The organism is Desulfovibrio sp. 86 (assembly GCF_902702915.1).
In the GTDB taxonomy this organism is placed as follows: Bacteria; Desulfobacterota; Desulfovibrionia; order Desulfovibrionales; family Desulfovibrionaceae; genus Desulfovibrio.
On the sequence record NZ_LR738849.1, the window covers coordinates 288358 to 519043 of the forward strand.

At 57.2% G+C, this 230686-nt stretch carries 191 protein-coding genes, 5 tRNA genes, 1 pseudogene, 1 CRISPR repeat array and 1 riboswitch (1 of these 199 cut by a window edge); of the genes and pseudogenes, 123 read left to right on the top strand and 74 right to left on the bottom strand.

The features are described from left to right. Positions 1-221 precede the first annotated feature (221 nt). Positions 222-3008, bottom strand: a complete 2787-nt coding sequence (locus tag DESU86_RS01195) for a DNA polymerase I (RefSeq protein ID WP_179981666.1) — start codon at positions 3006-3008, stop codon at positions 222-224. Positions 3009-3116: 108 nt separating this feature from the next. Here DESU86_RS01195 and DESU86_RS01200 point away from each other — a divergent pair, with 108 nt between their 5' ends. The 5 genes from DESU86_RS01200 to DESU86_RS01220 all read left to right on the top strand — a co-directional run bounded on the left by DESU86_RS01200 (position 3117) and on the right by DESU86_RS01220 (position 7797). Continuing rightward, on the top strand, positions 3117-4226 hold the full coding sequence (locus DESU86_RS01200) for an MlaE family ABC transporter permease (RefSeq protein WP_232088215.1): 1110 nt from the start codon (positions 3117-3119) through the stop codon (positions 4224-4226). Positions 4227-4407: 181 nt separating this feature from the next. Then, positions 4408-5166 (top strand): ABC transporter ATP-binding protein, encoded by a 759-nt coding sequence (locus DESU86_RS01205; RefSeq protein ID WP_232088394.1) that lies wholly within the window; start codon positions 4408-4410, stop codon positions 5164-5166. Then, positions 5163-6131, top strand: a complete 969-nt coding sequence (locus DESU86_RS01210; RefSeq protein ID WP_179979377.1) for an MlaD family protein — start codon at positions 5163-5165, stop codon at positions 6129-6131. Before DESU86_RS01205 ends, DESU86_RS01210 begins: the two co-directional genes overlap by 4 nt. Further along, complete coding sequence (locus DESU86_RS01215) at positions 6131-6727, top strand: PqiC family protein (protein ID WP_179979378.1); 597 nt, start codon at positions 6131-6133, stop codon at positions 6725-6727. Before DESU86_RS01210 ends, DESU86_RS01215 begins: the two co-directional genes overlap by 1 nt. Beyond that, entirely contained in the window at positions 6724-7797 is a 1074-nt protein-coding gene (locus DESU86_RS01220; RefSeq protein ID WP_179979379.1) for a response regulator, read from the top strand. The genes DESU86_RS01215 and DESU86_RS01220 overlap by 4 nt, the downstream gene beginning before the upstream one ends. Positions 7798-8418: 621 nt before the next feature. Here the strand turns inward: DESU86_RS01220 and grpE are convergent. Next, a complete protein-coding gene (grpE, locus tag DESU86_RS01225) occupies positions 8419-9042 on the bottom strand; it encodes a nucleotide exchange factor GrpE (RefSeq protein ID WP_179979380.1) in 624 nt (207 codons plus the stop codon). A gap of 482 nt (positions 9043-9524) precedes the next feature. On the opposite strand from grpE, the gene DESU86_RS01230 reads away from it, so the two are divergent. The 8 genes from DESU86_RS01230 (at position 9525) to DESU86_RS01265 (ending at position 17339) form a co-directional block, all read left to right on the top strand. Beyond that, positions 9525-10658 (top strand): hypothetical protein, encoded by a 1134-nt coding sequence (locus tag DESU86_RS01230; RefSeq protein WP_179979381.1) that lies wholly within the window; start codon positions 9525-9527, stop codon positions 10656-10658. Between the two features lie 305 nt (positions 10659-10963). Further along, positions 10964-12268 (top strand): histidinol dehydrogenase, encoded by a 1305-nt coding sequence (hisD, locus tag DESU86_RS01235; RefSeq protein WP_179979382.1) that lies wholly within the window; start codon positions 10964-10966, stop codon positions 12266-12268. A 28-nt stretch (positions 12269-12296) separates the two neighbouring features. Next, positions 12297-13178: a phosphoribosylaminoimidazolesuccinocarboxamide synthase gene (locus tag DESU86_RS01240; protein WP_179979383.1), complete on the top strand. Its 882-nt coding sequence runs from the start codon at positions 12297-12299 to the stop codon at positions 13176-13178. 359 nt (positions 13179-13537) lie between these two features. Then, on the top strand, positions 13538-14308 hold the full coding sequence (locus DESU86_RS01245; RefSeq protein WP_179979384.1) for an enoyl-ACP reductase FabI: 771 nt from the start codon (positions 13538-13540) through the stop codon (positions 14306-14308). An 11-nt stretch (positions 14309-14319) separates the two neighbouring features. Next, complete coding sequence (locus DESU86_RS01250) at positions 14320-14460, top strand: hypothetical protein (RefSeq protein ID WP_179979385.1); 141 nt, start codon at positions 14320-14322, stop codon at positions 14458-14460. 299 nt (positions 14461-14759) lie between these two features. Beyond that, a tRNA-Ser gene (locus DESU86_RS01255) sits at positions 14760-14851 on the top strand. Between the two features lie 497 nt (positions 14852-15348). Then, complete coding sequence (locus DESU86_RS01260; protein WP_179979386.1) at positions 15349-16035, top strand: outer membrane protein; 687 nt, start codon at positions 15349-15351, stop codon at positions 16033-16035. 914 nt (positions 16036-16949) lie between these two features. After that, positions 16950-17339 carry a hypothetical protein gene (locus tag DESU86_RS01265; RefSeq protein WP_179979387.1) on the top strand — a complete coding sequence of 130 codons (390 nt, stop codon included), beginning with the start codon at positions 16950-16952 and terminating at the stop codon, positions 17337-17339. Between the two features lie 480 nt (positions 17340-17819). Here the strand turns inward: DESU86_RS01265 and pdxA are convergent, their stop codons facing one another. Genes pdxA through DESU86_RS01280 form a run of 3 tightly spaced genes read right to left on the bottom strand, consistent with a single transcriptional unit; the run spans position 17820 to position 21090 of the window. Next, entirely contained in the window at positions 17820-18809 is a 990-nt protein-coding gene (gene pdxA / locus DESU86_RS01270) for a 4-hydroxythreonine-4-phosphate dehydrogenase PdxA (protein WP_197957524.1), read from the bottom strand. Next, a complete protein-coding gene (locus tag DESU86_RS01275; RefSeq protein ID WP_179979389.1) occupies positions 18806-20065 on the bottom strand; it encodes a four-carbon acid sugar kinase family protein in 1260 nt (419 codons plus the stop codon). The genes pdxA and DESU86_RS01275 overlap by 4 nt, the downstream gene beginning before the upstream one ends. A gap of 50 nt (positions 20066-20115) precedes the next feature. After that, complete coding sequence (locus tag DESU86_RS01280) at positions 20116-21090, bottom strand: 2-keto-3-deoxygluconate permease (RefSeq protein ID WP_179979390.1); 975 nt, start codon at positions 21088-21090, stop codon at positions 20116-20118. Positions 21091-21399: 309 nt separating this feature from the next. Here DESU86_RS01280 and DESU86_RS01285 point away from each other — a divergent pair, with 309 nt between their 5' ends. Beyond that, a complete protein-coding gene (locus tag DESU86_RS01285; RefSeq protein ID WP_179979391.1) occupies positions 21400-22185 on the top strand; it encodes a DeoR/GlpR family DNA-binding transcription regulator in 786 nt (261 codons plus the stop codon). 237 nt (positions 22186-22422) lie between these two features. Here the strand turns inward: DESU86_RS01285 and DESU86_RS01290 are convergent, their stop codons facing one another. Continuing rightward, a complete protein-coding gene (locus DESU86_RS01290) occupies positions 22423-23976 on the bottom strand; it encodes a lysylphosphatidylglycerol synthase domain-containing protein (protein ID WP_179979392.1) in 1554 nt (517 codons plus the stop codon). Between the two features lie 459 nt (positions 23977-24435). Here DESU86_RS01290 and greA point away from each other — a divergent pair, with 459 nt between their 5' ends. Further along, positions 24436-24924 carry a transcription elongation factor GreA gene (gene greA, locus DESU86_RS01295; RefSeq protein ID WP_179979393.1) on the top strand — a complete coding sequence of 163 codons (489 nt, stop codon included), beginning with the start codon at positions 24436-24438 and terminating at the stop codon, positions 24922-24924. A gap of 156 nt (positions 24925-25080) precedes the next feature. On the opposite strand, the gene DESU86_RS01300 is transcribed toward greA, so the two are convergent. Continuing rightward, on the bottom strand, positions 25081-28110 hold the full coding sequence (locus DESU86_RS01300; protein WP_179979394.1) for a glycosyltransferase: 3030 nt from the start codon (positions 28108-28110) through the stop codon (positions 25081-25083). 299 nt (positions 28111-28409) lie between these two features. On the opposite strand from DESU86_RS01300, the gene DESU86_RS01305 reads away from it, so the two are divergent. The 3 genes from DESU86_RS01305 (at position 28410) to DESU86_RS01315 (ending at position 31731) form a co-directional block, all read left to right on the top strand. Beyond that, on the top strand, positions 28410-29525 hold the full coding sequence (locus tag DESU86_RS01305) for a glycosyltransferase family 2 protein (RefSeq protein WP_179979395.1): 1116 nt from the start codon (positions 28410-28412) through the stop codon (positions 29523-29525). Positions 29526-29669: 144 nt separating this feature from the next. Next, entirely contained in the window at positions 29670-30776 is a 1107-nt protein-coding gene (locus DESU86_RS01310) for an AI-2E family transporter (RefSeq protein WP_179979396.1), read from the top strand. A 112-nt stretch (positions 30777-30888) separates the two neighbouring features. Then, positions 30889-31731, top strand: a complete 843-nt coding sequence (locus DESU86_RS01315) for a D-alanyl-D-alanine carboxypeptidase family protein (protein ID WP_232088216.1) — start codon at positions 30889-30891, stop codon at positions 31729-31731. A 420-nt stretch (positions 31732-32151) separates the two neighbouring features. On the opposite strand, the gene DESU86_RS01320 is transcribed toward DESU86_RS01315, so the two are convergent. Further along, complete coding sequence (locus tag DESU86_RS01320) at positions 32152-33417, bottom strand: O-acetylhomoserine aminocarboxypropyltransferase/cysteine synthase family protein (RefSeq protein WP_179979397.1); 1266 nt, start codon at positions 33415-33417, stop codon at positions 32152-32154. Positions 33418-34030: 613 nt separating this feature from the next. Between DESU86_RS01320 and DESU86_RS01325 the strand changes: the two genes are divergently transcribed. The 3 genes from DESU86_RS01325 to DESU86_RS01335 all read left to right on the top strand — a co-directional run bounded on the left by DESU86_RS01325 (position 34031) and on the right by DESU86_RS01335 (position 37237). After that, positions 34031-34987, top strand: coding sequence for a hydrogenase small subunit (locus DESU86_RS01325; RefSeq protein ID WP_179979398.1), 957 nt, complete (start codon positions 34031-34033; stop codon positions 34985-34987). 11 nt (positions 34988-34998) lie between these two features. Further along, entirely contained in the window at positions 34999-36675 is a 1677-nt protein-coding gene (locus DESU86_RS01330) for a nickel-dependent hydrogenase large subunit (protein WP_179979399.1), read from the top strand. Between the two features lie 76 nt (positions 36676-36751). Then, positions 36752-37237, top strand: a complete 486-nt coding sequence (locus DESU86_RS01335) for a HyaD/HybD family hydrogenase maturation endopeptidase (RefSeq protein WP_179979400.1) — start codon at positions 36752-36754, stop codon at positions 37235-37237. Between the two features lie 133 nt (positions 37238-37370). Here DESU86_RS01335 and DESU86_RS01340 read toward each other — a convergent pair whose 3' ends face one another. The 5 genes from DESU86_RS01340 to DESU86_RS01360 form a co-directional block, all read right to left on the bottom strand. Continuing rightward, on the bottom strand, positions 37371-37811 hold the full coding sequence (locus DESU86_RS01340; protein ID WP_179979401.1) for a DUF523 domain-containing protein: 441 nt from the start codon (positions 37809-37811) through the stop codon (positions 37371-37373). After that, positions 37808-38038 (bottom strand): hypothetical protein, encoded by a 231-nt coding sequence (locus tag DESU86_RS01345; RefSeq protein WP_179979402.1) that lies wholly within the window; start codon positions 38036-38038, stop codon positions 37808-37810. Before DESU86_RS01345 ends, DESU86_RS01340 begins: the two co-directional genes overlap by 4 nt. A 75-nt stretch (positions 38039-38113) precedes the next feature. Next, positions 38114-38278 carry a bacteriocin-type signal sequence gene (locus DESU86_RS01350; RefSeq protein ID WP_179979403.1) on the bottom strand — a complete coding sequence of 55 codons (165 nt, stop codon included), beginning with the start codon at positions 38276-38278 and terminating at the stop codon, positions 38114-38116. Between the two features lie 17 nt (positions 38279-38295). Next, complete coding sequence (locus DESU86_RS01355) at positions 38296-39738, bottom strand: putative sulfate exporter family transporter (protein ID WP_179981669.1); 1443 nt, start codon at positions 39736-39738, stop codon at positions 38296-38298. 1426 nt (positions 39739-41164) lie between these two features. Beyond that, positions 41165-41338, bottom strand: a complete 174-nt coding sequence (locus DESU86_RS01360) for a hypothetical protein (protein ID WP_179979404.1) — start codon at positions 41336-41338, stop codon at positions 41165-41167. 353 nt (positions 41339-41691) lie between these two features. On the opposite strand from DESU86_RS01360, the gene DESU86_RS01365 reads away from it, so the two are divergent. Then, on the top strand, positions 41692-42597 hold the full coding sequence (locus DESU86_RS01365; RefSeq protein ID WP_179979405.1) for a flagellin N-terminal helical domain-containing protein: 906 nt from the start codon (positions 41692-41694) through the stop codon (positions 42595-42597). Positions 42598-42722: 125 nt separating this feature from the next. Here DESU86_RS01365 and rnc read toward each other — a convergent pair whose 3' ends face one another. Then, positions 42723-43454, bottom strand: coding sequence for a ribonuclease III (gene rnc, locus DESU86_RS01370; protein WP_179979406.1), 732 nt, complete (start codon positions 43452-43454; stop codon positions 42723-42725). A 100-nt stretch (positions 43455-43554) separates the two neighbouring features. On the opposite strand from rnc, the gene DESU86_RS01375 reads away from it, so the two are divergent. The 3 genes from DESU86_RS01375 to DESU86_RS01385 all read left to right on the top strand — a co-directional run bounded on the left by DESU86_RS01375 (position 43555) and on the right by DESU86_RS01385 (position 47109). Then, positions 43555-43896 carry a hypothetical protein gene (locus DESU86_RS01375; RefSeq protein ID WP_179979407.1) on the top strand — a complete coding sequence of 114 codons (342 nt, stop codon included), beginning with the start codon at positions 43555-43557 and terminating at the stop codon, positions 43894-43896. Between the two features lie 88 nt (positions 43897-43984). Then, on the top strand, positions 43985-46813 hold the full coding sequence (locus DESU86_RS01380) for a TIGR03960 family B12-binding radical SAM protein (protein ID WP_179979408.1): 2829 nt from the start codon (positions 43985-43987) through the stop codon (positions 46811-46813). Positions 46814-46887: 74 nt separating this feature from the next. After that, entirely contained in the window at positions 46888-47109 is a 222-nt protein-coding gene (locus DESU86_RS01385) for a hypothetical protein (RefSeq protein WP_179979409.1), read from the top strand. A 65-nt stretch (positions 47110-47174) separates the two neighbouring features. Here the strand turns inward: DESU86_RS01385 and DESU86_RS01390 are convergent, their stop codons facing one another. Beyond that, positions 47175-47651 (bottom strand): chemotaxis protein CheW, encoded by a 477-nt coding sequence (locus tag DESU86_RS01390; RefSeq protein WP_179979410.1) that lies wholly within the window; start codon positions 47649-47651, stop codon positions 47175-47177. A gap of 130 nt (positions 47652-47781) precedes the next feature. Further along, the gene (locus tag DESU86_RS01395; RefSeq protein WP_179979411.1) at positions 47782-49707 is read right to left on the bottom strand and encodes a protein-disulfide reductase DsbD family protein; all 1926 of its coding nucleotides are present in this window, start codon (positions 49705-49707) and stop codon (positions 47782-47784) included. A gap of 166 nt (positions 49708-49873) precedes the next feature. On the opposite strand from DESU86_RS01395, the gene DESU86_RS01400 reads away from it, so the two are divergent. Beyond that, positions 49874-49949: transfer RNA gene (locus DESU86_RS01400), tRNA-Lys, on the top strand. Between the two features lie 708 nt (positions 49950-50657). Here the strand turns inward: DESU86_RS01400 and hslU are convergent. Beyond that, positions 50658-51971: an ATP-dependent protease ATPase subunit HslU gene (gene hslU, locus DESU86_RS01405; RefSeq protein ID WP_179979412.1), complete on the bottom strand. Its 1314-nt coding sequence runs from the start codon at positions 51969-51971 to the stop codon at positions 50658-50660. A gap of 280 nt (positions 51972-52251) precedes the next feature. On the opposite strand from hslU, the gene tpx reads away from it, so the two are divergent. Further along, positions 52252-52755, top strand: a complete 504-nt coding sequence (gene tpx, locus DESU86_RS01410) for a thiol peroxidase (RefSeq protein ID WP_179979413.1) — start codon at positions 52252-52254, stop codon at positions 52753-52755. Positions 52756-52937: 182 nt separating this feature from the next. On the opposite strand, the gene DESU86_RS01415 is transcribed toward tpx, so the two are convergent. The 4 genes from DESU86_RS01415 to DESU86_RS01430 form a co-directional block, all read right to left on the bottom strand. Continuing rightward, complete coding sequence (locus tag DESU86_RS01415) at positions 52938-53804, bottom strand: metal ABC transporter permease (protein WP_179979414.1); 867 nt, start codon at positions 53802-53804, stop codon at positions 52938-52940. After that, the gene (locus DESU86_RS01420; RefSeq protein WP_179979415.1) at positions 53797-54735 is read right to left on the bottom strand and encodes a metal ABC transporter ATP-binding protein; all 939 of its coding nucleotides are present in this window, start codon (positions 54733-54735) and stop codon (positions 53797-53799) included. The genes DESU86_RS01415 and DESU86_RS01420 overlap by 8 nt, the downstream gene beginning before the upstream one ends. After that, positions 54722-55699: a metal ABC transporter substrate-binding protein gene (locus DESU86_RS01425; protein ID WP_179979416.1), complete on the bottom strand. Its 978-nt coding sequence runs from the start codon at positions 55697-55699 to the stop codon at positions 54722-54724. The genes DESU86_RS01420 and DESU86_RS01425 overlap by 14 nt, the downstream gene beginning before the upstream one ends. A 293-nt stretch (positions 55700-55992) precedes the next feature. Beyond that, on the bottom strand, positions 55993-56853 hold the full coding sequence (locus DESU86_RS01430) for a pirin family protein (protein WP_179979417.1): 861 nt from the start codon (positions 56851-56853) through the stop codon (positions 55993-55995). Positions 56854-57062: 209 nt separating this feature from the next. Here DESU86_RS01430 and DESU86_RS14590 point away from each other — a divergent pair, with 209 nt between their 5' ends. Continuing rightward, positions 57063-57962 carry a M23 family metallopeptidase gene (locus DESU86_RS14590; protein WP_179979418.1) on the top strand — a complete coding sequence of 300 codons (900 nt, stop codon included), beginning with the start codon at positions 57063-57065 and terminating at the stop codon, positions 57960-57962. A 123-nt stretch (positions 57963-58085) separates the two neighbouring features. Here the strand turns inward: DESU86_RS14590 and DESU86_RS01440 are convergent, their stop codons facing one another. After that, positions 58086-58469, bottom strand: coding sequence for a hypothetical protein (locus DESU86_RS01440; protein WP_179979419.1), 384 nt, complete (start codon positions 58467-58469; stop codon positions 58086-58088). A 3-nt stretch (positions 58470-58472) separates the two neighbouring features. Further along, entirely contained in the window at positions 58473-59321 is an 849-nt protein-coding gene (locus tag DESU86_RS01445; protein WP_179979420.1) for a 50S ribosomal protein L11 methyltransferase, read from the bottom strand. A gap of 499 nt (positions 59322-59820) precedes the next feature. Here DESU86_RS01445 and DESU86_RS01450 point away from each other — a divergent pair, with 499 nt between their 5' ends. Both DESU86_RS01450 and DESU86_RS01455 read left to right on the top strand, forming a co-directional pair. Beyond that, on the top strand, positions 59821-60543 hold the full coding sequence (locus tag DESU86_RS01450) for a class I SAM-dependent methyltransferase (protein ID WP_179979421.1): 723 nt from the start codon (positions 59821-59823) through the stop codon (positions 60541-60543). Beyond that, positions 60540-62276 (top strand): YcaO-like family protein, encoded by a 1737-nt coding sequence (locus tag DESU86_RS01455; protein WP_179979422.1) that lies wholly within the window; start codon positions 60540-60542, stop codon positions 62274-62276. Before DESU86_RS01450 ends, DESU86_RS01455 begins: the two co-directional genes overlap by 4 nt. A 326-nt stretch (positions 62277-62602) precedes the next feature. On the opposite strand, the gene DESU86_RS01460 is transcribed toward DESU86_RS01455, so the two are convergent. Next, entirely contained in the window at positions 62603-63793 is a 1191-nt protein-coding gene (locus DESU86_RS01460) for an HlyD family secretion protein (protein WP_179979423.1), read from the bottom strand. Positions 63794-63872: 79 nt separating this feature from the next. Between DESU86_RS01460 and DESU86_RS01465 the strand changes: the two genes are divergently transcribed. Continuing rightward, complete coding sequence (locus tag DESU86_RS01465; protein WP_232088217.1) at positions 63873-64685, top strand: hypothetical protein; 813 nt, start codon at positions 63873-63875, stop codon at positions 64683-64685. Positions 64686-64759: 74 nt separating this feature from the next. Here DESU86_RS01465 and DESU86_RS01470 read toward each other — a convergent pair whose 3' ends face one another. From DESU86_RS01470 to upp, 3 genes are all read right to left on the bottom strand, one after another. Beyond that, positions 64760-64924, bottom strand: a complete 165-nt coding sequence (locus DESU86_RS01470) for a chaperone protein (protein ID WP_179979424.1) — start codon at positions 64922-64924, stop codon at positions 64760-64762. A 537-nt stretch (positions 64925-65461) separates the two neighbouring features. Then, entirely contained in the window at positions 65462-66721 is a 1260-nt protein-coding gene (locus tag DESU86_RS01475; RefSeq protein ID WP_179979425.1) for a uracil-xanthine permease family protein, read from the bottom strand. Between the two features lie 36 nt (positions 66722-66757). Continuing rightward, on the bottom strand, positions 66758-67384 hold the full coding sequence (upp, locus tag DESU86_RS01480) for a uracil phosphoribosyltransferase (protein WP_179979426.1): 627 nt from the start codon (positions 67382-67384) through the stop codon (positions 66758-66760). Between the two features lie 196 nt (positions 67385-67580). Here upp and DESU86_RS01485 point away from each other — a divergent pair, with 196 nt between their 5' ends. The 6 genes from DESU86_RS01485 (at position 67581) to cycA (ending at position 75640) form a co-directional block, all read left to right on the top strand. Then, a complete protein-coding gene (locus tag DESU86_RS01485) occupies positions 67581-68681 on the top strand; it encodes a DUF362 domain-containing protein (RefSeq protein ID WP_179979427.1) in 1101 nt (366 codons plus the stop codon). Between the two features lie 472 nt (positions 68682-69153). After that, complete coding sequence (locus DESU86_RS01490) at positions 69154-71181, top strand: cation:proton antiporter domain-containing protein (RefSeq protein ID WP_179979428.1); 2028 nt, start codon at positions 69154-69156, stop codon at positions 71179-71181. Between the two features lie 111 nt (positions 71182-71292). Then, entirely contained in the window at positions 71293-71724 is a 432-nt protein-coding gene (locus DESU86_RS01495) for a CoA-binding protein (RefSeq protein ID WP_179979429.1), read from the top strand. 4 nt (positions 71725-71728) lie between these two features. Beyond that, positions 71729-72178, top strand: coding sequence for a YkgJ family cysteine cluster protein (locus DESU86_RS01500; RefSeq protein ID WP_179979430.1), 450 nt, complete (start codon positions 71729-71731; stop codon positions 72176-72178). Between the two features lie 3 nt (positions 72179-72181). Continuing rightward, positions 72182-73213, top strand: coding sequence for a J domain-containing protein (locus DESU86_RS01505; protein ID WP_179979431.1), 1032 nt, complete (start codon positions 72182-72184; stop codon positions 73211-73213). A gap of 250 nt (positions 73214-73463) precedes the next feature. After that, positions 73464-73553: riboswitch (glycine riboswitch) on the top strand. Between the two features lie 683 nt (positions 73554-74236). Then, the gene (cycA, locus tag DESU86_RS01510; RefSeq protein ID WP_179979432.1) at positions 74237-75640 is read left to right on the top strand and encodes a D-serine/D-alanine/glycine transporter; all 1404 of its coding nucleotides are present in this window, start codon (positions 74237-74239) and stop codon (positions 75638-75640) included. 265 nt (positions 75641-75905) lie between these two features. On the opposite strand, the gene panD is transcribed toward cycA, so the two are convergent. Next, positions 75906-76322, bottom strand: coding sequence for an aspartate 1-decarboxylase (gene panD / locus DESU86_RS01515; protein ID WP_179979433.1), 417 nt, complete (start codon positions 76320-76322; stop codon positions 75906-75908). A gap of 175 nt (positions 76323-76497) precedes the next feature. Further along, positions 76498-76920 (bottom strand): hypothetical protein, encoded by a 423-nt coding sequence (locus DESU86_RS01520; RefSeq protein ID WP_179979434.1) that lies wholly within the window; start codon positions 76918-76920, stop codon positions 76498-76500. A 275-nt stretch (positions 76921-77195) separates the two neighbouring features. Here DESU86_RS01520 and DESU86_RS01525 point away from each other — a divergent pair, with 275 nt between their 5' ends. Beyond that, positions 77196-78134 carry a DMT family transporter gene (locus DESU86_RS01525; RefSeq protein ID WP_179979435.1) on the top strand — a complete coding sequence of 313 codons (939 nt, stop codon included), beginning with the start codon at positions 77196-77198 and terminating at the stop codon, positions 78132-78134. Between the two features lie 275 nt (positions 78135-78409). Here DESU86_RS01525 and dapB read toward each other — a convergent pair whose 3' ends face one another. The 3 genes from dapB to uvrB all read right to left on the bottom strand — a co-directional run bounded on the left by dapB (position 78410) and on the right by uvrB (position 83772). Next, positions 78410-79189, bottom strand: a complete 780-nt coding sequence (dapB, locus tag DESU86_RS01530; protein ID WP_179979436.1) for a 4-hydroxy-tetrahydrodipicolinate reductase — start codon at positions 79187-79189, stop codon at positions 78410-78412. Between the two features lie 23 nt (positions 79190-79212). Further along, positions 79213-81366: an NAD-dependent DNA ligase LigA gene (ligA, locus tag DESU86_RS01535; RefSeq protein WP_179979437.1), complete on the bottom strand. Its 2154-nt coding sequence runs from the start codon at positions 81364-81366 to the stop codon at positions 79213-79215. 369 nt (positions 81367-81735) lie between these two features. Beyond that, complete coding sequence (gene uvrB / locus DESU86_RS01540) at positions 81736-83772, bottom strand: excinuclease ABC subunit UvrB (RefSeq protein WP_179981671.1); 2037 nt, start codon at positions 83770-83772, stop codon at positions 81736-81738. Between the two features lie 57 nt (positions 83773-83829). Between uvrB and DESU86_RS01545 the strand changes: the two genes are divergently transcribed. Next, positions 83830-84324 carry a hypothetical protein gene (locus DESU86_RS01545; RefSeq protein ID WP_179979438.1) on the top strand — a complete coding sequence of 165 codons (495 nt, stop codon included), beginning with the start codon at positions 83830-83832 and terminating at the stop codon, positions 84322-84324. On the opposite strand, the gene aat is transcribed toward DESU86_RS01545, so the two are convergent. From aat to DESU86_RS01590, 9 genes are all read right to left on the bottom strand, one after another. Continuing rightward, positions 84285-85088 (bottom strand): leucyl/phenylalanyl-tRNA--protein transferase, encoded by an 804-nt coding sequence (aat, locus tag DESU86_RS01550; RefSeq protein WP_232088218.1) that lies wholly within the window; start codon positions 85086-85088, stop codon positions 84285-84287. The two genes, DESU86_RS01545 and aat, sit on opposite strands and share 40 nt — an antisense overlap. A 17-nt stretch (positions 85089-85105) precedes the next feature. Next, positions 85106-87706 carry an ATP-dependent Clp protease ATP-binding subunit ClpA gene (gene clpA / locus DESU86_RS01555; protein ID WP_179979439.1) on the bottom strand — a complete coding sequence of 867 codons (2601 nt, stop codon included), beginning with the start codon at positions 87704-87706 and terminating at the stop codon, positions 85106-85108. A gap of 7 nt (positions 87707-87713) precedes the next feature. After that, positions 87714-88034 carry an ATP-dependent Clp protease adapter ClpS gene (gene clpS, locus DESU86_RS01560; RefSeq protein ID WP_179979440.1) on the bottom strand — a complete coding sequence of 107 codons (321 nt, stop codon included), beginning with the start codon at positions 88032-88034 and terminating at the stop codon, positions 87714-87716. A gap of 34 nt (positions 88035-88068) precedes the next feature. Next, complete coding sequence (locus DESU86_RS01565) at positions 88069-88704, bottom strand: class IV adenylate cyclase (protein ID WP_179979441.1); 636 nt, start codon at positions 88702-88704, stop codon at positions 88069-88071. 2 nt (positions 88705-88706) lie between these two features. Beyond that, positions 88707-90083 (bottom strand): DNA repair protein RadA, encoded by a 1377-nt coding sequence (gene radA / locus DESU86_RS01570; RefSeq protein ID WP_179979442.1) that lies wholly within the window; start codon positions 90081-90083, stop codon positions 88707-88709. 226 nt (positions 90084-90309) lie between these two features. Then, positions 90310-91023: a DUF3426 domain-containing protein gene (locus tag DESU86_RS01575; protein WP_179979443.1), complete on the bottom strand. Its 714-nt coding sequence runs from the start codon at positions 91021-91023 to the stop codon at positions 90310-90312. A gap of 46 nt (positions 91024-91069) precedes the next feature. Continuing rightward, positions 91070-91621: a hypoxanthine phosphoribosyltransferase gene (hpt, locus tag DESU86_RS01580; RefSeq protein ID WP_179981673.1), complete on the bottom strand. Its 552-nt coding sequence runs from the start codon at positions 91619-91621 to the stop codon at positions 91070-91072. A gap of 225 nt (positions 91622-91846) precedes the next feature. Beyond that, a complete protein-coding gene (locus DESU86_RS01585) occupies positions 91847-92338 on the bottom strand; it encodes a TlpA family protein disulfide reductase (RefSeq protein ID WP_179979444.1) in 492 nt (163 codons plus the stop codon). A gap of 106 nt (positions 92339-92444) precedes the next feature. After that, entirely contained in the window at positions 92445-94853 is a 2409-nt protein-coding gene (locus DESU86_RS01590; RefSeq protein WP_179979445.1) for a homocysteine S-methyltransferase family protein, read from the bottom strand. Positions 94854-95486: 633 nt separating this feature from the next. Between DESU86_RS01590 and DESU86_RS01595 the strand changes: the two genes are divergently transcribed. The 17 genes from DESU86_RS01595 to DESU86_RS01675 all read left to right on the top strand — a co-directional run bounded on the left by DESU86_RS01595 (position 95487) and on the right by DESU86_RS01675 (position 111332). Beyond that, positions 95487-96542 carry an RNA polymerase factor sigma-32 gene (locus DESU86_RS01595; RefSeq protein ID WP_179981674.1) on the top strand — a complete coding sequence of 352 codons (1056 nt, stop codon included), beginning with the start codon at positions 95487-95489 and terminating at the stop codon, positions 96540-96542. A gap of 21 nt (positions 96543-96563) precedes the next feature. After that, the gene (locus tag DESU86_RS01600) at positions 96564-98315 is read left to right on the top strand and encodes a tetratricopeptide repeat protein (protein ID WP_179979446.1); all 1752 of its coding nucleotides are present in this window, start codon (positions 96564-96566) and stop codon (positions 98313-98315) included. Beyond that, on the top strand, positions 98312-99106 hold the full coding sequence (locus DESU86_RS01605; protein WP_179979447.1) for a hypothetical protein: 795 nt from the start codon (positions 98312-98314) through the stop codon (positions 99104-99106). The genes DESU86_RS01600 and DESU86_RS01605 overlap by 4 nt, the downstream gene beginning before the upstream one ends. A gap of 403 nt (positions 99107-99509) precedes the next feature. Beyond that, a complete protein-coding gene (gene rpiB, locus DESU86_RS01610) occupies positions 99510-99944 on the top strand; it encodes a ribose 5-phosphate isomerase B (RefSeq protein ID WP_179979448.1) in 435 nt (144 codons plus the stop codon). Positions 99945-99954: 10 nt separating this feature from the next. Beyond that, positions 99955-101406 (top strand): cysteine--tRNA ligase, encoded by a 1452-nt coding sequence (gene cysS / locus DESU86_RS01615; RefSeq protein ID WP_179979449.1) that lies wholly within the window; start codon positions 99955-99957, stop codon positions 101404-101406. Between the two features lie 27 nt (positions 101407-101433). Beyond that, positions 101434-102843, top strand: coding sequence for a M48 family metallopeptidase (locus tag DESU86_RS01620; RefSeq protein ID WP_179979450.1), 1410 nt, complete (start codon positions 101434-101436; stop codon positions 102841-102843). Then, positions 102843-103376 carry an ATP-dependent protease subunit HslV gene (gene hslV, locus DESU86_RS01625; RefSeq protein WP_179979451.1) on the top strand — a complete coding sequence of 178 codons (534 nt, stop codon included), beginning with the start codon at positions 102843-102845 and terminating at the stop codon, positions 103374-103376. The genes DESU86_RS01620 and hslV overlap by 1 nt, the downstream gene beginning before the upstream one ends. 30 nt (positions 103377-103406) lie before the next feature. After that, a complete protein-coding gene (gene ispE, locus DESU86_RS01630) occupies positions 103407-104294 on the top strand; it encodes a 4-(cytidine 5'-diphospho)-2-C-methyl-D-erythritol kinase (protein ID WP_179979452.1) in 888 nt (295 codons plus the stop codon). A 6-nt stretch (positions 104295-104300) separates the two neighbouring features. After that, positions 104301-104375: transfer RNA gene (locus tag DESU86_RS01635), tRNA-Gln, on the top strand. Positions 104376-104569: 194 nt separating this feature from the next. Next, entirely contained in the window at positions 104570-105517 is a 948-nt protein-coding gene (locus tag DESU86_RS01640; RefSeq protein WP_179979453.1) for a ribose-phosphate diphosphokinase, read from the top strand. Between the two features lie 124 nt (positions 105518-105641). Next, positions 105642-106238 carry a 50S ribosomal protein L25/general stress protein Ctc gene (locus DESU86_RS01645; protein ID WP_179979454.1) on the top strand — a complete coding sequence of 199 codons (597 nt, stop codon included), beginning with the start codon at positions 105642-105644 and terminating at the stop codon, positions 106236-106238. Between the two features lie 287 nt (positions 106239-106525). After that, positions 106526-107410 carry an alpha/beta hydrolase gene (locus DESU86_RS01650; protein WP_232088220.1) on the top strand — a complete coding sequence of 295 codons (885 nt, stop codon included), beginning with the start codon at positions 106526-106528 and terminating at the stop codon, positions 107408-107410. After that, positions 107400-108050, top strand: a complete 651-nt coding sequence (pth, locus tag DESU86_RS01655; protein ID WP_179979456.1) for an aminoacyl-tRNA hydrolase — start codon at positions 107400-107402, stop codon at positions 108048-108050. The genes DESU86_RS01650 and pth overlap by 11 nt, the downstream gene beginning before the upstream one ends. Positions 108051-108355: 305 nt before the next feature. Further along, the gene (locus DESU86_RS01660; protein WP_179979457.1) at positions 108356-108874 is read left to right on the top strand and encodes a CarD family transcriptional regulator; all 519 of its coding nucleotides are present in this window, start codon (positions 108356-108358) and stop codon (positions 108872-108874) included. Between the two features lie 333 nt (positions 108875-109207). Next, positions 109208-110503 (top strand): transcription termination factor Rho, encoded by a 1296-nt coding sequence (gene rho / locus DESU86_RS01665; protein ID WP_179979458.1) that lies wholly within the window; start codon positions 109208-109210, stop codon positions 110501-110503. A 210-nt stretch (positions 110504-110713) separates the two neighbouring features. Beyond that, entirely contained in the window at positions 110714-111031 is a 318-nt protein-coding gene (locus DESU86_RS01670; protein ID WP_179979459.1) for a c-type cytochrome, read from the top strand. A gap of 225 nt (positions 111032-111256) precedes the next feature. Next, positions 111257-111332, top strand: a tRNA-Val gene (locus DESU86_RS01675). A gap of 324 nt (positions 111333-111656) precedes the next feature. Here DESU86_RS01675 and DESU86_RS01680 read toward each other — a convergent pair. The 5 genes from DESU86_RS01680 to DESU86_RS01700 form a co-directional block, all read right to left on the bottom strand. Further along, a protein-coding gene (locus DESU86_RS01680) for an IS3 family transposase (protein WP_179979460.1) occupies positions 111657-112891 on the bottom strand; the annotation gives its coding sequence in 2 pieces (ribosomal slippage) (positions 111657-112534 and positions 112534-112891; 1236 coding nt in all). A gap of 50 nt (positions 112892-112941) precedes the next feature. Next, positions 112942-113373: an IS200/IS605 family transposase gene (gene tnpA, locus DESU86_RS01685; protein ID WP_179979461.1), complete on the bottom strand. Its 432-nt coding sequence runs from the start codon at positions 113371-113373 to the stop codon at positions 112942-112944. A 220-nt stretch (positions 113374-113593) separates the two neighbouring features. Next, complete coding sequence (locus tag DESU86_RS01690; protein ID WP_179979462.1) at positions 113594-113989, bottom strand: pyridoxamine 5'-phosphate oxidase family protein; 396 nt, start codon at positions 113987-113989, stop codon at positions 113594-113596. Between the two features lie 46 nt (positions 113990-114035). Further along, positions 114036-114440, bottom strand: coding sequence for a hypothetical protein (locus DESU86_RS01695; RefSeq protein WP_179979463.1), 405 nt, complete (start codon positions 114438-114440; stop codon positions 114036-114038). 229 nt (positions 114441-114669) lie between these two features. Then, positions 114670-115245 (bottom strand): hypothetical protein, encoded by a 576-nt coding sequence (locus tag DESU86_RS01700; protein ID WP_179979464.1) that lies wholly within the window; start codon positions 115243-115245, stop codon positions 114670-114672. 589 nt (positions 115246-115834) lie between these two features. On the opposite strand from DESU86_RS01700, the gene mdcA (DESU86_RS01705) reads away from it, so the two are divergent. The 12 genes from mdcA (DESU86_RS01705) to DESU86_RS01760 all read left to right on the top strand — a co-directional run bounded on the left by mdcA (DESU86_RS01705) (position 115835) and on the right by DESU86_RS01760 (position 129269). Next, complete coding sequence (mdcA, locus tag DESU86_RS01705) at positions 115835-117493, top strand: malonate decarboxylase subunit alpha (RefSeq protein ID WP_179979465.1); 1659 nt, start codon at positions 115835-115837, stop codon at positions 117491-117493. Positions 117494-117653: 160 nt separating this feature from the next. Beyond that, a complete protein-coding gene (gene mdcA / locus DESU86_RS01710; protein WP_179979466.1) occupies positions 117654-119312 on the top strand; it encodes a malonate decarboxylase subunit alpha in 1659 nt (552 codons plus the stop codon). Positions 119313-119324: 12 nt separating this feature from the next. Next, the gene (locus DESU86_RS01715) at positions 119325-120254 is read left to right on the top strand and encodes a triphosphoribosyl-dephospho-CoA synthase (RefSeq protein ID WP_179979467.1); all 930 of its coding nucleotides are present in this window, start codon (positions 119325-119327) and stop codon (positions 120252-120254) included. A gap of 16 nt (positions 120255-120270) precedes the next feature. Further along, positions 120271-120564: a malonate decarboxylase subunit delta gene (locus DESU86_RS01720; protein ID WP_179979468.1), complete on the top strand. Its 294-nt coding sequence runs from the start codon at positions 120271-120273 to the stop codon at positions 120562-120564. Then, on the top strand, positions 120561-121421 hold the full coding sequence (gene mdcD, locus DESU86_RS01725; protein WP_197957525.1) for a biotin-independent malonate decarboxylase subunit beta: 861 nt from the start codon (positions 120561-120563) through the stop codon (positions 121419-121421). The genes DESU86_RS01720 and mdcD overlap by 4 nt, the downstream gene beginning before the upstream one ends. Continuing rightward, complete coding sequence (mdcE, locus tag DESU86_RS01730) at positions 121421-122254, top strand: biotin-independent malonate decarboxylase subunit gamma (RefSeq protein WP_179979469.1); 834 nt, start codon at positions 121421-121423, stop codon at positions 122252-122254. Before mdcD ends, mdcE begins: the two co-directional genes overlap by 1 nt. A 232-nt stretch (positions 122255-122486) precedes the next feature. After that, complete coding sequence (locus DESU86_RS01735) at positions 122487-123479, top strand: AEC family transporter (RefSeq protein WP_179979470.1); 993 nt, start codon at positions 122487-122489, stop codon at positions 123477-123479. A 59-nt stretch (positions 123480-123538) separates the two neighbouring features. After that, positions 123539-124642 (top strand): acyl carrier protein, encoded by a 1104-nt coding sequence (locus DESU86_RS01740; protein WP_179979471.1) that lies wholly within the window; start codon positions 123539-123541, stop codon positions 124640-124642. A gap of 54 nt (positions 124643-124696) precedes the next feature. Further along, positions 124697-125422, top strand: coding sequence for a malonate decarboxylase holo-[acyl-carrier-protein] synthase (mdcG, locus tag DESU86_RS01745; protein WP_179979472.1), 726 nt, complete (start codon positions 124697-124699; stop codon positions 125420-125422). Between the two features lie 60 nt (positions 125423-125482). Beyond that, a complete protein-coding gene (locus DESU86_RS01750) occupies positions 125483-126379 on the top strand; it encodes a LysR family transcriptional regulator (RefSeq protein WP_179979473.1) in 897 nt (298 codons plus the stop codon). Positions 126380-126454: 75 nt separating this feature from the next. Further along, entirely contained in the window at positions 126455-127381 is a 927-nt protein-coding gene (locus tag DESU86_RS01755; protein WP_179979474.1) for a LysR family transcriptional regulator, read from the top strand. 214 nt (positions 127382-127595) lie between these two features. Continuing rightward, the gene (locus DESU86_RS01760) at positions 127596-129269 is read left to right on the top strand and encodes an L-lactate permease (RefSeq protein WP_179979475.1); all 1674 of its coding nucleotides are present in this window, start codon (positions 127596-127598) and stop codon (positions 129267-129269) included. On the opposite strand, the gene DESU86_RS14685 is transcribed toward DESU86_RS01760, so the two are convergent. Continuing rightward, positions 129266-129553: an integrase core domain-containing protein gene (locus DESU86_RS14685; protein WP_179981676.1), complete on the bottom strand. Its 288-nt coding sequence runs from the start codon at positions 129551-129553 to the stop codon at positions 129266-129268. The two genes, DESU86_RS01760 and DESU86_RS14685, sit on opposite strands and share 4 nt — an antisense overlap. Then, positions 129516-129722, bottom strand: a complete 207-nt coding sequence (locus tag DESU86_RS14690; RefSeq protein WP_179979476.1) for a hypothetical protein — start codon at positions 129720-129722, stop codon at positions 129516-129518. The genes DESU86_RS14685 and DESU86_RS14690 overlap by 38 nt, the downstream gene beginning before the upstream one ends. Positions 129723-130423: 701 nt before the next feature. Between DESU86_RS14690 and DESU86_RS01775 the strand changes: the two genes are divergently transcribed. The 13 genes and pseudogenes from DESU86_RS01775 to DESU86_RS01835 all read left to right on the top strand — a co-directional run bounded on the left by DESU86_RS01775 (position 130424) and on the right by DESU86_RS01835 (position 142114). Beyond that, entirely contained in the window at positions 130424-130834 is a 411-nt protein-coding gene (locus DESU86_RS01775; RefSeq protein WP_197957526.1) for an NADH-quinone oxidoreductase subunit A, read from the top strand. Continuing rightward, positions 130783-131283, top strand: a pseudogene (locus DESU86_RS01780) (NADH-quinone oxidoreductase subunit B); the annotation flags it as partial. The gene DESU86_RS01775 and the pseudogene DESU86_RS01780, both read left to right, overlap by 52 nt. Before the next feature lie 161 nt (positions 131284-131444). Beyond that, entirely contained in the window at positions 131445-132110 is a 666-nt protein-coding gene (locus tag DESU86_RS01785) for an NADH-quinone oxidoreductase subunit C (protein ID WP_179979478.1), read from the top strand. Then, positions 132107-133225, top strand: a complete 1119-nt coding sequence (locus tag DESU86_RS01790) for an NADH-quinone oxidoreductase subunit D (RefSeq protein WP_179979479.1) — start codon at positions 132107-132109, stop codon at positions 133223-133225. The genes DESU86_RS01785 and DESU86_RS01790 overlap by 4 nt, the downstream gene beginning before the upstream one ends. A 7-nt stretch (positions 133226-133232) precedes the next feature. Next, entirely contained in the window at positions 133233-134228 is a 996-nt protein-coding gene (gene nuoH / locus DESU86_RS01795; protein ID WP_179979480.1) for an NADH-quinone oxidoreductase subunit NuoH, read from the top strand. Between the two features lie 2 nt (positions 134229-134230). Further along, positions 134231-134671, top strand: a complete 441-nt coding sequence (locus DESU86_RS01800) for a NuoI/complex I 23 kDa subunit family protein (protein WP_179979481.1) — start codon at positions 134231-134233, stop codon at positions 134669-134671. Beyond that, positions 134671-135198, top strand: coding sequence for an NADH-quinone oxidoreductase subunit J family protein (locus DESU86_RS01805; protein WP_179979482.1), 528 nt, complete (start codon positions 134671-134673; stop codon positions 135196-135198). The genes DESU86_RS01800 and DESU86_RS01805 overlap by 1 nt, the downstream gene beginning before the upstream one ends. Beyond that, entirely contained in the window at positions 135195-135521 is a 327-nt protein-coding gene (gene nuoK, locus DESU86_RS01810) for an NADH-quinone oxidoreductase subunit NuoK (protein WP_179979483.1), read from the top strand. Before DESU86_RS01805 ends, nuoK begins: the two co-directional genes overlap by 4 nt. Positions 135522-135584: 63 nt before the next feature. Then, the gene (locus tag DESU86_RS01815; RefSeq protein WP_179979484.1) at positions 135585-137081 is read left to right on the top strand and encodes a monovalent cation/H+ antiporter subunit D family protein; all 1497 of its coding nucleotides are present in this window, start codon (positions 135585-135587) and stop codon (positions 137079-137081) included. Further along, positions 137078-137329 (top strand): hypothetical protein, encoded by a 252-nt coding sequence (locus tag DESU86_RS01820; RefSeq protein ID WP_179979485.1) that lies wholly within the window; start codon positions 137078-137080, stop codon positions 137327-137329. The genes DESU86_RS01815 and DESU86_RS01820 overlap by 4 nt, the downstream gene beginning before the upstream one ends. Then, entirely contained in the window at positions 137319-139115 is a 1797-nt protein-coding gene (locus tag DESU86_RS01825; protein ID WP_197957527.1) for a Na(+)/H(+) antiporter subunit D, read from the top strand. The genes DESU86_RS01820 and DESU86_RS01825 overlap by 11 nt, the downstream gene beginning before the upstream one ends. Before the next feature lie 23 nt (positions 139116-139138). After that, entirely contained in the window at positions 139139-140662 is a 1524-nt protein-coding gene (locus DESU86_RS01830; protein WP_179979486.1) for an NADH-quinone oxidoreductase subunit M, read from the top strand. Between the two features lie 27 nt (positions 140663-140689). Then, positions 140690-142114, top strand: coding sequence for an NADH-quinone oxidoreductase subunit N (locus DESU86_RS01835; RefSeq protein WP_179979487.1), 1425 nt, complete (start codon positions 140690-140692; stop codon positions 142112-142114). A gap of 368 nt (positions 142115-142482) precedes the next feature. On the opposite strand, the gene DESU86_RS01840 is transcribed toward DESU86_RS01835, so the two are convergent. Both DESU86_RS01840 and DESU86_RS01845 read right to left on the bottom strand, forming a co-directional pair. Then, positions 142483-144897, bottom strand: coding sequence for a methyl-accepting chemotaxis protein (locus tag DESU86_RS01840; protein WP_179979488.1), 2415 nt, complete (start codon positions 144895-144897; stop codon positions 142483-142485). A 545-nt stretch (positions 144898-145442) separates the two neighbouring features. Then, positions 145443-146591, bottom strand: a complete 1149-nt coding sequence (locus tag DESU86_RS01845) for a metallophosphoesterase (protein ID WP_179979489.1) — start codon at positions 146589-146591, stop codon at positions 145443-145445. Positions 146592-146605: 14 nt separating this feature from the next. Here DESU86_RS01845 and DESU86_RS01850 point away from each other — a divergent pair, with 14 nt between their 5' ends. The 8 genes from DESU86_RS01850 (at position 146606) to DESU86_RS01885 (ending at position 155957) form a co-directional block, all read left to right on the top strand. Then, positions 146606-147019, top strand: coding sequence for a hypothetical protein (locus DESU86_RS01850; RefSeq protein ID WP_179979490.1), 414 nt, complete (start codon positions 146606-146608; stop codon positions 147017-147019). A gap of 276 nt (positions 147020-147295) precedes the next feature. Next, positions 147296-148330 carry a methyltransferase gene (locus tag DESU86_RS01855; RefSeq protein WP_179979491.1) on the top strand — a complete coding sequence of 345 codons (1035 nt, stop codon included), beginning with the start codon at positions 147296-147298 and terminating at the stop codon, positions 148328-148330. Between the two features lie 598 nt (positions 148331-148928). Then, on the top strand, positions 148929-150338 hold the full coding sequence (locus tag DESU86_RS01860) for an SLC13 family permease (RefSeq protein ID WP_442873475.1): 1410 nt from the start codon (positions 148929-148931) through the stop codon (positions 150336-150338). A gap of 62 nt (positions 150339-150400) precedes the next feature. Further along, positions 150401-152173 (top strand): adenylyl-sulfate reductase subunit alpha, encoded by a 1773-nt coding sequence (locus DESU86_RS01865; RefSeq protein WP_179979493.1) that lies wholly within the window; start codon positions 150401-150403, stop codon positions 152171-152173. Between the two features lie 15 nt (positions 152174-152188). After that, positions 152189-152518: a 4Fe-4S dicluster domain-containing protein gene (locus DESU86_RS01870; protein ID WP_179979494.1), complete on the top strand. Its 330-nt coding sequence runs from the start codon at positions 152189-152191 to the stop codon at positions 152516-152518. A 169-nt stretch (positions 152519-152687) separates the two neighbouring features. Next, on the top strand, positions 152688-153383 hold the full coding sequence (locus tag DESU86_RS01875) for a Crp/Fnr family transcriptional regulator (protein WP_179979495.1): 696 nt from the start codon (positions 152688-152690) through the stop codon (positions 153381-153383). Positions 153384-153786: 403 nt separating this feature from the next. Further along, on the top strand, positions 153787-155244 hold the full coding sequence (locus tag DESU86_RS01880) for an SLC13 family permease (protein ID WP_179979496.1): 1458 nt from the start codon (positions 153787-153789) through the stop codon (positions 155242-155244). A gap of 38 nt (positions 155245-155282) precedes the next feature. Then, on the top strand, positions 155283-155957 hold the full coding sequence (locus DESU86_RS01885) for a hypothetical protein (RefSeq protein WP_179979497.1): 675 nt from the start codon (positions 155283-155285) through the stop codon (positions 155955-155957). A 329-nt stretch (positions 155958-156286) separates the two neighbouring features. On the opposite strand, the gene DESU86_RS01890 is transcribed toward DESU86_RS01885, so the two are convergent. Beyond that, the gene (locus DESU86_RS01890) at positions 156287-157558 is read right to left on the bottom strand and encodes a competence/damage-inducible protein A (protein ID WP_179979498.1); all 1272 of its coding nucleotides are present in this window, start codon (positions 157556-157558) and stop codon (positions 156287-156289) included. 587 nt (positions 157559-158145) lie between these two features. Here DESU86_RS01890 and DESU86_RS01895 point away from each other — a divergent pair. From DESU86_RS01895 to DESU86_RS01965, 15 genes are all read left to right on the top strand, one after another. Further along, positions 158146-159435, top strand: coding sequence for an O-acetylhomoserine aminocarboxypropyltransferase/cysteine synthase family protein (locus tag DESU86_RS01895; protein WP_179979499.1), 1290 nt, complete (start codon positions 158146-158148; stop codon positions 159433-159435). 327 nt (positions 159436-159762) lie between these two features. Continuing rightward, positions 159763-160218: a hypothetical protein gene (locus DESU86_RS01900; RefSeq protein ID WP_179979500.1), complete on the top strand. Its 456-nt coding sequence runs from the start codon at positions 159763-159765 to the stop codon at positions 160216-160218. 352 nt (positions 160219-160570) lie between these two features. Beyond that, positions 160571-161341 (top strand): DUF4198 domain-containing protein, encoded by a 771-nt coding sequence (locus tag DESU86_RS01905; protein WP_179979501.1) that lies wholly within the window; start codon positions 160571-160573, stop codon positions 161339-161341. A 184-nt stretch (positions 161342-161525) separates the two neighbouring features. Beyond that, a complete protein-coding gene (gene cbiM, locus DESU86_RS01910; protein WP_179979502.1) occupies positions 161526-162158 on the top strand; it encodes a cobalt transporter CbiM in 633 nt (210 codons plus the stop codon). 20 nt (positions 162159-162178) lie between these two features. Continuing rightward, complete coding sequence (locus DESU86_RS01915; RefSeq protein ID WP_232088221.1) at positions 162179-162982, top strand: cobalamin biosynthesis protein CbiL; 804 nt, start codon at positions 162179-162181, stop codon at positions 162980-162982. An 8-nt stretch (positions 162983-162990) separates the two neighbouring features. Continuing rightward, positions 162991-163755: a cobalt ECF transporter T component CbiQ gene (cbiQ, locus tag DESU86_RS01920; RefSeq protein WP_179979503.1), complete on the top strand. Its 765-nt coding sequence runs from the start codon at positions 162991-162993 to the stop codon at positions 163753-163755. Beyond that, positions 163745-164488 carry an energy-coupling factor ABC transporter ATP-binding protein gene (locus tag DESU86_RS01925; RefSeq protein WP_179979504.1) on the top strand — a complete coding sequence of 248 codons (744 nt, stop codon included), beginning with the start codon at positions 163745-163747 and terminating at the stop codon, positions 164486-164488. The genes cbiQ and DESU86_RS01925 overlap by 11 nt, the downstream gene beginning before the upstream one ends. An 812-nt stretch (positions 164489-165300) precedes the next feature. Next, complete coding sequence (locus tag DESU86_RS01930) at positions 165301-166665, top strand: sensor domain-containing diguanylate cyclase (protein ID WP_179979505.1); 1365 nt, start codon at positions 165301-165303, stop codon at positions 166663-166665. 53 nt (positions 166666-166718) lie between these two features. Next, the gene (locus DESU86_RS01935; RefSeq protein WP_232088222.1) at positions 166719-167792 is read left to right on the top strand and encodes a pseudouridine synthase family protein; all 1074 of its coding nucleotides are present in this window, start codon (positions 166719-166721) and stop codon (positions 167790-167792) included. A gap of 80 nt (positions 167793-167872) precedes the next feature. Further along, the gene (der, locus tag DESU86_RS01940) at positions 167873-169237 is read left to right on the top strand and encodes a ribosome biogenesis GTPase Der (RefSeq protein ID WP_179979506.1); all 1365 of its coding nucleotides are present in this window, start codon (positions 167873-167875) and stop codon (positions 169235-169237) included. Between the two features lie 251 nt (positions 169238-169488). Further along, complete coding sequence (locus DESU86_RS01945) at positions 169489-170619, top strand: branched-chain amino acid ABC transporter substrate-binding protein (protein WP_179979507.1); 1131 nt, start codon at positions 169489-169491, stop codon at positions 170617-170619. A gap of 118 nt (positions 170620-170737) precedes the next feature. Further along, positions 170738-171646 (top strand): ABC transporter permease subunit, encoded by a 909-nt coding sequence (locus DESU86_RS01950; protein ID WP_179979508.1) that lies wholly within the window; start codon positions 170738-170740, stop codon positions 171644-171646. 2 nt (positions 171647-171648) lie between these two features. Next, the gene (locus DESU86_RS01955; protein WP_179979509.1) at positions 171649-172872 is read left to right on the top strand and encodes an ABC transporter permease subunit; all 1224 of its coding nucleotides are present in this window, start codon (positions 171649-171651) and stop codon (positions 172870-172872) included. Next, a complete protein-coding gene (locus DESU86_RS01960; RefSeq protein ID WP_179979510.1) occupies positions 172869-173654 on the top strand; it encodes an ABC transporter ATP-binding protein in 786 nt (261 codons plus the stop codon). Before DESU86_RS01955 ends, DESU86_RS01960 begins: the two co-directional genes overlap by 4 nt. Further along, positions 173647-174351, top strand: coding sequence for an ABC transporter ATP-binding protein (locus tag DESU86_RS01965; RefSeq protein WP_179979511.1), 705 nt, complete (start codon positions 173647-173649; stop codon positions 174349-174351). The genes DESU86_RS01960 and DESU86_RS01965 overlap by 8 nt, the downstream gene beginning before the upstream one ends. A gap of 295 nt (positions 174352-174646) precedes the next feature. Here the strand turns inward: DESU86_RS01965 and DESU86_RS01970 are convergent, their stop codons facing one another. Continuing rightward, positions 174647-175699 (bottom strand): DUF1848 domain-containing protein, encoded by a 1053-nt coding sequence (locus tag DESU86_RS01970; RefSeq protein WP_179979512.1) that lies wholly within the window; start codon positions 175697-175699, stop codon positions 174647-174649. A gap of 396 nt (positions 175700-176095) precedes the next feature. Here DESU86_RS01970 and DESU86_RS01975 point away from each other — a divergent pair, with 396 nt between their 5' ends. Genes DESU86_RS01975 through DESU86_RS01990 form a run of 4 tightly spaced genes read left to right on the top strand, consistent with a single transcriptional unit; the run spans position 176096 to position 178182 of the window. After that, positions 176096-176263 carry a hypothetical protein gene (locus DESU86_RS01975; protein WP_179979513.1) on the top strand — a complete coding sequence of 56 codons (168 nt, stop codon included), beginning with the start codon at positions 176096-176098 and terminating at the stop codon, positions 176261-176263. Further along, a complete protein-coding gene (queD, locus tag DESU86_RS01980; protein ID WP_179979514.1) occupies positions 176263-176670 on the top strand; it encodes a 6-carboxytetrahydropterin synthase QueD in 408 nt (135 codons plus the stop codon). Before DESU86_RS01975 ends, queD begins: the two co-directional genes overlap by 1 nt. Positions 176671-176696: 26 nt before the next feature. Beyond that, positions 176697-177536, top strand: a complete 840-nt coding sequence (locus tag DESU86_RS01985) for a WcbI family polysaccharide biosynthesis putative acetyltransferase (protein WP_179979515.1) — start codon at positions 176697-176699, stop codon at positions 177534-177536. 22 nt (positions 177537-177558) lie between these two features. Then, positions 177559-178182 carry a flavodoxin family protein gene (locus DESU86_RS01990; protein ID WP_179979516.1) on the top strand — a complete coding sequence of 208 codons (624 nt, stop codon included), beginning with the start codon at positions 177559-177561 and terminating at the stop codon, positions 178180-178182. 257 nt (positions 178183-178439) lie between these two features. On the opposite strand, the gene DESU86_RS01995 is transcribed toward DESU86_RS01990, so the two are convergent. After that, complete coding sequence (locus DESU86_RS01995) at positions 178440-178928, bottom strand: hypothetical protein (RefSeq protein ID WP_232088223.1); 489 nt, start codon at positions 178926-178928, stop codon at positions 178440-178442. A gap of 526 nt (positions 178929-179454) precedes the next feature. Between DESU86_RS01995 and DESU86_RS02000 the strand changes: the two genes are divergently transcribed. Further along, complete coding sequence (locus DESU86_RS02000) at positions 179455-180312, top strand: ion channel (protein WP_232088224.1); 858 nt, start codon at positions 179455-179457, stop codon at positions 180310-180312. A 249-nt stretch (positions 180313-180561) separates the two neighbouring features. Here DESU86_RS02000 and DESU86_RS02005 read toward each other — a convergent pair whose 3' ends face one another. The 6 genes from DESU86_RS02005 to DESU86_RS02030 all read right to left on the bottom strand — a co-directional run bounded on the left by DESU86_RS02005 (position 180562) and on the right by DESU86_RS02030 (position 188922). Beyond that, positions 180562-181773: an ABC transporter permease gene (locus tag DESU86_RS02005; protein ID WP_179979517.1), complete on the bottom strand. Its 1212-nt coding sequence runs from the start codon at positions 181771-181773 to the stop codon at positions 180562-180564. Next, entirely contained in the window at positions 181773-182900 is a 1128-nt protein-coding gene (locus DESU86_RS02010; RefSeq protein WP_179979518.1) for an ABC transporter permease, read from the bottom strand. Before DESU86_RS02010 ends, DESU86_RS02005 begins: the two co-directional genes overlap by 1 nt. Before the next feature lie 355 nt (positions 182901-183255). Next, positions 183256-185205 (bottom strand): ATP-binding cassette domain-containing protein, encoded by a 1950-nt coding sequence (locus DESU86_RS02015; RefSeq protein WP_179979519.1) that lies wholly within the window; start codon positions 185203-185205, stop codon positions 183256-183258. Beyond that, entirely contained in the window at positions 185202-186200 is a 999-nt protein-coding gene (hlyD, locus tag DESU86_RS02020) for a secretion protein HlyD (protein ID WP_179979520.1), read from the bottom strand. Before hlyD ends, DESU86_RS02015 begins: the two co-directional genes overlap by 4 nt. Positions 186201-186557: 357 nt before the next feature. Next, positions 186558-188015 carry a catalase gene (locus tag DESU86_RS02025; RefSeq protein ID WP_179979521.1) on the bottom strand — a complete coding sequence of 486 codons (1458 nt, stop codon included), beginning with the start codon at positions 188013-188015 and terminating at the stop codon, positions 186558-186560. Positions 188016-188172: 157 nt separating this feature from the next. Beyond that, positions 188173-188922 (bottom strand): SPOR domain-containing protein, encoded by a 750-nt coding sequence (locus DESU86_RS02030; protein WP_179979522.1) that lies wholly within the window; start codon positions 188920-188922, stop codon positions 188173-188175. A gap of 183 nt (positions 188923-189105) precedes the next feature. On the opposite strand from DESU86_RS02030, the gene DESU86_RS02035 reads away from it, so the two are divergent. Further along, positions 189106-190089, top strand: coding sequence for a peptidoglycan glycosyltransferase (locus DESU86_RS02035; RefSeq protein WP_179979523.1), 984 nt, complete (start codon positions 189106-189108; stop codon positions 190087-190089). Between the two features lie 256 nt (positions 190090-190345). Here the strand turns inward: DESU86_RS02035 and hypB are convergent, their stop codons facing one another. Next, positions 190346-191014 (bottom strand): hydrogenase nickel incorporation protein HypB, encoded by a 669-nt coding sequence (hypB, locus tag DESU86_RS02040; protein WP_179979524.1) that lies wholly within the window; start codon positions 191012-191014, stop codon positions 190346-190348. A 403-nt stretch (positions 191015-191417) separates the two neighbouring features. Next, the gene (locus tag DESU86_RS02045) at positions 191418-191771 is read right to left on the bottom strand and encodes a hydrogenase maturation nickel metallochaperone HypA/HybF (protein ID WP_179979525.1); all 354 of its coding nucleotides are present in this window, start codon (positions 191769-191771) and stop codon (positions 191418-191420) included. 69 nt (positions 191772-191840) lie between these two features. Between DESU86_RS02045 and DESU86_RS02050 the strand changes: the two genes are divergently transcribed. The 3 genes from DESU86_RS02050 (at position 191841) to DESU86_RS02060 (ending at position 195493) form a co-directional block, all read left to right on the top strand. Continuing rightward, positions 191841-193211, top strand: coding sequence for a tetratricopeptide repeat protein (locus DESU86_RS02050; RefSeq protein WP_179979526.1), 1371 nt, complete (start codon positions 191841-191843; stop codon positions 193209-193211). Between the two features lie 41 nt (positions 193212-193252). Next, entirely contained in the window at positions 193253-194116 is an 864-nt protein-coding gene (locus DESU86_RS02055) for an AMIN domain-containing protein (protein ID WP_179979527.1), read from the top strand. Positions 194117-194551: 435 nt separating this feature from the next. Then, entirely contained in the window at positions 194552-195493 is a 942-nt protein-coding gene (locus DESU86_RS02060; RefSeq protein ID WP_179979528.1) for a symporter, read from the top strand. Between the two features lie 78 nt (positions 195494-195571). Continuing rightward, positions 195572-199560: direct repeats of the CRISPR family, unit length 28 nt; unit sequence CTTCTAAGCCGCCTACGCGGCGGTTAAC. A 100-nt stretch (positions 199561-199660) separates the two neighbouring features. Here the strand turns inward: DESU86_RS02060 and cas1f are convergent. The 6 genes from cas1f to cas3f are packed head-to-tail and all read right to left on the bottom strand — an operon-like array spanning position 199661 to position 207483. Then, positions 199661-200611, bottom strand: coding sequence for a type I-F CRISPR-associated endonuclease Cas1f (cas1f, locus tag DESU86_RS02065; protein WP_179979529.1), 951 nt, complete (start codon positions 200609-200611; stop codon positions 199661-199663). Positions 200612-200617: 6 nt separating this feature from the next. Next, complete coding sequence (gene cas6f / locus DESU86_RS02070; RefSeq protein ID WP_442873486.1) at positions 200618-201196, bottom strand: type I-F CRISPR-associated endoribonuclease Cas6/Csy4; 579 nt, start codon at positions 201194-201196, stop codon at positions 200618-200620. Positions 201197-201201: 5 nt separating this feature from the next. Then, positions 201202-202323, bottom strand: a complete 1122-nt coding sequence (gene csy3 / locus DESU86_RS02075; RefSeq protein WP_179979531.1) for a type I-F CRISPR-associated protein Csy3 — start codon at positions 202321-202323, stop codon at positions 201202-201204. A 22-nt stretch (positions 202324-202345) separates the two neighbouring features. Then, entirely contained in the window at positions 202346-203164 is an 819-nt protein-coding gene (locus DESU86_RS02080; RefSeq protein ID WP_179979532.1) for a type I-F CRISPR-associated protein Csy2, read from the bottom strand. Next, positions 203161-204309, bottom strand: coding sequence for a hypothetical protein (locus DESU86_RS02085; protein ID WP_179979533.1), 1149 nt, complete (start codon positions 204307-204309; stop codon positions 203161-203163). The genes DESU86_RS02080 and DESU86_RS02085 overlap by 4 nt, the downstream gene beginning before the upstream one ends. Before the next feature lie 33 nt (positions 204310-204342). After that, a complete protein-coding gene (gene cas3f / locus DESU86_RS02090; protein ID WP_179979534.1) occupies positions 204343-207483 on the bottom strand; it encodes a type I-F CRISPR-associated helicase Cas3f in 3141 nt (1046 codons plus the stop codon). Between the two features lie 637 nt (positions 207484-208120). Here cas3f and focA (DESU86_RS02095) point away from each other — a divergent pair. Then, on the top strand, positions 208121-209008 hold the full coding sequence (focA, locus tag DESU86_RS02095) for a formate transporter FocA (RefSeq protein WP_179979535.1): 888 nt from the start codon (positions 208121-208123) through the stop codon (positions 209006-209008). A 617-nt stretch (positions 209009-209625) separates the two neighbouring features. Here focA (DESU86_RS02095) and DESU86_RS14450 read toward each other — a convergent pair. Continuing rightward, on the bottom strand, positions 209626-209976 hold the full coding sequence (locus DESU86_RS14450) for a hypothetical protein (protein WP_232088226.1): 351 nt from the start codon (positions 209974-209976) through the stop codon (positions 209626-209628). Between the two features lie 133 nt (positions 209977-210109). Between DESU86_RS14450 and DESU86_RS02100 the strand changes: the two genes are divergently transcribed. From DESU86_RS02100 to DESU86_RS02115, 4 genes are all read left to right on the top strand, one after another. Continuing rightward, entirely contained in the window at positions 210110-212677 is a 2568-nt protein-coding gene (locus tag DESU86_RS02100; RefSeq protein WP_232088227.1) for an Rne/Rng family ribonuclease, read from the top strand. Positions 212678-212748: 71 nt separating this feature from the next. Continuing rightward, positions 212749-213372: an epoxyqueuosine reductase QueH gene (locus tag DESU86_RS02105; protein WP_269474300.1), complete on the top strand. Its 624-nt coding sequence runs from the start codon at positions 212749-212751 to the stop codon at positions 213370-213372. 67 nt (positions 213373-213439) lie between these two features. Then, positions 213440-213515: transfer RNA gene (locus DESU86_RS02110), tRNA-Asn, on the top strand. 320 nt (positions 213516-213835) lie between these two features. After that, positions 213836-214588 (top strand): DUF4851 domain-containing protein, encoded by a 753-nt coding sequence (locus DESU86_RS02115; RefSeq protein WP_179979538.1) that lies wholly within the window; start codon positions 213836-213838, stop codon positions 214586-214588. Between the two features lie 215 nt (positions 214589-214803). On the opposite strand, the gene DESU86_RS02120 is transcribed toward DESU86_RS02115, so the two are convergent. The 4 genes from DESU86_RS02120 to DESU86_RS02135 all read right to left on the bottom strand — a co-directional run bounded on the left by DESU86_RS02120 (position 214804) and on the right by DESU86_RS02135 (position 220717). Beyond that, positions 214804-216102: an MFS transporter gene (locus DESU86_RS02120; protein WP_179979539.1), complete on the bottom strand. Its 1299-nt coding sequence runs from the start codon at positions 216100-216102 to the stop codon at positions 214804-214806. A gap of 1120 nt (positions 216103-217222) precedes the next feature. Continuing rightward, positions 217223-218110 carry a succinate--CoA ligase subunit alpha gene (locus DESU86_RS02125; protein ID WP_179979540.1) on the bottom strand — a complete coding sequence of 296 codons (888 nt, stop codon included), beginning with the start codon at positions 218108-218110 and terminating at the stop codon, positions 217223-217225. After that, complete coding sequence (locus DESU86_RS02130; RefSeq protein WP_179979541.1) at positions 218110-219234, bottom strand: ATP-grasp domain-containing protein; 1125 nt, start codon at positions 219232-219234, stop codon at positions 218110-218112. The genes DESU86_RS02125 and DESU86_RS02130 overlap by 1 nt, the downstream gene beginning before the upstream one ends. An 88-nt stretch (positions 219235-219322) precedes the next feature. Beyond that, entirely contained in the window at positions 219323-220717 is a 1395-nt protein-coding gene (locus DESU86_RS02135; protein WP_179979542.1) for an aldehyde dehydrogenase family protein, read from the bottom strand. 701 nt (positions 220718-221418) lie between these two features. Between DESU86_RS02135 and xsc the strand changes: the two genes are divergently transcribed. Then, positions 221419-223155, top strand: coding sequence for a sulfoacetaldehyde acetyltransferase (gene xsc / locus DESU86_RS02140; protein ID WP_179979543.1), 1737 nt, complete (start codon positions 221419-221421; stop codon positions 223153-223155). Here xsc and DESU86_RS02145 read toward each other — a convergent pair. Continuing rightward, positions 223152-223511 carry a hypothetical protein gene (locus tag DESU86_RS02145; RefSeq protein ID WP_179979544.1) on the bottom strand — a complete coding sequence of 120 codons (360 nt, stop codon included), beginning with the start codon at positions 223509-223511 and terminating at the stop codon, positions 223152-223154. The genes xsc and DESU86_RS02145 overlap by 4 nt on opposite strands. Before the next feature lie 150 nt (positions 223512-223661). Between DESU86_RS02145 and DESU86_RS02150 the strand changes: the two genes are divergently transcribed. Beyond that, the gene (locus tag DESU86_RS02150; RefSeq protein ID WP_232088229.1) at positions 223662-225140 is read left to right on the top strand and encodes a sigma-54 interaction domain-containing protein; all 1479 of its coding nucleotides are present in this window, start codon (positions 223662-223664) and stop codon (positions 225138-225140) included. Between the two features lie 159 nt (positions 225141-225299). Here DESU86_RS02150 and DESU86_RS02155 read toward each other — a convergent pair whose 3' ends face one another. Then, positions 225300-225728 carry a cupin domain-containing protein gene (locus tag DESU86_RS02155; RefSeq protein ID WP_179979545.1) on the bottom strand — a complete coding sequence of 143 codons (429 nt, stop codon included), beginning with the start codon at positions 225726-225728 and terminating at the stop codon, positions 225300-225302. A gap of 1227 nt (positions 225729-226955) precedes the next feature. Between DESU86_RS02155 and focA (DESU86_RS02165) the strand changes: the two genes are divergently transcribed. From focA (DESU86_RS02165) to hyfB, 3 genes are all read left to right on the top strand, one after another. Further along, a complete protein-coding gene (focA, locus tag DESU86_RS02165; protein ID WP_179979546.1) occupies positions 226956-227846 on the top strand; it encodes a formate transporter FocA in 891 nt (296 codons plus the stop codon). Between the two features lie 183 nt (positions 227847-228029). Next, on the top strand, positions 228030-228659 hold the full coding sequence (locus tag DESU86_RS02170) for a 4Fe-4S dicluster domain-containing protein (RefSeq protein WP_179979547.1): 630 nt from the start codon (positions 228030-228032) through the stop codon (positions 228657-228659). Next, positions 228652-230686, top strand: partial view of a hydrogenase 4 subunit B gene (gene hyfB, locus DESU86_RS02175; protein ID WP_179979548.1) — the 5' portion only. It continues 2 nt past the right edge of the window; only the first 2035 of its 2037 coding nucleotides appear in the window; the start codon lies at positions 228652-228654; the stop codon is cut by the window's right edge — 1 of its three bases falls inside, at position 230686. The genes DESU86_RS02170 and hyfB overlap by 8 nt, the downstream gene beginning before the upstream one ends.

Below are 230686 nucleotides of genomic sequence, written 5' to 3' on the forward strand. Positions count from 1 at the left end.
GGAGCCCCTTTTTTAGGGCATTTAACTTTTAAAAGTTAAATGCTCTAACGCTGCATGAGAGTGCAGCGCGCCACAACGTGGCGTGGATTCTGCCGAAAATCGCATTTTTCGGCAGAATGACAACTTTGAAATGTGAAGCATTTCAAAGTTAATCTGGTCTAAAGAGGGTCCCTCCCCCACAAAGTATTTTCTTCCCCATAAAGCATTCCTTCCCCACCAAATTAATGCGCGGAACCCCAATCATTGCCCACGCCCCAATCGACCACCAGCGGCACGGAAAGGGGTTCGTTGCCAGGCATGACCGCACCCATAAGCTCGGCGACGCGTGCCCCGGCGGCCTTGGCGGCGTCCTGCGGCACTTCCAGCAGCAGTTCGTCGTGCACCTGAAGCAGCAGGCTGGCTTTGCAGTCCCGCAGTTGCGCGTCCCCGGCCACGGCCAGCATGGCCAGCTTGATGATGTCGGCGGCCGAGCCCTGAATAACCGTGTTGATGGCCTGGCGTCTGGCCAGGGCATAGGCCTGCCCGTTGGCCGAATGGATATCGGGCAGAAGGCGGCGGCGGCCGCCAAGCGTGACCACGTAGCCTTGCCGTTTGGCCGTAGCTTCAATTGATTCGTAAAATTCCTTGAGGCCCGTGAGGCGCGCGAAGTAGCGGGCAATGAATTCCTTGGCCTCATTGGTGGTGATTTTAAGTTCCTGGGCCAGTTTTTGCGCGCCCATCCCGTAAATGAGGCCAAAGTTGATGGTCTTGGCATTACGGCGCTGGTCAGGGCTCACCTGGTCAGGGGGCAGATCATAGACCAGGGCGGCCGTGCGGGCGTGGATGTCTTCGCCTTTTCGAAAAGCTTCAAGCAGGGCCGCGTCTTGCGACATGTGGGCCAGAACGCGCAGTTCCACCTGCGAGTAGTCGGCGGACACCAGGGAGTGATCGGGCCTGGCGATGAAGCAGGAGCGCATGCGCTTGCCGAGTTCGCCACGCACGGGGATGTTCTGCAAATTCGGGTTGCTGGATGAAAGGCGTCCTGTGGCTGTGGCCTTCTGATTAAAAGTCGTGTGGACGCGGCCCTGGCTGTCCATAAGACGCGGCAGGGGATCAAGGTAGGTGGAGCGCATCTTTTCAAGCTTGCGGAATTGCAGGATACTTTCCACCACAGGATGACGGCTTGCCAGTTTTTCAAGGGTTTCCTGGCTGGTGGAGGCCTGTCCGCCCCTGGTCTTGCGCGGCGAGGGAAGATCAAGCGTGCTGAAAAGCACGTCGCCAAGCTGCTGCGCCGAGCGGATATTGAATTCCTTGCCCGCCGCCGCGTAAACTGCGGCCGTCAGTTTGTCGAGTTCGGCCTGCACATCGGCAAGAAAGGCCTCGAACGCGGCGACGTCAATGGCTATGCCCCGGCCTTCCATATCCGCCAGCACCGGGGTGAGGGGCAGTTCAAGCTCATTGTAGAGCCGCAGCAGATCATCCTGCTGCATGCGCGCTTCAAGCACCGCCGCCATACGCAGGGCCAGCAGCGCCGGGCCGGGGCCGTCGTCGCGCAGGGGCGCGCCCCAGTGCACGGCAAGGCGCGGCCAGCCGTAATCACTTTCTTCAGGATTTATAAGGTAGGCGGCCAGGCCAAGATCCCTAAAAAAATCCGGAGATTTTTTCCGCGCGAGTTCGCGCCAGCAAGGAGCAGCGGCCAACAAGCCTTTGAGGTCAGGCGTGATGATGCGCCGCGCGTGAGAGGCCCAGGCGCAAAGCTCGTCCGCGCTGCCCATCCAGCAGACATCCTCGCCACCCGTCACAGCGGCATGGGGCGCAGCGCCCGCGCCTCTAGGCCATACCAGGGACAGGTCAAGGCCACTGCAGTTTGGCAGATCAGCGACAGTAAGCACTTGCGGGGCCGTCTTTTCTTCGGCCACTTCAAGAAGACTCATCTGCGCGCCAACACCCTTGGGCGGCTGGGACTGAGGCCCCTGCCCCCGGGCGGCGCTATCGGCTCCGTTGTTTTTTTCTGCCAAAAACGTGGCGGGCGCGCCCGATGACGCAGATGAACCGGATGACGCGGACGAAGCGGACGGTGCGCCGTTTTGGGCGCGGGGCTTTGTCCCTTCTTCGGCAGCGCCAGACTGGCCGGAAAGCTGCATCCGCTCCAGCGACGCCATTTCGCGGCGCAGGGCGTGCAGTTCAAATTCTTCGGCCAGGGCCGCGCAATGGGCCGCGTCGATGGGGCGCACCAGAAGGTCGTTCAGTTCAAGCCCGGTGCAGACATCCAGGGACAGTGTGGTCAGCTTGCGCCAGGTGAACATGTCGTCCAGATGGTCGCGCAGCTTGTCCTGAAGCTTGGGGGGCAGCAGGGCGAAATGGTCGCGGATATCCTCAAGAGTTGGGCATATCTCAAAAATCTTGGCGGCGGTTTTGGGGCCGATGCCGGGCACGCCGGGGATGTTGTCACTGGTGTCGCCCACAAGGGCCTGCACGTCGGCCCATTGGGCCGGGGTCAGACCACTTTCTTTCGTAAACTGGTCGGAAGTAAGCAGTTTTTCTTCCTTGAAAGCGGGGTCCCACATGAAAATATTGGGGCCAAGGCACTGCTTGAGGTCCTTGTCGCCGCTGACAATGACCACAGGGCGCTCTTTTGAGAGGCGCGCGGCCAATGAGGCTATGCAGTCGTCGGCCTCGCAGCCGTCGGAAACCTCAAGGCTCATGCCAAGGGCGGTGACCATGCGTTCGATGGGTTCCATCTGCCGGATCAGGTCTTCGGGAGTGGCGTCACGGTTGGCTTTGTACAGGGGGTAGATGTCATGCCTGAAGTTCTTGCCTCTGCCGTCCTTGACGAACAGAAAATATTGCGGCCTTTCCTCGCGCAGAATGCGCAGAAGCACACGGGTCACCACCACCAGCGCGTTGGTGGGAAAACCGTCAGAACGCTGCATGTTTCTGTTGGCGAAAAATCCCCGGTAAATAAAGGCGGAGCCATCCATCAGAAAAACGGGGTCAACGGCAAGATCAAGGCGGTTTTTTAAAGACATGACAGACCGTGGGTTGAAGGTGAAAAAGCCCGCACGCTTTTTGCGCACGCGGCCCTTGCAGATAAATCAAGCCATGCGTATACTATAGTGATGGAAACAAGTCCGCAAGTGACAGCTTCCATTCAGGGGCCGCTCCTGCACGTGAGCGTGGGGGGCGGCTGGAATATCGATACGGCCTGGCCCCCTGAAGCCGAAGCCGCACTCAACTCTCTGGCCGATCAGAGCATTCACGAACTATGCCTGGAGAGCGACGGTCTCGAAACCTGGGACAGCAGCCTGCTGGTCTTTCTCGTGCAACTTACCAAGGCTGCCGAGGATCGCAAGCTGCGCATCCAGAACCATTTGCCCGAAGGTCTCGAGCGTCTTCTCAAGCTGGCTTTTGCCGTACCTGCCAAGGCAGGGTCTGACCGCAAAAAAGAAAGCCTCAGTTTTGTGCAGCGTGTGGGCCAGGCCACCATCGACCTGCCGCCGCGCGTAACCGATTTTGTAAACTTTGTGGGTGAAGTGACGCTGGCAGTGGGCCGTCTTATAGTGGGCCGTTCGCAGATGCGCCCGCAAGACCTGCTGGCAGCCATGCAGGAATGCGGCGTGCAGGCTCTGCCCATCATTTCCATAACCAGTATGCTTTTCGGCCTTATTCTGGCCTTTGTGGGCGCGGTGCAGCTCACGCAGTTCGGCGCGCAAATCTACGTGGCGGGACTTGTGGGCATTGGCATGCTGCGTGTTATGGGCGCCATCATGGTGGGCGTGGTCATGGCGGGCAGGGTCGGCGCCGCCTATGCCGCCCTTATCGGCACCATGCAGGTTAATGAAGAAGTTGACGCCCTGGCCACTTTGGGCATTTCTCCCATCGATTTTCTGGTGCTGCCCCGTGTGGTGGCGCTGACGGCCATGATCCCGCTGCTGACGCTGTACGCCGACCTTATGGGCGTTATAGGCGGCTATGTTGTGGCCATCACCATGCTGAAGATCAATCCTATGGAATACGTCAACGCCACCATGCAGATGGTTCCCTACAAACACGTCTTCATCGGCCTCACCTATGGCACGGTTTTCGGCGTTATCATCGCCTTGACCGGCTGCTTTCAGGGCATGCGCTGCGGGCGCAGCGCCCAGGCCGTGGGACAGGCCACCACCACCGCCGTGGTGCAGGCCATTGTGGGCATTATCGTGGCCACAGCCATAATAACCGTCATCTGCAACGTGATGGACATCTGACATGCCCAGCAGCACTACCGTGACATCATCCCCATCCCCCCTGCCAGCCGGAGTCTCCGAAAAAGCCCGCTCCGCCCCGGATGGGGAACAGGGGCAGCCCAGGCAGCTTGGGCAGCCGGATCAGCAGGAGGTGCGCATCAGCGTAAACCAGTTGCAGGTCGGGTATGGTTCCTACGTTCTCATGCACGATGTGACATTTGACGTGCATGCCGGAGACATTTTTTTTATCACCGGCGGTTCAGGATGCGGCAAAAGTACGCTTTTGCGGGTGCTCATGGGCCTGAAGCCGCCGCAGTCCGGTAACGTGCTGTACGGCAAAACCGACTTCTGGGGCAGCAATGAAGATGCGCGCCACCAGCTGGTGCGTGAAACAGGCGTGCTTTTTCAAAGCGGCGCGCTGTGGAGTTCAATGACCCTGGCGGAGAACGTGGGCCTGCCCCTGCAACAGTATACCGACCTCAACGACGAAGCCATACGCGAACAGGCCAAACTCAAGCTGGCCCTGGCCGGCCTTGCCGGTTTTGAAGACTACTACCCGTCTGAAATCAGCGGCGGCATGTGCAAACGCGCCGGACTGGCCCGCGCTCTGGCCCTTGATCCCAAGATTCTTTTTCTTGACGAACCCTCGGCCGGACTTGACCCCGTCAGTTCACGCCTTCTGGACGATCTCATCCTCGAGCTGCGCGCAAGCCTCGGCACGACCTTTGTCATTGTATCACACGAACTGGCCAGCATTTACGCCATTGCCAGCAATCTTATCTTTCTGGATGCCCAGACCCGCCAGGTGGGCGCCTGCGGCAATCCGCACCAGTTGCTGCACGACCCCGGCACAGCGCCCAGCGCCATGCTCTTTCTGACCAGGGGTGAGCGCAGTCACGCCGAAACCGATCAGACGGAAACCTCCGGCGACTCCGAGCCGGACAAAGGAACGGCCCTATGAGTTCTCAAAAATACAAAACCACGGTAGGCGCCTTTGTGCTGGGGGGGCTGGCCCTTCTGGCACTGGGATTCATCGTGCTGGGCGGGGGCCGTCTGTTCAGCAACGACATGCAGTACGTGCTCTACTTCGACGGCTCTGTGAGCGGTCTTTCCACAGGCGCTCCGGTAGTGTTTCGCGGGGTTCCCATGGGCAGCGTGACGCGCATCAACCTTGTGGCCAACACGCGGGATTCCAACGTCACTATCCCGGTTTACATCCGCATTGACGAACAAAGCTTTGTGCGCGCCAGGGGTTCGGCCCCCATTTCAGAATCCGTGCGCGAAGAAATCGTGCGCAGGATGGTGCAGCGCGGCCTGCGTGCCCGCCTGCAGCTGCAAAGTCTTATCACGGGGCAGTACCGCATCGAGTTGGACTTTTTCCCCGGCACTCCGGCGGTCTTCCGCTCCGGCACGCCGGATTCGGAAATTCCCACCATACCTTCCCCCATTGACACCTTGCAGACCACGCTCGCGCAGTTGCCGCTGGAGTCCATGGTCAGATCCCTCGACAAAATACTGCAAAATCTGGTTCAGGGCCTTGCCGACGACAGCCTTGGAAAGGGACTCAGAGCTTTTACGCAGTCGTTTGAAGAACTTGACAATATTCTCAAGAACAGTGAACTGCGCCAAAATGCCGAAACCATCCTGAAAAAACTTAACAAGACCGTGGGCACTGTGGACAGTCAACTGCCCGCTACCCTTGCCACGCTGCGTTCCGCCCTTGAAAGCATGAGCCTTGCGGCGGACCAGTTGCGCGTGGTCACGGCCTCGGCCCAGGGCCTGCTCGGTCGGGATTCGCCCACCGTCAACGACGTTCGCCGACTGATCAAGGACAGCATAGAAACCTTGCGGGCCATCCGCAATGTTGCGCAAATGCTTGAACGCAACCCTGAAGCCCTGATCATGGGCAGACAAGGAAAACGCTGATGCAACGCCAAGCCCTGTTTATTTTTCTGGCGCTCACGGTTTTGCTGACCGCTTGCGCGCGCAGCACGCCCACCAACTTTTACCTGCTCGAAAGTCGCCTCACGCCCGTCTCCACTGACAGCCTGCCCGCCAAAAGCCTGCGCGTGGCCGCTGTGAGCGTGCCGGAGTATCTGGAGCGCGAGGGCATAGTGAGCCGGGTGGGCGAATCAACACAGCTTATCGTGGCTCAGTTTCACAACTGGGGCGAACCCCTGAGCCACGGCATACGCCGCGTTACACGCGAAGTGCTGACCAGGCCCATGCTGGAAGCCGGAATCAATGTTTTGCCCACTGGCGACGAATCCACCGCCGACTATGTTTTGTACCTTGATGTGCAGCGCCTTGACGGCAATTTTGACCAAAAAGCCGTGCTGGACGTGCGCTGGACCCTGCGCAACAAATTCAATGACGTGCTGGCGCGCGGCATTTTTGTTGACCAGGAACCTGTGGCGGGCAAGAGCTATGACGTGTTGACCGCCACAGAGAGCCGCCTGGTGCAGAAAATGGCTGAACACCTGGCCGGGCGGCTTCCCGCCCTCACGGGCGGGAAACGATGAGCACGTATGCGGCAGCGCAACGCAGCCGCATACTGCTGGTTGACGACGCGCCGGAGAACCTGCGCATCCTGAGCGAAAGCCTGCGCGCGGACTATACCATCATGTTCGCCAAAAACGGGCCGGACGCCCTGCGTCTGGCCACCGGCAGGCCGCAGCCTGACCTCATCCTGCTGGATGTCATCATGCCCGGCATGGATGGCTATGAAGTGTGCCGCCGCCTCAAGGAAGATCCGTCCACGCGCGACATTCCCGTCATGTTCATCACCGCGCAAAATGAAGAGACAGACGAGGCCACCGGACTCTCTCTCGGGGCCCAGGATTATATCGTCAAACCCTTCCGGGTATCCCTGGTTCGCAACCGCGTCGCAAACCAGCTTACGTACAAGCGCTACCGCGACCACCTCAACGATCTGGTGCACGAGCGCACCCGCCAGCTTGTCCTCACGCAGGAAGCCACCATTCACGCCATGGCCACACTGGCGGAATGGCGCGATACAGAAACCGGGGCGCACATCAAACGTACCCAGAATTACGTCAAGGCCCTTGCCCTGCACATGGCCAACCTGCCCCGATACCGCGAAACGCTGAATGCCGACGCCATTTCATGGCTGTACCTTTCCGCTCCGCTGCACGACGTGGGCAAGGTCGCCATAGCCGACACCGTTTTGCACAAACCCGGGCCGCTTACCGAAGAAGAATACGAGGCAATGAAGGAGCATACCACCTATGGTAGAGCCGTTCTTGCCGCAGCGGACAAATTTTTGGGTGAAGATTCTTTTTTGAAGGTCGCCAGCGACATTGCCTACTGCCACCACGAACGGTGGGACGGGCGGGGCTACCCCCGAGGGCTCGGGGAAGACGAAATCCCGTTGTCAGCCCGGCTCATGAGCCTGGCCGACGTGTATGATGCCCTGCGCAGCCAACGGGTATACAAGCCCGCCATGCCGCACGAAACTTCGGCCTATATTATTCTTGACGGCAAGGGCACGCAGTTCGACCCTGAAGTGGTGGAGGCATTTCTGGCCATTCAGGATGAATTCAAGGCCATTGCCGAACGGTACAGCGATTAGGGAAATTTCACGTTGAATTGCTCTGTGGGGGAGGGACCCTTTTACAAAAGGCTCCCTCCCCCACCCCCTAAAACTTTTATTGTGCTGAGAGCATGTTACCGTTGAAATGTGCGGTATTTCAAAAGCAACCCGATCTGGTGCAATACTAGATCAGATTAACTTTGAAATGCTTCACATTTCAAAGTTTTCATTCAGCCGAAAAATGTGATTTTCGGCTGAATCCACGCCACGTTGTGGCGCGCTGTACTTTCGCACAGCGTTAGAGCATTTACATTTTTTCAAAGTTAAAATGCTCTAAAAGTTTTCCGTTCTGGAGTGGGGGCTTGAGGAAGCACTGATTAAAGAACCTCTTGGAAACGCGCTGGTATTTCGTTTGGCAAGGCGCGATCTTTTTTTGAAGCAGGAGTGGACTCTTCCGTCCTCGACTGTTTCAAAAAAAGTGAAGCAACGCCGCCAAACGGAATAACTGCGCGTTTCCTTATAAAAAATGTGCCCGTCGGATATCTCTCCGACGGGCACATTTTATGTTTGTCCGCATCTGAACGGGCATGCCTGCCCTGCAAAAAAATCTGCGCAAACCGGGGATTACACCCGAAAAAATCCGCGCGCAGTTCAGTGAGGTCAGGGATTAACCATAACCTTTGCCGGGCGCAGCAAACGGTCGCCCAATTTATACCCACGCTGCAACACTCGTGTGACAGATCCGGGGGCCAGGTCGGGCCGCGCGTCAAATCCCACAGCTTCGTGCAGGGCAGGGTTGAACTCTTGCCCTTCTTCGCCGATGGGGCACAGGCCATGCTTGCCTGTCGCTTCAAGCAGGAGCTTGCGCGTCATGGCAATACCCTGCATCATATCCTTGCAGACCTCATTGGTGCTGCCATACTGCAACGCCAGATCGAGATTATCAAGGCTCGGCAGCAGATCGCTCAAAACGCTTTCAGAGGCGTAGCGCACCTGTTCTTCATGTTCCCGCTTGAGGCGCTTTTGATAATTGTCCATTTCAGCGGCCATGCGCAGGCGCATTTCTTCCTGCTCAGCCTTGCAACGCGCTTCTATTTCAGCGGCGGAAGGCTCAGCTGATTGGCCAAAATGGACTTCAGGCATATCGTCCAGCGAGACAGGCTCCACCACGCCATCCAGATCCTGAAGTTCGCCAGGATTGTTAACGTTCAGGCAGTCCTCAGAAAACTGGTCTTCTGTCGGTGCTGTCTCTCCATACGGTTTCTGCATTTTGTGACCCTGCATGATTCCTCCCAAAGTCGCCCCGCCAGCAGCGGCGCGTTCATCTGATGTAACTAAGTTCCCCCTCCTTGGCTGTCAAGGCTGTAAAGGCACTTGACCTTTTTACATTTTAAAATATAAGTTAATAGATAGATGATATCGTATTTAAAAGATCAATAAATTCGCGACCGACCTTCATGCCAATTCTTTACCATGCCTGCTGATTGACTTCACCCCTCAGTTACGCAATGCCGCTTCATGCCATGCTATTAGTTACTATTGGAAATTCATTGCCGACATGTTCTGAGTTAGCGCACTCCAAAATCTGTCTTCCTTCTGGCCTGGAGGCTAATATTATGCCATGGCGCACCATTTGCATTTTCTGTCTTCTACTGTTCGCTCTACCCGCCCAGGCTGAAGAGCCTGCCTTCGCACCTAGAATTGGAATTCAATTTCTCCCCGAACTCGTTTGTTTGGACAAAAACTCCAAATGCTGCGGACAGATCTTGACGCATCCGCTTCAGGTAACCGCGCCCGTTCTTGAAGATCCGGACTGGTATGTTTCGCCGCCAGGCAGCAACAGGCCCAAACCCCGCTATGTGGGCTGCTGGGCGGAAGCACAGTACCCTTTCGTTCTCAAGGAAGCCCTGCAGGGCAATCCTGTGGCCATGGCCGACCTCATCATACGAATACAGTGCACTTCGTCCTCCCTGTCACTTGCGTATCCCGACATTCCCGACTTCATGCATTCCACGGCCTTCTGGCTTGACTGGGCTGCCCAGATTACTTCGCCAGGCTGGGTCTACACGCGACTGGCTTTGTATGACGAAGGCATCGGTCATACACGCAGCGCCTTTACCAAGGGAGCCTTTCTTGGCGATCCCAAATCCATGCACGCCTACGCAACCCGCTGGAACACTGGGTCAAACCTGCAATGGCTGCTTATGGCGGCCGATGCCGGCTATGCGCCTGCCGCGCATGAGATATCACGCTGGTACCGCTTTGGAGGAGAAAAGTGCGGTTATGCCCTGCCCAATTCCCCTGACCAGGCCCTGGCGCACAAATACCTCGTCATTGCCATGAACCAGGGGCATGCCCGTGCCTTTGGCGACGCCGCTTATGAGATACTCACCTCGGAAGATGCCCAGGCCCGCCTGAAAGACGCCTATATGTACACACAGATAGGCCGTGCCCTTGAAGAGTCGGACAACGGGCTTTTGCTGGTCGGCAGGCCCCTGCCCACTGTCAACCCCGTAAGCCTTGACGATGTGCTTGGGTATGCCCGGTACGTGCTCATGCCCCCACATTCCCCATTGAGCAACACAGAAAAGCAGTTTAGTCAGGTAGCAAAATTTACCAAAGGATTACTCAAGCTTGATGCTCAAGGTCAAGCGGAGGCCACCATCAGCGCCGTAGCCTGGCTGCGGGACTTCCAGAAGCGGAAAGAAGCGGATATGGCCGCCGAGCGCGCTCGCAGGGGGGAGCTCACCGCCCGCTTGCGTGAGCGATGCCTTCCGGCCCTTGACTACCTTGCCACCCTGCCGGACCCCCCGCTCGGCAACGGCAGTCATTATGGCGGCCACATCACCACCACGGGCATGTCTCGATTCGCCACACCCGGTTCAGCCATAAGCAGATAACCGACAGTCCCAGCCCGCACTCCAGAGCAGATTACCTTTGAGAACATACATTCTTGCAGGTTAAAGCACGCTCACTACGGCGTTTAGCCGCGCAATAAACTGCGCTTACGCCCCAGTAGCGAACGTCTGCTCACGCAGCCGCCAGAGCGCAATAAGAGCAATGCAAAAGGTAAAATGCTCTACCCCCTGTCCCGTTTTCACTCGCCCACCGACCCCATTCTGCCGCTGCTGCGCAGGATCAGGGGAGCCTCGACATTCCTCCGGCCCTTCTGTATATTCCTCCCAACTGAGGTGAGGAAAATACTATGACATGCCGGACATTGACACTGCATAGCGAGCAGGAATGGCCCAAGCTCGCCCAATGGCTGCAAGGACGTCACAACCCCGGTGACGGGGTGGAAAGCGCCGTACGCGACATTATCGCCGCAGTACGCGCAAAAGGCGATGAAGCGCTGGTGGAATATACCCGCAACTTTGATTGCCCGGATTTCACGCCGCCGCTTCGAGTGAGCGAGCAGGAAATAGCGCGCGCCGCCGCTGCCGTTCCTGCCGAAGACAGGGAAGTCATCAGTCAGGCTGCCATCCACATCCGTGCTTTTCACGAAGCCCAACTGGAAAAATCATGGTTCACCACACGGCCTGACGGCAGCATTCTCGGGCAGCACGTTCTGCCTATGGACGCCGCTGGGCTTTACGTGCCCGGCGGACAGGGCGGCAATACGCCGCTTGTCTCCAGCCTGCTCATGTGCGCCATCCCCGCGCAGGTGGCCGGGGTTCCGCGCCTTGCCATCTGTACGCCGCCGCGTAAAGACGGCAGCGTCAACCCGCACATTCTCGCCGCCGCCCATTTGCTGGATATTGAAGAAGTCTACCGCGTGGGCGGGGCGTGGTCCATTGCGGCCATGGCCTACGGCACGGAAAGCATCGCGCCTGTTGACGTCATTGCCGGACCGGGCAATATTTTTGTCACCACAGCCAAACGCCTTGTGCAGGGCATGGTCGGCATCGACATGATCGCAGGCCCGAGCGAAGTTCTCATTTTGGCTGACTCCTCCGCCAATCCCGCGTGGGTGGCGGCGGACATGCTTTCGCAGGCAGAGCACGACGCCCTTGCCTCCGCCATCTGCGTCACTGACGACCCGCGTCTGGCCGAAAGCATCCGGCAGGAACTGGACAAGCAGTGCATGGCCCTGCCCAGAGCCACCACCGCCGCCCGGTCGCTTGAAGAGTGGGGAGCCATTGTGGTTACGCCCAATCTGAGCGTAGCCGTGGCCGTGGCAAATATGGTGGCTCCAGAACATCTGGAAATATGCACGCGCGACCCTTGGGGCGTGTTGCCGCATATCCGCCATGCAGGGGCCGTCTTTATGGGGCAGCACAGCCCCGAAGCCGTGGGCGACTACTTTGCAGGGCCCAACCACGTACTGCCCACCCTGGGCACGGCACGCTTTTCTTCGGCCCTTTCGGTGCAGACATTCTGCAAAAAGACCAGTATCGTGGCCGTATCATCGACATTTATACAACAAAATATGCAGGCCATAGCCGCTCTCGCCCGTATGGAAGGGCTTGAAGCGCACGCCCGCAGCGTGGAAGCACGCGCCAAAAAATAATCAGGCTGACAAAGTATCAGGAGCCCTCATGAAAGTTGTTGTCAAGACAGACATCAGCGCCTATCCCCTGCTCTCTCGCGGGAAGGTTCGCGACATCTACAACGTGGACGAAAAAACCCTGCTCATCGTCACCACAGACCGCATGTCGGCCTTTGACGTGATCATGAACGAGCCCATCCCGTACAAGGGCGTGATTCTGAATCAGATCACCCTGTTCTGGATGGACAGGTTCAAGCACATCATCCCCAACCACCTGCTTGAAAGCGATGTCAACCGCTTCCCGGCGGAACTGGCCCCGTGGAAAGACGAGCTTGAAGGCCGTTCGGTGCTGGTGCGCAAAGCCAGTCCGTTGCCCGTGGAGTGCATTGTGCGGGGCTACATCACCGGGTCCGGCTGGAAGGATTACCAGGCCACCGGATCTCTGTGCGGATACGCCCTGCCTGCCAACCTGCGCGAGTCCGACAAGCTGGAGCCCGCCATATTCACGCCTTCCACCAAGGCGGAACTGGGGCAGCATGACGAAAACATCAGCGTGGCCCAGGCTGCGCAGCTTATGGGTGAAGACCTGGCCCGCAAGGTTGAAGAAACGTCGTTGGCCATCTATGAGGCAGGCCGCGCGTATGCCGCTGGCCGTGGAATCATCGTGGCTGACACCAAATTTGAATTCGGCATGATTGACGGCAAGCTGCACCTTATTGATGAAGTGCTCACGCCCGACTCTTCGCGCTTCTGGCCCGCTGACCAGTACAAGCCCGGGCAGGGGCAACCCAGTTTTGACAAGCAGTACCTGCGCAACTGGCTGAAAAAGCAGCCCTGGAACATGCAGCCTCCTCCGCCGCCGCTGCCTGAAGAAGTCATTACGGCCACTGCCAATAAGTACAAAGAAGCTTACGAAATTCTTACAAAATAATTCCTTCAGCCAACGCGCCGCCTTGTTGCGGCGCAACGGCTGATCCGGCCTTTGCCTGTACGCATCTGCATATTGCATCGAGCGCAGGCAAAGAGCGGGAGTACACGTCGGCCCTTGCCGTAACACGATCCTGCACAGACACGCTTCAGGCGTGCCTGTGTTGTATCAGGCCCTTCAGGCCCGCCGTAGCGGTTTGCCATGGGCACTCTGGCAAGGTCGTCCCCACAGGGGGCGCAGCGGGCAATTACGCCGCTGGCGCTTCCGACAGATTTTTATTACAGCCGCGCCGTCACTGACGACAGGCGGTGAAAAACAACCATTGCCGGCCATGGCCGGACTGTATTCTCTTAGGAGGACTCATGCTGCTGCAAGGAAAAAAAGCCCTTATAATGGGACTGGCCAACAATAGAAGCATCGCTTACGGCATTGCCGCCGCCCTGAAAGCCCAGGGTGCGCGCCTTGCTTTCAACTATGTGGGCGACGCCATTAAAAAGCGCGTGGAACCTCTGAGTGAAGAACTGGGCGGCGAATTTACCTTTCAGTGTGACGTGTGCGACGATGCGCAGATTAACGAAGCTGCGGCCGTTGTAAAAGAAAAATGGGGAGATCTGGACATTTTGGTGCATTCCGTGGCTTTTGCCAACCGGGAAGACCTCAGCGGCCGCTTTGTGGACACGTCGCGTGACGGTTTCAAGCTTGCGCTCGAAGTTTCGGCCTATTCCCTTACCGGGCTTTGCCGCGCTTTTGAACCGCTCCTTACCGAAAACGCCTCTGTGCTCAGCATGACCTACCACGGGTCCACCCAGGTCATCCCCGGCTACAACGTCATGGGCGTCGCCAAGGCCGCTCTTGAGGCATCCGTGCGCTATCTGGCCTATGATCTCGGCCCCAAGGGCGTGCGCGTCAATGCCATCAGCGCCGGGCCCATCAAGACGCTGGCCGCTTCGGCCGTGTCCAGCCTCAAGGATATTTTCAACATGGTGGAGAGCAACTCCCCCCTGCGCCGCAATGTGACTACTGCCGATGTCGGCGGTGTGGCGGCTTTTCTGGCTTCAGACCTGGCCCATGCCGTTACGGGGCAGGTCATTTATGTGGACAGCGGCTTCAGCAAGGTGGGCGCGACCGCCTGAGGACAAAGACTATGGGCAACCTGACGCTCAACGCCTTAGCCATTACGCTGCTGTCTGCCCTGGCGCTGTGGGTTTTCTACCGTTCGGCCAAGATTGAAAAAAAACGGGCTGATGAAGAGCGCAAAAAGAACAAGACTCCGGGGCAGGAGTAAGCAATGCTTATAAAAATTCTGCTTACTGTGGCCATTGTGGGGGGCCTGTTCTGGATGCTGACCAAGACTGGCGGCGGCCTCTGCTGAATGGGCTTTCGCCCGCCACCCCTCCGGCGGAGGGATGAGAAAACGGCTGAAAGCGAAAAAATGCCTGAAAGCGGAAAAAAGCCGCCCGAGAACAAAACCTAGGCGGCTGACATAGGGTTGAACGGCAGTAGCCCATAATTTTTAACATTTTTTTCTTGCCTTCTTTGTGCATATGCCATATACAGGTTCGGCTTTGCACGACGAAGCCATGCGGAGAGGTGTCCGAGCTGGTCTAAGGAGCACGATTGGAAATCGTGTGTACGTTAATAGCGTACCGAGAGTTCGAATCTCTCCCTCTCCGCCATATTTCAAGGGCTACTGGAAACAGTAGCCCTTTTTCTTTTGGCCCTGATCTTTATTATGAGGGATTTTTTGTGTGATAGCCTCAAAAACGGACGTGTATACTACCCACCCTCAATATCACAGACTCAACCATCCAGTAGGATGCCCCAATTCTCAGTGGGCAAGCCATGCCGCACATATCTGTGTTTCGATCGGCGCACGGCCTGTCTCCGATGGCAGTAGTCAACTTACCAGCAATATTGTCAATGACAGACAACAGCCTTTGCAGAGGACAAAAAAAAGAAGCCACAAAACCGGATGGGGCTGCAAACATCCTGCCGGTTTTTTAATTTTAACGCGTACACGTGCATTTTCACATATACGCAAAAGCATAAAGATGTTTGCAACATAGCAATGCAATATGATGGTTGAAATTTTTTTATCAATATGGTTTATAAGTCTTGGAGGGGTATTTTAACCATTTATACAACTCCAATCAGTAAAAAAATGGAGGCAATAATGTTAAAACGCTTATTTTTGGCGGTGGTGCTGACGCTTGCACTTTCGTTCTCAGCCTTTGCAGCGGACAACGGTTTTTATCTTGGCCTGAAATTTATCGATTCAATCCAAAGCACTGGCGATGTTTCCAAAGGCGGTGGCACCAAGTTTTTTGATGTAGACAACTACACCCAAAACACCATCGGCGGCGGCGTCTTTGCCGGCTACGACTTCTACCCCATGCATCAGATCCCTGTTCGTGCGGAAATTGAATATGCCATCCGCACCAACAGTGAAACCGATTGGGACTCCAAAGTAATTGGCGCCCTCCCTGCTGGCGCTGCGTCACTAAAGGGGCAATGGAACCTGCAAACCCTTTTCCTGAACGCGTATTGGGATTTCCACAACGACACGGCCTTCACGCCTTATATCGGTGGTGGGATTGGTATGGGGTTCATCCAGAGTAAATACGAAGTGAATGCCCCTGGCCTTAGCGACAGCTATAATGAAACCAACACCGTATTCGCCTGGAATGCTGGCGCGGGCGTTGCCTACGCCATCACCGACAACCTGTCTGCGGATCTGGCCTATCGTTTTGTGGGCCTTGACTACCATGAAAACGACAAGACTGTTGACGGTCAAAAATTTAAGGTCGGTATGGCGCCGTATGCCAACGAATTCAGCCTTGGCATCCGCTACACATTCTAAACCACTTATCCTCTGGCAATCCTCTGAAAGGCCGCCCAGCCATGGGCGGCCTTTTTGTTTCCGAGTCCTTACATATTGTCTTCACTGACGTAAGACGGACTACCCCACTGCCCGGCCCGCAAACAGCCATGAGGGTATAATACAACTAGAATACAGTGTTGATGAAAAAGATGTCTCCTGGCGGAGCGCGCAGAACAAACACCCTTATCAATACCACTGACGACGCGCAAAAAGCCGTTGAGGGTATTGCCGCAGCATCAAGATTTTCAGTGGACATCTCCACCAATGTCCGGCGTTATTGCCTCCCCCAAAAACAGGCGCCGCATACACGCACCGTACAGCTTACATTGCAGCACGCCGCGGCTGGACAGAAGGACTTACGAACTTCGGCTGAACTTCTGCAACTGGATCACGAGCATCCGTGCAGCCCTTTGACATGCCCCCGTTATGGGAATTGTCACGCTGCGAGCTACGGGATCCGCATCATATTTGCGAATTGTTTATAAATAATGCTAATCAGTTGTATGTTTTTTTGCAGCCTGATAGAAAGCATCACAGTCGCAGCCACAGCCAAGCCCTTGCGAGAAGGCGGTTGTTAACCAGCTTTTTTGCGTGAACATGGGCAGGGCTTCTGATGAAGCTGCGCATAATTGGCTACTGTTTTTGATGGGACTGCCCATAAACGGGCCGATTCTTCGCGCACCTGAGCAACCCCACCGTAAAACGGCTCTGGCCACTGCGTGAAAGATGTTCGTAAAGGTATTCACCGTGAAGGCGAAGCGCAGGCACTGCGCCGTTATGCGTTCAATCGGGTCTGTCGAAACCGTCGTGCATGTGCATTCCTTACGGTAGTCCACTCTTGCGTTGCATACGCAATGGATTGCCCCACAGACACTCTTTTGACAAAGGGCAGTATGATGAAGCTGAAGCCTTTCAACAAGGTTCTGGTACGCCCTGCCAAGACCGAACCATGGACAGCAACATTTTATTCGCATGCCGAACGCAACGGTCATGTAACGTTGGACAGGCGCGCGCTTTGGACCGAGGGAAACATTCTTCCGTACAATGACGCCACCAGCCACCTTCTGGGCACAACGGACGACTTTGTTCCCCCGGCTGATGAAACAACGCTCTTTACGTGTGGGCAATGGGTGGAAGCCCGTTGCGGGGCCGACAAGCTTTTCGTCAAAGCGCTGTACCTCTATTGCGATCAGACATGGGACAAGCCCGTTCATTTTGTCTTTGACCCCGCATGCAACAAAAAGCTTGGCATTACGGCCGATGAAGGCATCCGACCTGTGTAGGCGTCTTGCATGTAACTGACGTCGCCTCCTGGCTTCCTGCTCAAAAATAATGGAACGTCCCCAATGCGCGGACATGCAGGATACTCCTGAGGCCCGCGCAGCCAGGACGGTTTCCGCTGAAAACATGCCAATGCTTACACGGCATTCCAAAACGGCAGCTTCTTTCTGCCCTGCAGGATGTTTTTTCAGCGGTTCTGGCAGTCGTGCGGGAAACCGGGCAGCGCATGCGAATCCGATGCAGCCCGCCAGCATCACCAGCCAGCATTAGCCGCCAGCGTACTCCGCCAGAGTGTCCCCCCCCGTGGCGTTACGGGCTTGAGCGCTCTTTGCAGGCACTTCATACGGGCTGAAAAAGTGTTAACGTCAGTCTGCCCGTGATTTGCCTGCGGCAAAATAGGCCTCCATACAAAAACACCCCGATTCCGGCCAGCGCCGAAATCAGGGTGTTTTTTCGCCTGCCGTCATGGCGGATGGCGGCTTTTACCGGGCGCTCAGCAAGGCCGCCTGACGCACTGCCTCAATGAGGCTGTCTTCACTGGCTATGCCCTTTCCGGCTATGTCAAAGGCTGTTCCGTGATCCACAGAAGTCCGGATCACGGGAAGGCCGATGGTGATGTTCACGCCATCGGCAATGCCCATCACCTTGATGGGCCCGTGGCCCTGATCGTGGTACATGGCTATGACAACGTCAAAGTCGCCTCTTCCGGCACGGAAGAAAAGCGTATCCGCCGGCAGCGGGCCTTCCACATCCCACCCCTTGGCCTGCGTGGCCTTCACAGCGGGAAGAATCTTTGTTTCTTCTTCTCCACTGCCAAACAGGCCGTTTTCTCCGGCATGGGGATTGATGGCGCAGACCGCGATACGCGGATTGGCGATGCCCGCACGCACAAGCGTATCGTGCGCTCTTGCTATGGTACGCTCCACAAGGGCGGGCTCTATCTTGTTGATGGCGTCAATGAGCCCCAGATGGGTGGTCACATGCACAACCCGCAGAGTGGGCGTCATGAGCATCATTGAGACTTCGGGCGTGCCCGTAAGATGCGCCAGCATTTCCGTGTGCCCGGGAAACATGCGCCCTGCCGCGTGCAGGGCTTCCTTGTTCAGGGGGGCGGTGCAGATGGCCTGGGCCTTGCCCGCCTGCACAAGTTCCACCGCCTTCTTGATGAACTGGTAGGCTCCTTCGCCGGATATGGGCGAAACCACGCCGAAAGGATGCCCCTTGGGAATAATCGGCACATCGATACAATCAATGACGCCAGCGACATACCGGGCGGCATCCGGGTCGGCAAGCGCATTGACAGTAACCGCGCTGCCCGTGATTTCCGCAGCTTCACGCAGTCGTTCCGCGTCGCCAACCACAAGTATCCTGGCCCATGCGGCCATCTCGGGCCGGGTCATGGCCTTGACTATGATTTCAGGCCCTATACCGGAGGCGTCGCCCATGGTAATGGCCACAATTGGAAGATTCAAGCCAGTTCTCCTTTGTAATTTGCAGCGCGTATATATTCCAGGCATCTGGCCAGAGTATGCTCGGAACCGAACGAACCGGCCTTGGTGATAACGGGCAAGGCATGCCTGCCCAAGGTCAGCCCCACGGGCACGCCGCTTTCAACCTCGGTCACAAGCTGTATGCCGTGAATGCCGGCACGGGCCATAAGCATGGCGGCCGTTTCGCCTCCGGTGGCCACAAGGCCGCCTGAAGCCTCAAGAACGCCATGCAGCGCTGCGGCCAGACGGCTGGCGAGACCGCCGCCTTTGGAGAGGTCAGGATCGTCAACCTCGACAATTTCCGCCACAACGTCACGTCCTGCAAGCAGCGCCTCCCTGATTTCCTGCCCGCGCTCTTCCAGTGCCGCGTCACTGGCGGCAGTCAGTTCGGCGGGCGTAAAGGGCACGTGGAGCGCAGGTTTCGTATCCAGCACAAACCGCAAGGCCTGGCGCGAAACCTTTACCAGACTGCCCACCACCATAAGGATACCGCGATCCGTTGCCGGAACGGAAATGGTCACGCCACCCCGACCCGGAGCGGACATGCGCGCCAGCGGCACGGCGAGGCCCCCGGTTCCCGCGAAGAAAACCCCATCCGCCAAAGGATAGGTAGCCTCGGCAATGATTGCAAGGTCATCGGGCGTTTCAGCATCACACACAACGCCGTCAAAGCCTTTATCCATGCAGTCGCGCACCAGAGCCATAACCTTGTCAGCGCCGCTCCGCACCACATCCAGGGTGATGCCGTACGTTTTTACGCCGACCGCTCCAAGGTTTTCCACCAGATTGCCGCTGGGATAGCTGTGATCCCTTGCCCAAACCTCAGTGGCTTCAAGGGGTTCGCCGTTGACCAGCACGCAGCCATTGACCGTCGTTCTGCCAGTGGCCGGAAAGGCGGGAGCCATAATCAAAAAAGAAGGGCCGCCGAGCTTGCGCAGCACTTCAATGGTGGCTGCGGTTTCCGCCATGGGCTGTCCGCGCATGAGGGAATCAAGTTTTTTGTAAAGCCGCATGGGCCGGGCAAACCGCTGTTCCAGCAGGCAAATATGGGCCTTTTCCGCCTGCGCGGCCGAAAGGGCCCGGCTTGCCACATCCACGGCCACGACTCCGCCGGGCACGTCCGCAGCCTCGCCGCCTTCAAAAATCACCGAAGCGGGCATGCCGCTTTTGGCAAAGGCGATGGCGCAGTCTGCCGCACCCGTAAGATCATCCGCGACAATAAGCCAAGATGGATTCATAGCGTCCCCCTGTTACAAACCTGCGACGAATGCGCCCGTGACGACACTGCCTAGGCCTCATTTTCATCCGGCAGATCCTTGGGCGCGCCAAAAGTCTTGGCTCCCCATGCCGTGAGAAGGGGGGTGAGAATGGCCGTGACCACCACGCAGGCTGCCACAAGCACTGTCGCCTGCTGCGCGGCAGGCGCATAGACGGGATTGGCCTGGGCAATGATCATAGGTACGGCGGCGGCGTTGCCAGCGGTTGAGGATGCGGCCAGACCGGCAACACCCGTGCCTCCGGTCAGGCGGTCACCGACAAAAAGAACCACGCCAGTGACGATCACGACACAAAAACCAAGCCCAACGCCAAGCAATCCCGCATTCCAGACTTTGGAAAGATCAAGCCCGGTACCGAGCGCAAAGGCGAAAAACGGGATGAGCACCGCAGGAGCGGCCTTGAGAAAATCTCTCATATCCTTGTCAAGATTGCCAAGAATCATGCCCAGAATCAGAGGGAAGATGGCGCCAACCATCATTTGCCAGGGAAAGGCCGAAAGACCGGCCACGCCCAGCGTCACCATGGTAAGAAAAGGTCCGGACTCAAGACACATGATGGAGTACGCGGCAACATCCCTGGGTCTGCCGTATTGGCCCATGAGGGCCATATACAGCCCGCCGTTGGTGTCGTTAAGGGCGGCCACTATGGCCAGGGTGGAAATGCCGGCAAAAAAGCCTTCTTCCACCGGGGCCTCGCCAAGAAACTGTCCGGCGATAATGCCGATGATGGCGGCCATGCCCACCTTGGCCATAAAGAGAACTCCCCCCTTCTTGATGATGTAAGGGGTAGTTTTAAAACTGATGGTCGCACCCATGCAGACATAGTAAACGGCCAGAATGCTTGTGGCCCCTGTAAAAAGACCGCCAGTGAAAGAACCGAATATTTTTGGCGTATTGGGGAAAAAGGTATTGCAAAGCGCGCCAAGCAACAGCGGAATGACCATAAGCCCGCCAGGAACCCGTTCCATAGTCTTTTTGATCTGCATGACTGAACCCTCCAGCTGCGTAACCGCATTCCTCATATCGGGGAAAGATAAAAATGATTGATTTGCGCAATAAAATGACACAGAAAACCAGACAGAACATGTAGAAAACGCAAAATACGCCGTTTTCAGGTACCCTCAGGGATTCATAGCAGATTGAGCAAAATGCGCAAGAATTTTTATTTTTTCAAGGATACTCTGTTTTTTTCTATTTTTTTTGCGCAATTTGCGCATATTATTTACAGCAAGAAGCCTTACATTTATTCCCACTTCAAGGTATATACTTGCTGATTACGTACAGGAAGGATACCCATGCGGCGCAGCAGAGAACGGCGTATGGCCATGCTCGAAGCCATCGCGAGCGGAGCCAACGACATAAAATTATTGGCTGAAAAATTTGGAGTTTCTTTTTCCACTGTACGGCGCGATTTGCAAAGACTCTCCAAAGAAAAAGCCGTGGCCCGCACCTATGGCGGCGCTATGCTTGCGCCCTGTATTCAGGAAGAAAACTATCCCGTGCGCGAATGGCAGCACCGTGCTGCCAAGCAGGCCATAGCCCAGGCAGCGGCGGCACAGGTCGGGGACGGAGAAACCATCATCCTTGACGGCGGCTCCACCGTCACCTCCATGGCCCGTTTTCTGTATGACAAAGAGCTTACCGTCATCACGAATAATATTAAGCTCACCGCCATCCTTGCGGATGCGCCCAATATAAAAACCATCTTTCTGGGCGGCTCCATCCGGCCAATCAGCATGAGCGCGTACGGGCCTTTCGCCGAAGACGCCCTGCGCTGCCTTACGGCCGACAGGGCGTTTACCAGCGGCAACGGCCTCGTCGCCGACCGTGGCCTGTGCGAAGCCACGATGGAGCAAATATCGCTCAAGCTTCTCATGATGCGCCAGGCCAAGGAAACGTTCGTACTGGTTGACGCCTCCAAACTGGGCGGCGCTTCACAGCCGGTCTGGGCGCAACTGCCGCTGACCTGGACCCTTGTCACCGACGCGGATGAAAATCTTTGCCTGCCCTTTGTACAGGCTGGGGCAAGGCTGCTCTGCGTCAAAGCTTCCGGCGCTGATGGCGACGCCAGGGAAGAATGACGCGCCAGCGACCCCCATCGCATAACAAAAGGCCCGTGGCGACAGCCACGGGCCTTTTTTGCGTCACTCTAGAGCAGATTAACTTTGAAATGTTTCACATTTCAAAGTTTTCATTCAGCCGAGAAATGCGATTTTCGGCTGAATCCACGCCACATTGTGGCGCGCTGTACTTTCGTACAGCGTTAGAGCATTTACACTTTTTCAAAGTTAAAATGCTCTAGCCAGAACGCCTGCTCATCAAGCTTTTTTATGCCTGCGCGCGCGGGCGCGCAAAGCCGAGCGCCACATCCATGAAAGCGCCAGCCCCACTGCAATGCCGATAAAGGCATAGGTGTTGCGCGTGGCATTGGGAGCGGCATTGGCCCACCAGTTGGCGGAATGGCTCCATGCCGTATGGTATAAGGTCCACCCCAGAGCGCCAACCAATACAAGTACGGCAAACGCGCCTCCCAGCCAGAACAGGGGGATGGGCTCCTGCCAGAAAAAGGACGTCCTGTAAAAGCGCCTCTTGGCCATGCACAGGGCCAGCAGCACCACGCACACCATTGCCGCCGTCAGCCAGGAAAAACCGTTGAGCAGCGCGCCCACAATGCCCAGGCACAAAAAGGCGACTGCCATGCGAAAAGCGCGCGCCTGTCTGCGCTCCAGACCGTAGGAGACGAACAGCAGAGCCGCGCCCGACAGACAACTGACAAAATGCCCTATGGTCGTCACATGATAGGGCCCCATCATATGCAGCATGGCAAGGGCATGACGCCCCAGGGGCAATGTGGACGATATGAGCAGAATAACACCTGCCGAAAAACACATATAGGACGAAATGGTGTGCGAAAGCAGCGAAAGCCAGCGCCCCGTGCTGCGCAGCATGTCGCGCCGCTGGCGCACTTCGTAGACAGCCAGCAGCAGGGCCGCTGCCAGCAGGGGAATGATGAAATAGATGAGCCGGAACAGCAGCACGGCGGCAAAAACCATCTGCTCGTGCGACGTGTGGGTAAGGTGCAGGATAACCAGCTCAAAAACGCCCACCCCGCCAGGAATGTGCGTCAGCACCACAGCCACCTGAGCCATGAGATAACTTGGCAAAAAGTCTATAAAGCTTATGCCCATATCGCTGGGCAAAAGCACGTACATGCAGGCGGCCGCGGCCACAATATCGACGCCGGCCACCAGCGCCTGCGCAATGGCTATGCGCGGCGGCGGGAAGACGAATTCCTTGCCGAAAAAATGCACAGGCTTGCGGATGAAGAAACAGAGGGCCAGATAGGAGCAGGCAATGGCAAAAAGAATCACGCCCAGGATGCGCACGTCTTTCAGCGGCATCCTGAGCAGCAGTTCATCAGGGATAATGGGGGGCGCGACCATAAAGATGACGCCGCACAGCCCCAGCGCCCCTACCCAGAATGTCACGGCCAGCATGAGCACAAGGCGCACAATATCCGACAGTGAAAAACCCCAAGCCGAATAAAACCGGTAGCGCACGCTGGTGCCGCCCAACAGGGCGCCAAAGTTGTAGCTCACGGCCTGTCCCACAAAGGACACAAGGCCCACGCGCGGCAGGGGCAGACTTTTGTGGATGGCCTTGAGGGCCAGCCAGTCATATCCCACCAGAATTATGTAGTTTACCACCATCAGCGCAAGCGACAAGGCAATGCGGCCGCTGGATATCTGGTTGAGACTTTCACGGATCTGGACGACGCTATAACTTTTGAGCTTGTGATACAAAAGATATACCGCCAGCAGAAAAATGGCGGAGATCAATAACGGCCCGATATATCGTAAGTATTTTTTCATAACCTGCTATTGCATAAATGCGGCTGATGGCCGGAGCGTTCTGAAAACATTTTCTAAGCATATACGCTGTGCCAGCACCGCGCAAGTGTCAACTGCATACCATTAACATCGTTATCTTACTTACAGGGCTGGAATTTTTTCGCAGGGCTTGACCGAAATCTGAGCAGAGGGTAATATAGAAGCCGGGTAAGGGGTTTTACTCTCCTCCCGCCTTGGCCAGAGTGGTTTCGCTAGATACGATAGCTGCTCGGCGTGTATTTTCCGGCAAAATTCACGCCGCGAGATTGTCGCAAGGCCAGATATTTTGCCTCAGGGCGGCAGCTCAAGCGCTCTAGACGCTCCTGCGGGCACAGCTGGGTTTTGCCGGGCAGCCAGATTTTACTCGTAAAAAACATTTTTTGGATAACGCATGCTCCGCTGCCTGGGCAGCGGCGCTTTTTTTGCGTTGTGAGGTTCAACATGACTAGCATCCCCATTTCCGTACAAGGCTACAAGGCTCTGGAAGACGAACTGGCCCGCCTGAAGAGCGAGCGCCCGGCCATTATTCAGGCCATCAAGGAAGCCAGAGAAGAAGGCGACCTGCGCGAAAACGCCGGCTATGACGCCGCGCGCGAGCGCCAGGGCATGGCCGAAGCGCGCATCAAGTACATTGAATCGCGCATGGCTCTCTACCAGGTCATTGACCTTGATACGCTTCGTGGCGACAAGGTCATTTTTGGCGCAACCGTTGAAATGGAAGACGTGGACAACGGCGAAACCAAGACCTACACCATTCTGGGACCCGACGAAGCCGACCCCACCAGGGGCTCCATCTCTTTTCTTTCGCCTGTGGGGCAAGCCCTGCTGAGCAGGGAAGTGGGCGATGAAGTTTCCGTGGAAATTCCGCGCGGCCGCGTCACCTATGAAATCACGGGCATCACCTTTAAGGGCAGCAAGGCCCTCAAATAGCCATCGAGCTAGGGAAACGCTGATTTATTCCGTTTGGCGGCGTTGCTTCACTTTTTTTGAAACAGTCGAGGACGGAAGAGTCCACTCCTGCTTCAAAAAAAGATCGCGCCTTGCCAAGCGAAATAACTGCGCGTTTCCAGGTGGCTTTTTGCTTCCCTAGAAATTTCCTTTCAGCATCAGGGCCCAGCCCTGATCGGGGGCCGCGCGCAACAGCGCATTACGCAGGCCGCTCCCGCGTACAATCCCGCCCCAGCGCGCGAGAAAATTCTCCCGCGTCTGGGGCGTAGTGCGTTGCCGTTCCAGAACGCCTTCCGCACTCACCACATTTTCCAGGGCCTTTCCAGGCTGCAGAGGAACATGCCATTGTCCCCACGGGCAGTTCAGGCTGTGCGTTCCCGCTGCGGCCAGCCGCAAGCCAAGATCGGCTCCGGCCCATGGCCCCATAGCAATATCATACCCCCCATGCTCAAGAAAAACGTCGCGGCGCACGGCCATGGCCTGCTCCGGCGCGGCCAGCGCACGCCGTGTGAGCAAAAGCTGCCCCCAGCAGATGGACGAAAGCAGTTCTTTGTCGGCCCCCCGGTGCAGGGCAAAAGGCAGCCCTGTGACATCCGGCATAAGCCCGGTGTGCCAGAGGCGGTTGCCGAGCCACAGGGTTCCGCCCACAGCGCCCACATTTTCCAGCAGCGCCAGAACGGCAAGCTGTTCGGGCTGGCTGCCCGGCAAAGGGAACAGACGCGCGTCAAGAAACAACAACACCTGACCTGAAGCAGCCCTGGCGGCCGCATTGCAGGCTGCATGCCAGTTCCCGTCCTCACTCCTCCCCGGAGGGGGCAAAAGACGCGCGTTCAGGCAAGACTGCGGGGGGGAACGTTTAAAAGCATCGGCTGCCGCTGTGTTCAGGGGCTGACAGAGCACCTCCAGGCAAACCAGGCGCGACAACCGTAGCAGATCATCCCACAGGGGCGCTGGTACAGGCGTGGCGTCCGCAGCCAGAAGCACCACGCTGCACCGTAAAAGGGAGTCTACTTCGTGGTGCAGCACAAAAAAATTATTGCGGGCAGTGGGCGCCGCCGTAGCCCGCAGTCCTCTTCGGCAAGCACTTTCATCAAGAGCGCGTCGTGTGGCCTCAAGAACATAGGGCTTGGCCCCCAAAGAACCACTGGCGCTCTGGGCGTGAACGCGCCAATGATAGAGAATCTGGGGAATATGGGCCACGCGCTCCGGCCGCAGGTTTTCAGCCACCCGCAAACTGAGGTCAAAATCCTGCGAGCCTTCAAATCCCGCTCTCAGGCCGTTGACCTGACGCAGCTTTTCTGTGGCATACACAGAAAAATGCCATACGGCACAGAGCCAGGGGTCAAAATCAGCCTTGAAAATGGGCGTGCGCCGTACGCCTCTGGCGTCCACCTTGTCTTCATCAGAATAGATCAGCACCAGTTCAGGGTTTTGCCGCACACGAGCCGCAACCTCCCGCAGCGCGTGCGCAGGCAGCAGATCGTCATGATCCAGAAATCCCGTCCAGGGGGCGTCCACCAGCTCTAGAGCCGTATTGGACGCTCTGGAGATGTGTCCGTTCTGCTCCCGCAAGGCCAGGCGCATGCGCCCTTCCTGCGCCGCATACTCGCGCAGTATTTCAGGAATTTCATTGACCGTTGAGGCATCGTCGGCCACGCAGAGCTGCCAGTGCGGGTATTCCTGAGCCAGTACCGAATCCAGAGCCGCACGCAGGTGTTCTGGCCGAGGATTATAAACAGGCATCACCACGGCAATGCAAGGCCAGGTTCCTCCCATATCCAGACGGTCAAAATTTTCCATTGCCCGGCGCGATTCTTTCGACCTTTCTTGTTCTGCCCGTTCTGATAACTCTGCCCGCTCTTCCAACTCAATCCAGGCGTCAAAAGCGGCAGGACAATTGTCCAGCCCCATGTCGTACATACCTGCATCGCGTAAGGACTTGAGCCCCGGTTGCAGGTCATGAATCCGGAACTCTTCTGCATGGACCAGCCACTCCGCCGCTCTGGCCGCAAGCAGGGGCAGGCCGTCCTTTTTGCCGCAGGCCAGCAGCTTTTCGGCCGCAAAAATATACCAGGACAAGGTGGAAGGCAGACTGGAGGGAAGATCGCGGCAAAGCTGCACGGCAAGGGCGCGCTGCCGTGGCGGCATACTGTGAAGCAGTGGCAGCAGGGTGCGGGGTTGCGGGTCATGCCGCCAGCGCAGCCAGACCGCCAGACCGCCCCCTTCCCCATCCGGCGCGGGCTCGTCCGTTGTTTCTGCGGACGGCCATGCCTGGCCCCACAGCCAGCGCGAACAGATGTATTCCAGCCCGTCTGCCCGCGCCATGTCTGCATGGTCAGGACGCAGCAAGTCATCCCTCAGGCGCTCACGCTGAAGAAGGCTGTTCCAGAGTCCACAGGTCTTCCAGGCGTCAAGGTCATCGCTGAGAACAGCCCGCGACGAAGGCTCGCTGCTGAAAGCCCGCAGGGGTTTATCCGGAACAGGGGCCGCCAGTTTCAGGCACAAATCCATGTGGGCAAGGTTGTCCAGCGCGGCATTGAACCCACCGGCTGTCAGAAAATCTTCGCGCCGCAGCAGCAGGGCCCCCGCATGTCCCACCTGAAAACGGCGACGCTTTCCGGCTAGGACATGATCCAGGGGCAGCCCTTCATAAAGATACTGCAACTGACCGAAATAGTCGGCCACGCACCCCATATGGGCTATGCACGCCCCCTGCCCCGGCTGATCGCACACAATCGGGTTCGACTCGACAGAAAAGCTGAAAGCCTTTTGGTCATAGAGGAAGAGGGGATTCACCCCTGCAAGGTCGGGCTCCGCATCCAGCCTTTGCAGTAATGGCGGCAGGCTGTCGGGTGCAAGCACCACAGATGACGAAAGAATCAGAAGATAGGGGGTTCGCGCCTGCTGTGCGGCCCGGTTGGCTTCTTCCAGCAGATGTTCACCAACCTGTGGGCTGTGGCAGCGAAAGGCGTGCAAGGCTCCACGGCGCACCAAATCGCGCCCCGCTGCCAGGGCGCACTCGCGCTCACTTTCGTGGCAAAGCGCCACAAGGTTCTGCCCGCCAGCACCGGCCGCCTCAAGAGCAGCGCAGCATGCCTCGGGCGAAAACGGTGGGCATACCTGGAGCAAAATGGTCAGCCACGGCCTGTTTTCACGCACAGTACTCATGCCGCTACCCTATAACAGAGCTTGGTGCGGCGCAACGCGGCATGCCGCCAGACAAGGCTTTGCAACGGCCCGACCTTCTTGACCCTGTGCCGCAACTCTGCTCTACTTGTTTACGTAAGCACTGATTAAAGAGCTTCTGGAAACGCGCTGGTATTTCATTTGGCAAGGCGCGAACTTTTTTTGAAGCAGGAGTGGACTCTTCTGTCCTCGATTGTCTCAAAAGAAGCGAAGCAACACCGCCAAACGTAATAAATCAGCGTTCCCTCAAATTATGCCAGTGCACCGCCCGGAGCCCAACCATGCCGCCGCTTGTTTCAGTGATCATCCCCGCCTACAACAGCCGTGCCCACGTGGCTCGCGCACTGTCCAGCCTTGAAAGACAGAGAGAAAAAAGCCTTGAGGTGGAAGTCATTGTGGTGGATGACGGCTCCACGGACGGAACTGCCGATTTTGTGTGTTCCCGCTTTCCTCTGGCGCGTTGCATCACGCAAGACCATGCCGGGCTGACTGCAGCCCGCAATACGGGCATTGATGCCGCCACGGGCGACTACATTGCATTTCTTGATGCGGACGACCTTCTGTGCCGGGGCTGTCTGCATTCGGGAATCGAAGCCCTTGCCCGCCACGATGCGGACATCAGCGTGTGCCTGTGCCTCAACTACGTGGAAGGAAAGGACGAAGGCCACTTCTGGCCCCTGCGCCTCGGCCAATACCCTCTGCATCTGTGGCATTCCAATGTTTCGCCTGTTCACACCTTCATGTGCAGGCGCGCCGTGTTCGCCAGCCTGCGGTTCACCCCCCTTCCCGCCTGCGAGGACTGGTTTTTCTGGTTCCAGTGCGGTCAGGCCGGCTTTCGCTTTACCTGCAATACAGAAGGCATGGCCGTATACGTCCACCGGCAGGAAGGTCTTGCGCAAACCGTGGGCGGGCAGCGCACAGACATGCGCGTGCACCTTGCCATAGGCCGCCATTTGCGCCAGGCCGACGGCCTGCCCCCGGAAGGGCTGTTCGCCGCCGCCGTGGCGCATCTTGCGGGAGCGCTCACCTGCGCCTCAAACCCAATGCAGCACCATGCCGATAATGTGCGCCAGCTGCTTGAGGAAGCCGAACACACCTTGGCGCTGGCCCTGAAGAGCAAGGATTCTGCCCACCAGCCGGGGCTGGCGGAGCAGTGCCACATGCTCCAGGCCTGCGCCCTCGCCTGCGGATTGTCCGGCGAGGCTGCAGAACTGACTCGGGGCATCCGCACTCTCGGCCAGTGTATCTGTCCCGGCATAAATGATTTCACTGACGGCGAGCAGGTACACGCCGCGTGGCGCGAAGCCTTTGCCCGGACGGCGGTGCCGCCCTCCATCATGGCGCAAACACTGCGCGCGCACTTTGAGCCAACCGACCTTGTCATACCCGTACTCTGAGCCATAACGGCAGATCAGGACAGCAAACCTCACTCTTCACAGCACAGAAAGCTTGGCAGACCCCACATCTATTTGCTAGGCTTACGCCGCTTGGCCAGTTTTCGGCCATATCCGCCATGGCGCACGCAACTCAAGGCTTATTGCATGACACAGACACTGCCCCGTTTGCTCTATCTGCTAGCTGTACTGGCCTGCTATCTGTTGTTGATGCACAATCCCGTCACGATTTTCATGGCTGCCTGCCTGTCCTGCCTGACCCTGCCGCAGTACCACAGACTTCGCCAAAAAGCGCGGTACTGGCGCATGCAGATTGAGAGAAACACGCCAGACTCCCGCAAACGCCGCACCCTGCTTGCCCTTTCGCACTCCACGCCGCTTTACGCATATATCAGCATGCTGGTGGCGTCACTTGTGGTGCCTGTGGCCGTGCTGGTGCTTCTGGTGTCGCCCCAGGCGGCGGCCGGGTTTACGCGCCTGCGTGAACTGCAGGCCAACAACTTTCAGCTGCCGCTGGAATGGGTGGCCTACATACAGGAGTGGCGGCAAGGCCTGACGGAACACCCCCGCCTGGAGCGTATTTTCAACGACCTGCTCCTGAAACTGGACAGTTTTTTTGACAGCGCCATGAGCGTACTGCTGTCGCGCGGGGTGGATTTTCTGGGCGGCACCATGACCGTGCTCTGGACCAGCTTTCTTTTCATAAGCCTGACTGTGATCTTCACGGTCTATTCCCGCCACATCCGCAAGATTACCGGCAGGGTATTCCACATTTCCCAGCCCCTGCTCCGGCGCTTTATTGCCGCCATTCACAGAGCCTTGCGCGGCATCATGCTCGGCATTGTTCTGGTGGCTCTTGCCCAGGGGCTTATGTGCGGCGTCGCCTTTGCCGTGGCTGGCGTCAACCAGCCCGCGTTCTGGGGATTGCTTGCCACCCTTGTGGCTCCCATCCCCATGGTGGGCACAGCGCTGGTGTGGGTTCCCCTTTGCATTTCACTCTGGTTCACAGGCAAGACCATGGCCGCCATCGCCCTGGCGCTGTGGGGCTTACTGGCTGTTGCTGGCGTAGACAACGTACTGCGCCCGCTGTTTTTGCGGCAGGGCATCAAGGCCCCGTTTTTTGTACTGATTATCTCCATCCTCTGCGGACTTTCCAGCTTTGGGCCAGTGGGACTTATCGTCGGCCCTGTGTTGCTGGCTTTTGCCATGCAGGCGGTGGAGGAAGCCAACCGCGCATACAGGTATAATGTTTAAAACAGACTCTTGCGCCATCCCCACGATTGCCGCCACGCTTCGCCGGGACATCAGGCATATTACAGACGACGGTGGGTATAGCTCCGCCACGCAGCGACGCAGCTTCTTACGCATGACCAGCGCAGTTCTGGTCTGCCTCATTTTGCTCTGCGCCCTGCCCTGCCGATCTCTGGCGGCCATGCCCGTCCGGGCCGCCATACTCATCAATATGGACACGGGCGCGGTGCTCTATGCCAAAAATGCGGACATGGCCATACCGCCAGCGTCGCTCACCAAGGTCATGAGCATGTTCCTCGCCATGGATCAAATACGGGCCGGGAAGATCAAGGTTGAGGAAAAAATCAGGATTACGCCTGAAATGGCCTCTGTTGGCGGTTCATCCATGTATCTGCGCGCAGGCGAACGGGTGCCGCTGTCGCAACTGCTTACCGGCATGGCCGTTGTTTCGGGCAATGACGCGGCCACGGCCGTGAGCCGCCGTGTGGGCGGCAATGAGCGCCAGTTTGTCCGGGCCATGAACGAGAAAGCCAAGGCCGTCGGCATGCAGCGCACCACATTCAAAAATCCCACAGGTCTGCCCGCCGCCGGGCAAAAAACCACCGCCAGGGACATGTCCACCATGGCGCGCGCCTATCTGCGCGCGCATCCATCGGCCCTGCGCTATCACAACGTGCCCCTGTTCACCTACCGAGGCAGAATGACGCGCAATACCAATGCTTTGCTTGGGCAGGTTCCAGGGGTCAACGGGCTCAAAACCGGATGGACCGTGGCCTCGGGCTACAACCTTATCGTGACGGCCCAGAGGGGGAAAACCCGCATGCTGGCCGTGGTTATGGGCGGCACCAGCAGAGTGGGACGCGACAACGCGGCGCGCAGGCTCATTGAGGTCGGATTCCGGTATCCCACCTCCCCCCAAAAGGTTCAGCAAATCTTCTCGGGCAAAAGAAGGCGCTGACGCAGACCCCACATCACCATAAAAGGCGGCGGAATTTCTTCCGCCGCCTTTACTTTTTGGCAAACACCACAGTTGAGCATTTACACTTTTTCAGCGTTACTCTGCCCAAGCGCCAAGAGCCGTTTCAAAACGCAATGACTCTGACGACTGCATGAACAGGCTTTTGCCGTGAAGGCATGGGCGCTGTCAGCGCAGGTAAAGGAAACGCTGATTTATTTCGTTTGGCAAGGCGCGATCTTTTTTTGAAGCGGGAGTGGACTCTTCCGTCCTCGACTGTTTCAAAAAAAGTGAAGCAACGCCGCCAAACGAAATACCAGCACATTTCCAGGAGGCTCTTTAATCAGTGCTTCCAAAACAACGTCGACGTCTTTCAAACTTCAAGGATGCCTGCTGGCAAAGCCTGTTTGCGGCTTTGGAGCGCTACGCCTGTTCCAGAGCCTGGGCAAGGTCGGCGAGGATGTCGTCCACATGCTCAAGTCCCACAGACAGGCGGATGGTGCCGGGGGCTATGCCAGCATCGCGCAACTGTTCGTCGGTCAGCTGGCGGTGCGTGGAACTGGCCGGATGCAGTACGCAGCTACGGATGTCCGCCACATGCACTTCAAGAGAAATCATCTTCAGGCTGTCGATAAAACGCGCGCCAGCATCCCGCCCGCCCTTGAGCGCAAAGGAAATGACGCCGCTGCACCCGTCGGGCAGATACTTGTCGGCCAGCGCCTTGTTGGCGTTGCCCGGCAGGCGCGGATACCCGACCGATTCCACCTTGCCGTGCTCCTGAAGAAAGACAGCCACCTTTTCGGCATTGCGGCAGTGCCTTTCCATACGCAGCGGCAGGGTTTCAAGCCCCTGATTGATGTAAAAAGCACCCTGCGGGCTCTGGCAGCATCCCATGTCGCGCATGAGCTGCACCCGGGCCTTGACGATATAGGCAGCTTTTCCAAAGGTTTTGGTATACACAAGCCCGTGATACGAGGGGTCTGGCTCGGTAAATTCGGGGAACTTGCCGCTGGTCCAGTCGAAATTGCCGCTGTCCACGATAACGCCGCCCATCTGCAGGGCATGTCCATCCATATACTTTGTTGTGGAATGCACAACAATGTCCGCGCCGTACTCAAAGGGACGGCACAAAATGGGCGTGGCAAAGGTGCTGTCGATGATCAGGGGCAGGCGATGGCTATGCGCCAGCCGCGCGAAGCGCTCAATGTCCAGCACGTCCATGGACGGGTTGGTCAGTGTTTCGCCAAAAACCGCACGGGTATTGGGCCGGAAAGCCTTTTCAAGCTCCGCGTCCGAGGCGTTCTGGTCCACAAAGGTGACCTCGATGCCCAGTTTTTTCAGCGTGACGGCAAAAAGATTGAAGGTTCCCCCGTAGATGCTGGACGCGCTGACCACATGGTCGCCGCTTTGCGCGACGTTGAGCAGGGAGAGCATGCTGGCGGCCTGGCCGGATGACGTGCACAGCGCGCCCACCCCGCCTTCAAGAGCCGCGATTTTGCGTTCCACCGCGTCCACGGTGGGGTTGCCAAGGCGGGTATAGAAAAAGCCCGCGTCCTCAAGATCAAAAAGTCTCGCGACGGCCGCCGTGGATTCGTACCTGAATGTGGTGCTCTGTGCTATGGGTACAACGCGGGGTTCGCCGTTTTTGGGCTCATACCCTGCGTGCAGACAAAGGGATTCCGTTTTCATGCCATCCTCGAAGTATGCGGTGGTAAAGAAGGTGTTTTACCTGGGCCTGAGGCCACACGGTTTCGAAAAATAGCGCAAGCCCTTGCTGCTGGCAACCGCACTTTTTGCAGGATCGCTGCGCCGTTTATCTGTTGAACCAACAATTTTCTGTTCTTCTGTATATGATATCTGTTGCGTCCTGTGCGCAGGTCAAATTTTTATTGGCGCCAACAATGAAGGGCATCTGCCCGCAAGCGCTTTCAGGCTGCGGCATGGGAGAAAATCCCACCATATTTCACATGGCTGTCGCCCGGTTCATGCGCACGCAAAAAACCACAACCCTATTGACCGCGCACAGGTTACGGCGTATAATTTTTTGCAAATGACGGCCAGTTGATCGTGCGAAAACATGAGGGGCATGAATGTCGCACATGCCAAGGTCAACGGTCTCCCGCATCAAGTTTATTCCTGATTTATACACTGACAGCGCCGCCGGGCGCACGGCCTTGAGCCGGACGTTGCTACGCCGCTGTCCTGACACGGAACGGCGTGATTTTTTTCGCGCCGCACAGCAGGCCCCGGTGGCAGGGGGACTGCACCGCAGTTGTTCATTCACTCTTGCCAGGAGGCTATTATGCGTATTGCCGTGGGTCTGGGCAAAGAAGGCGGAGAAGAGCGTTTGGAGCGTTTGGAGCGCCAGGGCATCAGCCGCCGCGATTTCATGAAATTCTGCACAGCGGTGGCCGTAGCCATGGGCATGGGCCCGGCTTTCGCCTCCGAGGTGGCAGCCGCCCTTACCGGGCGTCGTCCCTCGGTGGTCTATCTGCACGGCGCAGAATGCACGGGCTGTTCTGAAGCGCTGCTGCGCACCTATCAACCCTTCATTGATACTCTCATTCTCGACACCATTTCTCTCGACTACCACGAAACCATTATGGCCGCCGCCGGTGAAGCCGCTGAAGAAGCGCTTCATGCCGCCGTCAACAGCCCCGAAGGTTTTGTCTGTATTGTCGAAGGGGCCATTCCCACTGGCATGGACGGCAAGTACGGCTACATTGCCGGCCACACCATGTATGACATCTGCAAGGACATTCTGCCCAAAGCCAAGGCTGTGGTCAGCGTGGGCACCTGTGCCTGTTACGGCGGCATCCAGGCCGCCAAGCCCAATCCCACCGGCGCCAAGGGCGTCAACGACTGCTACGGCAACATCGGCATCAAGGCCATCAACGTGCCTGGCTGTCCTCCCAACCCCATCAACATGGTTGGCGCCCTCGTGGCCTTCCTGAAGGGGCAGAAGATCGAGCTTGATGAAGTGGGCCGTCCCGTCATGTTCTTCGGCCAGACCGTGCATGACCTTTGCGAACGCCGCAAACACTTTGACGCTGGCGAATTTGCGCCTTCCTTCAACTCGGAAGAAGCACGCAAGGGCTGGTGCCTGTACGATGTGGGCTGCAAGGGCCCGCAGACCTACAACAACTGTCCCAAGGTTCTTTTCAACGAGACCAACTGGCCTGTTGGCGCGGGGCACCCCTGCATTGGTTGCAGCGAGCCCAATTTCTGGGACGATATGACGCCGTTCTACCAGAACTAAGGGGATAAAAAATGAGCCAAGTCACCAAAACGCCCCAGAGCAGCTACACTGGCCCCATTGTTGTGGACCCGTTGACCCGTATCGAAGGGCATCTGCGCATTGAAGTTGAAGTTGAAGGCGGCAAGATCAAGGAAGCCCGCAGCAGCGCCACCCTTTTTCGCGGTCTTGAAACCATCCTCAAGGGACGCGATCCGCGCGACGCGCAGCATTTCACCCAGCGCACCTGTGGCGTCTGTACCTACACCCACGCCCTGGCCTCCACGCGCTGCCTTGAAGACGCCATCAACAAGCCCATTCCGGCCAACGCCACCTATATCCGCAACCTCGTGCTTGCCAACCAGTTCCTGCATGACCATCTGGTGCATTTCTATCACCTGCATGCCCTGGACTTTGTGGATGTAGCCAACGCTCTTCAGGCCGACCCGGCCAAGGCCGCCAAGCTGGCTTCTTCCATTTCGCCCCGCAAGGCCACTGCTGAAGACTTTGCCGCCGTGCAGGCCAAACTGAAGACCTTCGTGAACAGCGGCCAGCTCGGCCCCTTCACCAACGCCTACTTCCTTGGCGGGCATCAGGGCTATTACATGGACCCCGAAGCCAACCTCGTATGCACGGCCCACTATCTGCAAGCTCTGCGCGCGCAGGTTGAAGTGGCCAAGGGTATGGCCGTTTTCGGCGCCAAAAACCCGCACACCCAGTTCACTGTGGCTGGCGGCGTGACCTGCTACGATGCCCTGACCCCCAAACGCATCAAGGAATTCCGCGACATTTACGCCAAGTCCCGTGCATTCATTGAAGAAGTGTACATTCCCGACCTGCTGCTTGTGGCCAGCTACTACAAGGATTGGGCCAGCATCGGCGGCACCAGCAACTTCATGGCTTTCGGCGAATTCCCCGCTGTCGGCGGCGAACGCGACCTCAACAGCCGCTGGTACAAGCCCGGCGTCATCTATGACCGCAAGGTCGGTTCCGTGCAGCCCTTTGATCCCAACAAGATCAACGAGCAGGTCAAGCACAGCTGGTACGAAGGCCAGGCCCGTGAGCCCTATAACGGTGAGACCAATCCGCACTTCACCTTCATGGGCGACAAGGCCAAGTACTCCTGGAACAAGGCCCCGCGCTACGACAACCATGCCGTGGAAACCGGCCCCCTTGCCCAGATGCTCGTGGCCTATGGTCACAACCACAAGACCATCAAGCCCACCATTGACGCCGTGCTCGGCAAGCTGAACGTGGGCCCCGAAGCCCTGTTCTCCACCCTTGGCCGTACCGCCGCCCGCGGCATCCAGACCCTGGTTATCGCGCAGCAGATGGAAAACTGGCTCAACGAGTACGAAAACAACATCGGCAAGGACAAGCAGATCGTTGAAAACTACACCGTGCCGGTCTCCGGTCGTGGCGTGGGCTTTGTGGACGCGCCCCGTGGCGGTCTGTCGCATTGGATGACCATCAAGGACAGCAAGATCGACAACTTCCAGCTTGTGGTGCCCACCACCTGGAACCTGGGACCGCGGGATGACAAGGACGTGCCCAGCGCCGCCGAAGCAGCTCTTGTGGGAACGCCTGTGGCCGACCCCAAGCGCCCTGTGGAAATTCTGCGCACCATCCACTCCTTCGACCCCTGCATCGCCTGTTCGGTGCACGTCATTGACGGCGAAACCAACGAAGTCAATGAATTCAAGGTCTTGTAAGATACAATACGCATGACGCAAAAGGGCGGGGGCCAAATCCCCCGCCCTTTTTCTCTTCAAGCAAACGAGCTGACACATGAGCGATCAGAACGTGCTTATCCTTGGGGTAGGCAATATCCTGTTGACCGACGAAGGCTTCGGCGTACGCGCTGCAGCATATCTTGAAGAGCACTATCGCTGGCCTGACAACGTGACCCTTATGGATGGCGGCACGCAGGGACTCATGCTCATGAGCGAGCTCATGGACTGCGATGTTCTGGTCGTGCTGGATGTCGTGCTCGGTCCCAAGGAGCCAGGCACCATCTACAGGCTTGAAGGCGAAAATTTGCGGCAGAGTCTGAGCTTCAGGGACTCGATGCACCAGACTGACCTGCTGGACACCCTTGTGACCTGCGAACTGGCAGGCCATCGGCCCAGCGCTGTGGTTTTCGGCATACAGCCTTACGACTACAAAACTATGGACTTGAACCTCACTGCCGAACTTCAAGCCAAGCTGCCGGAATTTTGTGAAAAAGTTGTAGCGGAGTTGGCTCTTCAGGGCATTTGCGCTGAAAAAATCTGACGACAAACCAATTGTAATAAAAAAGCCCGGACCGGCGGCACTGCGCTGATCCGGGCTTTTATTCAAAAAAAAACGTTGTGCAGTCACCAGCCTGGCACGCTGATGCACATGCACAAGTTCTGGATTCCGTTGCCTACCCTTGCCCTTCCGGCAAGCACTCTTCGCTGAACAGGTCAAATCCCGCCTGACGCAATTGCGCCGCCCAGATGCCGTCCCCTGCACACAGACATTTGCTGAAAGTACCGTCATACACCTGTCCAAACCCGCAGGAAGGCGAACGGCTTTTCAGTATGGCCGCAGTACAGCCCTCTTGCATGGCAAGGTCGGTGGCCGCCTGCGCCCCAAGCTGAAAAAGCCGGGTCACATCATGCCCTTCCTTGCTCAAAACCTTGCCGTGCACGATCTCGCACGGCGTGCGAGGGGTCGGCAACCCGCCAAGGCACTCGGGACAGGCCGCAACCGCCCTGCCCTCCGCCACCAGCTGCACAACAGCGGCACACGTGTTGGCGCGGCCATCATACCGGCAGGCAATACCAGCCAGGCAGGCGCTGACAATATAGCGTGGCCGCGTCATTCCGGCGTGTTTTCCGGCAAGAGCGCAGCTTCCCACATTTCCTGATAATACACGCAGGTGCCAGGATTCCAGGCAGTGGCCGTGGCGTGGTCGTAACTTTCAGTTATGGGCCAGTCAGTATGCGGGGCCAGTGCCTGTTCAAAGGAAGGCGCTTCTACCACAGCTTCATATTCGAGATTCAGCGTGTAGTTGGGGCCCTTCATAAAGCGCAGATGATAGCGCGGCATAGCAGATCCTTATTAACGCGAACACCGGGAAGAGCTGGCTCTTCCCGGTGTGTTAGTATTACGCGATGGCCGTGCCTAGTGCGTGGTCATTACAAACTTGCTGATAATGAACAGAACCACCAGCAGAAAGATGCCAAGACCCACGCCGCCCTTGATGAGCTTCATTTCCACGGGGTCCAGGGGTTCATACTCCATTTTTTCAATTTCTTCATGGAGTTTTACTTCATTGCTATTTTCCATATCTCACTCCGTATATGCTAGCCGCCGATAACAGGCGGGGTCATGCCGTGGAAGAAGGCGTAGGAAATGAACAGGCCCACCCAGATGATGAAGCCGAACAGGCACACCACATACACAACAGCCAGACGACCGATGCCCTCTTCACGCAGTTTGCGGAAGTTGGACACAACACCAATGGTGAAGAAGGTCATGAGGAAGAACAGCACGCGGAATCCGTTGATGGTGCCGGACAGCCCCTTGCCGAGCTTGTGCAGTTCGGGCGAGGACAGGCACATGAGCAACAGGATCAGGAAGGTGGCGATGTACCCCAGCACGAAGCGGGGGAAGCGGTCCATAACGTCGCCCCAGGTCATGGTGCGTTCGCCGCGCGTCTTGTCGAACTTGGCGGTCCACACGTAAGCGAGCACCAGGGCCCACACGCCGATGAACACGTCAATGAAGATTTTGACGGTGGTGGTAACCATCACGATCCAGCCCGGTTCCCAGTTGATGCCCTGACCGGCCATCTTGGCGAGAATGAGGGATTCGGTGATGGCGCCGCTGGCGATGGCGCCGCCGTCAGACTTGACGGCAAGGCCCATCCAGGCGCCAGCCACCAGAGGCTCGCTGGAAAGGAAGTGCTGCGCCACGAAAGGCAGCACGAGCATTTCAATGCAGGTGAACACCACGACCAGCGAAGAAACCATGATGGGCACCACAGGCCGGGCGCGGATGGCGCCGCCCGTGGCGATGGCAGCGGAAACGCCGCAGATGGAGATGCCGGAGGCAAGAGGAGCGGCCCACTCTTTATTGAACTTGAAGTATCTGCGGGCGACGTAGTAAACAACGCACCAGTAAAGCAGATACGCTTCAACAATGGCGCAAAGACCGCGGAAAATGATGTGACCGGCAAAACCGGCGGCATCAGCGGCTTTCACGCCCAGTTCGGCGCCCATGATGACGATGGCGATTTTAACGAAAAGTTCGGGGCGGCAGGCTTCGCGCAGGCTCTCGGCAAACTGGGGGGTAATGTTGCCCACCAGAATACCCACCACAAGAGCCACGATAAGGCCAGCCTCAGTGCTGAGGCCCAGCGCCCAGGGAATGCCCAGTTTGGCGAGCTGCGTGGGGTTGGCCGCGATGTAGGCATTGGCCCCAAGCGTGTAGCAAGCGATGGCGATAAAGAAAATGATGGTGAAGCCACGCACGAAGTTGGCCACATTGCCCTTGATAAGCTTGATGCCCATAGCCATCAGAGCGGTAATAACCGCATAGCTTACCAGCAGTGAGGCCCAACCGGGCAGCCACTTCCAGGTTGCGGCCTTCCAGGCGTTAAGCGGGTTGTCAACCCACATGCCAACGCCTACGACCCAGCCCATAATGTCCAGGCCAACCATTTTTCCGAGCGCTAAAACGAAGACGAGGCAGCCTATAAGCAGAGCTACTTTATCTTCGTTAAATGCTGCCTTTGGTGATGCCATACCCATAGTCCTCCATGCGAATGATGCAAATAATCACTGACACACCTCCCCCACCGATACCTAATGCCCTTTCGCGAGCTTGTACCAACTGGCACTATCGCGCAAAAAAGGCAAAATTTGCCGTAGCATCTGATGAGGAATACCAATACCAAAAGGTGTCGCCTTAAAAAAAACCTGTGACACCGTGGGTAAAGTTACCCGACTGGTCACGATTGTCAAGCACAAGTTCAAAGTTTAACAATGCGTACTTATAACTGAATCTCCATGCGTTTCGACTTTGTGCAACTGTCATTTTGCAGGCAACAATGTGTATTTTCCAAAGTTGCGACAATTATCCAATCCATTTGCAGACATAAAAAAACCCGAACAGAATGTCGCAAAATTGCGCCTTACGCGCAAAAAGGGACATATGGACATTGGAGCACATCAAACAATACCTGCCGAGTCTATTTTATTGGAGAGTTCATGATCAAAGCTGTCTTTCGCTGTTACAAAACAGCAAAGTCGCCTGCTACTCATTTTTTTGCATGCAACCTGGCAAACGCAACCAGCGGTACCCCCGGAAATTCCCCGTTTCTTGCGAAATTTGTCTGCACAGACGCGCCCGTCTGCACGTATCGCTCTTGTACAAGAATTACAGCCAGTTGTTTTCGCCAGCAAACAGCGCACACATGAAACAAAAGCATGCATGCAGCCTAACTACATGTTTTAAAATCAATTTATGTACAAACTCTGGGTACGCTTCCTGTGGGCGCCGTGAATACTGTGCCGCCTGTAACGACGGCGCCACTGTTCACGACGGGCTTGCCATTGTGAAGCATTGCGCGATGTTGCCGCCGTATGCGAAGAAACGCTCGCGCCTTGCTGCACGGCGGGCTGAATGACTGCGGTGCTGGCAGACTGGTGGGCTGCCTGAGAAACAATTTCACAAGTAAAACAGAGCTAACCACACAGATAATGGCGTGTTGTCCAGGCGGCCGATGCTGTGCCCAGGCGCTTTGCCAGTTCGCCAGGCGCGCTGCCTGTTCGCTCGAGTGCATTGCCGCTGTGGATGGGGAAGACGTAGAAGAGCTACTGGATCAAGCCGGATCATCACGCATCGCAGCCACGCATACCGCAGTTCGTATGCCGTAGTCACGCATGCCGCAGTTACGCATGCCGCAGTTACGCATGCCGCAGTTACGATAGTTATGACAGTTACGATAGTTACGACAGTTGCAGACGGGCCTGTGAGACTTGCCCCTGGCGGCAGAGATCGTGTGGAACAAATGGAACAAGCCGTGTTGCGCCCCGTTCAGCCGTGCTCCACAGCGCCAGCAACTGGATGTCAGCAGACGGGTACGGACAGGCAGCCCCACCGCTAGGCACGCAGCCTGAACCCCTGACCGCGTGGATGCTTTGCAAATGGCATAATGCCACGGCGGCGCTACACCAGAGCGTCAGTGACGCAGATGCCCTTTTCTCCGTTCTGATAGGCATATCTATTATAGTATAGACTGAGATGGCTGTTGCGGTCATGGCCTTCGCAGGCCCCCGCCCGCACGCCCGGTGCGCGGCGAAACCCGCCAAGGCCATGCCGCCGCCCGCTATCTGGCCGCACGGTTATCTGAATACACGGCTTCCTGCTGTCCGGTCTGCGCACCACCACGGCCGGACTGGCCCGCACCTGACGCCCGGCCGGGTCATGCGCCCGCAACGCCCCGAACCATGATACCTTGCCGCCGCAGCCATGTCGCGCGACTGCGCTGAAGAAGGGCTGTCATGGCAACAGTCAAAGTCTGCCCATTTGACGCATGTTTTCCGTTCCAGAGCGTCAAAATTTTCGCACCGCAGGTCGGAAAAAAATTCCCACGGGCAAATCAGGCACACAACATACTGATATAAAATAATATTTTTTTGTGGCACACAGATTGCAAAATGCCCAACAGCTTAGCAACCACCAGGAGGTGCCCCATGTCTTTGGTTATTAACCACAACATGATGGCCGCAAACACGGCCAGAAATTTGAATGCTCACTATTCCCAGTTGAGCAAGTCGGTACAGCGCCTTTCAACAGGTTTGCGCGTCAACAGCGCTGCGGACGACGCCGCAGGACTGGCCATTCGCGAACTGCAGCGTGCCGACATCGCCACTTTGCAACAGGGCGCGCGCAACGCCAATGACGCCATCTCAATGATTCAGACCGCCGACGGCGCTCTGGGCGTTATTGACGAAAAGCTCACCCGCATGAAGGAACTGGCCGAACAGGCGGCCACGGGCACGTACGATTCCACCCAGCGCCTGATGATCGAATCCGAATATCAGGCCATGGCTTCGGAAATCACCCGTATCGCCAATGCCACTGACTTCAACGGCATACATCTGCTCAACGGCTCTCTGTCCAGCGACACGCATGACGGCAGCGGCATGAAGGCCACGGGCAAGATGAAGATCCACTTTGGCACGGGCAACGACTCGGCCGAAGACTATTACTACATCAAGATTGGCACCAGTACGGCCTCGGCCCTTGGCGTCGGCAATCAGGCCCTTGATGGAAGCGGCAAACTGCGCGATGGCGGTACCGTCTCCACGCAGCAGGCCGCGCAGCGGGCTCTTGAAGCCATCACCAATGCCATTATCTCCAAGGACAAGATCCGCGCTCACCTTGGCGCCATGCAGAACCGCCTGGAGAATACCATCACCAACCTGAATACTCAGGCGGAAAACCTGCAGGCTGCCGAATCGCGCATTTCAGATGTGGACGTCGCCACCGAAATGACGCAGTTCGTGCGCAACCAGATCCTGAGCCAGTCTGCGGTGGCCATGCTCTCGCAGGCGAACTCGCTGCCACAGATGGCCATGAAGCTCATCGGCGGCTAGATCATAGTGCTCTAGGTTGTGGAAGACCAAAGATGTGGGAGGTCCGGGGGCCGTGCCCCCGGACCAGGCCAAACAACTGGCGTTCCCACCAAATCAGAGATTTTGCCACACAGCCGCCGCAGGGCTTATTCCGTGTGTCCGAGCGTTTTCAACGCATCGCGCGCGGCTTGCTGTTCAGCTTTTTTGCAGCTGCTGCCGCTTGCGACAAACTGACTGCCGTCAGGCAAACGAAGAGAAACTTCAAAAACCTTGGAGTGCTCGGGGCCATGACTGGCCAAGCGCGTGTACAGTGGCGCCTGGCCAAAACGCTGCTGCGAGGCTTCCTGTAGCCGGGTTTTATAGTCTTTTGAGGCTTTTCCGTCCCCGGCCCTGTCGGGCCACTGTCCTGCGAATATACGTGCCACGGCCTGTTGGGCCGCCGCAAAGCCGCCATCTTCATAAACAGCCGCCAATACAGCCTCCAGAGCATCGCTGAGTACAGCGTCGCGCTTGCGCCCTCCCTGATTTTCTTCTCCTCTGCCCAGCTTGAGAAGGACATCAAGGCCAAGGTCGCGCGCTCTTTCAGCAAGACTCACGGCGCTCACGAGATTTGAGCGCATCTTGGTGAGTTCGCCTTCACGCGCGGTGGGAAAACGCTTGTAGATCTCCCACGAGACGCAAAGTTCCAGCACAGCGTCACCGAGAAATTCCTGCCGCTCATTGTGCTCCTGACCACAAGAGTACTCGTTGGCCCACGAACTGTGCGTCAGGGCCAGGTCAAGCAGTTCCCGCCGGGCAAAACTGTGCCCAAGCCGTTTTTTGACAAGTTCAAAAGCCGTATCCGAAGTTTTTTCTGGTGTAACGTCAAAATTCTGCATGGCGTTATTTTAGCGTTTTCGGCAGCCAAGGCAACAGAAAATGCCTTGACATGCGCTGCTCCAGTGCCTACCTAAAACCATCAACACTCAGGAGCAAAGCATGGCTTACGATATTCGTTTAATGAAGCTGGTAACGGGCGAACTTGTCATTGGCAAGTACGATGCCGAAAAAGATTGCCTCAATGATGTGGCCGCCATCCAGAGCATTCCCACGCAACAGGGCGTGCAGATGATGATGTTGCCTTACGGATACCCCTTTGAACCCGAGTTCAGCGGCAGCCTTGAAGGAAAAAATTTCCTCTACCGCTACGCCAGCACCCCCAAGGAACTTCAGGACAAGTACATCGAAGCCTGCACCAACCTCACCGTGGCTGGCGGCCTGGGCAGGATGCAGTTCAGCTCCGATCCGCTCGGCGGTTCCGGCAGCGGCCTGATCAAGTAGTCCGTTTCCTTTTCTGGCTTTTTTCAAGGGCGGCGCGCAAGGCCGCCCTTTTCGCACCCGCCGCCTTTTGCCCCCCATAAGGAAGACCATGCGTTCCCTTCTGCCGCTTTTGCCCAAACCCAGCCGCTATGCCGGAATTGAAGACAACGTCTGCCGAAAAGACCCGCAGAACGTGCGTCTGCGTGTGGCCCTGGCCTTTCCTGACACCTATGACGTCGGCATGTCCTATCTGGGGCAAAAAATTCTGTACAATATCGTCAACAGCCGCCCCCACTGGTGGGCTGAACGGGTCATGGCTCCCGAGCGCGAAGCCGGCGATATCCTGCGCGCCCACAATACGCCCCTGGCCACGCTGGAATCTGACACCCCACTGGGGCAGACCCATTGCCTGAGTTTTTCCATCACGCATGAGCTTTGTTACACCAACGTCCTCTACATGCTTGATCTGGCTGGCATTCCCTTGCGCACGGCGAACCGGCCGCAGGACCTTACGGCCTGCCCCCTTGTCATTGCAGGCGGTGGCGCGCTGCTCAGCGCGGAACCGCTGACGCCCTTTATTGACGTCATGGTGCTGGGCGATGGCGAGGAAAGCCTGCCCGACGTTCTGGAACTGCTTGAAAAAGCGCTGGATTCCGGCTGGACGCGTGAACGCCTGCTGCTTGAGGCCAGGCATATTCCGGGCGTATACGTGCCTTCCCTCTTCACTGCCCGGCCTGAGGCCCCCACCGCCCCGCCCGTGCCCCTGATGCCCGACTATACGCGGCCAGCCCGCCGCATTGTGGCGGATATCAACAACACCCCCTATCCCGCCAAACAGGTGGTGCCCGTGGGAGCCGTACACAACAGGCTGTCACTGGAAATCGCGCGCGGCTGTACGCGCGGCTGCCGCTTTTGCCACGCGGGCATGGTCTACCGCCCGGTGCGCGAGCGTTCGCTGGAAACCATCCAGACCCTGATGGACGATTGCCTCAGCGAAACGGGCTTTGACGAAATTTCTTTCCTGTCGCTCAGCACAGGCGATTTTTCAGCCCTGAAGACCCTGTGCTTCAGCGCCCTGGACCGTTGCGCCCGTGAACAGATCGGCCTTTCCCTGCCGTCGCTGCGGGTGGGCTCCATTGACGACGAAATCATCGAGCGCATGGCCGATCTGCGCCGTACCGGCTGCACCCTGGCCCCCGAGGCTGGCAGCCAGCGCCTGCGCGACGTCATCAACAAGGGCGTCACTGAAGAAGACCTGCTGCTGCACGCCCAGAAGCTGCTTGAGCACGGCTGGCGTCAGGTGAAGCTCTATTTCATGATCGGGCTGCCGACCGAAACGGACGAAGACCTGGCCGCCATAACCGAAACGTGCCTCAAGGTGCGTGACGCCGCCGGACGCGGCAGCCCGCGCCTGCAAGTCACGGCGGCCCTTTCGCCCTTTGTGCCCAAACCCTTTACGCCCTTTCAGTGGGTGCCGCAGATCAGCCAGGAAGAAATCCAGCGGCGGGTCCATTTTGTGCGACAGCAGTTCAAAGGGGTGAAATTCCTTAAACTGCGCTGGCACGAACCCGCCATGAGCCATCTTGAGGGCATTTTGTCCCGCGCGGACCGCCGCATGGCCGATGTGGTGGAAAAGGCCTACCGCAAAGGTTCCATCTTCACCAGTTGGATGGAGCACTTTGCGCTTGACCCCTGGCTGGAAGCGCTGGAAGAATGCGGCTTGAGCGCGCAGGAATGCACAGGTGAACGCCAACCGGGCAGTCCCCTGCCCTGGGGACATCTTGAGGCGGGCATTTCTGAGGAATTTTTGCTGCGTGAATGGCAGCGCGCCCTTGGGGAAAAAGTTACCGACGACTGCCGCTACGGGGCCTGCCGCCAGTGCGGAGCCTGCGACACCAAGGTCGGGCCGTCGCGCATGCCGCACACGCCCTCGCCCAACGGCGTCGCCCCTCTGGACGGGTCTCTGCGTGACGCGGCCCCCCAGAGCGAAGCCAGCTCAAGCGAGGCTCCGACGGACGCGCAGATCGGCGCCGCCACAGACAGCGGCCCCCTTGCGCACAACGCGCAAGAACAGTCAGTGCCTGCCAGCGCCCTGCAGGACACGCCCCTGCCGGACAGCCACCAGCACCGCAACAGGCTTATTTTTTCGCAGCGCGACCAGCGCGCCCATCAGCCCAGCCGGGACGAGGAAGGCCGCCTGGTATGCCGCCCGCCCGCCAGCCGCCCCCCCAAAATAACCGCAGAACTGACCGTCAAGGCGGCGCAATATCGCATCTGGCACAGCAAGGCTGGCGGCTGCGCCTACCTGAGCCAGCTGGAACTGCAAGCCGTTCTTGACCGCGCCCTGCGCCGGGCCGGTCTGCCCATGGCTTTTTCTCAGGGTTTTCACCCCATGCCGCTCATGTCTTTTGGCCGGGCCTTGCCGGTTGGCGTGGAAAGCCGGGCGGAATGGTTTGCCCTGACCCTGCACAAGGTTCTTCCGCCGCAGGAAATCGCCGACCGCCTGAACCCTCTTCTGCCCCTCGGCATGGAGATCGTGCGTGTTGAGTTCGTGGACAAAAGCCACCGCACCGAACAGGCCGTGGCCGAGGCTTTTTGCCTGTCCCTGCCAACCCCTGAAGAAAACAGGCAGGTTGTCCGATGCTTTGAAGACTTTGCTGCATTGCCCGAACTGAACTTCACGCGCGACACCAAAAAAGGCCCCCGCACCGCCAATATCAGGGCCATGTTGCGGCAATGGGAAACCCTTGCGCAAGAGCAGCACGAAAATGCCCCTGAGGCCGTGACATTTGTAGCTGACTGGAGTAATGGTTATCTGTCGCCCCTGCTTTTCGTCATGGCCATATTGCAGCCTCTGGGAATGCCTGATACCTTGCGCCCCAGGCTGAAGCTGGTGAAAACCGCGCAACTGTTCGCTGACGAAAAACTGTATCCATAGGCCCCCCCATGGGGATGCCAACGTCCTCTGGCTCATTATATCGGCTTTTTGTCTTTGCCCACGGGAGAAAACATATGGCTTCCTGTATCCCCTTTGCTGACGAAGAACCCTTTGCACAGCGCGTCAAAAATCTGGCTGACGACGAACTGCTTGAAATATGGGAAGAAACTCAGCAAATCGAAAACATGATTTGTGCGGAACTGCATGCCGATTTTTCTCTGGCGCCGGACTATGAGAAGGTCATTGTGGAAGAACTGACCCTGCGTTCCAGCCGCCGCATAAATACCCGGCCCTAAGCCAAATGCGAAAAGGGCGAAAGCCATAAGCTCTCGCCCTAAAAAAACTTGCTATCTCGGAGCGGCTATATGCCGCCGAGCATTTCCATATCGTCGTTGGAAAGCAGCTTGTCCAGATCAAGCATGATGAGCAGACGATCCTGAAGCTTGCCAACGCCGCTGATGTAGTCCGAATCCACTCCAGCCACCACGGGCGGCGGCGGCTCAACCGTGCTGGCGGGAATGCGCAGCACTTCGGAAACCGCGTCAACCACAAAGCCTACGATGATATTGTTGATCTCGATGACAATGATCCGCGTGTTCTTGTCGTGCGTTTTTGACGCAAGACCGAAGCGACGGCGCAGATCAATGATGGGAATCACCTTTCCGCGCAAATTGATGACGCCTTCGACAAATTCTGGAGCGCGGGGTACCCTGGTGATCTCCATAGTGCGGATAATTTCCTGCACTTTCAGAATATTAACCCCGAACTCCTCCTCACCGATGCTGAAAGTCACCAGTTGCAGAAGTTCGTCTTCCTGTTTTCTCTGATTTACATCCATGTGCGCTCCTTATTGCAACCAGCCGCTCAACCTGTGGGGGCCGCTGGCACCATCAGCCTTGGCCTGCCGATGTTTACTATAGAGCTTATCGACAAATTGGTAAAGCACCATAGGTCTGCCGAAAAAATCGCTATCTGCCAAACGCGTCGCGCATGGACTGCTCCAGGCTCTCACTGCCGTAGACGTCACGCAGCACCAGGGGGGCTGTGGCCATGTCGCCAGCGGGAAACAGCGCCGTGAGGGGAATGCTCTTGCTGCCAAGGGCCTCCAGCAGACGCACGGCGTAAGCATTGGCATTGGTGAGATCCACACGGACAAGCTCCATATTGTAACGGGCCTGCAAGCGACGCAGGCGCTCGTCAGTCAGAACGGTAGCCTCCATAAATTTGCAGTTGGGGCACCAGTCGGCGGTGAATTCCAGCAGCATGGGTTTTTTGCCCAGGCTGGCCTCAAAGGTCTGCGGGTTGAATTCGCGCCATTGCGGCAGGGGGGCCACAGGGCGCAACACCCACATGAAAGAAGCCAGCAAAAGCCCCAGACAGGCAAACCCCACAACCCTGCGGCGCAAAGGCGGCGCGGATATGCCGCAGTACTGCCCCCAGAGCCAGGCGCACAGGGCCACAACCAGCAGTACGCTTAACACCTGCATGTGTTTTTCCACCGGCAAGATGGAAAGCAGGTACAGCGCCGTGCCCATAAGAAAAAAGCCCACGACGCGCTCAAAAATGTGCATCCAGGCTCCCGGTTTGGGCAAGATGTTCGCCAGTGCAGGCCAGATGCTGAAAAGCACATACGGCAGGGCCATCCCGAGTCCCACGGCCCAAAAAACGACCATGACCACCATGAGGGGCTGGGTGAAGGCCCAGCCAAGCACGCCGCCCAGGAGCGGCCCGCTGCAGGGCGTTGCCAGAAACGTGGACACAAGCCCGGTAAAATACGCCTGAAGACAGGGATTCTTGGTGTTTGCCCCTGTTTTGAGGTCAATGACAGGCAGGGTGAAAACTCCAAGCATGGACAGACCCATCAAAAACACGAGCAGCAGCATGACCAGCAGCACGGCCTGATTCTGGTACAGTTGCCCCCACATGAGGTCCGCCAGGCCGAGCACAAGGGCCAGAGCGCTGAAAAGGGTCATAACGCCTGCCGCAAAGCAGAGGTTGTGCCGCCTGAAATGCCTGAGGCCCTCCTTGCCGCAGCCGCCCACCATAAGCAGGCCGCTGACCTTGAATGTCAGTACAGGCAGTACGCAGGGCATGGCATTGAGCAGCAAACCGGCCAGTATGCCAAAGAGCAGCGCCTTTCCAAGACTGGTTATCTCCATGGATTCATTTACATACCGTGGCGCCAGACTCACAAAATCATCCATGGGGGGCAAGGGCTTTTGCACCTGCCCGCCTTCCGTTGCGGCCGGGTCGTTACCAGCCCCCACAGTCTCTCCCTGAGACGCATCAAGCCAGCGGGCTATACCCGCAGACCTGCCGGCCCCGGGATCGCCCTCCGTTGAGCCTTGCGGATCAGCTACGGCCGGAGCCCCGCCAAAAAGCTGCACGCCCTCAGTCGCGTCGTCCGCAACAGACCGGGGCGGCTGTTTTTTCAGGCTGCGCCATTGGGCTGCCCAGGGCATGGCCTCAAGAGGCTGCGTTGCCTGGGGCACCACTTCCTTCACCTGCTGGTTGACGGGCATGCAGTTGCGCGTGGAACACAGGAGCATGCTTATGTCCGCCGTATAGGGCTTGCCTTGGTCCTCACGGGACAAAAGCACATAGAGGGTCACTTCACCTTCATAAACGAAAATGGTGGCCGAAGGATCATAAAAGTCGCGCTGCACCGCCCCTTCCGGATACCACACGGCCTGAGGCGGCCCACCGGCGACACTGAAGCGCAGGGTGGTGGGCCGTCCCGCATCGCCAGGGTCATGGGCGTAGGCGTGCACATCCTTGGGCAAGGTGAGGCGCAGGGCGCCGACAACGGCATCGCCGTCCAGAGCTGTTTCAAGCCGAGCTCCCAGCGGGTTGGCGCAGGCATGACCTGAAAAAACAAGAAGAGACAAGGCCATACACAGGGGCATCAACCACAGGGGCAAGGGGACGTTTTTTGGGTTAAAAAGCTTTTTTAAAAAAATATTTTTACTTTTCACTATGTTAGCTCTTTCTTTCCAATTTTTTATTCAAACACGCTTGACAGTGGGTACCCATCAGCGTAAACCCCTTTTCACGCAATGCGGGTCATTAGCTCAATTGGTAGAGCAGCTGACTCTTAATCAGTTGGTTCGGGGTTCGAGTCCCTGATGGCCCACCAGAAAAATCAAAGGTTCGTGGTTACAAGCCACGAACCTTTTTTTGTATTTGCAATACAGCATAGCAACACCTGCAAGGACGCAACGCAACGCACGAGCGCATGCTGCGACCATATACGACGCGCTTGCGTCAGAAATCACATACGCAACAACGCTGCCACAGTACTGCTGCATACGCGCAGACTGTACCGGAGCTGTTTTTTTGCTTCTGGCAAGCAGACGGTAACGACAGGACACAAGCGTACTGCCCGTCGTAATTACACGAGCGAACCCACAAACAACAGACTGCATGTGACCCCAGAGGGAAAACGTTAAGCATCTCAACATTAGCGAGATTTTATCCCTACTGGAAAAGCAAGTCCATCTTTCCTTTATGTCCGCGTCATACGGCGCGGCGACTTCCTGAAAAACCGTATTTTCATGGCTGCCAGCGGCTTGCGTGGCGGCTGCCTCCCCTCCCATTCATGCCTGCCAGCGCGAGGACAACCGGAACCTTTCTTTTCAGGCGGGTGGCTCGCCAGGCAGACTACCGCAATACCCCAAATTACAACTACCTAGTATGCCGGAGTAGTTACAAAAAAGCGATGGCAAAAAAAACGAGCCTCTCCTTTCAAAGAAGAGGCTCGTTCAATGAGAAGCAGGTTACGAATGTTCAGGCTTCCCTGCGCCCGCTCCCGCAGCCGCCAGGGTCATTAAAGATTCACTTTTCCCTAAAGGATGTATTGCGTCAGGTCCTGATCGTTGCGCACGTCCTGGAGGTGCTCGGCCACATAGGCCTTGTTGACCACAACTTGCGCGCCCGGCATGTCCGGGGCGTCAAAAGAAATGTCGGACAGTATTTTTTCCATGATGGTGTACAGACGGCGCGCGCCGATATTTTCCGAGCGGGAATTGATGTCCTCGGCAAAGGCGGCAACTTCTTCCAGTCCGTCCTGGGTAAAGCTCAAGCGTATCTGCTCTGTGCCCAGCAGGGCTTCATACTGCTTGGTGAGGGCATTGTCCGGCTCGGTAAGAATGCGGAAAAACTCTTCGCGCCCCAGGGGCTGAAGTTCCACGCGCAAGGGAAAACGCCCCTGCAGTTCCGGGATCATATCCGATGGCTTGCTGAAGTGGAACGCGCCCGCCGCAATAAACAGCACATGATCCGTGCGGATCATGCCGTACTTGGTATTCACGGAACTGCCCTCCACAATGGGCAGCAGGTCACGCTGCACGCCTTCGCGCGAAATATCCGAGGTGCGGTTTTGTGATGAACTGGCGATCTTGTCTATTTCGTCGATAAAGATGATGCCGGTCTGCTCCACCCTTTCCTTGGCGCGCTCCACCAGGGCGTCCTGATCAACGAGCTTGCCGGACTCTTCCTGCACAAGCACGTTGAAAGCGTCGCGAACCTTCATCTTGCGGCGGCTGCGCTTGGGCGGAAAGGCCTTGCTGAACATGTCCTTGACCTGGCCCCCCATCTGCTCCATGCCGGGGATGGCAAAAATGTCCACCCCGCCGCCGCCCATCTCCGTCACTTCCATTTCAACTTCGCGTGTGTCCAGAAACCCGAGGCGGAACTGCTGCAGCAATTTTTCGCGCGTGGAGGAGCGGTCTTCCAACCCGAAGGAACTGGGCAGCAAAAGGTCCATCAGGCGCGATTCCGCAGCGGCTTCGGCGGCTTTGCGCACGCGGGAGTTTTCCTCGTCGCGCACAAGGTTTATGCCGATCTCCATCAGATCGCGCACCATAGACTCCACATCCCGCCCCACGTAGCCTACTTCGGTGAACTTGGTGGCCTCCACCTTGACAAAGGGCGCGCCCGAAAGCTTGGCCAGGCGACGCGCGATTTCGGTTTTGCCCACGCCGGTCGGCCCCATCATGATAATGTTCTTGGGCGAAACCTCGTCGCGCAGATCAAGCGGCAGATGTTGCCTGCGCCAGCGGTTACGCACGGCAACGGCAACCATGCGCTTGGCCTGTTCCTGGCCCACGACAAATTTATTCAGCTCGGACACGATCTCACGGGGGGTCAAGGTGCTCATCGATTGCTCCTGATAAGTTTGCTCTGTCTGTCAATATAGGCACTGCAACCCATCTGGCAATGGTGTGCTGCAAATTTGGCGTGACGGGCCTGCCGCATGACATAAAAATGTCGCCATTCTTCCCTCGACGGCATGCAATGGATTTGCCATGATGCAGTTCTGAAGGGCGGCGTCTCCTGAATAACGCATGGCTTGGCCCGCGCTTGTTGATAACAATTATTGACTATCCAGAGCACTTGTAGCACAATGGCTCCATAAACAAAGGCACAAGGAGTTCCGTATGAATACAGTCACTTTCAAGGGCACACCTCTCCATCTCATGGGCAACCGGCCTGCGGTCGGGCAAAAAGCCCCGGACTTTACCCTGGCCGCCAACGACCTCAGCCCCCGCAGCCTCAAGGACTATGCGGGCAAGGTGCTGGTGCTGGTAAGCGTGCCCTCCCTTGATACTCCTACATGCGATATGGAAGTGCGCCGCTTCAACAAGGAAGCCGCCGCCCTTTCCGACAAGGTGCGCATCGTGGCCGTAAGCTGCGACCTGCCCTTTGCCCAGGCCCGCTGGTGCGGCGCTGCGGGCGTTCAGTCTGTCGAAACCCTCTCTGACTACAAAGAAAGAAGCTTCGGCAAGGACTATGGCCTGCTTATTGACGAGCTGCGCCTGCTGGCCCGCGCCATCGTGGTTGTGGCCCCTGACGGCACGGTCGCCTATACTCAGCTTGTTCCTGAAGTTGCCAGTGAGCCGGATTATGACGCGGCCCTGGCCGCCGTGAAAAAACTTGCATAACTGCGCGGGCACACTGCCCTTCCTTGCCAGCGCATAGTGAAAGCCTCCCTGTCGTGACAGGGAGGCTTTCTTGTAAGCACTCTTGGCCCGCGCGCACCTGGGGCACTTCGTGGCAAGTATTTTCAGAACAATCCCTACAGAGCAGTTAACTCATTTCATTCGTATACTGCTCTAGCGGCGCTTCAGGCGCTTTTCCGGCCCCCGCGCAGACTGGCCACCAGGGCGCTCACGCCAAACCAGCAGCACGACACAAGAATCACGGTAGCCCCGCTGGCCGTGGACATCCATTCCTGCGCTGAAAGCACAAGACCGATAAAGGCCGAGCTCAGCCCCACAACCAGCGCCCACCAAAACATGCCGCCAGCCGTGGAGGCCAGATTTCTGGCCGTGGCCGCTGGCACGATGAGCAGGGCCGTCACAAGCAGCACCCCCACCGCCCATACGGAAAACATGACCACAAGGGCCAGCAGCGCCGCAAAAACATACTGCCACAGGGCAACGCGCACGCCGTGCACACGGGCCATGACGGGGTTCAGGGCGATATACAGCAGTCTGTTGTAGCCCACTACCTGAAAAAGCAGCATGGCGAAAAAGAGCAGCAGCAGAAAACCCGTCTCGGCTTCCGTAATGGTGAGAATGTCGCCGTACAAAAAGCGCTGCATGTCGCGCCCCACCCCTGGGGCACGGCTGACCACGGCCAGACCAAAGGCCACCACCGCAGAGAACACAATGCCTATGACCGTATCGCCGGAAAGATTGCTGCGCCGCCGCACGGCCATGATGCCCAACCCCACCAGAACGCCGAAAATCGGCATGGAAATACGCGGGTTTATGGCCAGAATAAGGCCAAGGGCCACTCCGGCGAAGGCTGAATGACCGATGGCGTCGGAGAAAAAGGCCATGCGAAAGCTGATGACCTCCACCCCAAGCACCGACGCCATGGGGGCCAACAAAAGCAGGCCTAACATGGCCTGCTGCATGAAGCGCATTTGCAGGCAGTCCAGCGGCAGGCGGCCCAAAAGATCATAGATACAAGTCAGATCAGGCATGCCCAGCCTCCCCGGAGGCTGCGCCGCCGCCCGTGCCTTTGCCCGCGTGTCCGTCCGGGCCACTATCTTGCGTCAACGCCCCCTCCCTTGTCGTCTTTGCGCCGCCACGGCGCTGTATGCTGGCATAGGCAGGCAGCAGCCGTTCCGGCGCGCACACGGCCCCGCACTGGGGACAGGCCGATTCAGCGGAGTCGCACTGGTCAGGATACAGATGGATGGGCACGCCAAAAAGCTGCATGAGAATAGACGCGTTAAGGGCCTCATGGGGCGCGCCCTCGGCGCAGACTTTTTTGTTGAGGCATATGACGTGGGTCGCGTAGTGGGCTGCCAGCGACAGGTTATGACTGACAATTATCTGGGTAAAGCCCTGCTCCATGCGGACTTTGTTCAACACTTCCCAGAACAGCCGCTCGCCTTGCACATCGACTCCGGCGGCAGGCTCGTCGAGCACCAGCAGCCGGGGTTCGCGGCCAAGGGCCGCTGCCAGCAGCACCCGGCGCATTTCGCCGCCAGAAAGATCGCTCACCCGCCTGTCCTCAAGTTGTTCGGCCTGCACCAGACGTAACAGCCTGCGCGCCTCTGCGCGCACAGAATGGCTGAGGCCGAACCACAGGGGGCGGCGCTGGCGGTTGAGCGCCAAAAATTCCCCCACGCGCAGGGGCAGGCTGGCGTCCATATGAAGATACTGCGGCACATAGGCCGTGCGCGGCAGGCCGGACTGGCCTGCCGCCTCAATACGGCCCGAATAGCTCATCTCGCCAATAAGACAGAGCAACAGCGTGGTCTTGCCAGCGCCGTTGGGGCCCACAAGCACGGTGCTGCTGCCCGCGGGCACCGTGGCGCACACATCCTCAAGGATGAGCCTTCCGCCACGACACACGCAGACATGGTCAAAAACAAGGGCAGGAGCGGTAGTGTCAGCGCGGCTCAAAATACTTCTCAAGAATGTTGATGTTGTTATTCATGGTTTTTTCATAGTGGTCCAGCGAAGGACTGGTCGGGCCCGAAGCCAGGGAATCCAGTTGCGCCGCGGGTATGCCCACCTCGCGGGCCAGAACTTGCACGGCCTTGTCCGAGTACTGAGGTTCGCTGGCAATGAGGGCGGGCTTGTGTTCCCGCAGTATCTTGGCCACCTTGATAATACGTCCCGCCGAAGGCTGGGCTTCCTCGTCCTCCTGAATAACGGCAACCACTTCCAGGCCACCGTCACGCGCCATATAGGCCAGAGCGTCATGCATAAGCGCTATGCCTTTGTTGGGGGCCTTGGCGCCCAGAATGGCAAGGCGCTCGCTCAGGCCCAGCAGAACCTTTTCATACGCGCTGGCGTTGGATTCATACGACGCGGCGTTCTGGGGGTCGGCCTTGGCCAGGCCCTGAGCCATGTTTTTCACCATAACGGCCGCCAGACGGGGGCTTGCAAAGGCATGGGGGTTGACGCCGCCGTGGTCGTGATGGTGGCCGTCATGGTCCTCATCCCCTTCCTCGTGGGCGCTGTCTTCCTTCAGGGGGGTGATGCCCGCGCTGCTGTCCACCACGACAAGGCCGGGCTTGGCATTGGGCAAGGCCTTGAGCATAAAATCGTCCAGACCGAGACCGTTGAGCAGCAGCACATCTGCCTGGGCCAGCTTCTGCATGTCCTTGGGGGTCAGGGCGTAGTCATGCGGGCAACCTGTCTGGGCCGGGATAAGCAGATCGACCTGCGCGCCGGGATTGGACTGAACCACATTTCGCGCCAGAAGGTATACGGGGTATGTCGTTGCAAGAATGCGCAATTTTCCTTGGCCTGCCGCAGCCGAAGCATCTTGCGGCAGGAGCAGACCGGCACTGGCGAAGCAGGCTGCCATCATGATGGCGGCAGCACTGAAACGAAAAAGCGTAAATATCTTTTTTTTCATGGTATTACTCCATTTCACCAAGTCAGCATTCTTGGTTATGCTTCCACTATGGCCCTGTCAAGGCCGCCAAATCTGGCATAGCGGCAAACGGAGGATGACGGGAAGCCCCCAGAGCGGCCTCCCGTCATATCCGGCATAAATCAATGAGCACGGGCAGATTACCTTGAAGAATATGCATTCTGAAGGTATTGGCGCGCCCGCCTCGGCCCGCGACAGCGCAATCAACTGCGAGTACGTGCTCAGGCGAACGCCTGCTCCGGCAGAAGCCAGGGCCTTTTCAAGGTAAAATGGCTCTATCCCGCTTTTCCCCGGGGCGCGTGGCGAATGAACGTGCCGTCCTCCAGTTCAAAGAAGGCCTGTCGCAGTTCTTCATCCGTGTTCATGACAATGGGCCCGCCCCAGGCCACCGGCTCATGCAGGGGCGCACCGGAAACCAGGACAAAATGCGCGCCTTCAGATCCGCCCACAAGGCTCAGGCTGTCCCCCGGCGTAAACAGGCAGGCATTGCGATGGGGAATTTCGCCACCGCCGCCGGCAAGCTCGCACTCCCCTTCAACCATATAGGCAAAGACGGTATCCTGCGGTCTGGTGGCTATGGTCCAGAGCGCGCCGGGCTTCAACGTCACGTCCAGAAAGACCACATCAACGTAATCGCCCCTGGTGGCTCCGGCAACGCCATTATAGTCTCCGGCCACCACCGCCACCAACGCCCCGCCGTCTTCCACTCTGGGAACCATTTCAGACCGGATGTCCCTGTATTCTGGATCAACCATCTTGCGGGCGCGCGGCAGGTTAATCCAGAGTTGCAGGCCCAGCATGCGGCGTGAGGGCTGAGGCATTTCCTGGTGCAAAATGCCGCTGCCCGCCGTCATCCACTGGCAACCGCCGTCCACAATGCTTCCGGCATTGCCGAGGCTGTCTTCATGATCTATGCGGCCCCGCATAAGGTAGGTAAAGGTTTCAATGCCCCGGTGCGGATGGGTGGGAAAGCCCTTGGTGTAATCGTCAGGATTTTCAGAATCAAAGGCGTCCAGCATAAGAAAAGGATCAAAATCGCGTACTGTGGGTGAACCAAGTACGCGCACAAGGTGTACGCCTGCGCCGTCAATGGCCTTTCGGCCCGTGACCAGCTCGGCAATGGCTCGCTTTTTCATGGTAACTCCTTTGGGCAGGCTTGCTCGGATGTGAAAAGCTTGCCGATACAGACGGAATGCTGTACCTGAAAAGGCATGCTTCCGCCTTTATGGCCTGCAAGTCCTGCTTCGCTTTTTCAGCAAAGCAGAAAACAGCGCCGGGAGCAACCGCCCGCAGTGCATTGTGTCGCAAAATAGCTTTTACAGGCGTCCATCGCCAGCCCGAAAACATGCCTACCCCTTTTTCACTCCCGGTCCTGCTGCTCGTGTTCGCCATCCTCTGCCCCGTGACGGGATCAGCGAATGATGCCGCCGACAACCGCGCCACGCCCGAACAACAAGCTGACGCGCCAGCCGAAACCGTTGCAAAAACCCTTGCCCCGTCGCCCGGACCCGAACCGGGCCATACTGAGGAACAGGCCTCCAACAAAGAGCGGGCCGAAAAAACGCTTCAGCAACAGGCGGGAGGCAACAGCGAGGCCATTGATGCGAACAGCGCCACGCCGCCAGAGACACCCGCCGAGGCCCTGCCGCCCACGCTGCACCCGCAAGAACTGCCGCCGCTCAAAGAAATGATAACGTCTGGCTTTGGCCCGCGCCGCATGCCCACATGGCTGAGCCGCCGTGGCATGGTGGTGCGGGACCACACCGGCATCGACCTGCGCGCCCACCAGAACTGGCCGGTAGTGGCCTTTCGCGGCGGCACGGTCATCCTCGCGGGCAATGACGGAATGTCGGGCATTGTGGTGGACATCCGCCAGGATGACGGCATGACGGCGCGTTACGCCCATTTGGGAAAAACGCTGGTGCGCAAAGGGCAGGAGGTAACGCAGGGGACGCCCGTGGGGTTGGTGGGCTGCACAGGCCGCACAACCGGCGCTCATCTGCACTTCGGCCTGCGGGACGCTTCGGGCAAGCTTGTGGACCCGCTGCCCTTCCTCAGCAGGGGCGAAGACCTTTTGCGCCCGGCCCCGGAAGACATACCGGATCAACTCACGCCGCAAACCTGCGGCCCAGTGACGCGGGGGCCTGACGGCCGCCCGGCGCGGGCGGGGCGCAGCCTCAAGGATCTCAAGGCGCTTGAAAATTTTGCTCCGCCGCCCATCCCCCTCTGGAAGGAACGGCGCTGACAGCCAGTTGTGCAACAGCTCTTTGGCTTATGGGGTTACGGCCTGGCGCAGTTCGGTCTGCGAAATTCGGTCCGGCGCGCTATGCCCGAAGCAGTTCGGCCCGGAGCGGTTCGGCCCGGCGCATTATGCCCGGGCGTTTCTTCTGCCCCTTTTTCGCGCCGCACCTGGGCGTTGCGAGTTTTGCCTGTGGGCGGTCAGCAGTGCCAGACCGAGCGTGAGCAGCATCTGCCCGGCAAACAGCGTGGGATCACGGTCCATAACGGCGGCCCCGCATACGAGCGCCGCCCCCGCCGCCATAAGAAGTCTGCGCCGAAAATACAGGCCCAGAGCCTGAACGCTGATTCCCAAAACCAGCATCAGGCCCCAGGCCCATAAAAAAGCAGCGTCGGAAGACAGCCAGTACACCTGCGGCTGATCCGCCAACAGCAGCCCTGCGGCAGAAACGCCACCACCGCTGCCGTGAAGCAGTTTTTCAGCGGCGTCGGCCATAACAGGGCTGTCCGGCACAGGCTATTCCCACACCAGGGCGCACCATTCCCCGTCCAGAACGCGGCGGGGCTTGGGCAGGCACTGGGCCGTATAGGCTTCTTCCACGCTGTCGGCCTGAATCTCCAGCAGCCCAGAAAGGATAAGGCATGCGCCGGGCTTGCAGGCGCGCACGATCAGCGGCGCAAGCTCGATCAGCGGGCGGGCCAGAATATTGGCCAGCACGAGATCATAGGTTTTGCCCGGCACGGCATCTATGCTGCCCTGCCGCACTTCAAAGTCTTCCACATGATTGAGCACGCGGTTTTCCAGAGCGTTTTCCACCGCGAGGACATCAATGTCGAGTCCTTCGCCCTTGAGCCCGCTTTTGCAGCAGGCAATGCCAAGCACGCCGGAGCCTGTACCCAGGTCCAGAAAAGTTTCGCCCGGCGACACGCGCCCGGCGTCGAGCAGGTCGCTCAGCACCATAAGGCACAGGGCTGTGGTCGCATGATGCCCCGTGCCGAAAGCGCTTTTGGGTTCAATAAGCACTTTTGTGCGGTCAGGAAAGTCCTCACTGTCGGCCAGCCAGGGGGGCAAGACCACAAAGCGCCTGCCGCAGGGCACGGGCGTGAAAAACTGCCGCCAGGCAGCCAGCCAATCCTGCGCTTCAAGCTCGTGGACAGTACATTTTGCGCCGGGAATGCGCCCTTCGATGACGCTGCGCAAACCCGCAATGAAGTCGGCATTCTCGCAATGCACGCGAAAGCGGCTTTCGCCCGTGGGCAAGCTTTCTTCTTCCCACCCAAAGGACACTTCAAGGGTCAGAAGGCCCACGGCAAGGTCATAGGCATCTTCGCCCACAATTATCTCAAGCTGAAAAATAGTGTTCATGCTCCATCTCTGTTTTGCTGTGACAGGTCGAAAATCCCTTTCACCATGCCAGATTTTGCCTTTGCGGTCGAGTGCGTCCTGTCGGTGCGGCCCGGAATCCGGGCGACGCGCCTGCCTGATGCATGGCCCGATGCATGGCCCCATTCCTGGCCTCGCGCAACCATCTGTCGCGGAATCACATGCCGTATTGCCATGCAGGGCAATTCCGAGTAAAAAAATGGATTGCAAGCCCGCTGTAATCCGCCTTTTTCCAGAGCACTTTCACCTTGAAACGCCTCTGGGGACTGCGGGATCAGGCGCTCGCCGTAAAGGCGCAAGCGCAGCTTGAGCCTGTGCCCGCAAGGCTTGCCTGAACCGTTGACGGAACCGTCTTCCGGGGCAGGACAGCCTTGCCACGGATGCAGCACCGCTAGTTATCTGCACTGTTACGCGCCGAAGCGGCGTGTCAAAAATTTTGGGAACCTACGTTCTCAAAGGTACTTTGCTCCAAGGAAAACACATGCCCACAAGCACGGAAGAACTGGAAAACCTTCTCGCCGTGATCCGCGACGATTTTGATGTGGATTTCGAGCCCATGCAGGTTGATGAAAATCCCCTGCAAATCCTGTCCATCCATAACATGCAGTCTCACCTGGACAAGCTGCTGCAAAAACGCGCCATCCGCGATCCGCTGAAAGACCTGCCCCTCTGGGCCAAGGTATGGCCCGGCTCCTTTGTGCTGGGTCGCCTGCTGCGTAAATACGAACCGCAGGGTAAAAGCCTGCTGGAACTGGGCGCGGGCTGTGGCGTGCTCAGCCTTGTGGCGGCCCGCTACGGCTTCAGCCGCATCGTGCTCAGCGACGTGGTTGAGGAGGCCCTGCGCTTTGCCCGTGCCAACGTATTGCGCAACGACCTTCAGGACATCGTGGAAGTCGCCCGCGTGGATGTGACCGCCCCTGGCCGCGACCCGCGTTTCAGCCAGGGATTTGACATCATGGCCGCTTCGGAAATTCTTTATCTTGAAGAACTGCACAGACCGCTGGTAAAGTTTGTTGACCGCCATCTGGCCCCAGGCGGCAAGGCCCTGTTCTGCACAGACATGGCCCGCGCCAAACCCCATTTCGCCAAGCTGGCCGCGAAAACTTTCAAGGTGACCGAAGGCCGCATTGGCGTCAAAACTCACGATGATAACGGCGAGGAACAACGCCGCATTTACAGCATCCTGATTCTGGAGCGCTCATGAACAGCCACCTGCCTTGCATTCATCTGGCCCCCTGCCCCAAGGGCTATACCCGCGACCTCGACAAGACCATGAGCCCGCCGCAGACCATTGCGCGCGTGAAGCAACGTCTGGCTGAGGCCGACCTGGACATTCTGGCCCGCACCACAAGGGTGGACGTGAACCGGCTGGGCATTCCCGTATTTTTGAGCGTGTGCGGCGCGGATGCCCGGCGCGTCATGCCCACCCGCAAACAGATGGGCAAGGGTTCCTCACCGGAGCAGGCCGAAGCATCTGCCCTTATGGAGCTGATGGAACGCTTTGCCTTTTTCAGCTTCTGGCAGGATCGCCCGTACATGGTGCGCGCCACGTGGAGCGAGGCTGAAGCCCGCTTTGGCGAAGCCCTGCTGCCTCTGGATGAAATGCTGCGCTCTGTCAACGAAGAGATGGACGCCACAAAAGCGCGCAGGGTGCTGGACCTTATCAGTTGGAACTTCTATCCGGCCACGCGCCTGCCCGATGAAAGCACGGTATGGCTGCCCCTTGACTGGTTCAAGCTGCTGGGCGAATTCAACGGCACCTCGGCGGGCAACAGCGCGGAGGAATCCCTGCTTCAAGGCCTCAGCGAACTGATCGAACGCCACGTCTGCTGCCTGGTGGACCGCGAACGCCTCGCCACCCCCACCATTGATCCCGCCACCTGCCAGGATCCCGTGCTCTGCCAGCTGCTTGAAGCTTTTGCCAGAGAAGGCGTGCACATCATACTCAAGGACTTTTCCCTGAACATGCCCCTGCCCACGGTGGCGGCCATTGCCTGGGATCCGTCCACACTGGGCCAGAGTTCGGAAATCGTGTTCACGGCGGGCACGGCGGCCTCTCCGGCCAAGGCGGCCATCCGCGCCGTCACCGAAGTGGCCCAGCTTGCGGGAGATTTTTGCACCAGCGCCTGCTACGAAGCGTCCGGCCTGTCCAAGTTCAACACCCTTCAAGAAGCGGCGTGGCTGTTCGAAGGCCCCTCCGTCAGCCTGGACAGCCTGCCCACGGTGGAAGACAGCGACATCCGGCAGGAACTGCTCACGGCTCTCGACGGCTTGCGCCCCATGACCATGTACGCGGTGGAAACGACCCATCAGCGCCTTGGCATTCCCACGCACTATACCATCGTGCCCGGCATGGCCTTCAGGGAGCGTGACCGCAATCAGAGCCTGGGCCTTTTTGTAGGCCGCAAGCTGGTGGAAGAGGCCGATGCCGCCACCGCTCTGGACGGCCTCAAGGTTCTTGAAGAATGCTATCCCAAGGCGCATTTTCTGCCTTTTTTCAGGGGAATGCTGGCCCTGCGCGCCGAGGACTGGACCAGTGCCCGCGATCTGTTCGCCGAGGCCATGCCCCTGCAGCCCGACGCTGACGCCAAGGCTCTGGCGGCCTTTTATCAGGGGTATACCGACACCCTTCAGGGCCAGTGGGCCGAAGCCATCCCCGCACTGGCCAAGGCTGTGGAACTGTGCCCGGAAATGAAGGAATACGGAAACCTTCTGGGCGTGGCCCATTTCAAGACCGGCAACTACGCAATGGCTGCCGATGCTTTTGCCGCCGTGCTGCGCGTGGACAAGGGCTCTGCCATGGATCTGGCAAACCTTGGCCTGTGCGAAAAATTCATGGGCAAGAATGATGAAGCCTGGCGGCATCTGACCGCGGCGCTTGAACTAGATCCCGGTCTGGATTTTGCCCGGCAGCATCTGGCCCAGTTGGAGGGATAACCCGGCTGACGCCAGCCGGAGCAATTTCACCTTGAAATGTTTTGTGGGGGAGGCGACCCTTTTTCAAAAGGGTCGCCTCCCCCACTCCGCCATCCATAAGCGACCCAGCGATGGTATTGCGTGGCGCGGGAGGAAATTAGTCAGGCAGATACATATCTTCAACAATCTGCCTTTAGGAAGCACTAAGTAAAGAGCTTCTTGGAAACGCGCAGTTATTTCGTTTGGCAAGGCGCGAATTTTTTTTGAAACAGGAGTGGACTCTTCCGTCCTCGACTGTTTCAAAAAAAATGAAGCAACGCCGCCAAACCAAATAACTGTGCGTTTCCCTAAAAACCGTAAAATCCCAGTATACTGCGCGTCAGCACCACGCAGCGGGCCGACGTGCCTGGCACGGGCAAGGGGTTGGCCCCAGGGTCAACGCTGATGCGCACCGGGACATACATTGCGGGCTTGGCCGCTCCATCAACAGACTTGACCCCCTGCGCGCCTTGCTGACCAGTGGGGAGCGCCTGCGGCGCAAGAACATCCAGCACCGCGCCGCGCAGGCTCTGCCCGTCTTCAAGTTCAATGCGGCAGGGCTGTCCGGCCTGGATGAAATCCGCTCCTTCGCCTATGAAATAGGCCTGAACCCAGTAATTTTCCGTTACCGAAGCCCCTTCGGGCAAAAGCAGAACCAGGGCTTCGCCACGCTGCGCCGGCTGACCGGCAACGCCCAAAACCCGCAGCACACGGCTGTCAACGGGCGCGTACAGATTGGCGTCCACCACCACAGACGGCGTCGCCTGAGCACGGGAAGGCACGGGCGCGTACCGCTGCTGTGACGCCATCTGTTTGTAGCGCAGCATTTCCTGCCGGATGCGGCCAAGCTCCTGCTCCATGGCGGCGCGCATACGGCTGGCTTCTTCAAACTCCACCTTGGCCTGTTCCATATGCCTGCGGGCCTGCGCCTCGGCCTGACTGGCCTCGGCATACCTGCTTTTGCCGACGGATCGTTCACCGCCCTGGCTGTCAATGCCGCGCAGGCGCAATTGCAGCCGCACATGTGTGGACACGCGCTCCTGACGCAACTGCAGCTTGGCGTCTTCTTCATTTCTGGCCAGAGCAAGACGGCGCACCATATCCTGTTCCGCATCCTGCGCGGCCTTCAGTCTGGCGGCGGTTTCTTCCATGGTGGGCGGCCCGGCCATACCGCGCAAGGCTGCGGCTTCCCGCCCCGCCTCGCCAAGCCTGCCCTGATAGGCCCTGGCGTTCATGCGCAGCAGGGGCTGCCCGCGTCGCACCCTGTCCCCCTCCTTGACATAAAAAGCTTCCACCGGGGCGGAAAATTCCGGGGCGATCACATGCACCATGGCGTCCAGCATGGCCCGTTCGCTGGGCACACGCCCTTGGGCCAGCCACCAGAGCACGCCGACCGCGAGCAGCAACAAAAGCGCCCACAAAGGAATAAGGCGCAGCCACAAAGGCCGGGGACTGCCCTTTTTACGGGCGGGCATTTCGATATAAAGGGCTTCGGACATGACGATTCCTTGGCTTGAAGCGTGGCATTTGACCCTGAAAAATATATGCAGATACCGTACCAGATTTTGCAGCATGTTTATGGAAAACGCACTTTACAAGGACGGTGCCTACGCATACAAAGGCTGCAACGCCGCATTTCCCGGCTTCAATGTCAAAACTCCGCCAGGAGAACACACCATCATGTCCATCGCGCGTTTTTGCGTTCTGCTTTGTCTGGGCGGTCTGCTTTTTGGCTGCTCCACCCACCCTGTCGTTGTGGTTGAAAAAGATCAGTTTATCCGCATGGCCAGGGCCATGCCCAAGGAGCTCAAGGCTCGCAACCTGCTTGACGACCAGGGTTCCTATGTGGCCCCCATGTCGTTTGCTGGCTATAAAAGCTATGGCGATGTGCTTTTCCAGCGGCTTTCGCCATCGTTCATGTTTGGCGAGACCGCGCACGATGTGTACCTGGGCACCACCTTTGCCGCAACCATACTTCCTGACAGCCGCGTCAAGCACTGGGACAACGGTTTTAGCATCAGGCACGCCACGCAGACCCTTACCGTCAATATGGTGGCCATTGCCGACTGGAATAATGACGGACAGGATGAATGGATAGTTTCCTGCACGGTGGAACCACGCATGGGCGGAAAGACGCGCACCTACTACCTGCTCGTGCCCCCGCCGCAGAACAGCAGTGAAATACTCAAGGGCACCGTGGCCGCCATCAATGAATGCTTTGGCCTGTCCTGCACGGTCTTTATCCGCGACAGTAAGATCATTGAACGCACCGCGTCCAACCCGCTTGTGCCGCCCACCGAGGTGCATGACGTGGTGCCCGGCTTGCAGCCCGTCACCGAGCCGCCCCAAAAGGGCCCCGCAAAAGGCGGCCTGGAAGAGCGCAACCTGTAGGGTGAACCCACACCGCACAACAAAAAAACCCCGGCCATGGCCGGGGTTTTTTTGTCAGTGCTTCCTTAAATGCTCTAGTCACATACGCCGTCATGCTCCGCTCCGGCGGGCACGGTGCATGCTTCCTGACGTTTGCCGGTTCCGTTGCACTCAAAGCAGGTGGTATTATCCTGATTTTTCCCCGTGCCGGAGCAGGCGGGACAGGTGGTGTAGTCGTCGTTCATTTTTTTCTCAGCCATAGGAATCCTCCTTTTTCGGCTTATTGGTAATGCACCCTACCACACTTGCGGCAAAAGATACAGCCCGCCTGACGGCCAAAAGCCATCGGGCGGGCTGATGTAAGCGATCCGGTACTGGCTAGAGCATTTTAACTTTGAAAAAGTATAAATGCTCTAACGCTGCACGAAAGTGCAGCGCGCCACAACGTGGCGTGGATTCAGCCGCAAATCGCATTTACGGCTGAATGAGACCTTTGAAATGTGAAGCATTTCAAAGGTAATCTGGTCTAGAGCAATTTCTCTAGCGATGCTGTCGCCATCCGTAAGGTTTCTTCGTCGCCTAACGGTTGCCGCTTGAAATTGCTCTGCTGACGCGAAGGCGGCAGCCGCCACGAAGTGGCGTGGATTCTGGCGAGCTTTAGCCGTTGCGACGAAGGAAGCTACGGATTAAGACAGCAATTGGTTAATAGAGCGAGCAGCCTGCTGATGGCTGGCGCAAACCACGTTTTTCGCCAGAATGATGCATTGAAACAAGAAGTGTTTCAAAAGCAAAATGCTCTAGGATCGGCTGCGGGGCAAAAAGAGGTTGAGCACCACGCCCGTCACAGCCGCAAGGCCTATGCCGCCCAGCTTGAAACTGCCGATGCTGAACTGCATGCCGCCAACGCCAAAGATGATGATGAGAGCCACGATGATCATGTTTCTTGGCTCCATCAGGTCTTTTCCGGCGCGCACAAGGGTGTTCAGGCCCACCACCATGATGGCCCCGAAGAGCAGAATCATGATGCCACCCATGACCGGTACGGGTATGGACGACAGAAACGCGCCGATCTTGGACACAAAGGAGAGCAGAATGGCCGTCAGCGCCGCCCATGTCATGACGGCGGGGTTGAACACCCTTGTCAGGCTCACAGCGCCGATAACTTCAGCGTAGGTGGTGCAGGGCGGTCCGCCCACCATGCCCGCTACCATGGTGGCGACGCCGTCGCCAAACATGGTGGTGTGTACGCCGGGATCCTTGAGGTAATCCTTGCCAGTGATGGAGCTGATGGCCACAACGTCGCCAAAATGCTCAATGGCCGGGGCCAGGGTTATGGGCATGATGAAAAGGATGGGTTCCCAGGCAAATTCGGGAAAGGTAAAATGGGGCAGGCTCATCCACGGGGTGGCGACCACCTTTGTCCAGTCGCCGAGGCCAAGATACAGTGAAACCGCAAAACCGGCCGCAATGCCGCACAAGATGGGCATAAGGCGCAAAAAGCCCTTGCCCAGCAAAGACACCAGTACCGTGACCAGCAAGGATGTCATTGAAACCCACAAAGCCGTTTCTTCCGGCACAAGCTGCACCGCGCCGTCGCCGGTCTTGCCGAGAGCCATGTGCACCGCTACCGGGGCCAGAATCAGCCCGATAACCATGATGACAGGCCCGGTAACCACAGGCGGCAGCACGCGCAGCACCACATCAATGCCGCGCCAGCGGATGAGGCCGCTCAGGATAAAGTAGACAAAACCCGAAAAGACCAGGCCGCCGAGGGTCTGGGCCATGCCCCAGGTCTGCACCCCGTAAATGATGGGCGCAATAAAGGCAAAGGACGACGCAAGAAAGATGGGCACCTTGCCCCTGGTGCATACCTGAAACAGCAACGTGCCGACGCCAGCGGTAAACAGGGCCACATTGCTGTCCAGGCCGGTAAGAATGGGCACCAGCACCAATGCGCCAAAGGCCACAAAAAGCATCTGCGCGCCAATCAGGCAGTCCCTGAAGCGCAGGTTATAGTCGGTGGGCAGATATTCCCGCCGTGGGCTGGCTGAGCTCATATGCGGCCTCGATGGTGTTACAGGGTGGGTGCGAACCTACTTGGTGCCGAAAATACGGTCCCCGGCATCGCCGAGTCCAGGGATGATATAGCCGTTTTCATTGAGGTGGTCGTCAATGGCGGCGGTATATATATCCACATCAGGATGCGCCGCCTGTACTCTGGCGATGCCTTCCGGCGCGCAGACCAGATTGAGGCTGCAGATGTTGCGGCAGCCGTGGCGCTTCAAAAGTTCTATGGTGGCGATGAGCGAACCGCCCGTGGCCAGCATGGGGTCAAGAATAATGGCAAGACGCTGATCCATGTCGCTGGCGAGCTTGACGTAGTATTCCACCGGCTGCAGAGTTTCTTCATTGCGGTACAGGCCCACAACGCTGATCTTTGCGCCGGGTATCATGTCCAGCACGCCGTCCATAAGACCGATGCCTGCGCGCAGGATGGGCACAACAGTGACCTTCTTGCCGGAAATGGCCTCAATTTCAACAGGCCCGGCCCACCCTTGCACAGTGTGCTTTTCGGTGCGAAAACCCTTGGTGGCTTCATAAATAAGCAGACCCGCCACTTCATTGGAAACGCTGCGAAATTCGCTGGTGGAGGTGGATTCCATACGCAAAATGCCAATCTTGTGGCGAACAAGAGGATGATCTACAACGTAAACTGCCATGGAGCCTCCTTATGGGCATTGGCTAACGTGCTGTTTTAATGAGATATAAAACTGAATAAGGTTATTCTTGAGACGGCCGCTTGTCAAGCAATATGCATGCCCATAGGGCCACGCTCATCTTGCCGACTACTTCCTCTTGCGTGTGGCGGCAGATGGTGACAAAATATTTTAAACGCAAATTATTCGGAGGAACCCCATGCCCGCCAAAGTTTTTTATACAGACAGCCAATCCCGCTCCAATGAAGAAAGCAATCTCGCTAAAGTGGCTCGTCTGTGCGATGCCCTTAACTTCAAAAAATTCATCAAAAAAAATGAATTAACCGCTGTAAAATTGCATTTTGGCGAATACGGCAACGATACGCACCTGAACCCCACCCTGGTGCGCCAGGTTATCAACAAAATCACCGCCGCTGGCGGCAAGCCTTTTCTTACAGACACCACAACACTGTATTCCGGCAGCCGGCACAATGCGGTTGACCATCTGCAAACCGCATATCTGCAAGGATTTGCACCTTCCGTGGTAGCCGCTCCTGTGGTTATCGCCGACGGGCTGTTCGGCGATAACGACGTGCCCGTGCGCATCAACTGCAAGCATTTCAAAGAAGTCCACATCGCTACCGAAATCAACAAGGCTCCGGCCCTGGTGGTGCTGAGCCATTTCAAGGGCCATCAGATGGCCGGATTCGGCGGCGCCATCAAAAATCTTGCCATGGGCGGCGCGTCGGTACGCGGCAAGAGGGAACAGCACGCCACCCATGTGAGCGTGAACGAAGATGCCTGTATCGGCTGCGGCAAATGCGTGCGCGCCTGTCCTCAGGACGCCCTGAGCATACAAAAGAAAAAAAGCAAGGTGGACATATCCCGTTGCGTGGGCTGCTTTGAATGCATGACGGTCTGTCCCGCCGCTGCCATCAGCGTTGACTGGGAGACGGAAATGGAACCCTTCATGGAGCGCTTGACCGAATACGCCTATGGCGTGGTCAAGGGCAGAAAAAAGCGCGTCTGCTATATCAACTTTGTCCTCAACGTCACGCCGGACTGTGACTGCGTGGGCTGGAGCGACATGCCCATGGTGCCCAATATCGGCATACTGGCCTCCACCGACCCCGTCGCCCTGGATCAGGCATGCTTTGACCTCGTGAACAAGGCCCCCAGCCTGAGCGGCGAATGCTGCGATAAAAAAGGCAAGCAGGACAAATTCACGGCACGCTGGCCCTACACCCTTGGCCCGGTGCAGCTCAAGTACGGGGAAGAAATCGGCCTCGGCAGCCGCAAATACGATCTTGTAAAAATTTAGCCAGAACAGATTAACGTTGGAATGCTCTGTGGGGGAGGGACCCTTTTGCATAAGGGTCTCCTCCCCCACACCCCCACCCCCTAAAACCTCTACTGCTCAAGCCCGCACATGGGCATCCCCCCGCGTCTCCATTCAAGGACGCGCCCGATTCCTTATTGCACACCACCTCAAATTCATAGTGCTTCAGCCCGCGCACGGGGCGCCCTCCCGCATTGCATTCTTAGGACGCTCCGGTTTCTGATCGCCGTTTGCTGCATCCCAACAGCCTGTTCTTAACGACGATTCCCCCCGCGTGACAGGTGCGGCAAGACCTGCATAATGGGCCTTAGCCTGCTGAAACTTCTGCCTTCCACATCTGAAACCGCCATCACTCTCAGGCTCCGCCTTTTTAAAAATAAGCTACTTAGCTGTATTCATTGAAGAGACTTGCGCGCCAGTGGGTGCAATGCTATTTTTGGACCACGGAGGCCCCATGGACGTGCCCTTACTTTATGAAATAGTCACCATTTTTCTGCTTTCCATCTTCGTCACCGTTACCTGCAACAAAATCAAGCTCCCCGCCACTGTGGGTTTTTTGCTTACGGGCGTTTTGTGCGGCCCCTCGCTGCTTGGCATAGTCAGCGACCGTGACGCCATTGACCATGTGGCCGAAATCGGCGTGGCCATGCTGCTGTTCACCATTGGCATGGAACTTTCGGGCGAGGCCCTCAACCGGCTGAAACGCCCTGTTTTTCTGGGCGGCAGCCTGCAAATCGGGCTTACTGTTCTGGTCGTCATGGGTCTTGCCCTTTTTGGCGGCTATACCTATCAGCAGGGCATCTTTATGGGCTGCCTGGTCGCGCTTTCGTCCTCGGCCGTTGTGCTGCGCATCATGCAGGAGCGCGGTTCAACCAATACGCCCACGGGCCGCCTGTCTCTCGCCATCCTGGTTTTTCAGGACATCATGGTGGCCCCCATGCTGCTGTGCGTGCCCCTGCTTTCCGGCACCCTCGACCTCTCGTTGAAAGACGCCCTTTTTTCCACCCTGTGGGTGGTTCTGGCGCTGGGGGGCGTACTGCTTTTCGCGCGCTTCGGCCTTGACCGCCTCATGGAGGCGGTGGTGCGAACCCGCACCAGAGAAATCCTGCTGCTCACCACCCTCGGTCTGTGCCTCGGCATGGCCCTGCTGACAAACACGCTGGGGCTTTCGCTGTCGCTGGGCGCGTTTATGGCTGGCCTTCTGCTGGCCCGATCCGAATACAGCATGAGCGTCATTTCGGGTATTCTGCCCTACCGCGACGTTTTCATGAGCCTTTTTTTCATCTCCGTGGGCATGATGCTCAACGTGGATTTTTTCGGGCAGCACTTCTTTTCCATTATCGGGCTCACGGCTCTGTTCATCGTGGTCAAAAGTCTGCTCACCCTGCCCGCCGTTCTGGTGCAGGGCTATCCCCTGCGCGCGGCCATCATCACCTCTCTTTCACTGGCTCAGGTGGGTGAATTTGGCTTTGTTCTGGCGGCATCGGGCCTGGCCGCCGGGCTTTTTGACATGGAAGCCTATCAGAACTTTCTGGATGTCAGCGTGCTGACCATGATGCTTACCCCCGGTCTCATGCTCATTGCCCCGCGCCTGGCCGACAAACTGGTCGGTCAGCAGGGCGCGTCCACGCAGGCGGCGCAAGATGCCGACGAGGGCGAAAGCAACCTGAAAGATCACCTTATCATCGTGGGCTTCGGCATCAGCGGCAAGCATCTGGCCCACGTGGCCAAGGAATCGGGCATTGAATACACGATTCTGGAAATGAACCCCGAAACCGTCAGCCGGTACCGCCACAAAGAACCCATTGCCCACGGCGACGCCTCGCAGCCCGTGGTGCTGGAGCATCTGGGCGTCACCAGGGCTCGGGTGCTTGTCATCGTCATTTCCGATCCTTCGGCCGTGAGGGCCATCACCATTGAGGCCCGCCGCTTCAACCCCAACCTGCACATTATCGCCCGCACGCGGTTTGTGACCGAAGTGGCGGCATTGCGGCAACTGGGCGCGGACGAGGTCATTGCCGAAGAATTTGAAACCTCCATCGAGATTTTCACCCGTGTTCTCACCCAGTATCTTGTTCCCCGACAGGATATTGATACGTTTGCGGCCCGCATACGTCAGGAAAACTACCGCATGATCCGCCGCATGAGCTCCCCTGAAGACTCGCTGAGCAGCACCATAAACCGCCTGCCGGACATGGGCGTGCAAGCCGTGCGCCTTGGGGCGGCCTCGCCCCTGTGCGGGCAGAGCCTCGCCCAGAGCGAACTGCGCCGCCGCCATGCGGTCACGGTCATCGCCATCTTGCGCGAAGGAATCACCCATGCTTCCCCCGGCGCGGATGACGTGTTTGAACCTGGCGACGTTGTTTACCTTTTTGGCAAAACAGACAAGATCATCGCCATTACGCCGCTTTTTTCCGGCCCGGTGCGGCCGTCGGCAAAAGGCAAGGACAGTGGCAAAGAACAGGTCCAACCGGCACTCTGAGCGGCCAATTCCTTTTATCAGGAAAGCTTGCGCATTTTTCCGTAGCCGTCTAGGATGTCAGACCACCTTTTGCAACGGACAGGCGGTCTGACATCTTTTTTTGAGGGCCATATGCAGGATCATACCGAATTGCGCAAGCTGCTTGAGCAGGCGCGGCGCATTGCCATAGTGGGCGCCAAGGACAAACCCGGCCAGGCCGTTGACCGCGTGGGCCGCTACCTTATGAACGCGGGTTACGAGGTCTACCCAGTGCACCCTGTGCGCGCGACGGTATGGGGCCTCACGGCCTACCCCCATCTTGCGGCCCTGCCCTGCCCCGTGGACATCATCAATCTTTTTCGCGCTCCAGAGTATTGCCCGGATCACGCCCGCGAAGTACTGGCCCTGCCCTGGCGGCCTTCACTTTTCTGGATGCAACTGGGCATACGGTCGCCCGAAGCGCGCGCGCTGCTGAACTCCACAGGCATCACCGTGGTTGAAGACGCCTGCATCATGGTGGAACACGCCCGCCTGCTGCCCAACGCTGCCAAGACTCAAGGATAAACTCATGCCTGTTGCACCGGATACGGTTTTCAATTGCCACATGTGCGGCCACTGCTGCGAAGGCCGCGGCGGCATTGTGGTCAGCCCAACCGACCTTGCGCGCCTGGCTGCCCACATGGGCCAGAGCCCGGAAACCGTTGTTGAGCGTTACTGCTACCATGTTGGGGGCAAGCTGAAGATACGCAGCGGTTCCGACGGCTACTGCGTCTTTTTCAAACAGGGGCAGGGCTGCGGCGTACACGAGGGCAAACCCGCCATATGCCGTGCATGGCCTTTTTTTCGCGGCAACATTGAAGACTCCACGAGCCTTTCCATGGCCAAGGAGTTCTGCCCTGGCATCCGTCCGGAAACCCGGCACGCCGACTTTGCCCAGGCCGGACGCGACTACCTGCTGCAAAACGGCCTGCTGGCCAATGACAGCAGTTGCGAAGCCAACGCCCTTATCCTCAAGTAAGTCATGCGACGCCGCACCCGCCAGATATCGCTCAAGGAATGCTACGCCATTCTCAAGCTTGAGAAAAATGCCGACCTTGCAGCAGTAAAAAGGGCTTACCGCAGGCGCGCCTTTGAACTGCACCCCGACCTGAACCCCGGAAACGCCGAGGCCAGCCGGGACTTTCAGTTGCTTAACGAGGCATATGTCGCTCTTTCCGGCATTCTCACCCATGAGGATGAGGTGAGAAAAAAGAGCGAAGCCCGCCAAGAAACGCGGAAAGAAGCACGGCAGGAAGCACGCAAAAGCAAAAAGGAAAGCGCGGGCGCTAAAGACCCTGGCCCGGCCGACGCAAAACAGGAAGACAAAAGCGCGTCCCAGCCCCCGCCCTCCGGCGAGGACACGGCAAAAACCGCTGGAAGCCAGGAGAAGGGGCAGAACGCCAGCCAGTCCGGCACGGCGCAAGGCGGACAAAACAGCGCAGAGGATAAAACCTCCGCCGAGGATCAGGCCGAGAGTTCCCGCGCCGACGCTGCGGGAGCGGCCTATGCCGAACAGGACGTGCTGCGCGATCTGCTCAATGATCCTTTTGCCCGCCGCGTTTTTGAAGATATTTACAGCGAGTTGAACAAGCAGCAGGCAGAGAAGGCGCAGCAGGAAGAACCGCAACAGCAGGAGGCGGAATCCGCCCCGCAAAACCGAGCAAAGCCCAAGGCGGCAAAAATAAAGAAAAACGCCGCGCTGCATAAAGAGAATCTGGCCGGGAGCACAGCCACATGGTCCTCTGAAATGGCCCGTGGCGTCACCGGCATGGTCAAGGACTGGCTGCGCCGCCAGATTGACGAAGAACAAAGCCTTACCCTGCCCGCAAGCAACCTTGCGCCGGGCTGCCGTGTGCGCTTACAGATCCGCCAGGGCCTTCAGGCTGAACTCAAAACCGTTGAAATAACCCTGCCGCCGGATTTTTCTGTGGGCAGACCCGTTCGCCTGCGCGGTCTGGGCAAACGCGTAGGGCCATGGCAAGGCGACCTTTACCTGACGCTGTATACTGAATAGCGTCATACGCAGTCAGGCCGGGCGATTTCACGCTGCCCGGCTTTTTTTCTTTTATTTTGCCCTTGCCGCAAGGCAACTTGCGCCCCATATCTGCAATTCCGCATCCTACATGCAGTGCGCCGCTCTTTTGCCCCAAACGGCTTGGCTATAATCATCGTCAATCATAAAACCTGGTTGACATGTTTTTGATAGCATGAAATTATATTCACAAGAGTTTGCAACAGTGTTGCAAATATCCAGCCCAACGCGAATGACGACCATGAGAGAGCTTGCTGCTTGACAGCACGCCGAAGGGGCAAGAGCAATCGAAACTCTCAGGCAAAAGGATCATGGTCGGACGCACTCTGAAGTTGGCAAGCGCTAATGACAGAAGTTGAACCTCTTGAGCGGGATGACCTGTCATGGCGTTGTTCTATTCGATGGCTCCGCCCTGGTGCGCGGCTTCTCTAAGGTACAATACCCATCACTGACCACAAGTCGGATCGCGCCCGCAGGTTCTGCGGGCGGCCAGCCGTACCGACAAAATCTGGCTCCCCCTCACTTCTTGCCCAGCCTGCTTCAGCCATTGGCTTTGTGCCCTTGGACGCCATCTTCTGGCGCGGATGCCCCTTATAAAGGATCATCCGCTCTGCGCGTTTTTTTATAAAAATACGCACCGCGAAATGCCCGCAAAGCGAACCAGCTTCGCCCCAACGCCGACATTGCAGCGTGAAATGGCTCTGGTGCGCACTCCACCCCATGTGTGGGTGGGTCATGCGTTGAAGATCTTTTGCAATTCACCTGCCGCAACAGACTTTCTGGCCGTTCCGCCTCAGGACAGCCAGTAGCCTGTTTTTTACTGTGTCAATACTGGCCGTAAGGAGACTGTCAACGCCGTTTACCAACATATTGAAGCACAAGGAGGAGAATGTTTGCAATGACAATGCAGAAACCTCTGCCTGATGCGGCAAGCTTCTGCCCGTAGAGCAACATTGCCTGATATCACAAAATCGGTGCATTAACCCCCAAACAGGGAGACGTATCATGAGCGATATCCCCACCCCCCCCGTGGGACAAGAAGAATCGCACACTCTCAAGCGTGGACTAAGTCAAAGGCACATTCAGCTCATAGCCATCGGCGGCGCCATTGGTACAGGTCTGTTCATGGGCTCCGGCAAAACCATCAACCTTGCCGGCCCATCAATCATTTTTGTCTATGCCATTATCGGGGCATTCCTGTATCTCGTTATGCGGGCCATGGGCGAACTGCTTCTCTCAAACCTTAAATACAAATCCTTCACCGACATGGCGGAGGATATCGTAGGCCCCTGGGCAGGATTTTTTGTCGGCTGGACGTACTGGTTCTGCTGGATCGTCACTGGCACGGCGGACGTTATCGCCATTGCCTCGTACTTCCATTTCTGGTTCCCGTCCCTATCCGTATGGATTCCATCCATCCTCTTCGTATTGCTGATCATGGTTCTTAACCTTGTTTCGGTGAACCTGTTCGGAGAAATGGAGTTCTGGTTCGCTTCCATCAAGATTGTGGCCATCGTAGCCATCATTCTTGCCGGAATCGCCATGGTGATCACGGGCTTTACGTTTTCGGTGTCGGGCCACGCGGCTTCTGTGGCCAACCTGTGGGAATATGGAGGATGGTTCCCCAAGGGGGCTTTCGGCTTCTTTGCGGGCTTCCAGATAGCAATGTTCGCCTTTGTGGGCATTGAGCTTATCGGCACCACGGCTGCCGAGGCCAAAGACCCCGAGATCAACCTGCCCAAGGCCATCAACACCATCCCCTTCCGTATCGTGTTCTTTTACGTATTCGCCCTGGTGGCCATCATGTGCATCACGCCGTGGTCGGACATTGACCCCGAAACCAGCCCCTTTGTGCATACCTTTGTGGCGGTGGGCATTCCGGCTGCGGCGAGCATCGTCAACTTTGTGGTGCTGACATCGGCGGCGTCCTCGGTCAACAGCGGCATCTACTCCACAAGCCGCATGCTCTACGGCCTCTCGCTGGTGGGCGTCGCTCCCAAAGCCTTCGGGCGGCTCTCTTCAAGCAGGGTGCCGGCCAACGGCCTGCTGTTCTCCTGCCTCTGCCTGCTGATCGGCGCGTCCATGCTCATTATCATGCCCACCATCATGGCGGCCTTTACCGTCATGACGACCATCTCGTCAGTCTGCTTCATCTTCGTGTGGTCCATGATTCTGTATTCCTACGTGGTATACCGCAAGCGTCACCCCGAACGCCATGAAACCTCAAAGTTCAAGCTTCCCGGCGGGGTCTTCTCCTGCTGGATATGCTGGATATTCTTTGCGGTGGTGCTCGTGCTGCTGACGTTTGAGGCCGACACCCGCATGGCCATGTTCACCACGCCCATATGGTTCATCATTCTTGGCATTGGTTACTTCATGAGCCACAAGAACCATGTCAGCAAGCGCTGAATGCCATGAAGTAACCCTTATTGCACAACCATAAACAAAAGACCCGGCATTGCCGGGTCTTTTGTTTACGCGCGAATGACATCCTTGAGACGGCGTGATGCCTGCAAAAAACCGTCTCTGCCTCCACCTATTCAAATCAGTAAATTTCTTGTCATACAGTACAACAGAATAAAAGTTTCAGGGGGAGGGGGCGTGGGGGAGGAGACCCTTTTACAAAAGGGTCCCTCCCCCACAAAGCATTGCAAAATAAAATTGTCGTAAACCATTACAGGGGGTCAGACACAATGCTGAAGGCCATGTCTTCGCCATCCTGCGCAACCACATAGCGCAGCCGCTCTTCAATATTGTTCTGGGCATCAAAGGTCAGCACAATGGGTTCGCGCTGGCAGATGTCCTGCGGGCCGGCCACATACTCGAATGCGCCGATGATGACCTCATCCCCTATCTGGCAGGTACGGGCGGCCGCGCCGTTGAGAATGCAGCAGCGCGACCCGGCCTCGCCGTAAATAACATAGGTTGATATGCGCTGCCCGCTGTTCTTGTTCCATATGTACACAAATTCCAGCGGCATGATGCCCGCCAGCCTGCACACCTCGGGATCAAGGGTAATGGAGCCGTGATAGTCGAGCGCGCATTGGGTAACCCGAATGCCGTGCAGTTTGGCACGTAGAATCTTCAGCATGTTTCTTTCCCCCGTTCAACGACGGCGACTGATGATCTTTTGCCTGTACCCCAACAAAAGGTGTCAGGCGGCAAACAGACAGGACTGTTTACAGTCGCCATGACGGCGGTCAGCATTATCCAAATAAAAAAGGCCGCACAAGCGGCCTGAAAATTACGAATTTCACACCAAAAGATCAATACGCCTTAATGTACTCATCCAGATTTTCCGCCGAGCAGTTGCGGCTGACCCAGAAGGCCGAAGCCCATACCATAAGGGCCGTCGCCTGCGTGTCGTCCAGACTTTTTATCTTGGACTCAAGGCTCGACTTGCTGGCCCCATGGCGCAGATGCACGCCGCCCACGTCGCAGGCGTCAGAAACACGCAGCATAAGATAGGAAAGCCGCGTGTGATCGGGCATGAGCTTCATGTCCTTGTGGGCTTCAACAATGGTCTTGAGTTCTGGCCCGCTGAACATGTGCTTTATGCTTGTGATAGCCCGAAAAAACGTATCTACAGCCCAGGGCAGAATAAATTCCGCTCCAGCGCTTTTTGTGCGAAAATAGTCTTTGAGCCAACGTTCTTGTTCATCATTAATTCGTGCTGCGACCTGCGGCATGATGCCCCCGGGAAAATAGCTGTGCTGTTGCAGTGCGCCCGGCTATAGGCTGCCGGACATCGTGTTACGCCATCTTCTCTACTGCGCTACACTAGTTACAGCAAAGTTTCAAGATAAAATCTAGACTTATTTTTTAAAAATATTTTCAAGCAGTTCAGTAATATCCCCCGGTTCGTATTCCTGAGCAAGCGATTCCCTTTACTGGCAGTCAACTTGCGCATCTGCCCGCACTGGCGTAAAGGCAACCTGAGTACATCCATCCGCAAGGACAAATAATGGCACCTCCCCCCGTTCAAGAGCGTACATCGCAGAAGGCTGCCACGCCCGAGGCACTACCATCAGTTTCACAACCAACAGCAGAGCCCGGCAACGCGGTGCACCGCGCGCTGATCCGCGCCCATGCGGCCACGCTGCTTTTTGGCGTATCGGGCTTGTTTGGCAGGTTGTGCCAATGTTCGGCATCCGTGCTCGTGTGCGGCAGAGCTGGCTTTGCCGTGGCGGCCCTTGCCCTGCTGGGCATGAAAAAAGGCCAGATACCCTGGCACGGTCTCAATACGGGCGAACTGCTGGGTCTCATGATAACCGGAGTGCTGCTTGCCGCCCACTATGTGACGTTTTTTATGGGCATTCAGGTCGGCGGGGTCGCGGTGGGCACCTTGGGCTTCGCCTGCTTTCCCGCTTTTACCATGCTTTTTGAGTCCATGGCGTTCAGGGAGCGCCCGAGCAGAAGAGAACTGCAATGTCTGGCCCTTGTTTCTCTGGGGCTTGTGTGTACAGCGCCCTCCTTTTCCCTGGCGCATGACGGCACGGCTGGCCTCTTGCTGGGGGTGATGTCCGGCCTTGCCTACGCGCTTGTGACCATTGCCAACCGCCGCTTTGCCGCGCATTTGCCCAGTCTGCAAACCACATGGTGGCAAAATGTGGTCACTTTTGTTTTTCTTTTGCCTTTCACATGGTGGCAGTTTGCCGAGGTACGGGCTTTGGACTGGTTGTGGATCGCCTGCCTGGGCCTTTTGTGTTCCGCATTGGCCTATGTTCTTTTTATCGGCAGCCTCACGGTGCTCAAGGCGCGGCAGGCGGCGCTCATCATCACCCTGGAACCTGTGTACGCCATTGTGGCCGCATGGATTGTACTTGGCGACGTGCCCGGCCCGCGCATCATCGTGGGCGGCGTGCTTATTCTTGGTTCGGTTCTAATGCTGAACAGGCGCTGACAGCCAGAGTTCAGCAGCATGCAACACGCAAAAGCCCGGCAGGAATCCCCGCCGGGCTTTCATTATGGCAAAACCGTATTGTAAAAACCGCCAATGGCCGCCAGACAGATCAGATCAATTCTAAGGAAGCGCGGATTAAAGAGCCTCCTGGAAACGCGCAGTTATTACGCTTGGCAAGGCGCGATCTTATTTTGAAGCAGGAGTGGACTCTTCCGTCCCCGACTGTTTCAAAAAAAATGAAGCAAGTCCGCCAAACGGAATAAATCAGCGTTTCCCTAAAACGTGTCCTGCATGCCGTACAGTTTTCCCGGCTTCTGTCCGGCCAGCCATGCGGCGGCCCGCAGCGCGCCCTGCGCGAAGTTTTCACGCGAATGAGCCTGATGGGTGACTTCAATGCGTTCGCCAGGCCCCATAAAATACACTGTATGCACGCCCACCACGTCGCCGCCGCGTATGGCCTGAATGCCTATCTGCGCCTTGGGCCTTTCGCCGATGATGCCGTCGCGGGATGAGCAGCGCACATCGTTAAGCTTCCAGCCGCGCGCTTCGGCCAGGCATTCGCCCAGGGTCAGAGCCGTGCCGCTGGGGCTGTCCTTTTTGTGGTTGTGGTGCAGTTCCACCATTTCGATGTCGTACGTATCACCCAGGGCGCGGGTCAGTTCCGGCAGAATCTTGTAGAGCACGTTAATGCCGATGCTCATGTTGGACGACCAGAAAATGGGCGCGCGCTTTGCCAGTTCCCGCAGTTCGTCCTTTTCTGCATCCGTGAAGCCCGTGGTGCCGATAACGAGGGCGCGGCCGCTTTCAGCCACGGTGCGCGCCGACTGCAGGCTCACGGCTGGCGCAGTAAAGTCGATGGTTACCGCCCCCGGAGCCTGAGGCAGCACGGCCGCAAGGCTGTCCCCCACGGGGCACGGCGATCCAGCGAGCTTTCCCACATGCTCTTTGCTGTCCACCATACCGGCAAGGTTGAACGCCGGTTCTGCGTCTACGAGTTGGCTGATGGTTCTGCCCATGCGTCCGTTAGCCCCTACCACGATGATGGATGTGCTCATGCTTCACTCACTTTGCATTCAAATTATTCAAAAACCACACCAGCTTCACGCAACATGCCCATAAACTCTGTTTCATCGAGTACGGTTACGCCCAATGTTTGCGCTTTTTCAAGCTTGCTGCCAGCTTTTTCGCCCGCCACAAGATAGTTGAGCTTTTTGCTCACCCCGCCAAGGGGCGTGGCCCCGGCAGCCTCAGCGAGCTTTTCGGCCTGACCGCGCGGCATGCTCAGGCTCCCGGTAAAAAGTATGGTTTTTCCAGCCAGCGGGCCGGATGCGGACGCGCCCCCTTCGCCCGCGCCGCCCTCTGCCTCGTGCCCGTTATTTGTTCCGCTGCGGGCGCTCTGCGGCCACATGCCGAGGGCCTTGAAGCGGGCAAGCTGCTCCTTGTTGGCGGAACTGTCAAAGAAATTGCGGATGGAGGACGCCACCTCCGGCCCCACATCAGGCAGACCCTGCAAGGTTTCGGCATCGGCCTTTTCCAGTTCGTCCAGACTGCGAAAATGCGCAGCCAGCGTGCGGGCGGTCTGTTCCCCAACATGGCGGATGCCCAGGGCGCTGATAAGGCGCGGCAAGGTGGCGGTATGCTTGGCCTCGTCAAGGGCGCCCACAAATTTTTGCGCCAACACCTCGCCCATGCGCTCAAAACCCAGCAGTTCTTCAACCGTCAGGGTGAAAAGATCCGCCGGGGACTCCACGCGGCCACTGTTGACCAGCTGTTCTATCCACTTTTGCCCAACGCCGGAAATATCAAGCCCCGCTTTGGAAACAAAATGACTGATGGCCCGCAGCCGGATGGCGGGACAGGCCATGTTTTCGCAACGCCAGGCGGCTTCACCTTCCTCACGGTAGGCGGGCTGCCCGCAGGCAGGGCAACTGTGCGGAAAAACATATTCCTTCGCGTCTTGCGGACGTTTATCAAGCACAGGCCCCACCACTTCGGGGATCACGTCACCCGCGCGGCGCACCATGACCGTATCGCCCACACGCACATCGCGGCTGCGTATCTCGTCCTCATTGTGCAGGGTCGCCCGGGAGACCATAACGCCGCCCACAGCTATGGGCTCCAGTACAGCCACAGGGGTCAGCACGCCTGTGCGGCCTACCTGGATTTCAATATCCTTCAAAAGGGTCTGCGCCTGCTCGGCGGGAAACTTGAAGGCAACGGCAAAGCGCGGCGCGCGTGCCGTGAAGCCAAGGGCCTGCTGGGCCTCAAGATTGTCCAGCTTTGCCACTGCGCCGTCAATCTCCATCCTGAACTGCGGCCTGTGTTCCCTGACCCATTGGGCGTAGTCTTCCACAGCCTGGACGCTCTCACACAATTTGCCGTCGGGCGGGGTGAGAAAGCCGTATTCCCTGAGCCGCGCCATGGCTTCAGAGTGCAGCGTACAGGCCGGGGCTGGCTGCCATTGAGCCTCGCCAAGGCTGTACGCCAGAAAACGCAGGGGCCGTGAAGCGGTGATGGAGATGTCAAGCTGGCGCAGGGTTCCGGCGGCGGCATTGCGTGGGTTGGCAAAGGTTTTCAGCCCCAGAGCCTCCTGCTTTTCGTTGAGGGCGGCAAAATCCTTTTTGTACATGACAACTTCGCCGCGCACCTCCAGCCGGGAGGGAAAAGGCCCAGGCCCCGCAAGGCGCAGGGGCACGGTGCGGATGGTGCGCACGGCCTCGGTGACCACTTCGCCTATTTCGCCGTCGCCACGGGTGAGGGCCTCCTGCATGATGCCGTCAACGTAGATGATTTCCAGAGCCAGCCCGTCAAGCTTGGGGTCGCACCAGAAGCTTTCGGGCAAGGGGCCGTTACTATCCGCATCCCAGGCGCGGCGCATGCGCTCGGCAAAATCCTGCCACTGCTCCAGGGAGAACACGTTGTCCAGACCGTACATCTGGCGACTGTGCGCCTTTTTGGCAAGCCCGTCGATGAGCTTGCCGCCCACGCGCAATGTGGGCGAATGGGGCGAGCGCAGTTCCGGCCAGCGGTCTTCCAGGGCCTGCAGTTCGTGGAACAGGGCGTCGAACTGATCGTCGCTGATTTCGGGTTTGTCCAGAGTATGATAGAGATAGTTGTGCCGCTCAAGCTCCGCCGTGAGCCATTGGACGCGGCGGCGCTCTTCGGCTGTGGGGCCGGTGGAAAAGAGGCTGTACTGGGACTGTCCGCCTTGATCGTTGGTATGCTGCGACATGAAAAACCCTGTGCGGCTGCTGGCAAGCCTGACGCTGCGCGCAAGCCTTTTTGTCCGCGCCGTCAGCGCCCGCGCGGTTCCATAAAATGCTAAATACGATGCTGGAACCCCCGCCAAAAACCAAAACCAGTAAAAGTTTTAGGGGGTGGGGGCGTGGGGGAGGAGACCCTTTTTCAAAAGGGTCCCTCCCCCACAAAGCACATTTCAAAGGAAACGCTGATTTATTCCGTTTGGTGGCGTTGCTTCACTTTTTTTGAAACAGTCGAGGACGGAAGAGTCCACTCCTGTTTCAAAAAAAGATCGCGCCTTGCCAAACGAAACAACTGCGCGTTTCCAAGAGGCTCTTTAATCAGTATTTTCTTATATGCCTTAATCGGGCAAAGCAATCAAGCGCGCCCGCAACACCCGGATGCGGTCGCGCAGCTGGGCGGCCTGCTCGAACTCGAGATCACGGGCGGCCTGGCGCATTTCTTTTTCAAGCTTGGCCACCAGCAGTGCCGTATCCTCGGCGGTAAGCGGGAGGGCGTCCGGCTCCTGCCCTTTGCCTTTGCCACGGCCCTTGCCGCGTCCGCGTGAAGCGCCATCTTCCACATACAAACTATCCAGCGGAGATTCAAGGCTTTTCCGCGTGCTGGTGGGCGTGATGCCGTGTTCTTCGTTATGCGCCGTCTGTCTGGCGCGGCGGCGCGCGGTTTCGTCCATGGCGGCCTTCATCGAATCCGTCATCTTGTCGGCGTAGAGAATGACCCGGCCCTGCGCGTTACGCGCGGCGCGGCCAAATGTCTGGATAAGCGAACCGGTGGATCGCAAAAAGCCTTCCTTGTCCGCGTCCAGAATGCAGACAAGTGACACTTCGGGGATGTCCAGACCCTCGCGCAAGAGGTTGATGCCCACCAGCACGTCAAACTCGCCCATGCGCAGCGCGCGGATAATCTGCATGCGCTCAAGGGTGTCGATGTCGGAGTGGAGATAGCGCGCGCGCACCCCCATGTTGCAACAGTATTCCGTCAGGTCTTCGGCCATGCGCTTGGTCAGGGTGGTCACAAGCACCCTCTCGCCCCGGCTGATGCAGCCACGGCACTCGCCCAGCAGGTTTTCCATCTGCCCCTTGGTGGGACGCACCTCCACCACGGGGTCCACAAGCCCCGTGGGCCTGATGATCTGCTCGGCCACAATGCCTTGCGCCTGATCACGTTCGTACTTGCCCGGCGTGGCCGACACATAGACCACCTGATTGAGTAGGGCCGTGAATTCGCTGAACTGCAAAGGTCTGTTGTCCAGGGCCGACGGCAGGCGAAATCCGTAGTCCACAAGGGTGGTCTTGCGCGAGCGGTCGCCCTTGTACATGGCCCCCACCTGAGGAACCGTAATGTGCGACTCGTCCACAAAAAGGAGGAAATCCTTGGGAAAGTAGTTGAGCAGGCATGAGGGCGGTTCGCCCGCCACGCGGCCATCCAGGTGGCGGGTGTAGTTTTCGATGCCGTTGCAATAGCCAAGCTCTTCAATCATTTCAAGGTCAAGCTGCGTGCGCTGTTCAAGGCGCTGGGCCTCCACAAGCTTGCCCTGCTCTTTGAACAGAATAAGCCGCTCCGCCAGTTCGTCGCGGATGTCGCTGGCGGCGCGCTTGAGGTTGTCCTGCGCGGACACGAAGTGGCTGGCCGGGTACAGCACCGTTTTGGACACATCCGCCAGCACTTCGCCTGTGAGCGGGTCAATTTCGCGCATGGCGTCGATATCGTCGCCAAAAAATTCCAGCCGCAGGGCGCGTTCGTGATGGTAGGCCGGGATGATTTCAAGGGCGTCGCCGCGCACGCGGAACGTGCCGCGGTGAAAGTCGTAGTCATTGCGCTCGTAATGCACTTCCACAAGGCGCGTGATGAGTTTGTCCATGGGAAAATGCTGGCCCACCTCAACGGGAATGACCATCTTGGCGTAGTATTCCGGCGAGCCAAGGCCGTAGATGCACGAGACTGAGGCCACGATTATGACGTCGCGCCGCGTGAGCAGGGCGTGGGTGGCGGCGTGGCGCAGCTTGTCGATGTTGTCGTTGATGGAAGAGTCTTTTTCAATATAGGTGTCAGAGGCGGGCACATAGGCCTCTGGCTGGTAATAGTCGTAATAGCTGACAAAATACTCCACGGCATTGCGCGGAAAAAGCGCGCGGAATTCGCCGTACAGCTGTGCGGCCAGGGTCTTGTTGGGCGCAAGCACCAGGGCCGGACGGTTGCAGCGGGCAATGACATTGGCCATGGTAAAGGTCTTGCCGGAGCCCGTGACGCCCAGAAGCACCTGGGCGGGAACCCCTGCCTGAATATTGCTCACCAGTTCGTCAATGGCCGTGGGCTGGTCGCCTGTGGGAGCATACGCTGTTTCCAGGCTGAAAGGGGTTGAGGACTTGTCTTCCATCATATTCTGTTTTGGGGTAAGAGGGTGTGAAATAATACGCTAACCACGGGAAGTGCTATGGAAAAGATCATCGTGCCCACGCAGTTCGACCTGCCGCTGGACAGAATTTACATTGTGGCCGCAACGCTCAAGACCTTCAAGGGCCGTCGCCATGTGGACGTGCAGGTTTTTCGGCCCAATGGCAGTGATGAAGAACTGGAAGCCTTGCGCGGCCTTGGCCTGGTGGCTCCCCCCGACCCGTCCATTCCGGCCGAAGTGCTTCAGGGCGCTACGGAAGAAGCCGCCCTGCGCTGCATTCTTGAAGCCTTCACTGCCGAAGAAAGCCGCGCCCTGGCGGACTACCTTGAGCAGCGCTACGCCGATCATATCGAAAAAATCACCGTCTGTCCGATGGACATGCCTGTTCCCCTGGGCGTAGCGCCCCTGGCGGGCATTACCGAAGGCAAGAGCACAGGCTTCATCCGTTTTGAAGCCGTGCGCGACTACCCCCTGCCCTTTGTGGCTCACGGGTATTACGACCTGGAAGCCCACGCCCCGCTGGACAGCGAATAGTCATAGCGTTCACGCCAGGGCTGCCAGACCTGCTCATCAGGAACCTTGTGGAGTGTATCCCCGCAGATGACATGATCCGTCGCAGGCAGTCCGACGCCGGGTTCCGCATCCGCAGGGGGCGCCAGCGCCTCCCGCAGCCTTTGCATAAAGATCTCTCGAGGCAGAAGAACCCCGCCCATCTTCATGATGTGCGGGGTTTCCTGTTGGCAATCCAGCAAGGTCACGCCGCGCAGGCGCAGCAGGCCCACAAGACCGGCCAGGGCCGCGCGCGACGCCTCGGAAATAACATGAAACATGGACTCGCCAAAAAACACCCTGCCAAAGCCCACGCCGTACAGGCCACCGGCCAGTTCTCCATCACGCCAGGCTTCCACGCTGTGGGCAAACCCCATGGCGTGCAGGCGATCATAGGCCTCAATCATCGCAGGCGTGAGCCATGTGCCGCCATGGGGCGTACGCGCCTGGGCGCAGGCCCGTATGACTCTGCCGAAGGCCGCGTCAAGGGTGAGTTCAAAGGGCTTTTGCCGTAAGGCGCGGGCACTGCGTGCAGGAAGGCGAAAATCCTCCAGCGGCAGCACGCATCGCGGATTCGGCGACCACCAGAGGATGGGCTGCCCGGCCTCGTACCAGGGAAAAATCCCCCGGCTGTAGGCCGCCAGCAAGCGCTCCGGCCGCAGGTCGCCCCCGAAGCAAAGCAGACCGTCTTCACGGGCCGCTTCAAGCGGAGGAAACTGGGCGGCCAGCGCCGCGAAGATTGTCTCCACAGCCTGCCGCCCCGTTATCAAACCTTGCTCTTGGGCGGCTTCTTGGCTGCTTTTTCACTTTTTGCAGCGCCAGCCCTGCCCTGGGTTTCCGCTTTGCCCTGGTTTTCCGCCGTGGCGGAAGAGCCCGCTTTACTCCTGGCGCGGGACTTGCCGCCGGATTTTTCTGGCGTGCCGGATTTACCGGGCTTGCCAGACTTGTCCGATTTACCGGACGTGCCAGCCTTGCCCTTGGCGCTGCCGGACTTTTCAGTCGTGTCGGCAGCGGCGGATTTGGCGTTCTTCGTCTTTCCGGCCGTGGCCCCCCTGGCGTGCGTCTTTACTGCCGCACCCATCGCTTCGAGCACAAGCGCGTCATCCACAACATCAAGCCGCGCGCTGCCCCCCTTGGAGAGCGAGCCGAACAGCAATTCGTGGGCCAGCTTGTCTTCCAGCTCCGTACGCAGCAGACGCCGCAACGGCCTTGCGCCCATGGCGGGGTCAAAGCCCTTGCGAGCCAGCCATTGCCGGGCGCTCAGGCTCAGATCAAGCTGCACGTTCCGCTGTTCAAGGCTGTGGGTGATTTCCCCGACAAACTTGTCCACAATGCGCAGCATCATGTCCTCGGTCAGGCTGCCAAAAGGCACGAGAGCGTCGAGCCTGTTGCGGAATTCGGGGCTGAAGGTATTTTCCACAGCCTTGAGGCCCTTGTGGGCCGCATCCTGCCGCGACGCTCCGCCAAACCCCATGGCCGGGCGCGACATGTCGAAGGCCCCGGCATTGGAGGTCATGATCAGGACCACGTGCGAGAAGTCCGTTTTCCTGCCCGTATTGTCGGTCAGGGTGGCGTAGTCCATCACCTGAAGCAGCACGTTGAAGATGTCGGGATGGGCCTTTTCCACTTCGTCCAGCAGCACTACGGAATACGGGGCCTTACGCACGGCCTCGGTGAGCAGGCCGCCCTGATCGAAGCCCACATATCCCGGAGGCGCGCCGATAAGACGCGACACCGAGTGCTTTTCCATATACTCGCTCATGTCATAGCGCAGAAACTCCACGCCCATGAGCTTGGCAAGGCTGCGGGCCACTTCTGTCTTGCCCACGCCGGTGGGGCCATAGAACAGAAAGGCCCCTGCCGGGCGCTGCTCCTGACCAAGCCCCGCACGGGCGCGCAGGATGGCCCGCACCGTAAGCTCGATGGCCGGATCCTGGCCAAACACAAGTTCCTTGAGGTCTGTTTCAAGCGACGCAAGACGGTTGCGTTCCGTGCCGGACACGGTACGCACGGGAATGCCCGCCATGCGCGCCACAATGCGCTCCACATCGGCCACGCCCACAGTGGGGCGCGCAGTCTTGCCGCCCGCAGCGGATTTGCCGCCCGCAGGCTGCTTGCGCGCGCCGGTCTGCACGCCACGCCCAAGGTGGACGGCTGCGCCGGATTCGTCCAGCACGTCAATGGCCTTGTCAGGCAGCAGGCGGTCGCGCACATGCCTGGCCGTCAGATCGACCATGGCCTTGAGGGCCGTCGGGCTGTACTTGACCTTGTGGAAGTCGGCATAGCGCTTTTCAAGCCCCTGAAGGATGGCGAGGCATTCCTCAATGTTCGGTTCCGTAAGGTCTATGCGCTGGAACCGCCGGGCCAGAGCACGGTCTTTTTCAAAGTGGTTGCGAAACTCTTCATAGGTCGTGGAGCCGATACAGCGCAGATCGCCGTTGGCCAGCATGGGCTTGAGCAGGTTGGAGGCGTCCATGGAGCCGCCGGATGTGGAGCCCGCCCCAACGATTGTATGAATTTCGTCAATAAACAAAATGGCGTCCGGAATTTCCATCAAACGCTGCACCACAGCCTTGAGGCGGCTTTCAAAGTCGCCCCTGTAGCGGGTGCCCGCCAGCAAAAGCCCCATATCCAGGGCAAACAACTGGGCCTTGGCGAACATTTCCGGCACGTTGCCCTCAACAATGCGCAAAGCCAGCCCTTCGGCCAGAGCTGTCTTGCCCACGCCGGGATCGCCCACAAAAAGCGGATTGTTTTTGCGGCGACGGCACAACACTTCCACCGCGCGGTCAAGCTCGGTCACGCGCCCCACCAGGGGGTCTATCTTGCCCTCGCGGGCGCGGGCGGTAAGATCAACGGCATACTGGGCCAAAGGATCGGCCTTGCCTTCCTTGTCGTCAGCGTCGCCGCCCTGGCCAGCGCCCGTGGAGCCGCCGCCTTCGTCCATGCCGTGCGACACGAAGGTCAACACATCCAGACGCTCCACGCCCTGCTTGCGCAGATAGTAATGGGCATAGCTTTCTTCTTCATCCATGATGGAAATGAGCAGATCGCCCAGTTCCACGGTGTCGCGCCCGGCGGAACGGATATGGCTCAAGGCGCGTTCAAGCACGCGCTGTACGCCTTCTGTCTGGGCCACTTCATGATTGCCAGCCAGAGGCACGACTTCCATTTCGCGGTTAAAAAATTCTTCAAGCTGCTCGCGCAGCACGGCCACACTGGCCCCGCTGCCCTCAAGCAGAATACGCCCGCGCATGCTGTTGGTGAGAGCAAAAAGAACATGCTCCACAGTCAGCAGGTCGTGGCGACGCCGGTGCGCTTCCATAAGGGCGTCACGAATGACGCTTTGAACACTCTTGCTCAACATAGGCATCTCAATAAATTTTTTCCATGGTGCATTTGAGGGGGAATCCCGCAGCCTGGGCCGCCTGATGAACCCTTTTCACCTTGGTCTCAGCTACTTCATGGGTGTATACACCGCACTGTCCCACGCCTTGCTGGTGTATTTGCAGCATGATGACAGTGGCCTCTTCCGTGGATTTGTGAAAGATGCTGCATAATACAGCCACCACAAAGTCCATACTGGTGTAATCATCGTTGTGCAGGAGCACCCGATAGCGGTCGGGCTCCTTCAATTTTTTTTCCACAATGACCTGGCTTTCGCCGCCATTCTGGTTCTCGTTAGAAACGGGCATGCAATTGCTCCACGGCACAAGTATTCAGCGCTGTTCAGGGGATAATGGGGCAGTCTTCATCCGGCAGCCCCAGCTGCCGCCGCCATGCCCGCCTCTGCGTTTCGTCAAACACAAAGGATCGTCTGGGGGGCAGGTTGTTGCGGTGCAGCCAATCCTGATGCAGCTGATGATAATTCTTGGTACTGATCGTCACCTTGTCAAGGCCCAGGCTTTTTTGAACGGCATTGATGGCCTCTGCCGGGCCTTCCAGTTCCGCCCCCTGCATGAAGGACAGAATATCCAGTTCCACTTCCACGCCGTTCAGGTGCCAGGGCTCGCGGACCTTCTCATACCTCGCTGTGGGGCTGTAGCCAAGGCCTTCGAGGATGCGACGCATGGCAGCGGCATCAGCCACCCCCACCTCGCGCTCATCGCGCACCTTGCAGTGCTCCGCCCCGGTGGGGGCCGCAGCGGGCAGCTTGAGGGTCAGCACGCAGCGGGACTTGTCGGGCCACTCCTGGCTGCGCAGGCGCAGCAGCCGCCCGCTGGAAAAAAGATCGCCCTCCGGCGTGTCAAAAACCGTATTGCCCTCAAAGTGCGCGCCAAGGCAGCGCGCGCCCTGCTCTCGCAGCCGGTTGCGCAGCTCGTCCAGATCAACATCCAGAAATTTACGTTCCACTTCCAGGGCCATGACTATTCCTCCGGCCTCTGGCGTCGGTGAAAAAGACGCTGTTGCAGGGCCGCGATGGTGGCAATGCCGCCCTTGTCGTCGCCAGGGTGCACAATGGGGTCAAAGCCCAGCCGACGGGCCTGGGTGAGGCGCAATTCCTGCGCGGCCACGGGCCGTATCTGACCGTTGAGGTCCACCTCGCCCCACAACACGCATTTTTCCGGCAGAGGCACGTCATAATACGACGAAAGCACGGCCGCCACCAGCGCAAGGTCCAGCCCCGGCTCGTTGAGTTTCATGCCGCCGCCCACCTTGGCGTAAATATCCACCTGCCCGAAATTGAGTTTAAGACGTTTTTCCAGAACAGCCAGCAGCAGGTGCAGCCGCCCCACGTCAAAACCGAGGGCCGCCCGGCGCGGAATGCTCAAAAAGGTTCGGGACACAAGGGCCTGCACCTCGACGGCAAGCGGGCGCTGACCATCCACGGCCATGACTACGGCAGTGCCGGACAGCGTGGCGTCGCGCTGACCCAGAAAGAAGGTGGAGGGGTCGTCAACGATCTGCATGCCCTGCTGCCCCATGCGGAAAACCAGCAGTTCCTCGTTGGGGCCAAAGCGGTTCTTGAACACGCGCAACAGGCGGAACATCTGACGGCGGTCGCCTTCAAGCGAAATGACCGTGTCCACCATATGCTCCAGCAGGCGCGGTCCGGCGAGCACGCCGTCCTTGGTCACATGACCCACCAGAATGAGGGTGCAACCGAGGCGGCGGCAGAGTTCCAGCAGGGACGTGGCCACAGCCCGCACCTGACTGACGTTGCCCGGCAGGCCCTCGGCCTCAAGGCTGGTGAGGGTCTGCACAGAGTCCACCACAAGCAGGGCCGGATTCTGCGCGTTGGCGGCCTCCACCACGTCTTCCACGCGGGACGTGGCGAGCGCCAGCAGATTTGCGTCAAGCATGCCAAGGCGCTCCGCCCGGCCCTTGATCTGCGGCAAAGACTCTTCGCCGCTGGCATAGAGCACTGGACGGTCTCTGGCGGCCATCTCTGCGGCCACAAGCCCTGCCACCTGCAATAAAAGCGTGGATTTTCCTATGCCGGGCTCGCCGCCCACAAGAATGGCCGCTCCGGGCACAAGCCCGTTGCCCAGCACCCTGTCCAGCGCCTGCAGGCCGCTGCCGTAGGGTTCGTAACCGGAATCCTCCACATCGCGCAGGGATACGGGACGCCCGGCAGGAGTCTCGCCACTTACAGATACAGACGCGCGCGCCTTGCCAGCGGAGCGCGCCTGCACGGACGCCTGCAGCGTATTCCACTCATGGCAGCCGGGGCACTGCCCCCGCCATTGCATGGTCTGTGCCCCGCAGGAAGAGCATACATATATTTCACGTAGTTTCGCCATGATTCAAGACTACGGAAAAAGTCCAGGTGGCGCAAGCTGGCGGGCATGCCGCCACATAACACCTTATCCCCCCACATAACTGGTAGCTCCCTGTTTCGCGCGCTGGCTCGCTCAAAAAGGCTAAAGCCATAAAAAAGCGCGGCCCGGATGCTACATCCGGGCCGCGCAAAAAGAATACGGCCTGCAAGCCAGCCGCAGCCCTGAGGCTACCGGGTTTGTCAGACGCCTACTGGGCTTTCGCCGCGTCCTTATCCTGCGCAGGCACATCCTTGACGTCAACAATCCGCACGCCAAACTCGGCGATGCCCTCGGGCGGCGCATAAAACAGCACCATAAAGGGAACCTCGCCGCCATGCGGCACATTGGTATTGTTGGTCAGAATCTCCACCTTGTTGTTGAGGAAGGATTCCATTTCCTTTTCGCTCAACACCTGCAACTGAAAAAGCGAAAGCTGCACGCCGCCCAGTTGCTTCTTGGTGGCCAGCGTTTTTTTATCTTTATCGTAAATGGCCGCCTCAACAGACACCAGTTCCTTGGGATCAGGAAATTCGTTAACGACCTTGCCTTCAATGACAAAGACCTTGCCGACTTTTTCATTATCCACATAGTACTGGCGCACATTGCGCATGGTGAGCAATTCCACCTTTTTGGCCAATTCCTGCTCTGTGGGCGGGCTCGCCGGGGTGGCCGCAAAATACTTGAAATATCCATAGCCGCCGCCAGCGCATACCAGAACCAGCAGCAGCGCTCCCAGGATTTTTCCAAGCCGCCCCCGCCCCTTGACCGGCATGTCCGGCAACGGGCCCTGAGTCGCAAGCTGTTCCGCCGGGTCAAAAGCAAAAACAGTTTTGCAAACCGTGCAGCGCAGCTTTGTGCCCGCTTTGGCAAATTGCTCCGGCAGGTTAAAGCGGCTTGAGCAATTGGGACATCTTACTTCCATGCCGTTACTCCCAAAAACCGTATCCGGCAGTCATAACAGCAGGATTTTATTCAGGTATGATCTCAAAAATACCAGGCAGATTACGATAGTGTTCTGCATAATCGAGACCATAACCAACAATGAAACCTTCTGTCAGCTTGAAGCCGGCAAAGTCAACGTGTACGTCAATTTCACGCCTTTCATTCTTGTCGACCAGGGCAGCCAAACGCAGGCTGCGGGCCTTGCGGGCGGCAAACTGCCCAAGCAGAAAACGCATGCTGTACCCGCTGTCCACTATGTCTTCCACTATCAGCACATGCTTGTCGCAAATGTCAATCTCTACATCCTTGTTGAAAATGACATGCTTGGTGGAGGACGACGACTTGCCGTAGCTGGACAGGCGCACAAAATCCAGCTCCAGATTCTTATTGTGCAAAGCGCGTACCAGATCGCTGAAGAAGACAAAGCCGCCCTTGAGAACACATACGGCCACCAAGGGTTCCTGGCCATAATGAGCGTCAATCTCAGCTGCCAGTTCTTTTACCCTTTGGGCAATCAACTCCGCGCTGTAAACGGTTTTCAATTCTTTGACTTTGATCTCATGCCCACCCTTCGACATCTGATCCTCCGGCACGGGCCGCGCGGGCGACCCCGTTTTCAGGGGCCGTGGCGTTTGCCGGCTCCAGTGCAAAATATCCGCGCCGTTTCGCGCGGCCGTAACAGCAGCCGCAAGCCGCTTCTGCCATTCCTTGTAAGAGTGCCATTACGCCCTGGCCTCAAAATGGGCAACGCTGACGGCGCAACCCTCCATAATCATGAACATGAAAACCGTTCCCGTATCTTCCTATTTTTGCTCAAGCAGCTTATTGAACACCATTTCCAACATCTCGGTATCGGCTATGCCTGGTTCAGATATGACCCTCTGCCCGCTCTTGGCGTAAAAAACATTGTGCGGGATGCTGCTGACCTGGAAGGCCTTGGTGATGTCACGTCCAGCCATGTATACAGGATAATCCATATTCATTTTTTTCATGAAGGGAACAACGACCTTGGAGTCTTCGTCCACTGAAAGACTGATGATGAGCACGCCCTTGTCCGCGTATTTTTTGTTCACGGCCACAAGATCGGGCACTTCCACCTGGCAGGGGGGGCACCATGTGGCAAAAAAGTTGAGCATAACGACCTTGCCCTTGTTCTTGGCCAGAAGATCCATCAACCCGGCAAGATTGAGGGAAGGCACAGACGCGGAAGGCGAGGAAGGCGAAGCGGACGAGGCCGCAAAAGCTGCGCAGGGCAACAGCAGGCAAAGCAAAAGGGGAAGGATGATTTTTTTCATATGATACCTTGATGAGTTTTGGACCCATATATTCCGTCAACAGTTACATGCCGCCCATGACTGCCTGCGGACGCCCGGCATGACTACGCCCGCGCATCAAGTCAGTCTACATAAAATTTTTGGCAGCCCGCACAGCCCCCACCGCGTCGGCGCAATATGCGTCCGCTCCGATGGAATCGGCAAAAGCCTGGGTGACGGCCGCGCCTCCTACCATAACCTTGATCGGCAGCCCTTTTTCTTTCACGATCTGTATGGTGTCTTCCATACGTACCATGGTGGTGGTCATCAAGGCCGACAAGCCGATAATACTCGCTTTATGCTCCAGGGCGCAAGCAACGATGGTCTCCGCAGGCACGTCCTTGCCCGCGTCAACGACGTCAAAACCGTGGTTGCCAAGCAGCAGGGACACAATATTTTTGCCAATATCATGAATGTCGCCCTCCACCGTGGCCATGACAACCACAGGCCTTTCTTCCGGCCCGCGCCCGGCTTCGAGCAGGGGTTTCAGGTGGGCAAAGGCCGTCTGCATGGTTTCCGCTGCGCGGATAAGCTGGGGCAAAAAATACTCGCGCCTCTCATAGCGCGCCCCAACTTCGGTGATGGCCGGAATAAGCACTTCCTGCACAAGGGTGAACGGTTCCGCACCGCTCTTGAGTTCGGCTTCAAGCAGGGGCAGCACATTTTCCCTGTCGCCGTTAAGTACGGCCTCCCCCAGGCTTTTGGCCGCCCCCCCGCCGCCCTGGCGTTGCAGCACGCTGCCCTCTCCCGGTTTCCAACCGGCATATCCTGAAATAAAGGAAGCCGCGTGCGGGTCATGCTCACCCAGAACCTTGAGCGCGTCAGCCGCCTCACGCAGGCGCTGCGCCGAAGGGTTGGCGATGCAGGAGGAAAGCCCGGCCCCGGCCGCGTAAGCCAGAAACGTGGCATTGAGCAGGTCGCGCGCGGGCAGGCCGAAAGAAAGGTTGGAAAGGCCCAGGGTGGTGGGCAGCCCCTCGCTGGAGCACCAGCGCGTCATCTCAAGGCACTGCCGCGCGCCATCCGGGCTGGATGAAACCGCCAGGGCAAGAATGTCCACCATCAAAAGGCGGCGCGGTATGCCCAGTTGTTCGGCACGCCGGATCAGGCTTTCCACCGTGCGAATGCGCTCAGCGGCCTTTTCGGGCAGGGTCGCCCCTTCAAGGGGCAGCAGGATAAAGGGCGCGCCATAGTCGCGGCACAGCGGCCCCAGCAGTTCCATACGTCCGGCTTCGCCGCTGATGGAATTCACCAGAAAGGAACCGGGACAGTACGGAAGGGCATTGGCTATGGCCTGCGCATTGGACGAGTCCACAGAAAGCGGCACGGTAAGACGTCCCACGAGCCTTTGCACCAGTTCCGGCAGCAGGGTCGTTTCATCCACCAGGGGCGCGCCCACGTTGACATCAAGAACGGTTGCCCCGGCCTCAAGCTGGGCGTCGGCAAACTGCATGGCCGTGTCAAAGCGGCCTTCCTGCAATTCCAGCGTAAGCTGCTTTTTGCCTGTGGGATTGATGCGCTCGCCAATGATGGCCAGAGGCTGCCCCGTGCCGATGCGCACCAGTTGCGAGCGGCTTGTGAGGCAGATGCCCCTGCGCTCGATCCTGGGCGCGCTAATTTCGCCAAGGCCCTGCAATGCCTGCGACAGCGCCGCCAGGTGGTCGGGCGTGGTGCCGCAGCAGCCGCCGAGCACCTGTGCGCCCATGTGGGCAAAGGGGGCGGTTTTTTGGGCAAAGCCTTCCGGCCCCAGGGGAAATACAGTTTTCGTGCCGTGCAGTTCAGGCAGCCCAGCATTGGGTTCGGCCATGACGGGGCAGGCGCAGACGCCCAGAAGTTCCGCCACCACGGGTTTCATCTGTTCCGGCCCGAGGCTGCAGTTGGTTCCCACCACATCCACACCCATGTTCTGCATGGTCTCGGCGAAAATGGTGGGCGTGGAGCCTGTAAGGCTGACGCCCTGCTCAAACGTCATTGAAACCATGACCGGCAGGTCGCATTCCTGCCGGGCGGCCACCACCGCCGCCCTGGCCTCGGCCAGATCGAACTGGGTTTCAATAAAGATAAGATCCACCCCGCCCGCCACAAGGCCACGGATCTGCTGGGCAAAGGCCTCAATAAGCTCACGGGGTTCCACGGGGCCAAGGGGCTTGATGAAGTGCCCGGTGGGACCCACATTGCCCGCAACAAAAACGGGGCGGTCCCCCGGACGGGGAACGTCTGCGGCGGCAGCCCGCGCAACGGTGGCCATGCGTTTGTTGAATGCAAAAACATCCATTTCTTTCGGAAGCTTATAAGAATTTCCGCCAAAGGTGCAGGAGGTCAGAATATCAACTCCGGCCTTGAGATAGGAAGCATGGATCCCCCGCAGAATATCGGGGTTTTCCATACAGAATTCTTCGGGGCTTGTACCTGCGGGAAGGCCCGAAGCCTGGAGCATGGTGCCCATGGCCCCGTCCAGAAAAAGAGGACGTCTCGCGCCGAGCGCTTGTCTGAATGTCATGAATGCCGCCACCTTGGCCGTCATATGTAAAAAACTTGAGGGGGCGTCAGCCCCCGTCTGCCTGCAAAGCCCGTCTTTGCTTTCCGGACATAATGCCTGTATGCTGCAAAAACGTCCCCAAGGCCCAGACCGTTCCGGACAGGCTAGCGCCTTGCCGTACCCTCCGGAACCCGCACAACATCCAGAAGGATCTGAGACGGCGTGCCGGACAGATTTCTTAACATGGTCGCACACGGCAGAGGGGATATGGTTGGCCTTTCAGTACTGAATAATATTGAAAAGAACAAACCAAAACTATAGCATACAGACATTGCAGCGCCTTTTTTAGAGCGCCAATGACTGAGTATGGATAAAATGAAAAAAAATAGCAAGATAGCCTCCAACACGGCCAAGGCCGCCCCAAAAACGGTGAAGGGCGAAAAAAATACGCCCCCGGTTGGGGTTGTGGAAATTCTTGATGTGCCCCAAAAACCCAAGGCCCCCAAAGGCCCAACCCGGGGCAGTTCCAGCGCCCGGCCCTCCGCCAGGGCTTCGAAAAAAACGGCTTCCAGCCCGGACGCCGCTCCCCCTCAAGGCAACAGGAAAAAAAAGCTCTCCCCCGTTGCGCCTGATGACGAAAGCCTCCATGACGGCCTGGTGCTTGATGTGGACGAACTGGAGCCAGCCGCCGAACACGACGATGACGACGAGCTTGAGCTTGAGTCCCACGACGATCAGGATGATATCCTTGATACCGCTCTGGACGTGGACATGGACGAGCCCGCCCTGCCCCTTGAAGAAGGTCCGGAGGGCGGCGTGCCTGCGCCCGCGTCCACCCGTCTGCCTGCGGTAGGCACACGCGACAGCCTGCACCTGTACCTGCGGGAAATGAGCAAGTTTCCCATGCTCAAACCCGAAGAAGAGCACGAACTGGCCTTACGCGTACGCGACCATAACGACGCGGACGCGGCCTTTCGTCTTGTGTCGTCGCATCTGCGGCTGGTGGTGCGCATCGCCATGGATTTTCAGCGCCGCTGGATGCAGAACGTGCTGGACCTTGTGCAGGAAGGCAACGTGGGGCTCATGCGCGCGGTCAACAAGTTTGATCCGGACAAGGGCATCAAGTTTTCCTACTATGCCTCGTTCTGGATCAAGGCCTACATTCTCAAGTTCATCATGGACAACTGGCGCATGGTCAAAATCGGCACCACCCAGGTGCAGCGCAAGCTGTTCTACAATCTGAACCGCGAACGCCAGAAGCTCATCATGCAGGGTTTTGACCCTGACGCGGCCATGCTGTCGGAGCGCCTCGGCGTGACCGAAGACCAGATCAACGAGATGGATCAGCGGCTGGCTTCATCCGACATGTCGCTGAACGCACAAGTGGGTGAGGAGTCTGGCGGGGCCACACGCATGGACTTTCTGCCCGCTCTCGGCCCCGGCATTGAAGACAGCCTGGCCTCTGACGAAATCGCGGGACTCGTGCGGTCAAAACTCAAAACCATCATACCCAAACTCAACGAAAAAGAACTGTACATCCTGCACAACAGGTTGCTGACAGACGAGCCGATTACCTTGCGCGAGATAGGCGAACGGTATAATATAACAAGAGAGAGAGTGCGCCAGCTTGAGGCGCGACTGGTGGAAAAAATCGGCCAGCACATGAAGAATGATATAGAAGACTTCTCCGATCACTGGATTCAATCCTAAGCATCACGGATACAGTCCGCAATGAAACGTAAGCACCTAGCGCTCTTTTGCGCCCTGACTCTGGCCGCCGTCACCTCCTTTTCCCTTCTTGGCTGTGGGGGCTGTGCCGGCACCAAGGCTGCCGCCGAAAAAAACGCCGCCGTGGGCGACGCCTGCCCAACCGCACTGCGCAATGTCGAAGTGCGGCAGCCAGAGGATCGTCTTTCGCCTGAAGCAAAAAGTACCTACGCTTTTCTGCTCTATTCCCAGGCGCTCAACGCCGAGGACGAAGCCGCCCTTTTGCAGGCCGCGCCCCTCATGGCCGCCGCAAAACTGCCGCCCAACATCTGGCTTGAGGGCGGCGTCTGGCTGGTAAGCCGCAAGTCCGAAGGGGCCATCCCCTATCTGGAGCAGGGGCTTTCCGTTGCGCCCGACGACATGTCCCTCAACCTGCTCCACGCCGAAGCGCTCATGGAACAGGGCACGCCGGAGCGCGGCGTGGAACTCATGCGGGCCTATCTGAAAAAGCATCCGGGTTCTCTGGACGCGCGCCTGGAACTGGCCCTGCTGCTGGTGAAAAGCAAGGAATATCCCGAAGCCGAAACCCTGCTCAACAGTGTGAGCGCCAAAGAGCGCACGCCGCTGGTGGACTACTACCACGCCCGCGCCCTCATCGGCATGAACCGTCAGGCTGACGCCATACCCTTCCTCCAGAAGGCCATCAAAGAAATGCCGGACTTTGTGGAAGCCATGGCCGAACTGGCCTTCATCCACGAACAGCGCTCGGAATTCAAGCCCGCGCGCGCCCTGTACGAAAAGCTGCTCAAGCTCAATTTTTCGCCTCAGGACGTGCTGCTGCGCCTCATCGGCCTTTCGCTGCGCATGAACCAGCCCGAAAAAGCCCTCAAGTACATGCGCCAGGGGCCGGACACCATACCCTTCAAGCTTACCGTGGCGGGCCTGTTCATCGACTCGCGCCACTACCTTCAGGGAGAAACGCTGCTCAAGCAGATTGCCGCCAGGGACGACGCCCCTGTTGACGTATACCTTTTGCTGGCTGATCTGAACTATGAACAGCGCCGCGACCTGCCCATGGCCCTTTCATGGCTGGACAAAATCCCGCCCAACAGCAAGGCCGCGCCCAGAGCGGCGCTGCTGCGCATACAGCTGCTTGGCGAAGCGGGCAAGGAGCAGGAAGCCCTGACCGTGACCCGGCAGGCCCAAAAACAGTTTGAGGACGCGCCCCAGTTCTGGGAACTGGAAATCCGCCTGCTGGCGCGTCAGAAGCAGCTGCCCCAGGCCCTTGAGGTGGCGCGCAAGGCCTCCAAAAAGTGGCCCGACAATGCGGAAATGGCCTTTCTTCTGGGCTCCCTGCTGGACGAGTCCGGCGACAAGAAGGAAGCCTTCAAGGTTATGGAACACATAATCACCCTGCATCCGGAAAATTATCAGGCCCTCAACTACGTGGGCTATACGCTGGCCGAAGAAAACCGCGATCTTGAAAAGGCCCTGAGCCTGCTCACCAAGGCTGACGCGCTTTCACCCGACCAGTCCTACATTGTGGATTCCCTGGCCTGGGCCCTTTACAAGCTGGGCAGAAATGAAGAGGCCCTCAAGGCCATACGCCGTGCCGTCAAACTCGACGAGCATGTTGACGCTTCCATCTGGGAGCACTATGGCGACATAGCCCTTAAAATGGGGCTCAAAGACGAGGCCCGCACCGCCTATCAGAAGGCGCTGGATCTCAAACCCGCCAATGCGGATGCATTGCGGCAGAGGCTTTCACAGTTATGAAAAAATTTCTTGCGCTTTGCTGCCTTTGCAGCCTTGTGCTGCTGACCGCCTGCGCCAAGCAGCCCTCCCTGGAAATGACGCCTGAAGCCCAGGCCAGGCTTGCGGAACGCTGGCAGAAATTCGCGGCAAGAGGGCAGGACGCCGCCATGGCCCCCTACCGCCTGCAAATGAGCCTGCGCTTTGGTACTGAGGGCGATACCCGCCGTGTTACCGCCCTTTTCTGGGGCAACAGCCAGCGCAGGCTGCGCATGGACGTCATGGCCGGAGTCGGAGCCACCGTGGCCAGAATTCTTGAAGACGGCCAGCATTTCCTTGTCTACAGCCCCACGGACAACAAGGCGTATTTCTATCAGGGCGCTTCCAAACCCCTGCTCCAGGTGGGCGTGCCCGTGCCCTTCAATCTGGAACATCTGGCTGATCTGCTCAACGGCCGCTACAGTCAGGTTTTCGGCAAAGATTTCGCCTCCGCCAGATTTGTGTCAGGCGACCTTGCCCAGTACACCCTGTCCGGCAAACTCGGCGGCGAGCTGACCCTCGATGCCGCTGGCCTGCCCGTGGCCTGGGCTGAAAAAAGCGACAACGGCAAGGGCTGGAAGATGGAAGTGGCCTTTGACGATGCGGCTTCTCCCCTGCCCCAGCGCCTGAATCTGGCGCATGGCAACGGCAAGCGCGCCATCGTGCTTGTCAAGGAAAGGGAAAAGCCCGCCGCGCCCTTTACAGACGGGCAGATGACCTTATCCATACCAGAGGGCGTTCCCCTGCTGCCGCTGTCCAAATACCAGCAGCGCTAGGCCGTGCCGCGTCCACTGGTTTCGGCCGTCCGAACGCTTTTCCGGGTTCCGGGCAGCGAGCGGAGCCAAGCCAGTGCGGACAGGCCCGCAGGTTCCACAGCTTGCAAAAAATGCGCACTCCCGATGCCAGAGCAGTTTTTCTAGCGATGCTGTCGCCATCAATAAGGCTTCTTCGTCGCCTAAGGGCTGCCCTTGAAATTGCTCTGGCGTATGCGGGAGCAGACGCCCGCCGCAGAGGCGTAAGCGCAGTTTATCTGCGCAGGTTATCTGCGCGGTTACACGCCGGAGCGGGCGTCTTGGAAGCATTGGGAATAAATATTCTCAATGCGAAAATGCTCTAAGAAGTTCTGGCAGGCTGATCGGCGCAACCGGTCAGCCTGCCCTCACCCTTGAAGGAGTTGTTATGCAGTCCATCCATATTGCTTCGGACCATACCGGCGTTGACCTTAAAACCACCCTGGCCGAGCATTTGGGTAAAAAGGGTTTCACTGTCGTCAATCACGGCACCGACTCTTCCGACAGTTGCGACTATCCCGTGCTGGCGCACAAGCTTTGCGCCGCCGTGGAAGCTTCGGGCGATCCGGGCATTCTCATCTGCGGCACGGGGCTCGGCGTTTCCATTGCCGCCAACCGTCATCCCGATATCCGCGCCGCCCTCTGCACCACAGAACTGCACGCGCGCATGGCGCGCCAGCACAATAACGCCAATGTTCTCTGCCTTGGCGCGCGCATAACCGGCGTGGAGCTGGCGAAAGCCATTGTAGACGCTTTTATGGAAAACACCTTTGAGGGCGGCCGCCACCAGCGCCGTCTGGATATGCTCAACCTCCCAGCATAAAAGGAAGATCATGCAGCTCTACAATACCCTTGGCCGCCAGAAGGAAACATTTGTGCCGGTACACCCCGGCAAGGTGAACATGTATGTCTGCGGCATCACTGCATATGACTACTGCCACATAGGGCACGCCCGCTCGGCGCTGGTGTTCGACGTGCTTGTGCGCCAGTTGCGCCATCTGGGGCTGGACGTGACCTTTGTGCGCAATTTTACGGACGTGGACGACAAGATCATCAACCGCGCCAACAAGGAAAACCGCGACTGGCGCGAAGTGGCCCAGACCTATATTGACGCCTTTCACGAAGACATGGACAGGCTGGGCGTACTGCGTGCGGATGTAGAGCCGCGCGCCACGGATTATATCAAGGAAATTCAGGATCTCTGCGCAAAGCTGATCGCTGGCGGCAAGGCCTATGCCACCCCTTCGGGCGACGTGTACTTCAGGGTGCGCTCGTATGCGCCTTACGGCAAGCTCTCAGGCCGCAGCCTGGACGAACTGCTTTCCGGCGCGCGCGTGGCTCCTGGCGAAGAAAAGGAAGACCCGCTGGACTTTGCCCTGTGGAAGGCCGCCAAGCCCGGCGAACCCTCGTGGGAAAGTCCCTGGGGCCAGGGCAGACCCGGCTGGCACATCGAGTGCTCGGCCATGAGCGAATCCTATCTGCCCCTGGATATTCACGGCGGCGGGCAGGACCTCGTGTTCCCGCACCACGAAAACGAAATCGCCCAGACCGAGGCCGTCTGCCATTGCCATCTGGCCCGCTACTGGGTGCATAACGGCTTTGTGCAGGTCAACGCGGAAAAGATGTCCAAGTCCCTTGGCAACTTCAAGACCATCCGCGACATCCTTGAAAGCTATTTGCCGGAAACCCTGCGCTTCTTCTTGCTGGGCAAGCACTACCGCAGCCCCATCGATTTCACGGCCGACAGCATGGACGAGGCCGAAAAAGCCCAGCACCGGGTGTACACCGCCCTGCGCGAAGCGGAAAAAGCCCTCCAGCGCGAAAAGTGGAAAAAAATCCCCCTGCCCCAGGAGACAGCCGACGAATGGGCCGCGCAGCCCAAGGCGCTGGACGAGGCCATGGACGATGACCTTAATACCGCGCAGGCTCTGGGGCACATCTTCACCCAGGTGCGTATCGTGAACCGCCTGCTTGAAGACAAGAACATGCGCGCCAGCGAAGCCGTGCGGGACATCCTGCGGGAGTTTCTGGTCCGTGCGGAACAGTGGAACGCGCGACTGGGCCTTTTTGGCCAGCAACCCGACGCGTTTTTGACCGCCTTGCGGGGCATACGCGCCAGCCGCAAGAACATTGACATGCCCCGTGTGGAAGCCCTGCTGCAAGAACGGCAGGCTGCCCGCGCCAACAAGGATTTTGCCACCTCCGACGCCCTGCGCCAGGCTTTGCTCGATCTCGGCGTAAGCGTGCGCGACACCCCTGAAGGGCAGGACTGGGATCTCGAGTAGACCCAGCGCGGGCACTCAGGAGAACCTATGCTGCATTACTGTGCTCCCCGCCGATGGACGGCCCTGATCGTGCTGCTGGCCTTTCTGCTGCCGCAGATATGCCCCGCGCCCGCTCAGGCCTTCTTTTTCGGCGGTGTTACCATTAAAGACGAAAAGGAGATGGGAGAAAAATTCGATGTTATGGTGCGTTCCAATCTGCCCATCATCGAAGACCCTGAGGTCAAGCAGTATGTGGACTATATGCTGGCCCGGCTGGTAAAGGCCATTCCGCCCCAGCCGTTCACCTTCAAGGCCACCACCATACTGCATAATTCTCTCAACGCCTTTGCCGTTCCCGGCGGGTACGTATACGTATTCACCGGGCTTATCATGAATCTGGACAAGGAAGAGGAACTGGCGGGCGTACTGGCCCACGAACTGGCCCACGTCACCCAGCGCCACGTGGCCTCGCGCCTGCAAAAGGCCCAGTTCGTCACCCTCGGCTCACTGCTGCTGGCCGTGGCGGGCGTGGCTGCGGGTGGCGCGGGCGGCGGGGCTCTGGCCATGGGCGCTCTGGGGGCCGGGCAATCGGCCATGCTCAACTACAGCCGCCTGGATGAAAATGAGGCTGACCAAATCGGCCTGCAATACCTCATTGCCGCTGGCTATCCGCCCGAGGGCATGGTGGCGGGCTTCAAGGTGCTGCGCCAGAAAAGCTGGATGAGCGGCATCAGCGTGCCCACCTACCTCTCCACCCACCCCGCCCTGGGCGACCGCATCAACGGGCTCCAGGCCCGCATCCAGACCATGGGCAAGTCCGTCCAGAACCGCAGCCAGGACAACAAGCGCTTCACCCGCGTGAAGACCCTGCTTTGGGCCAGATATGGCGACGATCAGGCGGCCCTGCAACGCTTTTCCGGCAGCGACGGCCTTTCAAGCATGGGCCGGGGCATTGTGCTCGCGAGGCAAAACCGCATAAACGAGGCCAGCACGGCCTTTGACCAGGCCCTCAAGGCCTCCCCGGACGATCCGCTGGTGCTGCGCGAGGCAGGAGCCTTCCACTACCGCAAGGGCGACATGGGCCGGGCTGACGGGCTGCTGTCCAAGGCCATGCGCATTGACCCCAAGGACTACATGGCCGCCTTTTTCTATGCCCGCATGCTGGACGAAACAAACAGGCAGGCGCAAGCGGTCGGTTACTACAAACAGGTGCTGCGCTATGTGCCCGAGGATGCCGAGGTGCACGAAGCCTACGCCCGTTCGCTGGGCAAGACGGGCAATACGCCCGACGCCTACATTCACATGGCTTACAGCGCCATCTACTCACACAACAAAAAACTTGCCGAGCGTTATTTTAACGAGGCCAAGAGCATGTCGGCCCGCACCACGGACAAAACCGCCTTCAAGCGCCTTGAAACCGTCTATAAAGAACGCAAGGAAATCTGGGATAAAAATTGATGGAAACGCACGCCACTACTATTCTCGCCGTTCGCAAAAACGGCCTGGTGGCCCTGGCTGGCGACGGCCAGGTGACCATGGGACAGAACATGATCATGAAGCACGCGGCGCAAAAAGTGCGCCGCCTGCATGACGGCAAAATTCTGGCGGGCTTCGCCGGCGCCACGGCCGACGCCTTTACCCTGTTTGAACTTTTTGAGGCCAAACTCAAGGAAGTGCGCGGTAATATGGTGCGCGCCGCCGTGGAAATGACCAAGGACTGGCGCAAGGACAAATACCTGCGCAAGCTTGAAGCCATGCTGCTTTTGGCCGACACCGAGCACATACTCGTGCTTACGGGCACGGGCGACGTCATTGAACCGGACGACAATGTGGCCGCCATCGGCAGCGGCGGCCCCTACGCTCTTGCGGCGGCACGGGCGCTGTCGCGCCACAGCGACCTTGACGCTGAAACCATAGCGCGCGAATCCATGCGCATTGCCGCCGAGATCTGCGTGTACACCAACGACCACGTGACGCTTGAAACCCTGTAGGCCCGACCGGCTGAAAAACAAGGATAGGCCATGAGTGTTGTCATTGCGGGCTGCAAGGTGAATCTCGGGCTGCGCATCACCGGCGTGCGCCCGGACGGCTATCACGAGATAGATTCACTCTTCTATCCTCTGTCGCGCCCCTGCGATCAGCTGAAACTGCGTATCACGGAAACCCCCGGCATTGTGGTGCGCTGCGAGGGGCCAGCCAGCGCAACGCTGGACGAAAGCGACAATACCCTTACAAGGGCCTACGCGGCCTTTGCTGCGGCTGTTGCCAGCCCCATGCCCGGCCTTGAAGTGCGCCTGCGCAAAGGCATTCCTTCCGGGGCAGGGCTTGGCGGCGGCAGCAGTGACGCGGCAGCCCTTTTGCGCTGGCTCAACAGCAGGACGACCACGCCGCTGGACGCGCAGGCCCTGGCGGCGGTGGCGCTGAGCGTGGGCGCCGACGTGCCCTTTTTTCTTCATGAAGGCCCCTGTCGCGTTCGCGGCATAGGCGAAATCGTCGAGCCTGTCCGGCCCCATCTGTCCGGCCTGCGCCTCGTGCTGGTATGCCCCGGCATCCACGTGAGCACGCCGCGCGCCTTTGCCGATTACGACGCCCATATGGCTTCCGTGGGCGGCAGCGAAAGCCAAAACAACTTGACAAGAGACCAAAGCAAGGCTAATGGAACTTTTCTCTCCCGAGGGCGGTTTGATGCTGACCTGGACAATGACCTCGAAACTGTTGTCTTTGCACGTCACCCCGAACTTGCCGACATCAAGGCCACCCTGCTGCGCTGCGGCGCCGTAGCGGCCTCAATGAGCGGCAGCGGTTCCAGCATACTGGGACTTTTTGGGCGCGAGGCCATTGTGGAAACACAGGCGGCCACGGCCACGCTTCAGGGAGAGAACAGGCGCGTCTACGCGCATGTGCTGTAACAGCACTGGGATGTAGCCAAGTGGTAAGGCAACGGGTTTTGGCTCCGTCATTCGAAGGTTCGAACCCTTCCATCCCAGCCACAGCATACTGCCGGGCCGCGCTTTGATTGCCGGGCGGGCGTGGCCGGAAAGTATCCGGGCGCTCCCATTGCCGTGCGGGCCACTGTCCGCATCCGGCGCCGCAACGGCGGCTGTCTGATTGTCAGCACCGCTGGCTGGCGGGCAAAGGTTTATAACCCAAATTGCTCTTTGACGCGCACAAGGCAGGGCGGTTCATGTTCAGCGATCTAAAGATCGTCACCGGTTCTTCCAATCCGGAGTTGGCCAAGGCAATCTGCGACCATTTGGGCTGTCAGCTCACCCCGACGTTGGCTACGACGTTCAGCGACGGGGAGTTGCGTATTGAAATCGGTGACAATGTCCGTGGCGACGACGTTTTTGTGGTGCAGCCCACGTGCCCGCCAAACGTCAACCGTAACCTGGTGCAGCTCTGTCTTATGCTGGACGCCCTCAAGAGGGCCAGCGCCGGGCGCATCACAGCCGTGATTCCCTACTACGGCTATGCCCGCCAGGACCGCAAGGTCAGCCCCCGCGCGCCCATAAGCGCCAAGATGGTGGCCGACTTCATCAGCGTGTCCGGGGCGGAACGCGTGGTTACCATAGATTTGCACGCGGGCCAGATTCAGGGCTATTTTGACTGCCCTGTGGACAATCTTTTTGCCGTGCCCGTCATGCTGGACGCCCTGCGCAAGCTCGGCGACGAAAAAATGGTCATTGTTTCACCTGATGCCGGCGGTGTGGAAAGAGCCAGGGCCTATGCCAAGCGCCTCAACGCTCCGCTGGCCATCGTGGACAAAAGACGCGACAAGCCCAATCAGGCCCAGGCCATGCATGTCATCGGCGACGTGGAAGACCGCTTGGCCATTATGGTTGACGACATGATAGACACTGCGGGCACCCTGTGCGCCGGAGCTGAAGTTCTGCTGAAAAACGGGGCCAGAAGAATTGTGGCCTGCGCCACGCACCCCGTGCTGTCCGGCCCTGCCATTGACCGCATCAATAGCACCGAGGCGCTTTCGCAGGTCTTTGTTACCGACACTATCCCGCTGGGCGACAAGTTGGAACGCTGCCCCAAGCTTAAGGTCATTTCTGTGGCCGCCATCTTGGGCAAAACCATCCACAACATCCATACCGGCTCGTCGGTCAGCGTGTTGTTTGTTTAGCAAAATCCGTCGGCTCAAAGCCTTCGCGCATGACCGCACGGCATAACTCCCGCAAGGGAATGGCAAGTTTACAGTAAAGAACTTTTCCGCACGTATCAGGCGGCGGTAAGCCAAGGAGTGGACCATGAATATTGAAAAGACTTTGAGCGTGCAGAAGCGCGAAGGTTGCGGCAAGGGCCCCAGCGGTCGCCTGCGTGCCGAGAAACTGATTCCCGGCGTGTTCTACACCGCCAACGGTGAAAACATTTCCGTGCAGGCCCCCGTGCTGCCCCTTGAAAAGATCTACGGTGAAATGGGCCACACCACTGTGTTCAATCTCGAAATTGAAGACAACGGCAAAAAGACCCTGCACCCCGTGCTCATCTGGCAGGTGCAGTTTCACCCCTACAAGCGCGCCTTCACCCACATCGACTTCTACGGCGTCGATCTGGACAAGGAAGTCACCGTTGACGTGCCCGTGGAATTCGTGGGTACCTCGCGCGGCGTGAAGCTTGGCGGCCGCCTTGAAACCTACCGCGAAATGGTGCGCCTGTGCAGCAAGCCGCTGACCATGCCCCAGAAGATCACCGTTGACGTGACCGACATGGGCATCAATGACACCGTCACCGTGTCTGATCTCAAGCTGCCCGAAAACGTGCGGGCCATATTTGATCAGAACTACGCTCTGGTCAGCGTTATCTCCAAGAGCAAGGACGAAGAGGCCGAAGGCGAAAACGCCTAAGACTGTTCGCGGCCTGCATGACCGGGCGAGCCCGGTTACGGCCATTCCGCCTTATATATGGCCGGTTCCCTGCGGAACCGGCCTCCTTGTTTCAACGCATCATTCTGGCGAAAAACGTGATTTTCGCCAGAATTCACGCCACTTCGTGGCAGCTGCCGCCTTCGCGTCAGCAGAGCAATTTCAAGGTGAAATTGCTCTGGAATGATAAACGCCGGATCTGGCGTGACTGAAAACGCCAGCCCGAAAACCTCTCACCGCACCCCGTACCGGACATGTCGCAGCCAACCGTGACCTACCATTCCCTGCGCTCCCTGGGCAGCAAGGCAAGCCTGGAACTCTGGCCCAAGCGGGATGCCGGGGTCATACTGTTTTATCCGGGGACCATGCTCTCCCCCCGGCAGTACCGGCCGCTTCTTGCGGCGCTGCACGAGGCGGGCTTTGCCGTGGCCGCCCTGCACCTCACGGGGCATGGCCGCAACTGCCACTGGACGGGATTCACCTTTGCGGATCTGTTGCGGGACGGACTTGCTGCGGAGCGCTGGTTGCGGCAAGAAGGATTCAATGCCATCGCCGTATGCGGACACAGCCAGGGGGGCATTTTGACCATGGCTCACGCGGCCGCGTCGCAGGGCCTCACGGCGGCGTTCCCCATCACAGGCACGCTGCCGCAAAACGATGCTGCGGTGGACCTCACACGCTTCAGGCGCTGGAAAAACAGGCGGCACGAATTTCTTGCAAACATCAACGCGGCTGCGGCCTGGCTTCCGCGTTTTCCCCTGCCCCTGCTGGCCTATTTGTCCGTGCGACGTATAACCTCCGGTGCGCGGCGCATAGTCTATGACAGAAAAGGTTCCCGGCTGACCTATCCGCTGGCTTATCTGGCCAGCCTGTTTTCGGCCAATGTGTCAGAAGAAATGCACTGCCCGCTCTATTTTTTCAGCGCCGTCAACGACGCCCTGTTTACACCGGCCAACACCAAGGCCACCTTTGAAATGCTGCGCGCGCCCGTCAAGAAACTTCTCTGGCTGCCCGGCGGCGGGCATCTGGCTGCCATGAACCCCCCGCTCTGCCGGTTTATCGCGCGTTCTGCGGCGGCGGTTTGCGCGGGACAGGGCTTGCCCTTGCGGATGGAAGCCAGCGCGGCGCGAGGAGGCGCACACTATGGACTATAACGGCGTTCTGGTAGGCTTGGGCAATCCCGGCTCGCGGTATGAGGGCACCAGGCACAATTACGGCTTTGCCGTTGTTGACGCGCTGGTGGATTTTGCGCAGCGCCATGGCGTTGCGGAATCGCTCAATGGCGGCAAGTTCTCCTGTGAACTGTGGCGTATACGCCTTAAAGAGCTGGATGGAGTCTGGCTGGCCGCCAAGCCGCAAACCTTCATGAATCTCAGTGGGCAAAGCGTCCAGCCCCTTCTGGCCTGGCACAAACTGCGTCCTGCTGATCTTGTGGTGGCCCATGATGAACTGGACATCCCGGCAGGAGAGATGCGCTTCAAGCTTGGCGGGGGCAACGCCGGGCACAACGGGCTGAAATCCATTACCGAACTTCTGGGCACGCCGGATTTTTACCGCCTGCGTTTGGGCATTGGCCGCCCTCCGCACAAGGGTGACGTGACCAACTGGGTGCTGGGGCGCGCGCAGGGCGACGATGCCGAACATATGCTGCAAGCCGTGCCCGCGGCTCTGGATACCCTGTTTGCCTTTGCCGACAAGGGTCTGGACGGAGCGTTGCGCGCTGCCCGCAAAACGGCGCAGCCACGCAAAAAAGCCGCCCCTGAGGCCGCGCAGGCCCCTGATCGGGCCGAATGACAATTTTGCTCTGCGCCGGAGACAACAGGCGGGCATGAACAAAAATGGACCGGGGGCGGTTCAGAGTATGGCACATGCCCGATCGGCTGTGACGGATGTGGAGGTGCGCGAAAAAGAGCATCTTTGTCCCTTTCGGGACACTGTGCATTTTTGCTTTTTCGGCTGGACTCTTCAACACATTTAGACTACTATGTTTGAAGAGTAAGTTTCCCACTCATCTATTTTTCAAAAAAATTTCGTGACTTCCAGCTAATTTCGCTCCAGGTCTCGTACAGTGGCGCTCCTTTGGGGCGTGTGGTGACAGCATGTTCACGCCGAACGATCTTGTGGTATATCCGGCCCAGGGGGTGGGTAAGATAGAACGCATTGACAGCCAGACCATTGGCGGTATCGCATGCGATTTCTATATTGTCCGCATTCAGGCCAATAATGTCACACTGATGGTTCCCGTCAACAATGCGGCCCACGTCGGATTGCGCACGCTCACCCCTCATGAAGAAGCCGGGCGCATTCTTGAAGGTCTGCGCAACAGCACCGGCAAAATCGTACACACGGGACAGAACTGGAACCGACGCTTTCGTGAATATTCTGAGCGGCTCAAGAGCTCCGACCTGGCCGTTGTTACAGAAGTTTTGCGCGAACTGCTGCTGATCAGCCGCACCAAGGATCTTTCTTTCGGTGAACGCCGTCTGCAGGAACAGGCCATGGGCCTTGTGACCGGCGAACTGGCCGAAGTGCTGCAAGTTGAGGAAGACAGCCTGCGGGACGAATTGCTCAAACTGTACGCGCCTCCGCCGCAACCGGAAGCAGCCGCCAAAGAATAGTTTTTTGCTGACGCGAGATTGCCCCTTTACGCCCGGCAGAGCACAAAAGCTGCAACAGCTTTAAATAACTACCGGATATCTTTTGCAACCTCCATATACATAGTGTGCGCTGTGCCGTGCGGCACAGGTCTGCCAGCCCCGAGCACGACTCAAACTACCAGATGACGTATTTTTTTATGGTGTGAACGTCATTTTTCCCTTGCCATAATGCAAAAGATAAGCTAATCGCAATCTCGCACACCTATTTTGTCTCCTTACATCCGCTCATCTGCAATACAGTGTTCATTGATACTGTATAGTTTTGGTTTGTCTTCTTCAAAAGATCGGACAGTTATGCGTAAAAAGAAAGCTACTCCCACACTGTTGACAGACAGCGCCTTGAGTCTCACGGATCTGAAGACCCGCAGTATGCAGGAACTCATGGATCTGGCCGAGCAGTATGAAATTGAAAATGCCAGTTCCATGCGGAAACAAGAGCTTATTTTCGCTCTGCTTTCCACCTGTGCTTCCCAGAACGGGGCCATTTACGGCGACGGCGTGCTGGAAATTCTGCCGGATGGATTTGGCTTTCTGCGCTCCCCCTTGTGCAGCTATATGCCGGGGCCTGACGATATTTATGTGTCGCCCTCGCAGATTCGCCGGTTTTCCCTGCGCAAGGGCGATATCGTTTCAGGGCAGATACGCCCCCCCAAGGAGGGTGAACGGTATTTCGCTTTGCTCAAGGTAACAGAGATAGGTTTTGAACCCCCGGAACACGCCAAGAATCTCGTCCTCTTCGACAACCTCACTCCCATTTATCCTGACCACCAGCTCGTCATGGAAAATGGCGAAAAAAATCTCTCCAACCGCGTTATCGACATCATGGCCCCCATAGGGCGCGGGCAACGCGGCCTCATCGTGGCTCCGCCGCGCACAGGCAAGACCATTCTGCTGCAATCGATGGCCAACGCCATCAACGCCAATAATCCCGAAGTATACCTTATCGTGCTGCTCATTGACGAACGGCCCGAAGAAGTTACCGATATGGAGCGCACGGTCAAAATGGCCGAAGTCATCAGCTCCACCTTCGACGAGCCGCCGCAGCGCCATGTGCAGGTCTGTGAAATGGTGCTTGAAAAAGCAAAGCGCCTTGTGGAACGCAAGCGGGATGTGGTCATTCTGCTGGACTCCATCACCCGCCTGGGCCGCGCGTACAACGCCGTGACCCCTTCATCCGGCCGCGTGCTTTCCGGCGGTCTGGACGCCAACGCCCTGCAACGCCCCAAGCGTTTCTTTGGCGCGGCCCGCAATATTGAAGAAGGCGGCAGCCTGACCATCATTGCTACGGCCCTCATCGACACCGGCTCCCGCATGGACGAAGTGATCTTTGAAGAATTCAAGGGCACCGGCAATATGGAAATTTATCTGGACCGTCACCTTTCGGAAAAGCGCGTGTTCCCTGCCATCGACATCAACCGCACCGGCACACGCAAGGAAGACCTCCTTTTGCCCGAAGATGTACTCAACCGCGTCTGGATCTTGCGCAAGATTCTGGCTCCCATGTCGTCTATCGACAGCATGGAGTTCTTGCTGGACAAGATGCGCGGCACCAAATCCAACAAGGATTTCATGAACGCCATGGGCAAATAGCCGCCGCGTTCACCATACAATTCCGCACGAGCCATCACAGGCCCTGGCAAAAGCCGGGGCCTTTTCTTTTTTGCGTAGGCTCATGGCGTTTTGGCTCCCGCATAAATCTGCTGTATGTCTTTTTTCTCTGTGCTAGCATGGAGCCACAGGCGGCTTCTGCCCCTGTTTCGCCTACCCTGGGCGAGTACACATATAAACAAGGAGAAAACCATGACCAGATATTTGCGACACGGAATTCTCATGCTGGCGGCAATCCTGCTTGTGGCTGGCGTGCAAACGGTTGTGGCCCAGGACGCCGCACAGAAAAAAGGCGCGGAACTGTACGCCAGCCTGTGCGAATCCTGTCACACCCCCACCCCTGCCAAGATGATGGGCAAACCTGTGGAAGCCCTGACGGCTGGTATGGATAAAGTCAAAAATATGAGCTCGCCCTCAGGCCCCCTGCTGAAAATGCAACAGAACCTGAAGACGTTGAACGCGGAGCAGATAAACGACATCGCCGTGTACATCAATCAGCTTAAGCCATAAATGACCACACGGGCCCCCTGGGAACACCCCAGGGGGTCCCGGCGCTTCTGTTCGAAGGACACGCACTACACGCCGCCAGCCATAGGCCAGGAGCACGCCGTCTGCGCCAGCCGCATTTTGTGCAAAGCGCGACAAGCAGCCAGTTTTCTTGAAAAAGTGGCGCACGATTTGATGATGACAACAGCATCAAAATAGCCTATAAGGCTTTTCTTGGTTGAGAATTTCGGGCAGTTAGCTCAGTTGGTTGAGCACCGCCCTTACAAGGCGGGGGCCACAGGTTCAAGTCCTGTACTGCCCACCAATGATACCGATGGGTTGCAGATTTATCTGCAACCCATCTTTTTTTCCCAGCACCATGCCCAATACGCCTGCTAGAGCAGATCAACTTTGAAATGAGAAGAATAAGCGGGCGCGATTGTTGGCACTGGTTCGCGCGCACGTTGCGCATAAAAAGATACATCAGCACCACCCGCATAGCGGGTGGTTTGCTCTGGCCCTGTAAGGGCCTGTTGCCGGCTGCGCCTAAAGACGCTGGCTTTCACTGCGTTCAAGCCCAGTGCCATTGTCGCTTTGGCTACCCCTTGAAGGGGTCTTGATACTCGCGCGTACTCTGGAGTTGCCCCTGCTAAACCGGACACTCCAAGATTTGCAATGAACGGATAAACTCACGAGGCGAGAGCATCCGCAGGGCCTTGTGCGGGGCATTTTCATTATAGTCTTCAAACCAGCAAGGGAGTAGCGCCATCACAGTTTCGGCATCCGGTCGATCATTGCAGAAGACGTAATCCCTTTTGAATGTTTTGACGAGAGCTTCAGCCATACCGTTACTTTGAGGGCTGCGAACTGGAGTAAACTTGCTGACGATGCCCAAGGCGGCGGCAAACGTTACTGTTTCTCTTGCCGTGTAGCAGGAGCCGTTGTCGGAGAGCCATTCAACTGGCTGCAATGTTTTGACATCCCCAAACCGCTTTTCAACGCATGCCAGCATGACGCTTTGCGCCATGTCAGCACTGTACCCGCCAGTGGTGGCGGCATAGGCCATAACTTCTCGGTCGCAAGTATCCAGGGCAAAAATGACGCGCACCCGCTCACCGTTGTCGCAGGCAATCTCAAACCCGTCAGAGCACCAACGCTGATTTCTTTGTAGTGTGGAAACCTTGCCCGTGTGTGCCTTGTCAGGTTGGCTGCCAGTAAACCGTGCCAGCAACAGGTTATTTTGCCTCATTATCCTGTACACACGTTTATGGTTGACCGGAGTGCGCCCATCGGCAACCAGTTGCCGATTAAGCAGTCGCTGGATACGCCGATAGCCGTAGGTCTGGCGTCCGCCCAAAAGTTCGACGATCAGCGGTAGAAGGAATGCGTCTTCTGCTTTGCTGTATCGTTCCGGGCGAGGCCGTGGGCTGCGGCTACGTTCATAGGTGTTGGATCGGGACACCGCCAGGGCGTCTGTGACCCGTTTCACTGGAAATCCTCCACGCCGGACAAGGGCAGCCGCGAGATAAGTTTTTTTTCGCGGCCAATGCGAACAGCTTCTTTGAGGATTTCCACTTCCAGTGTTTTGTTGCCAAGGACGCGTTCCAACTGACGGATTCGCTTTTTCAGGGCCTTTACTTCGGCAACGCTGACAACCTCGTCATTGGCTTCAATGGCTGTTTTGCCGCCTTCACTCATCTGCTTTCTCCAGCGGTAAAGCAAATTGGGAGCAACGCCATACGTTCGTGCCACCAGAGAAACCGACTGACCTGGGGCCATGCTGGCCTCTATCAGGCGAACTTTCTCGCCGACAGACCAACGGCGACGGGGCGTTATGTTTACTATCTCCACCGTTGAACTTGTTTTAGCACTAGTTCCAGACATAGTTCCAGCACCTCCTCCTTAGTTAGAGGGGTGTCCGGTCGAAATGGGGGCTACTCCATACTCAACTTATCTTGCAAAATGTCATGCTTCTCCTGCTGCTGGATATATTTTCTGATCGTTGCCTCGTTGAGTCCGACTGTGCTGACATAGTATCCTTCGGCCCAAAATTTTCTGTTGCCGAACTTGTACTTAAGGTTTGCGTGTTTATCAAAGATCATCAGTGAGCTTTTGCCTTTCAAATACCCCATAAAACTCGATACGCTGATCTTTGGCGGGATACTCACCAGCATGTGTATATGGTCTGGCATCAAATGCCCTTCTAAAATCTCTACCCCTTTGTACTTACAAAGACTCTGCATGATTTCTTTTATACTATCGCGCAGTTGTGCGAATATTATTTTTCTTCGATACGTAGGTGTAAACACGATATGATACTTGCACAGCCATTTTGTGTGAGCTAAGCTTTGGGCCTTGGTTCCCATAACAAAAACACCCTTCTTTATAAGTTACGATGGGCTTGAACAACTTCATCGTACAGGAAGGGTGTTTTTGTGTGTATAACACTTTGTCCCCACCCGCATAGCGGGTGGTTCTCTGTTTCGCGCGCTGGCGCGCTCAACTGGCTAAAGCCATAAATCTAAACGGCCCGTTTCGCGAGAAACGGGCCGTGGTTGCAAGAACGCTGGTACAGGCGTTAGTGAGTTAGAGCGGTAGCTCCTGCTTCTCGCCGCTTATGCTCTGGCAGACAGCTTTCGCCTCATCAATGTAGAAAATTTCAAACCTGCCATCGCCCACCGCATATATTTTCTCCAGATCGGGCATGACTTCAAAGGCTTTCTTTTGGGTCTCGGGTGAAGTGGCGAAAACAGCCTTACCGCAGATGCGCAGGGTGTTGTATTTTTCATCCACAGCGCAAATCTCCACCTTGGGGTTGTTCGCCATTTGCTTGCACATATTTTTGTCATTACTGGTACAGAACGCGAGCTTTCCACCGCAGTCCATCACAAAACCGATCGGGCGGACATGAGGTTGATCGCCTTCACAAGTGGCCAGATAGAACACCTTGGCATCTTGCAAAAAATTCAGAGCTTCTTTCATGATCTGGACTCCTCTAAGTTGTGAAATTGAGAGCCTACTGGTGGACTCAATTTGCGACTTTCTGGAATAGTTGCGCCAGTTCGGCGGGGTTGCGGTGCTCTCCAGTTCTATAATTGATAGTCTGGCCCACGCTGAAATGGAGATAGTATTCCGGGTGTCCTTCAAGCGGAACCCAAAATCCTACAGCATAGCCGTCAGCCAAGGGCATAAATACGTGGGTAGCCTTTTCCTCTGCCAAGGCTTTGTTGGCAAGGCAACCTTTGTGCATTTCAGGAGTTCCAACACTTGAGCACTTTATGCCCTGTTTAAGGACTCCCAGCTTATCAGCGGCTTTGTTTAGGGCGATTACCTCCCTGCTTTTGTGGAGGAGGACAACGCCTTCGGGGAAATTCCCCCACATCATGTGAAAAGCGTCTATCGCTGCACTTGGGAGTGGATGTTTAAGCTCCATAGCAGTTCCTTTTTAAAGTTTTGTAACCTATAGGCGCATCTTTTATCATTGCTGTAAATGGTAGTATATGACGAAAAATATATAGTCTATTGTCAAAAACAAGAACAATGTCTCAAAAAAGCCACATTGGACTTACAGAGGTACTCCCCAAAATTCGGACAGGTGTGGAAACTACACTTGAACGCAAGGAGAGTACGAATGAGCGCGCGCAAAAATCACACCCCCGCCTTTACGGGCCAAGGTAACCTTGTTGGCCCTTTCCGGTGAGAAAACTATCGCCGAATTGAGTTCGGAATTTGGCGTTCACCAGACGCAAATTCACCGGTGGGTCAAGCAGGTCAAGGATTCTGTCGCGGGTATATTTTCCGGTGAAATCAAGACCGGAGAAGCCAAAGGGGAAAAAACTCCGTGGGTTGCACGCCAAAATCGGCCAACTCACCGTGGAACGCGATTTTTTAGCCAAAGCCTGGGGGAAGCGGTGAGCGTCTCCCGCAGGCAAAGCATGGTGCAGCACGGCCATGTCACGCTCAGTGTTGTCCGGCAATGCGATCTGCTCGGCGTTTCCCGCTCCGGCCTGTACTGCACGGCCAAGGGCGAGCCAGCTATGAACCAGATTTTGATGCGAGAAATAGATTTGGCCTTTACCGAGTGGCCCATCCTTGGCGTACGCCAGATGCGGAGTTATTTGCGATTGCTGGGTTAACAAAGCGGGCGCGATTGTTGGCACTGGTTCGCGCGCACGTTGCGCATAAACAGATACATAAGAAAGCGGGGATATGCCCCGCTTTTTTGTTATTATCAACACGCTTCCTCCGGCTTGGCATAAGGCTCTATGGCCAGTCTCAAGCGGCGTTGCCAATCAGTTTTTGAGACACCATATATGAATCACACGCCTGAGAGGGCGAGAGCAAACCACCCGCTATGCTGGTGGTTTGCTGATTTTATCCAGCACCACAAATGTTGATAACAAAAACTTATCAACGGCCATGTCTTTTTTATCACTAGGGGTCCCTGCCAGCACGTTTCATGATCGCGGACAGCTGAGAAAAATGGAACATTTCATTGTTCGTCTCAATGCTCACTGCCTGCCGATTGCTCTTGGCATTCCTCATTTCCCCTAGAGCCGCCTGCATTTCTTCTTAATCTCATACGCTTTCGTATTTTCGACAATCACATGTTTTGCCTGAGTATTTGGGGCAAAACGTATCAATCCAGTCAAGATGGACCGCCAGGCACCGTATAACGACAACCTATCACAAGCTGCGTTTAATTTGATTTCTCACTCATCCACCATGTGTGTATCAAAGATCCAAGTTGAGATTAATTTCGCAAGCTGGCGATCAAATCTGGTTCCTAACTGATCGGGTAACCAGCCCAAAACAGGAGCAGAACACATGGTTAGTGATTCGTCATATCGCGGTACAGAGCGTTGCTGGTCCACAAAGCGAGACGCCAAAAAAGGCAAGATGTCACGCATTGCCCACCTTTTATCCGGCAAGTTTGTTCTTGAAAAAAATTTTAGCGAGCTGCTTCGCCATGTCGTTGCACCGGGCGAAACCGTCGTTGTTGAAAGCGGCCAAAAACAGGCCAGCTTTCTGTCTGAAGCTTTGGCCAGTGCAGATCCTTCAGTCCTGCACGACATTCACATGGTCATTCACGCAGTGGCCCGACCCGACCATGTTGAAGTTTTTCAGCGCGGCATCGCCAGCACCCTCGATTTTGGCTACGCAGGCCCCATGAGCCAGCAGGTGGCGTCGCTCGTCAAGAGCGGAGAGCTCACCATCCGCTCCCTGAATACCTATGTGGAACTTTCAAGCCGTCTGTTTGTGGATCTGATACCCCACGTTGCATTTATTTGCGCGGATGCCGCCGACAGCCAAGGCAACCTGTTTACCGGCGCAAATACCGAAGACACCCCTGCTATTACGGAAGCCGCAGCCTTTGGCAACGGCATCGTCATCGCGCAGGTCAACGAAGTGGTTGATAAGCTGCCCAGAGTAGACATTCCCGGTGGATGGGTGGACATCATAGTCCGCACAGAAAAACCCTACGCCCTGGAACCCATCCAGACTCGTGACCCCAAGGACATAACCGAGTTGCAGATCCTTATGGGGATGATGGTTATCCGCGGCATCTATGAACGGCATGGCGTTGTTTCGCTTAACCATGGCGTTGGCTTCAACACGGCCGCCATCGAGCTGCTGCTGCCTACGTACGGCGAAAGCCTGGGGCTCAAGGGAAAGATTTGTCGCAACTGGACGCTTAACCCGCAGCCAACACTTATTCCGGCCATTGAACACGGCTGGATAGAGAGCGTGCACAGCTTTGGCAACGAAGATGGCATGCAGGAATACATCAAGGCACGCTCGGATATCTTTTTTACAGGCCCTGATGGAAGTTTGCGCTCAAACCGCGAATTTTGCCAACTCGCGGGCCATTACGCCGTGGATTTATTTGCCGGTTCCACGTTGCAGATTGATGCGGTTGGCAACACCTCCACCGTCACCAAGGGGCGCATCACCGGTTTTGGCGGGGCGCCGAACCTCGGAAGCGATGCGCGGGGCCGTCGGCACAGTTCGCCCGCATGGCTTTCGATGATCAACACGGACTCTCCCACAGCGCACGGCAAAAAACTGGTCGTCCAACTGGCTGAAACCTACAAGGCCGGCGGCGTGCCAACCTTTGTGGAAAATCTGGATGCCATTGAAGTTGGCAAGGATGCCAACCTGCCCTGCACCCCGATCATGATCTACGGTGACGATGTCACCCACATCGTTACCGAGCAGGGCATCGCCTACCTCTATCTCGCGCAATCACTTGAAGAAAGGCGCGCAGCCATCGCTGCGGTAGCCGGCGCCACCACGCTGGGGCTGCGTTCATCACCCAAGAAAAACGCAGAACTCCGCCAGCAGGGTCTTGTCGCTTACCCAGAAGATTTGGGCATCAACCGCAACGAAGCCAAGCGTTCCCAGCTTGCAGCAAGGAATATGAAAGATATTGTTGATATCTCAGGTGGTCTTTATGAACCTCCTGCACGCTTTAAGAACTGGTAATATTTAATTTTGAACTTTTACCATAATTAAAAACTATCAATAGACGAAAAAAAGTAATTTCACACAGTTTTGTACGACTGTTACATTTGCGTATAATTGGCAATACACTTTAATAATATAAGTGTATTTCCATCAACAAACAACGATTGTGGAGAAAAGTATGGCTACATCGTCAGATCAGACGCATGTTATCCGTTCGTGGACAACCAAGAGGGATAACAAGAAGAAAAAGCTTTCTTCTGTCGCTTCAATGATGAAGGGGAAATTTCTTCCCACAAACAGGATTATTGATGCCTTTCATGCCCTGATTGAGCCCGGCGACACCGTTATTATGGAAGGTGTGCAGAAACAGGCCGACTTTCTGTCCCGCTCGCTGGCGCAGGTCGATCCCAAAAAAATCCACGGCCTGGAAATGGTTTTGCACGCGATTGAGCGCCCTGACCATATCTCGATTTTTGAAGACGGCATCGCCTCTACGCTTGACTTCAGCTTTGCCGGGCCCCAAAGCCGCAAGGTTGCCGAGCTGCTTTCCAAGGGCGTCATCAAGGTTCGTTCGATGAACACCTACGTTGAACTTTCCGCCCGCCTGTTTGTCGATCTGATCCCCAAGGTGGCCCTGGTTTGCGCTGACGCCGCCGACGCCGAAGGCAACCTTTACACCGGCGCCAACACTGAAGACACGCCTTCCATCATTGAAGCCACCTCCTTCAGCAACGGCATTGTCATTGTCCAGGTCAATGAAATCATGGACAAGCTGCCCCGTATCGACATCCCCGGCGGGTGGGTTGATGTGATTGTCCAGGCCGACCGCCCGTTTGAAATGGAGCCCATCCAGACCCGCGACCCCAAGGACATCAGCGAGCTTCAGATTCTGATGGCCATGATGGCCATCCGCGGCATCTATGAAAAGCACAACGTCATTTCGCTTAACCATGGCGTTGGCTTTAACACGGCGTCCATTGAACTTCTGCTGCCGACCTACGCTGCCAAACTTGGGCTCAAGGGCAAGATCTGCCGCAACTGGGTGCTCAACCCCCAGCCAACCCTTATCCCGGCCATCGAAAGCGGATGGGTCGAAAGCGTGCACAGCTTCGGCAACGAAGACGGCATGCAGGAGTATATCAAAGCCCGCCCGGACATCTTCTTTACCGGGCCTGACGGCAGCCTGCGCTCAAACCGTGTTTTTTGTCAGCTGGCCGGTCACTACGCCATTGACCTCTTTGCAGGGTCCACGCTGCAAATCGACCCCGCAGGCAATACGTCCACAGTGACAAAGGGCCGTATCGCCGGCTTTGGCGGCGCACCCAACCTGGGCGGCGATGCCCGCGGGCGTCGCCACAGTTCGCCCGCATGGCTCTCCACAATGGACACCACAAGTTCCACCGCTCACGGGCACAAACTGTGCGTGCAGATGGTGGAAACGTTCAAGGCCAGCGGTGTGCCGACCTTTGTGGAAAACCTTGACGCCATTGAAGTGGGCAAGGAAGCCAACCTGCCCTGCGCCCCCATCATGGTCTATGCGGAAGATGTGACGCACATCGTTACCGAACAGGGCATTGCCTACGTGTACAAGGCCCAGTCCCTTGAAGAACGCCGGGCCGCCATCGGTGCTGTTGCCGGTGCGACCAACCTTGGCCTCAGCGCCAACCCCAAGAAAACAGCAGAACTGCGCCGCAGCGGTGTTGTCGCCTACCCCGAGGATCTCGGCATTGCCCGTTCCGAGGCCAAGCGTTCCCTTCTCGCGGCCAAGAACATGAAAGATCTTGTGGAGTGGTCTGGTGGTCTCTACGAACCCCCGGCCCGCTTCAGGAACTGGTAGGCAGGTAACGATATGGAGGCAGTTCTCGGAACAGAGCACCTTTGGGACAGGCAACAGCTTTTGCCGGTAGACCTGACTGCAAAAGATTCACGCAAACTGTCAGGCAGTCCAGAAGATCTGACGCCAGAGGTACTGGCAGATCTGGCTGTAAATGCCCTGATAAATGAGGTGGATCTAACGCCCAAGCCGGGGTTGGTGGACCAGCGAGGCTCAGGAACACACGTGGACCTCACCCGCCAGCTTATGCACCGCTCTGCAAGATCATTGCGGGCATGCTTCAGGGCGATGGCCCATGAAGCCTTGATTCCTCAACCATATTCGTTGTTGAGGGAAAGGCTGGGGGCCATTGGACGTCAGGGCGAGATCGACATGTTTGCCGCCACTGAAGGCTGCAATACCCATAAAGGCGCCATTTGGGCCCTGGGATTGCTTGTTGCGGGGGCCTCCATTTGCCGCAAGGCAAAAAATCCTGCCGAGATGGCTGCTGTGGCTGGCGCCATTGCCAGATGCCCGGACCGTCATGTCCCGGTGCAGGACACGAACGGGAGCAAGGCTGTAAAGCGCTATGGCGTCAGCGGCGCGCGAGGTGAAGCCCAGGCTGACTTTCCACATGTCGTATGCGTTGGATTGCCGGCGCTGTGGGCGGCTCGCAACCGGGGATTGGCAGAAGATCATGCAAGGCTTGATGCCCTGATGGCGATTATGGCGGAGCTTGACGACACCTGCGTTTTGCACCGCGGCGGAGCAAAGGCCCTTGCCGCCACCAAACAGGGGGCACGCGAAGTGCTGCTCGTTGGGGGCACCGGCACCCAACGAGGCTATGAAGCCCTGATGGCCTTGGACAAAAGGCTGTCCAGCCTGGGCGTTTCACCTGGCGGAAGTGGTGACCTGATAGCAGCAACGCTTTTTTTGGATTCAATGGTCCCAGGATTCAACCTTTAGCCTTTAGAGGTTCGTTATGGAAACAATGCGTTTTGATTACCCGGCTTCGACCACGGTGCCCAAAAGGGTGTGCCTTGGCGTCGTAACTTCGGGAGACCTGGAAATACTGCTGCAGCCCTCAAGTGACGGGCGGTCCCATGTATTTGTTCAAACCAGCATCACCGGCTTTGGTGAAACCTGGAAAGCCGTGCTTGACTGGTTTTTCAGCACCTATACTGATGCTGCCGATATAGTGATTCATGATGCCGGCGCTACGCCCGGCACCGTAGCAATGCGTTTGCAGCAGACTGTGGAGGAAAGCAGATCATGAGCGTGACCATGAACGAAGCAATCAATGAAGAATCGCGCCGCAGTTACATTGAACTGAAAGCCCGCGAACGTGCGCAACAGATCCTTGATCCGGGCACGTTCCACGAACTGCTTGGCCCCTTCGATCGCGTGGAGTCCGTTTGGTTGCCCATGCAGGGCATCGTTCCGCAGTCTGATGACGGCTGCGTGGTCGCAAAGGGCAAAATCGACGGCCAGCCCGCTGTGGTCATCGCCATGGAGGGCAAATTTCAGGGCGGCAGCATAGGTGAAATATGCGGCATGAAGATGGCCATGGCCTTTGCCCTTGCCCGCAAGGACAATGAAAAAGGCATCCCCACCCGCGCGGTTCTTTCCCTTGAGAGCGGCGGCGTGCGCCTGCAAGAAGCCAACATCGGCGAACTTGTCATTGCCGAAATTTATGCGGAACTGGTTGCACTGCGCAAATATACTCCGGTGGTTGTGGTGATCGCGGGCAACACGGGCTGCTTTGGCGGCATGTCGCTGGCAGCGGGGCTTTCCAGCTACGTTATCATGACCCGCCAGGCCCGCCTGAGCATGAACGGCCCGGAAGTTATTGAACAGGAAGCCGGACTGGAAGAAATTGTTGCCAGTGACAAGGTCTTTGTCTGGGGCATGTGCGGTGGCGCTCAGCGTTACGCCACCGGCGCCGTTGATATTTTGGTTGAAGACGATGCTGATGCCATCACCGATGCTGTCAAGGACGTCTTCCGTAAAGGGCTCCCCCCTGTGCTGCGCACCAGCCAGTATGACCTCTTCATTCGCCGGCTGGAAGCAATGGATACCAGCAAGCAGTGGACAGCCGAAGACATCCGCAAAACCTGGAAGGAGATTGAGTGATGGGTAACAACGCTAAAGTATCGATGCGTGGACGCGCCTGGTTTGAAGCTTTGACCGGCAGCAACGGCAAACTGCCCGATGGCCCCGGTTCCCTGCTTGCGGCTGAAGCTCCTCTGGGCAACGAACAGGCTGTCTTTGTGGGCCTTGCCCCTGACCCGCATGCGCGTTTTCCCCGCGTTAAAAACACGGAAGTTGGCCTTGAAGAAGGATTTTACGGCACCAGGGCCCTGCGCCAGGTCATGGCCCAGGATGCGGACAAGGCCGTGAAGCGCCCCATCATTTCGGTCGTTGACTCCATTTCGCAAGCGTATGGTCGGCGTGAAGAACTTGTGGGCATCCATATTGCCGCAGCTGCCATCATCGCCGCTTTTGCAGAAGCGCGCATGGCTGGCCACCCTGTGATTGCCCTGATTGTCGGCCGTGCCGTGTCCGGTTCATTCCTGACCCTTTGTGCCCAGGCCAACCACATGATTGCCTTCGATGACCCCGAAGTGCTCATCCACGCAATGTACAAGGATGCCGCAGCCCGCATCACCAAGCGCAGCGTGGCCGAACTGGACAAGCTCGGTGAAGAGATTGTGCCCATGGCGTATGACATTCGCTCGTTTAACAAGCTGGGCGGACTGTACAAGCTGCTGCAGGTGGAAACCCCCGACGCCCCCAATGCCAGCACCGTCAAAAAGGTCAAGGATGTGCTGGCTGAAGCGGTTGCCGATGCGCGCAACACGCCCGCGACTCTTGACCGGCGTCTGGAAACTGAAGGCGCCAAGGAATACCGCAAAATGTCCATCAAGGTGCGCGACATGATGACCGCGCAATGGGCTGCAGTCTAGCCCCGTGCACGATGGGGGGCATCACTGCAAGTGATGCCCCCCATAACCACGAGCAAGGGCTGCCCAAACGCCTAAACGACAAAATGACAGGTGATCGGCTGGTGGCTCACACGATACCACGCTATTGCTGTTTATTCTGCTGTGATGTCGGCACATAAATCTGCGTTTGCGCGAACTGCCATGGTATTTCTTTGTCGATAGTACGGCATAAAAGAAAGGACTTACGGAGATCATGATGGAAATATTGCAATCGCTTAGTGGGGTTTTTAGCTGCATGCTGATGATTGGCGTGGGCTTTTACCTCTCCAGCAAGAAATGGTTCGATCAGTCGTCAGCCAAATTGTTTTCCAAGATGGCCATGACCCTTACCATCCCCCTGTATATGATCGTCAGCATGATGAAGTCGTATACAAAGGCTGACCTCATGCAGCTGGGCGTGGTTGTTATTGTGCCGTTGTTAACGATGCTGATCACGTTTATTGTGGGCATCATCACATCCGTTGTTTGCCGCATTCCCGATTACCGCCAGGGAACCTTCCGCTGCATGTTTTTTGTCGCCAACACCGCATTTATTGGATTTCCAGTAAACGTGGCCTTGTTTGGCGACAAGGCCTTGCCCTACGCGGTCATGTACTACCTTGTTCAGTCGCTTCTCTTCTGGACGATTGGCACATATGCCATGAGCCTTGACGGTCCCAAAATGGTTGCGCAGGGCCTGAGTGAAAACGATGAGCCCATGCAGTCTCCCAAGATTTTCAGCATGCAGACCGTCAAAAACATCCTGACCCCCCCGCTTATCGGTGCGATGGTTGCAATTTTGCTGATTGTAACTGACGTAAAACTTCCCAAATTCATCAGCTCTACCTTCGCGTCCTTCGGCGGCATGACCACGCCGCTGGCCATGCTCTTCATCGGCATATCAATATTTCTGGTCAATCTGCGCTCCATCCGTCTGACATATGATGTTGTCATTCTGATTGCCGCGCGCTTTATCATTGCGCCGGCCATTATTGTAATCACCTGCCACTTCATAGAAGTGCCGGATCTGATGCGCAAGGTTTTCATCATTGAATCGGCCATGCCTGTCATGACGCAGTGCTCCATTGCGGCGCGGGCCTTCAAGGCCGACTATTCCTATGTGGCTGTTGTTACAGCTGTAACCACATGCATGTCTTTAATTACAATTCCAACGTTCTTCATACTCCTTTCGTTCGGGATTATCTAAAAGCAGTTCACCCCATGAAAATGGGGTGAACTGTTCAATCATGCTGCCTGGAGGTGCCCATGTGTCAAAAACAACTTGAAAATCTTGCAGCCGTTGTAGAAAAATTTGGCAGCGCCCCCACAATTGCAGACATGCCGCGCCGCACCCTTGCTGACAAGGGCATAAACGGGCCCACTGCGGCTCACGTTATTGAAGAAGTACATAGCCCCTACAACCTTGCATACCTGACGTTTACTACCGGCTCATCGGCTTTTCAGAACATTGTGGGCGTCACGTTTGAAGAGCTGCCCGACAGAAAGCGCGCCACGCAAAAAGCCCTGGAGATGGCCAACATTTCCAGGGGGGCGCACGCGCTTGTTACCTATGCGCCGCTGGTAAATGTTTACTCCGCGCAAGCGCTGCACGAATACGGCATGACATGGTCTTTTTTGCTTCGCTCAAGCCGTGATGCGCTCATAGTGGCGCTGTGCAGGGACAAACCAAAAGTTTTGATTGGAGAATCCGGTTTTTTGAAGGTTGCGCTTGAAGACGTCGCCAATCTGGGACTTGCCGAAGCCATGCCGCGAGACTGCATCGTCCTCTGTTCAGGAACCCCTCTGGACCTGGACATCATCCCTCTCGCTCAAAAATACGGCTGGCAGATCCATGACCTGTACGGATGCCAGGAGTTCGGATGGATCGCTCTTGATGGACGCCCGTTGCGCGATGACATCTCCCTTGTGCCATCCCCCCTCGGAGATGATTACAAAGAGCTTGTACTTGGGGGTCTTCCGCTTGCAGACAGCTTTATCATTGGTGCAGGTGGGCATGAGTGCAACAGTAGCGGACAAATTTTGACGTACAGAAGAAAACGCACGCATCCAGAATATGAAGTACTGATAACAGCAACAACGTTTTCTGACCCGACAATAATAGAAAAAGCTGCGCGCAGTATTCTTCGCATAAAAAGCCGTGTGGTTAAAGTGCATCCGCATATCAAATGCAATGCGGAGGCGACAGAAATGCAGCTTGTGACAAACATGGCCCTCACAGAACGCGATGCCAAGCCTGCGGCAACAATTACCGGCCCGCAAAAAACGCGCTTGTTCGATTCTCTCGTGGAAGCTCAGATTGCCTTTCAGAAGGCCGGCAAGACAGACCCTACTTGGGTCAAAAAAAGCTGAACGAGCAGATAGTTGCCACCGCCTCGACGTAAGATTACCGTAGCCGGAGTTGATATGCAGCAATACGAACGCCATACCCTGTTGGATATTAACTTTGAAGGAAGGATGCGGATTTTTACCGAGGCGGTGGCAAAAGGTTATGGCCGAGATGCCTGCTTGGAAATGCTATTGCCGGAGATGCAGAAGCCGGGGAAGGACAGCGTTGCCAGAGACAAAAGGTTTCTTGCCATTCCCGGAATTGTCAGACGCGAAGATACTGCCCCACGCCCGGGGGAAATCGCGGTGGGTTTTACCTCTGAGGCCTCGGGTGCCATGGGGCGCTTGCGCCTGCCTGGCTTTGTCCTGCCGGACGCGGTGCTGCGCTCGCGAACGCCTGTGGACGTTCTGCAACAAGCCCTTGGCTCTGCTTCTTTTTCCAGGACTCCAGCCCTTCAGGCTCTGGAGGCCGTAGTCACTTGCGGACTGCGGGGAACACGTATTGGAGTTTGGGGTTCAACAGGGTTGGAGCTTGCAACTGGCTACAAGTACACGCACAAGGCGTCGGATCTTGACGTGCAATTGCAACCCGAAGTGGGCTTGAGCCCCGATCTGCTGGAAGAGTGGCACGCATTGATGCTTACTGTAGAAAACAGGTTTGAGATCAGGATTGATGCAGAAATTCAGCTTAAAAGCGGATATGGCGTTTCATTAAAAGAGTGCTGCAAAAAAACAAAAACAGTACTTGGAAAAGGCCTGGATGACGTCAGACTGCTTTCAAGGGATGATATTTTTACAGGATAATTATGTTAACTGGGGCGTTCCGCTCATTGTATCACTGTGTAAATTCAGGCTATAAAATATATGCAGTTAAAGTCAATACAATGTTTTATGGCGGTGTCCGAGTTGCTCAATTTTCACAGTGCCGCCGAACAGCTTGGCATGAGCCAGCCCGCACTTACGGCTCAGATACAGGCTCTTGAGGAGTGCCTTGGCGTCCAACTGTTTGTGAGAAACAGGCAAAAAACAGAACTTACCTATGCAGGAAATATTTTTCGCAAAGAAACTGCGGATCTGTTGCATATAGTTGACAGCGCCATTGCTCGAGCTCGAGCGACCGCGCACGGCCTGGCCGGATATTTACGGATTGGATTCATATCAACAGCTGTGGCGGCAGGTGTTCTCTCACCATTGATTTCTGAATTCCGCCAGTTGAAGCCGGACATCGAGTTGAACCTGCAAAGCATGTCCACAGAGTCTCAACTGGAAGCATTGCATGATGGAAGAATTGATATCGCCATTGTGCGCCTTCCATTAAAAAATATTAATCACTTTGAAATCACGCCACTGTATTTTGAGCAACTCATTCTGCTATTGCCCAAAGCGCATCCTCTCTCATCAAGATCGTATATAGATTTATCTGAACTTTCTGAGGTTCCTTTTATCCTCAATGCTCGCCATCGGGCCACAGGGTATTATGATTTTATTCAAAAAATGCTTTCCAACTCTGGCGTCATATTAAATATACAGCAAGAAGTCGAAGAAATGTACACTCTGTGCTCGCTGGTTTCATCTGGTTTGGGGGTGGCTGTGGCTCCATGCTCTGTAAAATGCTACCGTTTGCCAGGAATTGAGTTTAAAAAATTGCCCGAACTGCCAAGGGTGGGCATTGCGCTTGTGACTCGAAAGAACGAAACGCTCGAGTATGTGCAGCTGTTTTCTGCCATAGCAAAAGAGCGTAAAAATATTTCACATGATTAATCAGCAACGGCTTTTGTATTTCAAATAACCAGTACCTCCCGATGTAACTTTGCTGCCGTTGTGGAGGAGGACTTTATGGAATTTATCCAGATACAGAGTTTTCTCGCCGTTGCAGAACTGCTGAATTTCAGTCAGGCCGCCAAAAAAGTTTTTTTAAGCCAGCCAGCCGTGAGTCATCAAATACACTCTCTTGAAAAAGAGCTGGGATTTCTGCTGTTCGAGCGTTCGCATAAAAAGGTGGAGCTGACCCCTGCGGGAAAAACCCTGTACAGGGAGCTGGCCCTCTATGGCGAGCAGTTTGAAAAAACTGTGAGCCAGACAAGGCTGGCCTCCAGGGGAGAAATTGGCAGGGTGCGTGTAGGCTTTATATCTACAGCTGCAGTGGATATCGTGCCAAACCTGATCCATCGTTTTAGTGAAAGTCATCCGCATGTAGAGTTGGAGCTTTGTAATGGGCTGACTGCCAGCCTGATAAGGCAGCTTGAACGTCAGCAAATAGATGTGGCTTTTTTTCGAACACCATATGCTTCTTCCGGTCTGTTGCAGCATATTGTCATTCACAACGAACCGTTCAATGTGTTTCTGCCTGCCAATCACAAGCTTTGCTCCAAGACGACAGTGTCATTGCACGATCTGGATAAAGAAGTGCTGGTCTCGTACGCGCGTAACAACGCGCCTGGATACCACGACTTTCTAAATACAAATCTTCGAGCATCGGGGGCGGAACCAGCCAATGTGCATTTTGCAAACGACATGTACACCCTCATTTCAATGGTTTCTGCCGGAGTAGGTGTGGCCATAGCGCCTGCATCCCTCGACCGCTATGGACTCGCGGACGTTCAGGCGCGGCCCATCAGGGACGACATTGCCCCATCACAAATAGCGATAGCTTTTCACGCACAACTGACGCACCCGGCTGCAAGGGCTTTTATCGATCTGGCACTGTCTGAGGCCACTGTGCGCCTGGACGCGCGTCATGATGCTGCCGCTCTTGCTGAGTAAGACACCAGTCTGAGATGAAGGCGCAATAATTCATGTATCATAGCATGTTCGTCATAAAGAATATGATGGACATGCTATGATACATTTTTACTGATGGATTTATGAAATACAAAATATGCTTATCGTCATTGCCAGTAAAAAACATGGCACGCACTACATAGTGTAATGCGCAATCCAGGAAAAGTATCAATAAATAACAGTTGAGGTCTATTGTATGATCTGGGCGCAGGCTTACGATCCATTGGAAAAGATGCTGGGGACTACTGGTTATCTTTTATCCGCCTTGATTGCAGGCATTCCCTTGTACATTCTTTTTTACATGCTGGCTGTAAAGCGTGTAGCGGGGCACAAGGCCGCTTTTTTCGGAACGATTGCCGCAGTTATTCTGGCGATTGCTGTTTGGCGCATGCCCACTGTATTGGCCATCAACGCTACGGTCAAAGGCGCTTGCTTCGGCCTCTTTCCCATTGTCTGGATTATCGTCACCGCTGTATGGATTTACAATATGACAGTGGAATCCGGCGAATTTGAGATCATTAAAAACTCTCTGGCCAGCATGACAGATGATCGACGCCTGCAGGCAATTTTTATCGCCTTTGCCTTTGGTTCCTTCATCGAAGGCACCGCTGGTTTCGGCACGCCTGTGGCCATCACCGCCGCCATGCTGGTGGGACTCGGCTTTAATCCTCTATACGCTGCGGGCATCTGCCTTATCGCAAACACGGCGCCTGTAGCCTTTGGCGCCATCGGCGTGCCTATTCTTGTTGCAGGCGCCGCTTCCGGTTTGCCCAACGCCAATGGCGAGGCCGTGCACCATATCAGTCAGATCGTGGGCCGTCAGCTGCCCTTCCTGTCCGTGATAGTGCCCTGCTGGGTTTCCATTACCATGTGCGGCTTCAAACGCACCCTTGAGGTGTTGCCCGCCCTGATAGTTGCTGGCGTGTGCTTTGCCGGCACACAGTTCTGGACCTCGAACCACCTTGGCCCCTACCTGCCAGACATCCTGTCGGCAATGGTGACCATTGTTGCCCTTATTCTTCTGTTGCGCGTGTGGAAGCCCAAAAGCATCTTTCATTTCCCTGATGAAGAGGTCGCAACCAGCACGGTTAAAGCCAGTTATACCCCTGGCGAAATGATACGGGCATGGATGCCCTACATGATTCTGGCCGCCTTCGTCACCATATGGGGGCTGCCCGCCTTCAAGGATGCAATGAAACCTCTGGAGCAATGGGCTTTGGGCATTCCGTGGCCCGGCATGAACGGCGTCATTGAAAAAATGCCCCCGCTTGTCAACGCTACCTCGCCATATGCCGCTACGTTTAACTTCAATTTTATCACTTCTGGCGGCACGGCCATCTTTCTTGCCGGCATTATCTCCGCCTTTGTGATGCCAGCATATTCCGCTCGCAGGGGAATCGCGTGTTTTGTTCGCACCGCTTATCAACTGCGCTTTCCTATTGCGACCATCGCCATGATTTTGGGCCTGGCCGAAATCATGAACGCCTCGGGCATGAGCGGAACTCTGGGTCTGGCCTTCACCATGACTGGCGCCCTGTATCCATTCTTTGCCCCTCTCCTGGGCTGGTTGGGCGTTTTTCTGACTGGTTCGGACACCTCGTCCAACGCCCTGTTTGCCAACCTGCAGGCCACAACGGCCCATCAGGTCGGCGTTGACCCATATTTGACGGTTGCCTCCAATTCCTCAGGCGGCGTGACTGGCAAAATGATTTCGCCCCAGTCCATTGCCGTGGCGACTTCCGCAACCGGCATGGTAGGTCAGGAAGGAAACCTCTTCCGCTTCACCGTGTTCCATTCTTTGGCCATGACTCTTGTCGTGTGCCTCCTGACCTTGCTTCAGGCGTATCCGCTTAAATGGATGTTGCCCTAACCGCGCACATAAATAGCGGTGCTGGCTTCGAAGCTGGAGGTTTTCTGCCAAGGGCCGAATGTGGCCGCAAAAAGGTATAACGCTGCGTCCATCGGCAGATAAGCCTTTCTCTTCCATGAGTGGGCATACGTTTCGGCGTATGCCCACTCATTCAATGCCGTTCGACTGAAGCGTTCTGCCTTGCCATTGGCCTGGGGCCGGCAAGGCTTGGTTCGCTTGTGCTTTATCCCAAATTCACGACAGGCATCACGAAACTTCCACGACCTGTAGGTCGGTCCGTTTATCCGTCAAAGTTCGTTCTACCTTGATGCCGCGCGAGGCATGCCAGAAGTCAAAAAAGAGCTTTCCTGCCACATCTTGGCGATCTGTTATTTCCCCTTTCTCATTTACCCGCAGCTCAAAATGAACTCGGGTGTTTTCCATAAAGCGGATGAAGACTTTTTCAGGGCGCATCCTGGCGGATAATCCTGCAAACATTGCGGTTGTCAGTTTTCACTGTTGGCGGCAAAACCACAGCAAATCTATTTGTGAATATCTTCATTTTTTAATATTTATTCAATTTTTCAAAATAGTTATAAAATTTTTCGTTCGACACAGAACAGACGTAGGCAACCAGTAAACCTGGCGGCTCCTTTCGATGCGTCTGCCGCAGGTCCGCGCAAGCCACTCCACGCGCGACGGAAAATCTGGCGTCAGTGAACGGCAAACGCACGAACGCCCACCCTTGGCCCCCATGAGGGCTAGGGAGAACTGCGGCGCATGGCCTCGCGACTTTTTTACATAAAACAACACCGATCCACTAAGAATTATTGAAAAAAATGTGAAATAAATCTTTATCGACAGGCTTTTTGGAGGCCTCTGCGCCGTTTTTATCTCTTCATTACGTCATATTACACATATCAACATGTAATTTTTATAAGAAAAAAAATTCACATCTTTTCTTATGTTGTGAGTATATGCACATCTAGCTGATCCTTTTTTCAATAGGGTATTGACATAATAGTTCCAGTGGCATAGCCATAAAGAAAATATTCCGACATAGCTTTTACTTCTGCTGCACAATATACATTGGATTGAATCTGGACTGTCCGGCAAAGTCATTTACGTCTGTCCGGGTGCATGTACTGGTCTTTTTATGCCAGGAGGCGTCAAACGTGACCTCTCAAGAGTTGATTGACCTCGTTTATATTATTGTGTTCTGCATGGGCGGCATTGCTTTTGCCGTCGGCCCCTTTATTCTAGTGTACTTCCTCCAGCCGCGCTCCACCAGAAACACTGTTGGCAAAACACTTCAGGTGGTGGAATGCGGCATGCCGCCCATTGGTGACGCCTGGATCAAATTCAGCGCTGTCTACTATCTCTATGCACTGATGTTTGTGGCCTTTGCCGTTGACATTCTCTTTCTTATGCCTGTGGCGCTCGTATACAACCGCCCCGGCCCTGTGGGCGATTTGCAGGCATTTGTGGAGATACTCATATTTGTGGGCATTCTGTCCCTGGTCATTGTCTACGCATGGAAAAAGGGAGTGTTCCAGTGGCAACGCAAGACGTACTCGGATCAATAGTCCAGTTCTCAAAGCTGGATCAGCTTCTGGACCTGTGCCGGGCCAATTCGCTCTGGCCCATGACCTTTGGCCTGGCCTGCTGTGCCATTGAAATGATGGCCACCGGCGCTTCGCGCTTTGACCTGGCGCGCTTTGGGGCTGAGGTTTTTCGCCCGTCTCCGCGTCAAAGCGACGTAATGATCGTTTCGGGCACCATCAATAAAAAAATAGCTCCCGCCGTACAGACGCTGTACGACCAGATGCCTGAACCCAAGTGGGTTATCGCCATGGGCAACTGCGCCATTTCAGGCGGACCTTTCGCGTACGAGGGGCAGTACGGCATTGTTGAGGGTGTGGACAAGCTCTTTCCCGTGGATGTTTTCGTTCCTGGCTGTCCGCCGCGCCCTGAAGCCCTCATTGAGGGCATTCTCAAGCTTGAAGAAAAGCTCACGGGCAAACGCCGCTGGCCCCGCGTGGATCCGATCCCTCTGCCCGGCCCCGCTGCGGCCAGAGCCAGGGCGGCGGCTTCCGCATCCAGCGAGCCGCAGGCTTTGCACACGCCGGACGCGCCGTCCGGCGAAGCTTCCGCCGCCCCCTCCCCCGAGACAGCCCCTGCTGCGGAGGTCAAGCCATGAACCAGCAAAACACGCGGCCTGAAGCCCTCGCCACAAGTCTTGCCGCCCTGCCGGGAGCCGTTGTGCGCACCACGGAACATGCGGCCAAAGGTTATGACCTCGATGTGAGCCTGCCCCCGGAAGCGCTTGTGCCCGCCGTCAAGAGTATAGACGCGGCCGGATATTTTCTTGAAACCATCACCGGCGTTGACTGGCTTGGTGAGCAGGCCGCGCTGCGCAAGGCGGCCGAAGCGGCTGAAGTAGCTGAGGCCAAAAAGCGTGAAGAAGCGCTGGCAAAACAGGCCGAAGCGGCAGCAGCGGAAGCTTCGGGTGGGGAAGCCGCGCCTGCCGACGCCACCGCGCAACCTGCCGCACAGCCAGCCGCGCCGCCTGTCGAGCAAACGGTGCCTGCGGACAAGGCCCCCCTGCCCGAAGACGACATCGAAGTGGTGTATGACTTCAACCATTTTGAGTCACGCCACAGGGTCGTTTTGCGTGTCCGCACGCCGCGCAGCCAGCCGCAGGTTCCCACAATCCAGACCATCTATCCCATTGCCCATTGGCACGAGCGCGAGGCCCACGACTTCTTCGGCATCGTCTTTACCGGGCACAATTACCTTGTCCCCCTGCTGTTGCCCGAAGATGCGGACTTTCACCCTCTGCTCAAGGATTACGGCGCATGAACGTTCTGCCACAATGCCCCATTGACGAATATTTCGTGCTGAACCTTGGGCCGCAGCATCCTGCCACCCACGGCGTGCTGCGCATCAAGCTGGTCATGGACGGCGAGTATGTTTTCGAAGCGGAGCCGGTGCTGGGCTACATCCACCGCATGCACGAAAAAATGGCTGAAAACCGCACATGGGCGCAGTTTTTCCCCAATACAGGCCGCATGGACTACCTGCACGCCCTGGCCTACAACCACGGCTACGCCTGTGTTGTGGAACGCGCCGCCTCCATCGAGGTGCCGGAACGCGCCGAATATATCCGCGTCATCACGGCGGAGCTGAACCGCATATCCAGCCATTTGCTCTGGTTCGGAGCCTTTGTGCTGGACCTCGGGGGATTTTCGCCCCTGCTGTACGCCTTTGACGACCGCGAACACATCCTTGATCTTCTCGAATCCGTCACAGGCTCGCGCCTGACCTACTGCTACTTCCGCTTCGGCGGCGTCGCCAACGACATCGACGACGCATTCATCACGGGCACGCGCGCCTTCATCAAGCGCATGCGCAGACGGCTCATCAAATATCATGATCTTGTGACCAAAAACATCATTATCATGAAGCGTCTGAAGGAGATAGGCTATGTCCCGGCAGAGATGTGCCGCAAGTACGGCGCTACAGGGCCGGTGGCCAGAGGCGCGGGCATTGAGTACGACGTGCGCCGCCATGAGCCCTATTCCGTTTATGACCGCTTTACCTTTGACGTGCCGGTCTACACCGAGGCGGACTCCATGGCCCGCTACATGGTGCGCATGGACGAGATAGAGCAGAGCCTGCGCATCATCGAGCAGGCTCTGGACCAACTGCCCAACGGCCCCGTCATGGCTCCCAAGGTTCCCAAAAACATCAAGCCGCCCAAGGGCGACTACTATCATGCTGTTGAAACGGCGCGGGGCCTTCTTGGCATGCGCGCGGTGAGTGATGGAAGCACTACCCCCTGGCGGCTCAAGCTGCGCACCCCCTGCTTTGCCAACCTGCTGGTTTTTGGCGAGGCCAGCCGGGGCATGCTGTTGCCTGACGCCCTTGCCATGCTTGGCAGTTTGGATCTGGTTATTCCCGACATCGACAGGTGAGGACATCATGCAGCTGCCTGATCCCGAAGTATTGCGCCTTATTGCCTATCTGGTGGGTTTTTTCGCCTTTGTGGGTCTTAACGCCGCCTATCTTGTCTGGCTGGAACGCAAGGAAGCCGGGCATATACAACGGCGTATAGGCCCCAAAGAAGTTGGCCCGTTCGGCCTGTTTCAGCCCCTGGCCGACGCGCTCAAGCTCATGAGCAAGCAGGTGTTTATCCCCCAGGGGGCCGACCGGGTGCTGTACCTTGTGGGGCCGGTGCTGGTCATGACCCCGGCGTTCATGAGCTTTGTCACCATCCCCTATGCGGAAAACCTGGGCGCGCGAAACCTGAACGTGGGTCTGCTGGCCATATTCTCCTTTGCCTCCATCAACGTGCTGGGGCTGCTGCTGGGCGCATGGGGTTCGCGCAATAAATACGCCATCATATCGGCCGCCCGCGTGGTTTCGCAAAACGTGGCCTATGAAATACCCATGCTGCTGGTGGTGGTGAGCCTCGTAATGGTGACCGGTTCCCTGAACCTGCACGACATCGTCATTACCCAGGCGGGCGGCTTCTGGAACTGGAACATACTGCGGCTTTCGGCCAGCCCGCTCATGCCCGTGGCCTTTGTCATCTTCTTTATCTGTATGCTGGCAGAAACCAACCGCGCCCCCTTTGACATGGCCGAAGCCGAAAGCGAGCTTATTGCCGGAGCCTTTACCGAATACGGCGGCATGGGATTTGGCGTGTTCTTTATGGGTGAATACGCCAACATGGTGGTGGGCAGCAGCGTTCTCACCATTCTTTTCCTGGGCGGCTGGGGCTGCCCCCTGGGTCTGTGGCCCGGCGTCCACTGGTTTCTCATCAAGCTTTATGCCGTCATCTTCACGGTCATCTGGATACGCTGGACCTTTCCGCGCACCACATTTTACGGTCTGCTCAACCTTTCATGGAAGGTGCTTATTCCCATAGCCCTTGCAAACCTCATTCTTACGAGCGCGCTGCTCAAGGTGCTGTAATCATGACTGCCTATTTCAAAGACATCCTGGGCGGCGCATGGAGCCTGGTAGTGGGGCTGTCCATCACCCTGCGCTATTTCTTCAAGCCCGTGGTGACCAAACAGTACCCCTATGAGGTGCTGCCCATTCCACCACGCTATCGCGGGCACATCGACCTTGTGTATGACGAAAAAACCGGCTCGGACAAATGCATTGTCTGCGGGTCCTGCCAAAAGGCCTGCCCCTCGGGCTGCATTTCCCTTGCTGGCGAGAAACCCGAGGGCGCCAAACAGAAGAAGCTCACCACCTATCAACTGGATTTCACCAAGTGCAGCCTTTGCGGACTGTGCGTTGAATCCTGCCCCACGGATGCCCTGACTTTTTCGAGGGATTACAACCTGGCAGGCTTTGACGCTGACGAATACCGCTTCGATCTTGTCAAAAGACTCAAGGAGCGCCCGTGATGCCCACTTCCGATTTGTTGCAGACCATCGCCGAGATCATCTTTCTGGTCTTTGTGGCGGCGACCTTTTTCGGGGCTGCGGTAGCCGTGACCACGCGCCGGCTCATACGCAGCGTGGCGGGTCTGGCCCTGTGCCTCATGGGTGTGGCGGGCCTCTACTACTTCCTGTCCAGCCCCTTTCTGGCTTTCATGCAGATACTCATCTACGTCGGGGCCGTCTGCGTAACCCTCGTTTTCGCCATCATGCTGGCTGAGCGGTCATACCGCGCGCAAGAGGTGAAAAAAGGGCCGCTGGTCCTGGCCCTGGGCACTCTGGGCGGCAGCGTGTTTACGGCTACCCTGCTGGCCACGTCCATGACCGCCCGCTGGAGCGACATTCCGCTGAAACAGGCCGACGGTTCGCTTGAACGCATCGGGCAATCCCTGCTTTCCACCTATTCCATGAGTTTTGAACTCATTTCCGTGGTGCTGCTGGTGGCCATGGTCGGCGCTCTTGTGCTGGCCCGCGAAGGGAGGGACAGACAGTGAATATTCTCAATCTGAGCCAGTACATTGAAACATATTTGTTCATCGGCGCGGTGCTGTTCTGCATGGGGCTTATGGGCATGGCTTTCAGGCGTACCTTCATCGGCATGCTCATCGCCTCCGAGCTTATCCTGAGCGGGGCCTCCGTAAACTTCATGGCTTTTGGCCGGTTTGTGGCCCAAGACCAGACCACCGGGCAGATAGCCACCCTTTTTGTCATGGCCATCGCCGCGGCAGAGGCTGTGGTGGCGCTTTCCATCATCATGGTTGTTTACCGCAATTATCGCACGGTGGACGCTGACGCCCCGAAGGAACTCAAAGGGTAGGGCTGAACGGAATTTTCGGTTCCGTACCGCAATCCCGCGCTCCGACGAACAGGAGAGGAACAGATGGAGATTGTTGCATCCGTAAAACCGCTGGCAGCCGTGCTTTCGGCCCTTATAGGGGCCTGCATGGTCATGCTTTCCAGACGGTCCCCCAACGTGCGTGAGTCCTGGTCGCTGGTAGCGGCGCTGGTCATGTTCGGCATTATCCTTTCAATGGTGCCGGATGTGGCCCCGCAACCCGTGGGGCGCGGCCTTACGCTGCACCAGACGCTCTTCCCCATACTCCCCGGCCTTTCGGTGAGTTTTCGCGCCGACGCCTTTTCAATGGTCTTTGCCCTGGTGGGTTCATTCCTGTGGGTCATCACCATCTTCTATTCGGCAGGCTACATGCGCAGCCTGGAAGAACACGCCCAGACGCGCTTTAACGCCTGTTTTGCCCTGACACTTTTTGGGGCCATGGGCGTGGCCTTTGCGGACAACCTTTTTACGCTCTACCTGTTCTATGAGGTGGTGAGCATCTGCACCTACCCTCTGGTGGCCCACCATCAGGATGAAGAAAGCTACAGCGGCGGGCGCAAGTACATCGTTTACCTGACCACCACGGCCAAGGGTCTTGTGCTTCCTGCCATGATACTCATCTACGTGCTCACCGGCACGCTGGACTTCACCCACAACAGCCATTTGAGCGTTCTTGCCCCTGAAATAAACACGACGCTCGTGACCATTCTTTATGTCTGCTGCCTGCTGGGCTTTGCCAAAAACGGCATCATGCCCTTCCACAACTGGCTGCCGGGCGCAATGGTGGCCCCCACGCCGGTTTCCGCCCTGCTGCACGCCGTGGCAGTGGTCACGGTGGGCGTGTTCTGCACCACGCGGGTCATGCTCTATGTCTTTGGCACCGACCTCATGACCAGGCTCAACCTGGGCATACCCACAGCCTACTTTGTTTCCTTTACCATTCTGATGGCTTCAATCATTGCCCTGAGCAAGGACAACCTCAAGGCCCGCCTGGCCTACTCCACTGTGAGCCAGCTTTCCTACATCATACTGGGTGTGGCCCTGCTCACCGTGGACGGCATACAGGGCGGTGTGGTGCACATGGCCAACCACGCCTTCGCCAAGATCACGCTCTTCTTCTGTGCTGGCGCAGTTTACGTGGCCACCCACAAGAAGTGCATTTCCGAAATGAGCGGTCTTGGCCGCTCCATGCCCATCACTTTTGCCGCGTTTGGCGTGGCCTCGCTTTCAATGATTGGCGCGCCGCCAGTGGCGGGCTTTGTGACCAAATGGAAGCTGCTGACCGGGGCAATGGAAATGCCCACGCACGCCATGGGCATTCTGCTTGTGCTGCTGGCCAGTACCCTGCTCAACGTGGCCTACTTTGCGCCCGTGACCTTCAAAGCCTTTTTCGGCAAGCGCCCGGAGGGAGAGCCTGAAACCGGCATGCGCGAAGCTCCGATGGCCATGGTTATTCCCATCCTCGTCGCGGCGGCCATATCCGTTATTCTAGGCATCTATCCCGACATCATCATGGTTTTTGTGAAGGCGGTGACAGGATGATCGTAAAACTCATTGATTTCTTTCGTGACAGGCTCGCTGCCACTATCACGGCGTGCCTTGCCGTGCTGGTACTGCTGGTGCTGTGGGACGCCCTGCTGGTCGACAAGAGTGACGCGCACACGCTGGTGGAGCGGATACCCGGATTCTGGGCCGGATTCGGCTTTCTGGCCTGCGTGCTCATCATCATTGTCTCCAAATGGTTCGGCCATCTGGGCATCATGACCCGCGAGGACTACTATGATGATTGATACCTGGATTCATCCCTCGGCCATCCTGCTGGCTGGAGCCGTCATTCTGCCCTGTCTGCCCAAGGCGTGGCGCAAGATCTTCCTGGTTATGGTGCCCCTGCTGGCCTTTGCGGACGTGGTGAGCATGCAGGGTCACAATGGCGTGTTCGGAAGCCTGCGCTTTATGGACGCCACCATGATATTCGGCAGGGTGGACGCCCTGAGCATGGTCTTTGCCTACATCATGTCGCTCATGTGCATTATCGGCACGGTCTACGGGCTGCATGTGGAAAACCCGTTGGAGCAGTCCGCTGCCTGGGTTTACGTGGCGGGCTCACTGGGGGTCATCTTCTGCGGCGACTACCTGACGCTCTTCCTTTTCTGGGAGATCATGGCCTTTTCGTCGGTATTTCTGGTCTGGTTCCGCCGCCGCAAGGAATCGCTGGCCACGGGCTACAGATACCTGCTGGTGCATACGGCTGGCGGCCTCATGCTGCTGGCGGGCATTGTGCTGCGCTACAAGGCCACAGGCGGCGACATGTCCTTCGGCCCCATTGGCGTGGATTCACCGCAGCTTTACACCTGGCTCATCCTGGCCGGATTCCTGCTCAACGCGGCCGTGCCGCCGCTGCACGCCTGGCTGCCTGACGCTTATGGCGAAGCCACGGTGGCCGGCGCGGTGTTCATGTGCGCCTTTACCACCAAGACAGCCGTATACGCCTTGGCAAGAGGCTTTGCGGGCATGGAAATTCTGGTGCCGCTCGGCGTCATCATGGCTCTGTACGGCGTGGTTTACGCCGTGCTCGAAAACGACGCACGGCGGCTGCTGGCCTACCACATCATCAGCCAGGTGGGCTACATGGTGGCCGGTGTGGGCATAGGCACGCAACTGGCCATCAACGGCGCGTGCGCCCACGCCTTTGCCCATATTCTCTACAAGGGATTGCTCTTCATGGGTTGCGGCGCGGTGCTGCAGATGACCGGAACCAGCAAGTTCACGGAGCTTGGCGGGCTGTACAAAAAAATGCCCAAAACCTTCCTCTATACCCTTATTGGCGGCCTTTCCATCTCCGCCTTCCCCCTGTTCAGCGGTTTTGTGAGCAAGGCCATGATAGTGGCCGCCGGGTACGAAGTGCATAATTACTGGGCAGCGTTCCTGCTCACGCTGGCCTCTGCTGGTACATTCCTGCACACCGGGCTCAAGGTTCCCTACTTTATCTGGTTCGGCAAAAACAACTGCTCAAAAAAGACGTGGCAGCGCGCGGGCGATCCGCCCAAGAACATGCAGCTGGCCATGTTCATGGCCGCTGCCCTGTGCATCTTTGTGGGCTGCTACACCCCGTATCTCTACGACATGCTGCCCTTCCCGCAGGCTGCGGCCACATACCACCCCTACACTGCCTACCATGTGGCGGAAACCCTTCAGATCCTGCTGTTTACGGCTTTGGGCTTCTTTTTGCTGCTCAAAAAGCTTTCGCCGGAACCCACCATCAGCCTGGATCTGGACTGGTTTTACCGCAAGGGTGGAAGGCTTTTTTACTGGCTTGCGCGCAAGCCCGTACAAACGGCCGACACGGCGGTGGGCGAAGCCTGGAACAAGGAAGGCATTGTGCCGCTCATGCGGACGGCCCGCTTCTGGTCATGGTTTGATTGGCACGTCATTGATACCGTGGTTGACGGCACTGCCCGCGGCGTGCGGGCGCTGGGCGGCAAACTGCGGCTCGTGCAGCGCGGCAGGTTGCAGATCAGCATCACCTATATGGCCGTCCTGATGGCCTTTGCACTCGCGTTCCTGGCCTTGGCCTGAGCCCACCAGAGGAGATGGCAGCCATGCAATTTCTGAGCATGAACACTTCAGGTTTTCCCATTCTTTCCGTGCTGATATTCCTGCCGTTGGCGGGGGCCGCCATTGTGCCTTTGCTTGGCAGTGAAAAACAGGCGAAAATATGGGCCTTGTTGATTACCTTGGTCAACGGCGCGCTGTCGCTCCCGCTTTTTTGCGACTTTTCCCTGGCGTCGGCGCAGTACCAGTTCGCCGAACACCATTCGTGGATCGCGTCTTTCAACATCAACTACACGCTTGGGGTGGACGGCATATCCCTGCTGCTGGTGCTCATGACCACGCTCATCATGCCCCTGTGCGTTCTGGGATCGTGGAAGTACATCCAGAGCCGGGTCAAGGAGTTCATGATCTGCCTGCTTATTATGGAGACGTCCATGCTGGGCGTGTTCATGGCCCTTGACCTTGTGCTCTTCTATATTTTCTGGGAAGCCATGCTCATCCCCATGTTCCTGCTCATCGCCGTATGGGGAGGGCCGCGCAAGACCTACGCCTCCATCAAGTTCTTTCTCTACACCCTTGCGGGTTCGGTTTTTCTGCTGGTGGCCATTGTGGCCCTGTACATACACGAGGGAACCTTCAGCATTCCCACCCTTATGGGGCAGCAATACGCGGCCAACTTCCAGTTGCTGATTTTTCTGGCTTTCTTTGTGGCCTTTGCCATCAAGGTGCCCATGTTTCCCTTTCACACATGGCTGCCGGCAGCCCACGTGGAAGCGCCCACGGCAGGCTCCGTCATTCTGGCCTCTGTCCTGCTTAAAATGGGCACCTACGGCTTTATGCGCTTTTGCCTGCCCATCACGCCCACCGCCACGGTAAGCCTGATGCCCGCCCTGCAATGGCTTTCCATCGCGGGTATTCTCTACGGCGGTTTTACCGCCCTGGCCCAGCAGGACATGAAAAAGCTCATTGCCTATTCCAGTGTGGGCCACATGGGTTTTGTGACGCTGGGAATATTCGCCCTTGACGCGCGTGGGCTGGAAGGCGCGTTATTGCAGATGATCAATCACGGCATCACCACTGGGGCCTTGTTCTTGTGCGTGGGCATGATCTATGAGCGCAACCACAGCCGCGAGCTTTCAGCGGCGGCCGGGCTTGGTCGGTTTATGCCCATCTACGTGACCTATCTGACGATTTTTTCTCTTTCGTCACTAGCCTTCCCCGGCACCAACAGCTTTGTGGGCGAGTTCCTGATTCTGGCCGGGGCCTTCTTCAACAACAAGATTGTGGCCGCCTGCGCCATACCCGGCGCGGTGCTTGCCGCAGCCTACATGCTGCGCATGCTGCAAAGGGTCATATGGGGCGGCACCCACAATCCCGACCAGTCAAAGCTGTGGGATCTGGGCTGGCGTGAAACCGTGACCCTGGCTCCCCTGATGGTCTTTGTTTTCTGGATTGGCCTGGCTCCCGAGCCTTTTCTGCGCGTCATGCGCCCGAGCCTTACCCACCTTCTGGTACAGACGGGCTACCACGCCCCCCAAACGCAGGCTCTGGCGGAATTTTTCGCCCGCTGACACGAAACTTCGAGACAAGGCGCACGCATGAACATACACCTTTTTCTTCCTGAGTTGGCCCTTCTGGCAGGCTGCCTTGCGGCTTTCTGCATGACCATCGGCAAGGCTGGAAAAAACGCCATGCGCGTTTCAATACTCTGCGCCGCCCTGGCCTACACCCTGGCCGCCATATGGACGTTGCCGCTCAAGGGCAGCCTTTTTTACGACGCATACCGTGTGGATCTTTTTTCACAGATGGTAAAATGCGCCATGGGCCTCGGCTTTTGCCTCATGCTGTTCTTCGGGGGTGAGGTCAAGGGCATTGATGACGACGTAAAGGCCGAATACTACCTCTTTTTACTGACGGCACTGCTGGGGCTGACCCTGCTTGTCAGCAGCGTCGAGCTTGTGACCCTGTTTATCGCGCTGGAACTGTCGTCCTACTCCCTCTACCTTCTCGTGCCCATGCGCTCCGCGACTGACGGGCAGACGTGGCATGTGGAGGCGGCCGTCAAATATCTGTTCTTCGGTGTTGCCAGTTCGGGTATCATGCTGTTTGGCATAAGCTGGATATTCGGCCTGACCGGAACCACCTACATGTCCGGCATACTGCCCGTGCTGCACACGGTTTCCTCCCAGCCCGTGGGCGTCATGGCGCTGGTCATGCTGCTGTGCGGCATGTTCTTCAAGCTGGCGGTATTTCCTTTCCACTTCTGGACGCCCGATGTTTACCAAGGCGCGTCCAACGAAACCACGGCCTTTATTTCCGCTCTGCCCAAGGTGGCGGCTGTGGCTGTTCTGGCACGGTTCTGCGCGCTGGCGGCTCCGGATTCCATAGCCTTGCCAACCCTGCTCACCGTGCTTTCCGTGTGTTCGATGTTTTATGGCAACCTGACGGCCCTTGTGCAAAAAGACGTCAAACGCATGCTCGGTTTTTCGGGTATAGCCCATGCGGGGTACATCCTGCTGGGCATGGTCACCCTCAAAGCCTGGGGCTTCGCCACTGCCCTGTACTACGGCATCGGCTATCTCTTCATGATGCTGGCGGCCTTTCTGGTGCTGTACACCGTGGCTCCCAACGGCGGCAATGTGACCGTCAAGAATCTCAACGGACTTTCCCGCCGTTCGCCCCTGCTGGCCTTCATCATGACCGTGAGCATGTTCGCCCTGGCGGGCATTCCGCCTTTTGCGGGCTTTATGGGCAAGTTCATGCTGCTCACGAGCGCGTACAAGTCCGGCTATGTGCTGCTGGTGGTCATCGCGGCCATCAATACGGCCATTGGCATCTATTATTACCTGCAGGTGGTTCGCGCCGTGTACGCCGAGGACGAAGCCAATGCGGCGGACGTTCCTGTGACGACGGCCGGAACCCGCGTTGCTGGCGTCTGTCTTGTGGCCATAACGCTCGCGCTGGGCATTATGCCTGAAACCGTGGTGGACATGGCGGTCAAGGCCATGCAGGCCGCCTGGTAAGATCTCGGGCAAACGCGGGGTTTCAAAACGGGGGACTGGGGTTTCACACTGTGTTGTACAGGCGTTTTTCAAGCAAAATCACCTGACATTCCCGATTTCAATGGCGACAAAATTTCCATGAGTGGCTCATACGACAGACCGGGGGCCTTGCAGGCGTTCTAGCGCTGCAAGGCCCCCGGTCTGTCATCTTGGGGCAGAGTGCCTTTGCAAACAGACTCAACCCTTCGAGCATTTACTATGCCCTATAACAAGAGTTTTAGGGGGTGGGGGCGAGGGGGAGGAGACCCTTTTGCAAAAGGGTCCCTCCCCCACAACGCATTCATTCCTCTACAAAATATTTCAAAATACCAGCCCTGCCCGTCCAGCCGTTACCGCAGTTCTTCCATGGTGGTTCGCAGTTCCTGGGCCATTTGCGACAGCTCCTGCAAGGCCACGGAAGACTGCACGATGCCTTCGGAGGTTTCGCCGACAATGCGGTTGATTTCTTCAATGGCCCGGCTGATTTCCTCTGACGCGGCGCTTTGCTCTTCCGCCGCCGCAGCAATGGAACTTACCACAGTGGAGTTGTCCGACGCCAGCGTCACTATTTCATCAAGGGCAGCGCCGGAAGCGTTGGCCAGCCCCGTTGCTTCTGTCACGCTTTGCACGGCGCTGTGCACCTCGTCGATATTGGTGCGGGCCGAAGCCTGAATCGCGGTGATGGCGGCGCTTACTTCCAGTGTGGCGCTCATGGTTTTTTCCGCCAGCTTGCGCACCTCGTCGGCAACCACCGCAAATCCCCTGCCCGCATCACCAGCGCGGGCGGCCTCGATGGCCGCATTGAGGGCAAGCAGGTTGGTCTGATCGGCAATATCGGAAATAACGCCCATGATGCTGCCGATATTTTCCGCCTGGCCTCCCAGTTCGCTCATATTGTCTTGCAGGGTGTGCGCCACGTTGTTCACGGCATTGATGGACTGGACAACCCTGTTGACCAGGCCGGAACCGTCCTCGGCCTTGTGCCGCGAGTTCTGGCTCTGGTCGGCGGCCTGAGCCGCGTTTCGCGCAACTTCCAGAACGGTGGAGTTCATTTCCGCCATGGCGCTGGCCGTGGATTCCACACGGGTGCGCTGAATTTCGGCGCCGCGAGAGATTTCACCCACCTGGGTTGAAAGCTCTTCAGAAGCAGCCGCAAGCCGGTCGGATATGTTTGAGGCATGATTGGCGACCTCAAGCATGGTCCGCTGCTGGGTTTTGATTTCGGTAAGGTCGGTCAAAAGCTGCATGACGGAAGTGATGTTGCCCTGCTCGTCAAGCATGGGAATGGCAGTGTACGCCACATCCATGGTATGGCCCTGCGGATGGGCCTTGGTTTCGCCGCTGGCCGGAGCCTTGGTATTCACGGATGTGGTGAGACCGCAGCGCTCGGTGCCGTAATCGTCACGGTGGAACATTTCATAGCAGGTCATGCCCTGCCAATTATCCCCAACCAGTTTACGGGCGATTTTATTGATGTACGATGCCTTGAGGTCCTTGTTCAGCACAATGACGGGCGAAGGGATGTTTTCCAGAACCGTGTGAAAACGATTAAGAATATTGTTTGTGCCACGAACAAGCACCGCAAATTCACCCTCGAACTTGCCCGCATCGCCTTCAGAACTCAGATAGCCTTCTTCGACCTTACGTTCCAGCCACTTGTATTCCTCAAGAATTCTGTTGAGGGCCAAGGGGACCATCTTCATGGCTCCGACCATTCTGCCGATTTCGCCTTTTTCGCGTGTTTTCAGTTGGCGGGAGAAATCGCCGTGCGCCAGTGCGCTTGCGTAGCCTGAAAGATCGGTAAGCAGGCGTACAAAGCCAATAACTATACCTGCCGCAAGCACTGCGCCAAAAAAGATGCCAGCAATGCTTGTGATCAGCATGTACTGCTGGGCGTTCCGATTTTCATTCAGTATCTGCGGCCCAAGGGGGGTCAGTTCCGCTGTCACGCTGTCATTGAGCGCCACAAGCGCCTCGCGGCCCTTGGCTATTTCTGCAAACAGGCTGGACATGCCGGTATTGCCCTGTTCAAACATTTTTTCCAGCTTGGCGAGGCTTACGCTTATGGCGTCCCTGCTTTTCGCAAGATGGGCATAGAGGTCGCGGCTCTCCTGCGTGAAAAGGTATGGCGCTATCTTTTCCATGCTCCCCTTCAGAGATTCCAGAGAGCCACGGGCTTTTTTACCTTCTTCCATATCACGCGAGCCTGCAAAACGCTCAAAGCTGCCCTGGGCGGAGGCCAGATAGGGCCAGGCCTGGACCAGACCCGCAAGGGCTTCAGCGGTGCCGGCATCATGCAGCCTTTGCCCCAAAACGCGCATGTCTTCAACCATGGCTCGCATGGCGGGTTGCACATCTTTGTCAAACAGCTCGTTGGCTCCTGTCAGGCTATTTGTAACCACATCAATCTGCCCATCAAGATTTTGCGCGGCCGCAAGCAGTTTTTTGAGAAACCCGGTACGTTCGGCGCTCTCAACCAGCGCCTCAGAACGTCTGCCCTGCGAGATCAGAGCTTTTACGGAATCATGAGCCACCTTGATGGCGTTCTTGTTCCTTGTATCGTGCTGAAACCGAAAAACATCGGACGTTATTGCATTGAGCGCGCTGGAAGCTTCGCTGCACAGTACACTCAACTGCGCAACTTTTTGGTATTCCTCAAAGTTCGCCGAAGACATGCCGATGTTTCTATGGCCGAAGAATGCCATAGAGACAAGCAACAATACCATAAAAGCGAATCCGATAATTATTCTGTACTTGGTTGTCATGCTGGCATCCATAGGGAGGTTGAAGATGCATTTGCCTGCGGGGCTGCTACATAACTTTGGCTGGCGACAATCGTGCCTTTTTCCGCAAAGCTGGCCGTCAGTATATCTTGGCCATAGCAAGGTATATTTATTAATCTATACAGAGGACATATGCGTATACGTGGATGATTGCCTGTTTCAAACTGCGATAGTGGCAGGAATTACGTCCGCCTTGTTGCCTCTTGTGACGAGGGCGGACAAAGAAAACAGCGGGGCAAGGGGTAAGGTTGGCGCTACTGTGCGGCCGTTATCCCTAACTTCTTATTATCAAAAACTGTCCCCATTGCAACTAATAATCTATAACGTATTTTCGGTTTTACGGTAAAAAAGAATAGGGGCAGCGCCAATTTTTGACGCCGCCCCCTACAAAGTATGGTATTTTTAGTCTCTAACCATATATTTTTACAGTATTCTTACCACTGCACCCAACGTTGAAAAACGCAATGCTTGAGGCTCCTAAACAGCATCGCCCGCGCCGCGTCGGCATTGTGCATTGCGACCGGGCGTCAGGCGCTGCGTAAAATTATCCTGGGAATCTCCGACGGCACGCCAAGACGCACGGGAAATCCGTTCCATACCCCCGCTCCGGAGGTAACGTACATGCTCAGCGCGTCAGCCGTGTACCGACCGTACAGATAGCCGCCGTTGAACTGCGCCACCAAGGCGTTCAGGCCCAGTATCTGCCCCCCGTGGGTGTGCCCTGAAAGCTGCACATCAATGCCGCGTCGGGCGTTTGCAGGCGCGTTGGCGGGCCTGTGCTCCATAAGGACGCGCACAGCGTCTTCGGGCGCACCCTGAAGCGCCGCAGGCAGATCCGGCCCAGGCAGGCCAAGGCGCTCCGCAGCCACATCCGTAACACCGGCGAGAACCAGCGGATGCTCCTGGATGTGCAGCACCGCGTGCTGGTTCAGCAGCATGCGCATGCCCAGGGCTGGAAAGGCCTTCATCCAGCCGGGAAAATTGCTGTAATACTCGTGGTTGCCCACTGAACCCCAAATGCCGTAGTTCGCCCGCAGCCGCCGCAAGGGAGCCACGTCCGCAGCCCTGGCTGCAGGGCTGCCGTCAACCATATCCCCTGTGAACAGAATCAGATCCGGCTTCAGGGCATTGACGCGATCCACCAGGGCGTCCACCCAGACGCTCTGCAAAAGCGGGCTTACGTGCATATCGCTGATCTGTACGATGCTCAGCCCGTCCAGAGCCTTGGGGAGACGAGGCACAAGCATTTCAACATTCCGCACCTCTGGCACGCCAACGGCTTCACGCAGGCCCCAGAAGGCCGTGCCTGCGGCAAGAGTCACCATTATGGCCTGCCGTCTGCCCGACGAAAAGGCGGGCTGTGGGGCGGCGGGCTTTGCGCCGCCACGAATTTTTCGGGCAAGCCAGCCAATGATGCAGACCAGATCGCGCAAAAGCGTGAACACCAGCAACAGCACCAGCAAGAGAAAGCACCAGCCCTGCGCCAGCAGCAGAAAGGGGGGAATTTCAGGAGACGCCAGCCCCCCAAAGGCCATGCGGTTGATAAAGTGTTGCTGTGTGATGAAAAGCAGCAGCGCGGCCAGTGCGGCTTTGATTTTCCAACCTGCCCGCAGGGGCAGCAAAAGCCGGGCCGCCAGATATATGAAGACGACCCCGCCCATCAAATGTATGAACATGCTTGATTTCCTGTATGGTCAATAAAACTGCTTTTGTAGAAGCAGGAGCTTTAGGCAGATCAGCCACCTGGCGTGGCCAAAACACCGCGCACGACTTTTGCCTGCCCGGTTTTACACAACTTTACCCCGGCTGTGGAATCACTTTCACCAGAAATGTATTTCTTTTTCACACCGGCAGGGTTTGTGCCGGCTTGCCGGTGGCAACGCAGCATGACGCTGATTTTCCCATCAGACAACAGACGACAGAGTATCCGAACGCGCCGGGCAGATGGATATACTATTACGCGATGTCAGAAAGTATTCATGATTTTTCTTATGTCCATTACGCCACATTTTTTCGCCAAAGGCACATCACTGCGCCTGACGCTCCCCCCCCTGGCAACCCTCCAGAAGCGGATACGCCAAGGACCAACTGCCTGTTAATATAATGACTACACCATCATATATGATTACCCGTGCAAAAAATCAGGTGGGCGGCTGTTGAAAAACAACGGGCACTTCCGTCGCCGGCCTCTGCGCGTACGCCAAAAGCATGGTTGGCACGACGGTCTGGTACGGGTATGATGCCCTGAAATGTCTGCTCTGTTTGCAGGGGCGCTGCATTCCCTGCTCGCGCAGCAGCCAGAGCGGTTTCGCATGAAATCTCTTCTGGTGCCGCCCCAGGCGGCATGACGGCAATCGCAACACCTTTCAGGAGAACCGTTATGGGCACAGCGCCTTTTGACCATCTCAGCCAAGAAATGACAGGCTTCATGCGCTCCAGCGTTCTTGGGGCCCTGGCCGAACTTGATCTTGGCACAGTCATCCTCAGCAACGGCAACAGCCTTGGCGCTGCCGAGCTTGCCCGGCTGTGCGCGTGCGATGAACGGGGCGTCGAGGCCCTGCTGGACGCGCTTGCAGCCCTGGGCTATTTCGCCAAAGCAGGAACAGGGGCCGCAGCCCGGTATTCCGTGGCAGAAGAATACAAAAGCTTTCTGGATAGCCGCCACCCATCAACATTTATTCCAATGATGCGGCACATGGCCGGTCTGCAGCGCTCGTGGGCGCGCCTTGCGTGGGCCGTGCGCGACGGTAAACCGCAGGATAAAATCCCCAGTATTCTCGGCGTGGAACAGGACAGGGTATCGTTCATCATGGCCATGAATTCCATCGCCGTCAGGCTGGTGGACAAGGCCGTAGCATCGCTGTTCAGTGCCGGGGTTCTGTCCTTTACAAGCAAGGGCCTGCGGATTCTGGACATCGGCGGCGCATCGGGCACCTATACTGAAGCCTTTCTCAAAAACTTGCCGGAAAGCACCGCCACCATCATCGACCTGCCTGTGGCCATTGCGCAGGCCAAAAACCGTTTTACGGGCACAAGCCTTGAGTCGCGCGTCAGTCTGATCGAATGCGACTTTTCAAAGGACGCCCTGCCCTCAGGTTTCGATTTTGCCTGGATAAGCGCCATAATCCACCAGATGAACCGCGAAAAAAGCCGCATGCTCTACGCCAAGGCCCTGGACGCGCTGAAACCTGGCGGCATTGTGGGCGTTCGGGACTACGTCATGCGCCAGGACCGCACCTCCCCGATTGACGGCGCCCTTTTTGGCATAAACATGCTTGTGAATACCCGGGACGGCATGGTCTACACCTATGAAGAAATCAGGGAAGACCTCGAACTGGCAGGCTTCACCCAGGTTGTCCACGCCGTTGACGTGCCCAGCATGTCCGCCGTGGTCACCGCGAAAAAACCTGGTTAGTGTTAATTACGTTGAGCAGCTTTGTGGGGGAGGGACCCTTTTGCAAAAGGGTCCCTCCCCCACGCCCCCACCCCCTAAAACTTTTGCTGGCTGTTGGCATCGTGCCAGAGCATTTCGGTTTTGAAATTGCTCTGGCGGATGCGGGAGCAGACGCCCGCCGCAAAGGCGCATCTGCACAGTCTGTCTGCGCGGCTTGCCCCATGCGCGGCAACACCGGATGTGCTGTGCAATAAAACCTTTAGACACATTGAGTTACCAATGCCAAGGCCCGGATAAATATGTTCCGGGCCTGTTTTATTGCCGTTCTTTGCGCCTCCTCGCCCGAAAGCAGAGCATGAAGCGCAGGCGGATAAAAATGATTTTTTTCTCAAATTATCATCCAGATGATGGAATCAAAACTTCACCCCGCCTAGCATTCGCAATCAAACGTATTTTGCGCACGTACAAGAAAGGGTGAGCTATGAATCAGGATTTTTGTGCATCACGACTGCCAGTATTTGCCTACCTTTGTGAAAATGTTCGTAAATCTGGAAACACCCCCTGTAGGGCCTTTACAGGCTTTGCCATAGCGTGGTTGGCATTCGTTCTTTTCTGGGGAGTGCTTGAACCGTTTCCTGGCCTCACGCCTGACGGGATGGCCGTTCTCGGCATTGTCGTCTGGGCCAGCATCATGTGGGTCAGCGAGGCCATGCCCGCAGGCATAACCGGCATTTCCATTCCCACCATGCTGCTGATTACCAGGGCACTGCCCTGGACCAACGGCAAACCGCCCATGGCCGTCATTTTTGCCGGCTTTACAAACCACGTCATCTGGCTGTGCCTGTTCGCCTTTATGGTCGCCGCCGTCATGCAGCTTATAGGGCTGGACCGACGCATTGCGCTGGGCATTCTGGCGCGCTTCAAGGCGTCATCCGTTGGCCGGGTCATCTGGGGCATGTTTTTCGTCAACATCATTCTTGGCTTTCTTGTTCCTGCGGCCAATGCTCGTGCCGCCACCCTGTTGCCCGTGGTGCAGGGTATATGCAACCTGCTGGGCGATACCCCTGAAGACCGGGCTGCCAAAAAGGCCATTGTGATCCAGTCGCTGGTCTACGGATCGATGATCTGCGGTATGTTCATAATGACGGCCCACCTGCCGAACATGATTCTGGTGGGCATTTTTGAAAAAAATGGCTACCAGGACCTGAACTTTCTGAACTGGATGCTGCTTCAGTTTCCCTACCTTGGCATGTTCGCGCTCACCAGTTTCTGGATCAAGTACCATTTCAAGACCGCAAAGGTGTCCATTGCGGGCGGCGCAGCCACGCTCGAAAAAAGCTATCGTGACCTCGGCCCCATGACCGCTCCCGAAAAGGTGCTTCTTGGCATCTTTCTTCTGGTGGGCTTCATGTTTGTTACGGGCAAGGGCAGCTTTATCTGCGAACTGCACAGGCAGCCGCTGGGCGTTATAGGCCTGTTGGGCATGCTGCTGCTCTTTGCTCCCGGCATCATGCCCTGTTCGTGGCGTGCCGTGCAGCAAAAAACCATCTGGGGCACATTTCTTCTGCTGGGCGGCGCAATGACCATGACCACAGCCATGACTCAGGCGGGTGTGGCACAATGGCTGGCCGATCATATCCATGCCATGGTTGTTGGCCTGAACTGGTGGCAGACCCTGCTGGTGATGATGGCCGGAACACACGTCATTCGGTTAGGCATGTTGTCCAACGTGGCGGCAGTGGCCATGCTGGCCCCGGTGGTTTTTGCCATGGCGCCCAAACTGGGGCTGCACCCCGTGGCCTTCACCATGTTGGTTTGCGATACCGACACCTTCGCATACCTGTTGCCCACCCAGATCACCGCAGCCGTCATTGCTCACAGCACCGAAACATTCTCTACCGCTGACTACGCCAAGGCCGGTTGGGTCGCCGTGCTCATCGCCATTGCTTACGGCGTTTGCGTCATGGCCCCCTGGTATGCGCTTCTGGGGCTTCCGGTGTGGAATCCCTCCGCGCCCTGGCCCTTCTAGAAAAACCAACACAGACAGTTGCATATTTCAGGAATTCATAACCCTTCTTCTGAGAGGAAACCATGGCACGTATGAAAACAGGTCATACGGTTGATTTTCGGCCCGCAAGCCTGGCCGACATTGAAACCGTTGAGGTCACAGCCGACCTTCTGATCATAGGCGGCGGCAACGCCGGGTGCTTTGTGGCCACCGAAGCCGCACGGCTCAACCCGCAAATAAAAACCGTCATTGTGGAAAAAGCGGATATTATGCGCTCTGGAGCCTGCTCCGCAGGAATGGACGCCATCAACACCTACATCCCCGAAGGCAAGACGCCCGAGGATCTCGTTCGCTGGAGTCGCTCGCAGGTGGGCGGCGGCCCCTTGCGTGAAGATCTGGCGCTCTCCAATGCTGAAGAGCTTAATGAATGCGTGGATGATCTTGAACGCTGGGGCCTCCCCATCCTGCGGGACGAAGACGGAAAGATTCGCTATCGCGGCAAGTGGGACATCTCCATCCACGGTGAGCAACTGAAGCCCATCATGGCTGAAAAGGCTCTTGAAAGCGGCGCTGACGTCTACAACCGGGTAGCGGCCACAAGCCTGCTGATGCAGGATGGCCGCTGCGTGGGAGCCACTGGCTTTGGCGTTCGCGACGGCAGGTTTTATGTTTTCCGCGCCAAGGCCACGGTTGTCAGCACAGGCGGCGCAGGCACGCTTTACAAATCCTACACTGCAGACTCCACAGACAGCGGTTCGCAGATATGGATGTGTCCTTACTGCGTCGGATCAGGCTATGCTATGGGTTTCAGGCAGGGTGCCGAGCTCACGAGCCTTGAGCAACGCTGGGTCGCCACACGCACCAAGGATTTTTGCGGCCCCGTGGACACCATTTCCGTGGGCTATGGCGCGCCCATCATCAACTCGCACGGCGAGCGCGTCATGAGCCGTTACGCAAGCCTGGGCGGCGACGCGGCACCCCGGTACATCCGCGCCAACGCCCCCATGGAAGAATGGCTCGCCGGACGCGGCCCCTGCTACTGCGACACCACCCACATGACGCCTGAAAAAACCAAGGCCATGATGGAAGACTACCTGAACGAACGCCCTTCATTTGTGCTCTTTCTCGCCAGCCGGGGGCAGGACCCCAGCAAGGAACCCATCGAAATTTTCGGTTCCGACCCCTACATCCTTGGCGGTCACACCGGGGGCGGCTACTGGGTAGACATGGAGCGCATGACCACCCTGCCCGGCCTGTTCGCGGCGGGTGAAACCGCAGGCGGTAACCCCAACAAGTTTGTGGGCGGTTGCTGCGCCGAAGGAAAACTGGCCGCGCGCGGAGCCCTGGCCTTTATGGCTGCCGTGGACGCGCCAGCCCCTGACGCAGCGCAGATTGAGCGCGAAAAAGAACGGGTCTATGCCCCGCTGCTGACGCGTGAAGCCGAAGGCATTCGTCCGGTGGAAATGAAGGAACGCCTGCAAAGGCTCATGGACGAATATGCTGGCGGCTCCAGCCAGTTTTACCGCACCAACGAGCAACAACTGGACTACGCCCTCAGGCATATCAAGATGCTGCAAAGCCAGTTCTGCCATCTGCGCGCGCAGGATCTGCACGAACTGATGCAGGCCAGCGAAACCATGGACCGTGTGGATGTGGCCGAAGCCGTGGTGCATCACCTCAAGGCCCGCAGGGAAACTCGCTGGGCTGGCTGGCAGACACGATCGGACTACCCGGAACGTGATGACGCCAACTTCGACTGCTTTGTGGAATCACGCCGGGATGCAGACACCGGAGAAATAGTCACATTTACCCGTCCCTACGAGCAACTGCTGCCTGGCGACAGGTACAAGCCCTAATGCAGGAGAACGAACATGCCGCCAAAAATTGACGTACATAAATGCAATGGCTGTAAAGGGCGCGAAGAAACCCATTGCGAAGAGGCGTGCCCCGGCAACCTCATGGCCCTTGATCAGGGCACCGGCAAGGCTTTTCTGCGCAACCCCCGCGACTGCTGGGACTGCATGTCCTGCATCAAGGCTTGCCCATCCGGCGCGCTTGAAATCAAGATGCCCTATCAGCTCGGCTACTTCAAAGCTTCATTGAAACCCATAATGGGGTCCAACTTCATTATCTGGAAATGCCGCGACATCTATGGGCAGGAACAGACCTACCGTTACGTGAACCGACTGGACAAGGCCTAAAACGGATATTACTTCAACCTACGCCCGCCGCATCTGCCGAACGGCGGGCGTAACCTCTTTCCACCGCGAACTCCATGCTCCGCGGTGGAAAGGGAAGGGCCTTGGGTCACAGGAGTTTCGACCTTGCGGCCCAGGCTATAACAAAAGTGGTTGCAGCAAGGATCACGGTATGAACACATTCTGGCACCTCGAAAAAGAAGATTTTTTCAGAGGGATTGACGATGTAAAAAGCATTTTTTTGGAAAACGCCCACCGTCTGGAATTGCCCAAGAACGAAACCGTTTTTTTGGAGGGTGATGCCGGAGATACGTGTTTTTATATTGAATCCGGCCTGGTTCGCATCTTTGGTACGGCTGGTTTTGGCAAAGAGATGACATTTTCCTTGCGTATGCGGGGGGAATTTTTTGGCCTTTCGGAAGTGCTGAACAGTTCTCCGCGCAAGGCAGGCGCGCAAACTGCAAGTCCTTCTGTGCTGTATTCCATCGGCCAGCAAAGCTTTGAAACCCTGCTGCGTGATCATTATCCGCTGGCACGTCGCGTCATTACCTTGCTGGGGCGCAGGTTGCGCTATATGGGCGATATGGTGCGCAGACAAAATGATGACGTGGCCAACCGCCTGGCAAGCCTGCTTATTTCACTGGCCTACGACACGCTGCGCACCACCGAAGACTGGGACAAGCCCTGTGAAATCCCACTGAACATTCCTCAGGAACAGATGGCCTCCATGGTAGGTTCGACTCAGCCCACGGTAAGCGCCACCTTGCAGCGCTTTCGCATGGACGGTCTTATCGTGGGCAACGGCAGAAAGATTGTGCTGCTCAACCCCATTGAGATGATCTACAGGCTTGACCACAATCTTCTTTGATCTCCGGCCAATCTTCTCGCGCCGATCCACCCATTTTTCAAAGTAATATAGCATGTTGACTTTTTATAAAGTCAAATGATCCTACGTCGCACGCACGTTTCGTGCTGCGCAACATGGCGTGTCTTCTACCAAAATCGCCCTTCCAGAAAAATGATGAATTGAAATTTGAAGCATTTCAATAACAATCTGATTTAAAAAGCTATTTTCTATAAACCCAGCCTGTTGCCTTCTCCAAACCCATCCATCCGGCCTCTTTTTTGTCACCGTGTGGCAGTTATTCCTCACGGGACAAAATCAGCTCGCAGCGCTGCCAGAGGTTGCGCCAGGGCTGCATTTCCTGCTACACAGCCAGTATCTCGCGATTTTCTTTCCATTAAATTCTGAGCGGTACAGGGAGACGACTATGCAGCATGTTTTTTTCAGCAGCTTTCTAGGCAAATCGCCACTCTGGTACAAATATACGGTGCTGGCCTTTCTGGTGGCCAACCCTGTTCTCAATATTGTAGTCGGCCCATTTCTAACGGGCTGGCTGCTGCTGCTCCAGTTTATCTTTATTCTTTCGCTGGCGCTGAAGTGCTACCCCATTCCCGCAGGCGGTCTGCTGGCCCTGGAGGCCATCATCATCGGCATGACCACGCCCGACGCCGTATACAAGGAAGTGGCCACCAACCTGCCCACGCTGCTTTTGCTCATCTTTATGGTGGCGGGCATCTACTATCTGAAAGACGTGGTTTTTGTCGTTTTTACCCGGTTGTTTATCGCCATCCGGAAAAAACACTGGCTGTCACTGGCATTCTGCATTGCCAGCGCCACGCTTTCCGCCTTTCTGGACGCCCTGACACTCATGGCCATCATTATTGCCGTCTGCTTCAATTTTTACGCCATTTTTCGCAAGGTGGCCGGAGCCTTTACCCCCACCAACGGCAAAGAAGCCCCGGAAGTTGAAGAATTCTGCGGTTTTTTGCGCAACATCATCATGCACGGCGCTCTGGGGACAGCCCTTGGCGGCACCATGACCATTGTGGGCGAACCGCAAAACCTCATGATCGGCACCATGATGAATTGGTCATTCGCGGAATTTTTTATGCACAACGCCGTCATCGCCGTGCCTGTGGCCATTGTGGGCTTTACCCTCTGCCCCCTGCTTGAAATCTTTCGCTTTCCCGGTTTCGGATACCAGCTGCCGGAGCCCATCCGCGAGCTTATTGTCAAGGACGCCGCCAAAAAAGCGCGCCAGCTTTCAGACCAGACGCGCTTTCTTCACATCACCCAATGCGTGGTGGGCATACTGCTGATTTTGGCCCTGGCCCTTCACGTGGCCGAAATCGGCCTGCTCGGCCTCACGCTGATCATCCTGCTTTCGGCCATGACGGGCAAAACCAAGGAGCACGACTTTTCCGAGGCCTTCAACAACGCCATGCCCTTTGTCTGCCTTATCATCATCTTTTTTGGCATTCTTTCGGTGGTGCATGACCAGCATCTGGTGACGCCGCTTGTGGAATGGGTCTTCCAGTTCCAGGGCAAACCCCAGTTGCTGGCGCTGTATCTGGTCAACGGCACACTGTCGTTCGTCAGCGACAACGTCTTCATCGCCTCTGTCTTTATTACTGAAATGGACAAAGCCCATACGGCTGGCCTGTTCTCCAGCGAGTGGTACGATAAAATCGCCGTGGTGGTGAATATGGGCACCAACATTCCCGCTGTGGCGACGCCCAACGGCCAGGCGGCTTTTCTCTTTTTGCTCACGTCTTCGCTGGCTCCGCTCATCAAGCTCTCGTACATGCGGATGGTCAAACTGGCCTTTCCCTATACCGTGACCATGACTGCCACCGGAGCCATTTGCATCTACTTTTTCCTGTAGCCGCCCGATCCTGGCCCAGATATGTGGAGAACATACCGATGAATATACAGTTTATGTCCGCCAAGCTGCTTGTGGTCTTTGGCGAATGCGGCTGCGGCATGGCCATCGTTGACGCCTCCAAGGAAGGAGGCGCACGCGGCGGCACGAGGCTTCACGGCCGCTGTCTGGATGAAGACGGTTGCGGCTGCGGCTCATGCCCCGGTTGCGTTGATCAGGACATTATCCTCATTCTCATGCAGGATGAGGCTGAAAGCGTTATTACGGCCGTTGTGGAAGGGGTTTTGAAAAACCCCCAATGTCGTGCGGGCGCAGCCATAGTGCTGGACGTGCCCAAGGCCATGCTGCGCGCCAGCCAGACAGCCAGCAACGAGCCTTTATTACATACCATCGAGGGAGAAGACATGAAATCCGGCTACACCATGATATGCAGCATTATCAATTACGGACAGGCTGAAGAGCTCATGGCGGTGGCCCGGCAGGCCGGAGCGCGTGGCGGCACCATACTGGGGGCCAGAGGAACGGGTACTGAAGAAGACGTGAAATTCTTCGGCATCAGCCTGACGCCTGAAAAGGAATTTCTTCTCATCATAAGTGAGAACGCCGCGACAGACGCCATTTTACAGGCGCTTGGCAGCCAGCCGGTCTTCAGCGAGCCGGGGGGCGGCATTGTCTTTACCGCCAGCATTGAGCGCTACATATCCCTCAATGCCTGATGCCGCCAAGGGCTCTGCGCCCCGGGGCGCGAGAGCTTTCTGGTTGCGCCATTGCCCCCGGTGCGCAGCATAAAAGCCTTATAACGAACTGGTGTTAGAAGAAAACAGAGGCCGGAGCGGCATAGCCGCTCCGGCCTTTAAAAACCGGCTCCGCATCCCGCCAGAGCAATTTCAAAGTGAATCTGCTCTTGCGGCGGCGTGAGAGGAATCAGTCGTAAGGACGTCAGGCTGTTTGCCTGCCATGATTGTCCACCCCGATTGGCCATCGCGCCGGGGTTTGCCGACCCTGTTACACGCCCAAACGGGCGTGTCTGCAACGCTGCTTTGCCCTAGAGGGCTGCCACGGTCCAAAGGGCTTCCACGTCCAGGCCCGCCAGATGCCTGCGCAGCATGTCCAGCGCGTGGCTTGAAGCCAGACGCCGCGTCCATTCCCGCCCAAGGTAGCGCCCATGCGGACGCAGTTCACGCAGCCATACATCCTGGCCATGGCTCAGCGCCACATATACCAGACCCACAGGCTTGCTCTCGGTGCCGCCGCCGGGCCCGGCCACGCCGGTTATGCCAAGGCCGTAATCCGCCCCATAGCGCTCGCGCACGCCTGCGGCCATGCTGCGGGCCACTTCCGGGCTTACGGCCCCGTGCCGCTCCAGCAGTTCTTCAGGCACGCCCAAAAGCCTGGTCTTGGCTTCATTGGCGTAGGTGATCAGGCCGTAGCCGAAAACTTCCGAAGAACCGGGCTGATCAGTGATACGCTTGGCCAGCAGCCCGCCGGTGCAGGATTCCGCCGTGGCCAGACTTTGCCCGCGCAGACGCAGCCCCTCCACCACCACGGCCTCCAGGCCCGTCACATTGACGCCATAGACCACATCGCCCAGACGGGCGCGCACCTCGTTGACCACTGGCATGGCCAGGGCTTCGGCAGCCTCGGCGCTCGCCGCCTTGGCCGTCACCCGCACGAACATTTCCGCGTCCCCGGCATAGGGGGCGGCCGTGGGGTTGACGCCTTCGGTCAGGTCGGCAATGCGCAAGGCCGCCGTGCCCTCGCCAATACCAAAGGTGCGCACCATGAAGGACGCTATGACCGAATCCGTCATGTTCTGCAAAAAGGGCACGACGCTGTTTTCGAGCATGGGCAGAAGCTCGGACGGTGGCCCCGGCAGCAGGATGACCCATTGCCCGCAGCCCGCTGGCACGGCGCAGCCGGGGGCAGTGCCCGCGTCATTGGGAAAGGCCACGGAACCGCGCGGCAGGTAGGCCTGCTTGAGCTGATTGGCCGATATGGGGCGGTCGCCAAAATAGTCGCGCAGGCGGCGCAGGCTGTCCGCATCTTCTTCAAGGGGGCACCCCGTGACCTGCGCCACGGTTTCCTTGGTCATATCGTCATCTGTGGGGCCAAGGCCGCCGGTGGTTATGATGATCTGCGCGCGCCCTAGTGCCTCGCGCAGCGCGGATTCAAGCCGTCCGCCATTATCCCCCACCGTGTGCACCTGCAAAAGATCCAGACCCAGCGCTGAAAGCGCCTTGGCCACGTGGGCGGCGTCGGTGTTGACAGTATGTCCCAGCAGAAGTTCCGTACCCACTGAAATGATTTCCGCCCTCATGCGGCCTCCTTGCGTCCTTAGAGCAGATTAACTTTGAAATGCTACACATTTCAAAGTTTTCATTCAGCCGAAAAATATAATTTTCGGCTGAACCCACGCCACGTTGTGGCGCGCTGCACTTTCGTGCAGCCTTAGAGCATTTACACTTTTTCAAAGTTAACATGCTCTAAAGCCTTGCCGCCCCGGAAGGAGGCAGGAAGATCACGATAGCGCTTGCCCGCACGCCATGCAACAGGGCTTGCGCCTTGGCAGACGGTGTTGACGCCACAAAATTTGCCCGCATGCCACGCAACTGCGCCTCAGGCTGACGCGTCCTGGCCCGAAGCCCTGGTCCATATCCTGCCGTATCCTGCCGTATTCTGGTCCGAAACCTGGTCCGAAACCTGGCCCGAAAACTGACCCGAACCCTTGCGCTCGGCTATTTTTTGACAAAAAGCCAGAGGGCTTGTACTGCCCATAGCCAGGTGTTGACAAAGGGAATCGCTTGCGACATGCTATTACATAGCAAATCAATAAGTAATACACGCACGGCACAGTACGCCGATATAAAACAAGAAATCGAGCGACCACCGCAAAGGGGAACCACAATGAATCATGAAAAAGGCTTGCGGTTTGAAACCCTGCAAGTACACGCCGGGCAGGAGAAGCCAGACGCAGCCAGCGGTTCACGGGCCGTGCCCATTTACCAGACGACCTCCTACGTGTTTGACGACTGTGCCCACGCCGAGGCCCGTTTCAACCTGACCGACCCCGGCAACATTTACAGCCGTTTGACCAATCCCACGCAGGACGCGCTGGAACAAAGGGTGGCGGCCCTTGAAGGAGGCGTGGGAGCTCTTGCCACCGCCAGCGGTGCGGCCGCCGTGAGCTACGCTCTGCAAAATCTCGCCAGCGCCGGGGACCACATTGTTGCCGCCAAAACCCTGTACGGCGGCACCTACAATTTGCTTGCCCATACGCTCAAGACCTGGGGCATTGAGACGACCTTTGTGGATCCCGCCCAGATTGATTCCTTTGAACAGGCCATCACGCCCAAGACCCGCGCCCTTTTTGTGGAGAGCATGGGCAATCCCCATAGCAACATTGTGGATATGGAAGCGCTGGCAGCCCTGGCCCACCGTCACGGCATCCCCCTGGTGGTGGACAACACCTTTGCGACCCCCTGGCTTATGCGCCCCATTGAATACGGCGCGGACATCGTCGTGCATTCCGCCACAAAATTCATGGGCGGACACGGCGCCGCCCTTGGCGGCGTCATCGTGGACAGCGGCCGCTTTGACTGGGCCGCGTCCGGCAAGTTTTCCCACCTGAGTGAGCCAGATCCGAGCTATCACGGCCTGAGCTTCACCAAGGCCGTCGGGGCGGCGGCCTACATAGTGCGGGCTCGGGCCATCCTGTTGCGCGATCTTGGCGCGACAATGGCCCCCCTGCACGCTTTTTTGATCCTTCAGGGACTTGAAACACTGTCGTTGCGCGTGGAACGCCATGTGCAGAACGCCCTGACCGTGGTGCGCCATCTGGACAATCACCCCAAGGTGCAGACCGTCAATCACCCGAGCCTGCCCCACAGCCCCAGCCACGCTCTGTACGAGCGCTACTTCCCCAACGGGGGCGGCAGCATCTTCACCATTGAGGTCAAGGGCGGCGCGGCCGAAGCCAGAGCCTTTATTGACAAGCTGCGCATCTTCTCGCTGCTGGCCAACGTGGCTGACGCCAAATCGCTGGTGATCCACCCCGCGTCCACCACGCACTCGCAAATGACCGAAGAAGAACTGGCAGTTACGGGAATCTGGCCCAATACCGTGCGCCTCTCCATAGGCATCGAACACATTGACGACATCCTGGCTGACCTGGATCAGGCATTGGCCTCCCTGTAAGCATTGAACAAAGCCTCCTCACAAAAGCTCCCATGCCGCGCGTGGGAGCTTTTTGCGTTTGCGCGATACTCTGGCGTTCTGGCCTGTTCCCATGCCACGCAGCATGGATTTTTTCCGCGCCGAGCCGTAAGCGGGCTTTCTTGCTGCGATATATCGGTTTTACGTAAAAAAATCGCTACCTCGTGCGGGCCACGCCAAAATCCATTGTATTTTACAGGGGCATTGCATAGAGTGCCTGAGGCGGCGTCACGCCGCGCGGGCAAAATGTTTTCCCGCAGGCGCGGCGCGCCGCAGCGTATACTGCGCACCCCTTTGAGGAGAATTTTCATGCTGAAAAAGTTTGTGGCCTTTGTGTTTGTCATGCTTCTGGCCATGCCAGCTCTGGCGGAAGAGCTGAACACCAAATATTTTACTGTCTCTGTTCCCGAAGGATGGAAGGCCGTCATGCCTCCCACCGAAAAGCAGGGCACCACCAGCGCCATTTTCGCCAACTCCGCCGGGGATGCCTCGGTGACGCTTGTGATCAGCCCCAACGGCGGCGCGGATACCAAAACCATCGCAGAGATGTTTGCCAAACAGTTCAAGGCCCCCAAGCCGCCTGTTGAAAAGGGCGGTCAGTATACCTTCACCTTTGCGCAGCAGGACATCACAAGCCAGGCATGGGTCGCCTCGCAGGGCGACGTGTTCATGCTTACGGTCATGGCTGGCGACCGCAAATCTGCTGCGGCCTTTGTAAAAAAATACGTTAAAAGCGCCGATTTTCCGGCATTGCTGCCCAAATAAGTTTTCGTCTGTTTTGACGAAAAAGCGGCCATGTCATCAGCGACATGGCCGTTTTTCATTTGGCACACAAGCGTCCACAGACGGCGCCACCTGCCATGGCGGTATACGTCGTGGCAGGATACGTCGTGGCAACAAATGCTCTTGCTTTCCAAAGTGCCTGCCGCAAAAGCGCAGACGCCCACCTCAAAACATCTGCGGACACCTGTTATGACAGCGACATAGGACCAGCGCATCCAGGTGGACGCCCACAATGTTCTTGCTACTTTTTATTTTTTTGTGCTACATACGCCACACGCGGCATGACGCCGTCAAACATTGCCACGGCCATAAAATTCAACGGAAGGATGCGATTATGTGGAAGTTCTGTTGCGCGTGCATGGCGCTTGCGCTTTTTTGGGGAACCCAGGCTCAGGCCCATTTTGGCATGGTCATTCCTTCCACCCCCACAGTCACGGACAAAAAAGAATCTCCGCTCAAACTGGACATAGCCTTTGCCCATCCTATGGAACTGCAAGGCATGCCCATGGCGGAACCCAAGGCATTCACCGTCACCCATGACGGCACGACCGAGGACATCAAAAGCCTGCTCAATCCCGCCACCATTCTGGGCAACAAAGCCTGGACAGCCGCATACGCCATCAAAAAGCCCGGCGTCTATCAGTTCGCTGTTGAGCCGCAGCCCTATTTTGAACCCGCCGAGGACTGCTTCATCCTCCACTATACCAAGACCGTGGTCGCCGCTTTTGGCGAAGAGGAAAACTGGGGGCAGCCGCTGGGCCTCAAGACCGAAATCGTTCCCCTGACGCGGCCTTTCGGCAACTACTCCGGCAATGTTTTTCAGGGCCAGGTGCTGCTTGACGGCAAGCCCGTTCCCGGCGCGGAAGTTGAGGTTGAAAGCTACAACAAGGGCAAGGGCCATACCGCCCCCAACGAATATTACGTCACCCAGGTAGTCAAGGCCGACCAGAACGGCGTGTTCACCTACGGCGTGCCCTGGGCTGGCTGGTGGGGCTTTGCCGCCCTGAACACGGCTGAAGAAAAAATGAACTATGAGGGCGAAGCCAAATCCGTTGAGCTTGGCGCTGTTATCTGGGTCAACTTTGCGGCTCCCCGCATAAAATAGGGGATGGTCGCGCAGTGCGGCAAAAGTGCGCGCCTTCCTGGGCAGCGGCCTTTTGAAAAACAGACTCCGGCCCCATACCGTACGCCACGGCATGGGGCCGGGCTGTGAAAACATGCTGCGAAAGCTTACTCTGAAAAATCCCGGAACGCGCCCCAATGGCCGACGCTCCAGAGAAGGATGATCCATGCATATTGCCGAAGGTGTTCTGTCCCCACCCATTCTGGCCGCAGGCTACGCCCTGACGGCCGTGGGCACGGCCCTTGGTCTGCGCCGCCTGGACTATGACAAGCTCATGACCGTGGCCATTCTGGCCGCGACCTTTTTTGTGGGTTCGCTCATACACGTCCCCATCGGCCCTTCCAGCGCGCACCTTATTCTCAACGGTCTTCTGGGCGTACTGCTGGGGTGGGCTGTCTTTCCCGCCATTCTGGCCGCACTCGCCTTGCAGGCGCTGCTCTTTCAGTACGGCGGCCTTGTTGTTCTGGGCGTCAATACGTTCACCATGGGCTTTTCCGGGCTCGTGGCCTGGTATGTTTTCCGCAGCCTTGTCCGCCTCTGGCCCGGCATGAAGGGTTTACGGGCCGCCGCCTTTTGCGGGGGCGCCGTCGGCGTGCTGGGCGCGGGGCTGCTCACCGCCCTGGCCCTGGCGTGGAGCAATGAGGGTTTCCTCACCGCCGCCCGGCTCATTTTTCTGGCTCACCTGCCGGTCATGCTGGTCGAAGGGCTCATCACCATGTTTACCGTGGGCTTTATTGCCCGCGTCCGCCCGGAAATGCTGCACGTTTCCAGCGCCGCGTTCCAACCGGGCCAGGCCTGAGCAGCCGGAAAGGAGTTTTCATGTTCCTTGGCAATGCCGCTTCTTTTCGGACAATCCGCACAGGACGGCCTGACTGCCTGCCTGCGCAGCGCTCTTCTGTCCCAGTGCTTGCCCCAGCGCTGCCGTTATCCGCGCCTCTGGCTGCCCTGCTGCTTGCCGCCGCGCTTCTGCTTGCGCTTCAGACTCCCGCCCTTGCGCACCGGGTAAACATCTTCGCCTGGACTGAAGGCCCGCAGGTTGCCGTCAAATGCGGCTTCAGCGGCGGCAACAGCGTCAGGAACGGAGAGGTCACGGTATACGATGCGGCTAACGGCCAGGTTTTGCTCACAGGCCGGACAGACACGGAAGGACTTTTTCGTTTTGATATTCCGCCCAAGGGACGGGAGCACGGCCTGCGCATACGTATCAATGCTGGTGAAGGGCATCAGAACGAATGGCTGCTGGAAGCGGCCGAACTGTCCGCTGCTCCCGCTGCGGCTCCGGCCGCGCCCCGCCATGCCGAAATCACGGCCAATGCGGCGGCGAAAAACACTGGCGGCCCCAGCGCCGGGCCGCCGCCCGCAGGCAAGGGTCTGCCCGCCGCCCCGGAAATTTCAGGTTCCGGCCCTGTGAGCGCCGCAGAAATACAGGCCATTGTGGATACCGCCCTTGAGGCGCAGGAGGCAAGAATCTCCGCCCTGCTGGACTCCCGCCTGTCCCCCGTGAAGCGGCAACTGGCCGAAATGCGCACAGACGAACCGGGCCTGCGCGAAATCGTGGGCGGCATGGGCTGGTTTGTGGGTCTGGCCGGACTGGCCCTTTACTTCCGTTCCCGGCGGCGGTAACTGTCGGCATGTTTGACCAGCCCTTTGTACGCCCTTCGGCCATACAGCGCATTGACCCGCGTGTGCGTATGGCCCTTGCAGCGCTGACCGCGTTGTGCCTTTCGACGCTGCAGGACGTGACCGCCAGTTGCGCGGGACTTGGCCTGGGCCTGATTCTGCTGATCCTGGCCCGTCCGCCCCTGCTGCCGCTGTTGCGTCGCCTGGCGGTGATCAACATGTTTGCGGCCTTTTTGTGGTGTGTTACCCCGCTGACCATGCCCGGACAGGAAGTGGCGCGGTGGGGTTTCATAAGCTTGAGCGCCGAGGGTCTGCATCTGGCCCTGCTCGTCACCATCAAGTCCAATGCCATTGTCTGTGTTTTTCTGGCCCTTGTGGCCACAATGGACACGCCAACGGCGGGGCATGCCCTGGAATGCCTGCGCTGCCCGCGAAAACTGGTGTTTCTTTTTCTGTTTACCGCCCGGCAGGTGCACGACATTGCGCAGCAATGGCAGTGCCTGAGCGTTGCCGCGCGGCTGCGCGGCTTTCGCCCGCGCACCGGTATGCATACCTACCGCACCGTGGCTTCTTTGTTGGGGCTTTTGCTGGTGCGCAGCTACGAACGTTCACAGAGAGTGCGCGAAGCCATGCTGCTGCGGGGATTTTCTGGCCAGTTCCGCTCGGTGGCGGTATTTAAGGCGCGTCCCGTGGACGGCCTTTTTGCCCTCCTGATGCTGCTCTGCCTTGCAGGACTTGTGCTTATGGAGTACCGGGATCAAATCTATGGACTGTAATACGGAAAAAGACTGCATCTTCAGCCTCGAAAACATTCATTTTCAGTATGAACGGGACGGCAATATCCGCCAGGTGCTCAAGGGCGTTGACCTGGCCCTCCTGCCGGATCAGCATATCGGCTTTTATGGCCCCAACGGCAGCGGCAAAACAACGCTTTTTCGCTGTGTTACAGGCCTGATAACGCCGCAGCAGGGCTGTGTGCGCTTTCACGGCCGCGAAATGCGCACCGAGAAAGACTTTCACAGCCTGCGCTGCGCCGTGGGCTTTGTGCTGCAACATGCCGAGGATCAGCTGTTCTTTCCCTCCGTGCTTGAAGATGTGGCCTTTGGGCCGCTGAACCTGGGCCTGTCGCCGGAAGCCGCACGCGAGCGGGCGCATGAAACCCTGCGCAACCTCGGACTGGACGGTTTTGAAAACCGCCTTACCCACCGGCTTTCGGGCGGCGAAAAAAAACTGGTCTCCCTCGCGGCAGTGCTGGCCATGCGGCCCGAAGCCCTGCTGCTTGATGAACCCACCAACGGCCTTGATAACGAGGCCCGTGAACGCATCATCGATATTCTGCAAAAACTTCCCACAGCCCGCATCACCATTTCGCACGACTGGGACTTTCTCGCCCGCATATCCACCACCTATCTGACGCTCGCTCACGGCCGCCTTGACGCCTGCGCCCCCAGCTTCAGCCACACGCACGCCCACGCCCATCCTTTGGGCGATGAACCCCACGCCCACTAGACACTGTCCCGGGCAACGCTATTTTCAAATTGAAATGCTTTGTGGGGGAGGGACCCTTTTGCAAAAGGGTCTCCTCCCCCACGCCCCCACCCCCTAAAACTCTTGGTGTGTTCTATAGCACTTCAAGGTTTTCTCTAATCTGAAACGGGGGGCAGAGACAGCACCCGCCAGCCATCACGCCATCGTAAAATTTATCGTGCCAGATACGGCCCTCAAGCCTTGTCGTTTTTGGCAATGTGTTCGCGCTGCCCTAATGGGCCAGATGCGTTGTGAGGCTAAAGTGTTGCCCTGATGCCCCATGCGCTGCCCTTGGGGCATCACACAGCCTGATCAGATAGCAGGCGCAGGCGCTGGCCATGCAGGCCAAGCGCGCATTGCCCGGCCTGCTACGCGCGGGCAAACGGCTGCGCGGCTTCTATGGTTGGTTGGCACGCTGCGGACAGCGCGTCGCTTGGGGATCGACAATGCAGGGCAGCCCACGAGACCGCAGAACAGTTTTATAATAACAGCATGGAATAATGCGAGAATGTTACACATCAACACCGATTTTCATTCCGCCATGCCCAAGAAATTCCCGATGATTCCAAACATGATTCATAAACAATTTTATACCATTACCACAGCGTTCACGCACGCGCCTGTTCGTCGGCACTAGATTTCCGTACAGGTATAAGATATTTTTCCAGAGGTGTAATTCACTTTTGATATCATTTGCGCAGTCCCGGGCAGTATCCGCTCTGGCCAGCCTGCACCTGAAACCTCGCCCCATTGCGTTCGCTTTTTGCGAAAAAAACGATGCCAAAGGCTTTGCTATGTCAAAACTGCCATACTCTGGCTCCCAGTATATTCAGCCTGAAACACGCGACCCCATTTGGGAGTGGCATATTCCTTCAGACAACCTCTACCTGAGCGCCGGGGCAATCAAGCTGTTGCAATTTGAGGGGCATGCACCGCGCAGCATGAAGGAATTTCTGAGCCATTGCCCCCTGGAGGGGCTGGTGCCCTACCTTGAATCGGTGGAAAAAATCCTGAATGGCTCGCAAGGCCCTTTTCTTGAGCTTATTTACATGCTGGGCAAATTTATGGTGCGTGCCCAGATGATGGTTTTACAGCGCGATGTTTTTGGCCGTGGCACCATTCTGGTGGGCGCTCTGGCCGCCATTGACAGGCAAAAAATCGAACCTGCCTTTACGCCGGTTCTGAACTGCCGATCCCTGATCAATCCCCCCGCCCCAAGCTCCGATGCAAGTCGTCTGATGCTGGCCCTCAACGCAGCCAGTGACGGCCTCTGGGATTGGAACCCCATTGACGGCACCGTGTATTTCAGCCCGCGCTATCTTTCCATGCTGGGCTACACTCCCAATGCCTTTCCCCCGGTGGCGGAATCGTGGACCAGCCGGGTGCATCCCGATGATTTTGAAAACATTGTGCCCATGCAGATGCGCATTGTTGAAAGTCCCGATTACGGGGACAGTTTTGAATGCACGTACCGCTTTTTACGGGCTGACGGCACCTGGGCCTGGATACTGGGGCGCGGCTACGTGACCCAGCGAAACGCCAGCGGCAAGGCAACCCGCATCGTGGGTCTGCACACCGATGTAAGCGCAGGTCAGGCCGACAGGGCGCAGCTTGAAAACCTTGTGCGCAATGATCCGCTCACCGGGCTACGCAGCCGAACCTACTATGGCATGACGGTTGAACGCCTGGAGCAGCAAAAAATACGCCCTGTGGGCATTATCGCCTGTGATATGGACGGACTCAAGCTTATCAACGATTATCTCGGTCACCCCGAAGGCAGCAAGATGCTTTGCCAGGCGGCGCTTATTCTGCGCACCAGCCTTTACGCCCCTGACTGCATAGCCCGTATGGGAGGGGACGAATTCGTCGCCCTGTTGCCAGGCTGTACGCAGGAGCAGCTTAAAAAAGCCATTGCGCGCATCAGCAAGGCTTTTGACGCGCACAATGCCAACCCGGACAACATCCCCATCCGCATGTCCCTCGGAGGCGCCTGTGCTGAAGATATGGGCACCTCGCTGGCCCAGCTTCTGGTACTGGCGGACCGCGACATGCTGCTTGGCAAACACAAGGAACGCACCCGGTGGCGCAAGCACATAAAAAAGTGGATAGAAAAAAATACAAACAAGATTGTGCAGATAGAAGACAGCCGCTATATGTAGCGGCCTGGCGCATGCCTCTTGACGCGGCCCGCGCTTTGAGACAAAGTGTGCCCATGTCGGATGATAACCCTCCCCCTACAATGGCCCTCGACTCTTCCGCAACGGAATGCCCTGTTGTGCATGAGACCGAGAGCGGCCAGAAGTTACTTCAGTTTTTGCAGCGCCGTCTGAACCTCCCCCAAGCCATGCTGCACCGTTGGGTGCGCACGGGGCAAGTGAGGATAAACGGTTGCCGGTGCAAACCTTTTTCGCGCGTACAGGCCGGTGATCTCGTTCGCCTGCCCCCCTTTGCCATAAAAATGGCCGCGCAGTGCGACGACCCGCTGCCAGCGCCCGCACGCAAACTCCGTAACAGCGAAGACGCCGCAAGCGGCCCTCCGCTGCCTCCTCTTGTCGGCTCCAGCGGCTACCTGTGGGCTTTTGACAAGCCCGCCGGCCTGCCCACCCATCCCGGAACCGGGCATGAAGACAGCCTGACAACCCGCCTGGCCCAGCATTTTGCCAACGCAAGCTTTATGCCCACGCCCGTGCACCGGCTGGACAAGGAAACCTCGGGCATCCTGCTTGTGGCCGCATCCTATGCGGCCTTGGACGAAGCCCAGCAAGCCCTTCGCGGTCAGCGCATGGTCAAGGAGTATGTGGCATGGATCGCCGGACGCTGGCCCCACGAGGAAACCTGCCTTGTGCGGCATTTTTTGCGCAAGGATGCGGTACGCGGCTTTGAAAAAATGTGCACCGTGGGTGCGGAGGCGGCCGACGGAAAAGAAGCCCTTTGCCTTGTGCGGCCTCTGATCGTGGAGGACGGGGCAAGCCTTGTGCAGGTGCGTCTGCTCACGGGGCGTACCCACCAGATTCGCACCCAGCTTGCCAGCCTTGGGCACCCGGTGCTTGGCGACGCCAAGTACGGCCAGGCCCGTCCTGGAAGCCCTCTGTATCTGCACGCCCTGCGCATGATTCTGCCGGAAGGCGCGTCTTTTGCCAGCCTGCCCCCCTGGGTGGGGGCGCGTGCCCTGACAGACCTGCCCGAGCCCATCGGCTGCGGCGACGGCCTGCCCTCGCCGCCCCCCCTCGTGTGTGGGGTATTCCCATTGGGCGGCGAAGGTGCTACAATTTCTCCTTTACATTAGAACTCGCACTGGCGGGCCTTTCAAAAAGCGCCCGCGCACTGCACGCGGCCTTGTTTTCAGGCCGCCACAAGGTTATAGACATGGCTGAAAATCCGCCGCGCATCATTCTTGTGGGCCGCCCCAACGTGGGCAAGTCCACTCTGTTCAACCGCCTCATCCGCAGCAATCGCGCCATCACCCATGACAGGCCGGGCATCACCCGCGACCGCATGGACGGCGTGGTGCGCCGCAAGGACATGCCCGTATTCGGCATTGTCGATACAGGCGGCATCACTCTTGACGCACATGCCATGGTGGTGGAAGGCCCGGAGGGCATCCGCGGCTTTGAGCAGGACATCCTGAACCAGACAGAGGCCGCGCTCAAAGACGCCACAGCCGTGGCCTTTGTTGTGGACGGCCGTGACGGCCTGCTGCCGCTGGACGAGCATCTGGCCGCCCATGTGCGGCGCAAGGGACTGCCGACCCTCTGCGTAGTCAACAAGGTTGACGGCGCGGAACACGAAGACGAGCGCATGGCGGAATTCCACGCCCTGGGCTTTCCCCTCTTGGCTGTCTCCGCCGAGCACGGGCACAACATGAACGCCCTGGTTGAAGACCTTATTGCCCTGCTGCCCGAAGACAGCTCCGAGGAGCCCCCGGCCCCTCCCACGCTGCGCCTCGCCATGCTGGGTCGCCCCAATGCGGGCAAATCCTCGCTTATCAACGCCCTGTCGGGTGAAGACCGCATGATCGTCTCGGACGTGGCGGGCACTACCCGCGACAGCGTGGACGTGCGCTTTACCAAAAACGGCAAGGACTATGTCTTCGTGGACACGGCAGGCGTTCGCCGCCGCACCAAGATTTCGGACAGCGTGGAAAAGTATTCGGTCAACTCGGCCATCAAGTCCACCACCAAGGCGGACGTGACCCTTCTGACCCTGGATGCGGCCGAGGGCGTGAGCCAGCAGGACAAGCGCCTCATGGACATGCTCAACACCCGCAAGACTCCCTTCATGGTTCTTATCAACAAGTGCGACCTTGCCCCCCGCAACGCGCTTGACCAGTTGCGAAAGAACGTCAACGAACTTCTGTCATTCTGTCCCCATGTGCCCGTCCTGCTGGTTTCCGCTCTCAAGGGCAAGGACATTGGCAAAATCCTGCCCCTGGCGCAGAAAATTCATGACGAATGCAGCGTCCGCATCACCACGGGCAAGCTCAACCGCGCCATGGAAGAAGTGCTTACGCGCCACCAGCCCCCGGTGGTCAAACGCGTGCGGGCCAAGTTTTTCTATCTTACCCAGGCCGAATCCGAACCGCCGACCTTTGTCTTTTTTGTGAGCGACGCGGAACGTGTGCCTGAAAGCTATACCCGCTACCTTGAACGGGCGCTGCGGAAAATCTTCGAAATCTCGCACGCGCCCATGCGCATCCACCTGCGCTCAAGCCACAAAAAGAAAACAGCGTAAGCCCGCGCGGGCGGTTCGCCTTTACTGCCCGCCACTGCACAAAATATTAGAAGTCCGAATGCGGAACATCCGCTTCGGACTTCTGTTTTTACCCCGCTGCGACCACCTCATTTTTCCCGCCATCCCCCATGCGGCACTTGACAAACGCCAGGGGCTCGCATTGACAGAATGCCCGCAATAAGGCAATAAAAATCCTTCATCTAATATGACGTGCAAAGTCTGCGCGCACAATTTTCTCGTAGGAGGGGCAGATGAAAAAAGGTATGACATGGCTTGCCGCAATGGCTGTCTGCGTGACGTTGGCCGCGCCTGCTCAGGCTGCTGATCCCATCAAGATCGGCGTGCAGGGGGCTCAGTCCGGCGACCTGGCTTCTTACGGCGTTCCCAGCTTGAACGCGGTAAAAATCGTTGTGGATCAAGCCAATGCCAAGGGCGGTCTGCTTGGCCGCACCATTGAAGTTGTGGCGCAGGACGACCAATGCAAACCCGAAATGGCCACCAACGCGGCCACCAAACTGATTTCCGAAAAAGTCAACGCCGTTGTCGGCCCCATTTGCTCCGGCCCCACCAAGGCTTCGCTGCCCCTGTTCCAGGAAGCAGCCCTTATTGCGGTGTCGCCCACGGCCACCACGCCCGGCCTGACTGAAGACGGCAAGAACCCGCTCTTCTTCCGCACCGTGGCCAATGACAATGCCCAGGCCGCGCTGACCAGCGATTTCATGCTCAAAAACCTCAAGGTCAAAAAGGTCGCCTATCTGCATGACAACGGCGACTACGGCAAGGGTTTTGCCGACAAGAACCGCGAAATCATGGAAAAAGGCGGCACCGAAACCGTGCTTTTTGAAGCCGTTACCCCTGATGCCGTGGACTTTTCCGCTGTAGTGCGCAAACTGCGCCGCGCCAAGCCCGACATCATCGTCTTCGGCGGCTACCAGCCCGTGGCCTCCAAGCTGTTGCAGCAGATGCGCCGCGACAATCTGAAGACCCCGCTCATCGGCCCCGACGGCGTGAAGGATGAAACCTTCCTCAAGATGACTGGCAAGGACAGCGAAGGCACCTATGCCTCCTATCCCAAGGACACCAGCACCCTGCCCGAATACAAGACCGCGCGCGAAGCCCATATCAAGGCTTTCGGCAGCGAGCCCGGCTTTGGCTACTACAATGCCTATGCCGCCGCCCAGTGCCTGCTGGCCGCCATTGAAAAGGCCGGCAGCACCGACACCGCCAAGGTCAAGGACATTCTGCGCGACAACAAGGTGGACACGCCGCTTGGCAAGATCAGCTTCAATGCCAAGGGCGACGCCGCCGGTATGGGACTTTCCATATACCAGGTCAAAGACGGCAAGTTTGTGGAACTCAACCACAGCATCGTCCTTGAATAAATGATCAAGGGGGGCGCGACCTTGGTCGCGCCCCCGTTTTCGCACGCATTTTCGGCCAGGTCGACGGCAATAACGGAACTTACGCCAGAGGCGCACCCGCTCTGGCGCGTAGGACGGCATGGATATCCAATTTTTTATAGAACTTTTCTTTGGTGGACTCACCAGAGGCAGTATCTATGCGCTTATAGCTCTGGGCTATACCCTTGTGTATGGCATCATTGAGCTTATCAACTTTGCGCATGGTGAAATTTATATGCTTGGCGCTTTCACGGCCCTGCTTGTGGCCGGAGCCCTGGGCGTTTACGGCTTTCCTGCCGGGGGCATACTGGTTGTTGCCGCCCTTGCGGCCATTGTCTGGTGTGCGGCCTACGGCTACACCCTTGAAAAGGTAGCCTACAAGCCCCTGCGCGGCGCACCGCGTCTTTCGCCGCTTATTTCGGCCATTGGCATGTCCATCTTTTTGCAGAACTATGTGTTGCTGGCCCAGACAGCGGACTTTGTGCCCTTTCCCAACCTGCTTCCCGAGATGAGCTTTCTTGACTATATCGACAACGTCATGGGGCCCAGCGATTTTCTCATTCTGCTGGTCAGCACGCTGGCCATGCTGGCCCTTACGCTCTTTATCCGCTACACCCGCATGGGCAAAGCCATGCGCGCCACGGCGCAGAACCGTAAAATGGCGCTTCTGCTGGGCATCAACGCCGACCGCATCATTTCGCTGACCTTTATCATCGGCTCGTCACTGGCGGCCCTGGGCGGCGTGCTCATTGCCTCGCACATGGGGCAGGTCAACTTCGGCATCGGTTTTCTGGCGGGACTCAAGGCATTTACGGCCGCGGTGCTCGGCGGCATCGGCTCCATCCCCGGCGCCATGCTCGGCGGCCTCGTGCTGGGATTGGCCGAAAGCTTCACCACTGGCTATTTTTCAGGCAACTATGAGGACATGCTGGCCTTTGCCATTCTTATCCTCATCCTTATTTTCCGGCCCGACGGCATCCTCGGTAAAGCCAAAGTGCAGAAGGTGTAGCCATGCAAAGAGTCATCAAGGCCGCCGTAGCGGCACTCTGGTTCATGCTGCTCACCTTGCCCGTTCTTGGCCTCAAGCTGAACACCATTGAACGCACCGTCACCTGGCGGCTGGATCGCATCGCGCTTCTGGGCCTTGCCATCTTCGGCCTCGCCATGCTGTGGGACTGGTGCTTTTCGCGCAAGGCAAGAGGGCTGCCCATCATCAAACTGCCTGCCGGTTTCGGCATTGGCCCCGCCATGGCCGCGCTTTCGCAAAAGCCCAAGCTCATGGCGGCCAGTCTGGCCGCTTTGGCTGCAGTCATGATTATCATGCCCATGGTGAGCTCCTTCTACCAGACCAACATCATGATCTCGGCTCTGCTCTACGTGATGCTGGCCCTTGGTCTGAACATCGTCGTGGGTCTGGCCGGTCAGCTCGTGCTGGGCTACGTGGCCTTTTACGCCGTGGGCGCATACGCCTATGGCCTGCTGCACCAGTTCTTCGGCTTCGGTTTCTGGATGTGCCTGCCCATCGGCGGTTTTGTGGCCGTTATCTTTGGCCTGGCGCTGGGCTTTCCCGTGCTGCGTCTGCGTGGCGACTACCTCGCCATTGTCACGCTTGGCTTTGGCGAAATAGTGCGTCTGGCCCTGCAAAACTGGACCAGCCTCACCGGCGGGCCGCGCGGCGTGAGCGACATACCCCGCCCCGGCCTTTTCGGCATGCAGATGGACATCAACACCAGCACCACCTACGTGTACTATCTCGTGCTGGTGGCCGTGGTCATCACCATTGTGGTTATCAGCAGACTCAAGAACTCGCGCGTGGGCCTCGCCCTGCAAGCGCTGCGTGAAGACGAAATCGCCTGCGAGGCCATGGGCATCGATATCATGCGGGTCAAACTTTCCGCCTTTGCCCTCGGTTCGTGCTGGGCTGGCTTTGCCGGAGTGATTTTTGCGGCAAAGACCACCTATATCAATCCGTCGAGCTTCACCTTTATGGAATCGGCCATGATCCTGTCCATGGTGGTGCTTGGCGGCATGGGCTCCATCACCGGCGTTGCCATAGCCGCGTTCATTCTCATCCTTGCGCCGGAATATCTGCGGGCCTTTTCGGAGTACCGCATGCTTATCTTCGGGGCCATTATGGTTATTATGATGATTTTCCGGCCTCAGGGTCTTATCAGCGGCGAACGCCGCAGATACCGCATCAGCGCCCTCCACGACGCCGAAGGAGGCCGCCCGTGAAACCCGTGCTTGAAGTGCAGGAGCTTTCTCAGGATTTTGGCGGCCTGCGCGCGCTCAACGAGCTGTCGCTCACGGTCAACAGCGGTGAGATTGTGGCTCTTATCGGCCCCAACGGCGCGGGCAAGACCACGTTTTTCAACTGCGTGACGGGCATCTACACCCCCACAGAGGGCAAGATGTTTCTGCACGACAGCAAGGGCGATCCGCAACTGCTCAACGGCAAGAAGCCCCACGCCATCACCGCCATGGGCATGGCCCGCACCTTTCAGAACATCCGCCTTTTCGGCGACATGACTGTGCTTGAAAACGTCATGATAGGCCGCCACTGCCGCACCAGGGCCGGCATTGTGGGGGCCATCCTGCGGGACGGCCGCACCCGCCGTGAAGAACAGGAAAGTATCGACACAAGTTACGCCTTGCTGGAACTGGTGCGCTTGCAGGATTTCTGGAACGAAGCGGCCCGCAACCTGCCCTACGGAGCGCAGCGCCGTCTTGAAATTGCCCGCGCGCTGGCCACCGAGCCGCACATGCTGCTGCTGGACGAACCCGCCGCAGGCATGAACCCGCAGGAAACCAACGAACTCAAGGAGCTGGTCTGCTCCATCCGTGACGACCAGCAGCTTTCCATCCTGCTGATTGAACACGATATGGGCATGGTCATGTCCCTCTCGGATCGTATCTACGTTATGGAGTACGGTTCGTGCATCGCCACCGGCAAACCCGAAGAAATACGCGCCAACCCGCGCGTCATCAAGGCATACCTGGGAGAAAGCGATGCTTGAGCTGCGCAATGTTGATACGTTCTACGGCAATATCCAGGCCTTGCGGGATATTTCGCTCAAGGTGGAAGAAGGCGACATCGTAACCCTCATCGGGGCCAACGGCGCGGGAAAATCCACCACCCTCATGACCGTGTGCGGCATCAACCGCCCCCGTCAGGGCGAGATTTTCTGGTATGGCAAACCCATACATACCCTGCCCCCTCACGAAATCGTGGCCCTCGGCATTTCACAGGTTCCCGAAGGCCGCCTGATTTTTCCCGACCTGAGCGTGCGCGAAAACCTGGACCTTGGCGCTTTTCTGCGGCAGGACAAGGAAGCGGTAAAGGATGACCTGGACTACGTGTTCAGCCTTTTTCCCATCCTTGCGGAACGCCGCAAGCAGGCCGGAGGCACCCTCTCCGGCGGCGAACAGCAGATGCTGGCCATCAGCCGCGCCCTCATGGGACGGCCCAAGCTGCTCCTGCTGGACGAACCCTCGTTGGGGCTTGCGCCCATCATCATTCAGCAGATTTTTTCCATCATCCAGAAGGTCAATGCCAATGGCACCACGGTCTTTCTGGTGGAGCAGAACGCCAACCAGGCCCTGCGCATCGCCACGCGCGGCTATGTGATGGAAAACGGCCGCATTGTCATGAGCGACAGCGCCGCCAATCTTTTAAAAAGTGAAGAAGTGCGCACGGCCTATCTGGGCATGTAGCGCACAGCAAGATTCGGCTGTCTGACAAAAAGTATGGCGCGGCGTTTGTTACAAACGCCGCGCCATGCTTTTTTTTGCAGCTTTTTTTAGAGCAGCGGTGAAATGCTTTGTGGGGGAGGGACCCTTTTGTAAAAGGGTCTCCTCCCCCACGCCCCCTCCCCCTAAAACCTTTATTTCCTTCTGGAGCCTGTTACCTTTTTCAAAGGTAACAGGCTCCAGAAGGAACCAAAGTATAGTGCGCTGACCACGGCTTATTTTAGGGAAGCTCTGTAAAGAGCCTCCTGGAAACGTTGATTTATTCTCTGCCGCCCGGCAGTTCGGCTATGGATTCCCCGTCTACAGAATGGGCCTGATAGCTCCTGCGCGCCGCCGCTTCCGAGGTATTGGCGTAACAGTAGACACAGCCGTGGGGGCAAGTGTTGTACTGGCCAATGTCCTTGCAGGGCACGCACAAACAGGTGGGGCGCTGGCCCGGGTCACGGGGATACTCCGTCCCTGAAGCCTCGCCAAGAATGCCCGACGCGCCGGGCAAAAGCATCTGCTCGCTGGCGCTGATGCCAAAAAGCTCCAGCACGTCCGGATGGCGGCGGGTCAGTTGAAGTATGAGTTCGGGATCAGTGCAGCGGTTATGCTCCACCCCCTGGGCTGACAGATCCGCCTTTTCGCCGCAGGTGGCGACCCGCATGCCGTGCCGCGCGCAGATTGCCGCTATGGCCGCCGCCATACGGCGCATTTCATCGGGCGTAAAATCGCGCCAGGTCATACCTTTGCGCCGCAGATTTTCCGCCACCTTGCGGTAGGGGGCGATGTCGGCAAAACTGAAGACAAGCTTGGTAGTGCAGCCCGCCAGAGCTTGCGCCAACCGCTCAACCCGCTCCAGCAAATCCTCGCAGGAAAGCATACGGCTGCCGGGATTGGCGGCCAGCATAAGAGGGTCGAATCGCCACACCACGCGATCCGGTCCCACCGCTTCCGCCAGACGCCGGAATGTCTCCACCCGACGCGCCAGCGGCGGCACCCCCGGTTCCCATCCTTCGGTCTCATAGTCGTTGAGCGTGTATTGCACGTAGGAAGCAAGGCCGCGCGCCTCCACGGCAGGCAGATGCGCAATGAGGGGCAGCGGATTTTTGCTCCAAAAAACCACCGCCCGCGCACGCGCCATGGAGACATACTGCGGCTTGCCGCTGAAGGGATTGACCCAGCACGCATAGCCAGCCTCCAGCCTTTTCATGAACCAGGGCATATAGAAGGCGGGAACGTCCGTGGCGCGGCTCACCGCCAGCAGGGTGGGCGCTACTGCCCGCACGGGGCCGGACGCGGCATTGATGGTGACAAGAGGCCATTTCATGCGCGCAGTGTGTCAAGGGCGCGGGCGGCCGTCAATACGTGCATGGGGGGATGCCTGGGGCACATATGCTCTGCCGTCGGGCACGGCACAAATACGTGCATGGGGGGATGCCGTGGGCACATATGCCCTGCCGACGGGCACGCCGCCATACGCGCATGCGGGAGCCGCCGGATGTCACGTGTGCCGCCGCCGGAGTCCCCGCGCTTCCACGCCGCCACACGCCGCGCCTCCTGGCCGGGGTGGCGCGGTTGCCCGACCGCACAAAGGAGCCCTGTCTGACGCCGTCGCGGCAGGCCCGTGGGGTGACGCCATAGGCTTGTTTTGACAAATTTCATGCAGTTGCTATTGTCCCAACAGAACCCCATGCGGATAAAACTTTAAACACATTGGTATTGCATGTCGTTTCTTTCATGGCTGCAACGCATCTTCACACCGCCCTCCACTGGCGACCATGACCTCGATAACGGAGGCCAGGGTCTTCAGTGGAACCAAAATGCCCGCATCGTGCTGGCCATTATCATCGTCATACTTTCGGCCTTCGTGGTCTACAGGATACTGTCCTGATGTCAAAAAAACTCTGGCGTCTCACTGTGCGTGATGATTTTTCCGCCGGGCATGCCCTGCGCCACTATGAAGGCAAATGCGAGCGCATGCACGGCCACAACTTTGCCGTGGAGCTTACCGTTGAAGGCAGCCAGCTTGCCGCTGGCACGGAAATGCTGCTGGACTTCAAGGTGCTGAAAAAGGGTCTCAAAATCGTGCTCGACGCCCTGGACCACCGCCTGCTCAACGAAACCCCGCCCTTTGACCGCATCAATCCCTCGTCCGAAAATCTGGCGCGCCATATCTGGCAGGGCATGGAGGCGCATCTGGCCGCCCACGACGATCCCCAGGCCCGACGGGTGCGCCTGCACAGCGTCACGGTTTCAGAAAAAGGCGCTCAAAGCGCCACCTATCTGGAAACGGACTAGCGGTATCGCCCTCGCGGAGCGCTCCCATGCCACAGGCCCTCTGTCTTCTGCACGCCAATTGCCAGGGCGAAGCCCTGCTGCCCCTGCTGCAAAATACTCCGGCCTTTGCGCGGCGCTTTACCGTCCGCCACTATGTCAATTACACGCGGGAACATATCGACAGCCAGGACTTGAGCCAGTGTGCGCTCTTTCTGTATCAAAGGCTGGCCCCCAAATGGGGCGACATTTCCACAGAGCAGATCCTTCCCCGGCTGCCCAAAAGCTGTCAGGCCATCGAAATTCCCAACCTTTTCTTCAAGGGCTACTGGCCGTTCTGGACCAGCAAAACATCCATCAATTTTGGCGACAGCCTGTTGGAGAGCCTGCTTGAGCGGGGGCTGAGCCCGGAAGAAGCGCTGCACGTCTACCTGCGCGCCACGCCGGGCATGATGGGCGACCTGTCCGCCGTGGCGGAAGAAAGCCTGCGCCGCGAAGAAGAAAAACAGGCCCAAAGCCCCATTGTCTGCGCGCCCCTGCTGCGCGAACTGTGGCAAAAGGAACAGCTTTTCATTACCGTCAACCATCCGGGCCGCACACTGATGTTCCATATGGCCGACAGCCTGTTGCGCCTGCTCGGGCTGGGCGGCCTGCCGCAAGCCGTCCGCCGCGCCTACGCGCATCCCCTTGAGGATTTCTGGCTGCCCATACACCCCGAAGCGGGCACGCTGCTGGGCCTGCCATTCGCCAGCCCCGCACGGCGTTACCCCGTCTACCAGACCAGCCTGACCCACGCCCAGTACACGAGCTGTTATCTGGCATGCAAAAGCCACGATACGCCGGATTTGATAACCTTTTTAAAAAACCTGCCGCCCGGGCCTACCGCCTGAGCGGAGAACGAAGGAGTTCTTCATGAAGGTGCTTCTTATCAACGGCAGCCCCCATCCCAAGGGCTGTACTTTTACGGCGCTGTCCACCGTTGCGGCGCAACTGAAAAAAAACGGCGTTGAAAGCGAACTGATCCAGATCGGTTCCAAGGCCATACGTGGCTGTATCGCCTGTGGAAAATGCAAGGATACTGGCTACTGTGTTTTCAAGGATGATCCCGTCAATGAAGTCATTGACCTTTTGCGCGCCGCCGACGGGGTGGTCGTGGGTTCGCCCGTGTACTACGCTGGCCCCAATGCCACCCTCTGCGCCCTGCTGGACCGCATGTTCTTCATGAAGTCCGCGCCCTACGCCTTCAAACCAGCGGCGGCCGTTGTAAGCTGTCGCCGGGGCGGGGCTAGCGCGTCCTTTGACAGGCTGAACAAGTACTTCACCATTGCCCGCATGCCCGTGGTCGCCTCCCAGTACTGGAACTCCGTGCACGGCAACAATGCCGAGGAAGTGGTGCAGGATAAGGAAGGCATGCAGATCATGCGCACCCTTGGCGACAACATGGCCTGGCTCATCAAGTGCATTGCCGCCGGCAAGGCCGCCGGAGTCAATCCGCCCGCCATTGAAGCCTGGGAAGCCACCAACTTCATCCGCTAACTATTATAGTGTTACGTTGAAAAACGTTGTGGGGGAGGGACCCTTTTGCAAAAGGGTCGCCTCCCCCACGCCCCCACCCCCTAAAACTCTTAAGGTCAGTGTGTGTTGGCGTAGTACAAGACGCTTTCTGCTCTGAAACGAATTTTGAAGGCAGATCAGAGCGCCTCCGTGAAAAACACTCCAGGCACCAGAACGCACACAAGCCCGAAGGTCTAGGCCTCCGGGCTTGTGTGCAAGATATATCCGGCTCGCGCCTGTTACGGCTTCAAAGGCACAAGGGCCTTATAGGGGCCGCGCATTTTGTAGATAAAGTCTGCCATCTTCAGGTCGCCGCTGACCAGCATCATGAGCAGTACGCCAGAGGACTTGTCCTCGCGCACAATGCCATACCCCTTGACGCCCTGCTGCTCAAAGGTGAATTCCCACTGCCCCTGACGCAGCACGGGGGTGCTCCCTCCCAGTCGTTGCGCATTGGCCCTGGCGGCGGTTTCGGCTTCTCCCGCTTTGGCAGGCCCCACGATAATGAGGATTGAGGACTTATGTTCCTTTTGGCCAAGCAGAACCTGAATGGCATCCTTGACCTTGCTTGGCCCGTTAACAACGACCCAGTTGGCAGGCAATTCTATGCTGTAGTACTTTGTCGTCACAGGCACGGCCTGGGCGCTGCCCGCCAGAGGGGGCAGAACCATCAAGGCCAACAGGCAGAACATTGCCCATGACATTTTGAAGCGGCAAAAAGACTGCATGGCGTTCTCCAGTATTTTCCAAAGTAATTTCATGATGAAGATGCCCTGGTGGACGCATGGGCAGGCATGACGCACGGTTGCAAGCGCGCTTTCAGCCCTTGCCTTGAAGGCCGCGTCCTTACGGGCCGGGCCGTCCTGCGCGGAGCAATGTACCTTTTACATTACCCTAATGGCGCTCTGGCGGCTGCCTGGGCAGACATCCGCTACTGAGGCGTAAGCGCAGTTCATCTGCGCAATTAAACGCCGTAGTGAGCGTGTCGTAAACGTTGAGAATGTACATTCTGAACGGTAATCTGCTCCAGATTGCGCGGCGCTGAAAAAACAGATCACCCTTTGTTTGCGCCAGCCCGCAACGCGGTGAGCGTATGCATCTTTTGCGGCCGCACATTTTCAAGGGGAATTTTTACAAAAAATCTCACATGGATCACTGTACGGCCCGCAGGCGTTCATGTCTATAAAAAGGGTTTTGCCACCCCTTGCCCGGCGCGGACAATGTTTGTAGTATCGCGTTCCAGTGAGGGGTACCATGCTGCAAAAACTGAATTCTTTTCGTTCAAAGCTCTACGTTTACCGTTTTGAGCTGCTGATGACATCCCTTCTGTGCGTCTTTGTTTTCAATATCTTTTTTCCCGACAATATCTATGGCGGCATGGCCCAGTCCATCTACCTGCCCTTTCAGTTGCTGGCTGGCCTGGTGCTTTTTGAATTCAAAAGGCGCGTCATCTGGCTTGTGGTGCTTTTTGGCGTGCTGCTGATGATCTGCCGATCGCTGAATCTCTTTTTTGCCAGCAGCCTGCTGGCCGAAGTGCTGCTGCTCTACATCTGCTTTTTCGGCAGCGTGACTCTGGAGGTTTTCCGGCAGATAGCCCACGCGCAAATGGCCGGCACACGCATGATATACGCGGCCATCTGCGGCCTCATGCTCATCGCCTATTGCGGATTCTATCTCTTTTTGGCCATCGAATTTGCCAACCCCGGCTCCTTCAATGGCCTCGGCGCAGGCGAAAACGCCATTAACGATCTCTTCTATTTCAGCTACATCACCATCTTGACCATTGGCTACGGCGACATCACGCCACACACCTGGATAGCCAAAAATGCGGTCGTGCTGGTGGGTTTTATCGCCTATGTCTATTCCATTGTGGTCATAGCCACCATTGTGGGCAGGGTACAGCGCACGCCGCACTCCTCGCCCGCCGGACCGGCAACCGGCATACCCGTTGCGCAGCCCCACCCTTCTGCACATCAGGCGGCACACCCGGCGGCGCATTTGGCGGCACACCCGGCAGATTCGCATCATGAAGGCCAAGCCGACCCGCTGGCCAAATCTCCGGCCGGGCCGCAAATTGACCCGCCTGTTGCTTCGCCTGTTGACCCGCGTTGACTCGCATGTTGACCCGCAGACGGGCCAGCGCACGCCGCAGACAGCGCAGCACGCGCCCCAAGACGCTGACTCCACGCGCCATCGGGCATAAGCGCTCCAAAGGTCAAAAAACGCCTACTCCGGCGCAACCGCGCACATACCTTGAGCAGATACGTTGCGCAAGTAAATTACGCAGACAGGCCGCGCTGCGTCTTTTAACGCAAACGCCCGTTCGTGCAGCCGCTGGGGCAATTTCACTTTGAAACTGCCCTAGGCCTTGCGCCTGAACATCCATACGGCCACGCTCACTGTCACAATGCTGATGCAGGTGATCTTGCCCAGGCTGACAGCCGCTGCGGCCACGGTTATGTCTTTAAGAAAAACGCCCTGAATGATGGTCGTAAAGTGCCGCAACGGGTTCAACTGGCTGGCGTGCTGCAAAAAAACCGGCATGTTCATGATGGGCGTCACGCCTCCCGAAATGAGTATGCAGGGCACCCCCACGGTAAACGCGCCCAGAAAGGCCTGCTGCTGCGTGGCCGACAGGGAGGACACCATAAGTCCCACCCCGCCCGAAGCCGCCGCGAACACCAGCATGGCCAGATAGAGCAGCACCACGGAGCCTGTGAAGGGCACGCCGAAGCCCAGTACCGATATGACCAGAAATATGGTTCCGTGCACCATGCCCACAAGACAGCCCGGCACAAGTTTGGCCAGGGCAATTTCTGTGGGTATGGCGGGCGACACCAGCAGTTGGTCAAACGTGCCCACCTCGCGCTCGCGCGCCACTGAAAGCCCCGTAACCACCAGCCCCAGCATGAAGCTCAGCATGCCAATGAGGTTGGGCAGAAAAAACCACTGAAATTCCAGATTGGGATTGAACCAGCAGCGCATGCGTATGTCCAGCCGGGGCACTTCTGCGGCAGCGCTTTGCATGACCTGGCCGCGTGGCGTGGCAGCCGCCACCTGGGCCACGATGCGCTCGAAATAATAGGCAGCGATCTGCGCGGCATTGGAGCGCCGCCCGTCCAGAATAACCTGGGCCTGCGCCGGTTCGCCCTTTTCGATATGTCTCGAAAATTCCTCGTCAAAAACCAGCACAAAAAGCGCCCGTTGCCGATCCGCCACTGGGCGTATCTGCCCTTCTCCCTGCAAATGGGTCACGCTGCGAAAGGTGGGCGATCCCTCAAGGGCGTGTATGATGTCCCTGCTCCAGCGCCCGCTGTCGTGATTCAGCACGGCCACATCCACATTGCGCACCTCCATGGTGGCAGCCCAGCCAAAGATGACGATCTGCATAAGCGGGGGCACGATGATAAGAAGGCGCGAAACCTTGTTGCACAAAAGAACCAGCAGTTCCTTGCGCACAATAATGGCCATGCGGCGCAGGTTCAGGCGGGGGAATAACTGGCTCAGACGAGCCGCCCCTCTTGCAACCAAGCCCCTGCCCGCAGTGGAAGCCCCCCCCAGACGCCGCGCCATCACACATCCAGCCTTTTGACGAGGTTTTTGTACACCAGCCCGAGCAATATGGCGGCCAGCAGGCCCATAAAAGCCAGACTGGGGCCGAAAATCGCCCAAACGTCGCCCGTAAGAAAAATGGTGCGCAGACAGGTGTTGAAGTAGCTGGCGGGCAGCAGCCTGGTAATGGCCTGAAGCACAGGAGGCATGCTGTTGATGTCAAAAACAAAACCCGACAGCAGCAGGGCGGGCAAAAAACCGGAAAACAGTCCGGCCTCCGCAGCCACAAGTTGCCCGCGCAAACTGACGGAAATAAGCAGCCCCTGCCCAAGCGCGCTGAGCATAAATACAGAGGATAACAGCAGCAATATCCACAACGAGCCGCGAAACGGCACGGCAAAGAGCAGCACCGCCGCTGTGGCGCACAGGGCCATGCTGAACATGCCCATGCAGAAATAGGGAATGAGCTTGCCCAGCAAAAGCTGCATGCGGCTCACAGGCGTGGCGAACATGGCCTCCATGGTGCCCCTCTCCCACTCGCGGGCAAAAACCAGTGAGGTCAGCAGGGTTCCGATGAGCGTCATGATGACCGTAATGGCCCCCGGCACCAGAAACTGCACGCTCTTGGCCGCCGGGTTGAACCAGAAGCGGGGTTGGACGATTATGGGCGGTTCGGCCGCCACGCCGCCGGGCAGGGCCGTGGTCTGCCACCTGGTCACAAGACCCTGGCTGTAACTCTGGATATACTGGGCCGTATTGGGTTCCGAACCGTCCACCAGCACCTGCAGCTCACCCACGCCGCCGCGCTCCAGCGCCGCGTCGAAATCCTGCCTGAACACCAGAATCCCCTGCACTTCTGAGTCGCGCATGAGGCGGGCGGCCTCGTCCATGCCGCTGACCCCGCGCGTGGAAAACCAGGGGGAATGCGCAAAGTCCGCCGCGAGATCAAGGGAATGTCTGCCGCCGCTTTCATTGAGCACCGCAAGACGCAGTATTCCCGCATCCAGCGTGATGCCGTACCCGAACAGCAGCAGAAAGACAAAAGGCAGAACCCCGGCCACCAGATAGGAGGACGGGTCGCGCACGATCTGCTGAAACTCCTTGCGGACAAGAGCAAGCAGTTGTCGGAGCCAGAGGTTTTGCTTCATATGCCTTTTACCCTAGAGCATTTTGCTTTTGAAACACTCCCTGTTTCAACGCATCATTCTGGCGAAAAACGTGGTTTGCGCCAGCCATCAGCAGGCTGCTCGCTCTATTAACAATTGCTGTCTTAATCCGTAGCTTCCTTCGTCGCAACGGCTAAAGCTCGCCAGAATCCACGCCACTTCGTGGCGGCTGCCGCCTTCGCGTCAGCAGAGCAATTTCAAGCGGCAGCCGTTAGGCGACGAAGAAGCCTTACGGATGGCGACAGCATCGCTAGTGAACTTGCTCTAAAAACAAAGGGCGGTGCCGCGCCTTGGGGCAGCGCGGACATTCCAGTATCGCGCCAGTATGGCGCATGCCCTACTGGGGATGCTGCCTGTCATACTCTTCAATACTGGCGATAAAGGCCTCCTCCAGCGTGGGGTCTTCCACTGTTTTACAGGAGGCCTTGAGTTCGTCGGGCGTGCCCATATGGATCATGGCCCCACGGTAGATGAGAGCTATGCGGTCGCAGTATTCGGCTTCTTCCATAAAGTGCGTTGTGACCAGAACGGCCGCTCCGGCTGTGGTCATGGCCGAAATATGCTTCCAGAAGTCACGGCGGGTGCGGGCGTCCACGCCGGAGGTGGGCTCGTCCAGAAAAAGCACGGGCGGCTCGTGCAGTGTGGCGCACAAGAGGGCCAGGCGCTGCTTCTGGCCCAGAGGCAGGTCAGCGGTGCGGCTGTGCAAAAAATCCTGCAACTCAAGGGCCCCGGCCAGCACGGGCAAAAGTTCGTCACGCCGCTGACGGCTCAGACCGTACAGTTCCGCAAATATTTTTATGTTTTCCGTCACCGGAATGTCGGGGTACAAAGAAAACTTCTGCGCCATGTAGCCCAGGCGGGCGCGGGCATTGCTGCCCGCCGTGAGCAGATCCATGCCCGCAACCGCGCACTGGCCCGATGTGGGCCGTGAAAGACCGCAAAGCATGCGAAAGGTGGTGGATTTGCCCGCCCCGTTGGGGCCAAGAAGGCCGAAAATCTCGCCGGGCCGCACGGAAAAACTGATGTCGCGCGCGGCGGTAAAGTCGCCGAATTTTTTGGTGAGGCTGCTGGCTTCGATGCTTGGTGAGGGCTGGGACTCTGCCGGGGCGTCACCCCCCGCGCCGGGTGCGGAGCCAGCCAGCGCTCCAGCAGGGCCAGCCAGCGCGCCTGCGGAGCAAGACTGTGCGCCTGCCGAATGGGCCGGATCAGGCTCTGCACCGGGCACGCCAGCCCTTGCGCCGGACGAGTCCGCCGAGCCGGGAGCGCCGGATACTCCTGACGCGCCGGAGCCGTTTATCGCATACAGCCTGCCGTATGGCGAAGGATTCTGGTTGATGCCGCCCACAGCGCTCATATAGGCGTCTTCAAAACGCGGTGACACGGGTTCGCCGCCTTTTTCCCGAACATCGCGTCCCAACTCCGGGGAAGCGTCTCTGGCCAGCACCAGGCGGATACGGCTGCCCTGAACAAGGGCGTCCTCAATACCGGGGCGCATACTCCAGATGGCCAGCTCCCGCCGGTGGGCTCCTGCGGGCGTTTTAAGCAGAAAAACCCTGTCCCGCGCCCTGTCCGTGAATTCCTGCGGGGCACCGGAATAAAGAACCCCGCCCTTGTCCAGAACAACCACCTGCGGGCAGCGTTCGGCTTCATCCAGATAGGCTGTGGCCCAGATCACGGTCATGCCGTCGCGACTCAGATCCTGCACCATCCGCCACAGTTCGCGGCGCGACTGCGGGTCCACGCCCACGCCCGGCTCGTCCAGCAGCAACAGGCGGGGCGACCCCAGGAGCGCGCAGGCAATGCCAAGCTTTTGCTTCATGCCGCCAGAAAGACGCCCGGCCAGCCTGTCCGTAAAGGGAGCCAGCGACGTGAACTCGAGAAGGCGGTCAAAAAGCTCCTGGCGGGCCTGCCCTTCCAGCCCGCGCAAACTGGCGTGCAAACGCAGGTTGCCCATGACGGTGATGTCTTCGTACAGGCCGAAGCGTTGCGGCATATATCCGATGCTGTTGGCGCTTTCGCTCAAAAGTTTGTCTGGGGCTTTGCCAAAAACGCGCACCTCGCCGCTCGTTGGAAGCATGAGCCCCGCGAGGATGCGCATAAGGGTGGTTTTGCCAGCCGCATCCGGCCCCACAAGTCCGGTTATGCGCCCGGCGGGCACAGTGGCCGAAACGCCGCTCAGCGCTGTTACGAGGTGGGCGCCCTTGCCGAAAGTCATGCCCAGATCACGCAGTTGTACGGCCGCTTCACCCTCGGAGGAAGGGTTTTGAACCGCTGTGGCCACGCTCATGATCCGGCGGCCTCGTCAACAACAATGGTGACGGGCATGCCCTGTCGCATGAGGTTTTCAGGGTCAGCGACCTGCACCCGCAGGCGGTACACCAGCGCGGTGCGCACCTCGCGTGTTTCCACGGTTTTGGGCGTGAATTCCGCCGTGGGAGAAATAAAACCCACTGTGCCGGGAAAACTTTTGCCCGGAGCCGCATCCACCATGACGCGCACAGCCATGCCCGGCTTGATGCGCCCCAGGTTCGGCTCGTCCACATAGGCACGCAGCCAGACCGGATCCGTGAGGGTCAGCGTATATACCGTCTGCCCCTCCTGCACAATGGCTCCGGCCTCGCGGGCGCGGGTGAGCACAATGCCCTTTTGCGGAGCGGCAAGCACGCTGTCGTGCAGCCGTATTTCCACCCGCTTCAGGGCGGCTTCCGCGCCAGCCACGGCGGCGCGCTGCGCCAGCACGTCCTCTTCCCTGTAGCCGGAAAGCAGCATATCCAGCTGATCCTGGGCAGAACGGAGCTTTGCCGCCGTTTCGCGCGATTGGGCACGGGCATTGTCCAGCTCTTTCTGGGAAATGGCGTTGGAAGAACGCATGGCTGCGACGCGGCGCAGATTGATGGCGGCATTTTCAGACAGGGCCGTGGCCGCGTTTACCGCAGCCCTGGCCTGGGCAATCTCCTCAACCCGGTACCCGCGCTCAAGGCGGGCCAGAGCGGCCTTTTCGCCCTCAAGACGGGCAGCGGTCTCATCCCGCTGCTGGGTCAGCAGATCAGCGTCCAGTCTGGCCAGAGCCTGCCCTTCGGCCACGCTGTCGCCCTCATCCACCAGCACTTCGGCTATGCGCCCGCCAACGCGAAAGGCCAGGTCTACCTGGCGGATATCGACATTGCCGTATAGCGTAAGGCTGCCAGAGTGTCGGCCGTCCAGCCAGCGCCACAAAAAAAGGGCTGCCAGCACCAGAACCGCCACGGCAGCCACACTCACAACCTTGCGAGAAGTTTGCATGGGCCTCCCGATCCTTTAGAGCATTTTCGCATTGAGAATAGAATATCCATTCTCGCGGTAGCCGTTGCCCGCTTCGCGCTTAATAGCGCAAATAAATAGCGCTTACGTCTCGCTATGAGCACTTGCTCCCGCAGTCGTCAGAGCAATTTCAACATGAAAATGCTTTATGTTCGGCCGCCGCATACCACGTAAAGCGACCTGTACAAAACATACCCAGTGCCGCGCGCCTTGTCCACAGCGTTGCACATGAACGGCACCATAACGAGCCGCCCCCGGCATTGCTGCCGGGGGCGGAATTGGGGCGTATACAGACCTGTGAGGCTCAAGGGCAGGCAGAGGGCGCTTGACCCTCAGTTATCATATTTCAGAAGGATCGATGCCGCAGGCGCGGGCAACACCCGCTCCATACGCCGGGTCGGCCTTGGCGCAGTTACGGATATGCCGCAGTTTGATCATCTTGGGCGCGTCGCCCAGCTGACGGGCAGTATTACCGAAAAGGGCTTCCTGCTGTTCGGGCGTCATAAGGCGGAAGAGCTTGCCGGGCTGTTCGTAATAATCCTTATCATCGCAGGGATACGACCAGTGATCGGCGTCGCCGTTGATCTTGAGCGGCGGCTCGGCCGCACCCGGCTGTTCCTGCCACGCGCCGTAACTATTGGGTTCATAATTGGTATGGCCGCCGTAGTTGCCGTCCACCCGCATCTGACCGTCGCGGTGGTAGCTATGGAAGGGGCAGCGGGCCTTGTTAACCGGAATGAGATGATGGTTCACGCCCAGACGGTAGCGCTGCGCATCCCCGTAGGAGAACAGGCGCCCCTGGAGCATCTTGTCCGGCGAAAAACCTATGCCGGGCACGATGTTGGCGGGGTTAAAGGCTGCCTGTTCCACTTCTGCGAAGTAATTTTCGGGATTGCGGTTCAGTTCCATCACGCCCACTTCGTGCATGGGCACGTCCTTGTGGTACCAGACTTTGGTAAGGTCAAAGGGATGGTAGGGCAGCTTTTCGGCGTCAAGCTCTGGCATGACCTGCACAAAGAGTTTCCAGCGGGGGAAATCGCCCTTTGCGATATGTTCGAACAGGTCGCGCTGATTGCTGTCGCGATCACGCCCGATAATCTCCTGGGCTTCGGCGTCTGTGAGGTTTTTAATGCCCTGCTGGGTCTTGAAATGAAACTTGACCCAGAAGCGTTCATTCTTGGCGTTGATGAAACTGAAGGTATGGCTGCCAAAACCGTGCATGTGCCGGAATGAGGCCGGGATGCCACGGTCGCTCATGACCACGGTGACCTGATGCAGGGCTTCGGGCAGGAGAGACCAGAAGTCCCAGTTATCTTGGGCGCTGTGCATGTTGGTGTGCGGATTGCGCTTCACCACATGGTTAAGGTCGGGAAATTTGAGGGGGTCACGCAGGAAGAAGACAGGGGTATTGTTGCCTACAAGGTCAAAGTTGCCTTCATCAGTATAGAATTTGATGGCAAAACCGCGAATGTCGCGCTCGGCGTCGGCCGCGCCGCGCTCGCCAGCCACGGTGGAGAAACGAACAAAGAGATCAGTTTTTTTGCCTACCTGAGAAAAGAGCGAAGCCTTGGTAAAACGCGTTATGTCGTGGGTGACTGTAAACGTGCCGTAGGCTCCCGATCCCTTGGCGTGCATGCGCCTTTCCGGGATGACTTCGCGGTCGAAATGGGCCAGCTTTTCAAGAAACCATACATCCTGCAAAAGCATGGGCCCACGCGGCCCGGCGGTGAGAACCCTGTTGTTGTCGGCCACCGGCGCACCGGCATTGTTGGTGAGTTTGTTTTGATCGTTCGGCATTGTGGTCTTCTCCTTGGTTTGTCTGTGCGGGCCAAGGGGCGCTACTGCCTGCCCTGCCCAGACGATGACACGGAAAGAGCCTATTGTAAATAGTAATTATTACTATTTATCAACAATCCTTTAAACCTCCTCAAACTCCTTGAACTTTATGGATAAACTATTGCTTGACCGGTGTCTTACTGCGTAAAATGGGCTTGCCAAGGTTCAAACCTTCGCAGGCATGCGCCACTTCCGCCGCTCTGGCCTCATTCCCTCTCAAGAGTACCAGGATAACCAGCAGTTTGCCCGACCGCTGCAAGCGCGTTCTCAGGCCGCGCCCTTCAAGGCGCTGCCGCAGGCTGTCAACGCTCTCTTCATCCTTGAAAGCTCCAACCTGAAACACGTAATCAAACATATCGCCCACGGGCTGCAGGCTGTTCAGCACCACGGGGTGGTTTTTCTGGGGCTGCGCAGCTTGCCCCGCGTTTGCGCCCGCTGCGGGCGCCGTTGCGGGCGCGTTTGCCTGTGGACGCTGCCCGGCCGCCTGCGCCGCCGGAGTCCCGACAGGCTGCATGGCTGCAGCGGCGGGAGTGCGCGCCTGAGGCCCGTCAGTCATGCCTGGCGGCAGGCTTTCGCCACGCAGCACGCGGGCGAAACGCAGTTCTTCGGCGGCAAGAATTTTTTGCTTGGGAACGTCCTCTTCCGCCGGTTCCACGACAACACCTTTTTTCAGCGCGCCACCGGCTATACCGACCTGCGCCGGATGCCCCCGCCAGTAGGCTCTGCCGCTCATGACGCCGCCCACATAGGCAAGCGCTATGGCCGCCACAACAAGAAAACAGGCCGCCAGCAGCGAAGAGGGCCGCAGACACAGGCTTTTGGGAGAGTCTTGCTGGTCTGACGGAGAGTTACGTGACGCTGGAGGCATGATTTTTCCTTAATTTCACTGAATTATTTATATTTTTTATACGAATCTTTAAACCTGTCGTAACATAACAGGCACGGCTTCAAGCGTAAAGAGCGGCGGCAACGCGCTCGCGTCCCGACTTGCGGGCACGCCCCGCGCTCTGGTATATATTCTGTGTCTTACAAAGACATTGGGAGTACGCTCATGACCATCAGCAATAGCTCACGGTGCAATCTGCCTCTGATTCTCGCCTGCCTCATGCTCTTTTTGTGGAGCGCCGCCTCTATGGCGGCAACGCCGCAAAATCTGTCCATCGTCAACCAGACAGGCGAAGATCTGCTCAATATCCACCTGCAAAAGGGCAAGGTCACGCAATTCATGCGTCTGGACATGACGCCCGGCAACAGCGAAGAAATTGAAAATCCCGGCGGCACGGCCGAGCTGCGTTTCGACACAGGGCTGGCCCTGTGGACGTTCAGCCGCGTTCCCCTGGGGCAGGCAAAAAGCCTGACCTTCGGCCCGCAGCCCGATACCCTGACCGTGGCAACGAGCAAGGGCGAGAGCCTCCAGTTTCGCGCCCGCATGCGCAGCCTGTTGCCGGATGAAAACAGCGGGCCGGTCTGCGCCCTGGATAAGTTTCGCCCCGGCATGCGCATGAAGGACGTGTGCGCCCTGCTGGACCAAAGCCCCCCGCATGACGACAATGACGCCGTGCTCACCAGCCTTGGTTTCGCGGGCATGGTGTGGGCGGCGCGTCTGCTGCCGGGCCAGGTGGAAAACGGCAAACCCGGCATTGCTCGCACAAAGGGGCCTGACCGCCTTGAGCATATGGAACTGCGCCGCAAGCTGGACGCCGCAACGCTGAACAAACTGCTGACAACCCTGTATGCGCAGGGCTACGCCCCGTGGCAGGCCGAACTGCCCGGCCTGGATATGAACTTTGTTGAAATGCCCAAGACAGATACGGCCAAGCACAAGGAAATACTGCAGCAAGTGCTGGACTACTTCATGTCTGCCGGTCAGGGCGAAGCCACAATTATGCTGGCCCCCGCGTCCATGCTGCCCACGCTGGCCGACGCCGACAAGCCGCAAAGCGATGTGCAGCTGTTTACGCTGACCCTGCGTCACAGCTCAAAAAACCTTGTGGTGGATGTGGCCGCGTATCGGGCCAGCGAAGGCGGCCGCTGATCCGGCTCTTTGGCTGCAAATGGTTCATGAAGATGCATACAAAAAACCCGGCCCGGATAAATCCGGGCCGGGTTTTTATCTGAAACTGACTGGATGAAATACTATCCCCGCTTCAGTTCACAGCACACGTTGTACTGTCCTAAAACACACTAAGAGTTTTAGGGGGTGGGGGCGTGGGGGAGGAGACCCTTTTGCAAAAGGGTCCCTCCCCCACAAAATATCTCTCCCCCACAAAGCATTTCAAAATAACATTGCCCTAAACAGGCCGTCCTTCCTTTTTGGCCGCGCGCTTGTCGCGCAGCCAGTCGTACCATGCCTGAAGCCCCTGTCCCTGACGGCAGGAGACCTCAAAGATATCCAGGTCTTTGTTGAGCTTGGTGGCAAAGTTGCGGGCCCGCGTCATATCAAAGTCCACATAGGGCAAAAGATCGACCTTGTTGAGCACAAGAGCGCGCGCCAGATTGAAAAGAAGGGGATATTTTTCGGGCTTGTCGTCACCTTCGGCCACGCTCAGCAGGGCGACCTTGGCGTCTTCGCCGCAGTCGAATTCCACCGGGCACACGAGGTTGCCCACGTTTTCGATAAAAAGGATGTCCACGCCTTCAAGGTCAAGGCTGTCCAGAGCGGTCAGAATCATGTTGCTGTCGAGGTGGCAGCCGCCGTCCGTGTTGATCTGCACGGCCTGAGCGCCAGTGGCGGCCACGCGGCGGGCGTCGTTATCCGTTTGCAGGTCGCCTTCAACCACCGCCATGCGAAACTCTCCCGCCAGATCGGTCAGCGTGCGTTCGAGCAGCGTCGTCTTGCCCGCCCCTGGCGAGCTGATGAGATTCAGCGTCAGAATCCCACTGTCAGACAAACGCTTGCGCACATGGGCCGCCATTTTTTCATTGGCTTCCAGCACATTGCGAACCACGGGAATTTGCATGCCTGTCTCCTAACAGACTCCGTGAGGAGTCCCTGGTCTGAAGTATGGGGCGATATGGGAACACCATGGCGGTGTTAGGGAAACGCTGATGTATTCCGTTTGGCGGCATTGCTTCACTTTTTTTGAAACAGCCGAGAACGGAAGAGTCCACTCCTGCTTCAAAAAAAAGAGCGCGCCTTGCCAAACGAAATACCAGCGCGTTTCCATAAGGCTCTTTAATCAGTGCTTACTAAAAGCAGATTAACATTGAAATGCTTCACATTTCAATGTTTTCATTCAGCCAAAAAATGCGATTTCCGGCTGAACCCACTGGCATACAGTAGCATACACTAGCATGCAGTTACGGCGCACCGCATTCTCGTGCGTCGATCGTGCATGTACCTTTTTTCAAGGGTAAAACGCTCTAGCTGGCCTCAAGGCGGTTCAGGTACAGTTCCCTGCCCTGCTTGACTACATGGCCGAACTGCTCGCCGCACCCCGGACAGGGCTGTATAAGGGCTTCCTGCCCCTCGCCGCCAAAATCCGCACCACAGAAGGGGCAGTGCAGTTGCAGGGGAAGTTCTTCAAGTTCAAGGCGCGCGCCCTCATGGGGCGTGCCCTGAATCATGGTCTCAAAACAGAACTGAAGCGACTCGGGCACAATACCGGCGAGAGCGCCGTACTTGACGTTCACGGCCTCGATACGAGTGCAGCCCTGCCGGGAGATTTCCTCTTCCGACATCTTCAGCAGACTTTGTGCAATTGCCATTTCGTGCATACGACCACAATAGCGCAAACCCCTGGCAAGGTAAAGGCTGGAAGGCATTCTTGCCATTCGGCGTAAATAATGTACATTTCTGCCATGCGTCGCTCAAAATTTTCAGGCGTGTACTCTTTTTCCACCGACTGGACGGGAAATAACCGCAAGAACCATTACTTCGTCTGGGAACTGCCTGACGGAGCCTTTGCGGTACAGGAACTCAACAAAGCGTTCCAGCCGTTAGCCGAGCCAGAAAGAATCAGCGCCAGTTCATTTGCCAAAAACTTCAGGGCAGAACCAGAAATTCTGGCAATGCCCGTCATGACCCCGGATCTTTCGCATCTTGAAGCCAAGGAAAAATCCGCTGACGGTTCCGATACCGCACAGCAGACCGGGCAGGCGGATGCGGCAGCCACGGGGCCGTCTGGCAAAACCAGCCCCCCGCCCAAAACTCCGGCTGCGACGCGTGCACGCCCAGACGCCATCACGCCTGACGGCGCTTCCGGCGGCACAGCCACCGACACGTCTGGCGGCACACCCGCCAAAGCATCGGCCGGAACATCGGCCGGAACATCGGCCGGAACATCGAGTGACGCGACGGGCAAAGCACCGGGCGCCCAGAAAAGCCGCGCGCCGGATGAAAGCAAACTCATCCCGCAGGCTAGGCCGCAATCCCTTGATTCGCAAATTTTTGCCAATGAGTCCGCCAGCCTTGCCGCCAGCGTACGCCAAAGCGCCACACCATTGACGTCTCCCTCAGGCGCAACGCCAGGCGCGCAGCGGACGCAGCAAGCGCGCACGCCTTCTCCCGAGCCGCTGCGCCCCGAGGTCACCGATGCGCCCGGGAGCCTGAAACGAGCAGGCACTCCGGCGAAAAAAGAAATCGCCACTCCGGCGCGGACCCCCCAGTTGCGCCTGCAGCCGGTGGAAAAAGATCTTTCGACAGATGCAACGGACACGCCTGCGCAGCATCTCCAGCCGGGCGTAAGCCCGATAGCCGCGAGCCGCCCGATGGATCTTGCGGCCATGCGCAAGGCCAAGATGACGGAGACGCGTCTGCGCGAAACCTTTCGTCAGACCTTGCTGCGCCTCAAGCGCCCGCGCGAACGCAAGGCCGCGCTGACCGCCCTTGAACAGCTTGCGCAAACGACTGAAAATATCTGCACCGCGCACAAGCATATGTTCAGAGATTTCGGCGTCAGTCTGCGTCAGAATTCGCAACTCGCGCTGGCCCTTTTGTTCAGCCGCAGAGTGGTGGAACTGGCCCCGAATGATGACCATGCCCACTTCAACCTGGCCCGTATTCTCTGTTTGATGGGCCAATTTGATGAAGCCGCAGCCCATGTGCGCACAGCCATGAACATGGGTGGCGAAGAACCGTTGTACTTTCGTATGCTGGTGCATATTCGCAAAGAAATGCTGCAAAAACGGGAACAATCCGCCTCCCGTGACCGCTGATCATATTCAGGACAAACTCGTTTCGGCAGGAGCCTTTTGGCATGAATAAAGTGATTTTAAGTCTTCTCCTGGCAGTCTGCGTGTTGGGCATGGCCCTCATTATGCTCAATGAAAAGATGCGCAAGCCGGAGCAGATCCCCGTTGCTCAGGCGAGCATGAATCAGCAGGCCGCCGCTCCCGGCGTGGACAGCCAGACAGGGCCGGAGGCGGCATTGCCGACGCTCGGCGATGTCGCGCAGACTCCCAAAACCAGTGGGGGCGCGCAGCCCTATCTTCCCCCCCTGCCCGTGGAGTCCGGGCATACCCCGGCCGACACCGCTCCCCACCTGGGCGATAAAACCCCGTACAAGGCTGAAGCCGTTCCCGTGCACCCGCCGATGCCTGAGCCAGTGAAGCACAAGCCCGACCTTTCCGGCGCGCCTGAAAAATCCTCCGACGCCACCAAGCCCGAAGCGGCCAGCACCGCCGTTTCTGCCGCTCCTGCCGCGTCCGGCGCGCCCGCCGCTCCGGAAAAAGCCAGAACGCCGGAAAAAACCGCCCCTGCGGAAAAGCCCGCTCCCAGCAATACGGAAAAGGCCGCCAAGGCCGCGCCGCAAAAACTGGAAATCACGCGCTTTGTGGTTTTTGCCCGCGACAAGGGAGCAACCGTTCGCCTCGTGGGTACGGCTCCCCTCAACTACAAGAACATGACCCTCAACAATCCTGAAAGACTTGTGGTCGATCTGGACGGCAAGTGGCAGATCAAAGCGCCGGGCGTGCCCAAAAACCCCGTGGTTACCAATGTGCGACTGGGTAAAATGGACGGCCAGACCAGAGTTGTCATTGACCTTTCCGGCAAGCCGGCCAATGTCCGCTTTGTCCTGTCCAAGGACAAGCTCTCGCTGGACATCCGGGTGGATCAGTAGCCCGCGTGGCCCTGCTGCCGCCGGGCATTTAGGGAAACGCTGATTTATTCCGTTTGACGGCGTTGCTTCACTTTTTTTGAAACAGTCGAGGACAGAAGAGTCCACTCCTGCTTCAAAAAAAGATCGCGCCTTGCCAAACGAAATGACTACGCGTTTCCAGGAGGCTCTTTAATTAGTGCTTCCTTAGAATTTTCTGCCGACAAGGCCCCGACGTATGTCGGGGCCTTGGTGTTTCAACAGCCTTTCCACGCGGAACGCTTTTGCCTGCCTTCACCGCCGCAAGCCTCCCCCCGCCCGTAAAAAAAGGATGTGTGCAACGCCACGGCCGCATTTACACTTTGGGCGACCCTGCAAGAGTTCCGGGAAGGCACTGCCTGCCGCCCTCTTGAATTTTATGTCCGATTTGGGCAGGGTGGCGAAAAATTTGGGGCTTTAATGAATTTTCGTGATCTCGTCATGGTTTTTTCTTCGCTGGCCTCCATGGCGGCTGGCGTTTTTTTACCCCAGTTGGCGGCTCCTCTGGTGGCCATGCCACGTCTTATCCTCATATTTATGTTGTTCATGAGTTTTCTGGCCGTGGGCGTAGAAGAACTGCGGCAGGAAACCCGCACCATGGCTGTGCCGCTGTGTCTGCTGACCTTTTATCGACTCGTCTTGCTGCCGATACTCTGCCTGGCTGTCTTTCGCCTGATCATGCCGCAATTCGCCCTTGGGGCATTCTTGCTGGCCGCGTCGCCGGTGGGCGTCATGGCTGCGGTTTTTTCGCTCATGCTCAGAGCCAATACCGCCCTCATTCTTGTGGCCAATATCGCCACCTCACTGCTGCTGCCCCTGAGTCTGCCTGCCATGCTTTCGCTCACGGACAGCGCTTTGCGCCTGCTCGGCCTCACGCCGCTGAGCCTGCCCCCTCATCTGGAACTCGGGCATATGGGGCTTTCGCTCGCCGTGACCATTCTGCTGCCCTTCGCCGCTGCCCATCTGACCCGTACCTACTGGAACAAACTGCGCCGCACCTTGCTGCGACAGCAATTTCCCTTATTGACAGTCGCCATAGCTGTTTCCAACATTTCAATTTTCAGCAATTATGGCGATGTGTTGTTGAAATCCCCTTCATTCATTTTTCAGGCGCTGGGCGCGTCCTGCCTGCTCTGCGTTCTCATGACGCTGGCAGCGCTGCCCATCACCCGCCACATGACGCGACAGACACGACTGGCGTTTCTCATTTCATTCGGCGTCATCAACAACGTCCTGCTGATGATCGTCTGTATGGAATTCTTCAGCGCCACAGAAGCGCTTATGGCTGCCGCGTATCTCGTCCCGCTGTATATTTTGCTGTTCTACTATCGCCTGTACAGCCGAGAACCGGCACAGACGTAGCACGGGACGGAGATACACGACTTGGGCCGCCTGCGCGGCGGTTAACCCGCCTTGACAATCGCAAAATCATTGACGGGACTTCTAAGCCGCCTACGCGGCGGTTAACAAGCAAGCCGACAAGGTTATCGACATTCTCAACTTCTAAGCCGCCTACGCGGCGGTTAACCATCTGCAGAGAGGGTATACGGGGATGGGGAACTTCTAAGCCGCCTACGCGGCGGTTAACCAAAGTCAAACCTGGGTATGAGCTGCGTGAAGCTTCTAAGCCGCCTACGCGGCGGTTAACCAAATCCCGCGTGCAGACGCCCAAAAACTCAACTTCTAAGCCGCCTACGCGGCGGTTAACGCTCCCGGCGTGGGAGGCGCGCAGGGCGACCACTTCTAAGCCGCCTACGCGGCGGTTAACGCTCCCGGCGTGGGAGGCGCGCAGGGCGACCACTTCTAAGCCGCCTACGCGGCGGTTAACGCTCCCGGCGTGGGAGGCGCGCAGGGCGACCACTTCTAAGCCGCCTACGCGGCGGTTAACGCTTGCCCATGCGCGTTGGCAAATACCCGCCCCTTCTAAGCCGCCTACGCGGCGGTTAACGAGACCGTGCGCCCGGCGGCAATGGAAGTTGTCTTCTAAGCCGCCTACGCGGCGGTTAACGCTGGACGGCTCTTTATCGAGTTCCGGCGCAATTTCTAAGCCGCCTACGCGGCGGTTAACTTCATGCAGTATTCCACTTGCATTTTTTAGGACTTCTAAGCCGCCTACGCGGCGGTTAACCCGAACAGAATGGACATTTGATCAACCATGATCTTCTAAGCCGCCTACGCGGCGGTTAACGTAATTTGTGTCAGATTTGACACAAATATTCACTTCTAAGCCGCCTACGCGGCGGTTAACTATAAATCCACCCCCCAGGTCGCCCACATCGACTTCTAAGCCGCCTACGCGGCGGTTAACCCTACAAAATCCACGAAACGGCGCAGGATGGCCTTCTAAGCCGCCTACGCGGCGGTTAACTCTCTTACATTCGCCACGCTCGACACGTTCAACTTCTAAGCCGCCTACGCAGCGGTTAACGACGGCTGAGGGCTTCCAGGGCGCGTCCAGATCTTCTAAGCCGCCTACGCGGCGGTTAACCAGTATGTTGTTGCCCATGACGCGGCACAGGGTCTTCTAAGCCGCCTACGCGGCGGTTAACGGTAAAAACCTGTGGCGTGGTGAAGCCCACGACTTCTAAGCCGCCTACGAGGCGGTTAACAAAGAGCCGTGGCCACTTCATATGCCGACGGTCTTCTAAGCCGCCTACGCGGCGGTTAACAAATCTTGCAAAGGGCATGGTGTTCTCCATGTCTTCTAAGCCGCCTACGCGGCGGTTAACCGATAAGCCAGCGCAGAAACAGCATCCCGTCACTTCTAAGCCGCCTACGCGGCGGTTAACCGGGGTGGCCCATGCGCCCCGGCCTTTCGTTGCTTCTAAGCCGCCTACGCGGCGGTTAACCTATCGGGGCCATCAATATCTATCCGTCCAGCCTTCTAAGCCGCCTACGCGGCGGTTAACAGAGTGGAGAGGTCTGCATCTATACCGATGAACTTCTAAGCCGCCTACGCGGCGGTTAACAGCTGAGTATGAACCGCGCGATACTCGTATTTCTTCTAAGCCGCCTACGCGGCGGTTAACACCGCGCTTTCCCAATCCAGCGCTTCCCGTTTCTTCTAAGCCGCCTACGCGGCGGTTAACGAAGATAAACTGACGATCACCGAGCACCCCGTCTTCTAAGCCGCCTACGCGGCGGTTAACACCTTGCCGACCTCGCACCGCTTACGGCTATGCTTCTAAGCCGCCTACGCGGCGGTTAACTTTGGTGAGGGGTACAGGCATCACACAATACTCTTCTAAGCCGCCTACGCGGCGGTTAACCATTGTTGTCTTTGTCATGGTCTGCGGTGTATCTTCTAAGCCGCCTACGCGGCGGTTAACACCACTGGGCACTCTATCTGCTCGTTACCACACTTCTAAGCCGCCTACGCGGCGGTTAACCTTTCCGACAAAGTCAAAAAGCTGGTTGACGCCTTCTAAGCCGCCTACGCGGCGGTTAACGACGGCGATGTGATTGAAGGCACGGCACCCGTCTTCTAAGCCGCCTACGCGGCGGTTAACAACATGGGCGACAAGACCCGCGTGTTTGATCTCTTCTAAGCCGCCTACGCGGCGGTTAACGTAAAACAAATCTGCGCCGCATTCGTTTTTGACTTCTAAGCCGCCTACGCGGCGGTTAACATAAAAACACGGTGGTACGCTGGCTCAAATTTCTTCTAAGCCGCCTACGCGGCGGTTAACGCCTGCGCTCCGAGGGTGTTGACCTCACACCTCTTCTAAGCCGCCTACGCGGCGGTTAACCAGTCAACTTCTTCGCCCTTGAGCTTTGTTTTCTTCTAAGCCGCCTACGCGGCGGTTAACGCCGGGGTATGCCGTTTTCAGGACTTGGCTATCTTCTAAGCCGCCTACGCGGCGGTTAACACTGGTTAGCACGTCCTGAGAACGCTTTGAAACTTCTAAGCCGCCTACGCGGCGGTTAACCCAAATTCTTTCGCGCCGTTGCCCCGGTCTCACTTCTAAGCCGCCTACGCGGCGGTTAACCCCATGTTGCGAAAATGCGCGGTGACAATATCCTTCTAAGCCGCCTACGCGGCGGTTAACCAGGTCAACGAGCAGACGGGCAAGCGCAAGCTCTTCTAAGCCGCCTACGCGGCGGTTAACCGCGCGGCTGCACTGCCGCTGTATGCCCTGACCTTCTAAGCCGCCTACGCGGCGGTTAACCGTGGAATATCTAACTATGACCATAATATCTTCTTCTAAGCCGCCTACGCGGCGGTTAACTAGTCCACGTGGAAGTCATTACGCCCAAGTTACTTCTAAGCCGCCTACGCGGCGGTTAACTATGTCATAATGACCCGCAAGGCCAAAACTTTCTTCTAAGCCGCCTACGCGGCGGTTAACGCGCGTGGAAAACTAGTTCGCCTACCCTGTGACTTCTAAGCCGCCTACGCGGCGGTTAACGCCTTTACTTCCGCAAGCTGGCGAAGCTGGTACTTCTAAGCCGCCTACGCGGCGGTTAACAAAGGGGTAAAGGCTGGCCGGGTGAAATAGTTCTTCTAAGCCGCCTACGCGGCGGTTAACGTTGATGCAGGAAAGCCAGTCAAAAAATGTGGCTTCTAAGCCGCCTACGCGGCGGTTAACACCAGCACCACGCCCACACGGCCTCGCGTCCACTTCTAAGCCGCCTACGCGGCGGTTAACCCTCGGAGCGCAGGCCAATCGGTGCGCCTACGCTTCTAAGCCGCCTACGCGGCGGTTAACTAGTTGAAATCACCCCCGTTTCTCATTGATGCCTTCTAAGCCGCCTACGCGGCGGTTAACTATGTGATGCCTGTTCATGTTGTGTATCTCCCCTTCTAAGCCGCCTACGCGGCGGTTAACTCTACGCCTCCGCCGTGAATCGGTTCCAGTTACTTCTAAGCCGCCTACGCGGCGGTTAACGACCTGCAATTTGTGGATGATATTCACCCCTTCTTCTAAGCCGCCTACGCGGCGGTTAACTACCTGCCACAGCAGCGGCGAACCAGCCCACACTTCTAAGCCGCCTACGCGGCGGTTAACATGTAAAAAGGTATGAAGAACGTCTTTTTTGTCTTCTAAGCCGCCTACGCGGCGGTTAACTTTCCCGGCGTCACGTATTGCCAGTCAAGTACCTTCTAAGCCGCCTACGCGGCGGTTAACTATATTGAGGCTGACAGCCGAGATATGCGCAACTTCTAAGCCGCCTACGCGGCGGTTAACCTGCACAGCCATTTCAAGCGATTGCTGATCTTCTTCTAAGCCGCCTACGCGGCGGTTAACTTTGGCAAGCAGGAAGAAATCGCCTTCATGTTCTTCTAAGCCGCCTACGCGGCGGTTAACTTGAAGGCAGCCATAGCCAAAGCGGAGGGTACCTTCTAAGCCGCCTACGCGGCGGTTAACCACTCGGTAAAGGCTCTGTCCAAAAGCGGCATCTTCTAAGCCGCCTACGCGGCGGTTAACTAGACATTCCCCACAAAAAACACAACACATATAGCATGTTATATGTTTTTTGCAGCATTACGCTTCATTTTTTCAAACCACATTTACTACACTTAAACTATTAACTATTTTCGCACAGGCCAATAATGAACCTGAAGAGATAGTCCAACACCTCCTGCTCTTGACAACGCTCAATCAATTCTTCCCGGAAATCCTTATGCGTTTTTTTGCCCGCAGCGCAGGTAAAGGCCGTGGGCATGACCAGGGCGTCCTTCACAACGTCCGCAAAGTCAAAAACCAAGGCACCGCGCCGTGTTTTTCCGTGCAATACGGGCAAGGAGAAGCTTATCCCAAGCCCGCACAATGCAACGGAGGCGTATCCATAAGCGATATAGTTTCCGTGATCGAGAAAAGCGTTGCACACATCGGCGCGAGTGGCTCCGGACCTTTTGCCTTCCTCACGGCTGAAGCTGAAATCAAACGCTTTTGCCAAGATGCCATAAAGCGCCTTGGCCCATCTGGCCTCAGCAAGTAAAAGCTGCTGGGTGGACTCAGCACCATCCACATCTTTGAGAAAAGACTCTTGAAGAGCATTGGGGATGCCAATGCCCACTTTTTGCAGAGCAGCATTTTTTCGCCATTGACTTTCGGCATAGTTGGCGCGTTCTTTCAGCAGTTGCTTTCCAATTTTAATCCGTTCATTTTCGTCCAGCCATTTGACCATCCATGACTGCATATACTCTGTGGGGCGGTATTCACTTTGCGGCGGCATGAAAGCCATATCCAGAGCGCCAAAAAGCGGCGACCCTCCTGAACCACAAAATCCGACCATCACATGGGACTCGGCCATACGCCGCATGGCCGCATCCGTTATGGATGACCCTTTGCCCAGCAAAACAAAGGCGGTGTTACGCTCCGGAAGATTGAAATACGACTCAATCTCCCCGCCGTCCTGCGTTGCGTAGACGATGCGGTTGTCCATCTGCATAACGCGCACATGTTCCAGATAAAACACATTGGCGCGCTTGGAGAGCATTACGGGCCGGGGATTGACCTGCTTTTTCTCCTTCATGGCAGATCACGGCAAGTCCGGCACGCAGAAAACGTTCTGGGCGCTACACAGGCCATAGCTGTTCGGCAGGCATTCGGCCTGAGGCGGCAATCCGCATTCACGGCGCACCGCCAGCGTAAAGCGCTGCTCCGTGGTTTTGCTGCTCACAATAAAGTAGTCCATCTTCTCCTTTTGCACGTTCTGCATACGGCGCTGGCGCAACTGTCCGGCCTCCGCACCAGTTCTACGGTCGCTTTTCAAGCTAGGTACGCGATACCGCCTGAAGGCTACCCAGGCTCCCGCATAGTTCTCAGGGACAGATGCGGGATAGTGCAGCCTGGCATAATCCCGTATCCAGGGCAGGCGCGAGAGCGAGGCCACCAGGGCGTCCAGATCATCCCGACTGGAAGCGAACACCCGTAATGCTCCTCCCCCCTTGTCGCAAACGGCCTGACGCCCTGCTGGTATTGCCAGAGCATAGGTATGCGGCTGTGCCGCAAACAGGGGATGCAGCAGGGCCAGCATGCGCCCCCGTAATGCGGGGGCGCTCATGCCCGTGTCTTCTGTGGCGGCCAAGGCCTCAATGTCAAAATACACGCGCGGCATCATGGCTAAGCACTCTCTGAAAAGACGCCGCCGCGAATGATGCAGGCCGTCAAAAACATGCCTTCGGGCGTATCGGGATCCATATCACCCGCCCGCAACATATAGCCGAACCCAGAGATTTTTTTCTCATTACGGAAAAAAAGCTGCGCATCCAGACTTGCGCCGTTGGGTTCCACAGGAATGGCAAGACCCCGCTCCCCATAGGCCGGATACCAGGTATCAATGGTGCGCAGGGCATTGCCCACCTTCTGGTCGCGAAATGCCGCCTGCCCACGCTCCTGAACACTGTACTTGTCCTGATATTTCGGAACTTCGCCAACACAATACAAGGAACGGGCAAAGCCTCTGCTCTTGTCCTTACCTTTGCCTGTTTCCGTGTCCTTGGCCGTATCCGTGTCCTTGCCCTTGCCCTCCAGATAGTTTTGCGAGGGGAATACTTCCAGTGCGCCGCGCACGCCAAAGTCCACATCCGCCTCCACCAGCAGAGACACGTCACGCTGTCCCCGCAGTCCGGCGGCGATGCGTTCGGCAACGGCCTTTTCTGCCTCGGAATAGGAATCAAACGTATTCAGGGGCACTTGCAGAGCGTCAAAACGAACATCCAGCTCCGCCCTGTCCCGCACACGAACGCTGACATGCTCCGCAATAGCTCTGTTGCGCCACAAAAAGCGTCCATTGGCCAGGTTGCGCGCATAGCGGCATGCGAGTTCTGTCACGCCCGCGCTCTCTTTGCCTTTGTCTATAAAGGCTGTCAGTCCTTGCCTGAAGGCGGTCAGATCTTCCATATCATCTGCTTTTCCAGGAGCGCAGGCAAAAAGTGCTGACGAAAGATCAAGAAAACGCACGTCAAACCGGACGCGCAGCTTTTCGGCCAGGGGGTCAAGTTTGGCGGAATCTGTGGTCTGAATATTGGGAATCTCTTTGCGTGGGGCGCTTTTTATACTGTCATTGTCTTTTTTTTCATCGCTAAATTTATTGATATTTTGTGTACCCCTGATGCCATGCCGCACAACGGGGAGCGGCGAAATGCTGCCATCGGCAAACACATTGAAAAAGAGGGCGTCAGTAACCATGAGGCAACGCTGAAACGAAAGAACACCGGGCAATTTTTTAAGGGCTTTTGCCATGATATTTTCCTTTTACTGAGGGTTAGCGTTGATCCTGATATATTCTGTACACATCGGGCGTTGCCCACTCTGATCTCCACAACGTTTGATCCGCCCTGTCTCCATCAAGGCAGCGACGTATGGGTACATACTGCACAAGCCCCACAAGCGGTTCCGCAAAGGCATGTTCGTACCCTTCACGCACGCCGGATCGTTTCTCAAACGGGGTGGTGGCGGCATAACCAAGGCAGGTGGCAGAAAGCCAGTTCATGCCGTCGCCTTCCACAGGTTTGTACCCCAGCGCGGCCACAAACTGCTCCGCACGGTTGCCCGCCCCTTCCCTTTCCAGCAGGTCGCGGCGATCCATCACAGCATAGCCGACGCCTATATGTTCCAGAGCCTCACTGGCGTCACTGCACAAACGGACTTTGCCCATACGAGTAATCGCGCCGCCAGCAAGTCGGCTTCTTGCAATATGGGAATCAATGCCTTCAGTAGTAGCAAGGTTTCGGATGCCAATAACCAGAGAAACCTCCATATGGGCACGGGCCACCGGCTGTAGGGACAATGCCTGCTTGTTTGTTGAGGAATAGTCCGATCCGTTTAGGGATGAGCCGAAGGTATAGGCCGCTCCACGCCGCAACTGCGGGCTGAAAATATCGTGAAATAAATCCCCCAACGGCGTGTAGCTGTGCAGTATAAAAGCCATTGAAAGCACGTCGTCCGCCATATCTATTTTGCGGCCAAGAGCGTGGGCCATGAGCCAGGCTGCAAGTACAGGCGGCCCGCCCAAGAGAAAGGCGGCATTATACATGTTGGCGCCCTGAACCCGCATATGCGGCAAAACAAGATAGGCTGTCATCGAAACGCCTCCTCCATAATGGCCTCCAGGCTAAAGCGGGCAGACGAATCCAGCTTCAAAAGACTCTGCCCGGTGCCTTTGTGGGGCATCAGCATTCTGCTGACCGCCAGCCGTGCCATGGCGCGGGGCCAGTTATCGCAAAGCCTGCGTACCGATGGGTCCAGCAATCCCCGGATTTCCAGCGGCCGCACGAGGGACGAAACACGGGCGTAACGCGGCGGATACAGATGGGACAGAAGCTCGTCTTCCGGCAGCAGGTGCTCATGCTGCGCCAGCAGTTTCTGAGCCTCAACCGCCATATTCAACACGGCGCAGGCAATGGCGGCAACAAGCTCTTCTTCCCGCGCCCTTTCCCTCAAGGTAACTGTGCTTTCATCCGATCCCGCCTGCAGCACCTCTTCACGAAAAGCGGCGTACCGCTGTACTGCCTCCCTAAAGGGACCGGGCGCATGTACATCAAGCGACAGGCCTTGATAATACAGAGCAAAGGCCTGCCGTATGGGGATAGATGCATCGGGAACCGACACCATAAGTGGGCGTTGCATGTGGCTCGCCAAATAACCGACATTCAATGGTTTGGAACCTCCTATACCGAACCGGGCCTGGCGAAGCTTTCGCCGTGTCCCTTCCGGTTCTTCCCTTGCTGTCTTGTTGTGGAGCGGCACAAGACCTTGCTCATGGTCAAAAAACAGAGGGCAAATGCTGCCTGCCGTCATGGGCGTCATGCTCACATAGCCGCCCGCTGCGCCTTTTTTAGGAATAAGCAACTGGCGCAGGCGGTGGTCCACATACTCCATTCCGGTTCTGAAGCCGGAAGCATTGGCAGCCGCGATGCCTGCAACAATTGCCTTTTTCTCCTCAGTCCCAACGCCTTCCGCTTCTGGGGCGTCAGCAAGAACCCAGCGGATATGCTTGACGATGCCTGCCTTGCTTGCCCCGCCTTCCGCATAATCCAATGGGAATGAAAGGCCACTCCCCAGAAGGGTACGCAACGAAACATACGGCATGTCCAGTGCGTCTTCGGGTCCGAGGCGAACGCCTGCGGCAGTTGCGTTGGAGTTGACTACCTTCGCGGTAAAATGAACAAGCCTTTTTATTTCTTCTTGATATTTTTTGGTGGAAAACGTCTTCCTTTCGTCTTTCATGGCGCTCCTTTCCGTCCGCTACTGCGGCTGGTTTCAAGTTATTCGCCGTATGCCAAAACCCAGATCATACATAAAACTGTCATTAGTATATGAGGTCAGTTCGGCTTGCAGGCCTTCTTCTGGCCATATGCCCGCCTCATGACACAAGCGTTCCATTTCCGGCGGACTGAGCGCCAGCCAGGCATTGGGCGCGGCCTCTTCTTCACGCATTTCATGCTTGTTACGCACCCAGCTTGCGCCGTGAGGGTCTTCATCCCAACGGAAATACAGCGCATTTTCGCCATCAACCCGCATTAGCCAAAGCTGCTTGCGGCCAGCCCTGTTACGCAGTGGCGTTTGCTCATAGGGTGTGGCCGACATGCGGAAGGCATCTATGGGACTGCGGCTGAACAGGCCCTCACCTCCATCACTGTCTGCGCCAAAAAACCGCGTAACCCTCTCAGCAATGCCCCTGTCGTCAGCAATGGCAAAGTCGCTTCCACCGCCAAGCCGCAACCCGGCATCAATGGTGAGTGTCTCCGCCTGCCAGGGCAGTAACTGACCAAGATCATACTCTTTATATCGCCTCACCAGCCTTTTGCTTTCGTATCCAGGCGACTTAAAAACAGGGATATTTTTCGTTCCCTGTTCGCAATTTTTACAATGACGTAAATTGTATCTGAGTATTGCGATATTGTGTGCATTACCGCAGGAAACAAGACGGTGCCTGTTTACACGCCCTGCAACCTGAACAATGGATTGCGCGCTGGAAGGCTCAATGACAGCCCAGTCAAAGTCGTGATCCCTGCCCACCTCTTCCACTGGCGTGGCCACCACAATAAAGGGAACGTTCGGCAGCGTGGTGCGAGCCACGAGCGACCGTATTTCCTTGTCTGCGAGGATATGGGCATTCCCTCTTTTGCGGGTCAGCAGATGGTCGAGGCGGCGCTCTTTATGAAACCGGCTGATGCGCCAGTCGCCAGAGTGATAGCAAGCCACATGGGCATGGGGCAGCGCCAGGGCCAGACTGCGCGCCGTGGCCACAGCCCCGTTGATGTTCGCCACCCTTACAAGCCCGAAAGAAATCCCCCTGCCCGGCGAAAATTCCCAGGCGTTTTCTGTGTGCAAGCGCTGCACCGCTTCCAGCACTGCATTCTGAAATCCCTGTATGGAGGGCTCCACCGGCTGCAAAAAGGCCCGTCGCATGCAGGGCATGCGCCGCAAATGGGCCATCATATCCTGCAAGCGTTTGGCATACCATTCTGAAAATGCAGCGCTTTTATTGTCAGAAACCAGCACTTCCGGTGCGAGACTGTCATCAATAACGGCAATGCCCGAACGCGCGGGAGCCATGTCTGGATCCTGCATCAATGCGCGCCGGAGCTTCTGGCCGGAAATCCAGGCGGCATGGACGGCGTCCGCCGTGGCCAGAGAAAGTGTGGCCGAAGAACAGACGATATTGCGCCCGAAAAAAGCGCTCAGTTGCACCAGCCGCAAGACAGCCACAAGGGCGTCCGGCTCATAGCCGTCGACCTCATCCAGCACCAGATCGGCTGTCATGAGGCGCAGCAGGGCTTTGACGTGATGCCCCTGACGGTCGGGACGGCCGGCGGCATCCAGAAAATCAATGGTAGACACCAGCAGGGGCGAGCCAACAATCACCCTTTCACGCGCCGTGCGCCAGAAAGGCTCCATCCATGCAGGCAATGGGCCGGAATCGCCGCTGCACAGAATCTCGGGTTCGACCATATCCTGGTCATCAATGGCTTCTGCCCGCTTGGCCCAGTCAAAAAGCTTTTGGGTGACGCCATCGCCGATGACCGTCGCCATATCGGCGGGCAAAATGCCAAGGTCAGATTGCAGCGAGTACCCTGTCTGCAAGGTCAGAGTGCGCAAATTGAGCGCAATGGAGCAGCGCGGCGAGGCATCACGCGAAAGGATGCAGGCCGCGCGCAGGTTCATTCTTGTCTTGCCACTGCCCGTGCCAGCCATATTGAACACAAGGCAGGGAGTGTCGGGGTTATCCTGCCGCCAGCGGGCCAGGGCATCGGCAGCGAGGTTTTGCCAGTGATAACGCGAGGCTTCGTCCGCCGGTTCCACAATGGACGCCACTGAAGCCTCTTGCAGCCCTTCAAGCGGGCCCTCTGTGCTCTGCGACAGTTGGCCCATGCGCCATGCGGCATTGGCGGCCACATGGGCCACTTCAGTCAAATGCCAGTGCAATGGCTGGTTGAGGACGCGTTTATTCTCGACAAACCGCGTATTGGCGGCGCTTGTGTCGTCATCAGGAGGGGTGGGATAGGCCCTGGCGGAAACGGTGTGGTCAGCAAAAATGAGCGCGGCCCTGGCCAGAATGAGGCATGCCCACCAGAATTCCGTATGCTCCTGGCCCTGGAGCGCCTCTGTCAGCGCGCTCAGTTTTGATTCAAGCCGCTGAAAATTTTTCCATATGTCCTCGGGCAGGGACTCATGGGGTTGGCTGTAGTTTTGAGGAACATTCTTTGAACGGACATGGGAAGCCGCCACCAAAGGAACGCTTCCGCCATCTTTACCGCTAGAAAACAGCAGATGATGGCTTGCCACAAGAAAATCCACGGCTTCCAAAGCGGTGGCCGGGGCGTGGAACGCCCTTGAACCTGGGTCTGTTGGACGTTTGATAACTTCATCAAGCGCCTTACCGTCGTGCAGAACCTGCCATGCCTCTTGCCAACTTGTACCCTGCCGCAACGCGCGCAACAGGCAGACGCTTATCCACTCATGGCGCACAATATCGCGCAGCATTTTGGGATCGCGCAGCTTATTTTGAAAATATACTGAATATTTGCCAAGGTCATGCACAAGGGAGGCAGCCTGCGCCAACAGGCAGACACAACGAAGCCAGAGCGGAATTTCTGCCGCGCGCCTGGCCAAGCGCCGCGATGTTCGCACGGCTACAGCCCCATCGGCAGAAAACCTGCCCCGCGCGCCCACAATCCATAACAAACACATACGGCGGCGGCCGTCATTCTGATAACAGGCCACCGCCGTATTGCGGGTTGCACTTTTGCGAAGAGCCGCATGAAGTTCTGCCAACCCTTCACGGGTTATGGGCGTTATCCATGTGCGAATACCGGCTCTTGGCGCGTAGCTGTCTAAAATTCTTTGTGTTCTTGAAACTGATTTCCTGGTGCATTCAGAAATAAGAACAACATGCATCTGTCGCTTACCTCAGTTTCAATTTGAAGCGGTCGGGGCGATACAATAGATACAGCGATATTTTCTTTATGTATTATGGGCTAAATGAAACCAGGTCAAACTTTATTACTGTTTTGTTGTTCAGCAACCGCCGGACAACAAAATATAACTTTCAAAATACGCCTTATAGTACAGTTAGTTACTGTGCTACTGCACAGAACGTTTTTTCCGTTTTGCCCCAAAAAAGGCAGGGCAGGTTTTGCGCATAACCGGGTAATACTCCGGGACAAAATTTATCCATATTCATTTAATATACCGGCATATCTAGCAAAGCAAAATAACTAGCCTAAATATATATAAAAAATTTGAAGCCATTTTTACATAAAACGCATTACAAATGAAAAAATTATACATTTACCATAGATATAACAATACCAGACAACTACAATATATTTACACACAATAACACGTTTACCCGCTCAATAGCCATCCATACAAACCCACAAGCGCCATTGCACCATTCTATATACAGTAACACCCGTTCTTATGGATAATTTTTCATGGGTGGTGTACGGTGACGGACTTTTTGTCTCGGGTTCTGCCCGCGCAGCACTGTTCAGAGTCCATCCACACTGATTCCTCCATAAGGAGAGTGTTCATGACCGGAGCGTCTTTTGAAGCGCTGAATCCTCGCCAGATGTACGGCAAGGTTGTGGAAACCATGATAATCAAGGCCACAAGGCCTCCCCGCCAGGCTTTTTTGCTTTCCGTGATGGCGGGCCTGTTTATAGGGTTGGGCTTTGTTTACTGCGCTGTGGCCAATGTGACGGGGGCTGGCAAGATCGTTGGCGGGCTTGTGTTCAGCCTTGGCCTCATGCTTGTGGTGGTGGTGGGCGGCGATCTTTTCACCTCGACCACCATGACGCTTGTGCCCCGCGCGAGCAACAGGATCAGCTGGGGGCAGATGCTCGCAAACTGGGGCATCGTTTATGCCGGAAATTTCGTCGGCGCCATTGCGCTGGTGGCCCTTATCCTTCTCAGCGGGCATCCCTGGAACGATGGCGGCAGCATTGCCCTTTATTACATCAAGACAACCGAATACAAGCTGACCCACACATTTATTGAAGCCCTGTTTTTGGGGGTCATGTGCAACCTTATGGTCTGCCTTGGCGTGTGGATGGGATATTCCGGCCGCTCGCTCTTCGACAAGATGGCAGCCTGCCTTTTTCCTGTGGGCCTGTTCATTGCCTGCGGATTCGAACACAGCATCGCCAACATGTTCATGCTCCCCATCGGCATACTGTGCAGCGGCATGATGCCGCCCGAAGTGGCGGCCAAACTGGCCGATCCTGTCCACACGCTCTCGCTGCTCACCTGGGAAAACTTTGTGCTGAAAAATCTCATCCCGGTAACACTGGGCAATATCCTTGGCGGTGGCGTGCTTGTGGGCCTGTTCCATTGGCTTGTGTTCGCAGGGGAAACTACCAGGGAAGCCCACGCCACTAGCAACGCTCACGAAAGCCTGGAAGAGAAGCATGCCGGATAACGCCATATTGTCATGGGGAGGGTGGCCGACTGCGGGGGCGGCCATTTTTCGGCCGTACCAGATTGAGTCGCGCTTTTTTTGCCCCGCGTAAATTTTTTGAAAGCTTGGGAGCCTCGGCGGTGACGCGTGAAAGCGCCCCTTCCCCCAGACACATCCCTACATCTGCGCACGCGGGCTCATGCCGCCATCGGGCCTGAGGCTTTTTCGGCGGTGACAGTAAAGATACCTGGTTGCGGTATCGGTAGGGACAGTGTATGTTGCAAAAAGCTCTACGGCGCTCCACGCAAACGCGTTCAGCGCATACAGCTGCGCGCTGTCTTTCGCACAGTGCGCCGCTCTCTGCCCCACCCGCAGGACAGTCCCCCCAACAGTTCTGGTCCGCTCTGCGGGCATCGGCTCATAATGTGTTTACGCCTTTGCGGCAGATGCCTGCCCGCACGGTCGTCAAGCACTTTCACAATGAAATGCCCTAACCAACGGCATACACATAGCAATCTTCTTCACTGCACAGGAACGCTTGCATATTTTTCAAAAAAACGTACTCTCCAACAAGCAGACTGGTATGCCTGCCGCAAAAGCGCGCCACACGGTGCTGCTGCGGCAAATTCCCTATGGGATTACGGCATGCTGCTGAAATTTTTCGCGGTGGTGAACCCGCCCCGCAGACAAAGGACTTTCATGACCAAAGACCAAGAAACCCCAGTGACAGAGACCCAAAATTCCGGCGAACCGAGCCCGAAACCTTCCAAACCCAAGACCCGCGCTACTGCCCGCGGAAAGACGGCTGCTGCCTCTGAAACAGCGGCCAAACCGGCAGGAAAAATAGCGTCTCCTTCCCCCGCTTCCAAGACTTCCCCCAAGGCTTCTCCTTCCTCCGCCAGCGCGGATTCCGCACCAAAATCCGTCAGGCCCAAGACTGCCAGAAACACGGCGGGTAAATCCGCCTCGGGCAAAAAAATCTCCGGCACGGCAGACGCCCCCAAGGCGGGCACGTCTGACACCACGCCTGCGAAGTCTGGCACTGCGCCTGCGGTAAAGGCTGCATCAGAAAAAACCGCCAAGCATGCCGCGCCAGCGGCGCAGACGCCTGCGGAAAAGAGTGTGGAAAAAACGCCAGCCGCCGCTGCCGCCCCTTCCACCGCCAGCGGCGACAAAAAGCCCGCCGCAAAATCCAGATCCGCCCGAGGCAGGCAGACGGCCGCCAGGACGGGCAAGGACGGCGCGACCGCCGCCAAAGCAGAGAGTAAGGCCGTTCCGGCGGCAGCCACGGCTGAAGACGTGTCTACCAACGAAAAAGGCACTGCCAGAAACAAGGGCACAAGAACCGGAACAGCCAGGGGCACGGCCCGGACGCATGCTGGCAAAAGCACGGCCGCCAAGCCGGATGCCGCCACAAGCGCCGCTGACAAGCCTGCTGGTGCTGCTCCGGGCAAGGTTGCGACGGCCAACGCCAGACACGACGCCAGATCTGAAGCCATCTCTGAAGCCAGTTCTGACGCAAAACCGGCTTCCGCTGCCGGGGCTCGCCCTTCGGCCAGAGCCCGCGCCGCCGCGCCCCGCACAAAAACGTCGGCCCAGAGTCCTGCCAAAAAGGCCACCGCACAGCCTGAAAAGAAAAATCTCCCGTCCTCCGCCGATGCCCCCCAGGCCAAGCCTGCCCCGGTCAAAACCGAAGCCGCTCAGCGCCAGGCGCAAGCCGCTCAAGTTCAGGCCGCGCACACTGGCAAACCCGCTGCCGAGGTCAAGGACGCCACGCTTTCCGTCACTGCGACGGTCGCATCCACCGAAGTGCTGGCGCTGGCTTCCGGCGAAAAGCTGGCTATTGCCAGCCGCGAATCTCTTGCCATTACGGCCTCTGAAACCCTGGCGCTGGAAGCTGTAGACACCCAGGATACTGAAGGACGCTCCGAAGGCTCCGACGATGCGCCGCGCCGCAAGAACAGGCGTGGACGTCGCGGAGGACGTGGCCGCAACCGCAGAAAAGAGCAGAATGGCGATAATGGCGATATGCAGGCCAGCGACGGACTCGCTGCCGACGAGGTAAGTGACGACGCGCCGCAGAACGGCCAGATCCAAGCCCTTGCCGAAGCGGATCAGGCCAGCGCCGCCACGCCTGCCGCCAGCCCTGACAAGAAAACGGCCGAACCGGCCAAGGCTGCCGGCAACCAGAAATCTGCTTCTGCAGCGCCGACGGCCAAGGGCAAGGGAAAATCCGAAGCAAGCTCCGGCAGACGCCGCATGTTCATCAGCGTTTTGCCAGGCGAGCAGGTTGAGGTGGCCCTGACCGAAGACGGCCAGTTGCTTGAATATTACCTGGACATGCTGCATCAGCGCAAAATCAAGGGCAATATTTACAAGGGCGTCATCCACAACATCGATACCAATCTTCAGGCCGCTTTTGTGAGCTACGGCGCAGGCAAAAACGGCTTCTTGCAGATTGACGAAATCCATCCCGAATACTGGCTGACGCATCACGAACCCGCCAAGGGCAAAAAATTTCCGCCCATCCAGAAAGTGCTCAAGGCCGGACAGGAAGTGCTTGTTCAGGTCGTGAAGGAACCCACAGGCAGCAAGGGCGCGTTTTTGACCACGTGGCTCTCACTGGCCGGACGTTTTCTTGTGCTCACTCCCGGGCAGGAACAGATCGGCGTTTCGCGCAAAGTGGACGACGATGAGGAGCGGAGCCGCCTGCGCGAAATGATGAACGGCATTGACCCCGGCCCTGGGCTGGGTGTCATCGTGCGGACGGTCAGCGCGGGAACCACCAAGACCACCCTCAAGACTGACCTGCAATATCTGAAGCGCGTCTGGCGCGATATTCGCAAAAAAGCCACCGAGGTCACGGCCCCTGCCCTTATCTATCAGGAACCCGGCCTGTCGGAACGCGCCGTGCGCGACTATCTGACGGAAGACGTGGGCGAAATATGGGTGGACAACGAGGATGTGGCCCAGAGCATCCGCGAAACCGTCAACCTGCTCTTCCCCCGCAAGAGTGATCTCGTGCGGCTGCACAATGATGTGCGCACCTCCATGTGGGAACGGTTCAACCTGCGCCGTCAGCTTGACCAGATTTATACCCGCGAAGTGCTGCTGCCCTCTGGCGGACGGCTGGTCTTTGACCAGACCGAGGCCCTCATGGCCATTGATATCAACTCGGGCAAAATATCCGGCAAGGGCAACTTTGAAGCCATGGCCCATAAAACCAATATGGAAGCCGCCGAAGCCATTGCCCGCCACCTCAAGTTGCGCGACATCGGCGGACAGGTGGTCATCGACTTCATTGAAATGCGCGATAAAAAGCACGTCATTGAAGTGGAAAAGACCCTGCGCACCATCATGAAGAACGACCGCGCGCGGCATGATGTGGGCCGCATGAGCTCCTTTGGCCTTCTTGAACTCGTGCGTCAGCGCACCGGCTCATCGGCCCTGGCCATCACCATGGAGCCCTGCCCCGCCTGCGGCGGCACGGGCCAGCGCCGCAACATCGAGTGGCAGGCCCTCCAGGCCCTGCGGGAAATGCACCGCATGCTGCGCGCTGAAAACAAAGAAAAATGCGTCTATAACGCCTCGCCCGAACTGGCTCTGTATCTGCTCAACCACAAGCGCGACAGTCTGCGTGAAATGGAACAAAGCTACAGCAAATGTCTGGAAATATCCGTTCGTCCGTAATGGACCGACAAGGCTCACCTTCCGGGAAGCCGTGCTTCCCGGAAGGTGCCGCAGCCATCTCCACAAAACCAGTGCCCACTGACTCCTCCGGTCCGCAACCCTCCCCCGCCGCTGCGTCCCATGCGCGCAGCCTGTTGCTGCACGTCTGCTGCGGCCCTTGCGCCGTCATGCCGATCACGCGGCTGCTGGATGAAGGGTTTGCGGTCACAGCCTGGTATATGAATCCCAACATACACCCGCTCTCCGAATATCTGCGCAGAAGGGACGCGGCGGGCCAATGCGCCGAACGGATGGGCATACCCATTCTTTATGACGATGCCAGCTGGAACATCACCGCCTGGTTGCGGGCTGTGGCGGGACGCGATGCCGCGCCGCAACGCTGCGCATATTGCTGCTCGAGCCGCATTGAGGCAGCCTTTGCCGCCGCCCGGCAGCTGGGCTTCGCCTTTGTGAGCACCAGCCTGCTGTATTCACGCTATCAACCCCACGAAGTCATCAAACAGGCAGGTGAACGCCTGTCCAGCCCGGACGGCGCGGGTCCCGGCTTCGTATACAGAGACTTTCGTGAAGACTGGCAGGAAGGCATCGACAGATCAAAGGCGCTGGAGCTGTACCGTCAGCCCTACTGTGGCTGCATTTATAGCGAAGCCGAGCGCTACGAAAAAAAGCTGTCACGTCTGATTTCAGCCCGATAAAAAATTTTTTGCATTTTTGACTTGACCTTACCCCGTATTTTCCGTAAACACTTCCTTGCCTGAACGATCCCCGATAGCTCAATTGGCAGAGCGGGTGACTGTTAATCACTAGGTTGGCGGTTCAAGTCCGTCTCGGGGAGCCAAAAGAAAACAAGCCTTTACAGCTAATCACTGTAAGGGCTTTTTTCGTTGGGCTACCACCACGCCGGAAGAATTCCGTAAAAAGAATACAGCCTGCAACCCATTGGGAATCGCTATTACAACTGGTATACGCAGTGGGGTAAGGTCAATTATAGCAGACCCTGAACATGAAGCGCACGAGGCGAGTCGTGAGTGATAGGACGATGGCGCCTCTGAGGGGAAATATGGCCCTGAAAAATTTTTCAAAGAAGAAACCACAAAGCGCATGCGCAGCAACCTGTGGCAAAACATGGACTATTAGTCGCATCGGCAGGATCGTGCAATGAAAATTTTTCTGTGCATCGCCGCACTAATGCTTTGCGGAGTCTATCTGTCAAAATACGCTTTTGATCGTTCTCCGTTGCGCGGTATGGGACAGAATGGCACGGCTGATATGCCTGTGCTTGTTTCGCGAGCGCGGCCATTCGTCACTTTTGCACCAGCCAGGGATATGAGCTTGATCGCCGATGGGTGGTGCAGCCTGAGTCCAGAAACACGTCTTTCCGTGGCAGGGAACGGTCGGCTGTGGTTTGCCGCTTACAAGAATGGCGTTGGCCTGCTCATCACGGCATTGGCTGAAACTGAAGCCCCGTGGCTCTGGGAGGCGGCCCACCATCCCCCCTTTCCGGTGCTGAGAGGCGGAACAACCCCCTACAAGGGCGAAACATTGCACGAGACGCTGTATACGCTTACCGCCGATGCCGACCCTTTTCACCCTCTGCAAGCCGCTGTCAAAGATACCACCTGCCTTGTGTACCGGGCAAAACTGCTGCTGGACTTCCAGCATCTGCAGGTGATTATTGAATATCATGAGCCTATAACTCAAGAACAAGCACGAGATATAGCCTATGATCTGCCCTATCTGAATGCCTTTCAGGAACGCGGCAGAGCCGCATGCTCCATTGTGCTGCCGGGAAAGAGCAATGAATATGTGCTTCCAAGACGCATTGATAAAATTCCTGTGGCTGACAAAGCCATTTCGCGAATAAAGCTTTCTCGCTGGACAGGTGAAATGCAGCATCTGGGAAGCCTCTAGAGCATTTTCGCATTGAAAACATCCATTTTCAATGCGTCCAAGACGCCCACGTTGGCGCGTAACAGCGCAAATAAATTGCGCTTACGCCTCTGCACTCGTGTAGACACTATCTAGTTCGGAGATGTCGCATAGTGTGACCGCAGTATTGTAGGACAGCCAGTCTTCTGCCAAACGTTGCGCTGGCGGGCAAAACCCGCCAGCGCAAGACACGCGTCTTAAGCCGCCACAGCCTCGTGTTCACTGTCAAAGGGGCGTTCCGGGTGCATGAACCATGTCAGGATGGCCCCCACGCCGCAAATGGACACTGAAATGGAGAACGGCACAACCCAACTGCCGGTGATGTCCACCACAACACCAAAAACGATGGGTGAAATGATGCCCGCCAAACCGAAGCCGAAGTTCATCATGCCGCCGGCAACACCGGCGTAATTTCTGGAGATGTCCATGGGCACCGCCCAGATGGTTCCGCAAATAAGCTCCATTGAGAAGAAAGACAGACAGAGAAGAATGGAGATTGTTGTAATGTCCGAGGTGAAGAGGGTGCCGAGCAGGAAGGATCCCCCCATGCAAAAAGCAACAGCGATAAACAGATTGCGTGCGAGACGCTTTCGGCCGGTTTTCACCAGGATCCGGTCAGAGATCATACCGCCCAATGTGTCGCCGACAACACCAGCCGCCATGGTCAGGCCAGCCAGCAGCGCTGAATTTTTCAGGTTCAGGCCATGAACATTCTGGAAGAACAAGGGGAGCCATGAAATGAACACCCACAGCATCCAGCCGTAACAAAAGTCCACCATGGTCACAGGAAGCATACGTTTGGCCAGCGCGTTAAACGGAATCTTGGACTGCTTGGTCACATGGGATGGGGGAGCCAAACCCTTCAGATCTTCGGCGGTCATGCCAGGATGCTTGTGCGGATCGTCACGGTAAAAAACGTACCACAGAACAGCCCACAACAGCGAAAGTGCGCCGCAAACATAAAAGGCCGCCCGCCAGCCATCCAGCAAAATGAAAAAGGCTACCAGGGGCGGGGCCACGGCACCACCCAACCGGGAGGCGCTGTGGGTTATTCCCTGAATAAAGCCGAACCGGTGCGTGGGGTACCAGTTGCGCATGGCAGCGGTTGCAGCCGAGAAGGTAGGGCCTTCGCCGCACCCCAAGAGGAGACGCGCGATGAACAGGGTAAGCAGGCCGGAAATAAAGCCGGTGTAAATGGTGGACAAGCCCACGATGCAACCGCAGATGAAGAGAGAAAGACGTGCCCCCCACTGCTTGACCATCCACCCGCCCGTAAGTTGGCCAATCAGATAGGGATAGGAAAATGCGGAAAATGCTATGCCGATTTCCGTCGCGTGGAAACCGAATTCTTTCATCATGTCCTTGGCAGAGAGAGATATATTCACTCTGTCAAGATACATAATAAAATAAAGACTGCATAAAAGAATAGTGACGACTACTTTAGGGTTTATCAAATGCTTTTTCTGTACTTCTATTTCTTGTTGTACAACCTGCATATCGTGCCACCTTATACTGCATTTTATCAATGTTACAGCAGTTCCAGACGCTTGATACCCGCAATAAACTTTTCCGTGTATCCTTTACGCATAAAGATATTCTTTATCATGAGCGGATTACATTTGAGAGCGTGCATTCTCAAAATTCAAGATACGTCCGCGTCGGCGCGTAATCGCGCAAATAACTTGCGCTTGCGCCTTTGCGGCGGGCGTCTGCTCATGCAGCCGCCAGAACGCTTTCAAAGTGAAATTGCTCTAATCGGATACAACGGATGTCCCCCCCGGGCACGGTTCACCTTCATCTGGCTCGGCAAAGCATGCGCTTTTGCGCAACCTCGGCCGATGGGCTCCTTTACCAATTGAGGAATTGCCGCCGCTAGAAACAAATTCTTGCTCTGTATATTGCAATGCAAATATGGCATGCATTCGACTTCCCTTTTTGCGTGCTGTGTCCACTCTCAAAACAACCATGCGGCTGCGTAAGCAGCGAAAAGCGCAATTTATTGGCCACGTGGCACGCAGTCAGCCATATTGACTTCGATATTGTTACTTTTTTCACCTCTTAGAGAATTTTTTATGACAGATTTTTTTAATTTACCAATTTACATAGATATTTTTAGGGTCAATATGTTATGTATTATTTTATATAGATATATTAATATTTAATTATTTCATTTGCTTATATATTGTGAATTTTTACTCAAATATTTCACCAAAACCCGGTCCGCACTGCCGGAACATGCGGCTGGCGTGACGACATTTGAAAAAATCGTCGTGGGGTTTTCGCGTCCTAAAGGGAGGCCCTTATCTCGCCCGGCCATGGCGAGGATGCGCCGAAACCCACGGGCATACAGCGATCAGATCCTGGCCTCTCCTTTGCCCATCCTGACTGCGGCGGCTTGCTGAGTCAGGATGGGCAAAGGTTCCTTGGGCGAAGCACCCATTATGCCCGGACATTGTTCGATTTGGCAGTGGTTACACGCCTGAACCGCAAGGGTTCAGTTCAGGCGGCAAACCTTCTGACACGGGCACATTCGTCCCATCTGTCGTCCAACGTCCCGGTGCTTTCGCTTTCAGGAGAGATTGATTCCAATTCGTTCGCCAGGGCCTGTCTTTAAGGTCAGGACAGCTTGAAAGCCTGTCGCAGCAGCGGCCCCACCTGGCTGGGCTTGGCCGCCGTTAGCGCGCCGGCCATCTCCAAGGCTCTGACTTTGCCTTTTACCGTGCCTTTGCCTCCGGTAACGATAGCGCCCGCATGCCCCATCCGTTTGCCCTCCGGTGCGGTGCGCCCGCCGATAAAGGCCACGAGAGGCTTTGTGAATATCTTTGCCTCCATGGCTTCGGCCACCTCTTCTTCCATACTGCCGCCAAGTTCGCCAATGATAACCACAGCTTCAGTTTCCGGGTCAGCTTCGAACATGGGCAAAAGTTCTGCAAAACGGGTCCCGGGGGTGATGTCGCCACCGACGCCTATAAGGGTGCTGACGCCGAACCCCCCTTTCACCACTTCCGCTGTCACTTCGTTTGTAAGCGAGCCGCTGCGAGTCATGACGCCGATGGATCCGCGCTTGTAGACCCGCTCTATCCAAAAAGGTATGCAGCCTGCCATGCCCTTTCCGGGCGAGATTATGCCCGAAGTATTGCCCCCGATGACCATAGCCCCGCAGGAGCGCGCAGCGCTGCGAATTTGCAGGCATTCATGCACGGGAATGCCGTCGGCGATGGTGACGATTTTTTTTATGCCTGCGTCCAGGGCCTCAAAGACTGCGTCCTTGGTAAAGCGGGGCGGTACGAACAGCATGGCCATTTCGGCGGGATGATCCCGCATCCCACGCTTGACGGAATGGAATACGGGCACGCCGTCCACATCCTGTCCTTCCTTGCCCGGCGTGACGCCAAAAACGACCTTGGTGCCCATTTCTTTCATATGCTTGAGCCAGTAGCTGCCTTCTTTGCCGGTGGCGCCCTGAACTTCCACTGTGGTGGTTTCGTCGATAAAAATGCTCATTACTTCACCCTCCCCGCAGCGATGTCCACTGCGCGCTGTACGGCTTCCTCAGTTTCACCAAGGGGGTCCAAGCCAGCCACGCGCAAGGTGTCAAAGGCCTCTTCTTCATTGGTGCCGCGAATGCAGGTCACAATGGGCACATCGGGATTAAGCTCATTTATGGCTTCCACCAGGCCGTTGGCCATAACGTCCGCCCGGGCGATGGTGCCAAAGGTCACTACCAGAATGACCTTGCACTTGTTGCGCAGGCAAAGACGCATGGCTTCACGGGCTTTCTTGTAATTGGGACCACCAAATTCAAGATAGTTGGCCACCGTGCCGCCAGCGTAGTTGATGAGGTCAAATACCGTCGTGGTAAGACCGGCCCCGGCGCACATGAGCGAAATGTCACCGTCAAACTGCAGGTAGGGAATGCCTTCAAGCGCGGCTTCGTATTCGGTATCGCTGTCGAAATGAGCGCGGGTCAGCGGATATTTGCCGTCAAAGTTGCCCATATTGTCGTCAGTGATGAGCTTGCCGTCGCCTGCGACAATCTCGCCGTCGGCGTCCACGAACAGGGGATTGATTTCTGCCAGTTCAGCGCCATATTTGCGAAAGACCTTATAGAGGTTTCGCAGCACTTCGCCGACTTTTTTGGCCAATTCGTCCTGAAGACCAAGGCCAAATGTCACTTCCCGCACGTGGTGCGGCATGAGGCCCCTGTCAATGTCCACATCTACCTTCACCAGTTTTTCCGGTGATTCTTCAGCCAGTTTTTCAATTTCCACGCCGCCTTCAGCGCTGGATATGATGCTGATCTGCGCGGTGACGGGATTAAGGGTTATGGCCAGATACAGCTCCTGCGCAATATCAACCGCCTGTTCCACAAGAATACGAAACACGCCGTGTGGGGAGGCAAAAAGCTCTGCGGCCTTGCCCATGGCTTCGTCTTCGGTTTTGACAACCTGGATAAGCCCAGCCTTGCCACGTCCGCCGCGCAGCACCTGCGATTTAAGAACGCAGGGCAGGCCGATGGCTTTGAGGGCGGTTTGCACTTCGGCAACAGTGGAGCATAATATTCCCTGAGGAATAGGGATGCCGCTCTCTGCAAAAGCTTCCTTTGCCTGGAATTCAAATAATTTCATGGGTGGTTCCCCTTGGGTTTTTGTATGGCACGCGACCGGTATGCTGTCGAAAAGGATGCACCGGCTGCCTATTCCAAAAGAAGCGGCTCTACATATTGTACTTCTTCCAGAACGCGCCCCACATTTCTTCATCCGTAAAAGCCCAAGGTTCTACGGGTTCGTTGACCCAGGTGATGTTCAAAAAATGTTTGAAGTGCACATTTTCCGTGGTGATGTTTCCCCCCCAGGTGCCGCAGCCCAAAGTGGCTGTTGAAGGCATACGGTTGCAGGGGTACCCGCCATTGGCGGCAGCCATTGGCTGACGCACTGTCACACGGCTGGTCGGCATCTCGTTGCCGAGGCGCTCGATATAGTCGCGCTTGAACGTATGGATGCCGCAGGAGTGACCAGGGCCGACACGGCTGGTTAAAATCTTGAGGATATCCACAGCGGCGTCGAAGTCCTTGGCCCGGTAAGCCACCAGCACGGGAGAAATCTTCTCATCCGCAAACTGATCTGTCCGGGGATCTTCAGCACTTTCCACCAGCAACATGGTGGTGTTCTCGGGTACGGATATGCCGGCGCCATTGGCGATAACCAGCGACGATTGGGCAATCACATCGGGGTTAAGAGCCATCTTGCCCTTTTTGTTCAGCTTCCACATGTGCTGTTTGAGAGCGTCCGCTTCCTGAGCAGAGCAGACATGAACATTCATTTCTTTAAAGGCGGCGATGGTCTGATCATACACGGCGTCCACCACAATAATGGCGTTTTCCGAGGAGCAGGAGGTGGCGTAGTCAAAGGTTTTGCTGCTGTGGATTTTCTGCACCGCGTCAGGGATATCAGCGTCTTCCGCCACAATGGCCACAGCATTGCCTGCTCCTACGCCATATGCCGGGGTGCCGCTGGAATAGGCGGCTTTGACCAGGGGCCCGCTGCCTGTGGCAACGATCAGGTCGGATTTGCGCATCAATTCCGCTGTGTCTTCACGCTCGGGCAATTCAATAACCTGAATGAGATCTTCGGGAGCGCCCACCTGCTTCAGGCCGTTACGCATGAATTCTATGGCTTTGGTGGTACATTCCTTGGCCCGGCTGCTGGGTTTGAATATGACCGCGTTGCCGCCCTTGAGAATGGATATGGCCTTGCCGCCCGCGGTGGCTGTGGGATTGGTGGCAGGAAGAATGGCGCATACCACGCCTACCGGCTTGGCGTACTTTGAAATTCCTGTTTCTTCATTGCGCTCAATGCAACCTACGGTCTTTACGCCTTTAATGTCGTGCAGCACGCCGCCAATTTTTCTCTTGTGTTTGACGAATTTGCTTTCAAAATTGCCGTAACCGGTTTCTTCAACGGCCATTTTCGCAAGTATTGCGGCATTGGCATCATTGTACACTTCCCAACCTACAGAAAGACAAACATCGTCTATCTGTTGCTGCGTGTAGCCAGAAAAAGTCTTTTGCGCTTGCTTTGCGGCAGACAAAAGCTCATCGACGCTTTTCATAACCATTTCTCCGGTAGATATTCGCAAACAAGGTGTCCGTACATCGCCATGCCGTATTGAGCTGTTAATATTTTCACATTAGCAACAAGCGGGCCATAGTTGATAACTACGTATAATTATATGATTTTTAAAAATTAGTGCTTAGGTGACATGCGCAAAGTCTGGAATAGTGTATGGGAATTCAGACATGTGTGTCTGGATATATTCTGTGAAATAAGACACATGAAAAAATATGATTTTACTGTGAAATAGATGGTGGGCAATATTTTGTGTTGTAATTAACTATGAATTCATTTTTTGTGATGTAGTAATTAAAATATTTTGATATTATATCATTTATAAAAGTGTATTTATCCGGTAAAAACGAAATATATATCATTGTTTAACAATTTAATTCAATTAATATTCTAAACATAAAAACTAAAATGCATGTAAAACGTCTCAAATGATGCATCAAAATCGGCCCCTCTTTAGTTATTTTTTTCACATAACAGAGTAAATTCATTTAACATACTGACATAATTTACTATTTTTGATGTCTGCGTGTTGGATTACTTTGTGCATAAGCAGGGTATTCAGACCAGCACCATACAGGCTGACAACTACAATTGCCGTATTGCGCTGCCGGCGTCGCACCAGTTTGCGTGCGTCGATCCGTATCGGTGCAGGTCACGCACTTTTTTTTCAAGGAGAATATGCCAATGCCCAAGATGACGCCCAGTGAGGCCATGACGGAAGTTCTGGTTCAGGAAGGAGTAAACCATGTCAGCGGCATTCTCGGCTCCGCATTTATGGACATGCTGGATTTGTTTCCCGCAGCGGGGATCGACTTTATTTCAGTGCGCCATGAGCAGACTGCCGGGCATATGGAAGACGCCTACAGCCGTCTTACCGGCAGGGCCGGCGTGGTTATCGGCCAGAACGGCCCCGGCATCACCAACTATGTGACGGCTGTGGCCACGGCCAACATGGCGCATTCGCCCATGGTGGTTCTTTCGCCCAGTGCGGGCAGCATTTCCGTCGGTTGGGACGGCTTCCAAGAATGCGACACGTGGAATCTGTTTAAACCCATCACCAAGGCCTCCCTGCGCGTGCCTCACCCCAAGCGCGCGGCCGACATCGTACGCACGGCCTTCCGCATTGCCTACGCCGAACGCGGCCCGGTGCTTGTGGACATCCCGCGCGACTATTTTTACGGCGAGCTGGATGAAGACATTCTGCATCCCTCGCAGTACCGCGTGGCCCCCGGCGGCATCGGCAATCCCGAACATTTCGCGGCCGCCGTGGAAGTGCTGAAGAACGCCAAAAACCCGGTGATCATCTCCGGGCGCGGCGTGGTGGATTCGGGCTGCGTTGCCACCATCAAGGCCATGGCCGAATACCTTGGCGCGCCTGTGGCGACCACCTATCTGCACAACGACGCCTTCCCCTGCGACCATCCGCTGTGGACCGGCCCCATAGGCTACATGGGCTCCAAGGCCGCCATGCGCATCCTGCAGAAGGCCGACGTCATCCTGGCCGTGGGCACCAGGCTGTCCTACTTCGGCACCCTGCCGCAGTACGACATCAACTACTTCCCCAAGACCGCCAAGATCGTGCAGATCGACATCAACCCGCGTCATATCGCCAAGACGCACCCCGTGGCAGTGGGCCTGTGCGCCGACGCCAAGGACGCCTCCGAAGAACTGTTCGCGCGGCTGCGTCAGGCCGTGCCCGCCAAGACCGACCTGACCTATGTGCATAATATGGTGACGGACGAGCTGAACGGCTGGTATCAGGAAATCGCCCTTATCGCCGACGAACCCGTGGAAGCCGGACGCATGCATCCGCGCAAGGCTCTTGAAGTGGTGGGCAAGTTCATCACCGACAACGACGCCATCGCCACCACGGATATCGGCAACACGTCCTCCACGGCCAACAGCTACCTGCGCTTCAAGAATCCCAAGCGCCATGTGGCCACGCTGACCTTCGGCAACACGGGCTTTGCCTATCAGGCCGCTCTGGGCGCGCAGCTTGCCTGCCCTGAAGACCTGACGGTAGCCATTGTGGGCGACGGCGCATGGGGCATGAGCCTTTTTGAAGTGCCCACCGCCTGCCAGTACAATCTGCCCGTCATCGCCACCGTGTATAACAACGGGGCCTGGTGCGCAGAAAAGAAAAACCAGGTGGACTTCTACAACAACCGCTTTGTGGGCGCGGACATCTGGTCCAAGTCCTATGCCAAGATAGCCGAGGCCATGGGCGCCGACGGTTACACGGTCAACACGCAGAAGGATCTGGCCGAAGCTCTTGAAGCGGCCAAGAAGAACCGACGCCCTGCGGTTATTGAAGTAATGACTGACGGTACGCGGCTTGCCCCCCCCTTCCGCAGAGACGCGCTGGCCCTACCGACCAGATATCTGCCGAAGTACGAGCATCTCGACAAAAAGAACTTCTAAAGGAGTTTTGCTATGAGATTGTCGCGTAGCGGTGGGGAAAACCCACCTAAGCCAATCTCGCGAGCCTTGCTGCGTGTTGCTTCGCAAGGCCAGAGCATTTCATCTGCATAGACAATTTGAATGTTGAAATGCTCTAGCCACCTCGCGGCCGGAAGATTCTTACTCCACTCCTCCACCATGCCGTCATCCTGGTTTGCCGCCAGGGTGGCGGCATGACTAGGTAGATAGCGCCGCCCGGCCTCAACAACAGCAAGGTTACGGAAAGAAATCGTAACGGCTTCTTCGTGTTGCGTTGCAGATCCGCAAAAAACCCGGCTACACAATATCCGCATGTTGCTGCGGCAGAAAGACATCATCTTTTTTCAGGGCTTTTGCATTGTTCCAGGATTCATTCAGATTTATTCAATGATTGCTGATGCATTTTTTTTAATGTACATTAGGGCATCTTCATTTAAACCAATCGCTCATGCATGGCGCGGTCAGCCTTGGCAACCCACAAAGGAACCATGATGCCCCCCAATTCTTCCCTATTTGATCAGAGAGAACAGTTTTATGAACTGATCCTCAACAGCCTGACAACCGGCATATATGTGTGTGACAATAACTATGTGGTAAAGTTTATCAATCAGGCCTACGCCGACTACCTCGGTCTGCCGCGTGAGCAGATTATGGGACGACCCATCACGGATTTTATTCCTGACAGTCGCGCTCCTTTTGTAACCAGCACCGGGCAGTCGGAAATGGGCAACATCAGAAAATTCAAGGGCAAAGACGGCGAAAGAATGATCGTAGTCAATCGCCAGCCGTTTGAATACGCTCCCGACACCATCGGCATGCTTTCTCAGACTCTTTTCAGCACGCGCGGCGAGTTCGACGCGGTAATGAAAAGAATTGAATACCTTGACAAAAAAGTTGCTTCTTACGAGCGGCGCATACGAAGCGCCCTTTCCCCAAACTATACATTGCAATCCATCATTGGCGAAAGCGATACCATCCAGCGCTTCAAGGAATACCTGGTGCGTTTTGCCCAAACCAATGCGCCGGTGCTGATTCTTGGAGCCACGGGTTCTGGAAAGGAGTTGGCGGCCAGCGCATTACACTGCGAAAGCGAACGCCGTGAAGGCCCCTTTGTGAGCATCAACTGCGCCGCCATACCCAAGGAGCTTTTTGAATCGGAGCTGTTCGGTTATGCGCCAGGGGCCTTTTCGGGCGCGCACAAGGACGGCAAGGTAGGACAGCTTGAGCTGGCCCACCAAGGCACGCTTTTTCTGGATGAAATCGGAGACACCCCGCTTCCTGTACAAGCCAAGCTGCTGCGCGTACTGGAAAACAGCACCCTTTGCAGAGTTGGTTCAACCCTGCAGCGTTCTGTGAATTTTCGCCTGCTTGCAGCCACCAACCGTGACCTCAAGGCAATGATCGCCGAGGGCAGTTTTCGCGAGGATTTGTACTATCGACTTAGCCCGCTGAGGCTCGTTGTGCCGTCATTGCATCAGCGAAAGGAAGATATTCCCCTGTTAGTCCGCCATATGCTAGAGCGCATGGACAGGCAGGACGCGAAAATTTCAAAAAGCGCGATGCAGGCGCTTTTGAAGTATTACTGGCCCGGCAATATTCGCGAACTACGCAACGTGCTGACTTCCGCCCTGAGTCTTTGCCGTAACGACACCATCAACCTTGAGGACTTGCCGCCGGAAGTTCTTTCAGACTTCGGAAAATTGGCCGTGGAACCAATGGAACCCCATCATGACAAGCTTTCCCCGGCGGCGCAGCTTCCCGATTCGCCGCTCCAAAATACCAAATCCAAAAAAAACACAAATCTTGCCGCCATGCTGGCCGACAACGAACTGCACTTGATAGTGTCGGCTCTTAACCAGTATGATTGGAATGTGGCCAAGGCAGCAAGAAGTTTAGGTATTTCTCGTGCAACGCTTTATGAGAAATTTAAAAAATACGGTATTTCGCGCAATAATTACGATAGCTAGGCGCAACCATGCATAAGGCGTGGAGGGGTGCTCCTCAAAAAGCCGTTCTGCAAAACAAAACCCATCAGGTTTTCAGGGCTTCTGCGTGCGCCGCTTTGCCTTGTCCGCCTGATGGGATGCTTTTATTGGGGCAGGCTTTGCCCGAACCACAGGGAAAAGCTAGCGCTGGCCGATCACATCCAGAAAAACCAGAGGCACACTGCCGCTGTTTTTAAGAGCATGAGAATCGCCGGGGCGGGCGATGGTGATGTCGCCGCCTTTCACCGGGGTTTCCTTACCCGCGCTGTCGGTAAATACGCCCTCGCCGGAAACGATGATGTAGGCGTCCTCATTGTTTTCATGCTTGTGCATGCCAATGGAAGCACCTGGCTGCAGGGTCATCCAGCCGATTTCCCTGATGACCATATCCTTGGTTGCGTCGTTGCGGGTAAAGCCGAACTGGCCGAACAGCGTACCCTGACCGCCAGCCACATTGTCGCGGTTCCAGGTTTTCAGATTATCCTTGGGGTAGAGCTGCGGCTCCCCCGCAAGGGCTGTTCCGACAAACATCAGTGAGCACAGCGCTACGGCAAAAAACATCTTTTTCATAGTCACACTCCGGTTACATGGATACTTTTCGTAAAGTCACATAACACAATGGAATCATATGGAATAAAGCCTGTCGATGCATAGGCGGCACGTTGATGTCGGCGACACGACTATATGCCCGCACAAACCTATCCGCAAGTGAAGGATACCCACAGGTTGCGCATCCGAATACTGTTCTTGGGGCAAGGCCCCTTGAGCCCTGCGCATGCTTGGTGCATACGCAAAAGCCTCTACGCCCTGCTCCATGTGCAAACATTGCGGAGCGGTTGCATACTTATGCAGCAAGCCCGTTCCATGTTGCAAAAAAAATTCACATAAGGAAGCTGCACTCCTAATGCCCAAGCCCTGAGCATACGCAAAACATTATGAGCAATGTCATTCTGACAGGAAAGCGCCCCACGGGAAAGCTGCATATCGGACACTTCTCCGGATCGCTCAACCAGCACGTTTTCTGCAAGATTTTGGGAAATTTGATGAAATCTACATCATGCTGGCCGATGCACAGGCCCTGACCGACAATGCCGACTATCCTGAAAAAGTGCGCAACAGCATCCTTAAAGTGGCGCTGGACTATCATGCCGGATAAATAATGGACTATCCCCTTCCTCTTCGGCCTGGAATAAAATATCCCTTGCCTTAATGGGCGTGCCAGACATCTCTGGCGCGCCCGTTTTTTGTGCTGTTGCCACTCCATCTATTTGGCATAACATATATTTATGTTGCAATCTGGATGTGGATGCGCGAATGGCCCCTTGGGCCACCGAGTAGATTGCGCCATTATTCACAAATATACGTGCAACTGACATCCCTTTTGCACACGCTCGCAGCCGGATAGCAATTTGCCTTTCGAGTGCATTTTGTCTGCGAATTTAGAGCATTTTCGCATTGAAAATATCCTATTCTTCATGCTTCCAAGACGCCAGCTCCGGTGCGTAACTGCGCAAATAAATTTCGCTTACTCCTTCGCGGCGGGCGTCTGCTCCCGCATTTGCCAGAGCAATTTCAAAGAGAAATTGCTCTGGCTTGCTGTGCACCTTCCCTGCCATTTCTGTTTCACTTCCACGCCTCGTCACATGGTCCAATTGTGAGCTTCGACACATATGCTCAAAAATGACGCCCTCAAAATGTTCATTCAACATACTAGAATATAATATATTTTATTTGGCACCCCCTTTGCAACATGTGTAAAAATTCTCAATCACTTTTTTACACAGCAAAGGAGTTGTTATGGCCGATTCCTCCTCCTTCGAAGCGCTGAACCCTTATCAAATGTGCGACAAGGCGGCTGCCGTCATGGAAGGCAAGGCCATCAAGCCTGCGGGCAAGGCGTTTTTGCTTGCTGTTATGGCGGGCGTGTTTATCGGTCTGGGTTTTGTCTACTGCGCCATAGCCAATGCAAGCGGCGCCGGCAAGATTGTGGGCGGTCTTGTGTTCAGCCTTGGGCTCATGCTGGTCATTGTTCTGGGCGCGGATCTGTTCACCTCCACAACCATGACCCTTCTTCCCCGTGCCAGCAAAAGGATCACCTGGGGGCAGATGTTCGCCAACTGGGGCGTTGTTTACGCTGGCAACTTTGTGGGCAGCCTGATTCTTGTGGCGCTTATACTGCTCAGCGGGCATCCGTGGGAGAACGGCGGCAGCATTGCGCTTTTCTACATCAACACCACAGAGCACAAGCTGACCCATACCTTCATTGAAGCCATGTTTCTGGGAGTCATGTGCAACCTGATGGTCTGTCTTGGCGTGTGGATGAGCTACGCAGGGCGCTCGCTGTTTGACAAAATGATCGCCTGCCTGTTCCCCGTGGGACTCTTTATCGCCTGCGGTTTTGAACACAGCGTGGCAAACATGTTCATGATTCCCATTGGCATTCTGTGCAGCCACATGATGCCCCCCGAAGTGGCGGCCAAACTGGCCGACCCCGCGCACATAGCCTCTGTGCTGAACTGGCAGAATTTTATTTTCAAGAACCTCATACCCGTGACATTGGGCAACATCCTTGGCGGGGGCGTGTTTGTGGGCCTGTTCCACTGGCTCATCTACCTGCGGCACGGTCACGAGGGCCACCAGCCAGCCAGCATGGCCACACGGCACAAGCAGTCCCCGACCATCGACTAAAGTGTCGACGCTGTCGAAGCGCTTCGTCAAAAGTGTCGAACACGGCGTTATGGATAGCCCGCCGCATGGATAGCGAGCTGACATATTCCCCAAAATGCGCATGAATACTCAATTTGTGCATAATGGCACGCATTCTGCTGACGAGGGGCCATTATCACGATCCCTTGCGTAACGAGGAAGCTTATGAACCATTTTATTTTTGCGGACCCGGTCAAATGCATCGGCTGCAATACCTGCATGGCGGCGTGTTCGCTGGTGCATGAGCAGCAGGGGCTGCTCGGCAGACCCCGGCTTGAGGTCATGCGTTACGGCAACGGCACAGCGCCCGTGAGTTGCCGCCATTGCGAAGACATGCCCTGCGCCAAGGTCTGCCCGGTGAACGCCATCACTGCCACAGGGCATTCAGTGCACATCAACGAAAGCAACTGCATTGGTTGCAAGCTGTGCGGTCTTGCCTGTCCTTTCGGGGCCATTGCCCCGGCGGCCGACAGGCCCGCCGGGCACCCGGAAGTATACGAGCACTATGTGCCGGAAGAAGAACTGGCCGACGCCCCGGGCAGCAACTATTCCATGCCGCCTTTTCTGGCCTGGAATGTGGGCCGCCGCACTGTGGCCGTAAAGTGCGACCTCTGCTACTTCCGCTCGACCCCGGCTTGCGTGGAGGCCTGCCCCACCATGGCCCTGCGCCTTGTGGACGAAAAAACGCTGGCCGAACTGCAAAACAGCAAACGTATTGCCACGCTTGAGATGGAAAAACACGACGACAAAGCCGTCCCGGCGGCAACAACCATGTCGGGGGTGCAGCATGCGTGATCCACTTGAAATCCTGCTCTGGGCTGTGCTGACCTACATGGCTGGTGGCGTGCTTTCCCTGCTGCTGAGCCGCAACGAAAGGGCCGCCATCACGGTCAGCGGCCTGCTTGGCGCGCTTGGCGGCGCGCTTGGGCTGTATGCTGTCCTGCCCTTTCTGCTGCAACGGACCGAGGCCCTCAGCCATGTCTATGCGGGACCGTTTCCCTTTGCGCATCTGGCCGTACGGCTGGACATGCTGGGAGCCTTCATGACGGGCGTCATCTCCCTGCTGGCGGTTGCCGCCTCCATCTATTCCCTGGCCTATGTTAGGGAATACGAAGGCAAGGGCGCTGCGGCCATGGGATTTTTCATGAATACCTTCATCGCTTCTATGGTGGCGCTGATGGTCATGGACAACGCCTTCTATTTTATCATCTTTTTTGAAGTCATGTCGCTTTCTTCCTATTTTCTGGTCATCGCCGATCAGGAAAGCGAAGCGGTCAGCGCCGGTCTGCTCTACTTTTTCATAGCGCATGCCGGGTCTGTGCTTATCATGGCCTCGTTCTTCATCATGTACTGCCACACCCCTGACAGCAGCCTTGATTTTGCGGCTTTCCGTCAGGCGCAGATTTCGCCGCTCATGGCTTCCATCGCCTTTTTGCTGGCATTTTTCGGCTTTGGGGCCAAGGCGGGCATGCTGCCCCTGCACGGCTGGCTGCCCAGAGCGCACCCGGCAGCGCCCTCGCACGCTTCGGCCATGATGTCGGGCGTGATGGTCAAGATCGGCGTGTTCGGCATCATCAAGGTGGGCGCGGACCTGCTGGGCGGCGCGGATATGCCTGTCTGGTGGGGCGTTGTGGTACTGACCTTTGGCGCTGTTTCGTCCGTGCTGGGCGTCATGTACGCGCTGGCGGAGCACGACATCAAACGCCTGCTTGCCTACCACACGGTTGAAAACGTGGGCATCATCCTCATGGGCGTGGGCGTGGGCCTCATGGGCCTTGCCCTCAAGAATCCGCTGCTGGCCGCACTGGGCTTTCTGGGCGCGCTCTACCACCTGCTGAACCACGCCGTGTTCAAGGGCCTGCTGTTCCTTGGCGCAGGGGCCATCATCTACACGGTGCACACCAAGGATATGGAAAAGATGGGCGGCCTCGCCAAGCGCATGCCGCGCACGGCCCTGGCCTTTCTGGTGGGCTGCATGGCCATTTCCGCCCTGCCGCCCCTCAACGGCTTTGTCAGTGAATGGTACACCTATCAGGGACTTGTGAGCATCAGCCAGCATTCCTCCGTCATCGCGCGGCTTTCCGGCCCAGTGGCAATCGTGATGCTGGCCATCACCGGCGCTCTGGCCGCCATGTGCTTTGTAAAAGTGTACGGCATCAGCTTTTGCGGTCAGGCGCGCAGCGCCAAGGCTGCGGAAGCCACGGAAGTTCCGGCCGCCATGACGCTTTCCATGCTTGGTCTGGCCGCGCTGTGCGTGGCGCTGGGCGTGGGCGCGGCCTGCGTGGCCCCTGTCGTCAGCGCTGTGGCCGATTCGCTCACCACTGGCCAGCAGCATCTTGAAGCCGTGCGCCAGGGCGTGCTCATTCCTGGTGCGGACGCCGCCACCGGACTTTCTCCCACACTGGTAATGCTCCTGCTGCTGGGCGGCATGCTGCTGCCTTTGCTGGTCTTCATGATCGGCAAGGCCGACCGCCTGCCCATGCGCCGCAAAAATGACCCTTGGGCCTGCGGCTACGGCTACGAGGAACGCATGGCCCTCTCCGCCGGGAGTTTTACCCAGGGGCTGCGCCATGTGTTTGCGGGGCTTTACCGCCTGCGCCAGGCGCTTGATCCCGCTCCGGCCATGTCGCGCGCACTTGACTCGGTCATACGCACGGCGCGGCATGTGGAACCCATGTGGGACGACGGCATTCTTGCCCGCATCGTCCGTGCCGTGCAAAAGACCGGCATATGCGTGCAGCGGCTGCAGCAGGGCGATTTCCGCGTCTACTGCCTGTATATCATCATCGCGCTTATCACGCTGCTTCTCATCAAAGCCGCCT

Bases quoted from the DNA above. Each gene is read 5' to 3' on its own strand.
- DESU86_RS01195 (WP_179981666.1), bottom strand. From the start codon at position 3,008: ATGTCTTTAAAAAACCGCCTTGATCTTGCCGTTGACCCCGTTTTTCTG.
- DESU86_RS01205 (WP_232088394.1), top strand. From the start codon at position 4,408: ATGCACGATGTGACATTTGACGTGCATGCCGGAGACATTTTTTTTATC.
- DESU86_RS01210 (WP_179979377.1), top strand. From the start codon at position 5,163: ATGAGTTCTCAAAAATACAAAACCACGGTAGGCGCCTTTGTGCTGGGG.
- DESU86_RS01215 (WP_179979378.1), top strand. From the start codon at position 6,131: ATGCAACGCCAAGCCCTGTTTATTTTTCTGGCGCTCACGGTTTTGCTG.
- DESU86_RS01220 (WP_179979379.1), top strand. From the start codon at position 6,724: ATGAGCACGTATGCGGCAGCGCAACGCAGCCGCATACTGCTGGTTGAC.
- grpE (WP_179979380.1), bottom strand. From the start codon at position 9,042: ATGCAGGGTCACAAAATGCAGAAACCGTATGGAGAGACAGCACCGACA.
- hisD (WP_179979382.1), top strand. From the start codon at position 10,964: ATGACATGCCGGACATTGACACTGCATAGCGAGCAGGAATGGCCCAAG.
- DESU86_RS01240 (WP_179979383.1), top strand. From the start codon at position 12,297: ATGAAAGTTGTTGTCAAGACAGACATCAGCGCCTATCCCCTGCTCTCT.
- DESU86_RS01245 (WP_179979384.1), top strand. From the start codon at position 13,538: ATGCTGCTGCAAGGAAAAAAAGCCCTTATAATGGGACTGGCCAACAAT.
- DESU86_RS01250 (WP_179979385.1), top strand. From the start codon at position 14,320: ATGGGCAACCTGACGCTCAACGCCTTAGCCATTACGCTGCTGTCTGCC.
- DESU86_RS01260 (WP_179979386.1), top strand. From the start codon at position 15,349: ATGTTAAAACGCTTATTTTTGGCGGTGGTGCTGACGCTTGCACTTTCG.
- DESU86_RS01265 (WP_179979387.1), top strand. From the start codon at position 16,950: ATGATGAAGCTGAAGCCTTTCAACAAGGTTCTGGTACGCCCTGCCAAG.
- DESU86_RS01275 (WP_179979389.1), bottom strand. From the start codon at position 20,065: ATGAATCCATCTTGGCTTATTGTCGCGGATGATCTTACGGGTGCGGCA.
- DESU86_RS01280 (WP_179979390.1), bottom strand. From the start codon at position 21,090: ATGCAGATCAAAAAGACTATGGAACGGGTTCCTGGCGGGCTTATGGTC.
- DESU86_RS01285 (WP_179979391.1), top strand. From the start codon at position 21,400: ATGCGGCGCAGCAGAGAACGGCGTATGGCCATGCTCGAAGCCATCGCG.
- DESU86_RS01290 (WP_179979392.1), bottom strand. From the start codon at position 23,976: ATGAAAAAATACTTACGATATATCGGGCCGTTATTGATCTCCGCCATT.
- greA (WP_179979393.1), top strand. From the start codon at position 24,436: ATGACTAGCATCCCCATTTCCGTACAAGGCTACAAGGCTCTGGAAGAC.
- DESU86_RS01300 (WP_179979394.1), bottom strand. From the start codon at position 28,110: ATGAGTACTGTGCGTGAAAACAGGCCGTGGCTGACCATTTTGCTCCAG.
- DESU86_RS01305 (WP_179979395.1), top strand. From the start codon at position 28,410: ATGCCGCCGCTTGTTTCAGTGATCATCCCCGCCTACAACAGCCGTGCC.
- DESU86_RS01310 (WP_179979396.1), top strand. From the start codon at position 29,670: ATGACACAGACACTGCCCCGTTTGCTCTATCTGCTAGCTGTACTGGCC.
- DESU86_RS01315 (WP_232088216.1), top strand. From the start codon at position 30,889: ATGACCAGCGCAGTTCTGGTCTGCCTCATTTTGCTCTGCGCCCTGCCC.
- DESU86_RS01320 (WP_179979397.1), bottom strand. From the start codon at position 33,417: ATGAAAACGGAATCCCTTTGTCTGCACGCAGGGTATGAGCCCAAAAAC.
- DESU86_RS01325 (WP_179979398.1), top strand. From the start codon at position 34,031: ATGCGTATTGCCGTGGGTCTGGGCAAAGAAGGCGGAGAAGAGCGTTTG.
- DESU86_RS01330 (WP_179979399.1), top strand. From the start codon at position 34,999: ATGAGCCAAGTCACCAAAACGCCCCAGAGCAGCTACACTGGCCCCATT.
- DESU86_RS01335 (WP_179979400.1), top strand. From the start codon at position 36,752: ATGAGCGATCAGAACGTGCTTATCCTTGGGGTAGGCAATATCCTGTTG.
- DESU86_RS01340 (WP_179979401.1), bottom strand. From the start codon at position 37,811: ATGACGCGGCCACGCTATATTGTCAGCGCCTGCCTGGCTGGTATTGCC.
- DESU86_RS01345 (WP_179979402.1), bottom strand. From the start codon at position 38,038: ATGCCGCGCTATCATCTGCGCTTTATGAAGGGCCCCAACTACACGCTG.
- DESU86_RS01350 (WP_179979403.1), bottom strand. From the start codon at position 38,278: ATGGAAAATAGCAATGAAGTAAAACTCCATGAAGAAATTGAAAAAATG.
- DESU86_RS01355 (WP_179981669.1), bottom strand. From the start codon at position 39,738: ATGGCATCACCAAAGGCAGCATTTAACGAAGATAAAGTAGCTCTGCTT.
- DESU86_RS01365 (WP_179979405.1), top strand. From the start codon at position 41,692: ATGTCTTTGGTTATTAACCACAACATGATGGCCGCAAACACGGCCAGA.
- rnc (WP_179979406.1), bottom strand. From the start codon at position 43,454: ATGCAGAATTTTGACGTTACACCAGAAAAAACTTCGGATACGGCTTTT.
- DESU86_RS01375 (WP_179979407.1), top strand. From the start codon at position 43,555: ATGGCTTACGATATTCGTTTAATGAAGCTGGTAACGGGCGAACTTGTC.
- DESU86_RS01380 (WP_179979408.1), top strand. From the start codon at position 43,985: ATGCGTTCCCTTCTGCCGCTTTTGCCCAAACCCAGCCGCTATGCCGGA.
- DESU86_RS01385 (WP_179979409.1), top strand. From the start codon at position 46,888: ATGGCTTCCTGTATCCCCTTTGCTGACGAAGAACCCTTTGCACAGCGC.
- DESU86_RS01390 (WP_179979410.1), bottom strand. From the start codon at position 47,651: ATGGATGTAAATCAGAGAAAACAGGAAGACGAACTTCTGCAACTGGTG.
- DESU86_RS01395 (WP_179979411.1), bottom strand. From the start codon at position 49,707: ATGGCCTTGTCTCTTCTTGTTTTTTCAGGTCATGCCTGCGCCAACCCG.
- hslU (WP_179979412.1), bottom strand. From the start codon at position 51,971: ATGAGCACCTTGACCCCCCGTGAGATCGTGTCCGAGCTGAATAAATTT.
- tpx (WP_179979413.1), top strand. From the start codon at position 52,252: ATGAATACAGTCACTTTCAAGGGCACACCTCTCCATCTCATGGGCAAC.
- DESU86_RS01415 (WP_179979414.1), bottom strand. From the start codon at position 53,804: ATGCCTGATCTGACTTGTATCTATGATCTTTTGGGCCGCCTGCCGCTG.
- DESU86_RS01425 (WP_179979416.1), bottom strand. From the start codon at position 55,699: ATGAAAAAAAAGATATTTACGCTTTTTCGTTTCAGTGCTGCCGCCATC.
- DESU86_RS01430 (WP_179979417.1), bottom strand. From the start codon at position 56,853: ATGAAAAAGCGAGCCATTGCCGAGCTGGTCACGGGCCGAAAGGCCATT.
- DESU86_RS14590 (WP_179979418.1), top strand. From the start codon at position 57,063: ATGCCTACCCCTTTTTCACTCCCGGTCCTGCTGCTCGTGTTCGCCATC.
- DESU86_RS01445 (WP_179979420.1), bottom strand. From the start codon at position 59,321: ATGAACACTATTTTTCAGCTTGAGATAATTGTGGGCGAAGATGCCTAT.
- DESU86_RS01450 (WP_179979421.1), top strand. From the start codon at position 59,821: ATGCCCACAAGCACGGAAGAACTGGAAAACCTTCTCGCCGTGATCCGC.
- DESU86_RS01455 (WP_179979422.1), top strand. From the start codon at position 60,540: ATGAACAGCCACCTGCCTTGCATTCATCTGGCCCCCTGCCCCAAGGGC.
- DESU86_RS01460 (WP_179979423.1), bottom strand. From the start codon at position 63,793: ATGTCCGAAGCCCTTTATATCGAAATGCCCGCCCGTAAAAAGGGCAGT.
- DESU86_RS01465 (WP_232088217.1), top strand. From the start codon at position 63,873: ATGGAAAACGCACTTTACAAGGACGGTGCCTACGCATACAAAGGCTGC.
- DESU86_RS01470 (WP_179979424.1), bottom strand. From the start codon at position 64,924: ATGGCTGAGAAAAAAATGAACGACGACTACACCACCTGTCCCGCCTGC.
- DESU86_RS01475 (WP_179979425.1), bottom strand. From the start codon at position 66,721: ATGAGCTCAGCCAGCCCACGGCGGGAATATCTGCCCACCGACTATAAC.
- upp (WP_179979426.1), bottom strand. From the start codon at position 67,384: ATGGCAGTTTACGTTGTAGATCATCCTCTTGTTCGCCACAAGATTGGC.
- DESU86_RS01485 (WP_179979427.1), top strand. From the start codon at position 67,581: ATGCCCGCCAAAGTTTTTTATACAGACAGCCAATCCCGCTCCAATGAA.
- DESU86_RS01490 (WP_179979428.1), top strand. From the start codon at position 69,154: ATGGACGTGCCCTTACTTTATGAAATAGTCACCATTTTTCTGCTTTCC.
- DESU86_RS01495 (WP_179979429.1), top strand. From the start codon at position 71,293: ATGCAGGATCATACCGAATTGCGCAAGCTGCTTGAGCAGGCGCGGCGC.
- DESU86_RS01500 (WP_179979430.1), top strand. From the start codon at position 71,729: ATGCCTGTTGCACCGGATACGGTTTTCAATTGCCACATGTGCGGCCAC.
- DESU86_RS01505 (WP_179979431.1), top strand. From the start codon at position 72,182: ATGCGACGCCGCACCCGCCAGATATCGCTCAAGGAATGCTACGCCATT.
- cycA (WP_179979432.1), top strand. From the start codon at position 74,237: ATGAGCGATATCCCCACCCCCCCCGTGGGACAAGAAGAATCGCACACT.
- panD (WP_179979433.1), bottom strand. From the start codon at position 76,322: ATGCTGAAGATTCTACGTGCCAAACTGCACGGCATTCGGGTTACCCAA.
- DESU86_RS01520 (WP_179979434.1), bottom strand. From the start codon at position 76,920: ATGCCGCAGGTCGCAGCACGAATTAATGATGAACAAGAACGTTGGCTC.
- DESU86_RS01525 (WP_179979435.1), top strand. From the start codon at position 77,196: ATGGCACCTCCCCCCGTTCAAGAGCGTACATCGCAGAAGGCTGCCACG.
- dapB (WP_179979436.1), bottom strand. From the start codon at position 79,189: ATGAGCACATCCATCATCGTGGTAGGGGCTAACGGACGCATGGGCAGA.
- ligA (WP_179979437.1), bottom strand. From the start codon at position 81,366: ATGTCGCAGCATACCAACGATCAAGGCGGACAGTCCCAGTACAGCCTC.
- uvrB (WP_179981671.1), bottom strand. From the start codon at position 83,772: ATGGAAGACAAGTCCTCAACCCCTTTCAGCCTGGAAACAGCGTATGCT.
- DESU86_RS01545 (WP_179979438.1), top strand. From the start codon at position 83,830: ATGGAAAAGATCATCGTGCCCACGCAGTTCGACCTGCCGCTGGACAGA.
- clpA (WP_179979439.1), bottom strand. From the start codon at position 87,706: ATGTTGAGCAAGAGTGTTCAAAGCGTCATTCGTGACGCCCTTATGGAA.
- clpS (WP_179979440.1), bottom strand. From the start codon at position 88,034: ATGCCCGTTTCTAACGAGAACCAGAATGGCGGCGAAAGCCAGGTCATT.
- DESU86_RS01565 (WP_179979441.1), bottom strand. From the start codon at position 88,704: ATGGCCCTGGAAGTGGAACGTAAATTTCTGGATGTTGATCTGGACGAG.
- radA (WP_179979442.1), bottom strand. From the start codon at position 90,083: ATGGCGAAACTACGTGAAATATATGTATGCTCTTCCTGCGGGGCACAG.
- DESU86_RS01575 (WP_179979443.1), bottom strand. From the start codon at position 91,023: ATGGAAGTAAGATGTCCCAATTGCTCAAGCCGCTTTAACCTGCCGGAG.
- hpt (WP_179981673.1), bottom strand. From the start codon at position 91,621: ATGTCGAAGGGTGGGCATGAGATCAAAGTCAAAGAATTGAAAACCGTT.
- DESU86_RS01585 (WP_179979444.1), bottom strand. From the start codon at position 92,338: ATGAAAAAAATCATCCTTCCCCTTTTGCTTTGCCTGCTGTTGCCCTGC.
- DESU86_RS01590 (WP_179979445.1), bottom strand. From the start codon at position 94,853: ATGACATTCAGACAAGCGCTCGGCGCGAGACGTCCTCTTTTTCTGGAC.
- DESU86_RS01600 (WP_179979446.1), top strand. From the start codon at position 96,564: ATGAAACGTAAGCACCTAGCGCTCTTTTGCGCCCTGACTCTGGCCGCC.
- DESU86_RS01605 (WP_179979447.1), top strand. From the start codon at position 98,312: ATGAAAAAATTTCTTGCGCTTTGCTGCCTTTGCAGCCTTGTGCTGCTG.
- rpiB (WP_179979448.1), top strand. From the start codon at position 99,510: ATGCAGTCCATCCATATTGCTTCGGACCATACCGGCGTTGACCTTAAA.
- cysS (WP_179979449.1), top strand. From the start codon at position 99,955: ATGCAGCTCTACAATACCCTTGGCCGCCAGAAGGAAACATTTGTGCCG.
- DESU86_RS01620 (WP_179979450.1), top strand. From the start codon at position 101,434: ATGCTGCATTACTGTGCTCCCCGCCGATGGACGGCCCTGATCGTGCTG.
- hslV (WP_179979451.1), top strand. From the start codon at position 102,843: ATGGAAACGCACGCCACTACTATTCTCGCCGTTCGCAAAAACGGCCTG.
- ispE (WP_179979452.1), top strand. From the start codon at position 103,407: ATGAGTGTTGTCATTGCGGGCTGCAAGGTGAATCTCGGGCTGCGCATC.
- DESU86_RS01640 (WP_179979453.1), top strand. From the start codon at position 104,570: ATGTTCAGCGATCTAAAGATCGTCACCGGTTCTTCCAATCCGGAGTTG.
- DESU86_RS01645 (WP_179979454.1), top strand. From the start codon at position 105,642: ATGAATATTGAAAAGACTTTGAGCGTGCAGAAGCGCGAAGGTTGCGGC.
- pth (WP_179979456.1), top strand. From the start codon at position 107,400: ATGGACTATAACGGCGTTCTGGTAGGCTTGGGCAATCCCGGCTCGCGG.
- DESU86_RS01660 (WP_179979457.1), top strand. From the start codon at position 108,356: ATGTTCACGCCGAACGATCTTGTGGTATATCCGGCCCAGGGGGTGGGT.
- rho (WP_179979458.1), top strand. From the start codon at position 109,208: ATGCGTAAAAAGAAAGCTACTCCCACACTGTTGACAGACAGCGCCTTG.
- DESU86_RS01670 (WP_179979459.1), top strand. From the start codon at position 110,714: ATGACCAGATATTTGCGACACGGAATTCTCATGCTGGCGGCAATCCTG.
- tnpA (WP_179979461.1), bottom strand. From the start codon at position 113,373: ATGGGAACCAAGGCCCAAAGCTTAGCTCACACAAAATGGCTGTGCAAG.
- DESU86_RS01690 (WP_179979462.1), bottom strand. From the start codon at position 113,989: ATGAAAGAAGCTCTGAATTTTTTGCAAGATGCCAAGGTGTTCTATCTG.
- DESU86_RS01695 (WP_179979463.1), bottom strand. From the start codon at position 114,440: ATGGAGCTTAAACATCCACTCCCAAGTGCAGCGATAGACGCTTTTCAC.
- mdcA (WP_179979465.1), top strand. From the start codon at position 115,835: ATGGTTAGTGATTCGTCATATCGCGGTACAGAGCGTTGCTGGTCCACA.
- mdcA (WP_179979466.1), top strand. From the start codon at position 117,654: ATGGCTACATCGTCAGATCAGACGCATGTTATCCGTTCGTGGACAACC.
- DESU86_RS01715 (WP_179979467.1), top strand. From the start codon at position 119,325: ATGGAGGCAGTTCTCGGAACAGAGCACCTTTGGGACAGGCAACAGCTT.
- DESU86_RS01720 (WP_179979468.1), top strand. From the start codon at position 120,271: ATGGAAACAATGCGTTTTGATTACCCGGCTTCGACCACGGTGCCCAAA.
- mdcD (WP_197957525.1), top strand. From the start codon at position 120,561: ATGAGCGTGACCATGAACGAAGCAATCAATGAAGAATCGCGCCGCAGT.
- mdcE (WP_179979469.1), top strand. From the start codon at position 121,421: ATGGGTAACAACGCTAAAGTATCGATGCGTGGACGCGCCTGGTTTGAA.
- DESU86_RS01735 (WP_179979470.1), top strand. From the start codon at position 122,487: ATGATGGAAATATTGCAATCGCTTAGTGGGGTTTTTAGCTGCATGCTG.
- DESU86_RS01740 (WP_179979471.1), top strand. From the start codon at position 123,539: ATGTGTCAAAAACAACTTGAAAATCTTGCAGCCGTTGTAGAAAAATTT.
- mdcG (WP_179979472.1), top strand. From the start codon at position 124,697: ATGCAGCAATACGAACGCCATACCCTGTTGGATATTAACTTTGAAGGA.
- DESU86_RS01750 (WP_179979473.1), top strand. From the start codon at position 125,483: ATGCAGTTAAAGTCAATACAATGTTTTATGGCGGTGTCCGAGTTGCTC.
- DESU86_RS01755 (WP_179979474.1), top strand. From the start codon at position 126,455: ATGGAATTTATCCAGATACAGAGTTTTCTCGCCGTTGCAGAACTGCTG.
- DESU86_RS01760 (WP_179979475.1), top strand. From the start codon at position 127,596: ATGATCTGGGCGCAGGCTTACGATCCATTGGAAAAGATGCTGGGGACT.
- DESU86_RS14690 (WP_179979476.1), bottom strand. From the start codon at position 129,722: ATGCGCCCTGAAAAAGTCTTCATCCGCTTTATGGAAAACACCCGAGTT.
- DESU86_RS01785 (WP_179979478.1), top strand. From the start codon at position 131,445: ATGAACCAGCAAAACACGCGGCCTGAAGCCCTCGCCACAAGTCTTGCC.
- DESU86_RS01790 (WP_179979479.1), top strand. From the start codon at position 132,107: ATGAACGTTCTGCCACAATGCCCCATTGACGAATATTTCGTGCTGAAC.
- nuoH (WP_179979480.1), top strand. From the start codon at position 133,233: ATGCAGCTGCCTGATCCCGAAGTATTGCGCCTTATTGCCTATCTGGTG.
- DESU86_RS01800 (WP_179979481.1), top strand. From the start codon at position 134,231: ATGACTGCCTATTTCAAAGACATCCTGGGCGGCGCATGGAGCCTGGTA.
- DESU86_RS01805 (WP_179979482.1), top strand. From the start codon at position 134,671: ATGCCCACTTCCGATTTGTTGCAGACCATCGCCGAGATCATCTTTCTG.
- DESU86_RS01815 (WP_179979484.1), top strand. From the start codon at position 135,585: ATGGAGATTGTTGCATCCGTAAAACCGCTGGCAGCCGTGCTTTCGGCC.
- DESU86_RS01820 (WP_179979485.1), top strand. From the start codon at position 137,078: ATGATCGTAAAACTCATTGATTTCTTTCGTGACAGGCTCGCTGCCACT.
- DESU86_RS01825 (WP_197957527.1), top strand. From the start codon at position 137,319: ATGATGATTGATACCTGGATTCATCCCTCGGCCATCCTGCTGGCTGGA.
- DESU86_RS01830 (WP_179979486.1), top strand. From the start codon at position 139,139: ATGCAATTTCTGAGCATGAACACTTCAGGTTTTCCCATTCTTTCCGTG.
- DESU86_RS01835 (WP_179979487.1), top strand. From the start codon at position 140,690: ATGAACATACACCTTTTTCTTCCTGAGTTGGCCCTTCTGGCAGGCTGC.
- DESU86_RS01840 (WP_179979488.1), bottom strand. From the start codon at position 144,897: ATGACAACCAAGTACAGAATAATTATCGGATTCGCTTTTATGGTATTG.
- DESU86_RS01845 (WP_179979489.1), bottom strand. From the start codon at position 146,591: ATGTTCATACATTTGATGGGCGGGGTCGTCTTCATATATCTGGCGGCC.
- DESU86_RS01850 (WP_179979490.1), top strand. From the start codon at position 146,606: ATGGTCAATAAAACTGCTTTTGTAGAAGCAGGAGCTTTAGGCAGATCA.
- DESU86_RS01855 (WP_179979491.1), top strand. From the start codon at position 147,296: ATGGGCACAGCGCCTTTTGACCATCTCAGCCAAGAAATGACAGGCTTC.
- DESU86_RS01865 (WP_179979493.1), top strand. From the start codon at position 150,401: ATGGCACGTATGAAAACAGGTCATACGGTTGATTTTCGGCCCGCAAGC.
- DESU86_RS01870 (WP_179979494.1), top strand. From the start codon at position 152,189: ATGCCGCCAAAAATTGACGTACATAAATGCAATGGCTGTAAAGGGCGC.
- DESU86_RS01875 (WP_179979495.1), top strand. From the start codon at position 152,688: ATGAACACATTCTGGCACCTCGAAAAAGAAGATTTTTTCAGAGGGATT.
- DESU86_RS01880 (WP_179979496.1), top strand. From the start codon at position 153,787: ATGCAGCATGTTTTTTTCAGCAGCTTTCTAGGCAAATCGCCACTCTGG.
- DESU86_RS01885 (WP_179979497.1), top strand. From the start codon at position 155,283: ATGAATATACAGTTTATGTCCGCCAAGCTGCTTGTGGTCTTTGGCGAA.
- DESU86_RS01890 (WP_179979498.1), bottom strand. From the start codon at position 157,558: ATGAGGGCGGAAATCATTTCAGTGGGTACGGAACTTCTGCTGGGACAT.
- DESU86_RS01895 (WP_179979499.1), top strand. From the start codon at position 158,146: ATGAATCATGAAAAAGGCTTGCGGTTTGAAACCCTGCAAGTACACGCC.
- DESU86_RS01900 (WP_179979500.1), top strand. From the start codon at position 159,763: ATGCTGAAAAAGTTTGTGGCCTTTGTGTTTGTCATGCTTCTGGCCATG.
- DESU86_RS01905 (WP_179979501.1), top strand. From the start codon at position 160,571: ATGTGGAAGTTCTGTTGCGCGTGCATGGCGCTTGCGCTTTTTTGGGGA.
- cbiM (WP_179979502.1), top strand. From the start codon at position 161,526: ATGCATATTGCCGAAGGTGTTCTGTCCCCACCCATTCTGGCCGCAGGC.
- DESU86_RS01915 (WP_232088221.1), top strand. From the start codon at position 162,179: ATGTTCCTTGGCAATGCCGCTTCTTTTCGGACAATCCGCACAGGACGG.
- cbiQ (WP_179979503.1), top strand. From the start codon at position 162,991: ATGTTTGACCAGCCCTTTGTACGCCCTTCGGCCATACAGCGCATTGAC.
- DESU86_RS01925 (WP_179979504.1), top strand. From the start codon at position 163,745: ATGGACTGTAATACGGAAAAAGACTGCATCTTCAGCCTCGAAAACATT.
- DESU86_RS01930 (WP_179979505.1), top strand. From the start codon at position 165,301: ATGTCAAAACTGCCATACTCTGGCTCCCAGTATATTCAGCCTGAAACA.
- DESU86_RS01935 (WP_232088222.1), top strand. From the start codon at position 166,719: ATGTCGGATGATAACCCTCCCCCTACAATGGCCCTCGACTCTTCCGCA.
- der (WP_179979506.1), top strand. From the start codon at position 167,873: ATGGCTGAAAATCCGCCGCGCATCATTCTTGTGGGCCGCCCCAACGTG.
- DESU86_RS01945 (WP_179979507.1), top strand. From the start codon at position 169,489: ATGAAAAAAGGTATGACATGGCTTGCCGCAATGGCTGTCTGCGTGACG.
- DESU86_RS01950 (WP_179979508.1), top strand. From the start codon at position 170,738: ATGGATATCCAATTTTTTATAGAACTTTTCTTTGGTGGACTCACCAGA.
- DESU86_RS01955 (WP_179979509.1), top strand. From the start codon at position 171,649: ATGCAAAGAGTCATCAAGGCCGCCGTAGCGGCACTCTGGTTCATGCTG.
- DESU86_RS01965 (WP_179979511.1), top strand. From the start codon at position 173,647: ATGCTTGAGCTGCGCAATGTTGATACGTTCTACGGCAATATCCAGGCC.
- DESU86_RS01970 (WP_179979512.1), bottom strand. From the start codon at position 175,699: ATGAAATGGCCTCTTGTCACCATCAATGCCGCGTCCGGCCCCGTGCGG.
- DESU86_RS01975 (WP_179979513.1), top strand. From the start codon at position 176,096: ATGTCGTTTCTTTCATGGCTGCAACGCATCTTCACACCGCCCTCCACT.
- queD (WP_179979514.1), top strand. From the start codon at position 176,263: ATGTCAAAAAAACTCTGGCGTCTCACTGTGCGTGATGATTTTTCCGCC.
- DESU86_RS01985 (WP_179979515.1), top strand. From the start codon at position 176,697: ATGCCACAGGCCCTCTGTCTTCTGCACGCCAATTGCCAGGGCGAAGCC.
- DESU86_RS01990 (WP_179979516.1), top strand. From the start codon at position 177,559: ATGAAGGTGCTTCTTATCAACGGCAGCCCCCATCCCAAGGGCTGTACT.
- DESU86_RS01995 (WP_232088223.1), bottom strand. From the start codon at position 178,928: ATGCAGTCTTTTTGCCGCTTCAAAATGTCATGGGCAATGTTCTGCCTG.
- DESU86_RS02000 (WP_232088224.1), top strand. From the start codon at position 179,455: ATGCTGCAAAAACTGAATTCTTTTCGTTCAAAGCTCTACGTTTACCGT.
- DESU86_RS02005 (WP_179979517.1), bottom strand. From the start codon at position 181,773: ATGGCGCGGCGTCTGGGGGGGGCTTCCACTGCGGGCAGGGGCTTGGTT.
- DESU86_RS02010 (WP_179979518.1), bottom strand. From the start codon at position 182,900: ATGAAGCAAAACCTCTGGCTCCGACAACTGCTTGCTCTTGTCCGCAAG.
- DESU86_RS02015 (WP_179979519.1), bottom strand. From the start codon at position 185,205: ATGAGCGTGGCCACAGCGGTTCAAAACCCTTCCTCCGAGGGTGAAGCG.
- hlyD (WP_179979520.1), bottom strand. From the start codon at position 186,200: ATGCAAACTTCTCGCAAGGTTGTGAGTGTGGCTGCCGTGGCGGTTCTG.
- DESU86_RS02025 (WP_179979521.1), bottom strand. From the start codon at position 188,015: ATGCCGAACGATCAAAACAAACTCACCAACAATGCCGGTGCGCCGGTG.
- DESU86_RS02030 (WP_179979522.1), bottom strand. From the start codon at position 188,922: ATGCCTCCAGCGTCACGTAACTCTCCGTCAGACCAGCAAGACTCTCCC.
- DESU86_RS02035 (WP_179979523.1), top strand. From the start codon at position 189,106: ATGACCATCAGCAATAGCTCACGGTGCAATCTGCCTCTGATTCTCGCC.
- hypB (WP_179979524.1), bottom strand. From the start codon at position 191,014: ATGCAAATTCCCGTGGTTCGCAATGTGCTGGAAGCCAATGAAAAAATG.
- DESU86_RS02045 (WP_179979525.1), bottom strand. From the start codon at position 191,771: ATGCACGAAATGGCAATTGCACAAAGTCTGCTGAAGATGTCGGAAGAG.
- DESU86_RS02050 (WP_179979526.1), top strand. From the start codon at position 191,841: ATGTACATTTCTGCCATGCGTCGCTCAAAATTTTCAGGCGTGTACTCT.
- DESU86_RS02055 (WP_179979527.1), top strand. From the start codon at position 193,253: ATGAATAAAGTGATTTTAAGTCTTCTCCTGGCAGTCTGCGTGTTGGGC.
- DESU86_RS02060 (WP_179979528.1), top strand. From the start codon at position 194,552: ATGAATTTTCGTGATCTCGTCATGGTTTTTTCTTCGCTGGCCTCCATG.
- cas1f (WP_179979529.1), bottom strand. From the start codon at position 200,611: ATGAAGGAGAAAAAGCAGGTCAATCCCCGGCCCGTAATGCTCTCCAAG.
- cas6f (WP_442873486.1), bottom strand. From the start codon at position 201,196: ATGCCGCGCGTGTATTTTGACATTGAGGCCTTGGCCGCCACAGAAGAC.
- csy3 (WP_179979531.1), bottom strand. From the start codon at position 202,323: ATGGCAAAAGCCCTTAAAAAATTGCCCGGTGTTCTTTCGTTTCAGCGT.
- DESU86_RS02080 (WP_179979532.1), bottom strand. From the start codon at position 203,164: ATGACAGCCTATCTTGTTTTGCCGCATATGCGGGTTCAGGGCGCCAAC.
- DESU86_RS02085 (WP_179979533.1), bottom strand. From the start codon at position 204,309: ATGAAAGACGAAAGGAAGACGTTTTCCACCAAAAAATATCAAGAAGAA.
- cas3f (WP_179979534.1), bottom strand. From the start codon at position 207,483: ATGCATGTTGTTCTTATTTCTGAATGCACCAGGAAATCAGTTTCAAGA.
- focA (WP_179979535.1), top strand. From the start codon at position 208,121: ATGACCGGAGCGTCTTTTGAAGCGCTGAATCCTCGCCAGATGTACGGC.
- DESU86_RS02115 (WP_179979538.1), top strand. From the start codon at position 213,836: ATGAAAATTTTTCTGTGCATCGCCGCACTAATGCTTTGCGGAGTCTAT.
- DESU86_RS02120 (WP_179979539.1), bottom strand. From the start codon at position 216,102: ATGCAGGTTGTACAACAAGAAATAGAAGTACAGAAAAAGCATTTGATA.
- DESU86_RS02125 (WP_179979540.1), bottom strand. From the start codon at position 218,110: ATGAGCATTTTTATCGACGAAACCACCACAGTGGAAGTTCAGGGCGCC.
- DESU86_RS02130 (WP_179979541.1), bottom strand. From the start codon at position 219,234: ATGAAATTATTTGAATTCCAGGCAAAGGAAGCTTTTGCAGAGAGCGGC.
- DESU86_RS02135 (WP_179979542.1), bottom strand. From the start codon at position 220,717: ATGAAAAGCGTCGATGAGCTTTTGTCTGCCGCAAAGCAAGCGCAAAAG.
- xsc (WP_179979543.1), top strand. From the start codon at position 221,419: ATGCCCAAGATGACGCCCAGTGAGGCCATGACGGAAGTTCTGGTTCAG.
- DESU86_RS02145 (WP_179979544.1), bottom strand. From the start codon at position 223,511: ATGATGTCTTTCTGCCGCAGCAACATGCGGATATTGTGTAGCCGGGTT.
- DESU86_RS02150 (WP_232088229.1), top strand. From the start codon at position 223,662: ATGATGCCCCCCAATTCTTCCCTATTTGATCAGAGAGAACAGTTTTAT.
- DESU86_RS02155 (WP_179979545.1), bottom strand. From the start codon at position 225,728: ATGAAAAAGATGTTTTTTGCCGTAGCGCTGTGCTCACTGATGTTTGTC.
- focA (WP_179979546.1), top strand. From the start codon at position 226,956: ATGGCCGATTCCTCCTCCTTCGAAGCGCTGAACCCTTATCAAATGTGC.
- DESU86_RS02170 (WP_179979547.1), top strand. From the start codon at position 228,030: ATGAACCATTTTATTTTTGCGGACCCGGTCAAATGCATCGGCTGCAAT.